Annotated in this window: 179 protein-coding genes, 3 tRNA genes, 3 rRNA genes and 3 pseudogenes (2 of these 188 only partly in view); 98 read left to right on the plus strand and 90 right to left on the minus strand. The window is 66.1% G+C overall.

What is annotated here, in order from left to right:
- The 4 genes from NO366_RS18620 to NO366_RS05605 form a co-directional block, all read left to right on the plus strand.
- A protein-coding gene (locus tag NO366_RS18620; RefSeq protein WP_382274552.1) for an HNH/ENDO VII family nuclease crosses the window boundary here: on the plus strand, positions 1-52 show its 3' end. 233 nt of this gene lie to the left of the window's left edge; only the last 52 of its 285 coding nucleotides appear in the window; its start codon lies beyond the left edge, outside the window; it ends in the stop codon at positions 50-52.
- Positions 53-58: 6 nt separating this feature from the next.
- A complete protein-coding gene (locus tag NO366_RS05595) occupies positions 59-574 on the plus strand; it encodes an ankyrin repeat domain-containing protein (RefSeq protein WP_256533345.1) in 516 nt (171 codons plus the stop codon).
- A 120-nt stretch (positions 575-694) separates the two neighbouring features.
- A complete protein-coding gene (locus tag NO366_RS05600) occupies positions 695-1,192 on the plus strand; it encodes a hypothetical protein (protein WP_256533346.1) in 498 nt (165 codons plus the stop codon).
- A 330-nt stretch (positions 1,193-1,522) separates the two neighbouring features.
- Complete coding sequence (locus tag NO366_RS05605; RefSeq protein WP_256533347.1) at positions 1,523-2,041, plus strand: winged helix-turn-helix domain-containing protein; 519 nt, start codon at positions 1,523-1,525, stop codon at positions 2,039-2,041.
- A 486-nt stretch (positions 2,042-2,527) separates the two neighbouring features.
- Here the strand turns inward: NO366_RS05605 and NO366_RS05610 are convergent, their stop codons facing one another.
- Positions 2,528-3,571: a DUF8155 domain-containing protein gene (locus tag NO366_RS05610; protein WP_256533348.1), complete on the minus strand. Its 1,044-nt coding sequence runs from the start codon at positions 3,569-3,571 to the stop codon at positions 2,528-2,530.
- 55 nt (positions 3,572-3,626) lie between these two features.
- Here NO366_RS05610 and NO366_RS05615 point away from each other — a divergent pair, with 55 nt between their 5' ends.
- On the plus strand, positions 3,627-4,367 hold the full coding sequence (locus NO366_RS05615) for a lipoyl protein ligase domain-containing protein (RefSeq protein WP_256533349.1): 741 nt from the start codon (positions 3,627-3,629) through the stop codon (positions 4,365-4,367).
- Between the two features lie 486 nt (positions 4,368-4,853).
- Positions 4,854-5,969, plus strand: a complete 1,116-nt coding sequence (locus NO366_RS05620; RefSeq protein WP_256533350.1) for a hypothetical protein — start codon at positions 4,854-4,856, stop codon at positions 5,967-5,969.
- 1,631 nt (positions 5,970-7,600) lie between these two features.
- Here NO366_RS05620 and NO366_RS05625 read toward each other — a convergent pair.
- On the minus strand, positions 7,601-8,065 hold the full coding sequence (locus NO366_RS05625) for a hypothetical protein (protein WP_256533351.1): 465 nt from the start codon (positions 8,063-8,065) through the stop codon (positions 7,601-7,603).
- A gap of 2,482 nt (positions 8,066-10,547) precedes the next feature.
- On the opposite strand from NO366_RS05625, the gene NO366_RS05630 reads away from it, so the two are divergent.
- The 9 genes from NO366_RS05630 to cis12 are packed head-to-tail and all read left to right on the plus strand — an operon-like array spanning position 10,548 to position 21,176.
- On the plus strand, positions 10,548-11,210 hold the full coding sequence (locus NO366_RS05630; RefSeq protein WP_256533352.1) for a CIS tube protein: 663 nt from the start codon (positions 10,548-10,550) through the stop codon (positions 11,208-11,210).
- A gap of 11 nt (positions 11,211-11,221) precedes the next feature.
- Complete coding sequence (locus NO366_RS05635) at positions 11,222-12,244, plus strand: phage late control D family protein (protein ID WP_256533353.1); 1,023 nt, start codon at positions 11,222-11,224, stop codon at positions 12,242-12,244.
- Complete coding sequence (locus NO366_RS05640; protein ID WP_256533354.1) at positions 12,241-12,981, plus strand: phage baseplate assembly protein V; 741 nt, start codon at positions 12,241-12,243, stop codon at positions 12,979-12,981. Before NO366_RS05635 ends, NO366_RS05640 begins: the two co-directional genes overlap by 4 nt.
- A 10-nt stretch (positions 12,982-12,991) precedes the next feature.
- Positions 12,992-13,282, plus strand: a complete 291-nt coding sequence (locus NO366_RS05645) for a PAAR domain-containing protein (protein WP_007701622.1) — start codon at positions 12,992-12,994, stop codon at positions 13,280-13,282.
- A gap of 2 nt (positions 13,283-13,284) precedes the next feature.
- A complete protein-coding gene (locus tag NO366_RS05650; protein WP_256533355.1) occupies positions 13,285-13,683 on the plus strand; it encodes a GPW/gp25 family protein in 399 nt (132 codons plus the stop codon).
- 6 nt (positions 13,684-13,689) lie between these two features.
- The gene (locus tag NO366_RS05655; protein ID WP_256533356.1) at positions 13,690-16,971 is read left to right on the plus strand and encodes a baseplate J/gp47 family protein; all 3,282 of its coding nucleotides are present in this window, start codon (positions 13,690-13,692) and stop codon (positions 16,969-16,971) included.
- A complete protein-coding gene (locus tag NO366_RS05660; protein ID WP_256533357.1) occupies positions 16,968-17,117 on the plus strand; it encodes a hypothetical protein in 150 nt (49 codons plus the stop codon). The genes NO366_RS05655 and NO366_RS05660 overlap by 4 nt, the downstream gene beginning before the upstream one ends.
- On the plus strand, positions 17,117-19,072 hold the full coding sequence (locus tag NO366_RS05665; protein WP_256533358.1) for a baseplate J/gp47 family protein: 1,956 nt from the start codon (positions 17,117-17,119) through the stop codon (positions 19,070-19,072). Before NO366_RS05660 ends, NO366_RS05665 begins: the two co-directional genes overlap by 1 nt.
- A gap of 1 nt (position 19,073) precedes the next feature.
- On the plus strand, positions 19,074-21,176 hold the full coding sequence (cis12, locus tag NO366_RS05670) for a CIS12 family contractile injection system protein (protein ID WP_256533359.1): 2,103 nt from the start codon (positions 19,074-19,076) through the stop codon (positions 21,174-21,176).
- Positions 21,177-21,262: 86 nt separating this feature from the next.
- Here the strand turns inward: cis12 and NO366_RS05675 are convergent, their stop codons facing one another.
- From NO366_RS05675 to NO366_RS05690, 4 genes are all read right to left on the minus strand, one after another.
- A complete protein-coding gene (locus tag NO366_RS05675; protein ID WP_256533360.1) occupies positions 21,263-21,922 on the minus strand; it encodes an RAD55 family ATPase in 660 nt (219 codons plus the stop codon).
- Positions 21,919-22,554, minus strand: coding sequence for a HalX domain-containing protein (locus NO366_RS05680; RefSeq protein ID WP_256533361.1), 636 nt, complete (start codon positions 22,552-22,554; stop codon positions 21,919-21,921). Before NO366_RS05680 ends, NO366_RS05675 begins: the two co-directional genes overlap by 4 nt.
- Before the next feature lie 31 nt (positions 22,555-22,585).
- Positions 22,586-24,688: a PAS domain-containing protein gene (locus NO366_RS05685; RefSeq protein WP_256533362.1), complete on the minus strand. Its 2,103-nt coding sequence runs from the start codon at positions 24,686-24,688 to the stop codon at positions 22,586-22,588.
- A gap of 169 nt (positions 24,689-24,857) precedes the next feature.
- Positions 24,858-26,081, minus strand: coding sequence for an outer membrane protein assembly factor BamB family protein (locus NO366_RS05690; RefSeq protein WP_256533363.1), 1,224 nt, complete (start codon positions 26,079-26,081; stop codon positions 24,858-24,860).
- A gap of 285 nt (positions 26,082-26,366) precedes the next feature.
- On the opposite strand from NO366_RS05690, the gene NO366_RS05695 reads away from it, so the two are divergent.
- Positions 26,367-26,801 (plus strand): DUF5518 domain-containing protein, encoded by a 435-nt coding sequence (locus tag NO366_RS05695; protein WP_256533364.1) that lies wholly within the window; start codon positions 26,367-26,369, stop codon positions 26,799-26,801.
- A 478-nt stretch (positions 26,802-27,279) separates the two neighbouring features.
- Here NO366_RS05695 and thsA read toward each other — a convergent pair whose 3' ends face one another.
- The 3 genes from thsA to NO366_RS05710 all read right to left on the minus strand — a co-directional run bounded on the left by thsA (position 27,280) and on the right by NO366_RS05710 (position 31,047).
- On the minus strand, positions 27,280-28,944 hold the full coding sequence (gene thsA / locus NO366_RS05700; RefSeq protein ID WP_256534004.1) for a thermosome subunit alpha: 1,665 nt from the start codon (positions 28,942-28,944) through the stop codon (positions 27,280-27,282).
- 184 nt (positions 28,945-29,128) lie between these two features.
- Positions 29,129-29,698 carry a KH domain-containing protein gene (locus NO366_RS05705; RefSeq protein WP_256533365.1) on the minus strand — a complete coding sequence of 190 codons (570 nt, stop codon included), beginning with the start codon at positions 29,696-29,698 and terminating at the stop codon, positions 29,129-29,131.
- A 152-nt stretch (positions 29,699-29,850) separates the two neighbouring features.
- Positions 29,851-31,047, minus strand: a complete 1,197-nt coding sequence (locus NO366_RS05710) for a tryptophan--tRNA ligase (RefSeq protein WP_256533366.1) — start codon at positions 31,045-31,047, stop codon at positions 29,851-29,853.
- 316 nt (positions 31,048-31,363) lie between these two features.
- Here NO366_RS05710 and NO366_RS05715 point away from each other — a divergent pair, with 316 nt between their 5' ends.
- From NO366_RS05715 to NO366_RS05725, 3 genes are read left to right on the plus strand one after another with little or no spacing between them, the layout of a single operon-like run.
- A complete protein-coding gene (locus NO366_RS05715; protein ID WP_256533367.1) occupies positions 31,364-32,473 on the plus strand; it encodes a thiamine ABC transporter substrate-binding protein in 1,110 nt (369 codons plus the stop codon).
- Between the two features lie 4 nt (positions 32,474-32,477).
- Complete coding sequence (locus tag NO366_RS05720) at positions 32,478-34,373, plus strand: ABC transporter permease (protein WP_256533368.1); 1,896 nt, start codon at positions 32,478-32,480, stop codon at positions 34,371-34,373.
- Positions 34,370-35,500: an ABC transporter ATP-binding protein gene (locus tag NO366_RS05725; protein WP_256533369.1), complete on the plus strand. Its 1,131-nt coding sequence runs from the start codon at positions 34,370-34,372 to the stop codon at positions 35,498-35,500. The genes NO366_RS05720 and NO366_RS05725 overlap by 4 nt, the downstream gene beginning before the upstream one ends.
- A 33-nt stretch (positions 35,501-35,533) precedes the next feature.
- On the opposite strand, the gene rio1 is transcribed toward NO366_RS05725, so the two are convergent.
- From rio1 to NO366_RS18625, 4 genes and pseudogenes are all read right to left on the minus strand, one after another.
- A complete protein-coding gene (gene rio1 / locus NO366_RS05730; protein ID WP_256533370.1) occupies positions 35,534-36,400 on the minus strand; it encodes a serine/threonine-protein kinase Rio1 in 867 nt (288 codons plus the stop codon).
- A 110-nt stretch (positions 36,401-36,510) separates the two neighbouring features.
- A pseudogene (locus tag NO366_RS05735) lies at positions 36,511-36,951 on the minus strand (eCIS core domain-containing protein); the annotation flags it as partial.
- 139 nt (positions 36,952-37,090) lie between these two features.
- On the minus strand, positions 37,091-37,579 hold the full coding sequence (locus NO366_RS05740) for an ankyrin repeat domain-containing protein (RefSeq protein ID WP_256533371.1): 489 nt from the start codon (positions 37,577-37,579) through the stop codon (positions 37,091-37,093).
- Entirely contained in the window at positions 37,576-37,725 is a 150-nt protein-coding gene (locus NO366_RS18625; RefSeq protein ID WP_382274555.1) for a GH-E family nuclease, read from the minus strand. Before NO366_RS18625 ends, NO366_RS05740 begins: the two co-directional genes overlap by 4 nt.
- A gap of 106 nt (positions 37,726-37,831) precedes the next feature.
- Here NO366_RS18625 and NO366_RS05745 point away from each other — a divergent pair, with 106 nt between their 5' ends.
- Positions 37,832-38,692 (plus strand): IS5 family transposase, encoded by an 861-nt coding sequence (locus tag NO366_RS05745; RefSeq protein ID WP_256533372.1) that lies wholly within the window; start codon positions 37,832-37,834, stop codon positions 38,690-38,692.
- 35 nt (positions 38,693-38,727) lie between these two features.
- Here NO366_RS05745 and NO366_RS18630 read toward each other — a convergent pair whose 3' ends face one another.
- The 4 genes and pseudogenes from NO366_RS18630 to NO366_RS05760 all read right to left on the minus strand — a co-directional run.
- Entirely contained in the window at positions 38,728-38,976 is a 249-nt protein-coding gene (locus NO366_RS18630) for a GH-E family nuclease (RefSeq protein ID WP_425493220.1), read from the minus strand.
- Between the two features lie 62 nt (positions 38,977-39,038).
- The gene (locus NO366_RS05750) at positions 39,039-39,380 is read right to left on the minus strand and encodes a DUF7957 family protein (protein ID WP_256533373.1); all 342 of its coding nucleotides are present in this window, start codon (positions 39,378-39,380) and stop codon (positions 39,039-39,041) included.
- Positions 39,381-40,066: 686 nt separating this feature from the next.
- Positions 40,067-40,645, minus strand: a pseudogene (locus tag NO366_RS05755) (eCIS core domain-containing protein); the annotation flags it as partial.
- Between the two features lie 1,016 nt (positions 40,646-41,661).
- Positions 41,662-42,139 (minus strand): annotated as a pseudogene (locus NO366_RS05760) (eCIS core domain-containing protein); the annotation flags it as partial.
- A gap of 858 nt (positions 42,140-42,997) precedes the next feature.
- Between NO366_RS05760 and NO366_RS05765 the strand changes: the two are divergent.
- Positions 42,998-43,252 (plus strand): hypothetical protein, encoded by a 255-nt coding sequence (locus tag NO366_RS05765; RefSeq protein ID WP_256533374.1) that lies wholly within the window; start codon positions 42,998-43,000, stop codon positions 43,250-43,252.
- A 69-nt stretch (positions 43,253-43,321) separates the two neighbouring features.
- Here NO366_RS05765 and endA read toward each other — a convergent pair whose 3' ends face one another.
- Positions 43,322-44,518, minus strand: a complete 1,197-nt coding sequence (endA, locus tag NO366_RS05770) for a tRNA-intron lyase (protein WP_256533375.1) — start codon at positions 44,516-44,518, stop codon at positions 43,322-43,324.
- 256 nt (positions 44,519-44,774) lie between these two features.
- Complete coding sequence (locus NO366_RS05775; RefSeq protein ID WP_256533376.1) at positions 44,775-45,521, minus strand: endonuclease NucS domain-containing protein; 747 nt, start codon at positions 45,519-45,521, stop codon at positions 44,775-44,777.
- A 249-nt stretch (positions 45,522-45,770) separates the two neighbouring features.
- On the opposite strand from NO366_RS05775, the gene NO366_RS05780 reads away from it, so the two are divergent.
- Positions 45,771-46,541: a geranylgeranylglyceryl/heptaprenylglyceryl phosphate synthase gene (locus NO366_RS05780; protein ID WP_256533377.1), complete on the plus strand. Its 771-nt coding sequence runs from the start codon at positions 45,771-45,773 to the stop codon at positions 46,539-46,541.
- 18 nt (positions 46,542-46,559) lie between these two features.
- Here NO366_RS05780 and NO366_RS05785 read toward each other — a convergent pair whose 3' ends face one another.
- Positions 46,560-47,315 carry a DUF8127 domain-containing protein gene (locus NO366_RS05785; protein ID WP_256533378.1) on the minus strand — a complete coding sequence of 252 codons (756 nt, stop codon included), beginning with the start codon at positions 47,313-47,315 and terminating at the stop codon, positions 46,560-46,562.
- Positions 47,316-47,427: 112 nt separating this feature from the next.
- On the opposite strand from NO366_RS05785, the gene NO366_RS05790 reads away from it, so the two are divergent.
- Positions 47,428-48,042 carry a DJ-1/PfpI family protein gene (locus tag NO366_RS05790; RefSeq protein WP_256533379.1) on the plus strand — a complete coding sequence of 205 codons (615 nt, stop codon included), beginning with the start codon at positions 47,428-47,430 and terminating at the stop codon, positions 48,040-48,042.
- 105 nt (positions 48,043-48,147) lie between these two features.
- Positions 48,148-48,810 carry an HAD family hydrolase gene (locus NO366_RS05795; RefSeq protein WP_256533380.1) on the plus strand — a complete coding sequence of 221 codons (663 nt, stop codon included), beginning with the start codon at positions 48,148-48,150 and terminating at the stop codon, positions 48,808-48,810.
- Positions 48,811-48,842: 32 nt separating this feature from the next.
- Here NO366_RS05795 and NO366_RS05800 read toward each other — a convergent pair whose 3' ends face one another.
- The 5 genes from NO366_RS05800 to NO366_RS05820 all read right to left on the minus strand — a co-directional run bounded on the left by NO366_RS05800 (position 48,843) and on the right by NO366_RS05820 (position 53,400).
- Positions 48,843-48,995, minus strand: a complete 153-nt coding sequence (locus NO366_RS05800) for a hypothetical protein (protein WP_256533381.1) — start codon at positions 48,993-48,995, stop codon at positions 48,843-48,845.
- A 196-nt stretch (positions 48,996-49,191) separates the two neighbouring features.
- Positions 49,192-51,597, minus strand: a complete 2,406-nt coding sequence (locus NO366_RS05805) for a DEAD/DEAH box helicase (protein WP_256533382.1) — start codon at positions 51,595-51,597, stop codon at positions 49,192-49,194.
- 72 nt (positions 51,598-51,669) lie between these two features.
- Positions 51,670-52,173 (minus strand): DUF3592 domain-containing protein, encoded by a 504-nt coding sequence (locus NO366_RS05810; RefSeq protein ID WP_256533383.1) that lies wholly within the window; start codon positions 52,171-52,173, stop codon positions 51,670-51,672.
- A gap of 292 nt (positions 52,174-52,465) precedes the next feature.
- The gene (locus NO366_RS05815; RefSeq protein WP_256533384.1) at positions 52,466-52,723 is read right to left on the minus strand and encodes a sporulation control protein; all 258 of its coding nucleotides are present in this window, start codon (positions 52,721-52,723) and stop codon (positions 52,466-52,468) included.
- Between the two features lie 92 nt (positions 52,724-52,815).
- Positions 52,816-53,400, minus strand: a complete 585-nt coding sequence (locus NO366_RS05820) for a DUF7978 family protein (protein WP_256533385.1) — start codon at positions 53,398-53,400, stop codon at positions 52,816-52,818.
- Between the two features lie 156 nt (positions 53,401-53,556).
- On the opposite strand from NO366_RS05820, the gene NO366_RS05825 reads away from it, so the two are divergent.
- On the plus strand, positions 53,557-54,540 hold the full coding sequence (locus tag NO366_RS05825) for a M48 family metalloprotease (protein ID WP_256533386.1): 984 nt from the start codon (positions 53,557-53,559) through the stop codon (positions 54,538-54,540).
- Positions 54,541-54,599: 59 nt separating this feature from the next.
- On the opposite strand, the gene NO366_RS05830 is transcribed toward NO366_RS05825, so the two are convergent.
- Together NO366_RS05830 and NO366_RS05835 are read right to left on the minus strand one after the other, a co-directional pair.
- The gene (locus tag NO366_RS05830; RefSeq protein ID WP_256533387.1) at positions 54,600-55,115 is read right to left on the minus strand and encodes a PH domain-containing protein; all 516 of its coding nucleotides are present in this window, start codon (positions 55,113-55,115) and stop codon (positions 54,600-54,602) included.
- A 106-nt stretch (positions 55,116-55,221) separates the two neighbouring features.
- Complete coding sequence (locus NO366_RS05835; RefSeq protein ID WP_256533388.1) at positions 55,222-56,616, minus strand: MATE family efflux transporter; 1,395 nt, start codon at positions 56,614-56,616, stop codon at positions 55,222-55,224.
- 266 nt (positions 56,617-56,882) lie between these two features.
- Between NO366_RS05835 and lipA the strand changes: the two genes are divergently transcribed.
- From lipA to lpdA, 6 genes are all read left to right on the plus strand, one after another.
- On the plus strand, positions 56,883-57,851 hold the full coding sequence (gene lipA / locus NO366_RS05840; protein ID WP_256533389.1) for a lipoyl synthase: 969 nt from the start codon (positions 56,883-56,885) through the stop codon (positions 57,849-57,851).
- 465 nt (positions 57,852-58,316) lie between these two features.
- The gene (pdhA, locus tag NO366_RS05845) at positions 58,317-59,426 is read left to right on the plus strand and encodes a pyruvate dehydrogenase (acetyl-transferring) E1 component subunit alpha (protein WP_256533390.1); all 1,110 of its coding nucleotides are present in this window, start codon (positions 58,317-58,319) and stop codon (positions 59,424-59,426) included.
- Positions 59,427-59,429: 3 nt separating this feature from the next.
- A complete protein-coding gene (locus tag NO366_RS05850; protein ID WP_256533391.1) occupies positions 59,430-60,446 on the plus strand; it encodes an alpha-ketoacid dehydrogenase subunit beta in 1,017 nt (338 codons plus the stop codon).
- Positions 60,447-60,448: 2 nt separating this feature from the next.
- Positions 60,449-62,047, plus strand: coding sequence for a dihydrolipoamide acetyltransferase family protein (locus NO366_RS05855; RefSeq protein ID WP_256533392.1), 1,599 nt, complete (start codon positions 60,449-60,451; stop codon positions 62,045-62,047).
- A gap of 142 nt (positions 62,048-62,189) precedes the next feature.
- Positions 62,190-63,410 carry a threonine ammonia-lyase gene (ilvA, locus tag NO366_RS05860; RefSeq protein ID WP_256533393.1) on the plus strand — a complete coding sequence of 407 codons (1,221 nt, stop codon included), beginning with the start codon at positions 62,190-62,192 and terminating at the stop codon, positions 63,408-63,410.
- 216 nt (positions 63,411-63,626) lie between these two features.
- Complete coding sequence (lpdA, locus tag NO366_RS05865) at positions 63,627-65,090, plus strand: dihydrolipoyl dehydrogenase (RefSeq protein ID WP_256533394.1); 1,464 nt, start codon at positions 63,627-63,629, stop codon at positions 65,088-65,090.
- A gap of 59 nt (positions 65,091-65,149) precedes the next feature.
- On the opposite strand, the gene NO366_RS05870 is transcribed toward lpdA, so the two are convergent.
- The 3 genes from NO366_RS05870 to NO366_RS05880 all read right to left on the minus strand — a co-directional run bounded on the left by NO366_RS05870 (position 65,150) and on the right by NO366_RS05880 (position 66,681).
- Entirely contained in the window at positions 65,150-65,791 is a 642-nt protein-coding gene (locus NO366_RS05870; RefSeq protein WP_256533395.1) for an isochorismatase family protein, read from the minus strand.
- A 222-nt stretch (positions 65,792-66,013) separates the two neighbouring features.
- Complete coding sequence (locus NO366_RS05875) at positions 66,014-66,307, minus strand: DUF7521 family protein (RefSeq protein WP_256533396.1); 294 nt, start codon at positions 66,305-66,307, stop codon at positions 66,014-66,016.
- Positions 66,304-66,681: a helix-turn-helix domain-containing protein gene (locus NO366_RS05880; RefSeq protein ID WP_256533397.1), complete on the minus strand. Its 378-nt coding sequence runs from the start codon at positions 66,679-66,681 to the stop codon at positions 66,304-66,306. Before NO366_RS05880 ends, NO366_RS05875 begins: the two co-directional genes overlap by 4 nt.
- A 1,018-nt stretch (positions 66,682-67,699) precedes the next feature.
- On the opposite strand from NO366_RS05880, the gene NO366_RS05885 reads away from it, so the two are divergent.
- The 5 genes from NO366_RS05885 (at position 67,700) to NO366_RS05905 (ending at position 73,081) form a co-directional block, all read left to right on the plus strand.
- Positions 67,700-69,173 (plus strand): 16S ribosomal RNA (locus NO366_RS05885).
- 154 nt (positions 69,174-69,327) lie between these two features.
- Positions 69,328-69,399, plus strand: a tRNA-Ala gene (locus NO366_RS05890).
- 231 nt (positions 69,400-69,630) lie between these two features.
- Positions 69,631-72,552: ribosomal RNA gene (locus NO366_RS05895) — 23S ribosomal RNA — on the plus strand.
- Between the two features lie 114 nt (positions 72,553-72,666).
- Positions 72,667-72,788, plus strand: a 5S ribosomal RNA gene (rrf, locus tag NO366_RS05900).
- Together the 16S, 23S and 5S rRNA genes with 2 tRNA genes alongside form the textbook arrangement of a ribosomal RNA operon.
- Positions 72,789-73,004: 216 nt before the next feature.
- Positions 73,005-73,081: transfer RNA gene (locus NO366_RS05905), tRNA-Cys, on the plus strand.
- Between the two features lie 192 nt (positions 73,082-73,273).
- Here the strand turns inward: NO366_RS05905 and NO366_RS05910 are convergent.
- The 3 genes from NO366_RS05910 to NO366_RS05920 all read right to left on the minus strand — a co-directional run bounded on the left by NO366_RS05910 (position 73,274) and on the right by NO366_RS05920 (position 75,115).
- Positions 73,274-73,975, minus strand: a complete 702-nt coding sequence (locus tag NO366_RS05910; protein WP_256533398.1) for a class I SAM-dependent methyltransferase — start codon at positions 73,973-73,975, stop codon at positions 73,274-73,276.
- Between the two features lie 131 nt (positions 73,976-74,106).
- Positions 74,107-74,673, minus strand: a complete 567-nt coding sequence (locus NO366_RS05915) for a metal-dependent hydrolase (protein WP_256533399.1) — start codon at positions 74,671-74,673, stop codon at positions 74,107-74,109.
- Between the two features lie 368 nt (positions 74,674-75,041).
- Positions 75,042-75,115, minus strand: a tRNA-Lys gene (locus NO366_RS05920).
- A gap of 236 nt (positions 75,116-75,351) precedes the next feature.
- On the opposite strand from NO366_RS05920, the gene NO366_RS05925 reads away from it, so the two are divergent.
- From NO366_RS05925 to NO366_RS05940, 4 genes are all read left to right on the plus strand, one after another.
- A complete protein-coding gene (locus tag NO366_RS05925) occupies positions 75,352-75,948 on the plus strand; it encodes a penicillin-binding protein 1C (RefSeq protein WP_256534005.1) in 597 nt (198 codons plus the stop codon).
- Positions 75,945-76,583 carry a hypothetical protein gene (locus NO366_RS05930; RefSeq protein ID WP_256533400.1) on the plus strand — a complete coding sequence of 213 codons (639 nt, stop codon included), beginning with the start codon at positions 75,945-75,947 and terminating at the stop codon, positions 76,581-76,583. Before NO366_RS05925 ends, NO366_RS05930 begins: the two co-directional genes overlap by 4 nt.
- A 275-nt stretch (positions 76,584-76,858) precedes the next feature.
- On the plus strand, positions 76,859-77,104 hold the full coding sequence (locus NO366_RS05935) for a hypothetical protein (RefSeq protein WP_256533401.1): 246 nt from the start codon (positions 76,859-76,861) through the stop codon (positions 77,102-77,104).
- A gap of 4 nt (positions 77,105-77,108) precedes the next feature.
- Positions 77,109-77,372, plus strand: a complete 264-nt coding sequence (locus NO366_RS05940; protein WP_256533402.1) for a hypothetical protein — start codon at positions 77,109-77,111, stop codon at positions 77,370-77,372.
- Positions 77,373-77,938: 566 nt separating this feature from the next.
- On the opposite strand, the gene NO366_RS05945 is transcribed toward NO366_RS05940, so the two are convergent.
- Entirely contained in the window at positions 77,939-78,691 is a 753-nt protein-coding gene (locus NO366_RS05945; protein ID WP_256533403.1) for a DUF7119 family protein, read from the minus strand.
- Between the two features lie 122 nt (positions 78,692-78,813).
- Here NO366_RS05945 and NO366_RS05950 point away from each other — a divergent pair, with 122 nt between their 5' ends.
- Positions 78,814-79,263 (plus strand): hypothetical protein, encoded by a 450-nt coding sequence (locus NO366_RS05950; RefSeq protein WP_256533404.1) that lies wholly within the window; start codon positions 78,814-78,816, stop codon positions 79,261-79,263.
- Between the two features lie 221 nt (positions 79,264-79,484).
- Here the strand turns inward: NO366_RS05950 and NO366_RS05955 are convergent, their stop codons facing one another.
- On the minus strand, positions 79,485-80,591 hold the full coding sequence (locus tag NO366_RS05955) for a hybrid sensor histidine kinase/response regulator (protein ID WP_256533405.1): 1,107 nt from the start codon (positions 80,589-80,591) through the stop codon (positions 79,485-79,487).
- A gap of 369 nt (positions 80,592-80,960) precedes the next feature.
- On the opposite strand from NO366_RS05955, the gene NO366_RS05960 reads away from it, so the two are divergent.
- The 3 genes from NO366_RS05960 (at position 80,961) to NO366_RS05970 (ending at position 93,633) form a co-directional block, all read left to right on the plus strand.
- The gene (locus tag NO366_RS05960) at positions 80,961-81,797 is read left to right on the plus strand and encodes an E3 ubiquitin ligase family protein (protein WP_256533406.1); all 837 of its coding nucleotides are present in this window, start codon (positions 80,961-80,963) and stop codon (positions 81,795-81,797) included.
- Positions 81,798-81,912: 115 nt separating this feature from the next.
- Positions 81,913-82,734 (plus strand): winged helix-turn-helix transcriptional regulator, encoded by an 822-nt coding sequence (locus NO366_RS05965; protein ID WP_256533407.1) that lies wholly within the window; start codon positions 81,913-81,915, stop codon positions 82,732-82,734.
- Between the two features lie 492 nt (positions 82,735-83,226).
- Positions 83,227-93,633 (plus strand): right-handed parallel beta-helix repeat-containing protein, encoded by a 10,407-nt coding sequence (locus NO366_RS05970; RefSeq protein WP_256533408.1) that lies wholly within the window; start codon positions 83,227-83,229, stop codon positions 93,631-93,633.
- 84 nt (positions 93,634-93,717) lie between these two features.
- Here NO366_RS05970 and NO366_RS05975 read toward each other — a convergent pair whose 3' ends face one another.
- Entirely contained in the window at positions 93,718-95,370 is a 1,653-nt protein-coding gene (locus tag NO366_RS05975; protein WP_256533409.1) for a tryptophan--tRNA ligase, read from the minus strand.
- Between the two features lie 189 nt (positions 95,371-95,559).
- On the opposite strand from NO366_RS05975, the gene NO366_RS05980 reads away from it, so the two are divergent.
- On the plus strand, positions 95,560-95,976 hold the full coding sequence (locus NO366_RS05980) for a thiol-disulfide oxidoreductase DCC family protein (protein ID WP_256533410.1): 417 nt from the start codon (positions 95,560-95,562) through the stop codon (positions 95,974-95,976).
- Positions 95,977-96,026: 50 nt separating this feature from the next.
- Here NO366_RS05980 and NO366_RS05985 read toward each other — a convergent pair whose 3' ends face one another.
- Positions 96,027-96,824, minus strand: a complete 798-nt coding sequence (locus tag NO366_RS05985; RefSeq protein WP_256533411.1) for an aldo/keto reductase — start codon at positions 96,822-96,824, stop codon at positions 96,027-96,029.
- Positions 96,825-96,937: 113 nt separating this feature from the next.
- Positions 96,938-98,341, minus strand: coding sequence for an ATP-binding protein (locus tag NO366_RS05990; protein ID WP_256533412.1), 1,404 nt, complete (start codon positions 98,339-98,341; stop codon positions 96,938-96,940).
- A gap of 210 nt (positions 98,342-98,551) precedes the next feature.
- Here NO366_RS05990 and NO366_RS05995 point away from each other — a divergent pair, with 210 nt between their 5' ends.
- Positions 98,552-99,007, plus strand: a complete 456-nt coding sequence (locus NO366_RS05995; RefSeq protein WP_256533413.1) for a VOC family protein — start codon at positions 98,552-98,554, stop codon at positions 99,005-99,007.
- A 45-nt stretch (positions 99,008-99,052) separates the two neighbouring features.
- On the opposite strand, the gene NO366_RS06000 is transcribed toward NO366_RS05995, so the two are convergent.
- Positions 99,053-99,562: a hypothetical protein gene (locus NO366_RS06000; protein ID WP_256533414.1), complete on the minus strand. Its 510-nt coding sequence runs from the start codon at positions 99,560-99,562 to the stop codon at positions 99,053-99,055.
- Positions 99,555-100,133 carry a DUF7342 family protein gene (locus NO366_RS06005; protein ID WP_256533415.1) on the minus strand — a complete coding sequence of 193 codons (579 nt, stop codon included), beginning with the start codon at positions 100,131-100,133 and terminating at the stop codon, positions 99,555-99,557. Before NO366_RS06005 ends, NO366_RS06000 begins: the two co-directional genes overlap by 8 nt.
- A gap of 135 nt (positions 100,134-100,268) precedes the next feature.
- Between NO366_RS06005 and ligA the strand changes: the two genes are divergently transcribed.
- The gene (gene ligA / locus NO366_RS06010; RefSeq protein WP_256533416.1) at positions 100,269-102,494 is read left to right on the plus strand and encodes an NAD-dependent DNA ligase LigA; all 2,226 of its coding nucleotides are present in this window, start codon (positions 100,269-100,271) and stop codon (positions 102,492-102,494) included.
- A 143-nt stretch (positions 102,495-102,637) separates the two neighbouring features.
- Here the strand turns inward: ligA and NO366_RS06015 are convergent, their stop codons facing one another.
- From NO366_RS06015 to NO366_RS06025, 3 genes are all read right to left on the minus strand, one after another.
- Complete coding sequence (locus tag NO366_RS06015) at positions 102,638-103,126, minus strand: toxin-antitoxin system TumE family protein (RefSeq protein WP_256533417.1); 489 nt, start codon at positions 103,124-103,126, stop codon at positions 102,638-102,640.
- A complete protein-coding gene (locus NO366_RS06020; RefSeq protein WP_256533418.1) occupies positions 103,127-103,651 on the minus strand; it encodes a DUF7342 family protein in 525 nt (174 codons plus the stop codon). It abuts the gene before it with no gap.
- A 160-nt stretch (positions 103,652-103,811) separates the two neighbouring features.
- Positions 103,812-104,453: a helix-turn-helix domain-containing protein gene (locus NO366_RS06025; protein ID WP_256533419.1), complete on the minus strand. Its 642-nt coding sequence runs from the start codon at positions 104,451-104,453 to the stop codon at positions 103,812-103,814.
- A 322-nt stretch (positions 104,454-104,775) separates the two neighbouring features.
- Between NO366_RS06025 and NO366_RS06030 the strand changes: the two genes are divergently transcribed.
- Positions 104,776-107,445 (plus strand): efflux RND transporter permease subunit, encoded by a 2,670-nt coding sequence (locus NO366_RS06030; protein WP_256533420.1) that lies wholly within the window; start codon positions 104,776-104,778, stop codon positions 107,443-107,445.
- 62 nt (positions 107,446-107,507) lie between these two features.
- Here NO366_RS06030 and NO366_RS06035 read toward each other — a convergent pair whose 3' ends face one another.
- From NO366_RS06035 to NO366_RS06045, 3 genes are all read right to left on the minus strand, one after another.
- Positions 107,508-108,377 carry an ABC transporter permease subunit gene (locus NO366_RS06035; protein ID WP_256533421.1) on the minus strand — a complete coding sequence of 290 codons (870 nt, stop codon included), beginning with the start codon at positions 108,375-108,377 and terminating at the stop codon, positions 107,508-107,510.
- Positions 108,374-109,306 carry an ABC transporter ATP-binding protein gene (locus tag NO366_RS06040; RefSeq protein ID WP_256533422.1) on the minus strand — a complete coding sequence of 311 codons (933 nt, stop codon included), beginning with the start codon at positions 109,304-109,306 and terminating at the stop codon, positions 108,374-108,376. Before NO366_RS06040 ends, NO366_RS06035 begins: the two co-directional genes overlap by 4 nt.
- 122 nt (positions 109,307-109,428) lie before the next feature.
- The gene (locus tag NO366_RS06045) at positions 109,429-109,737 is read right to left on the minus strand and encodes a DUF7967 family protein (RefSeq protein ID WP_256533423.1); all 309 of its coding nucleotides are present in this window, start codon (positions 109,735-109,737) and stop codon (positions 109,429-109,431) included.
- 129 nt (positions 109,738-109,866) lie between these two features.
- Between NO366_RS06045 and NO366_RS06050 the strand changes: the two genes are divergently transcribed.
- From NO366_RS06050 to NO366_RS06075, 6 genes are all read left to right on the plus strand, one after another.
- A complete protein-coding gene (locus tag NO366_RS06050) occupies positions 109,867-110,535 on the plus strand; it encodes a hypothetical protein (protein ID WP_256533424.1) in 669 nt (222 codons plus the stop codon).
- Between the two features lie 27 nt (positions 110,536-110,562).
- Positions 110,563-112,299: an excinuclease ABC subunit C gene (locus tag NO366_RS06055; protein WP_256533425.1), complete on the plus strand. Its 1,737-nt coding sequence runs from the start codon at positions 110,563-110,565 to the stop codon at positions 112,297-112,299.
- A 129-nt stretch (positions 112,300-112,428) separates the two neighbouring features.
- Complete coding sequence (locus NO366_RS06060; protein ID WP_256533426.1) at positions 112,429-112,725, plus strand: translation initiation factor; 297 nt, start codon at positions 112,429-112,431, stop codon at positions 112,723-112,725.
- Positions 112,726-112,909: 184 nt separating this feature from the next.
- Entirely contained in the window at positions 112,910-114,154 is a 1,245-nt protein-coding gene (locus NO366_RS06065; protein WP_256533427.1) for a trans-sulfuration enzyme family protein, read from the plus strand.
- A gap of 359 nt (positions 114,155-114,513) precedes the next feature.
- Complete coding sequence (locus tag NO366_RS06070; RefSeq protein ID WP_256533428.1) at positions 114,514-116,226, plus strand: Na+/H+ antiporter NhaC family protein; 1,713 nt, start codon at positions 114,514-114,516, stop codon at positions 116,224-116,226.
- A 450-nt stretch (positions 116,227-116,676) separates the two neighbouring features.
- The gene (locus tag NO366_RS06075) at positions 116,677-117,903 is read left to right on the plus strand and encodes a putative manganese transporter (protein WP_256533429.1); all 1,227 of its coding nucleotides are present in this window, start codon (positions 116,677-116,679) and stop codon (positions 117,901-117,903) included.
- Between the two features lie 26 nt (positions 117,904-117,929).
- Here the strand turns inward: NO366_RS06075 and NO366_RS06080 are convergent, their stop codons facing one another.
- The 3 genes from NO366_RS06080 to uvrB all read right to left on the minus strand — a co-directional run bounded on the left by NO366_RS06080 (position 117,930) and on the right by uvrB (position 121,214).
- The gene (locus tag NO366_RS06080; RefSeq protein ID WP_256533430.1) at positions 117,930-118,364 is read right to left on the minus strand and encodes a PIN domain-containing protein; all 435 of its coding nucleotides are present in this window, start codon (positions 118,362-118,364) and stop codon (positions 117,930-117,932) included.
- On the minus strand, positions 118,365-118,616 hold the full coding sequence (locus tag NO366_RS06085; RefSeq protein ID WP_256533431.1) for an AbrB/MazE/SpoVT family DNA-binding domain-containing protein: 252 nt from the start codon (positions 118,614-118,616) through the stop codon (positions 118,365-118,367).
- Positions 118,617-119,147: 531 nt separating this feature from the next.
- A complete protein-coding gene (gene uvrB / locus NO366_RS06090; RefSeq protein ID WP_256533432.1) occupies positions 119,148-121,214 on the minus strand; it encodes an excinuclease ABC subunit UvrB in 2,067 nt (688 codons plus the stop codon).
- A gap of 251 nt (positions 121,215-121,465) precedes the next feature.
- Here uvrB and NO366_RS06095 point away from each other — a divergent pair, with 251 nt between their 5' ends.
- From NO366_RS06095 to NO366_RS06110, 4 genes are all read left to right on the plus strand, one after another.
- Positions 121,466-122,683 (plus strand): CaiB/BaiF CoA transferase family protein, encoded by a 1,218-nt coding sequence (locus NO366_RS06095; protein WP_256533433.1) that lies wholly within the window; start codon positions 121,466-121,468, stop codon positions 122,681-122,683.
- Between the two features lie 29 nt (positions 122,684-122,712).
- Positions 122,713-123,825, plus strand: a complete 1,113-nt coding sequence (locus NO366_RS06100; RefSeq protein WP_382274488.1) for a thiolase family protein — start codon at positions 122,713-122,715, stop codon at positions 123,823-123,825.
- Positions 123,822-124,163 carry a Zn-ribbon domain-containing OB-fold protein gene (locus NO366_RS06105; RefSeq protein ID WP_256533435.1) on the plus strand — a complete coding sequence of 114 codons (342 nt, stop codon included), beginning with the start codon at positions 123,822-123,824 and terminating at the stop codon, positions 124,161-124,163. Before NO366_RS06100 ends, NO366_RS06105 begins: the two co-directional genes overlap by 4 nt.
- Positions 124,164-124,249: 86 nt before the next feature.
- On the plus strand, positions 124,250-124,519 hold the full coding sequence (locus NO366_RS06110; RefSeq protein ID WP_256533436.1) for a DUF7553 family protein: 270 nt from the start codon (positions 124,250-124,252) through the stop codon (positions 124,517-124,519).
- Positions 124,520-124,547: 28 nt separating this feature from the next.
- On the opposite strand, the gene NO366_RS06115 is transcribed toward NO366_RS06110, so the two are convergent.
- From NO366_RS06115 to NO366_RS06130, 4 genes are all read right to left on the minus strand, one after another.
- Entirely contained in the window at positions 124,548-125,669 is a 1,122-nt protein-coding gene (locus NO366_RS06115; protein ID WP_256533437.1) for a bactofilin family protein, read from the minus strand.
- A 197-nt stretch (positions 125,670-125,866) separates the two neighbouring features.
- Entirely contained in the window at positions 125,867-126,610 is a 744-nt protein-coding gene (locus NO366_RS06120) for a DUF4397 domain-containing protein (protein WP_256533438.1), read from the minus strand.
- Between the two features lie 209 nt (positions 126,611-126,819).
- Positions 126,820-127,236 carry an FxLYD domain-containing protein gene (locus NO366_RS06125; protein ID WP_256533439.1) on the minus strand — a complete coding sequence of 139 codons (417 nt, stop codon included), beginning with the start codon at positions 127,234-127,236 and terminating at the stop codon, positions 126,820-126,822.
- Between the two features lie 47 nt (positions 127,237-127,283).
- Entirely contained in the window at positions 127,284-128,414 is a 1,131-nt protein-coding gene (locus tag NO366_RS06130) for an ORC1-type DNA replication protein (RefSeq protein ID WP_256533440.1), read from the minus strand.
- 277 nt (positions 128,415-128,691) lie between these two features.
- Between NO366_RS06130 and NO366_RS06135 the strand changes: the two genes are divergently transcribed.
- Positions 128,692-128,967 (plus strand): DUF378 domain-containing protein, encoded by a 276-nt coding sequence (locus tag NO366_RS06135; protein WP_256533441.1) that lies wholly within the window; start codon positions 128,692-128,694, stop codon positions 128,965-128,967.
- A gap of 77 nt (positions 128,968-129,044) precedes the next feature.
- On the opposite strand, the gene NO366_RS06140 is transcribed toward NO366_RS06135, so the two are convergent.
- Entirely contained in the window at positions 129,045-130,223 is a 1,179-nt protein-coding gene (locus tag NO366_RS06140) for a sensor histidine kinase (RefSeq protein ID WP_256533442.1), read from the minus strand.
- A 154-nt stretch (positions 130,224-130,377) separates the two neighbouring features.
- Between NO366_RS06140 and NO366_RS06145 the strand changes: the two genes are divergently transcribed.
- Positions 130,378-130,878: a CFI-box-CTERM domain-containing protein gene (locus NO366_RS06145; protein ID WP_256533443.1), complete on the plus strand. Its 501-nt coding sequence runs from the start codon at positions 130,378-130,380 to the stop codon at positions 130,876-130,878.
- 36 nt (positions 130,879-130,914) lie between these two features.
- On the opposite strand, the gene NO366_RS06150 is transcribed toward NO366_RS06145, so the two are convergent.
- The gene (locus NO366_RS06150; RefSeq protein ID WP_256533444.1) at positions 130,915-133,980 is read right to left on the minus strand and encodes an AAA family ATPase; all 3,066 of its coding nucleotides are present in this window, start codon (positions 133,978-133,980) and stop codon (positions 130,915-130,917) included.
- A 405-nt stretch (positions 133,981-134,385) separates the two neighbouring features.
- Here NO366_RS06150 and NO366_RS06155 point away from each other — a divergent pair, with 405 nt between their 5' ends.
- Together NO366_RS06155 and NO366_RS06160 are read left to right on the plus strand one after the other, a co-directional pair.
- Positions 134,386-135,495, plus strand: coding sequence for an eCIS core domain-containing protein (locus NO366_RS06155; RefSeq protein ID WP_256534006.1), 1,110 nt, complete (start codon positions 134,386-134,388; stop codon positions 135,493-135,495).
- Position 135,496: 1 nt separating this feature from the next.
- Complete coding sequence (locus NO366_RS06160; RefSeq protein WP_256533445.1) at positions 135,497-136,489, plus strand: DUF7958 family protein; 993 nt, start codon at positions 135,497-135,499, stop codon at positions 136,487-136,489.
- A gap of 57 nt (positions 136,490-136,546) precedes the next feature.
- Here the strand turns inward: NO366_RS06160 and NO366_RS06165 are convergent, their stop codons facing one another.
- Positions 136,547-138,670 (minus strand): helix-hairpin-helix domain-containing protein, encoded by a 2,124-nt coding sequence (locus NO366_RS06165; protein ID WP_256533446.1) that lies wholly within the window; start codon positions 138,668-138,670, stop codon positions 136,547-136,549.
- Between the two features lie 215 nt (positions 138,671-138,885).
- On the opposite strand from NO366_RS06165, the gene NO366_RS06170 reads away from it, so the two are divergent.
- On the plus strand, positions 138,886-139,104 hold the full coding sequence (locus NO366_RS06170) for a hypothetical protein (protein WP_256533447.1): 219 nt from the start codon (positions 138,886-138,888) through the stop codon (positions 139,102-139,104).
- A 221-nt stretch (positions 139,105-139,325) separates the two neighbouring features.
- Here the strand turns inward: NO366_RS06170 and NO366_RS06175 are convergent, their stop codons facing one another.
- The 3 genes from NO366_RS06175 to NO366_RS06185 form a co-directional block, all read right to left on the minus strand.
- Positions 139,326-141,182 (minus strand): archaea-specific SMC-related protein, encoded by a 1,857-nt coding sequence (locus tag NO366_RS06175; RefSeq protein WP_256533448.1) that lies wholly within the window; start codon positions 141,180-141,182, stop codon positions 139,326-139,328.
- 204 nt (positions 141,183-141,386) lie between these two features.
- Positions 141,387-142,040 (minus strand): rod-determining factor RdfA, encoded by a 654-nt coding sequence (rdfA, locus tag NO366_RS06180; RefSeq protein WP_256533449.1) that lies wholly within the window; start codon positions 142,038-142,040, stop codon positions 141,387-141,389.
- Between the two features lie 390 nt (positions 142,041-142,430).
- Positions 142,431-143,234: an IclR family transcriptional regulator gene (locus tag NO366_RS06185; RefSeq protein ID WP_256533450.1), complete on the minus strand. Its 804-nt coding sequence runs from the start codon at positions 143,232-143,234 to the stop codon at positions 142,431-142,433.
- Positions 143,235-143,646: 412 nt separating this feature from the next.
- On the opposite strand from NO366_RS06185, the gene NO366_RS06190 reads away from it, so the two are divergent.
- From NO366_RS06190 to NO366_RS06230, 9 genes are all read left to right on the plus strand, one after another.
- On the plus strand, positions 143,647-144,480 hold the full coding sequence (locus tag NO366_RS06190; protein WP_256533451.1) for a proline dehydrogenase family protein: 834 nt from the start codon (positions 143,647-143,649) through the stop codon (positions 144,478-144,480).
- A gap of 422 nt (positions 144,481-144,902) precedes the next feature.
- Positions 144,903-146,933, plus strand: coding sequence for a hydantoinase/oxoprolinase family protein (locus NO366_RS06195; RefSeq protein ID WP_256533452.1), 2,031 nt, complete (start codon positions 144,903-144,905; stop codon positions 146,931-146,933).
- A complete protein-coding gene (locus NO366_RS06200) occupies positions 146,930-148,657 on the plus strand; it encodes a hydantoinase B/oxoprolinase family protein (RefSeq protein ID WP_256533453.1) in 1,728 nt (575 codons plus the stop codon). Before NO366_RS06195 ends, NO366_RS06200 begins: the two co-directional genes overlap by 4 nt.
- Before the next feature lie 291 nt (positions 148,658-148,948).
- On the plus strand, positions 148,949-149,941 hold the full coding sequence (locus NO366_RS06205) for a proline racemase family protein (RefSeq protein WP_256533454.1): 993 nt from the start codon (positions 148,949-148,951) through the stop codon (positions 149,939-149,941).
- 105 nt (positions 149,942-150,046) lie between these two features.
- Positions 150,047-151,699: an ABC transporter substrate-binding protein gene (locus NO366_RS06210; protein ID WP_382274458.1), complete on the plus strand. Its 1,653-nt coding sequence runs from the start codon at positions 150,047-150,049 to the stop codon at positions 151,697-151,699.
- A gap of 105 nt (positions 151,700-151,804) precedes the next feature.
- Complete coding sequence (locus NO366_RS06215) at positions 151,805-152,830, plus strand: ABC transporter permease (RefSeq protein WP_256533456.1); 1,026 nt, start codon at positions 151,805-151,807, stop codon at positions 152,828-152,830.
- Positions 152,827-153,741: an ABC transporter permease gene (locus NO366_RS06220; protein ID WP_256533457.1), complete on the plus strand. Its 915-nt coding sequence runs from the start codon at positions 152,827-152,829 to the stop codon at positions 153,739-153,741. Before NO366_RS06215 ends, NO366_RS06220 begins: the two co-directional genes overlap by 4 nt.
- A gap of 1 nt (position 153,742) precedes the next feature.
- Positions 153,743-154,888, plus strand: coding sequence for an ABC transporter ATP-binding protein (locus NO366_RS06225; protein ID WP_256533458.1), 1,146 nt, complete (start codon positions 153,743-153,745; stop codon positions 154,886-154,888).
- Positions 154,885-155,976 (plus strand): ABC transporter ATP-binding protein, encoded by a 1,092-nt coding sequence (locus NO366_RS06230; protein ID WP_256533459.1) that lies wholly within the window; start codon positions 154,885-154,887, stop codon positions 155,974-155,976. The genes NO366_RS06225 and NO366_RS06230 overlap by 4 nt, the downstream gene beginning before the upstream one ends.
- 404 nt (positions 155,977-156,380) lie before the next feature.
- Here the strand turns inward: NO366_RS06230 and NO366_RS06235 are convergent, their stop codons facing one another.
- On the minus strand, positions 156,381-158,402 hold the full coding sequence (locus NO366_RS06235; RefSeq protein WP_256533460.1) for a hydantoinase/oxoprolinase family protein: 2,022 nt from the start codon (positions 158,400-158,402) through the stop codon (positions 156,381-156,383).
- Positions 158,403-158,475: 73 nt separating this feature from the next.
- Positions 158,476-158,823, minus strand: coding sequence for a hypothetical protein (locus NO366_RS06240; RefSeq protein ID WP_256533461.1), 348 nt, complete (start codon positions 158,821-158,823; stop codon positions 158,476-158,478).
- Between the two features lie 240 nt (positions 158,824-159,063).
- On the opposite strand from NO366_RS06240, the gene NO366_RS06245 reads away from it, so the two are divergent.
- Positions 159,064-160,062, plus strand: a complete 999-nt coding sequence (locus NO366_RS06245) for a dipeptidase (protein ID WP_256533462.1) — start codon at positions 159,064-159,066, stop codon at positions 160,060-160,062.
- Between the two features lie 364 nt (positions 160,063-160,426).
- Here NO366_RS06245 and NO366_RS06250 read toward each other — a convergent pair whose 3' ends face one another.
- The 9 genes from NO366_RS06250 to NO366_RS06290 form a co-directional block, all read right to left on the minus strand.
- Positions 160,427-162,094, minus strand: coding sequence for a hydantoinase B/oxoprolinase family protein (locus tag NO366_RS06250; protein WP_256533463.1), 1,668 nt, complete (start codon positions 162,092-162,094; stop codon positions 160,427-160,429).
- A gap of 213 nt (positions 162,095-162,307) precedes the next feature.
- Positions 162,308-163,291, minus strand: coding sequence for an ornithine cyclodeaminase family protein (locus tag NO366_RS06255; protein ID WP_256533464.1), 984 nt, complete (start codon positions 163,289-163,291; stop codon positions 162,308-162,310).
- Between the two features lie 120 nt (positions 163,292-163,411).
- On the minus strand, positions 163,412-165,241 hold the full coding sequence (locus NO366_RS06260; protein WP_256533465.1) for a hydantoinase B/oxoprolinase family protein: 1,830 nt from the start codon (positions 165,239-165,241) through the stop codon (positions 163,412-163,414).
- Entirely contained in the window at positions 165,238-165,567 is a 330-nt protein-coding gene (locus NO366_RS06265) for a cupin domain-containing protein (RefSeq protein WP_256533466.1), read from the minus strand. Before NO366_RS06265 ends, NO366_RS06260 begins: the two co-directional genes overlap by 4 nt.
- A gap of 389 nt (positions 165,568-165,956) precedes the next feature.
- Complete coding sequence (locus NO366_RS06270) at positions 165,957-167,744, minus strand: hydantoinase B/oxoprolinase family protein (RefSeq protein WP_256533467.1); 1,788 nt, start codon at positions 167,742-167,744, stop codon at positions 165,957-165,959.
- A 293-nt stretch (positions 167,745-168,037) separates the two neighbouring features.
- Positions 168,038-169,150, minus strand: a complete 1,113-nt coding sequence (locus NO366_RS06275; RefSeq protein ID WP_256534007.1) for a M24 family metallopeptidase — start codon at positions 169,148-169,150, stop codon at positions 168,038-168,040.
- 256 nt (positions 169,151-169,406) lie between these two features.
- The gene (locus tag NO366_RS06280; protein ID WP_256533468.1) at positions 169,407-171,215 is read right to left on the minus strand and encodes a hydantoinase B/oxoprolinase family protein; all 1,809 of its coding nucleotides are present in this window, start codon (positions 171,213-171,215) and stop codon (positions 169,407-169,409) included.
- Positions 171,212-173,257, minus strand: a complete 2,046-nt coding sequence (locus NO366_RS06285; RefSeq protein ID WP_256533469.1) for a hydantoinase/oxoprolinase family protein — start codon at positions 173,255-173,257, stop codon at positions 171,212-171,214. The genes NO366_RS06280 and NO366_RS06285 overlap by 4 nt, the downstream gene beginning before the upstream one ends.
- A gap of 125 nt (positions 173,258-173,382) precedes the next feature.
- Positions 173,383-174,798, minus strand: coding sequence for an LVIVD repeat-containing protein (locus NO366_RS06290; protein WP_256533470.1), 1,416 nt, complete (start codon positions 174,796-174,798; stop codon positions 173,383-173,385).
- A gap of 147 nt (positions 174,799-174,945) precedes the next feature.
- Between NO366_RS06290 and NO366_RS06295 the strand changes: the two genes are divergently transcribed.
- On the plus strand, positions 174,946-176,124 hold the full coding sequence (locus NO366_RS06295; RefSeq protein ID WP_256533471.1) for a M24 family metallopeptidase: 1,179 nt from the start codon (positions 174,946-174,948) through the stop codon (positions 176,122-176,124).
- Positions 176,125-176,333: 209 nt separating this feature from the next.
- On the opposite strand, the gene NO366_RS06300 is transcribed toward NO366_RS06295, so the two are convergent.
- The 3 genes from NO366_RS06300 to NO366_RS06310 are packed head-to-tail and all read right to left on the minus strand — an operon-like array spanning position 176,334 to position 179,636.
- A complete protein-coding gene (locus NO366_RS06300) occupies positions 176,334-177,599 on the minus strand; it encodes a threonine synthase (RefSeq protein WP_256533472.1) in 1,266 nt (421 codons plus the stop codon).
- A gap of 13 nt (positions 177,600-177,612) precedes the next feature.
- Complete coding sequence (locus tag NO366_RS06305) at positions 177,613-178,626, minus strand: TIGR03619 family F420-dependent LLM class oxidoreductase (protein ID WP_256533473.1); 1,014 nt, start codon at positions 178,624-178,626, stop codon at positions 177,613-177,615.
- Positions 178,623-179,636, minus strand: a complete 1,014-nt coding sequence (locus NO366_RS06310) for an LLM class flavin-dependent oxidoreductase (protein WP_256533474.1) — start codon at positions 179,634-179,636, stop codon at positions 178,623-178,625. The genes NO366_RS06305 and NO366_RS06310 overlap by 4 nt, the downstream gene beginning before the upstream one ends.
- A gap of 218 nt (positions 179,637-179,854) precedes the next feature.
- Between NO366_RS06310 and NO366_RS06315 the strand changes: the two genes are divergently transcribed.
- The 4 genes from NO366_RS06315 (at position 179,855) to NO366_RS06330 (ending at position 185,187) form a co-directional block, all read left to right on the plus strand.
- Entirely contained in the window at positions 179,855-181,189 is a 1,335-nt protein-coding gene (locus NO366_RS06315) for a purine-cytosine permease family protein (RefSeq protein ID WP_256533475.1), read from the plus strand.
- A gap of 561 nt (positions 181,190-181,750) precedes the next feature.
- Positions 181,751-182,020 carry a hypothetical protein gene (locus NO366_RS06320; RefSeq protein ID WP_256533476.1) on the plus strand — a complete coding sequence of 90 codons (270 nt, stop codon included), beginning with the start codon at positions 181,751-181,753 and terminating at the stop codon, positions 182,018-182,020.
- Between the two features lie 363 nt (positions 182,021-182,383).
- Positions 182,384-183,613, plus strand: coding sequence for a thiolase domain-containing protein (locus tag NO366_RS06325; RefSeq protein WP_256533477.1), 1,230 nt, complete (start codon positions 182,384-182,386; stop codon positions 183,611-183,613).
- Positions 183,613-185,187 carry a zinc ribbon domain-containing protein gene (locus NO366_RS06330; RefSeq protein ID WP_256533478.1) on the plus strand — a complete coding sequence of 525 codons (1,575 nt, stop codon included), beginning with the start codon at positions 183,613-183,615 and terminating at the stop codon, positions 185,185-185,187. The genes NO366_RS06325 and NO366_RS06330 overlap by 1 nt, the downstream gene beginning before the upstream one ends.
- A 36-nt stretch (positions 185,188-185,223) precedes the next feature.
- Here the strand turns inward: NO366_RS06330 and NO366_RS06335 are convergent, their stop codons facing one another.
- Positions 185,224-186,240 carry a hypothetical protein gene (locus NO366_RS06335; RefSeq protein WP_256533479.1) on the minus strand — a complete coding sequence of 339 codons (1,017 nt, stop codon included), beginning with the start codon at positions 186,238-186,240 and terminating at the stop codon, positions 185,224-185,226.
- A gap of 310 nt (positions 186,241-186,550) precedes the next feature.
- On the opposite strand from NO366_RS06335, the gene NO366_RS06340 reads away from it, so the two are divergent.
- The 4 genes from NO366_RS06340 to NO366_RS06355 all read left to right on the plus strand — a co-directional run bounded on the left by NO366_RS06340 (position 186,551) and on the right by NO366_RS06355 (position 192,070).
- A complete protein-coding gene (locus NO366_RS06340; RefSeq protein WP_256533480.1) occupies positions 186,551-188,476 on the plus strand; it encodes a CARDB domain-containing protein in 1,926 nt (641 codons plus the stop codon).
- Between the two features lie 207 nt (positions 188,477-188,683).
- Complete coding sequence (locus NO366_RS06345; RefSeq protein ID WP_256533481.1) at positions 188,684-189,508, plus strand: ABC transporter ATP-binding protein; 825 nt, start codon at positions 188,684-188,686, stop codon at positions 189,506-189,508.
- A complete protein-coding gene (locus tag NO366_RS06350) occupies positions 189,508-190,692 on the plus strand; it encodes an FtsX-like permease family protein (protein WP_256533482.1) in 1,185 nt (394 codons plus the stop codon). The genes NO366_RS06345 and NO366_RS06350 overlap by 1 nt, the downstream gene beginning before the upstream one ends.
- Entirely contained in the window at positions 190,685-192,070 is a 1,386-nt protein-coding gene (locus NO366_RS06355; RefSeq protein WP_256533483.1) for an ABC transporter permease, read from the plus strand. Before NO366_RS06350 ends, NO366_RS06355 begins: the two co-directional genes overlap by 8 nt.
- 134 nt (positions 192,071-192,204) lie before the next feature.
- On the opposite strand, the gene NO366_RS06360 is transcribed toward NO366_RS06355, so the two are convergent.
- The gene (locus NO366_RS06360) at positions 192,205-192,597 is read right to left on the minus strand and encodes a DUF5518 domain-containing protein (protein ID WP_256533484.1); all 393 of its coding nucleotides are present in this window, start codon (positions 192,595-192,597) and stop codon (positions 192,205-192,207) included.
- 306 nt (positions 192,598-192,903) lie between these two features.
- On the opposite strand from NO366_RS06360, the gene NO366_RS06365 reads away from it, so the two are divergent.
- Genes NO366_RS06365 through NO366_RS06375 form a run of 3 tightly spaced genes read left to right on the plus strand, consistent with a single transcriptional unit; the run spans position 192,904 to position 195,336 of the window.
- On the plus strand, positions 192,904-193,185 hold the full coding sequence (locus tag NO366_RS06365) for a DUF8044 family membrane protein (protein ID WP_256533485.1): 282 nt from the start codon (positions 192,904-192,906) through the stop codon (positions 193,183-193,185).
- Entirely contained in the window at positions 193,182-194,345 is a 1,164-nt protein-coding gene (locus NO366_RS06370; protein ID WP_256533486.1) for a DUF4350 domain-containing protein, read from the plus strand. Before NO366_RS06365 ends, NO366_RS06370 begins: the two co-directional genes overlap by 4 nt.
- The gene (locus tag NO366_RS06375; RefSeq protein ID WP_256533487.1) at positions 194,338-195,336 is read left to right on the plus strand and encodes an AAA family ATPase; all 999 of its coding nucleotides are present in this window, start codon (positions 194,338-194,340) and stop codon (positions 195,334-195,336) included. The genes NO366_RS06370 and NO366_RS06375 overlap by 8 nt, the downstream gene beginning before the upstream one ends.
- Positions 195,337-195,411: 75 nt before the next feature.
- On the opposite strand, the gene NO366_RS06380 is transcribed toward NO366_RS06375, so the two are convergent.
- From NO366_RS06380 to NO366_RS06390, 3 genes are read right to left on the minus strand one after another with little or no spacing between them, the layout of a single operon-like run.
- A complete protein-coding gene (locus NO366_RS06380; RefSeq protein ID WP_256533488.1) occupies positions 195,412-196,446 on the minus strand; it encodes a DUF7982 domain-containing protein in 1,035 nt (344 codons plus the stop codon).
- On the minus strand, positions 196,443-197,018 hold the full coding sequence (locus tag NO366_RS06385) for a DUF8163 family membrane protein (protein ID WP_256533489.1): 576 nt from the start codon (positions 197,016-197,018) through the stop codon (positions 196,443-196,445). The genes NO366_RS06380 and NO366_RS06385 overlap by 4 nt, the downstream gene beginning before the upstream one ends.
- Positions 197,015-198,784, minus strand: coding sequence for a DUF58 domain-containing protein (locus NO366_RS06390; protein ID WP_256533490.1), 1,770 nt, complete (start codon positions 198,782-198,784; stop codon positions 197,015-197,017). Before NO366_RS06390 ends, NO366_RS06385 begins: the two co-directional genes overlap by 4 nt.
- 140 nt (positions 198,785-198,924) lie before the next feature.
- Between NO366_RS06390 and NO366_RS06395 the strand changes: the two genes are divergently transcribed.
- Both NO366_RS06395 and NO366_RS06400 read left to right on the plus strand, forming a co-directional pair.
- Positions 198,925-201,243 (plus strand): hypothetical protein, encoded by a 2,319-nt coding sequence (locus tag NO366_RS06395; protein WP_256533491.1) that lies wholly within the window; start codon positions 198,925-198,927, stop codon positions 201,241-201,243.
- Between the two features lie 128 nt (positions 201,244-201,371).
- The gene (locus tag NO366_RS06400; RefSeq protein WP_256533492.1) at positions 201,372-202,556 is read left to right on the plus strand and encodes a DUF1616 domain-containing protein; all 1,185 of its coding nucleotides are present in this window, start codon (positions 201,372-201,374) and stop codon (positions 202,554-202,556) included.
- Between the two features lie 616 nt (positions 202,557-203,172).
- On the opposite strand, the gene NO366_RS06405 is transcribed toward NO366_RS06400, so the two are convergent.
- Both NO366_RS06405 and NO366_RS06410 read right to left on the minus strand, forming a co-directional pair.
- Positions 203,173-208,656, minus strand: coding sequence for a CARDB domain-containing protein (locus NO366_RS06405; protein ID WP_256533493.1), 5,484 nt, complete (start codon positions 208,654-208,656; stop codon positions 203,173-203,175).
- 417 nt (positions 208,657-209,073) lie between these two features.
- Complete coding sequence (locus NO366_RS06410) at positions 209,074-209,202, minus strand: hypothetical protein (RefSeq protein WP_256533494.1); 129 nt, start codon at positions 209,200-209,202, stop codon at positions 209,074-209,076.
- Between the two features lie 222 nt (positions 209,203-209,424).
- Here NO366_RS06410 and NO366_RS06415 point away from each other — a divergent pair, with 222 nt between their 5' ends.
- A complete protein-coding gene (locus NO366_RS06415; RefSeq protein WP_256533495.1) occupies positions 209,425-210,282 on the plus strand; it encodes a TrmB family transcriptional regulator in 858 nt (285 codons plus the stop codon).
- Between the two features lie 140 nt (positions 210,283-210,422).
- Here the strand turns inward: NO366_RS06415 and NO366_RS06420 are convergent, their stop codons facing one another.
- The 6 genes from NO366_RS06420 to NO366_RS06445 all read right to left on the minus strand — a co-directional run bounded on the left by NO366_RS06420 (position 210,423) and on the right by NO366_RS06445 (position 217,266).
- Positions 210,423-211,118 (minus strand): hypothetical protein, encoded by a 696-nt coding sequence (locus NO366_RS06420; RefSeq protein WP_256533496.1) that lies wholly within the window; start codon positions 211,116-211,118, stop codon positions 210,423-210,425.
- Positions 211,115-211,789 (minus strand): helix-turn-helix domain-containing protein, encoded by a 675-nt coding sequence (locus tag NO366_RS06425; protein ID WP_256533497.1) that lies wholly within the window; start codon positions 211,787-211,789, stop codon positions 211,115-211,117. Before NO366_RS06425 ends, NO366_RS06420 begins: the two co-directional genes overlap by 4 nt.
- Before the next feature lie 322 nt (positions 211,790-212,111).
- On the minus strand, positions 212,112-213,077 hold the full coding sequence (locus NO366_RS06430; protein WP_256533498.1) for an NAD-dependent epimerase/dehydratase family protein: 966 nt from the start codon (positions 213,075-213,077) through the stop codon (positions 212,112-212,114).
- A 145-nt stretch (positions 213,078-213,222) separates the two neighbouring features.
- Positions 213,223-214,182: an NAD-dependent epimerase/dehydratase family protein gene (locus NO366_RS06435; RefSeq protein ID WP_256533499.1), complete on the minus strand. Its 960-nt coding sequence runs from the start codon at positions 214,180-214,182 to the stop codon at positions 213,223-213,225.
- A 9-nt stretch (positions 214,183-214,191) separates the two neighbouring features.
- The gene (locus tag NO366_RS06440; RefSeq protein ID WP_256533500.1) at positions 214,192-215,391 is read right to left on the minus strand and encodes an NAD-dependent epimerase/dehydratase family protein; all 1,200 of its coding nucleotides are present in this window, start codon (positions 215,389-215,391) and stop codon (positions 214,192-214,194) included.
- A 219-nt stretch (positions 215,392-215,610) separates the two neighbouring features.
- Positions 215,611-217,266, minus strand: a complete 1,656-nt coding sequence (locus NO366_RS06445; RefSeq protein ID WP_256533501.1) for a phytoene desaturase family protein — start codon at positions 217,264-217,266, stop codon at positions 215,611-215,613.
- A gap of 356 nt (positions 217,267-217,622) precedes the next feature.
- Between NO366_RS06445 and NO366_RS06450 the strand changes: the two genes are divergently transcribed.
- Entirely contained in the window at positions 217,623-218,435 is an 813-nt protein-coding gene (locus tag NO366_RS06450) for an E3 ubiquitin ligase family protein (protein WP_256533502.1), read from the plus strand.
- A gap of 586 nt (positions 218,436-219,021) precedes the next feature.
- Here the strand turns inward: NO366_RS06450 and NO366_RS06455 are convergent.
- The gene (locus NO366_RS06455) at positions 219,022-219,459 is read right to left on the minus strand and encodes a PIN domain-containing protein (RefSeq protein ID WP_256533503.1); all 438 of its coding nucleotides are present in this window, start codon (positions 219,457-219,459) and stop codon (positions 219,022-219,024) included.
- Positions 219,456-219,761, minus strand: coding sequence for an AbrB/MazE/SpoVT family DNA-binding domain-containing protein (locus tag NO366_RS06460; RefSeq protein WP_256533504.1), 306 nt, complete (start codon positions 219,759-219,761; stop codon positions 219,456-219,458). Before NO366_RS06460 ends, NO366_RS06455 begins: the two co-directional genes overlap by 4 nt.
- A 6-nt stretch (positions 219,762-219,767) precedes the next feature.
- Here NO366_RS06460 and NO366_RS06465 point away from each other — a divergent pair, with 6 nt between their 5' ends.
- From NO366_RS06465 to NO366_RS06500, 8 genes are all read left to right on the plus strand, one after another.
- Complete coding sequence (locus NO366_RS06465; protein WP_256533505.1) at positions 219,768-220,319, plus strand: NAD-dependent epimerase/dehydratase family protein; 552 nt, start codon at positions 219,768-219,770, stop codon at positions 220,317-220,319.
- A gap of 464 nt (positions 220,320-220,783) precedes the next feature.
- A complete protein-coding gene (locus NO366_RS06470) occupies positions 220,784-221,368 on the plus strand; it encodes an acyltransferase (protein ID WP_256533506.1) in 585 nt (194 codons plus the stop codon).
- Entirely contained in the window at positions 221,368-222,453 is a 1,086-nt protein-coding gene (locus NO366_RS06475; protein ID WP_256533507.1) for a DegT/DnrJ/EryC1/StrS family aminotransferase, read from the plus strand. The genes NO366_RS06470 and NO366_RS06475 overlap by 1 nt, the downstream gene beginning before the upstream one ends.
- Positions 222,443-223,456: a Gfo/Idh/MocA family protein gene (locus NO366_RS06480; RefSeq protein ID WP_256533508.1), complete on the plus strand. Its 1,014-nt coding sequence runs from the start codon at positions 222,443-222,445 to the stop codon at positions 223,454-223,456. Before NO366_RS06475 ends, NO366_RS06480 begins: the two co-directional genes overlap by 11 nt.
- Positions 223,449-224,957 (plus strand): nucleotide sugar dehydrogenase, encoded by a 1,509-nt coding sequence (locus NO366_RS06485; protein WP_256533509.1) that lies wholly within the window; start codon positions 223,449-223,451, stop codon positions 224,955-224,957. The genes NO366_RS06480 and NO366_RS06485 overlap by 8 nt, the downstream gene beginning before the upstream one ends.
- 14 nt (positions 224,958-224,971) lie before the next feature.
- Positions 224,972-226,135 (plus strand): glycosyltransferase family 2 protein, encoded by a 1,164-nt coding sequence (locus NO366_RS06490; protein ID WP_256533510.1) that lies wholly within the window; start codon positions 224,972-224,974, stop codon positions 226,133-226,135.
- On the plus strand, positions 226,128-226,901 hold the full coding sequence (locus tag NO366_RS06495; RefSeq protein ID WP_256533511.1) for a polysaccharide deacetylase family protein: 774 nt from the start codon (positions 226,128-226,130) through the stop codon (positions 226,899-226,901). The genes NO366_RS06490 and NO366_RS06495 overlap by 8 nt, the downstream gene beginning before the upstream one ends.
- Positions 226,898-227,956, plus strand: coding sequence for a DUF354 domain-containing protein (locus NO366_RS06500; RefSeq protein ID WP_256533512.1), 1,059 nt, complete (start codon positions 226,898-226,900; stop codon positions 227,954-227,956). The genes NO366_RS06495 and NO366_RS06500 overlap by 4 nt, the downstream gene beginning before the upstream one ends.
- Here the strand turns inward: NO366_RS06500 and NO366_RS06505 are convergent.
- Positions 227,953-229,059, minus strand: coding sequence for a CapA family protein (locus NO366_RS06505; RefSeq protein WP_256533513.1), 1,107 nt, complete (start codon positions 229,057-229,059; stop codon positions 227,953-227,955). The genes NO366_RS06500 and NO366_RS06505 overlap by 4 nt on opposite strands.
- A gap of 155 nt (positions 229,060-229,214) precedes the next feature.
- Here NO366_RS06505 and NO366_RS06510 point away from each other — a divergent pair, with 155 nt between their 5' ends.
- On the plus strand, positions 229,215-230,498 hold the full coding sequence (locus NO366_RS06510) for a carboxylate--amine ligase (protein WP_256533514.1): 1,284 nt from the start codon (positions 229,215-229,217) through the stop codon (positions 230,496-230,498).
- Positions 230,499-230,536: 38 nt separating this feature from the next.
- On the opposite strand, the gene NO366_RS06515 is transcribed toward NO366_RS06510, so the two are convergent.
- Positions 230,537-230,686, minus strand: the final stretch of a protein-coding gene (locus NO366_RS06515; RefSeq protein WP_256533515.1) for a formyl transferase. 558 nt of this gene lie beyond the right edge of the window; 150 of the gene's 708 nt are visible here — the last part of the coding sequence; its start codon lies off the right edge, out of view — the gene reads right to left on this strand; it ends in the stop codon at positions 230,537-230,539.

The raw sequence follows: 230,686 nt of genomic DNA on the forward strand, positions 1-230,686 counted from the left end.
GCACGAGGAGGAAGGTGAATACTGGGCCGACAAGTGGGGACCTCTTGAGTGAGAAACAATGAGTGAGAACGGACCGGACAATTTGTACATTAGTACCGATATCGAGAACGCGATAATCCAGGGAGAGAAGGCGACGTTCGATAAACTCATCGACGACGCCGATCTGACTCACCGAGCTGACAATGGTAGTACCCTCTTGCATCAGGCGGCTATTTCGGGTCGTCTAGAAATGGCACGGGAGCTACTTGATCGAGGGATCGATTTGGATGCACAGAACGATGGAGGTATTACCCCGTTGCTTCTCGCTTTGAAAGTTGAGGAATATGATACAGCTGAGATGTTGCTTGATGCAGGCGCTGATCCGAACATCCTCGATAACAGGGATCGGTCTCCGCTCATGATGGCGTTCATGAAGGGAACGGAGGGTCGGGAGTGCATGAAGCAACTCCTCGAGCACGGTGCTGATCCGACCTTGTCGGATGCATCCGGTCGTGATCCGGTGGACTGTGTGTTGGAGTGGGCGAGGGAACTTGGGAAGACGGACGCGGTGGAGCTCATGGAGTCGTACGTCTAGGCGGGTCGGCTCGGTCACGACGAGGAGGAGTTATCGCTGGTATGGACGGGGACATCATCACGGCCTACCCCGTCGAGGGACCACGAACGCCGGTCTGGAAACCGAATTCCGGGTGGGAAAATGTCTGAAAACGGCTTTCGGTACGAAGTAACGTACGACGAAGCGTTCGAGGAACAGGTACGGCAAGGAGATGTTAATCCGCTCTGTGAACTACGAATCGTCGTCAATGGCGGCGATCTGGCCGGAGCACCGCCGGGGGAGTCATACATCGACGACTACATCTTCTACCACTTCAGGAAAGTAGCCTCCGCCATCCCCGAAGTCCTCGACGGAAACGACCGAGAGCTACAACTCTATAGTGTCCCAGAGTATCTGGTACTACGCCCCCACAACGGAACCGTTTCCGTCTCGTTGCTTTCTCCGACCGAAATCGAGGGAGGGGACGACCACCGTGGTGTGACCGTCCCGAAAGAAGAACTGGTCCACGGAATCGTAGATGCAGTCGAAGCGTATTACACCGCCCTGACGGATGTAGATACATCATTGAAGGCTGATGAGAACGTTTCCGAATTACTCGCGACTGTCGACTCAATTCGTGAAACAGCGTATTATGGGTGAAGCTTCCGACGGTTTCGTAGTTGAATGATGGACTATCTTGTCACAGGATCGGATTCGGCCGCCAGTTGGCTCACGTCAATCAGCAACCTGTTTTGACGATTTCGGTGCTTCCAAAAGACAATTTCGCGTAAGAGATCGACCCGATCCGCAGCCCGAATGGGGACCGAGGCGGCCACTCCACGGGGATTCTGTATAACTGCTGGTCACCATACCGCTACTGGCGGAGTCGTAGCGTCTTCGGCACCAGTCCGGTTCGATCTCGCCGATTGAACTCAATATTTTGAACCACACCAAAAAATACTACACTACCGGCCGCCAAGCGACGAGTGTATGCCCTCCAGTTCGGACGGTCACGCGGCGAAACTCACGCGCCTCCGTGACGTCGCCATGACGGTCAGGGAACCGAGAAACGCGGGAGAGATCGCCGAGGCAGCTGACCTGTCACCGAATACCGCCCGAAAATACCTCGACCAGCTCGTCGAGTCAGGCGTCCTCGAAACCGTCGATGCCGGACGCGAAACGCGCTACGCGCCGGATAGAAAGCGCCAGTACCTCGACCACCTCCGGGAGTCGATCGAGACGTACTCGAAGGACGCCCTCGCGAACGAACTCGACGCGATCAGGGACGATATCGATGACTACCGCCGGACGTACGACGTCGAAACGCCGGACGAACTGCGCGCGAGCGTCGGCGACGACGGCGTCGACGCGACAGATCGCGAGCACCGTCTTCGCGACGCCGAAGACTGGACCTACTTCGAACGGCGCGCGACCATGCTGCAGGAAGCGATCACTCTCTACGACTCGCTCGACGCGGCCGGTCGTGACTGCCCGGGTATCTCGGCGTAGATGGTTCCCGGCGACACGCACCTCGACCGGTTCGAGATTCACAAGCGATTTCGGAACCGACTCGAACGTGCGCCGTTCGTCAAACATGTTCGGGCACGCCCGAGTCCGATGCGTCCAACTCATCTCGTCGTGACGATCGATACGACGGCCTGGTTCGATGTGGACTATCGGTCGGATACGGCGACGCTCGAAGTCGAGTGGCGACCTCGTGAGGGGCGTGACTGGTTCCGTATTCAGTACGCCGAAGCGGGAGCGGACTGGTCCTGCGGGTGGCATCAGGACGGCACGCACGACGATTTCGGCCCGAACCACTTCCAGGTGGATTGCGATAGGTGGGGCGAGTCACGTCGGGAACCCTGTGACTTCGACGATCCGAACCCGATGGCGGTACTAGAGTGGTGCCTCGCAACGCTCCAACGACGAGTGCCATCGCTGCCCGAACGAGATCACGCGGCGTAGACCTGCCAGGGAGGAGCCGACCGACCGTCACCCCCGGACGACCGAAACAGCGACGCGATCGCCCACCGCGAACGGCCGATCCGGGCAGATCAGCTTCGCGCCGAACCGGGCGTCGCGGGCACAAGAGAACGAAAGTCCAGTCACCGCCTCGCCGTCGACACGAACCGTCGCGTCGCGCCAGTCGATCGTCCGGCCGTCGGCGCGACCGATGTCGTCCCCGTTCAGCCGGACTACGTGTTCCGGTTCGTCGTCCGTGTCCCGTCCACCGCCAGCTGCGGGATCGGCGTCCTCTGCGGGGGTGTCCATCCGTTGCGGTCCCGCTCCTCGGCCGAGCACGCCGCCGGTGTCGTAGTGCGGGAGCCCGCCGTCCAGCACGCCACCGCCGTCGGCGGCGATACCGACCCACTCGTCGCCTGGGGCCGGGTGTGCGGGCGTGTCGAGGATCGCGTACGTCTCGCCGGTCGCGACGACCGTCCCCGTTCCGTCCCAGGGGAGCGGGCGAACGTCGACGCCGAGGTCGACCGGGAGGGATCCCGTTGCCCGGTGCAGGTTCCGATCCGGGGCCCGGAACCCGACGTGGAGGTGGGTGCCGACCCAGGGAGCGAAGAAGCCCGCGCGGACGAGTCGGCCGAGGTCGTCGCCGATCGCGACGCGGTCGCCCGCTTCGACCGCCGGGTCGACGTGGAGGATTCGGGCGACGAGTCCGCGTGCAGACGCCGGCTCCTCCACGTCGACGAGAATCAGGTGGTCGTGTTCGGGTGCGTAGGGTTTCGGCGGTGCGCTGACGGTCCGCGTCTCGCGAACGATGCCCGCGACGGGTGACGGGGCGTCGGTCGCGAGTCCGGCGGCGGGATCGCTGTCGCCGGGATAGAGGTCGATCGCACACCCCGCGTCGTGGGCGGGATACGGCGAGTTGTACAGCGAGAACCGCCGGTACCGGTCCAGGACCCGGTCGCCGAGGACGACGCGTCTCGCCTCGCCGACGTCTCGGTCACTCGCTGGCCCGCGGTCGCGGTCGACATCGACGCCGTCCAGCGACCGTCCGTGACGGGTCGCGTCCCCATCGTCCATCGCCCACACGTGCGAGTCGCGTAGGTTTACCTCGTTCGGGTTCGAACCGTGAGTCGTGACGGTCTATCTCTATCGCGGGCGCGGCGAGACCATCGACGCCGACCGCGAGGTGAGCCGGGGCCTGCTCGATCACGCGGCCGAGGGTGACCGGGCGGTGCGCGTCTGGGTTCCCCACCGGCGGGTCGCGTTCGGCCGTCGGGACGCCAATCGAGAGGGGTACGAGGCCGCCCGCCGCGCCGCGAGAGACCGCGGTTTTCGGCCCGTCGGCCGTCGCGTTGGGGGGCGGGCGGTGGCCTACGACGGGGAGACGACGCTGGCGTTCGCCCGCGCGGAACCCGTCTCCGACCTTCGATCCGGCATCCAGGACCGGTACGAGACGCTGACGGCAGACGTCGTGGCCGCACTCGACGAGGCGGGGGTCGCAGTCGTGGAGGGCGAACCGCCCGACTCGTTCTGTCCCGGTACCCACTCACTGCGGCTGCCCGACGGTGGGAAAGTCGTCGGACTCGCCCAGCGAGTCACCGCCGACGGCGCGCTCGGCGCCGGCATCGTCCTCGTCGACGGTTGTGGAGAACTCGCCTCCGTCCTGGGGGACGTCTACCGGGCACTCGACGTCGCGTTCGATCCGGAGTCGGTCGGCTGCGTCGGTCCCGCACTCACAGAGCCGGTCGACGTTCCGACCGCGGCCGTCCGGCAAGCCCTCGAACGGTCGCTCTGCAGCCCGGTGGCCGCGCGCCGAGAGTGCGATCCCGGGGTCGACGTGGCGGTTCGGTCCGTCGGTTCCGATCCGGCCTGACGGTCTCGCGAGGTCGGCCCGATCTGTCGGTCGGTTTGCCGGGCGTAGAATCACTCACTCGCACACACTTTATTTCGAACGAACACATACACACATACATACACACACCCCCACCCACACACACCCACCCACACACACACACTCTCTCTCTCTCTCTCTCGATCGTGTACCGTCACCGTTCGTCCCGACGTGATCGAGATTCGACTCACCATCGCGCCGGCCGTTCGTCCCGGGCGAGGCCTCGACGCTGCTCTCCGGTGTAGTTGCCGAGCGTACGATATAGACATTTTACGATATTGGAGCAGAACCTTATCGGTTCTCGGCCGTCACAGAATAACGTATACGATCTGATTTATTGAATCAACGTATTTATATTTCCCCGGTGATTTCAGGACACTATCCGAATCGTATGACGCGGAGTGTCGCAGGGAGGCGGAGTCTGGAACGCCACGCTACCACAGAGTGGCGGGACCCGGAGGGGAGCCGATGAACGCGCTTCTCGGTCCGGTGACGAAGGGTGTTCGCCGCGTCGCGACGAAGTGGCTGGCACCGATCTTGCCCGTCCTTCTGAGTGCCGTATTACTCGGGCTGATCGCGGTCGTGCTGGTCGAACCGACGGGTCTCGTCGAACGGGTCCCGTCGACGACGGTCCCGGTCGTCGGGTGGTCGGTCGCGCCGAAGGCCCTCGTGTTCGTCGGCGTGACGGCGACGGGTCTCGTGGTGGGCGGGATCTGTCTCCTCGGCTACCGATACCACGACGAACTCACCACCTACTGGAACACCTACTCCGCGTGGGCTCAGGCGGTGCTCGTGGGCTTTCTCGCCGCGACGCTGGTCGCAATCGGGTGCTACGGTGCGGCCCTCTTCGATCGAGTACCGACGTACGCCACGTTGCTCGGTTTTCTCGTCACCTGGCCGGTCGCCGCAGGTGTCGTCTTACTCTTCGACAGACGGAGCGACGGCGATGGCTCCTCCGCCTTCTCGTCTGTGAAGACTGGCTACGTCCACACACGCGGCCTCGAGAGCCGGACGCTGTCGTTGATCGTTGGTTTCCTCGGGGCGATGGCCGGCGGCCTGTCGCTGTGGTACGCCTGGCGGTGGTACACCGGGGATCCGTCGTTTCCCGCGATCGTCGCCGTGACCGTCTCGCTCTGGATCGTGATCACGCTCGTCGTCTACAACCGGTACGAGGCGTCGTCGATCGAACGCACGGATATCTCGATCGTCACGGTTCGGACGCCCGAATCCAGACCCACTCGTGAACTGACGATCAAGAACGGTGCGAGTACGTCCGTCGACCTGGCCGAGTCACGAATCCGTGACACCTCGTTCGAACTCTACCGACTCGGCGTGGCAATCACGTTGCGTCCGGGCGCCACGTGTACGTTCGAGATCCCCGAAACCTTCACACTCGAACCGAACGACGAGTCGATCGACCTGCCGCTTGGGTACAGCCTAAAGCGGGGTGGCGAGACGCCGACGCTCTTTACGCGATCGGGCGACATATACGCGCTCGACCTGGCTGACGGCGCGATGGGGGACCCGGAATCCGACGCCACGATGGAATCCGAACCGGATGCCGATCTCGTCGCCCAGGAGTGATCGAACCCGATACCGAAACAGACTCGATCGTCTCGATTCAATTCGTTACAGGGAAAATACTAAAACAACTCTTTACAAATACGAACCCATGCGCGACTCGTCGTTGCGTTCGTGATTTCACCGATGACCACCCAAGACGATACCTCCATCGCGACCCCAACTCGTCGAGCCATCGCCAGCGGTGTGGCCACCACCGACGTGACGGTGGTGGGGGGACACACAGACCGGTGGCGGACGACGGCGGAACCCACCATCGCCGGCGGTCTCGGTTCTGTGATCCGTCGACAGCGGTCGATTCGAACGGTCGATCCCGGGCGGCTGAGCGGACGATTCGTCCGTCGCATCGTGGCGCGGTGGTCGACGCTTGCGCTGTCCGTTCGCCGACGGCCCTCCGTGGTCCCCGGTGAGGAATCGACTGTGCCGGCGGAGGCTGCGTCGGCGTGGGACGATCCAGATCGGCCCGACGTGACTGACCAGGGACTGCAGTGGCTATCGCCGTCGGGGCCTGTCGTCGACTGGTCCGCCGGCGGGAGTTGGATCGACGACGCTGCCGAACGGGACCGGCCGTCGATGGCCGTTCGATCTACGGTCTCCGATCCGCATCGGCCTGTCGACGACGTGGAGGATCTGCTCGACCCGGGATCCGTGGTGCGAGCGACAGGCCTCGATACCGGAGCCCATACGGACCCGGTCGGGCGTCACTCCCGGTTCGGTTCGGTCGTCCCGACTCACACGCAGGGTACAGGACACGACGGGCCGTCGGAGCCGTCGAACGCGATCGGCTCCCCCGACGCCGGTCGGGTTTCTGTTCACCGAAGTCCGACGCGACCCGGCCGCGACACCGCGGTCATCGCCGAGACGAGTCGGGTTCGTCCGCACGCTAGGGCCGGCGTCGAGTCGCCTGCCGGTGACCGTGATACGGATCCGGTGCGGTTCGAGTCGGCCGACACCGCCAGCGGACCGGCTCCATCGCCCGGGTGGACGCCGTCGACGGTCGCCGCTCGTACCGGGTCACCGCGATCGGTCGATTACCCGTCCGCTGACGTTCACCACGGCTCCGAAACGGACGTTCGACGGTCGGCAGCGTCCCGCGCGGCTGTCGTCCGGCACCCGGACGTGTCCGAGTCGATGGACGACACGGGTACCCAGCCCGAACCCGGAATCGGCGGTTCGTCGTCGCACTCGGATCGCGGGCGGTTCGCCGCCCAGTCCGATGGTTCTGACCTGGACGGTCGCGCGCAGCCACGAACGACCGAAGCACGGCCGGCAGCGTATCCCCCTCCTGTGTCACTCACAGCTCCCGGAGCGTCTGCGTCACGCTGGAACCCACACTCGATCGGTTCGTCACACTCCTCACGCTGGCGAGGTGAGCGTCGCCGGCCGGGGCTCGACCACGAACCAGAATTCGCGTCTCGGCCACCGGACGACGGACTGTCGACCGACGTCCTCACGCGCGTGCGCTCGGAACAGACGCCGTCGGGACCGGCCACTCGCCTCGCGCGAGACACGTACCGGCGTGTCGACTCACTCGGCCGTCTCGGGTCACGCGTCGTGTCGCGTCACGACGATCTATCGTCGCCGCCCTGGAGTGCGTCCGCTTCAGAACGCCGTCGCCCGTCGACGGGACTGGATCACATCGACCACGGACACGACGCGCAGCCGATTTCGTTCGACGTGGGCGCACCCGAGGCGACTGATGCACCCGAGGCGACTGATGTAACCGAGGCGACTGATGTAACCGAGGCGACTGATGCACCCGAGGCGACTGCATCACACGAATACTCGTTGCGAACGCCGGCCGACAGGATGCGATCGGCCGACGCGTCGACTTCGATCACACCGATCGACCGGGAAATCGCACACGCCTCGGCGGCGTCTCCCGCCGGATCGATGCTGTCGTCCTCGACGTCCCCCGGCGTGCCGCTTTCGGTGCCGCCGCTCTCTGGTCCGGGCCGAGCGGTGGGTCCCCGTTCGTCGACCCGACCGCTCTCGGAACGGATGCGGCCACCTGCGGGGACCGTCCGTCGAACGTCGGTGCTCGATCCGACGAGTTCCCTCGTCGATGCCGGGAGCCAGGTCTCCCGACGGGAACTCACGAACCGTGGCGGTCGACGGTCCGAACCGTCGTCGAGGACGCTCGAACCGAGCCGGCCCCCGGGTTCCGTGACGGACGAATCGACTCCACGGCCGTCTACAGCGTCGGGTGACGCGACACTCGTCCCGGGACCGACGAACGAACCCGACGACACCGCGCAGGAATCGGGGCGTGTGACCAGGAGTGGGCGGTCACCCGGCGCGGTCGAGGTGGAGCCCGCATCCCCGCCTCCCTCGGTAGCCCGTCCACCACTCGCCGATCCGGCTGACGGCAGTACTGGCCGGGAGGGAACTGCCCCGGCGGGCGAGAGACTGGTGACCCGAGCCGAACCGTCGCGAGTGGGACGAATCGATCGATCGCGTCCGACTGTCGACCGAGGGGCATCCGAGGGTACCGGACGAGCATTGGCCGAAATTGCCGGGCGAGGAGTGGCCGAATCTCCCGGGAGAGAGATGGGTCATCGCCGAGGCGGTGCCGGTCGACGCTCGACGACCCCCGATTCTGGCGACGACGGAGTCCTGTCGGTCTCCGATGGTGCCGACGACGGATCGTCCACCTGGATCGAGGTGGACTCCGGACCGTCTGCTGGAGGCGTGCCCCGGGCGTCGTCGAATCCGGCCCGCCACGTGGAGTCTCCGACGCCGTCGGGGGCGCGACGGCTGCTGGCCGCCGATCGAGTCGACGTCGATTCGACGAACCAGTCGTCGGGTCTGCATCCCGATCTCGGGCTGGCGGACGCCCACCCGCGGACCGGCGGACGAACTGGGCGTGAGACCGACGCGAGCCAATCCAGCCGACCGGAGGGAAGGGTGGCGGTGCGGACACGTCTCGCGCGTCGGCTCACCCCACCCACGGTTCATCGCGGGCCGAACGCCGGAACGCGATCGCTGGCGGCGACGCCCGCGTCGGCGAGTCGGTCGGGCGAGACGACGTACCGATCGTCACCGACGACGAGCGTGAGCGATTCCGCCAGTGCCGTGGTCTCGGAGACGGACGCCGCACGCGCGAGTACGAACGACGTCGCGGCGGCTCACCATCGTCCGGCTGGTCGGCGACGGCACGACGGACGACGCACGGTCGACGTGTCGTCCGTCGACGATGTCGGCGGGATGCGATCGGCTGGGCAGTCCGTCACCGGGCCGGTCGGCGCTCGGTCGGTGGCTCCACCCGACGAGCGGTTGGGTCGGCGCGAGGAACGGGACAGATCCTCGACGGACGCCAGTTCCAGCTCGACGACGCCCAACTCGCGGTCACCGACCGTCGAGTCTGACGACCCGCGTACCAGTGACACAGGGGTCGCTAGCGTCACTGCGTCCGCCGTTCGCACAGGCGAATTCGATACGATACCCGGCCGGTCACGTCGCGGGACGCGTCCGGAACCGACGGTCCTCGGTCGGTTACGACGGGATATCACACGAATCGCCCACCATCAAGATCCTGGAGCGATCGGCGGCATCGACGGTGTGAGGTCCCCGTCCCCGGGTGCCACCGCGAATCGGACGAGGCTGCGTACCGACTCGGGTTCGGGCGGCGTCACCGGCGGTGGCGGTTCCGGGCTGTCCGAACCCAGTGGACCGGTTTCGCCGGTCGATTCGGCGGTCGACGATCCCGACGGTATTCGTCACGATGCCGTCCCCTCTTCTCGGGGTGCTGGCGCCGCCGACCGACAATCGACGGTGAGCACCCGGCCTGATCCAACGGGGCGCGTTCGTTCGGCGTCGACACTGTCGCCACCCGAAGGAGATTCTGGACCCGAGTCGCCGTTCGACACGGACGTCGGGGCATCGACGGAGCCGGAGCGAGAGCGCCCACCGTTCCTGTCGACACCGAAAACAGATAACTATAAAATAACAGACCGAGAACGAATATCTAACGGCGTGTCAGTGAGCAATATGGAATCGGCGTCCCGCGGTCCGACACTCGTCTATCGGCAGTCGTCGGCAGACGCTCCGACGTCGGCCGCGTCGCCGGATCGAAACGCTGCGACACAGACAGCCGGGAGGACCGTTGGTGACGATGTCGCTCCTGGCGTATCGGCACCAGCTGCATCCACGCACCCGGATCGGACAGACGTGAGCCACCACGACCGGCGATTGGCTCCATCACGGACCGGCGCAGCGACTGCCGATCAAGACGCGAGAGCGACGAACAGCGACGGCCGTCGGGCCACGGTTGGATCGGAACGGCGACCCGCTGGGCGGTCCGAAACGGCTCGGTCGCCGGCCGAGGATCTGCCGGACCGACCGTCGGCCCAGACCACGCCTCCGGGAGCGCCGAGGGTCGACGAGTCTGGTTCGCGCCTCCCGGAAACGGCGGGCGGGGAATCGGACTGGCGGCGACACACGCCATCGCGACGTGGTGGCGGTGTCGAACCGATCGACGAGTCCACCCCGTTCGATGCGGACGTCGATCGGGTGGTGGAGCGACTGTACAAAAAACTCGAGCGAAAGCGCCGGATCGAACGCGAACGGAGGGGACTGTAGATGGCACGAAGTGGTACGTTAGAGAAGGCGCAGTTGATGATCGTAAACGGGAAGCAACAGGGAGAGTCGATCGAGTGCTCGTTCAACCCGAACTCCTACACGGTCGAAAAGAGCGTCAACTACGGCGAGATGAAGGCGACAGGATCGGGCGCGTCGATCATGCAGTTCGTCGACGGGAACGCAGAGCGCCTGTCGATGGAGTTGTTCTTCGACACGACGGACGACCTGGACGAGGACGGTGCGACGGTGGACGTCCGCGAGCGCTACACGAAACACATCGACACGCTGCTGTCGGTCGACGGTGAGCTCCACGCACCGCCGGTCTGTCGGTTCGTCTGGGGTGACGGCATCTCGTTTACGGCGCTGCTAGAGCGGGCGAACAAGCAGTTCACGAAGTTCTTACCGAGCGGTGTCCCGATCCGAGCACGCGTGTCCGTCGTCTTCACGGAGTACAAGACGGCCGATTATCACAAGTCGGAGGTCTCGCCCGAGTCGACGGACAAGACGAAAGTCTGGACGGTGACCGAGGGCGATACGCTCTGGCTGATCGCCTCTGAGGAGTACGGCGATCCCTCCCACTGGCGGACGATCGCCGCGAAGAACGACATCGCGAACCCGCGGGCGATAGAGGCGGGTGAGCGACTCGAACTGCCGCCACTGTAACCCATCCGACCATGAGTACGATAGATAACCACCCGCGGTATTCGCCCCGCTTCACCGTCGAGGTCGGCGGTCAGCGGTTCCAGGAGCCGGGCGGACGGATCGCCGATCTCGTCGTCGAGACCTCGTTCGAAGGAGCCGATCGCTTCTCGTTTACCCTCAACTACCCGTTCGACGAGGAGCTAGACGAGTTCGCGGGCCTCTCGTGGGACGATTTCGAGATCGGGACGGACGTCGACATCTCGATGGGGTACGGAAACGACGGGCAACTCACGTCGCTCCTGTCGGGTAAGATCCAGTCGATCTCGGGGGAGTTCACGGTCGACCGCGGCCCCTCCGTGCAGGTGGCCGGGTACGGTCTCCTCTGGGAGACGATGCAGGGGACCCGGTCGGACTCGTGGTCGGAGACGACGATCGGTGATGCCGTCGAGGACGTTCTCTCGTCGTACGCGTTCTCCTCGGTCGAGGTCGAACGCGCCGACATCAAGCGCGAGAAACTCATCCAGGACGGGACGACCGACTACCGGTTCGTCCAGGACCTGGCGCGGACCTACGGCTTCGAGTTCTACGCGACGCGTGAGACGGTCCGGTTCGTTCCGAGATCCACGGCCGTCGACGAGAAACCGGCCGTCGAACTCTGGTACGGCGAGGCCCTGCACGACTTCTTCGGTGAGTGTACTCAGCAGAAACAGGAGTACCAGGTCGAAGTGCGTGCGTGGGACGTCGGGAAGCGCGAGGAGATCACGGCCACGGCGGGCAGTGCGAGCGCGGCGAACAAAGCGGTGTTCAGAGTTCCAGCCATGTCACGCGACGAAGCCAAACGTATCGCGGAGACGAAGCACGGACAGTACTCGGACGGAATCATCAGCGGCCACGGCGAGGCGGACGGGATTCCCGAAATACGGGCCGGAGAGACCATCGAGTTGGCAGAACTCGGATCGCGATTCTCGGGGCGGTATCACGTGACGAAGGCCACCCACCGCATGGGGGCGTCTGGCTATCGGACGACGTTCGAAGCCGCGGAGGTGCCGTCGTGAGCCACTCCGGTGTCTTCGACGGGGAGACCTCCGACGGCGGAATCCAGGGCGTCGTCGTCGGCATCGTCACCGACAACGAGGATCCGAAGGACCTCGGGCGGGTCAAACTCCGTTTCCCCTGGCGCGACGCCGACGACGAGAGTTACTGGGCGCGTGTCGCGACGACGATGACCGGGGACGGCTACGGGTCGTACTTCCTCCCCGACGTCGACGACGAGGTGCTCGTCGCGTTCGAGAACGGTGACATCCACACGCCGTTCGTGGTCGGCTCGCTCTGGAACGGAACGCAGAAACCCCCGCAGACGAACACCGAGGGGAAAAACGAGATCCGCGAGATTCGCTCACGGAGCGACCACGCCATCACCTTCGACGACGCCGACGAGGGCTCGATCACGATCGAGACGAGCGGTGGCCACGAAATCCGTATCGACGATTCGAGCGGGTCGGAGACGGTTTCGATCAGCGACGAGACGGGTGACAACGCCATCACGCTCGATTCGTCTGGCGGTAGTGTCTCCATCGAGGCGGCGAAGGAACTCGACCTGAAAGCGCCCACGATCACGGTCGACGGAACGAAGAAGCTCAAACTCTCCGGCGGCACCGCCGTCGACGTCTCGAGCAAGAACAAGGTCTCGCTCTCGAGTAACGCGCAGGTCGCGATCTCGTCGTCCGGCCTGATGAAGATCGATTCCACGGGTCCGATGACGCTCAAAGGGGCCCTGATCCAACTCAACTGAGGAGATATCAATGAAACCAGCAGCCAGACTCGGCGATCAGACCGCACACGGAACGCCACTGACCGGTACCGCCAGTCCGAACGTCCTGATCGGCAAAAAGCCCGCGTGGCGCGCGCTTGGCGACGTCCACACCTGTCCGCTGACGACGGGTGTCGTCCCCCACGTGGGTGGACCCGTCGTCGCGGGGAGTACGTCCGTCCTGATCAACAAACTCCCCGCCGCCAGGATGGGTGATACGATCGTCGAGAGCGGGCCGCCGAACACGATCGCAGCGGGCTGTCCGAGCGTACTCATCGGCTGACCATGGCTGAGGAATTCCTGGGTTCCGGCTGGCAGTATCCGGTTCGCCCCGACCACCGCGGTGACCTCGCCCTCTCGTCGGGCGACGACGACATACGAGAGGCGATTCGCATCATCCTGGGGACGGCGAAGGGTGAACGCCTCATGCGTCCGGAGTTCGGCTGTGACATTCACGACCACGTCTACTCGTCGGCGTCACCGGCGACGCTGAACCTGATCGAGAACGGGGTTCGCGAGTCGCTGGTCCGGTGGGAACCCCGGATCGACGTCGAATCCGTTACGGCACGGACCGACGACGAGGAACCGAATCGCGTCCTGATCGAGATCGAGTACCGGGTCCGGTCGACGAACAGCCTCGCGAATATGGTGTATCCGTTCCACATCACCGAGGGTGACGGGTGAGCTGGCGTGAGCGGGCCACCACAGTTGGGAGATCGTGATCAGGAGGCGGTGTTCGAAGAACTGATCGAGCGCGCCGACGCCTACACCGAGGGGTGGGATCCACAGACGCCGGACGCGGGCCGCGCCCTCGTACGAATCTTCTCGGGATTCGAGGCCGACCTACGGACGCGCCTGGCAGAGCTGCCGGCGAAACACCGACTCGCGTTCCTCGACGCGCTGGACTTCGATCGGCGGCCGCCGCAGGCGGCGACCGCCCCGCTCTCGTTTCAGGTGTCGACCGATCTCGATCGAAACGTGGCGATACCCGCTGGGACGCAGGCGGTCGCGGAGACGGAACCAGGGTCTCCACAGTTGTTCGAACTTCCGCAGGACGGCGGCTTCGAGGCGACCGGAGCCAGGATCACCGACGTCGTCACCGTCGATCCGTCTGCGGATCGCATCGTCTTCCACGACGACCTGCCCGCAGGTGACGGGCCGGTCAGGCTCTTCGCCGGCGACGACCGGCAGGATCACGCGCTCTACCTGGGTAGCGCCGACGCGCTCACCCTCGACGCCGGGTCGTCGTTCTCGATCGCACTCACCGTCTCGGGCGACGCCGATCGCGTGTTCGACGCCGTCGAGTGGGAGTACTACGGGATCGGTCCTGACGGGTCTGCGGGCTGGCACCTGCTCGACGAATCGACCGAGGGGGATCGCCCGGACGAAGACGTCGGCGTCGAACAGCTCCAGGAGCGGTTGCAGTCGCGGTCGACGACGAACGATCCGGCGACTGCCGACGGCCGACGGAGCGCGAGGGCGTTTACGCTTCCGGGGCCGACCGTCGAACACGCGGTCGACGGTACGACGAGCCGGTGGATTCGATGCCGGCGTCGTCCGTCGTGCCGGTCGGTGTCGGCGACGATCCGCTCGATCGAGATCCACGTCGGTAGCGCCGAGGGACACGAACCCGACCAGTTGCTGGCGAACGACGTGCCGCTCTCCCCGTCGGAGCCGATCCGGCCGTTCGGTCGGATGCCACATCCGCCGGCCACGTTCTACGTCTCTTGCGAGGAGGCGTTTACGAAACCGGGCGGTATCGTCGATCTCGAGTTCGTCACGCCGGATACGACGCAGGAGGACGCGACGGCGTCGAACGAGTCCACCGACGAGGAATCACGGACACAGCAGACGGCCGTCGTCGGCGGTCCGCCGCACCTCTCCTGGGAGTACTGGAACGGCGAGGGCTGGACGCGTCTCGCGTCCGTCGAGGACGAGACGGCGGCGCTGACGACCGGGGGACGTGTCAGTTTCACCGTCCCCGACGACCTCGAACCGACGACCGTCTCCGGGCACGAGAACGTCTGGGTTCGGTGTCGACTCGTCAGCGGTTCGTACGGGCGCCCGCAGTTCTCCGTGACCGACGACGGGGCACGCGGTCAGCCCGTCTCGGAACCGGACGAACCGGTTTTCGACGAACTGACGATTCACTACGATCGCGGCGAGCACCCGTTCGAGACGGTTCGCCGACACGACAACGCTGCCTACAGCGACGACCTCGCGGACCGACCCGGTTCGTATCCCGCATTCTGCGATCTGTCCGACGAGACGCAGACGGTCTACTTCGGGTTCGACGACACCGTCCGAGACGGCCCGCTGACGCTGTTCGTTCCCATCGAAGACGCGACGTACCCGCCGACGTTCGACACGGGCGTCCAGTGGGAGTATTGCACCGACCCTGCGGCCGACGAGTGGGAGTCGCTCGACGTCTCCGACCGGACGGCCGGACTGACCGAGCGCGGGATCGTCACGTTCACGCTGCCGACGCCGACGCGGTCGATGCCTCGGTTTGGCCGTGAACGCCACTGGATCCGGGCCCGCCTCACGAAAGACGAGTTCGATCGTCCGGACGCCTCGACGGCGGCCGAGGCCGGGTCGCTGGTGTTCGACGGTGACGATTCGTCGGGGTCCCGTGACGGTGCCACCGGATCGGCGTCGGGGGCGGACCCGGCGCCGTCGGCGATCGATTCGGCGCCACTGCCGTCCGATTCGGAGCCCTCGGAGGGTGTCCCGGCGGCGTCGATGGATCCCGGTGCAGCGACGTCGACGACGGCGCGAACGGCTCCACCGCCGGTGCTCGACGGACTGCACCTCAACACGCAGTGGGCGTACAACACGACGACGATCGAAAACGAGATTCTGGGATCGAGCGACGGCTCGCACGAACAGTCGTTCGGCTGTTCGCACGCACCCCTCATCGACGTCGAGGTGTGGGTGGACGAGCACTCGGCGCTCTCGGCGGGCGAGCGTCGTCGGTTGCGCCAGACGCGCCCGGAGGACGTCGATCCCGAGTACGACGCGCGCGGCGAGTGCACCGCGTTCTGGGTGCGCTGGGAGTCAGTTTCCGACTTTCTCGCCTCTGGTCCGATGGACCGTCACTACGTGTCGAACCGCACCCTCGGCGTCGTCCAGTTCGGTGACGGCGACGCGGGTGCGATCCCGCCGGCCGGGACGGACAACGTCAGGGCGACGTTTACGACCGGTGGCGGTCGAGACGGGATCGTCGACGCCGGGACCATTACGACGCTCAACAGCGCGATCGCCCTCGTCGAGTCCGTCACGAACCCGATGCCTGCCGACGGTGGCGCGGACACGGAGTCGACCGACTCGCTCGTCGATCGGGCGACTAACCGGCTCAAACACCGGGGGCGTGCCGTCACACCCCGCGATTACGAACAGGTGGCGACGGCGGCGTTTCCGGAACTCGCGGTGGTCGCGTGCGACCCGTCGCTGGACCGCCGGGCGGGTGAGCCTCGCGTGACGGTGCTGATCGTCCCCCAGACCGAGCGCGAGAAACCCGTCCCGTCGATGGCGTTGAAACACCGGGTGCGAGACGTCCTCTGCGAGCGAGCACCGGCCTCCCTCGTCGCCGACGAGGCGGCCGACATCGTCGTTCGGGGCCCGAACTACTGCGAACTCTCGGTCGAGGCCACAGTCCGGGCCACGGCCGTAAAGAGCGTCTCACAGCTGAAGCGAACGGTCGAGGCACGCCTCGACGACTATCTCCACCCGCTTTCGGGTGACGATGGAACCGGCTGGGCGTTCGGTGAACTCCCCGACGCCGCGTCGCTCGCGGAGATCGTAGCCGACGTCGAAGCGGTCGCGGACGTCCTCGCGTTCGACGTCGCGCTCTCCGGACCGGGCACCCGCCGACAGCTCTCGCATCACGACGACGGGCCGTCGTTGCCGCGGGATACGCTTCCGTGTAGCGGCGCCCACGACCTGACCGTCACCGTGGAGGGAGATCCATGACTGCCGTCCAGCTCGATCGGTGCCGAGGCGAGCGCGACGGTTGCGAGCCGCTCGCACCGTCGCCGGTCCCGTACGGACTCGTGTGGACCTGGATCGGGTCGATCGGTCGGGAGCCGCCGGACGGCTCGATGGGGGTGGTCGACTGATGGGGCTCGACGTTCCGACCCTCGACGATCGCACGTACGAGGAACTGCTCGATAGAGCGAAGACGTTGATCCCCGCCTACGAGGCGGACTGGACGGACTTCAATCCGCACGACCCGGGTATCACGATTCTCGAGGTGCTCGCCTGGCTCACGGAGACGCACAGTTACCAGCTCGATCAGGTGACCGACGCTCACCGCGAGAAGTACCTTCGACTGCTCGGCCACGACCGCCGGCTCCAGACGGCTGCCACCGCGCCGCTCTCTATCGATCCACCAGACGATGCCATCGGGACGCGGATTCCCGCAGAGACGCCGTTGTCGGTAACCGACGGCGCCGAGGAGACGTTCCGTTTCGAAACCGACCACGACGTCGTGCTCACGGGCGCGACCGTCGATCACGTCGTCACGGTCGACGCAACGGGCGAGACGGAACACACCGAGGCGAACCGAACGAGCGGGATGTTCTATCGCCCGCTCGGCGACGAGGCCGGCGACGGTGCCTGCCTGTCTCTCGGTTTCGACGGCGATCCCTTCGCGGACGCGCCCGTCCTCACGCTCGGCGTCGACTATCACGACGACGACCTCCCCGATCCCGAACCTGGTGCCTCCCTCGCGACGGGGTCGCAGTTTTCGCCCTCGGTCGCGCTCTCCTGGGCCTATCTGGCCCCCGAGGCGGAGTACTGGGAGTCACTCACGGTGACACGAGACGAGACCGGGGCGCTGTACGGTGGGGGCGTGATCGAACTCGCCCGACGTGAGACGCCCGAACCGGCGACGGTTCAGGGGTCGAGCGTCACCGGGACGGACCCACGGGCCTGGATTCGGTGTCGCGTCGAGACGCCCGGGTACGAGTTCCCGCCGCAGGTCGACGCGGTCCGAACAAACGTCGTCAGTGCCAGTCACCGGGCCCACGTCGTCGACGAAACGCTTCGGCCGGTGACGGTTCCCGGTTCCGGTGGGACCGAGGAGACGCTCGGCCTCGACGGACAGACCTACGCGTTCGGGGCGGAGAACCTGTTCTCTGCGACGGTCCGCGTCGACGGTGAGCGGTTCACCGAGGTGCCGGATTTCGACGCGTCGGGGCCCGACGACCCACACTACGTTCTCGACCGAGAGCGCGGTCGGGTGACGTTCGGCGACGGCCGTGCTGGGCGCGTGCCGCCGGCCGACGCGACAGTCGTCGCGTCGTACGTCCACGGGGGTGGCGAGGCGGGCACCGTCTCGCCGAGTGCGGTCTGGCGGTTCGTCGACCCGGACACGTCTCACTCGTCGGTATCGACTCTCGCGGGGGCCGACGACGTCGTCACCCCGCTCGACGGGGCGTCGGGCGGGGCCGATTCGGAGTCGATCGAGGCCGCGTTGCGTCGTGCGCGGCGCGATCTCAGACGCCCCTACCGTGCGGTGACGGCCGAGGATTTCAGCTCGATCGCCGGGCGGACCCCCGGCGTTCGCGTCGCTCGAACGACGGTACTCGTCGACGATCCGATCCCCGTCGTCGTGGTACCGTTCGCGCCAGCGGACGTGGGGCGGCCGGAACCGAGCGAGGGCTTCCTCCGGGCCGTCCAGTCGCACGTAGACGAGCGGACGCTCCTGACCGATCGCGTGACGGTTCGCGGGCCGCGCTACGTCGGACTCGAGGTGTCGGTGGCCGGCCGGACGCGACCGGGCTTTTCGCCGCGGACCCACGAGACGGCGGTCGCGGACGCGGTCGAATCGGCCGTTCACCCGCTCTCGGGCGGTGCGGGTGACGGCTGGCCGTTCGGCAAGACGCTGTCTGGCGCTCGGCTCGCCGATCGCCTCGCCGATCTGGAGGCGATCGACCGGATCACCGACCTCTCGATCACCGCTCACGGCGGGACGATGGTAGACGAGGAGACCGTCGCGATCGACGACGCGGCGCTGTTCGCCGTCGACTCGGTGCGAGTCGACCTGCGCGGATCGAACGGGGTGTCCTGAGATGGAGTTTTCGTACTCGACGGCGACGAGCGAGGCGGACTGGCGCGAGTGGGTGCGACGGAACGTCGCGATCGTCGACGGCGGACTGTCCCTAGAGCGGACGACGTCGATCCGTGAGTCGGACCTCGGCGTCTCCGTCGTCGACCACGCAGTCGACCCCACGGGCGTCCTCTACACCGTCTCCGAGTCGGGGGCATTGTACCGGTACGATCCGGCGACAGACCTGCACCAGCGGCTGCTCGACGAGTCGGAGAGCTCGCTCGAACGGCCGTGTGCGGCGTGTGCGAGCGACGACCGCGTCTACATCGCCGACGCGAGTGACGGATCGATCGTCACCATGTCGCCGCGGCTGGGGCGCGAACTCGGCCAGTTACCGTGCGAAGCGACCGATCCACGCACACTCGAGTTCGTCGACGGGGTCCTGTACGTCCTGGACGGTGACGACCGGCTGGTTACCGTCGGTGACGAGGAGCCCCCGACCGTCGACTGGTGGTTCCAGTCCCCGATCGACCTCGCGGTTCGGGCCGGCCGGATCTACGTGCTCGACGAGACGAGCGAGGGTGTGACGATTCGAGCGTTCAGAGGCGACGAGGAGCGTCGCGACGGTCCCTACCCGCTCTCGGCCGAGCACTTCACCACGCCGGTGGGGTCGTTCACACCGACGGCGGTCGCCGTCCCGTCGGAGACGCTCGTCGTGGCCGGAACGTTCGACGACGGATCGGGCCACGGACTCTTCGAGTGGGACGGGTCGTCGTTCTCGCTCCGTCACGGTCTCGACCACCAGTGCGTCGACCTCGTCGGCCGACCGACCGACGACCGTGCCCGTCGGGTCTTCTACGCGCTCTGTGGCGACGACCGGACGAGCTACGCCCTTCGGGAGGTGAGCGAGTACGCCCGCCACCCGAAGCGGGATCGCCACGTCGGCGTCGCGATTCACCGGTTCGACGCGGGCCGCGATGCCGTCGAGTGGCATCGACTCGTGCTCGACATCGCTCGGTCCACGGCGAGTACACAGGTCCGGCTTCGCTACGCCGCGATGGACGATCCCTCGATCGGCTCGTTCGAGACCGGCGAGATCGGGACAGGGGGACTGGAGCGGGGGGCGATCGACGCCCTCCGGGAGAGCGGGGTCGAGTCGCTGTGGGACCTGGCGACGGCCGATCCCGCGGCGCTGGCCGCGAGGACCGACCGGTACGACACGACGACGATTCGCACGTGGTGTGAGGCGGCGGGGGAGACGCTCGCCGATCACGCCGACGACCACTGGACGCTCGTCGAGGCGGTCGATCCCACGGATACGCTGTTACGTGACGCGACGGGACGGTACCTGTACGTCGCCGTCGAACTCGTTGGCACGCCGACGGCCGCGCCCCGAATCGACGGCGTGACGGCGTACTGCCCACGCCGGACCTACCTCCGGTACCTGCCCGAGGTCTACCAGGCCGACGACCGGTCGACGGCGTTTCTCGAGCGCTTCCTCTCGGTCTTCGAGACCTCGTTCGTCGACATCGAGACCGAGATCGAGGACGTCTCGCGGTACGTCGATCCCGCTGGCGTGCCGAGCGAGTCGCTCGAGTGGCTCGAAACCTGGCTTGCCGCCGACGAGTACCGGTCGTGGCCGGAGAGCGCCCGGCGCGAGTTCCTCGCACGTGCTCCCGAACTCTACCGGAAACGCGGGACGAAAGCCGGGCTCCGTGCGATCCTCGAACTGTACCTCTCGCACGCGACAGCCGGATCCGACGGCGAGTCGGATACCGCCGACGTCGACCGACGGCTGTTCTTTCTGGAACCTGGCGACCTCGACCCCATCGAGACCGAGGCGGCCCGCGCCGAGTTCGCGTCACTGCTCCCGGGTCGACGGTCGTTCGCGCTGTGTTGCGGTCCGTTCGCGTCGGACGGCGAGCGCGAGGCGGTCGAACACATCGTCGAGACGGAGACGCCGGCGCACGTCACACCCCAGGTCATGCCCATCGAAGACGAGTTCACGCTCGGCGTCGACACCTTCCTCGGCGTCAACAGCGTCCTCCGCCCGCGAGCGTTCGCCATGGGCGACGCCGTCCTCGGTGAGGACACCGTCCTCGGACCGGGGCCGACGGCGGAGTGAGCCGGACAAGGGGAGACGATGGAGAGCGGACCCGGAGCCAGCGAGGCGAACTCTCGCTTCGGACGGCGGATTCCGACCGCAGGTGCCTACTCGATCGCGTTCCAGCCGCTCGATCCCGAACCGAGACCGCGCACGCGACACTCCCGGGTCCCGTCCTCGGTTTCTCTGAGTTCGACGACGCCGTCGAACTGTCCGCGGATCGTGTTGACGGTCGTCTCGTCGTGCGTGTCGTCAGTGAGCGTATAGACCCCGAGGCCGTCCGTTTCGCTCACCCGATTCGTAAACACGTGGAGGAACCTGAAGACGGTCGACTTATCGACGTACTGCAACAGCGTCGAGATGGAGACCAGCCCGTATCGGATGTCGGAGATACCACGGCTGTGAAACCGTTTGAACAGTTTGGCCGTTCCGATGCTGATCCCGGTGAGATCGCCGGGGGAGGAGACCGATTCCGTCATGGCCTCGACCATCGACCCGCCGCCGGTGCCGGAACAGTCGATGACCCCGATGCGGTCACGGCTCACCGAGCCGACGTGTCGGTCGAGGTCCTCGAACACCCTGCGTGCGCTGTCCGTCGTGATGCAGAGGATGCCTTCGTCGACCTCGTACCCGGCCGCTACCAGCTGTAGTGCGACCTGTCGCTTCCCGGAGTGCGACGAGCCGATGACGGCGACGTTCGTCCCGGGACCGAGTTCGTCGATCGTGTCGTCGGGCAGAATGTCGCCGATATCGTATCCGTCAGTCATACATTCTCCTGGTTCTCGTCCCACTCGGATCCGTCTCCGTCTTCCGGTTGGGCGGTCGCGTCGTCCGAGAGGTCTCGAACGGCGCTGACGAAGTCGATCTCGGAGCTCATATCTCCGAGTCCGTCGTCGACCGCCGTCTGTGTGACGTCGATCCGGTCGAGTAGATCCTGATACTCCTCGCTGTCCGCCAGCTCCGCCTCGGACTTTTCGGCCTCCAGGGCACCCCGCCGCGCCATCAGGGAGTGGTACTCCTGAAACTCGTCGTCGACGGACGCTCGATCGAGGAGCGTCTCCACCGTGTCGAGTAGATCGCTTCGCTCCGGTGGTTTGGTGATGTAGGCGTCGAAGCCCATCTCGACGACGTCGAAGTCGGGTTCGACGGCGGTGACCATCGCCACGCGACAGTCGATTCCACGGGCTCGAATCTCCTGTAAGACTTCCTCGCCGGAGCGTTCCGGCATCATGCGATCTAAGAGGACGACGTCGACCGACTCGTCGATCACGTCGAGCGCTTCGGCACCGTCGTGGGCACGGACGATCTCGTAATCGTCTCCGAGCCAGAGTTCGTAACTCTCCGCGACGGCCGGTTCGTCCTCGACGATGGCGACGACCGGGGGGTCTGTGTCGGTCATGGGAGTACCTCACGTTGTGTGGTGGGGTGTATCATCCTTGCGCCCCTTCGGACCGCCGACTGGTACTCTCGCTCGCCCGCGGCAGTTCCAGAACGAAGCAGGCGCCGCCGGTGTCGGCGTCTTCGACCCAGACCTCGCCACCGTACTTGTCGACCATCACGTCGACGAAGAAGAGCCCGAAGCCCGATCCCGTCTCCTTGGCGTGTGAGGTCTCGCCGCGGCGAAACACGGACTCCTTGCGCTCGTCGACGATCCCGACGCCGGTGTCGGCGATTCGGATACGAACGTCCTCGTCGACTGCGGCCGTCACGTCGATCGTGAGGTCCTCAGTATCGGTGTGCTCGATCGCGTTCAGCAGAATGTTCCCGAGCACCTCCGAGAGCAACTCGTCGGCCCGCGCCTCGATGCCCGGAGCGACGTCGTGTTCGAACTCGATCCCGGGATGGGCGGTCTCAAGCTCGGATAGCTTTCGATCGAGGATCGCGGAGACGTCGATCGTGTCGAACTGGAGACTGTCTTCGGGGGTGGTGAGCGTTTCGACGACGCGCTGGACGCGCTGGGTAACCTCGGTCGTCGTCGTACACCAGTCGACGATCGTCCGGGCGTACTGACCCAGGTCGCCGTCGAGTTCCTCGGCCAGAATTTCGCCGCGAGCTTTGATGACCGTCATCCCGTTCAAGACGTCGTGGCGCAGGATGGAGTTGAAGAACTCCATCTGCTCGCGCTGACGTTCGAGCTCCGTCACGTCCATCGCGACGCCGATGACGCTCGTCACCACGCCGTCTTCCTCGACCGGTCTGTATTCGGCCAGGAAGTGGTTGGTCCCGACCTCGACCGTTTGTGAGACGGCGTCGCCGTCGAGCGCTTGCTCGATCGCCGCGACGACGTTTGGCTGCTCCGCGTAGACGTCGAACGCCGACTCACCGACGAGTTCGTCCGTCTCGAGCCCCAGTTCCTCGAGGGCCTTGCCACGGGATTCGAGGAACGTTCCGTCCGCGTCGATCTGGTAAAAGACGAGCGGGAGGGCCTCGAGCACCAGCGAGAGCTTCTCCTTTTGTTCGGTGATGTCCGCGGAGATGACGGCGATGCCGTCGTCGTAGGGGTACGCCTGAACGTCGACCCAGAAGCCCTGTGACTCGACGTGGTACTCACACGATGCCGGCTCGCCCGTCTCGGCGACGGTTCGGAACGTCTTCTCGAGGTCGGTTCCCCTGATGTCGGGGAACGCCTCCCAGACGGATCGGCCACGGAGCTCCTCGATGGACGTGTCGAACCGGTCGGCGAGTACCTCGTTACAGTAGGTCATCGTCCAGTCACTATCGAAGGTGTAGTAGGCCTCAGGGAGCTGATCGACGAGCTCGCGGTACTGTTGTCGTTTGCGCTCCAGTTCCGCTTCCTGTTCTTTGTGCGTCGTGATGTCGGTGACGATGCCGACGATCCGGCCGTCGTCGTGGACCTCGCCGCGGGCGTACACCCACCGTTGCTCGCCGTCGTCGCGCTGAATTCGATACTCGATCTGGAAGATATCGTCGCGCTCGACGGCCCGTTCGATCGCCTCCTGGACCGATTCGCGGTCGTCGGGATGAACGCGTTTCGCGAAGGCGTCGAACGTCTCCTCGAAGGTCCCCGGTTCGAGCCCGAACAGCCGCTCCATCGAGTCGGTCCAGATCACCTCGTCCGTCTCCATATTCCACTCCCAGACGCCCGTGTCCGTGCCTTCGAGCGCGACCTCCAGGCGTCGCGTCGCCTCGTCGTCGGCTGTTTCCGCAGACGCCCGTGTTGGTCGGAGCTGTACTGCCGCCCGAATCGAGTCGACCGCGTTCGACTCGAACGGCGCCAGTTCGAACTCGGCCGGACGAGTGTCGTCACTTCCTGCCTGCAGGTCACACTCGATGGTCCGTGAGTCGCCACGCCGGGCCGCGTCGAGACCAGCAGCGACCGTCTCTCGATCGAGTGCGAGGTCGTCCACCACGTGTTCGACGAACGTCGCCCCTTCGAGCCGCGTCGACTCGCTTCGCACCAGGTCCGCGTAGCGCGAATTGACGTGCTCGTACCGACCCGTCTTCGGATCGAGTATCGCGATCGGTTCGTCCAGTTCCTCGAAGACCGCTCGATAGATCGCAGCGTCTGCCATGGGGGTCTAACTCCGTATGGAATGTGCGTCACAGCATTAGTAGCTAGTGGCCCGGACGACGCGTGTTCGATCGGACGACGGGTGCGCCGAGAGCGAGATCGTGGAGGTGGGTGGAGTGATGTGGTACTGCTGGGGAGATGACCTCGGATGGAGGGATCGGTGCTCGGTACTAGCTCTCCAGTTCGGGCACATCGCCGAGCGCCCCGAGTCCGTCGATGTGGGTGGATGTAAAGAACACAGCTCCGTCGACCATAACAGGTGGCGACGACAACTTGTTGTGAAAGCCCGGATCGAACCCGTAGTACCACTGCAGTTCTCCCGATTCGCGATCGAACGCACTGATCGTCTTCGTATCACGTGCGAATTCGGGATTGCCGATTGGAATCACGACCATTTCACTTCCAACACAGATCCCTCCTTGGGAGGGGTACGGAATGTCGCGGTGCCATCGTTCCGTGCCAGTTTCGTTATCGAGTGCGACGGCGCCGGACTCGCTGGTAACGAACACGGTACCGTTGTCGGCAGCGACCCCGTCAATGTCGTATTTGCCCCCGTTGTACGAGAACGTGTAGAGTTCGCGGAGCCGGTCGCCGGTTTCCCTGTCGTGGACGGCGAGCGTTTCGTCATCGGAGACGAAAACACCCGTCTGGGTCGCGACGGGTGCCGCGGATCTGGGCGTGGCTGTGAGTTCACGCTGCCAGCGGTCAGTTCCATCTTCTAGCGAGAAGGCAACGAGAGACGGTTTTCCATCTACCATCCCGGTGGCAAACACGCGTCCGTCGTACACAGCAGGTGCTAGAACGACCGAACGGACAGTGTTGGTTTCCCAGCGTTTCTCACCGTTCGTAGCTCCGAATGCCTCGATACCGGCGTCGGAAGCGACAAGTACGGTCCCGGTAGCTTCGTCGGTGACGATTTGTTCGAACTCATATATTGACTCCGTCCAGATTTGCTCGCCCGTTTGGGAATCGAGCGCAACGATTGCTGCGCCGTAGGCGACGATACATCGACCGTCGACGACGACGATTCCGTTCTCCCCGTCGGCATTGAGGGTAGTTCGCCACTGCTCGGTGCCGTCTTGCGCATCGAGTGCGATTGCGCTTCCGTCAGTACTCGGGTCGAAGTTCGTCGTGTACACTGTCCCGTCGGAAATCGCGGGCTGCCAGCGCGTGAAGGCCTCCGACGTCCACGCCAGGTTACCCCGTGGTGGCGCGGAGACGTCCGGGGCGAACGAATTTGCCCCGTTGGCTCCGTACTGGGGCCACGAGCCGGTTGGAACGTCGGGCAGTGGTCTGTCCGGAAAGTCAGAGCCAACCAGCGGGAGACGCGATAGACAACCAGAGAGAAGACCCGCGCCACCGACCACTGTCGAGAGGTACATTCTTCGTTTCATATCGTGCCCTCGGGTTATAATTTCACAACTCTTTCGCTATGGGATACCCTGGCACGTCGTCTTCTCTAAGCTCTTCCCTTCCGAAGGCACTGATCGGATTACATCCGCTGCCCTCCTTGGTCGTATTCCGGCGCCACCGATACCGATCCAGTTGCCGAACCTGTGTATCGGTGTTCCAGTACGGTCGGTGCGTAGTGCCAGCGGTGTACGCTGGTGGGGTACCATCTCGATTCTCACCGGAAAGGCTTACTGTATACGGAACGAGGATATAAGATAATATAAGTGATGGGAATTGTAACAGATATCGAACTGAACTGGAGGTATAGTCTACCCGGCGGAGTCCTGGCGGCAACGGTCGTTGCACTGAGCTATGCGGAGTCCAATTCGAAAATGTCTCTTGGAGCAGTGTTCTTCGTCGGGATTATCGTCGGCTTCCTCTCGAAGCGGGAGTACGGCTCCAGTAAGGGAACGGGGGCCTTGACAGGGCTCATCGGCGCGGTTCCGGTCGTCTGGATTCTGGCTCAGATCCTCACTGCCACGTCCGGACTCTCCGGCCCTGCGTGGTTCGTAGCCGCCGGCACCATCACGACGGTACTCTACACCCTCGGCGTCGGGATGCTTGGATTCGCACTCTCCGCCCTCGTCGGTGAAGTCGGTGCTCGTATCGGGGGAGCGTTCACCAGGTCAAACTCCCAACCTTCAGCGATGGCAGATTACTAGCACGGGACTCGTCAACCCACGTTTTGCCGTGTACAAACTGGACTGGTGTCGTAGGCTGCCTGGCCACTAAAACCCCAATTCCGTCGCCTACAGTGAACCCCCTCGATTACGACGACGTCACCCGCGGCGCCGTCGAGTGCGAACCCGAGCGTTTCTGAACGCCGACCGGGTGGCGGTCGCGGGAGAACTATGTTGCTCACCGCGAACGAGGCCGCAGGCCGAGAGAGCGGGCCGACGACTGACCCAAAGACGTCGCGAAGCGACGTCGGCGGGGAAGGAGGAGTGCTTTTGTACTACATTTTGCCGAGGGCGCGGCGCAGCCGCGCCCGCAGAGCAAAAGTTCGTTTCACCTCGCGGCTACGCCGCTCGGTTTCGGAGGTTCTCGGCCTTCGGCCTCCGAACCTCCCCGCTCGCGGGTCACTGCGTTCCCCGCTCGCTTTCGGCGGTTCTCACTCACGTCGCTCGTTCCGAATCGCTCCTACATCATGCCGCCCATACCGCCGCCCATGCCGCCCATGCCGCCGCCCATTCCGCCTGGGCCGCCGGCCGGCATGTCGTCGCCCTCGTCGTCGTCGGCGACGGCGAGGTCGCCCGCGGCGATGACGTCGTCGATGCGCAGCAGCATGACGGCGGCTTCGGTCGCGGAGTCGATGGCCTGGGTCTTGACGCGCTGGGGCTCGTAGACGCCCTCGGCTTCCATGTCGATGGTGTCGCCGGTGTAGGCGTCGAGGCCGGCACCGGTCTCGCCAGCGTCGTGCTCCGAGCGGAGTTCGACGAGCGAGTCGATGGGGTCGAGGCCGGCGTTCTCCGCGAGGGTGCGCGGGATGACCTCGAGGGCGTCGGCGAAGGCCTCGACGGCGAGTTGCTCGCGGCCGCCGACGGAGTCGGCGTAGTCGCGCAGGGCGAGCGAGAGCTGGATCTCGGGGGCGCCGCCGCCGGCGAGCACCTTGCCGTCCACGATGGTGGTGCGGACGACGCCGATGGCGTCCTCGATGGCGCGGTCGACCTCGTCGATGACGTGCTCGGTACCGCCGCGGAGGATGAGGGTGACGGATTTCGCGTCTTCGACGTCCTCGATGAAGATGTGTTCGTCACCGGCGATCTCCTTCTGGGCGACGGAGCCGGCGAAGCCGAGGTGGTCTTCGGTGATGTCGTCGACGGAGGTGACGGGCGTCGCGCCGGTCGAGCGCGCGATCTGCTGGGCGTCGGAGTCCTTCACGCGGCGGACGGCCAGGATGCCCGCGTCGGCCAGGTAGTGCTGGGCCATGTCGTCGATGCCCTTGTCGACGAAGACGGCGTCGGCGCCGACGTCGACGAGCTCGTCGACCATCTCCTCGAGCTGGGCCTCCTCCTGCTCGATGAACTGCTGGAGCTGGTCGGGGTCGGTGACGTTGACCTCGGCGTCGATCTCGGTCTCTTTGACCTCGAGGGCGCCGTCGATGACGGCGACGTTGGCGTCCTCGACGAAGTACGGCATGTTGTCGGAGACGCGGTCCTTGTTGACGAGGACGCCTTCGACGAGTTCGGAGTTCTCGATGGCGCCGCCGACGACCTTCTCGACGGAGATGTTCTCGGCGTCGATGCCGTCCTCGTCGGCGACGGTGCGGACGGCGTCGACGACGAGTCCCGAGAGGAGGTCGCGGGCGTTCTCGGCACCCTTGCCGGTCATCGCGGTGGCGGCGATCTGCTCCAGGATCTCGGTGTCGTCGACGTCGACGTCGATCGCGACGTCGTCCAAGGCCTCCGTAGCCTTCTGGGCGGCCTGGCGGTACCCCTGTGCGACCGTGGTGGCGTGGATGTCCTGGTCGAGGAGCTCCTCGGCGCGCTTTAAGAGTTCACCGGCGACGACGACGGCGGAGGTGGTGCCGTCGCCGACCTCGCTCTCCTGGGTCTCGGCGACGTCGACGATCATGTCGGCGGCCGGGTGGTCGATCTCCATCTCCGTCAGGAGCGTGACGCCGTCGTTCGTGACGATGACGGAGCCACTCGAGTCGACGAGCATCTTGTCCATCCCTTTCGGACCGAGTGTGGTCCGAACGGCCTCGGAGACGGCCTTGCCGGCCTGGATGTTCATCGACTGCGCGTCTTTTCCGGACGTCCGCTGGCTGTCGTCCGAAAGTACGATGAGGGGCTGGTTGCCCATCTGCTGTTGTGCCATAGTCACCTCAAGGATTGATTGTGATTCTATATAAGTCTAACGCTCCATGCCACGCGGCGACGGCCAGTGTGTGGGATTCGGAGACTGTGTTTGGACCTAGCACGCGTCTTTTAAGTAGTGAACTATCGGACTGCGCGAATACGTCCGGGACGAGCCGACTCGTCCTCGATCAGACCTCTTCTTCCGTCTCCGAGCCCGGATAGCGGTGGTACTGCAGCCCCTGATGTTTGAGTTCGTTGTGCTTGTCCTCCAGGTAGGAGTAGACGGTGCCGTGGGGTGCGCCGTCGAGCAGCATCTCGGCTGCCGTGCGCACCACGTCGACCGCCTCGGGCGTACCGATCGCGGCGAGTGTCGAGCCGTAGATGACGACCGACGCGCCGGAGAGTTCCTCCATGAGTTCGCGGGTACGCCCGTCTTCTCCGATGAGACGGCCCTTCTTGCGCTTCATGTCGTTCTTGTTGCGCGAGGCGGCGTCGATGTCGACCACGTCGAGCATCATCAGGTCGTCGTCGAGGAGGGCGAGGGCGTCTTCGGGTGCGAAGCCACGACCGATCGCCCGGACGATCTCTGGGCCCTTGAGACCGCGAACGGGGTCGCCGACGGTGTCGACGGCGACCGACCCGTTCTCGGAGTCGATGTCGAGTCTGACCTCCGCAGCCGACTCGATCTCCCGCATCGTCTCCCCGCCGCTGCCGATGAGGACGCCGATGCGGTCCTGCGGAATCTTCACGTGCTGCATAGCGGTTGGTATTCGGTGCGCGGTGTTAAGCCCTTGGACCGGCCTGTGCGGGGTGTGGGAGAGTGACGTGCGGACGTCCGGGATCGGCCTGTGGGTCCTCGGTGTCGGTGCCAGGTCGTGATGACGACGGACACCTGGCCGCGTCGCGACGGTCAGGGAACCGTCGGTACGCCGGCGGCGTCGAGCGCACGTCGGCGCTCGGTCGCCGTCAACTGATACTGGGGGAGTTCGTCTGCGAGCGAACCGAGCCCCTCACGACGGTGCTGGTGGCTCTCGAGGAAGTCTCCGATCCGTCCGATCGCGAGTTCTTTCAACTCGCCGCTGAGGAGGTCGCCGTCGCGATAGGCGTGCTCGATCCGGGTAAGTTCGTCGTCGTCCGGCTCGAACAGGTACCGGAGGTACTGGAACGGGACGTCGACGGCCGGATCGCCGCCCCGGTCGCGGTGTTCCTCGATCGTCACCCGTCCGCCCGTGTACGCGTGCTCGCGGACGGTCTCGGCGACGGTCTCGCGGTCGTCGGTGAGCGAGATCGTCGGCGCGTCGTCCGACGAACTCATCTTTCCCGGTCCGTCGAGTCCGGGGAGAAAGCGCCCCAGGAGTGCGCCCGGTTTGTCCACGGGGAGGGCCTCGCCGTCGGCTAGATCGCGAGCGACCCGAACGTGGGGATCTTGATCGGCGGCGATCGGGACGAGCGTCGGCTGGTGGCCGGAGACGAGTTGCGGAAGCAGGAGGTGCGTGGACTGGACGGCCGGATAGAACGCCGTTCCCACGTTGGCCTGCTCGCCGTAGGCCGCGTCGACGGTCGCCGGCGTCAGCCGTTCGGCGAGCGTGACGGCGACGGGGTATATCACGTCGGCGTCCGCCGTGTCGATCACGATCCGGGTCCGGTCGGGATCGAACCCGACGGCGAGGACGTCCCGCAGGTTCTCGCGAGTGTACTCGCCGATCTCCTCGAAGGACAGGTCTCGCGAGAGGAGCTTCTCGTCGTCCGAAAACGGGAGGTAGACCGTCGCGCCGGTTTCGTCCTGGAACCGCTTCGCCACGTACAGCGGGAGGACGTGGCCGAGGTGGAGCGGCCCGGACGGTCCCACGCCAGTGACGATCGCGTGTGGCTCGCCGGACTCGGCCGCGTCCAGGTAGCGGTCCACGTCGCGGCCGGCGTAGAACGTCCGCCGGCGGATCGCCGGGTGGTCGGGGAGGCGGTCGAGCTGGTCGTCTGTGACCGGTTCTGCACCGAATTGTTCGATCAGTTTCGCGTACTCGTCCTCACTGGCGGTATCTGGTGTGCGGGTCGCAGCGGATGCTATCGGCTGTTCGGCAGTCGGTGTCGTCTCTGGGTTCCGTGTCATCTTCGGTCGTGTCGTGGTCACTCGGCGATCGATTCGCGGGAGAACGAAGGGAGCGCTCGACGTCTGTGCGCCGGGTTAGGCCGCGACGGGGACGACGTCGACACTGTCCGCTCTCGATGGACGGCGCCAGCGCCAGATGAGAGCGGATATCATCACGCCACAGTAGTCGCTCGGCCGTACTAACCGTTTCGCCGGCCGTTGCCGACGCCGATCGGCCGACGAATCCGACCGGTCGAATTCAGCGATCACTGCCCAGATTACCTCGTCGTCGAAGAAAATGCCGTCGCTTAAGACCACTGGGTGAAATCATGTGGTAATGAGACGACGAACCTTCGTCGGTGCGGTTATGGGCGGTGCGCTCGCGGGCGGCGCCGGCTGTCTCACGCGAGACGGCGACGAGTCGCCCGGGGACGGGTACGAACTGACCGGAAACCCGGAATCGGGGACGCTCACGGTCGCCACCTACGATTCGATGCTCGACGGGAACGATCCGGCGGGTCCCTGGCTCACGACGGCCTTCGAGGACGCCTATCCCGACGCGTCGATCGAGTGGACGGCCCCGGAGAACGGCCTCAACCGCTTCATTCAGCTCGAGGAGCAGGACGCGTCGCTCGACGCGGACGTCTTCCTTGGGGTCAACGTCGACGATCTCGCTCGAATCGACGACACGCTCGCGGAGGGCGGCCTCTTCCTGGAACTCGACGTCGACCACCTCGACCGGGCCGACCGCATCCGCGACGGGCTGGATATGGGCGACCCGCACGACCGCGTGCTCCCCTTCGACACCGGCTACATCAGTCTGGTCTACGACGAGACCGTCGTCGACGAACCCGAGACGTTCGACGATCTGACCGAACCCGCCTACGAGGACGCCCTGATCGCCCAGAACGCCCAGACGTCCGACCCAGGACAGGCCTTCCTGCTGTGGACGATCGACGGCTACGGGGCGGACGGCTACCTCGACTACTGGGACGACCTGGACGCAAACGGCGTCCGCATCCTCGACGACTGGTCCGACTCATACTACGGGTCGTACATGGAAGAAGAGCGGCCGATGATCGTCTCGTACTCCACCGACCAGGTGTTCGCGGCGGCGGAGGACCAGGACATGAGCCGACATCAGATCGCCTTCCCAAACGACCAGGGCTACGCGAACCCGGAAGGGATCGGCGTCTTCGACCGGGCGTCGAACGCCGCGCTCGCGCACACGTTCGTCGACTTCCTCCTCTCCAGCGACGCCCAGGCCGAGATCGCACAGCGCAACGTCCAGTTCCCGGCGGTCGCCCCCGAGCACGTCGACCTGGCCGACGACTTCGACCGGTACGCCCACGAACCGCCCGAGGCGGTGACCGTCGGCTACGACCGACTCCGGGGTACCCTCGACGGCTGGATCGAGGAGTGGGCCCGGGAACGCACCGGCCTGTAAGGTCGTGTCGGTCCCGACCTCGCCGCAGCGTCGAACGCGGACCGCCCTGGCGGCGTGGCTAGAGCGCCACGCACTCACGGCCCTCGCACTCGTCACCGCGGGGATCCTCGCCGTGATGTTGTACCTGCCGGTGGCCATCGTCTTCGTCGAGGCCGTGGTCGATCGCGGGTCGGTCACCCTCGCGTCGTTCGCCGCGGTGCTCAGCGACCCCTTTTACGTCGGCGACCTGGCGGGCGTCCTCGCCGACCCGCTGGCGATTCCCGAGCACCTCGCCGGGTTCCGGGACTGGCTCGCTGCCGTCTCGGTCTCCGCGACCGTCCGGCGGGTTCCTGGAATCGGACTCCCGGTTCCGTGGCTCGCCGTCGACACCCCTGGCGTCCGGTTCGGTCTGTTTGGGTTCACGGCGTACCAGGCGGCCCTCTCGACGGTCGCGAGTCTCGCGCTCGGGTTGCCCGCCGCGTACGTCCTCGCGAGGTACGACTTTCGGGGTCGCCGAACGATCCGGTCGCTGACGATCCTCCCGTTCGTCCTCCCGGGGATTCTGGTCGCTATCGGCTTCTACGCCACCTTCGGTCGGACGGGGACGATAAACTCCCTCCTCGGACTCGTCGGCCTGGGGCCGTACCCGTTCATCGAGTGGAACCCGCTCGCGATCGTGATCGTCGCCCACGCCTTCTACAATGCGCCGCTGGTCGCACGCGTCACCGTCGCTGCCTGGGAGTCCGTCGACGTCCGACGCGTCGAGACCGCCCGCAGTCTGGGGGCGAGTCGGCGCCGTGCATTCGTCGACGTCGTCTTCCCGCAACTGCGTCCGGCGATCCTCGCCGGCGCGCTCCTGACGTTCGTCTTCACGTTCATGACGTTCCCGATCGTCCTCGCGCTCGGCGGGCTGGAACTCGCCACCGTCGAGGTCTGGATCTACGATCGTGTTCGCCAACTTGCGCTGTCCGAGGCCGCGACGCTGGCTATCCTCGAGACGATCGTCTCGCTCTCGCTGACCTACGCCTATCTCCGCTACGAGTCCGCGCAAACGGGGCTCTCGACAGGGAGCGCTGCGCCGCCGCGCGACCCCCTGTTTCCCGACGCGCGGAGCGTCCTGTCGCCGCGCCGGCTCGCGATCGTCGGCTACGGCCTCCTCGCGCTGGTCGTCTTCGTCGGCCCGCTCGCGAGCCTCGTCCTCGGGAGCTTCACCGACGGGAGCGGCTTCACGCTTCGCCACTACGAGTTCCTGCTCGAACGCCAGATCGAGGGCGAGTCGTTCCAGACGCTGCCGTTTCGCGCCATCGTGAACTCGCTCCTGTTCGGCCTCGCGACGCTCGCCGTGGCGGTGCCGATGGGCGTCGTCGTCTCGGTGGTGACGACGCGCGCGGGTCGCGGCGGGACGCTCGTCGACACGCTCGCCATGCTCCCGCTCGCGGTCAGCGGCGTCGTCTTCGGGATCGGTCTCCTGCAGGGGCTCGTCTTCGGCATCCCGCTGCCCGGCGGGTGGCGACTGCAGATCACCGGGAGCGTCGCGATCGTCGCCGCCCACGCCGTCGCAGCGTACCCGTTCGTGACGCGCACCGTCTCGCCACCGCTCGCGTCTCTCGACCCGGCCGTGGTCGAGTCGGCCCGGGCGCTCGGCGCCTCACGATACCGGGCACTGCGCGACGTCGAACTCCCGCTCGTCGCCTCGGGTATCGTCGCCGGCGCCGCCTTCGCCTTCGCCATCTCGATCGGGGAGTTTTCTTCGACGGTAATATTGGCGACCGGTGGCGACGCCTACACCATGCCCGTCGCCGTCGAACGCTACCTGGGCCGTCGATCCGGTCCCGCCCTCGCGATGGGGGTCGTCCTCCTCGCCGTCACCGCGGCCAGTTTCGTCGTCGTCGACCGCGTCGGCGGGAGGTTCGAACGATGACGGAACTCTGCCTCGAGGGCGTCTCGAAGCGCTACGGCACGGACGGTAATTCGATAACGCCCGTAGACGCACCAGTAGGGTCGTTCTCGGACGGGGACTCAGGAACCGTCGCACTTCGCGATGTCGACCTGACGGTCCGCGACGGCGAGTTCTTCACCCTCGTCGGCCCCTCCGGCTGCGGGAAGACGACGACGTTGCGAACCATCGCGGGGTTCGAGGCGCCGACGACCGGCCGCGTCACCTTCGACGGCGAAGACGTGACCGACCTGGCTCCCGAACGGCGCGACGTCGGCGTCGTCTTCCAGAGCTACGCGCTCTTTCCGCACATGACCGTCGCCGAGAACGTCGGCTACGGTCTTCGCTTTCGCGACCCGCCGGCCGGGACGTCCCGCGATGAACGCGTCTCGGACCTACTCGACCTCGTCGACCTTCCCGAAATGGGCGACCGCGAGCCGTCCCAGCTCTCGGGCGGCCAGCAACAGCGCGTCGCCCTCGCCCGGGCGCTCGCGCCGGAGCCCTCGCTGCTCCTGCTCGACGAGCCGATGAGCGCGCTCGATGCCCGCCTTCGCGAGTCGCTTCGCCGCCAGGTCAAACGCATCCAGAGCCGGCTCGGTATCACGACGGTCTACGTCACCCACGACCAGGCGGAGGCGCTTGCCATCTCGGACCGCCTCGCGGTCATGCGCGACGGCCGAGTCGAGCAAGTCGGCACGCCCCGGGACGTCTACCGCGAGCCCCAGACGCGGTTCGTCGCGGACTTCGTCGGCGACAACAACGTCTTCGAGGGGGTCGTGCAAGACGGCGGCGCGGACGCGTCATCAGCCGACGGACTCACGCCCGTCGCGGTCGGCGACAGCACGTTCGTCCTCCCGGACCTCCCCGCGTCGGCCGACCGGGTGACGTTCTGCGTCCGGCCGGAGGCCCTCTCGCGCGATGCCGACGACAATCGCTTCCGCGTCGACGTCGAAACCACGGAATTCCTCGGCGAGCGCGTCCGGATCCACGGCCAGTGGGACGGGCGACCGATCGTGTTGCGACTCGACGTCGCCCCCGACGGACGGCCGCCCGACGACGCCCTCCGCGTCGGGTTCGACCCGGCTGACGCGCACGTGATCGCGGTCGAGTAGGGAATCACCGCGCCGTCGGCGTGCGCCGGCCGGTCACTCCCGCGACGGGTCCGGCTCGGGGTCGGTCACGAACGCGAGCAAGTCGTCGTCGCTCACGTCGAGTCCCTGTCGGCGGAAGAACGAGGCCACGTTCGTACAGTCGCGTTCCAGGAAGTCGCGGCTGTTGGGATGGTGGACCGTGACGGCCTGCCCGAGGTCGATGACGACGAGCTGGCCGTCGTGGAAGACGACGTTGTACTCGCTCAGGTCGCCGTGGACGATGCCCGCCGCGTAGAGACGGCGCATGTACTCGCGCATCACCTCGAAGGCCGTCTGCGGGTTCTCGACGTGGACCTCGCCCAGGCGCTTCGCCCGACCGGTCTCGTCCCCGATGTACTCCATGACGAGGACGTTGCGCTCGGTCGCGATCGGCTCCGGGACGCGGACGCCGGCACGCTTCGCGCGTTTCAGGTTGGCGTACTCCTTTTTCACCCACGCGAGGACCACGTCCTTCTTCTTGCCGCCGAGTCCCTCGAACCGGGGGTCACCCTCCAGGTAGTCGCGCATCTGGCGGAAGTTCGAAGCGTTGATCCGGTAGACCTTGACCGCGACGTCGGTCTCGTCTGGGCCCAGCGCCTGGTAGACGTTCGCCTCCTTGCCTGTCGAGATGGGCCCGCCGAACGCGTCGACGTGGCCGTCCTGGACGAGCTTGTAGAGGGCGGCGAACGTCGCGTCGTCGAAGACCGACTGCTCGACCTTGAACTGGTCGGCGTCGGTCAGGCGCTCTCTGAACTGGCTGAACTCCCGGTCGCGCTTGCGGGCGATCCGATCGGCCTCCGTGTCCGAGACGTCGATCTCTTCCCACTCGTCGCCCGTAATCTCGGCGGAGTCCGTGTCGACCAGTCCGTACTCGTCGGCCATTCGGTTCTTCTAGCCGGCCGACGGGCTAAAAGCCTCGCTATCGTTCGTCGGCGACCGATTGTCGCTCGCAGTGTCAGCCACTCGATCAACTCACGCGGCTGATCCGTCCACCGCTGGACGTGGACCTCGGCCCCGGAGAGTCGCTGGATCCCCAGTTCGCCACCGGCCATCACACGCTCTGCGGTCTCCTCGGCCTCGTGCTCCAGCGACGGTTCTGGATCGATCTCCAGTTCTCCTCCCTCCTGGGGCAGCATCGACACCGCCCCCTCCGTCTGCTGACGCACGTGCGCGAGTTCGTGCGCGATTACGTGCTGGCCCTCCTCGCTCTCGGGATCGTACTCGCCAGCACCGAAGGCCACGTGATTCCCGACGGTGAACGCCCGTGCGTCGATCGCCTCGCACGCCGCGGCGGCTCGCGGCCCGGTGTGAATACGGACGTCGCCCAGCGAGTCGCCCATCCGCTCTTCCATCGTGCGCTGGATCGACGAATCCAGCGACTGACCGGGCGACGAAACGACGGCGCGGACCGATTCGGGAACCCCGATCTCGCCAGACGGTCTAGGTGCTGCCCATGAGAACCCGTTGAATCTCGAATTCTGCCCGAGCGTAGCTCTGTGGGGGGTAGAATCTCGTCGTTACGACGGCGTCGTCGATGGACAGGCCTATGAATTCGTCATTGGTTGCCCGAGACTATTCGTGATCTCGTTCCCCTTCGAGAGCCTCGAGGAGTTCCTGTATACCGTACTCTCTGGCGAGATCGAGCGGAGATTTACCGTTCTCGTTCACGTGTGTGGGATCGGCACCGTGCTCCACGAGCAACGCTGCCATCTCTGTATCTCCCTTAAAAACAGCCCTCCATAAGGGCTGGTTCCCGTATTCGTCCTCGATATCGAGATTCGCCCCATGTTCGATCAATAGTCTTGCAACATCGTAGTGCTCGGTCTCCAGTGCTCTGTGGAGCGGCGTCTTGTCCTCGTAATCCTGGGCGTCGATGTCTATACCGCGTTCGATGAGTTCGTCCGCCATGTCCGGTTTGCCAGATACGGCTGCGGTATGAAGGAGATTATACTGATTGGGGGCACGGACGTTTACATCAACGTTCCTCAGTCCGGAGTTGAGGGCTTCTATATCGTTCTGAATGACTGCCATTTCGACGTCATCGTATTCGTTAGTGCTCATTGTTTCCCTCCTTCCTGCAGTCGTCCAAACGTTTCTTTCCAGTAGCCACCTCTCCCTTCGTGTTTTCTACTCATGTTCTCTTTCGGAGCCTCAGGCTGGTAGTGTTCCGTATTTTGACACTCTTCCAGAAACCGTTCCTCAGATATGACTCCTTTGGGCCTTGTTTAGATGCTCGTCACCAGCACGGAGCGCGCTTCACTAGTAAGTTCTAGGGTCCTAGCAAACGCTGCTACTTGTCGAATGTACTAGGAAATGAAGCGGGTAGCTTCGGTTGTGCCTACGAAGATTGCCCGCTTCACGAAGCAGGTTGTGTCGCTCTCACAAAAAGCCGTCGCTGGAGCGCCAAGACCGGCGTTTCAACCGGGTGAGGGCGGCTATGCCGACTGGGTAATCGTGACAATTCACGGTCTCAAAACCTACCTCGATTTGCCGTATCGACGGCTGCTCGACGTCCTTGCAGAAATGCCTCGAATCAGTCGAATTCTCGATTTAGAACCGGCTGAGTTGCCCGATTTTACCACCGTCTGTGCGCGCATGCAGCCGCTGAAAATGCCGATCTGGCGCGACTTTCTCCGCCTGTCGGCGCAGTTGCACGACACCGGCGACATTCAGGCGATCGACGCAACCGGAATGGATCGCATCGCGGCGAGTCAGCACTACGCCAAACGGACGAATTACACCTTTAGAGCGGTGAAAACGACGGCGTTGATCGACTGCGAAACTGGGGTGATTCTCGACATTCATTGCTCGATGAAACAACCACACGACTCTCAGATCGCGTGGCAACTACTCACGCGGAACCTAGAGAAACTGACGATACTGACCGCGGACAAAGGTTACGACTGGGAACTACTTCGTCATAAATTGCGATCTGAGGGCGTTACACCAGTGATAAAGTACCGAGAATTCGGTTGGCACGGCATCGCAAACAATGTCTTGCTCGATGATACGACGTACCATCAACGATCGAATATCGAAGCGACGTTTTTCGCGCTCCGGCGAAAATACGGTGAGATCGTGCGAGCTCGAACCTGGTTCGGCCAGTTCCGCGAACTCGTCCTGAAATGTGCCGTCAGAAACGTCGAACTAGCGCTTGACGCTGCTACTGGCTGATTTCAGCCGTCTAAACAAGGCCCTCCTTTGAGGTATTATTCTAATAGGTATCTATATTCGTGGCCTTCTTTGTGACCCATGTGCCACTGATCTCCTCTTGTCTTCAAACGCTCCCAGGTCAAAATGTCACCTGAATTTGGATCCCGAACCTTACCATCGGGACTCTCTTCCTTCGCTCGCTGCCAGACCGCTTCGACCTGGCCAGGCGCGTAGGGGGGACGGTGCTCGATACTGTACTTCTTGTCAGGATACGCGTTCTCGTCCTTGAAGTCGAACCGTCCGATCTCGTCCCCTGACCGATCCGATCACTAGAGTGCACGGTTGGTGGGTATTCGATGCAGTCCTCTCACCATCGTTTAGTCCGTTTCTCGAGGAACGAGCCGGTACGAGCATCCACCTTACATTCGGCACCGATCGGATTGCCGACCCACACGTCGCCACCTCGTTCATACAGCGATACATACGCCTGATCTCTCGTGGGATCGTCGCTGATTGGTTCGATCTCCCACAATCGGTCCCCATCTTTCGACACGCCGATAACGTTTCGGTTGTCTATCTCGCCGACTGGTACGTCGAGGAGCACGATAACCACGTCTCCCTTATCTGCCGTCTCCTTGACTGGATGTCGGAAACGGAACTTCGTATCTCCGACAACTAACGTATCGCCTTCGATGTCTATCGTGGTCATGTTCCGTCCTCCTCAAAACTTCGGTCGGTTTCGTCGAACGAGTGGATTACCTCGTATGCCCCTTCGCCTAAGCGTTCTTCGAGTTCGACCTGTGGCCAAGTCGCTTCCGTCCCGAAATTCTCCTTGATGGTACTTATACGGAGCGCCTTCCCCGGTGGAATAGTTACTTTCGATATGTACTTCGGAATCTCCGGGAGAGCGAGAGCTTCCCGGACTCCTTCCGCCGAAAGGTCTTCTACATCGTCGGGGGATATTCCGCCTACCTCGCGAGGGGGAATAAGCCAATACCGGTCTTGGTTCTCATCGCCGTGTGCTCGAAGCAACTCCATCTCTTGGTCTTTGGATGTCACGAATTCTACGACGAGGGAATCCGGAGCGTGAGGATCTTCGTACCAATCGGGGTATCGGTCTTCTCGATTGGCTGCTGCCCCCGACACGATCCGAGTTACTTCCTCGTGATTTTCTCGGATCCACTTGATCCGGTCGGACGCTTTTCGGATTTCATTCGTCTCTTGAATATCGAAGATGGTTGCTACTGTTTGGACTTCATCGTCGGACAGCGCTTCGAGTTCGAGAAAATTCTCTACCGTTCGTTGTTCCGGGTTGGATAATCTCCTCTGGTCACTGACGATTGGGCTACCTCCCTGATACTCCTCAGATTCTCCATCCTTCTCGTTGTCGGTTGGAATGCGTTGAATATACACCTTCGTTCCAGACGGACACTGCACCCCCAACTCGCCACCGTCCATCACACGCTCTGCGGTCTGCTCGGCCTCGCGCTCTAGCGACGGATCGGGATCGATCTCCAGTTCTCCTCCCTCCTGGGGCAGCATCGACACCGCCCCCTCCGTCTGTTGCCGAACGTGCGCGAGTTCGTGCGCGATCACGTGCTGGCCCTCCTCGCTCTCCGGGTCGTACTCGCCAGCACCGAAGGCCACGTGATTTCCGACCGTGAACGCCCGCGCATCGATCGCCTCGCACGCCGCCGCGGCTCGCGGCCCGGTGTGAACCCGCACGTCGCCCAGCGAGTCGCCCATCCGCTCTTCCATCGTCCGCTGGATCGACGAATCCAGCGACTGGCCGGGCGACGAAACGACGTCGCGGACCGATTCGGGAACCCCGGTTTCGCCGGCCCGGGTCGCCGCACTCTCCGCTTGAGCGCGCTGGACGGGGAGGAGCCGGTCCGAATCGTAATCCGGCCGGTAGAACCCCGTCGTCACGTCGTCGGCGTCGCTGAACTGCGCCGCGAATGCGTCGGCGTCCATCTCCTCGGTGTCGCTGCTCGGCCCGACCCCGCCCGCCGACTCGGCGTACTCGAACTCGACGCGGTCGGCCGACTGGTCGACGATCCGCGACACCATTCGGACGTGATTGGAGCTATCCCCCGCATCTGTATCGTGGGAGACCCAGACGTCGCCGGGCTGGAGGTCCGCCGGGGTCTCCACCCGGTCGACGATCTCGTGGTGCGCCGTGGCACCCCTGTTCGCCACGCGCTCGACCGTCGCGCCGACCGTCCGACGGATCTCCGTCCGAAGGTGGGCCACGAATCCCGAGCAGTCGACGCCGACCTGCTTCTGGTCCACCCAGTCCTGCAGCACCGATCGCTTCTCGTCGCTCGAGAGATCCGCCCACTCGCGGTCGCCGTCGGGTGTGACGTACCCCTCGTCGACGGCGTGCTGGAGGAAGTCCTCGAGCGTGCCTGGCGAGGCCTTGCCATACTGGGCCGCCCGGCCAATCGTGAACGTGCCACCACCGGTCCCCTTGAACTGCGTGTCGGCGTACTCGCCGGCTTTGGCCACCAGACCCTCGAACTCGCGCCCGCGGCTGTCGACGTCGCGCGTGGCAATGTAGTACGCTGCCTCGACGGTGACCGTGTCGTCTCCGACACTCACTTCGAGGTTCTGATAGTTGTCGAGTTCCGCCTCGATCACCGACGTCAATTGACCCGTATCGATCGTATCGGTGGCGGGCTCCGCCGTGGCAAACAGCGACTGGATCCAGTCGCCGACCTCGTCTACGGTCTCACCGACCTCCTCGAAAGCGTTGTCTGGGATCCACAGGCCGGTGTTCCGGCTCGCACTCGCCTCGTGGGGGACCGTGATCGTCGCCCCCGCGTAGAAGTACGGGTTGTCCTCGGGCCCGTGGAGCTGGTCCGAGTTGGCCGCTTTCAGCGCCTCGACGCTGACGCCGAGTTTCTCCGCGATCTCCCGGAGCGTCTCACCCTTCTCGACCGTGTAGTGTTCCGGGCGCTGGGACGACCCGGAGCGTGTGGCCGTGCGCTGTGGCGCTCGCTGGACGTGGACTGCCGTATCCGCGAGCCGCTGGATCCCCAGCTCACCGCCCTCCATCACCCGCCGGGCGGTCTCTTCGGCCTCGCGTTCGAGCTGCGGATCCGGGTCGATCTCCAGCTCGACGCCCTCCTGCGGCATCATCGAGATCGCCGCACCGGTCTGTTGTCTCACGTGCGCTAGCTCGTGCGCCAGCAGGTGCTGGCCCTCCGGACGCTCCGGGTCGTACTCCCCAGAATTGAACGCGATGTGGTTGCCGACCGTGAACGCGCGGGCGTTGATGTCCTCGCACGCCTTCGCGGCTTGCGGTCCGGTGTGGATCTGCACGTCACCGAAGGAGTCGCCCATCCGCTCTTCGACCGCGCGCTGAATCGACGCGTCGAGCGACTGCCCCGACGAGGAGATCACCTCGCGGACGCTCTCGGGGACACCGGTGTCGCCCGCCGGGCCGGTCGCCTCGTGGGCGTCCATGTTCCGCTGCAGCGACGCCAGGTTCTGCCGGTTGTTGTCGATGGGGATCTCGTCGGGGCGATTCTGGAACTCGGCGATGATGTCGGACGCCCGCTCGCTCGCCGCCGGGCCGAGCGAAACCGGTTCCCTCACCGTCGCCTCCGTCGACCCCAGCACGGGCACCCCAAGAGGGCCGGGTGCCATCGGGTCGGCGGACTCGGATCGGGCACGCCGACGCGACCGGGACGAGTCGGTCGACTCGCGTTCGTCCTCGGAGGATCGCCGTGAGCGGCGCCGCTTGCGCCTGGTCATACGCGGGGACCCTCCCGTAAACGGCGGCGTCCCGAATCGGGCCGGGGAAACCAGAACATTGCGCCTAATTTTATCACAATCGATAATAATTCTTTCCCCGACCGGGACGACGGTCGACCCAGGCGGGTGACGCGCTGGCTGGACGGACCGTCCGTAGTGTGCCAGCGAGTGGGACCACCGGGGTCGACCGATCTCACACGGTCGTACGATCGCGTCCGACTCTCCCCTCTATCCAACTCCGTCTATACGGTACTATCCACACGATGTCTCTGTTGATTCCACGACCTATCCAGTAACTATATTACCTTTCACGTCAACCATCCGCACGGAAGCCACGGACTCCGTTCGAGGGTAGAAATGCCCCGGGTGTGATGGCACCCGAGACGTGGCTTCCAAATCCAGCGAGGATTTAGTTGCCATGTTACGGAATACAGTCATTCGACAAAAAGGTCTCGCCCGCTTTCGGTTCCGAGAGTCGAACCGCTACCCGCCGTTCGCGTACGATTTCCGACGTCGACGGTCGAGCGTCACCGACAGGTCGGCCGGCGCTTCTCGGGGTGATCGCGGATGACGGCCGCCGACGCGTCGAGTGATGCACCCGAGTACAAGCCGCGTGGGCGCGAGTGTTATCGCTGTACTCGCGACGTGGCACCGCAGTTCCTCTTTCGGGTCACCGTCGAGTCGCCGGCCCCGCTCTCCGAGACGTACGCCGACGGCGTCCGGTACTGTTGTGAGGACTGCGCCGCGGCGATGAACCTCTCTGACTTCTCCCGACGGATGAAGCGACACGCCGGACACGGCGACGAGGTGCCTGACGGCTGAAGCTGGGTACCGCTCTGGCCGGTCTCGGTGTCGTTTGGTTTCCAGTTCCTCCCGGGGAACTATCCGCGCTCACGGCGTCAGCCGCTCGATCGAGCGCCACGTGATCCCATCGGCCGGATCGTCCGGGTGTCCGGAGTCGTCGTCGACGAGGGCGACGACCATCGTCTTGCGGACGCCGTGGGCCAGGCGGACGTCGAGCGCGAGGTCGCGGGGCTCGAAGACGTGCCGGCCGGGGAGTACGCGAACCAGGAACTCCGAGTGGCCGAGGTCGTCGACCGACTCGACGCTCGCGTACGTCCGAAAGTCCGCGCCGAACTTGTAGCCGGTCTTCGGGACGACGCCGCGCTCGCGCAGGGCCGTGTAGACTCGCAATCGCCGGTCGAACCGCTCGCCCTCGACGGTCCGGCCGCGCGAGCGGACCGCCGCCGGATCGAGGTCGACGACGCCGGCGGACGCGAGGTGGGCCGCCTCCAGGAGCGAACACTGGATCGTCGGCTCGTCGCCGTCGTACTCGCGGCCCTCCAGGGGCTGGCCGTAGAACGTCCGCTCGTAGAGCGTCCGCGGGGGCTCCCAGACGACGACCCGATCCGCGAGGAGGTCGGCCTCGACCGGACCCTGGCCGTCGGACGACGTCCCCGGACCGCCGTCCACCCCGTGACCGTCGTCCGTTCTCGGATCGTCGTCCCCCGCCCCCGGACGGTCGCCGCCGATCCCGAGATCGTGATCGGTCACGCGGACGCTGTCGCCCTCGACCGTCGGCTCGCCGATCTCGAGGTACGTGATGTCGCTCTCCTCGTCGACGACGGCCAGCACGCCCGGGTCGAGCGCGCTCGCGGGGACGTCCGTCCGCTCGCCGATCACGCGGAGGGCGTATTCCAGGGTGCCATCGCCCGGCCCATCCCCGCGGGGGTAGACGGCGAAGTCGGTCGCCGCGGAGAGGGCGTCGAACGCGTCGGGATCGATCCAGGGATCGCGCGCCGGCGAGAGGTAGAGCCCGCGCGAGCGGAGGTCGGCGTAGACGAGGTACCGGACGCCGAAGTCGATTCCCGGTTCGCGAGCGGCGAAGCCGCGGAAGTCGAGGGACTCGCCGTCGACCCGGACGCCGGCGAGGTTCCCGGTGTACAGCAGGTGGGCGGCCTCGACGGGAGAGAGGGCGATCTCGTTGCCGCCGAGCGGGTAGCCGTAGCCGCGGGCGTCGTGGAATCGCTGGCGGGCGTCGCCGCCGACGCGGACGACGGCCCCGTCGAGTTCGCCCTCGAGAGTCATGGTCGAGCGTGGCCGCCGCCGCACAAAGGGGTGTTGGAACGGCCTCGGTCGGCAGGCCGGCCACCGATCGTCGACGTCGTGAGTATCCTGCTCGACGGGCCGGCGATCGCCGGGGTGGTCACCCGTCGTCTGCCGCCGGCGGTCGTACTCGTCGACCGTCACCGGCCGCTGGTGACCGGGGTCGTCTCCCGCGGTGGACCGCCGGCGGTTGGAGTCGCTCACCCCAGCCGATCGCCGGTGCTCGCGCTCGTCCATCTCAGTCGGCCGCCGGCGATTCGACGAGTCGGTCGCAGGCGGCGTCGAGACAGCGGCGATCGGTTCCGACGTCGAACGCGGGGAGTCCGCAGGCGCAGGTGCCGTCGACGACGCCGCTGGGGACGACGAAGCCGTTCTCACACTCCGGGTAGCGCTCACAGCCGGCGATGAGGCCGCCCCGGCGGAGGATACGCAGGTCGCCGTCGCAGTCGGGGCAGTCCCACTCGCGATCGAACGCCTCGCGGACGGCGTCGTCGAGGGACTCGCAGGAGCGGTCGAGGCAGACGTCGAACGCGAGGCCGCGTTCGGCACGGATGCGCGGGAGGCCGCAGTCGCAGTGCTCCTCCCGGACCGTCGCGTCCGCCGGGATGGCGTAGCGCTCGTGGCAGTCGACGCAGCGGACGCCGTCGGTCCGGACGAGCGTCCCGTCGCAGGTCGGACACGCGCCGACGGGCGTGCCGGCCGGCGAGGCGCGGTAGTTCGTAAATCCCTCCCGGTCGTGCGTGGCGATGCGCAGCGTCTGGACGTCCTTCTTCGCGACGAGGGTGAACCCGCCGTTGCGGTCGGTGGCGACGCTGTCGGCGCGGGTGAGCCAGGCGACGGGCTGGTAGCCGTCGACGTCGTGGACGAGAACGGTGTTGTCCGGTTTGACGATCGTCGTCACGCGGCCGCGGTACTCCTCGCGGTCGGTGCCGTCGAACATGACGGTGCAGTCACCCGCGAGGACCCGGATCGTGTCGTCGAGCATGGGCCGTCTGGCCGCGGGTTAGTATATAAACGTGCGGTCGGATACCGTCGCGCTATCGCGCATCGTCGAGCGTCGCGCTCCGCTCACACGCCGTGGTGCGGCGGTCGCGGTGTGATCCGCTGCGAGTCGGCTGGGTACGAATCGGTTGCACTCTCGCGCCGGATCGTCCGACCTGACCGCTGATCCCGGCGCTCGTCGGAGAGAACGCAGATCAGCAAACGTATATGAGCCGGTTCCGTGGACTCGTGCATGCAGCTCGACTGGACCGGGATCGACCACGTGACGAAGGTCGATCCGGAGAAAGCGATGCCGGCCGATCCGGCGTCGCTGCTCGCCGCGACGGACCTCGTGATGGTCGGCGGCTCCGACGGCGTCACGGAGGAGAACACGCTGGAGACGATCGAGGCGGTTCGCGAGGCCGCCCCGGACGTCCCGATCTTTCAGGAGCCCTACGACGCCGACCAGGTGACGAAGGCGACGGTCGACGCCGTGGACGTCCTCTCGATTCCAGCGGTCTACAACGGCGACATGGCCCACTTCGTCGGCAAGCACCTCTCGATGTACACCGAACTCGCGAGCAAGCCCGCCTCGATGCTGGGGACGAGCCTACCAGTCGTCGGCAGCGTCATCGAGTCGAAGGCCGAGGACGCGGTCGCCGATATCTCCGAGAAGATCGTCGGTGAGGGGTACGTCATCCAGCACACGGACTCGGCGGCCGCTCGAACAGCCGGCGCCACCGAGCCGTTCACGACCGAGGAAGTCGCTGGTGCGGCGCTCGCAACCGAGACGTTCTACGACTTTCCGATCTTCTACGTCGAGTACTCCGGGACGTACGGCGGCCCAGAGGACGTCGCGGCCGCGGCGAAACACGTAGACGAGACCGTCCTCCTCTACGGCGGCGGTATCGATTCGCGGGTGAAGGCCGAGGAGATTCTGGATGCCGGCGCCGACGCGATCGTCGTCGGTGACTGTTTCCACGACGATCGCGAGAAGTTCGCCGAGACGATCCCGCGACGGTGAACGGCGAGCCGTGGCTCGTCAGGACCCGCCGCCGGTGTAGCTGACCTCGAACTGTCGTGAGACGAACAGCATCAGTCCGACGCCGAGCAGCGGCGATCCGATCGTGAGTCCGCGTTCGAGACTCCGTTCGATCGCCGGTGGGTCCTCCGTCCCGCTTCGGTACACCCGGTAGTACGACCCGTCGGCCGTCCGAACGGGTGTCTTCGGGGGATCGGCGTCGATTCCGCTCTCCGCGGGTCCCGACGCGGCCGCCTCCCGAACGGGTGCTGAGACATCGTCGCTGTCGATCGCGATCGCCCGGAGCGCGCCCCTCGCCGGGACCCGATCGACAGAGAGGTTCATTCGGTACAGGTCGGCGTACCCGTCGACCGTTTCCGGCGCGTCGCTCACCTCGGACGCGGGCTCGTACACGCCATCCGTCCCGACGACGTACTCGTAATCCCGGGGACTGTCACTCATCGATTCCGTCGCGTTCGGATTCGTCGTGTACGTCAGTCCCGGTATCGACGGACCGCCGGCGAGGTAGGTCTCGAACGCACAGGTACGGTGGTCCCGGCCGGTGCAGGCGAGTTGCTCGCTCAGTGGCCAGGCCTGTGTGGCGACGTTCGAATCGGCGAACCGTATCTCTCCATCGTCGACGACGACTTCTGCGTGATCGTAGTGATACGTGGGTTCAGCGAGGCCGAGCGGCGCGACCCACAGCGGCGCCGCGAGGAGCACGACCGCACAGACCACGAGTGCGGCGTCCTGGTGGCGAGGGCTGACGGAGACCATGGTGGATACATTCCGATCAACACCGCAAACATTTTCCTGTGCGGTTACACGACCGACGTCCGGATCGTCACGGGGCACAACGCGTATTTTCCTGGCCGTGGAATCGCTCTTCATGGCGGAATTCGACGTCGATATCGTGCTCTTCGACGGGTTCGACGAACTGGACGCCGTCGGGCCGTACGAGGTGTTCGACACGGCGCGTACGTTCGGTGCGGACCTCGACGTCTCGCTCGTCACGCGAGCCGACACGGCACGGGTGACCGCGAGTCACGGTCTCCTCGTCGAGCCGCACGGGATGCTCGACGTCGAGACGGGTCCCGATTTAGTGCTCGTTCCCGGTGGCGGGTGGACGAGCGACGACGGCGGCGTTCGGCGTGTCGTCGACGAGGGATCGCTCCCGGAGGCGGTGGCGGCGCTGGCAGATGCCGGGACGACCGTCGCGTCGGTTTGCACCGGCGCGATGGTCCTCGCCGAGGCCGGGTTGCTAGACGACCGGCCGGCCACGACGCACGCGGCCGCCGTCGACGACCTGGCCGCGACGGCGAGCGACGTCCACGACGACTCCGGCGTGCGGGCCGTCGACGACGGCGACGTCCTCACGGCTGGTGGCATCACGGCCGGGATCGATCTCGCGATATGGATCGTCGAACGGGAGTTTGGAACCGAGGTTGCCGAGTCGGTCGCGACGGAACTCGAACACGAACGCCGCGGGACGGTCGTGCGGTAGTCGCTCGACGCGCCGACGTCGACGGGCCGGGCCTCCGGCTGTACAATCGAACCGTCCGTCCACGCAACCGAATCACTTTCAGACCCCATACCCTACTGCCGCCCGATGACGGCTGTTCTCTTCGACATGGATGGCGTGTTGGTAGACAGCGAGGACTACTGGGTCGACTTCGAGGAGGACGACCTCCTTCCCGACGCGGTTCCACACGTGTACGTCGACCTGAACGAGACGTCCGGTATGAACTTCAGAGAGATCTACGACTATCTCGACGCCGAGTACGGGACGGCCATCTCCCGCGACGAGTGGATCGATCGGTTCGACGAGATGGCCCGAGAGGTCTACACGGATCGCGTGGCGCTCTTGCCCGGTCTGCGGGATCTGCTCACCGACCTCCGTGAGGGGGGTGTCACGGTCGCCGTCGTCTCCTCGTCGCCACACGATTGGATCGATCTCGTCCTCGATCGATTCGCCCTCGTGGACGCGTTCGACGCCGTGATCAGCGCCGACGACGTCGACGGGGCCAGCAAACCCGCGCCGGACGTGTACGAGTACGCGGCCGAACGAGTGGGGGAGGAACAGTCGGCGTGCGTCGCCGTCGAAGATTCGGCGAACGGCATCGAGGCCGCCGATCGCGCGGGGATGACCGTCGTCGCGTACCGTATTCCAGCCCACGGCGAAATCGATTATTCGCGGGCGGATGCGGTCGTCGACGAACCGGCTGCACTTCGGGAAACGATCCGCGACCGTACCGAGAGCGACCGTCTGTGAAAACTCGCCACTGGATCGAATCGCGACTCGTCTCAGTGGTTCGTCACTCGGCGGTACTCGTCCGCGACGTCTCCCATTCCTGACGCTTGAATCACTTGCCGAATGTGGAAGTCTTTCTCCTGTGCGTCGTCGGCGTCGAGCGCATCCTCTAGGTGTCGCTTGCACTCGGTACTGAGTTGCGCCATCAGTGCCGGACGATACGACTCGGGATACAAAACTATCCTGAAATCAACTGGTCATCGGGTGTCCTCGTTTACGAAACTGGTACCGGATGGAAACGGCGCGTGGTGGTCCGTTCGCGGGTCCGTCGTATCGCAGACAGAGTAGTGTAATCGCAGACAGAGTAGTGTGGGAGGTCACGCGCGCACTCGAACACGCGGGTCACTCGCTGTCCGTCTGGACCGATATCGTCCGCGTCTCGCTCACCGGGACGAGCGGAAGTTCCGGAAACGCCACGCTCACGGTCAATTCGAGCGTGTCGTGGTCGGGTGCGCCGAAGACGGCGGCGGGAACGGTCTCGCTCCCGCGGAGATAGGTGTCGGTGCTCGTCATCTCGAGACCGTTGACCGACACGCGAATCTCGGCGCGGGCAGCCTCGCCGGCGTTCGTGACGGTGATTTCGCGCATATCGTTCTCGCCGACGGCGATGGTCTCCGGGAAGTCACTCCCCCACTCGATCGCCACGGCGGGGAGCGACCGCGCACTCTGCAGGATTCGCTCCGCGACACCCTCGTCCAGGCCGGCGTCGACGAGTCCCGACACGCCCGCTTCCCGGACGGCCGCCGGTGCGTGGATCCCGGACCGCGCGAGCTTGCTCGCCCGGCCGGGTCCGACGCCGTCGATCGCGGTCAGGCCGACGGCGGCCTCGTCGACGCCGTTCTCGACGCGCGCTTCGAGCCGGCTGGCGAGGTTCGCGTCGTGTCCGCTCGCGAATCGATCGAGGAACGCCCGCAGCGCGGCGAGCAGGCGGAGGGCGTTCCTGGTGATCGCCCAGGCGTCGCTCCGAAGGTCGCTCGGCGTCGCGCCGCGCGCTTCCGCCCGGAGGATGGCGAGCACCTTCCGCTGGCCGTTCGAGCCGACGTCGTCTCCGACGGGCTGGCCGGCGAGGACGTCGTCGACGGCGTCGCGCTCGGCCTGGCGCGTGGTGACGGAGTCGAACGCGCCCGCCTTCGCGATCGCCTCGAAGACGGTCGCCTCGTCGAGCCCGCTCGCGGCCGCGCGGTCACAGCAGTCGGCGAACTCGCGAGCGGTCTCCAGGTCGAGGTAGTACCGCGAGGTGAGCCGGCCGAGCGCGGTCGCTTCGAGCGTTCCGCTTCGGCCGTCTTCGGGAGCGCCTCGGTCCACGAACCCACCCGCTTCGAGCGTCTCGAGGGCGTCGCGAACCGTCGTCTCCAGGGTGTCGAAGCCGTACTTCGCGGGCCGGCGCTGGCCCCGCTCGTAGTAGAACGTCGTCTCCAGCCACTCGAAGACGTCGGCCTCGCTCGCGACGTTGCCCATCGCGATCTCGGCGTTCAGGTGCGTCTCCAGGCTGTCGGCGAGTTGGGACTCGATCTCGGTGCCGTCGCGCAGCAGGCGACGGTACCGGTCGGCGTCCGCGGTGTCACAGACGACCCAGCCGTAGCCGACGTCGTCGTAGCCCGGCCGGCCGGCCCGTCCGAGCATCTGGAGGACGTCGAGCGGGCTCATGTCGACCTCACCTTCGAGTGGGTCGTGGTACTTCGTATCGCGGATGATCACGCACCGGGCGGGTAAGTTGACGCCCCAGGCGAGCGTCGTCGTCGAGAAGAGCAACTCGATCAGTCCCTCCTTGAACCACTCCTCGACGCGGTCCTTGTCGTTCTTCGAGAGGCCGGCGTGGTGGAACGCGACCCCGTCTAACACCGACTTGCGGAGGGTGTCGTTCTCCAGCTCTTTCGCGCGAGTGTGGAAGTCGTACTCGCCGCGGGCCCCCATCGGGATATCGCGCTCTGCGATCTCGTCTCTGGATTTCTTCGCGGCCTGGACGGTGTCCTGCCGGGAGGAGACGAAGACGAGCGCTTGACCGTCCTCGCGGAGGTGTGGTTCGGCGAGGTCGAGCGCGCGGTAGAGCCGGCGGTACTTGTCGGCGAAGGCGTTCTCGCCGTGCGTGTAGGTCTTGACGTCCGCGTGGAGGTCGACCGGCCGGTAGTCGTCGCCGAAGTCGAACGTGCACTCGGACGGTGCGTCGAGCCACGCGGCTACGTCCTCGACGTTGGGCATCGTCGCCGAGAGCGCGACGACCCGGGGATCGCAGAGCCGGCGAAGTCGCGAGATCGTCACTTCGAGGACGGAGCCGCGGCCGTCTGCGTCGAGCAGGTGGACCTCGTCGATGACGCAGCAGTCGATCTCGGTGACGAAGTCGTACCGCCGAGAGTCGTGTTTGCGCGTCGCCGAGTCGAGCTTCTCGGGCGTCATCACGAGGATATCGGCTCGACGGGCTCGTCTCGGATTCAGGTCGCGCTCACCGGTGACGACGTAGACTGAGTAGTCGAGTTCCTCGAAGCGGTCCCAGTCGGCCTCCTTCTCGTTCGTCAGCGCGCGCAGCGGCGCGACGAAGAGAGCGGTTCCGCCCGCGTCGAGGGTCTTGCAGATCGCGAGCTCTGCGAGGGCCGTCTTGCCCGACGCGGTCGGCGCGCTCGCGACCACGTTCTCCTCGCGCTCCAACAGGGCCGGGAGCGCCTCGCGTTGCATTCGGTTGAACGACTCGAACGCGAACGCCTCGGCGAAATCGGCCTCCAGCGAGTCGGCGAGAACCTCGGCGACGTCCATCTACCGCACAAGGAGCGACGGCGGGTGAAAGGCGTTTCCTTCGCGCCCCACCGACCCTGGCCGCTGCCCGAATCAGGCGGTTCTGGCGACCCCCCGGACGAGTCCCCTCACGACCGCGGCGGCCGCGAGTATCAGAAAGACGCCGCTTGCACCGAGAAGGTACTCCATCGTCGGCGAGTACTCGTCGATCAGGTAGGCGGTGTCGGGATCGGCACCGTCGATAGTGGCCGTCACCGCCTCGCCGGCGTCGTACTCGGAGACGACCGCCCTCGCCTGACTTCGCGTGTCCATCGAAACGTCTGTACCCCGGTAGACGGATTCGCTGGTGTAGGTCTCTCCCTCGTAGCTGTAGGTGTAGTGTACGTCCGGATAGTACAGTTGTCGCGTCCCGCCGTTGTCCAGGTACATCACATCTTCGGCGACGCCAACGTGGTGAACCGTCGCCTCGACGGCTACCGGCTCGTCCATGGTCGCCTGCGTGTAGGTCGCGTGTGCCGACCCCACCGCCCAGATACCGGCGCCGAGGAATACCACGACGGCGATGACACCCAGTTTCGTTTCCGTCGTTGTCTCCATGCAGTTTCACTGGATCGGAGGAGCAAAATACCCTCGATTGGTTACGATCGCGGGCCGGTCTCGATCGCCAAGTGACACGTATCCGGTCGGCACCCGTCTCTCTGAGACGATCGGGTCGCGCTCCGTCGTGGCGTTCCGAACGATCCGTCCGGCGAAGAGTACGCTTCGGCACGTACACCGTCGCCAATGTCTATGCTCTTTCACGTCTGCGGACGTCGATCGCCGCCGAGCAGACGGAACGAGTTCTCCCGGTTTCCGGCTCGTACCGTCGAGCGGACGCGACGGTATCGACTCACCGACTGGAGACCGTTCGTCGCGTTACCGTCAACTCGACGAGCAAGTACAGGGCCGCGAGGGCGGCCTCGATCAGCAGGACGGCCAGCAGACTCCTGGAGACGAACAGCAGGATGTGTGCGAGCGCGACCGTCGCCGCGGCGAGACCGAGCGGCGAGCGGTAATTGGCCACGCGGGCCTCCCGGTAGACGACCCACGAGACGAGGAGCTGTGAGCAGAGCCACGCGGAGACGCCGAGTACCGAGATCGCGGGCATGGCCGCACTTGCGCCGGATAAATCATCAAACTATCGCATTCAGAAAAACGCGGCCGTTTCGCGATCGTCCGCGCGTCGACGGATTCGACCGGTTACCGAGAGGTGATCAGCGACGCCACCACCGACCCCACGGTCGCGAAGACGAGCGGGTAGAGGACCCCGGCGATGACGACGGCCGGCAGGAGGACGGGCCCGATCGATTCGCTCGTCTCGATGCCGAAGAACGACCCTTCGCTGCTCGATTCGGCGACGAGCGCGCCGAGGCTCATCACGACGCCGTAGCCGATCGTCACGGGTACGCCGGCGACGACGGCCTGGCCGAGATCTCCGGCGTCGAGTCGGACCGCCAGCAACGCACCCCCGAGCAGGAGAACGACCGGCGGGATCAGGTAGAGCAACTCGGCGTTCGCGCTACCCGATTCGGCGATCAGGTCGATCGTCTCCGTGCCGCTCCAACCGCCGACGGACCCACCCCGTTCGAGTTCGACGAAGTGGGCGCTGAAGTAGTACCAGGCGGTTCCTTTCCACTCCGGGACGGGGTCGACGGTCTCCCTGACCTCGTCCCTGATCAACAGGGTGGTGAGCAGGTAGCCGATCGCGGCGAGGATGATACCGACGCCCGCGCTCGCCGCCACTCGGCCGCCGATCGTCGCCGTACCGTTCGCTGGTCGGGACATGGGGTCGATCCTGAGCGACGGGGATGTAATATGCTTTCTGAAAGGTGAAACGCGGATATGGCGGGGGAGTATCGGTGGATCCGGGACAGTAGAGGGCCCGTACCGCGAACACGCCGAACCAGGCAGTTTTTATTACGGACACGTATACAGTGGACCATGCGCTCCGACCGACATCGCCTCGCCCTCGCGGCCGTCGTCGCGATCGGCTGGATCACCCTCCTGACGGTCGGCTTCCTCGCGGGCGTCTGGGGGATCAGTTACGGACTGCTCGCGCTCGCAGGTGTCGCAGACGCGTCTGTCCACGCTTCCCTCGTGACGGCGGTCGCGCTCTGTTGGCTCGGCATCCGGGAGTGGAGACAGGTCTCGGCCGTCGAACGGCTCGCCGACGCCCGGGTCGTCACCCCCGACGACCACCCGGCGCTGTATCGGCTGACGACGCGCGTCGCCGCGCAACTCGACGTCCCGACACCGACGATCGCCCTCGCGGACGGCCCCGCGCCCCACGCACTCGTCGTCGGCGTGCGACCGGGGAGCGTCCACCTCGTCCTCTCGACGCGTGTGATCGACGCGCTCGGTGGCGACGACGGCCCGGCTTCGGACGAACTCGAGGCCGTGATCGCCCACGAACTCGCCCACGTGGCCAACCGCGACGCGATGGTGATGTCCGTCGCGTCCGTTCCGGTCCTCCTGGCGTCGCGACCCAAATCGTGGGCGCTATCCGTCGCGTCGGAAGACGATTCGTTCACGGCGATCCTCCTCACGGCACCGGTCGGGCTGCTCTCCGGCGCCGTCTGGGTACTCGGACGGGCGACGACGGCTCGCCTCTCGCGGGCCAGAGAGCGCGTGGCCGATCGGGTGGCCGTCGAGGTCACTGGCTCGCCATCTGCCCTCGCGGACGCGCTCGCCGCGCTGGACGACGAGATCGAGGCCGTGCCCGACCGCGACCTTCGGACGGTGGCGGCGCTTTCCTCGCTTTCGATCCTCCCGCTCGAACCCACGGAACCGATCGCGCTCGGTCCCGACGGGGATCGAAAACCGCCGTACTGGCGCTTCGAACGCGCGCTGAATCGTCTGTTTCGCACCCGCCCCTCGACGGCCGACCGGATCGAGGCTCTCTCGACCCTCGCCGCTCGGTCCTGACCGGACTCACGCTCGCGTCCGGACGCGGTCGCCGGATCACGGTACAGTTCGCGTTCTCGTTACGTTCGAGTCCCGTTTCCAGACCGTCCGATCTGGGTCGCCAGGGCCTCTCTGGCTTCGCCCGGGTCGGGCGCTCGCTCGAACGTCACCTCCGGCTCGCCGGAGCCGGCCGTGTAGACGTCGATGTCGCCGTAGCCCAGGAGGCGCCCGGCGACCGACTGTCGCAGGGTCGTATTCTGCACTCGGTCCAGCGAGAGCTGGGTGACGTCGCGTGAGACGACGCCTCGCTTCGCGTAGAGCTGCTCGGTCGTAATTACGTACCGCGTGTTCGTAAAGAACGCGTAGGAGAGGACCGCTGCGGCGACGCCGACGACCGCGACGCCGATCCCGAGCCAGCCGACCAGGCCGTAATCGGCGGTCCAGGCCCAACTCGCCACGAGGAGCCCGGCGAGGGCCGTCAGGAACCCGCCGACGAACCTGGTTCCGAGGGCGATCGGGTGTGGCCGGCTCGCCCACGTGATGCGCTCGCCGTCGCTCAGGTGGACCCAGTCGGCCGTCTCTCCGGAGGCGCGCACGGGACCTACTTCGTCGACCGGGACATAGTTAGGGAGTGACTTCCGCCGCAGTCGGCCACGTCTCGACCGAGTGGGGACCGCCACCTGTCGTCGGACGGCCCGTCGATCAGTCGCTCGCGCTCGCGGCGGCGACGGCGCGCTGGTTCATCCCCTCACCCGTCTCGTAGTGGTAGTACGCACCGAGCGAGACGGCGATGGCGGCGTTCGAGAGCGTGACGGCCCAGAAGACGCCCTCGACGTCGAGCCCGATCGGATACGCGAGGACGAGCGCGAGCGGCAACCTGACGACCCAGTACTGTGCGAGGGAGGCGGCGAGGCTGGTTCGAGTGCGGCGGGCGCCGTTGAAGCCGGCCTGCAGGAGGTACGTCGCGCCGATGGCCCAGTAGCCGACGGCGAGGATGACGAGGTACTGCGCGGCCAGCTCGATGTCGCGGGCGCTGCCCTCCGGTATCGCGATCTCGGCGAGCGTCTCCGGAATCGCGAACTGGACGAGACCGACGGCGGTCAGCGCGCCGGCAGCGATGGCCACGCCGACCCAGGTGGTCCGCCGGGCGCGTTCGGGCCGGTCGGCGCCGAGGTTCTGTCCGATCATGCTCTGGGCGGCCTTCTGTAGGCCCATCGCGGGGACGAACGCGACGCTCGAAACCCGTGCGCCCACGGTGTAGGCGGCGATGGCGGGCGAGCCACCCACGGCCGAGACGACGCCGACCATCAGGACGCGCGCGGCCTGGCTCGCGGTGTACTGGCCGGCCGTCGGCCACCCGATGTCGACGATCTCGCGGCAGTCGTCCGCGTCGACGACGAGGACGTCTCGTGTGAGCGCGAATCCGTCGCGACCGGCCAGGAACAGTCCCAGCCCGAGCACGAATCCACAGCCGTACCCGATACCGGTCGCGAGTGCCGCGCCGGTGACGCCGTACTCGGGAACCGGCCCCCAACCGAAGATGAGGATCGGGTCCAGAACGACGTTGACGCCCACTGCGAGGAGGTTGATGTACAGCGCGGCACGGGAATCGCCCCAGCCGACGAACCCTCCCTCGATGACGTCGCTCGCGGCCAGTACGGGCAGAAAGAGCGCGTACGTCGCGAGGTACTCGGCGGCGTATCGCGTCGTGAGATCGTCCGCACCGAACAGTGCCATCCCCTCGCTGGCGAGGGCGAAGGCGCCGACACCGACGAGTCCGCCGGCGAGAATTCCGAGGCCGGCTCCGTTGACGGCCGCGCGCCGCGCGTCGTCCAGCTCACCCGCGCCGACGCGCTGGGAGACGAGCACCTGCGTGCCGACGATCACACCGATGGTGATGGCGCCCAGCAGGGTCACGACCGGGAAGTTGAGGCCGACGGCTGCGACGGCCTCGACGCTGTGGCGGCCGAGAAAGAGGGTGTCGACGAGCTGCTGGGCCACCTGGACCATGTTCTGGACCAGCAACGGCGCCGCGAGGACGAGCAGCGTCCGTGCGATCGGCCCGTCGGTGATGTCCTCACGATCGACGTCGAGCATACGGTGGTACGGAAATTGCCGCTACCAACGATAAATGTTTTCATATCTATTACGTTGACAGTATGTCGGTTCGGTTCGCCGGTACCGTCCGCATCGGTGATCGTGAGCCGGTGTGCCGTCGACGTACGTCTACCGTCGCGCACGTGGGTTCGCCTCGTCCCGAATCGCGCGGGTGTTCACCCGCTTCGAGTCGTGCGGGGCGCCCCCGGTTCGGCGGCGGGCGGGGATCACCACGCTTTTTCACTGTCGCCACCGACGCTTCGGGTATGAGCAGCGCCCGCAAGCCCGACTGGCTGAAAATGCAACCCCCGTCGGGCCGGGAGTTCGCGGGGATCCGCGAGACGCTCCGCGAACACGATCTCCACACCGTCTGTGAGGAGGCCAACTGCCCGAACCTGGGCGAGTGCTGGTCCGGCGGGGCGGGGACGGGGTCGGGGGAGGGTGGGACGGCCACGTTCATGCTGATGGGCGAGAAGTGCTCGCGCGCCTGCAACTTCTGTGACGTCCAGACGGGCGGGATGGACCCGCTCGATCCGGACGAACCCGAAAACGTCGCGGACGCGATCGCCGAGATCGGGCTGGACTACGTCGTCCTCACCTCCGTCGATCGAGACGACCTCCCGGATCAGGGTGCCGGCCACTTCGCCGAGACGATCCGTGAGATCAAACGGCGTCACCCCGGCATCCTCGTCGAGGTGCTGATTCCGGACTTCCGGGGTGAGGCACACCTCGTCCGGAAGATAATCGACGCGGACCCTGACGTCATCGCGCACAACGTCGAGACCGTCGAGCGCCTGCAGTTTCCCGTCCGCGACCGCCGCGCGGGCTACGAACAGAGTCTCGGCGTTTTGGAACAGATCGACCGCGAGTCCGACATCTACACGAAGACGTCGGTCATGCTGGGCCACGGCGAGTACGACCACGAGGTCTACCAGACCCTCGCCGACTGCCGCGAGCGCGGCGTCGACATCGTCACGCTGGGGCAGTACCTCCAGCCGTCGCGCAACCACCTGGACGTGAAACGGTACGACCACCCCGACAAGTACGAGACCTGGCGCCGCGTCGCCGAGGACGAACTCGACTTTCTCTACTGCGCCAGCGGTCCGATGGTCCGATCGTCGTACAAGGCTGGCGAACTCTTCGTCGATGCGATCCTGCGGGAGGGAAAGACCGTCGAGGAGGCCCGGGCCGACGCCCGAGCGACTGGACGTCCGTCTCCGGCCGGCGGTGACTGACACCGGCCGATGCTGCTAGCGAACCGGTGGTCGATCACCCGTCGAGCACGTGGCGGTGACACTCGCACCTCGATGCCGGCCCGTATCGACCTCACATCGCTTCGGTACGCCCTGTCCGTCCGTTTGCGTGTACTAAACACCTGCTGACGGTCGCACCGGTTGCCGACGTGTGCCACCACCACCACCACCACCACCACCAATCGTGTGTCACTCACCCATTCGACACACGTTCTCACACCGCATATATATTCCATCGACACGTGTCCAGTTTCCACTCGAAAACCCGGCAGAATTGGCCGATTATGGCCGTAACTTCCGATAAAAATACGAACGTCCACTCCCGACTCGTATCGCCGACGGCCTGTGTGACCCTGTCGCAATAATTCCGTCGTTAGTAAACTATTTACGAAAATTCTATACCGTGCGCGGTACAACGTCGGCGTACGTGCGAAGGTGGGTCTACCCGTGAGTACGCTACAACGTGAACCCGACGAACGCGTCCAGGTGCTCGACGAGAACGGTCGAGTCCGTGAGGGCGCGACGGTACCGGACCTGGACGAGGACGCCCTCGTCCGGATGTACGAACAGATGCGGCTGGTCAGGCACTTCGACCAGCGGGCGGTCAGCCTCCAGCGACAGGGGCGGATGGGCACCTATCCGCCGCTGTCCGGGCAAGAAGCCGCCCAGATCGGTAGCGCGACGGCACTCGGCGAGGAGGACTGGGTCTTCCCCAGTTACCGCGAGCACGGGGCCGGCCTCGTTCGTGGCCTCTCGCTGAAGCGCACGCTGCTGTACTGGATGGGCCACGAGCACGGCAACTACATCCCGGAGGACGTCAACCTCTTTACGGTCGCCGTGCCGATCGCGACCCAGATACCCCACGCGACGGGAGCCGCGTGGGCGTCCAAATTGAAGGGCGAAGAGACGGCGTTCCTCTGTTACTTCGGCGATGGTGCCACCTCGGAGGGCGACTTCCACGAGGGGCTCAACTTCGCCGGCGTCTTCGACACCCCGACCGTCTTCTTCTGCAACAACAACCAGTGGGCGATCTCGGTCCCGCGCGAGCGCCAGACCGCCAGCGAGACGATCGCTCAGAAGGCGACGGCCTACGGTTTCGAGGGCGTCCAGGTCGACGGCATGGACCCACTGGCCGTCTACCAGGTGACCCGCGACGCCGTCGCGAAGGCCAAGAACCCGGGCGAGGACGAACTGCGCCCGACGCTGATCGAGGCGGTCCAGTACCGCTTCGGCGCTCACACCACCGCCGACGACCCCTCCGTCTACCGGGACGAGGAGGAAGTCGAGCGCTGGAAGGCGAAGGACCCGATCCCGCGCCTGGAGACGTTCCTGCGCAACTACGGGATGCTCGACGACGAACGCGTCGACGCGATCGACTCTCGCGTCGAGGAGGAGGTCGCCGACGCGATCTCGGCCGCCGAAGAGTTCGCCGACGCCGAACCGGAGGCGATCTTCGCGCACGTCTACGAGGGGATGCCGAAGCGACTCCAAGAACAGCTCGAGTGGCTCGAAACGCTTCGCGACCGCCACGGCGACGAGGCGCTCCTGGAGGACTGACCGATGTCTGCACAACAGCAAACCGAGGGGGAAGACGACGCACAGACGGAGAGTCTCACGCTCGTCCAGGCGGTCCAGGACGGGCTGGCGACGGAGATGGCTCGTGACGACGACGTCATCGTCATGGGCGAGGACGTCGGCGAGAACGGTGGCGTGTTCCGCGCCACGGACGGTCTCTACGAGGAGTTCGGCGACGATCGCGTCATCGACACGCCGCTGGCGGAATCGGGTATCGTCGGGACGGCTGTCGGGATGGCCGCCTACGGATTGCGCCCGGTCGCCGAGATGCAGTTCCTCGGCTTCATCTACCCGGCGTTCGATCAGATCGTCTCGCACGCCGCACGCCTACGCACGCGCTCGCGCGGACGTTTCGAATGTCCACTCGTCGTTCGCGCCCCCTACGGCGGTGGCATCCGCGCGCCGGAGCACCACTCCGAGTCCTCGGAGGCTTTCTTCGCCCACCAGCCCGGCCTGAAGGTCGTGGTCCCCTCGACGCCGTACGACACGAAGGGGCTGCTCGCGAGCGCGATTCGCGACCCGGATCCGGTCGTCTTCCTCGAACCGAAACTGATCTACCGGGCGTTCCGTGAGGACGTCCCGACCGGCTCCTACGAGGTTCCCATCGGCGAGGCGGCCGTTCGCCGCGAGGGATCGGACATCTCCGTGTTCACCTGGGGTGCGATGACCAGGCCGACGATCGAGGCGGCCGAGGAACTCGCGGGCGAGGTGGACGTCGAGGTCGTCGACCTCCGGACGCTCTCGCCGCTCGACGAGGAGACGATCGTCGAGTCCTTCAAGAAGACGGGCCGCGCCGCGGTCGTCCACGAGGCGCCCAAGACGGGCGGCCTCGCCGGTGAGATCACCGCCACGCTCCAGGAGGAAGCGCTCCTCTACCAGGAGGCGCCGGTCGAACGTATTACCGGTTTCGACACACCCTTCCCCCTGTACGCGCTCGAAGACTACTACCTGCCCGAAGCGGAACGGATCGTAGACGGTATCCGTGCCGCCGTGGAGTTTTGACCATGACGAAGGAATTTACGCTGCCGGACGTCGGCGAAGGCGTCGCCGAGGGCGAACTCGTCTCCTGGCTGGTCGAGACCGGCGACACGGTCTCGGAGGACCAGCCGGTGGCCGAAGTCGAGACGGACAAGGCGCTCGTCGAGGTCCCCTCGCCGGTCGACGGAACTGTTCGCGAACTGCACTGGGAGGAAGGAGACGTCGTCCCCGTCGGCGACCTCTTCGTCACGTACAACGTCGAGGGCGAGGACGATCCCGCCGCGGCGTCGGCTGGCGCCGACACCACGGACGACGGGGAGGCGACGACCGCCGCCGAACCCGACACCGGAGAGGTGACGAACGACTCCGCAGTTGATTCCGAGTCCGGGGACGCCGAGACCCCATCTGGGCACGTCTTCGCACCGCCGTCGGTCCGACGCCTGGCTCGCGAACTCGGCGTCGCCATCGAGACCGTCGAGGGGACCGGCCCGAGCGGTCGCATCACCGACGGCGACGTCCGCGCGGCAGCACAGAGCGACGCGCAGCGAGAGCCGGACGTGGAGAGCGAGACCGACGAGCCGACGGACTCCGCGACGGCCGGGGCCGACGCGGAACCGGAGACCGACGACGACCCGGGCGGCGACGACGCCGCCACCGCTGCGACCCAGGCGGCCTATGCACGTGGCGCCGCCACGGCGCAGGTCGAGTCGGCCGATCGAGAGAAGACGCTGGCCGCACCCGCGACGCGCAAACTCGCAGACGAGGAAGGCGTCGATCTGAACGCGGTCCCGACCGACGAGGAGCGCGACGGCGAGGCGTTCGTCACGCAAGAGGCTGTACTGGAGTACGCCGAGGCCCAGCGCCAGGCGCAGGAGGCGGACGCGGCGGCGCTCGCAACCGGCGAGACCGGCCCGCGAGAGCGTCGCGAACCGTTCCGTGGCGTCCGCAAGACCATCTCGGACGCCATGGTGGAGTCGAAGTTCACCGCCCCGCACGTCACCCACCACGACGAAGTCGACGTCACGAAACTCGTCGAGACACGCGAGCGCTTGAAGCCCGTCGCCGAGGAGCAGGGCATCGGATTGACCTACATGCCCTTCATCATGAAGGCGGTCGTCGCCGCGCTCTCGGAACACCCGGAGATGAACGCAGTCCTCGACGAGGAGGCCGAGGAGATCGTCTACCGAAACTACCACAACATCGGCGTCGCGACGGCGACCGACGTCGGCCTGATGGTCCCGGTCGTCGACGACGTCGACCACAAGAGCATGCTCCAGCTCTCCTCGGAGATGAACGAACTGGTCACGAAGGCCCGCGACCGCACCATCGCGCCCGACGAATTGCGTGGCTCGACGTTCACGATCACCAATATCGGCGGCATCGGCGGCGAGTACGCCACGCCGATCATCAACTACCCCGAGGCCGGCATCCTGGCCGTCGGCGAGATCAAGCGCAAGCCGCGCGTCGTCACGGACGACGACGGCACGGAGTCGATCGAGCCGCGCTCGGTCATGACGCTCTCGCTGTCGGTCGATCACCGGATCATCGACGGTGCCGACGCCGCGCGCTTTACCAACACGGTCATGCAGTATCTCGAGAACCCGGAACTCCTCTTGCTCGAGTGAGCCGTCCGCCGATCGTTCGGCACCGGTAGTGTCGGCTGATTCTCCGTCGCGTCCGCAGGCGCACCGCCAGCATCCACCCCGGGAGGCCGACCACACCCCGAAACCGAAGAAGGGTTTATCCCTGGTTTCGAAGGCCGCGAGTATGGGAGACGTTGGGTTAGCTGACGTACGAGCGGCGCGCGAGCGGTTCGACGACGAGTCCGTCGTCAGGGAGACGCCACTCGAATTGAACCGTTCGCTGTCCAGGATGTCCGACGCGACGGTCCACCTGAAGATGGAGCACCTCCAGCGGACCGGCTCGTTCAAGACGCGGGGGGCGTACAACAAGCTGGTCCAGCTCGCAGCACGTGGCGACGTCTCGCGCGTCGTCGCGGCGAGTGCGGGCAACCACGCCCAGGGCGTTGCCATCGCAGCGACGAAGAACGACATCGACTCGACGATCGTGATGCCGCGACACGCCCCGCAGGCGAAGGTCGACGCGACGCGGAGCTACGGCGGCGAGGTGGAACTCGAGGGGACGGACTTCAGGGAGGCGATGGCGTACGCACAGACGCTGGCCGACGGTGACGACGTCGAGTTCGTCCACGCCTACGACGATCCGGCGATCGTCGCCGGGCAGGGCACGCTCGGTATCGAGATATACGAGGCGCTCCCCGACGTCGACACTGTCATCGTCCCGATCGGGGGCGGCGGGCTCATCGGCGGGATCAGCGCCGCACTCTCGGAGCTCGATCCCGAGATCCGGGTCGTGGGCGTCCAGGCCGAGGCGGCCGCGACGGTCCCCGACAGCCTCGACAAGGGCATCCCACAGTCGATCGACGACGCGAAGACCATCGCAGACGGTATCGCGACCGGCGGCATCTCGGAGTTGACGTTCGGTCTCATTCGCGAGCACGTCGACGACGTCGTCACCGTCTCCGACGACGAGATCGCCAGCGCGACGCTGCTCCTTCTCGAACGGGCGAAGCAACTCGTCGAAGGGGCGGGTGCCGCGTCAGTCGCGGCACTGCTCTCGGCGGACCTCGACGTGGTGGGTGAGACGGTCGTCCCCGTCCTCGGCGGCGGGAATATCGACATCTCGATGCTCCAGACGGTCCTCGATCACGCGCTGACCGACCGGGATCAGTTACTCCGCCTTCGGGTGCGCATCGACGATCAACCGGGCAAGATGGAGGCCGTCTCGGGCGTCATCTCGGATCGGGGTGCGAACATTCGGACCGTGCGCCACGACCGGGCGGTCGGCGACCTCCAGGTCGGCGAAGCGTACCTGGTGTTCCAGATCGTCACCAGCGGTTCCGGGCACGCCCGAACGGTTATCGAGGCGATCGAGTCGGCGGGGTACGAGGTTTCGCGCGTGAACTGATCGCGACTCGGCAGCATCGGTGACGGGCCGACTCCGTGCCGGCACGACGGCGTCTGTGGGACCGATTCGCGCACCGACGGTCCCTATCTGTCGAGTTTCGACGGCAAATACGGCCTGTTGGTGGACGAACGGGCGCTAAATCTGCAACTCGTTTCGTCCACTGCGGACGCGATACCTGCCCGTTTTTATAGCTCGACCGGCTGTATCCACGTAGCAATGGTCGTCGGAGACGTAACCACTGGAACGGACGTGCTGGTGATCGGCGGCGGACCGGCCGGCTACTCGGCGGCGATTCGCGCCGGGCAACTCGGCCTGGACGTCACGCTCGTCGAGAAGGACGCCTACGGGGGTACCTGTCTGAATCACGGATGTATCCCTTCGAAGGCGTTGATTACGGCCACCGACGTGGCCCACGAGGCTCGCCACGCCGAGGAGATGGGAATCCACGCCGACCCGGCGGTCGACCTGGCCGGCATGGTCGACTGGAAGGATGGCGTCGTCGACCAGCTGACGAGCGGGGTCGAGAAACTCTGCAAGGCCAACGGCGTGGCCCTGATGGAGGGGACCGCGACGTTCGCCGACGAGAACTCGGTGCGCGTCTCTCACGGCGGCGAGGGGCAGGGATCCGAATCCGTCGAGTTCGAACGCGCCATCGTCGCGACGGGCTCTCGCCCGATTCAGATACCCGGCTTCGACTTCGCCGACGACCCGGTTCTCAGCTCGAAGGACGCGCTCTCACTCGAATCCGTCCCCGAGTCGCTGGTCATCGTCGGCGCCGGCTACATCGGTATGGAACTGGCCGGCGTCTACGCGAAGCTCGGAACGGACGTCACCGTCGTCGAGATGCTGGACGAGATGCTCCCGGCGTATCCCGACGACCTCACCCGGCCGGTGGAGAAACGGGCGCAGGAACTCGGGATCGACTTCCACTTCGGCTACAGCGCGTCGGAGTGGCAGGACCTGGGTGACGGAATCCGCGTCGTGGCGGAGCCGGCCGAGGCGGCCGCGACTGATGGCGGGACCGCGGAGGCCGTGGAGGCCGACACCATCGAACTCGACACCGAGAAGGTGCTCGTCGCGGTCGGCCGCCAGCCCGTGACCGACACGCTCGATCTGGACGCGGCCGGCGTCGAGACCGACGACCGCGGGTTCGTCCCCACGGACGACCGCGGCCGAACGAACGTCGACCACATCCACGCGATCGGCGACGTCGCCGGCGAGCCGATGCTCGCGCACACGGGGATGTACGAGGGCGAGACCGTCGCGGAGGTCGTCGCCGGTGAACCCGCGGCGATCGACTACCAGGCGATGCCAGCCGTCGTCTTCACCGACCCCGAGATCGCGACCGTCGGCATGACCGAAGACGAGGTCGAAGACGCCGGCTTCGAACCGCTCGTCGGCAAATTCCCGTTCCAGGCGAGCGGGCGAGCGCTGACGACCGGCCACGCGGACGGCTTCGTGAAGGTCGTCGCCGACGAGGAGAGCGGATTCCTACTCGGCGCGTCCGTCGTCGGCCCTGAGGCCTCCGAACTACTGGGAGAGCTCGGCCTCGCGGTCGAACTCGGCGCGACCCTGGAAGACGTCTCGAGCACCATCCACGCACACCCGACGCTGTCGGAGTCCGTGATGGAAGCCGCCGCGAACGCGCTCGATCAGGCGATCCACACGCTGAACCGATAGCGTCGGTCCCGACTCGATCCGATACCGTTCTCTGTAGTCTCCGGCTGGATCACCGCAACTCACTCGGAAACCTGACTTTCGAGGTAGCTCACGGCATCGTCCAGGGAGACGACGTCGCCAATGCGTGCGTGTATATCGACCAGACTCGCTTCGGCCTGGTCGGGTGATCGATCCCCGACGCAATCGATCGGGACGACGGTGTGGTAGCCGAACGCGCACGCATCGGTCGCCGTCGCGCGAACGCACCCGCTGGTCGAACAGCCCGCAAGCACCACGGTATCGACGTTCCACTGGTTCAACAGCGAGTGCAACGTAGTCCCGTGGAACGCACTCGCCTGCTGTTTGTCGATAATCGTGTGTCTGTCCGATCGGTCGAGTCGATCGTCGAGTGACCCCGATTCGGTTTCCGGGTCGTATAGCGCGGGATCGACGTCCACTTTCGCCCACTTTCCGATCCGTTCGTGATTCGGATATGGGGTGTTTCGCACGAACACGACCGGGAGTTCCGCTCGGTCGGCCGCCGCGACGAGTTCGTTCGTCGATTCGATGACGGGAGAGAGATCGGTCCCGTGAAAGCCCTCTTCCCGTGTCAGTACGTTCTGCAGGTCGACGATGACGAGCGCGGGCCGGCCACCGTACCCCATCTTTCGGGTTGACAGGCCGACTCGCGTCTCGATAGCGTCGACAGCCAGATGTTCCATTGCCTCTCGACGTGTTGCGGGTCACCCCATAAAACTAGTTTCGCCTCGGTGGAACCTCTCTCGGTCGATTTAACGAGTTTCGAGGCCGTCAGGTGGAGTGACACCCGGCGGACGGTTCGGACTCGCGTCGTTCGAACCGACCACGCCGATCGACTGGAGCCGTTCGCGCGCCACTCGCGTTCGAAACGGGTGGCACGACGCGACCGGAGTCGAACCCAGTCGTCACTGCACGTACAGCGAGTAGGCGATCACGGCGAAGCCAAAGAGGACGAGGACACTCTCGACGAGGACACCGACCGCGAGGTCGACGTTCAGAATCTCGTGTAACAGTCCGGCGAACGCGAGGCCGAGCGTCACCAGACCGAAGCCGGCCGCCAGGAGCCCGAGGGCGCGCTGTCTCGTCCGCCGATACGCCTTGAACGCGAAGAAGGTGACGACGCTGCCGACGATGAGGACGAGCGTCTTCACGACGGCGAGCGCGATCGTCACTTCTGTTGTAGCTGTGTCTAGACTCATGTTTCCCTCCTGACCTCCGACCACAGTTCGGCGAGCCGTTCGTCCGCCGTGCGTGCGGGCCGGTCCAGGGCGACTGCGAGCGTATGGTCCGAATCGAGACTGATTCGAACCTCCTCGAACGCGATGACGTACTTACTCGCGTGGTGGCCGTCGCGACGGATCTCCGTCGTCTCTTCGAGGAGCGTCGCGTCCGTCAGCTGTTCGAGTTTTCGGTAGAGCGTCGACTGTGGAATGTCACAGCGCGACTGTATCTCTGCGGCGGTCAACGGCTCGTCGAGCGCCCTGAGTATCTCTCGACAGTCCGGATCGTCGAGCGCGGCGCAGACGTCCGCGGTCGATGGGCCGTCCTCGGAACCGAACGGATTCCGGACCATTCTCCCGATAGTTTGCATCCCCTCCCCATAGTCGCGTCGGTTATCGGGTGTTCCGTGCCGAGTGCCGGTGGTCGGCCGCGGTAACCCTGGACCGTCTCCACGTGCGTGAACGGGCGGCGGAATCGATACCTGTCGATACGGCAGAAGGGGGTTCTGGCGTCGGAAACAAAGGGATCTTACGCACGCCCACCCCTGGTTGTACACGCGCGGGAATCATCCGGTCCGACCGCACCTGCGAGGGAGGGATGACCGATCGACCTCCGCCCGCGCAACACTTCTGGCGGAGATCCCTCGCAGTGGAAGAGAGGTCGTGCGGTAGTGCGGGAGTTCGTGATTCGGCGCAGCGATGACGGGGGTGGGTGATTGGCATTCACACACTCATTTATATATCGAACGAAAACTGGCCGAAACTGAAAAACCGTGCCATGGTACGGCGATGCGAAGCGCCTTCCGTTCGACGGCCTTATATAGGTACCCGGCACTCGAATAGAATGCGAACGACGTGGCGCACACCGCCACCCCCTCCGGCCGCAACCCGGCACGGAGGCAGGAACCATCCTCCCCTCGACCGACGAACGGATCGTCGATCGGGCGACGGGATCCGAGCTGGCCGCGGTGGCCACGAGACGACGCCCTTATATACAACGGGTGTCAACGATCGGATCCACGATGGCGCCGCCGGATGCGAGTTCCGGCACGCCTCCAATCCGTTGCCCTTAAGTGTACGAGGGTGCTCGGATGGAATGCAAACGTGTGATCGCCGGCGCGAATCTCGCGCCGGTGGTCGGACGATTCGACTCCGAAGGGGTTAAGTACTCCTCGGGGATTACGAATACGTCCGAAGGAAATGAGGATTCCACCCCTGCGGTCCGCCGTACAGATGGGATCTGATGTTAGCCTCGACAGTTCGGTGACGCTCGATCGGTCGGTTCGATCGAATCGCCGAACGTGGACCACGCAATGTGTGAGTGTGCGATCAACATTCACCGCCAACCCCTGGTCTCGACCAGGGAATAGCATTCCGGTTGATCCTGCCGGAGGTCATTGCTATTGGAGTCCGATTTAGCCATGCTAGTCGCACGAGTTTATACTCGTGGCAAATAGCTCAGTAACACGTGGCCAAACTACCCTGTCGATCGGAATAACCTCGGGAAACTGAGGCTAATACCGAATACGGCTCGATGCCTGGAACTGGCTCGAGCCCGAAACGCTCCGGCGCGACAGGATGTGGCTGCGGCCGATTAGGTAGACGGTGGGGTAACGGCCCACCGTGCCTATAATCGGTACGGGTTGTGAAAGCAAGAGCCCGGAGACGGAATCTGAGACAAGATTCCGGGCCCTACGGGGCGCAGCAGGCGCGAAACCTTTACACTGCACGAGAGTGCGATAGGGGGACTCCAAGTGCGAGGGCATACAGTCCTCGCTTTTTCCTACCGTAAGGTGGTAGGCGAATAAGTGCTGGGCAAGACCGGTGCCAGCCGCCGCGGTAATACCGGCAGCACGAGTGATGACCGCTATTATTGGGCCTAAAGCGTCCGTAGCCGGCCGGGCAAGTCCATCGGGAAATCCGCACGCCTAACGTGTGGGCGTCCGGTGGAAACTGCCTGGCTTGGGACCGGAAGATCCAGAGGGTACGTCTGGGGTAGGAGTGAAATCCCGTAATCCTGGACGGACCACCGGTGGCGAAAGCGCTCTGGAAGGACGGATCCGACGGTGAGGGACGAAAGCTAGGGTCACGAACCGGATTAGATACCCGGGTAGTCCTAGCCGTAAACGATGTCTGCTAGGTGTGGCACAGGCTACGAGCCTGTGCTGTGCCGTAGGGAAGCCGTGAAGCAGACCGCCTGGGAAGTACGTCTGCAAGGATGAAACTTAAAGGAATTGGCGGGGGAGCACTACAACCGGAGGAGCCTGCGGTTTAATTGGACTCAACGCCGGACATCTCACCAGCACCGACAGTAGCCGTGAAGATCAGTGTGATGAGCTTATTGGAGCTACTGAGAGGAGGTGCATGGCCGCCGTCAGCTCGTACCGTGAGGCGTCCTGTTAAGTCAGGCAACGAGCGAGACCCGCACTCCTAATTGCCAGCAACACCCTTGAGGTGGTTGGGTACATTAGGAGGACTGCCAGTGCCAAACTGGAGGAAGGAACGGGCAACGGTAGGTCAGTATGCCCCGAATGTGCTGGGCGACACGCGGGCTACAATGGCCGAGACAGTGGGATGCAACCCCGAAAGGGGGCGCTAATCTCCGAAACTCGGTCGTAGTTCGGATTGCGGGCTGAAACTCGCCCGCATGAAGCTGGATTCGGTAGTAATCGCGCCTCAGAAGGGCGCGGTGAATACGTCCCTGCTCCTTGCACACACCGCCCGTCAAAGCACCCGAGTGAGGTCCGGATGAGGCCGCCTTCATGGCGGTCGAATCTGGGCTTCGCAAGGGGGCTTAAGTCGTAACAAGGTAGCCGTAGGGGAATCTGCGGCTGGATCACCTCCACAGACCGGGACCGGGGCGATGCCCCGGCCCACTAGTCGCGGATCGCGCGTCACCGCTCGATCCGTATGCGGTCTCCGTTCGCGCGATCGCCGTTTCGGCCGATCGGGCACCTTTGAACTGTCGAGGCTAACGCTAAGCCCCTCATCCGAGGGGTGGGCCCATAGCTCAGTGGGAGAGTGCCTCCTTTGCAAGGAGGATGCCCTGGGTTCGAATCCCAGTGGGTCCATGAACTCGGGTGACGATCGCGAATCGCTCCCCTTAAGTGGGAGACGACGCAACGATCTGATCCCGACAACAACCGATGCACCACTCCGCGCAAGCGTGGGTGGGAAGGGTTAATGCACGCCTGCAGTCACAGGCGTTGCAGATGAGACCGTGTGTACGTGTAGTCCAGGCGTCCACTGGACCCGTTCTCCGGGTTACTGATCGTTGTCTTCGGACAACGTGACCGATCCGACGAACGTGGCTACTGTGCCAGCTGGTGGATCGCTCGGCTCGAGAGCCGATGACGGACGTGCCAAGCTGCGATAAGCCTCAGGGACCCGCACGGAGGGGTAGAACTGAGGATTTCCGAATGGGAATCCCCACCGCAATTGCTTCGCGCAATGGGGAACGTCGAGAATTGAAACATCTTAGTATCGACAGGAAGAGAAAGCAAATCGCGATGTCGTTAGTAACGGCGAGTGAACCCGACACAGTCCAAACCGAAGCCCTCACGGGCAATGTGGTGTTCGGACTGACTCTCATCATCGGAAAATCTGCGAGAAATCTCCTGGAACGGAGTGCGATACAGGGTGACAGCCCCGTACCGCAGGTTAGTACGATGTGCGTCAGCTCCAGAGTATCGGGGGTTGGATATCCCTCGTGAATATCGCGGGCATCGACCGCGAAGACTAAACACTCCTCGAGACCGATAGCGAACAAGTAGCGTGAGCGAACGCTGAAAAGCACCCCAAGAAGGGAGGTGCAATAGGGCGTGAAATCAGTTGGCGATAGAGCGACGGGGCATACAAGGTCCGACTGCGAATGAATCAGGTGCGAACCTGTAGTAAGACCGGTCGGAAGCCGATGTTCCGTCGTACGTTTTGAAAAACGAACCAGGGAGTGTGCCTGTTTGACGAGTCTAACCCGATCATCGGGGAAGGCGCAGGGAAACCGATATGGCCGCAGCGCTTTGCGTGAGGGCCACCGTGTTCAAGCGCGGGGAGTCAAACGGGCACGACCCGAAACCGGACGATCTAGGCGTGGGCAAGGTGAAGCGTACCGAAAGGTACGTGGAGGCCTGTTAGCGTTGGTGTCCTACAACACCCTCGCGTGACCCGTGTCTAGGGGTGAAAGGCCCATCGAGTCCGGAAACAGCTGGTTCCAACCGAAACATGTCGAAGCATGACCTCTGCCGAGGTAGTTCGTGGGGTAGAGCCACGGATTGGGTGACCGGCCTCCGAGAGGAGTTCGCCACCCTGTCCAACTCCGAACCTACGAACGCCGTCGACGCAGGGAGTCCGGTGCGCGGGGTAAGCCTGTGTACCGTGAGGGAGACAACCCAGAGCTGGGTTAAGGTCCCCAAGTGTGGACTAAGTGCGATCGAAGGTGGTCGCAAGCCCTAGACAGCCGGGAGGTGAGCTTAGAAGCAGCTACCCTCTAAGAAAAGCGTAACAGCTTACCGGCCGAGGTTTGCGGCGCCGAAAATGATCGGGGCTCAAGTCCACCACCGAGACCTGGCGGCACCACCCATAGTGGTGATCCTGTAGGTTGGCGTTCCGTTCGGGCGGAAGCACGGGAGAGATCTCGTGTGGACCGTGCGGTAACGAAAATCCTGGTCATAGTAGCAGCGTTAGTCGGGTGAGAACCCCGACGGCCGAACGAGTAAGGGTTCCTCAGCAATGCTAATCAGCTGAGGGTTAGCCGGTCCTAAGTCTCACCGCAATTCGAGTGGGACAAATGGGAAACAGATTAATATTTCTGTGCCGGTGTGCAATAAAAGTCGACGCTTTGGGGTCGCTCAAGCCGGGCTTTCGCCCGGTCGAACTGTCCAAGTTCGTGGAAGCCGTAATGGCACGAAGCGAACGAACGGCAGGATAGCGAAAGTTGAGTCAACCTAGAGCCCGTGAAAAGACGAGCACACCGTCCGTACCGAGATCCGACACAGGTACTCGTGGCGGCGAAAGCCAAGGCCTGTCGGGATCAACCGACGTTAGGGAATTCGGCAAGTTAGTCCCGTACGTTCGCAATAAGGGATGCCTGCCCCGCAATGGGGCAGGTCGCAGTGACTCGGGCGCTCCGACTGTCTAGTAACAACATAGGTGACCGCAAATCCGTAAGGACTCGTACGGTCACTGAATCCTGCCCAGTGCAGGTATCTGAACACCCCGTACAAGGGGACGAAGGACCTGTTAACGGCGGGGGTAACTATGACCCTCTTAAGGTAGCGTAGTACCTTGCCGCTTCAGTAGCGGCTTGCATGAATGGATCAACGAGAGCGCCACTGTCCCAACGTTGGGCCCGGTGAACTGTACGTTCCAGTGCGGAGTCTGGAGACCCCCAAGGGGAAGCGAAGACCCTATAGAGCTTTACTGCAGGCTGTCGCTGAGACGTGGTCGCTACTGTGCAGCATAGGTAGGAGCCATTACAGAGGTACCCGCGCTAGCGGGCCACCCAGGCATCATTGAAATACTACCCGGTAGTGACTGCGACTCTCACTCCTGGCGGAGGACACCGGTAGCCGGGCAGTTTGACTGGGGCGGTACGCGCCTGAAAAGATATCGGGCGCGCCCCAAGGTTTCCTCACTCGGGTCGGAGACCCGAGAAAGAGCGCAAGAGCATACGGAAGCCTGACAGTGTCCGGCACAACGACGGACGCTGACGCGAAAGCGTGGTCTAGCGAACCAATTAGCCTGCTTGATGCGGGCAATTGCTGACAGAAAAGCTACCTTAGGGATAACAGAGTCGTCACTCGCAAGAGCACATATCGACCGAGTGGCTTGCTACCTCGATGTCGGTTCCCTCCATCCTGCCCGTGCAGCAGCGGGCAAGGGTGAGGTTGTTCGCCTATTAAAGGAGGTCGTGAGCTGGGTTTAGACCGTCGTGAGACAGGTCGGTTGCTATCTATTGGGGGTGTTATGGTTCCTGACGGGAACGTTCGTATAGTACGAGAGGAACTACGAATGGGTGCCACTGGTGTACCGGTTGTTCGAAAGAGCACGTGCCGGGCAGCCACGCACCACGGGGTAAGAGCTGAACGCATCTAAGCTCGAAACCCACCTGGAAAAGAGGAACCGCTGAGACCACTCGTAGAAGACGAGTTCGATAGACTCGGGGTGTACGTGCCGAGGCAACGAGGCATTCAGCCCGCGAGCACTAACAGGTCGAGCCACCATTCATATTCGCATGGATCGGACCCGAAGAACGGGTCCAGGCGCAAACTGGACTACACGTATACACGGTACACCACCGATCTCGGAGCTCGTCGTGGTTCGATTCCACGAGTCGGCGTTAAGGCGGCCACAGCGGTGGGGCAACACCCGTACCCATTCCGAACACGGAAGTTAAGCCCACCTGCGTATCGGCCAGTACTGGAGTGGGAGACCCTCTGGGAAACCCGATTCGCCGCCTCCACTCATTGCGATTTACCCCACACAGCACCTGCTGTGTGGGGTTTTCGTATTTATGGACCGCCAATCGGCGGTCACTATCGATCCGGGAGCGGCTGCGCCGGTTCGCGTCCCCGGGGACTCTGCGCGCTCGACGGATACGAGTCCGAGACGGGCTGGTACTGGCTGGTCCGGTGCGGATCAGAACCCATAAATCGATGCCCGACAGAGGTACTGACGCGCCAAGGTGGCAGAGTTCGGCCCAACGCATCCGCCTGCAGAGCGGAACCCCCGCCGGTTCAAATCCGGCCCTTGGCTTGTTGTCGCGAACAATTCGTGAGTGACGACAATCAAACAACGGATTTGAACCCTATCAGTCGCGCGCAGCGAAGCGAGCACGTCTGATTTCGGTTCAAATCCGGCCCTTGGCTTGTTGTCGCGAACAATCCGTGGGCGGCTGCGCCCTCCCGTCGGATTTCTGAGCGGTCGGACGCGCTGGCGGTATCCGGGTCAGTTGGGTTCGACCTCGATGGTGGTTATCACGCCGAGCATCGCGGTCGAGACGTCGGTGACAGACAGTTCCGTCCGGGAGACCAGTGCCAGCGGGTCCTGGTTCCAGCGACACCGGTGTGTTTCGAAGTGGGCGTCCGCGCGCCAGTCTTGGAGTCGTCCGAGCACCTCGACGCTGCTGCGGCCGTGTTCGACGAGTAGAATCCGCCCGTCGGGGGCACAGACGCGGTTCATTTCACGGAGCGCGGCGATCGGGTCGGGGAACGTACACGTCGAGAGCGAGGAGATGACGGTGTCGAAGCTGTCGTCGGGAAACCCGAGCGTCTGGGCATCCATCTCTACCACCTCGTGGGCGGCACCGAATGTGGTCACGCGCTCGCGAGCGCGCCGGATCATCGCGGGGCTGACGTCGATCCCGACGTACTCGACTGTCTCCGGGAGGTACCGGACGTTCGTCCCGGTTCCGCAGGCGACGTCCAGCACGCGTCCGCGGGCCGTCTCGAAGTGGCGGCGGTATCGGCCCATCAGGAGTCGGTCCGCCCACTCCATCCGATCGAGCGTGGCGGCCTGCTCGGCGTAGGTCTCCTGGATCGCGGCGAGTGAACCAGTGCGATCCTGCCGGGCGTCAGTTGCGTCTTCGTGGTCGGTCGCCTCAGTCCTAGCACTGGACGTGGACTCGGAGCCGGCTTCCGTTCCGTTCATACGCGGCGGTACGCGCCGTCCCTCCTAAGTTCCAGTGCCGGCCTCGCTGAGATGCTCGGCGTATGGGCGACGCCTCTGCCGGTCGCCAGGTCGCCTGCCGGGCGGTCGAACCAGTAGCGTCGAACCGCCGTTCAATCGGCCGAGTCACGTTCTAACTCGGGACCCCGCGCGCCCACTCGTGTTCGGATCGCGTCGACCCCGGGACGGCCGTGTCGATGCCAGACGACGAGTGCGACCGCCGCGAGGACGAACTCCAGGAGGAAGTACGGGTCGCTGGTCGAACCGGCGAGCAGTTCCGCGATCGTGGGCGGCCCCTCCTCGTATGGGTAGACCGGTGTGATCGGCCACAGGAGCATGCCAGCCGACGACTCCCGCCAGAGCCCCGGGATCACGTCGACGATCGGGTGTGCGAACGCTCCGATGGCGAACGCGAACCCGGCCTCACGTCGGCCGTATCGCCGAGCGAGCAGCCAGACCCCGATGGCGAGTGGGGCCAGAAACAGGAACGAGTGACCGAGCGATCGCCCCGTCGGCAGCATCAGCAGGTACCACGACAGCGGCTTGTCGATCAGGTCCGGCACCTGACTCCCGACGAGTACGGCCACCACCGGGAGCGCGGCCGGTGAGTCGATCGACCGCGTCCGAATCGAGAGAGCGTAGCAGAGGTAGGCGACGGCAGCGTGTCCGAGTGGCCACATCCTGTCCGAACCGTCGCCGGGGCCGTACTTAACGGCCGCGCCTCGACGCACTCGCCGTCGACCGACGGACGCCTCGATACGCGCGCCGCTCGCGTGATTGCTCGCGACGCGAAGACGGGCCGGGCGCGATTTGAACCGAACCCAGACGGTCCTGCTCGCCTCACTTCGTTCGGCTGTGCGGGCTGCGACTGGTAGGGCTCAAATCGCTTGTGGCGTTTTCACTGCTCACGTCGTTCGCAGGAAAACGGGCCGGGCGCGATTTGAACACACGGTCGGACGTGCTCACTCCGTTGAGCGCGCCCTCCCTGCGATTCAAATCCCGCCGGATCCGATTCGCGCCGCTCGCGTGGTGGCTCGCGACGCGAAGACGGGCCGGGCGCGATTTGAACACGCGACCGTCTGGTTAAAAGCCAGACGCTCTGCCGGACTGAGCTACCGGCCCTCGAATTGGTATTCCGGCGAGTCGGGGTTAAACGTTTCTGTCTGATGGGCGGGTGCCGGGCTACGTTCCCGTTCATAGTGGTTCCATACGCTGGTCCGTTGCGATCCGAATTCCGGTCACACCAGGGATTGCTTTCGACAATCGTACCGCCTCATTAGCAAATACGATAGTTATATGATCAGTATTCCAATCCGATATGATTTTATATATCCGTTCGATAAACGGATTTGGATGCAATGACTCAATCTACCGACGGTGTGCAGAAATGGATGAAGATCGCTGCGATCGTTGCAGCGTTTTTCATCGTTCTCTGGATTATCTCGTATCTCTGGTTCCCGTTCCTCCCGTGGATGGAAGAACGTGACGCCGGCGAGCAGGTCATTCAGGACACGTACAATGCCGATTCTGCCGTTCAAGAGTACGAATGGTTTCGAACCCAGTACGAAGAAATAGACGCACAACGAGCGCAGGTCGAGAATACCTACGACGAGCTCGAGCGCTTCTACGACATCCACGGAGAAGATCCGGACGAGTGGAGCCGAACGGCTGCGGAAGATCACAGTCGAATCCAACAGCGGATCACGGGGAACCAGAACCAGCTCGAGACCCTGGTTGCCGACTACAATGCCCGCTCGAATATGGACAACAGGGAGTTGTTCAAGTGTCATCTCCCGATGCAAGTCGACGAGCGGTTCGCTATCAACGGCCCACCGGGGAGTGGCGAGGCCGAAGAGCCGGTCGATACCGGGCCGGATGGCACGGCAATCGACGGCAGCCCTCCCCCCGCAGAACAGTGTGACGGACTACCTGACACGATCGATTCAAACCAATGAACAAACGCAAGCTACTCGCAGTCACAGCGATCGCAGTCGTGCTACTGACCGCAGGTTGCTCGGCATGGGGAAATAACACGAGCGGTCCCTCCGGTGACAAACTCGCCGAGGGTGCTGGCACCGACCTGGACGGCGTCGCGCTGGGCGAGTCGTACATGTACGAAGTGAAGATCACAGAGAAGAATCAGGCGCACCTCGTCCAAGAGCGCCCGCCGTTCGAAATGAGTGACTCACTCGAACGCCAGAACCTGATTAAACGGTACGAGTACCTCAACGACCGAAGCAATGTCCACCACGTCTACATGCTCAGCCACGATGGCAAAGTCATCAACTACGAAGTGGCTCAGGGGAAGGTGAGTTCGGTCAACTCGAAGCTCACCAACGACAAGCAACTCGTCAAGGTCCCCGACGCCAAGTTCGACGGGGGCAACGGTGCTGCTGGCGCTAACGGTGCTAACTACAAGGTCGTCGAAAGCCCGCAGATGGACGGCTCCTACGGCACGAACGGGGACGCCATCTTCTTCTTCACCACCGACGGGCACTACATGGAATGGAACGGCCTCTACGTCGTGAGTGAAGAACCCAAGGAGATCACCACCGAGATCACACTCGTCGACGAGGTAGAGGGCAACTAACCTCTCACGATCCTGTATTTATGAACCGTCGCACACTATTCTCGACGATTGGCGCCGTTTGTCTCGCCGGGTGTACGGGAGCGGGACTGTTGGAGGACGACGAACCTACTGATACGCTGGGTACGTCCACCAGCGATGGATCGACCCAGGGCCCAGTCGAAGGCGTTCCGAATTCCGTTGTGGCTGCCCGGCCGCTCGCGGCGGACTACTACAGGGCTGTCACCAACCACTCCGACGACGCCCGAGTGTTCGTCACGCGGGACGGAGAGATCGTGATGGAATATTCGACGCACAGCGAAACCGCTGACGAACTCGAGACCGAACTCCACCTGTTCGCCGACCTGTTCGTCGACGTCGTGGCCGAGGGTGAGTACGATCCGGTCACGATCTCGATCATCACGGGGACCGTCGAGGCGATCGCGACGGAGCCGGCGATCGAGGCCTACGTCAGCGGCGATCTCGAGAAAGCCGCGTTCTTCGAAACCGTCGAAATCCTGGGGGTCGAGCGCAGTAATGAGTAACACCATGACGACCCAGGAGCAGAAACTTGCCGAGGAGTGCGACCGTCGACACTGCACCCGCGAGTCGATGATTCGTGTTCCGATACACGTCGCAGATACCTCTCAGACGTGGTGTCCGGATTGCGTTCGCGAAGAGTTCGACGTCGACTACTCCGAACACCGACGGCGCCAGCGATCGCTCCTGCGCTACGTCACGCCAGCGACGGTGACTGCGTTCCTGTTGGGCGTGACGACCATGCTGCTCGTCGCGAGCGTCATGGTCGTATAGCCCTCGTCGCCCTGTCGGGCGTAGTACGAAACGGTCGAACCGAAATCCTCGTTCCGTCGGCGGCTGGCAAGACGCAGTGCGTCTCACTCCAACTACGTACATGACGCGCTTTCGAGGACGTTTCGAGTGGGATGTCCACGTGTGGTCGGTGAAACCTCCCTCACGAACGTCCTAACGAAGTGTGCACGAGCCTGCAAGCTGCCTCCGTTGGTCGGTAGCTGAACCCCCAACGGAGGGATCGTCGCGCGTTAGCGCGGGGAGGATATCTACGCTCGAGATGGAGTGCCGGACGTAACTCGCACGCTAGTGATCTCCCCAACCGACAGTTTCGTTCGAGCCGGTGTGGCAGGAGCGATTTCTCGAGGCCCAGTCACCGGTCCGGATCACGGGGGCCTCGTTAGTTGGGATCTGGCAATTCGATGCGGCGAGCGCGTCGACGATCACCCAGCTCGTCGAACGAGATGTTTCGAACGACTCGGAATTGATCAAGAGACCTAGTGGCGAGCGTCACCGGCAGGACGAACACGAGTGTGGTTCCCTTCGATACCCCTCCAAACAGCCGCCAATCACTCTATTTCTCTGACGTTTGGTCGACGATCCACCGAGGAGTCCGCCTGGAGGGCGTCGGCGACGACGTCGGCCGGTTCGACGCCGTCGAGTGCGGCCCGACGGCGCAACTCGCGATAGACACTGGGTGGGAGGTCGAGTTCGATCCGTCCCGTGGCGACGTCGTGGGCTTCGAGTGCGGATTCGACGGCGGTACCGTCGACCACCTCGCTCGCGATCCGTCGAACGTCGCGGACGGACAGGTCGGCATCGATGGTAGCCCAGGCCAGGAGGAAGCGGTCCTCGCCTCGGACGCGGGCGATGTGTTTGGCCGCGGAGGGGGCGATCTCACCGCGGGCCACCTGGGTGCGGACCGCCCGGGGCAGGTCGTGGACGCGTGCCCACTTGCGGACGAACGAGACCGTCACGTCACCACTGGCGCGCTCGGCGGCCTCGGTGTAGGAACCGACACCGCGGACCAGCGCCGCGCAGGCGGCCGCGCCGCGGAGCATCCAGAGGTGATCGCCGTCGTCGGTCGCGGCGAACGCCCGGACGGTCTCTGCAGCCTCGTCGACGCTCGCCGGGTCGTCGGGATCGAACTGGACGGCCTCCCGGGCGTGCTGGCCCGTGACCGCCTCGTCACCGCGGATGACTGGGGCACCGACGGGCGACTCCCGATCCGTCGGCACCGGGGATCCGGTCCCCGGCGGTCCCTCGACGGACCGATCATCCGGGTCGTCGGTACCTCGCTCGCCGGGACCACGATCGTCCATACGCTCAGTCACGGGGACGGTCGTCAAAAGTCCACGCACGGTGGCAGGGCCTACCCGAATCGAGGACGCACGGGTCGATCACGAATCCAAACCCGTTTGGGTGGCCGGTCACAATCCGCCGTATGGACGATACACTCTCCCGTCGCCGACTCGTCCAGGTCGGCGCCTCGGGAACCGCCCTGACGCTCGCCGGCTGCCAGTTTCAGGGAGCCGACGACTCGGTGACCGCCGACGGCGAGACGACCGTCGCCGTCTCCCCACCGATCGACCAGCAGGAACTACTGGCCGCACGCCAACAGGCCCAACAGACCGTCCAGCCCGAGGTCGAATCGGGGAACATGACCGAAGAAGAGGCACAGAACGCGGTGGTGGCCGCCCAGGAGGAGGTCGTAACCGGCTATCTCGACGACCTCCAGACGAGTCTCGAAGCCGAGACCGACCTCTCGGTCACCGACACCTCGACGCAGACGGGACTCGCCCTCGTAGACGGCGACGCCGCCTCGCTCATCGGCGCGCTCGACCTCGAGACCGTCGCAGCCATCCTTCCCGAATCGAGCTTCTCGTCCGCATAGCCCGTTCCCTGTGTGACCGTCGACGCTGCACTCGCGAGTCGACGATCCGACGAGCGCCGACGGCTCCGGACTCGGCCTCGGCAGCGTTCGTCAGATCGCGGGTGCACACGGGGCCGTTCGCGTCACCGACGGTACCGACCGCGGTGCACGGTTCGAGATAACAGGCGTCGAGGAGGCCGACGGAACAGACGAGTGAGAGTCCGTTCGCCGGTGCGTTCGAGTCACTCGACCGTTCGGTCGGCCCGTTCGAGCGTGATGGTCACGACGGTCCCACGTGGCGAGTTGTCGGCTATCTCTATCGATCCGCCGACGGTGTCGAGGACGGTCGTGACGAAGTACAGTCCCGTTCCGGGGGCCGACGGTCCCGTCGCGTCGGCGGTCGGATCGACGATCGCCGTTTTCTGTGCGTCGGGGATGCCGACGCCGTCGTCGGCGATCTCGACGGAGACGGAGTCGTCCGACTCCGCGATCGTAACGTCGATGTGAATCGGGTCCCGCTCGGAGGTGGTCGCCGCGTTCGACAGGACGTGTTCGAACATGGCACCGAGCATCGGTGTTCCGGCGACCGTCGGGGCTGTCTCGGACGCGACGAGCCACTCCACGTCGAGCTCGACACCTTCTCTGTCCCGGAACCGGTCGATTTCGGGTTCGAGAACCGCTCTCAGGTCAGTCGGTTCGAGCTGGCTCGCGGGGTCACCAGAGATGACGTCCATCAGGTCCGCTACTGTGTCCGTGAGCCGGAGGACGTGTCTGCTGGCGTCGAGGAGCGTGTCTACCGTCTCGTCATGGGTCGGATCGACCCGCGACTCGAGCTGGTCGGCCAGGCCGACGACGAGGCTGACGTCGTTTCTTACGTCCGTCCGGAGCAGTTCGTTGGCCACCGCGAGCCTGAGGCTTCGATCGCGAAGTTCCCGCTGGACGCGCCCGCGTTCGATGGCGTACCGAAGCGACCGACGGAGGAGCGGTGCCGTGATGTGTCCCTTGCGGAGGTAATCCTGGGCGCCGCACCGTATCGCGTCGACGCCCAGGTCGGTCTGGCCAGTGAGGACGACCACTGGCACCCCCGGGGCACGGTCGATCAACCGGTCGACGGTCTCGACGCCGTCGCTGTCGGGTAATCCGAGGTCCAGGAGGACGACGTCCGGCTCGACCGCGGCGATCGTCTCGATACCGGTGGCGAGCGAGTCCGCTCGTTCGACGGTGTCGACGTCGACGAGGGATTCACCTCGGCCGGTGGTGTGCCGGTCGACGAGCAACCGCTCGACGAACCGGGCGTCGTCGATATCGTCTTCGACGAGCACCACCGTGACTCCTGTCGCCGATCCCATATCGTCGAGTTGTGCGGGACGCCTCTATACGTTTCGACCGATGAGATACTCCACCTGTCCGTGAGGTCGCCAGTGTGCTCTCGATGACTGTCGGCCGGGCAGGTGTGGCTCGGTGGGCCGCTGTGTGGCTCCGTGTGCCCCTGAGTTCATCCGTTCCTTCATTGCCGACGCTTACCGATCGGTAACCCGCTTCTACCCTCTGGGTTAGTGAACGTTTATACGACCGCTATTACGACACGGGTTCGTGCAACCGACCGACAGTTCCGAATGCGCAGCGTCGATCGAGGGTCGGATTCGGTCCGTCGCCATTCGGTCGCGAACCGGGCGCCGAGACCGAACCGCCGGCTGGGGTGTTCCGCCCGGGATAGGATGGTCGTGACGACCGTCGCGGTGGCGGCGTCTGGATCGGCTGTCGCCGTGAGCCTCGTCCCGCTGGGGTCGATCACCGGCGGGGAACCGGCCATCGTCGCCGTCCTCGTCGGCGTCTTCCTCGTCGGTCTCTTCGGGGCCTCCCTCGGCTACGGCCGGTACCAGCGGGGTCAGTTGATCGAGGCCACCGAGGACGTCGCGATCGGCGAGGCGACCCACGGACGTGTGGCGATCACGGGTACCGTCAGGCCGGCCGAGGAGGCGCTTTCCAACCCACTGACCGACGGGGAAAACGTTCACTACTCCTATCGCATTCGGGACCACGTCGAGAAACCGGACGACGAGATCACCGACTCCGAGGAGGACATCGCCGGCGGCGACACCGAGTGGGAGACGGTCTCTCAGAGCAGCGATTCGGTCCCGTTCTACGTCGATGACGGGACCGGGACAGCGCTGGTGGCGATCGACGAGGAGCCGACGTACTCCATCGGCGACGACAACACGACGCGCAGCGACGACGAGGACGGGGACGGCCTCGTCGGGCTCTCGAACGACGACGTTCCGCCGGACGTCATCACGCGCGTCCACCGGGAGACCGTGTTACCGGTGGGCGAGGACGTGTGCGTTCTCGGGCGCGTCGATGGCCCCGGGTCGGACGGGGAAGCAGACCTGGTCGTCGGCCGCGACGCGGAGGCCGGTCTCTTCGCAGTGACCGACGGGACGAAAGCCGACCTCTCGCGCTCGCTGTCGCTCTCCGGACCGCTGATCGTGCTCGGTGGCCTCGCCACGAGCGCCGTCGTGGCGGGCTTGCTCGTCTACGACTTCGTCCTCGCGTGACGAGTTCTGGGATTCCGACCTGCCGTCTTCGAGGTATCGGCGCGATCGGGCGGCAGCGGCAAACCCCTCCGAATAAAAGCATAACCGATATTGTACGTCGGTCGAACGTGACTGTGTGACCCGACTGGACGCGACCGTCCCGCGTGATCGGCGGCCGGGACTCGAAGCACTGTCGCTCCTCTCGAAGAAGTGGCACCCGATCGTGCTCGTCGTTCTCGCCGCCGATGGTCCGTGTGGATTCAGCGAACTCGGCGACCGCATTCCGGACGTCTCGGGAAAGGTTCTCACCGACGCCCTCGACTCACTCCGGGAGGCCGGCCTCGTCGAGCGTCGGGAGGTCAGCGAGTCACCGCTCCGGGTCGAGTACGACCTCACGGAGGCGGGACGGGACATGGGTCAGGTGTTCGACGCAGCGTCCGACTGGGCGGAGCGTCATCTAGAGGGCACGGACCCGCGGGTGCTCCTCGCCGACGCCGACCACCGACTGACTGACCTGTACGGGGGCTGGCTGGACGACCGGTACGCGGTCGTCCGGTGTCACGGCGCGGGCGCGTTCGCAGAGCGCGTCGACGAGGGCGTCGACGTCGTGATCCTCGACGCGGCCCTGCCCGGCATCGAGGTCGACGCTGCCGTCTCGGGGCTCCCCGAGTCGTGTCGATCCGTCCTCCTGGTCGGGGATCGGCCGCCGGTCGAGTTGCTCGACGTTCCCTGTGACGACATCCTCCGGAAGCCTGTCGTCCGGGACGCGTTACTCGGAGCCGTCGAGTCGCAGCTATCGAACCGGGACGCGTCGGACCGCCAGCGCACCGTCTCCGCCCTCAGGGCCAGGATCACGTCGTTCGAATCCGTGTACCCGCGCGATCGGCTCGACGCGACCGACGTCTATCGCCGGTGCCGCGAAACGCTGGACGACCTGGCGGACGAGCGCGAGGAGTGATGTGCCGGCTCGACCGTGGCGCCGTTCCGTCTCACTATTTGTCCGGACGGTAGCGGTCCATCGGTCCGCAGTCCGAGTGCCGGTAGCGGTTCGGCGGGGGACGTCGACTCTCACACTTTCTCGGCCACACTGACACACGTTCGCGCGGTGTCGAAGTCGGACCACTCCCCCATCGGGATATCGTAGCCACGCCTGACGGAATCTTCGTCGCTCGTTCGGACGGCTACGGGAGGTAAACCGGTTCGGGCAGGGCGGTTGGGCACGCTCGCTTCCCCCTTACCTGGCGGTAACTCGGCGACTTACATATAATTCAGATAACAGTTATACCCGGTCCACCACAATCGCGTTCAAATGTCAGGTGGAGTGAGATCCGGCCCGGTTTCGGTCCCGTCTCCCGGGATCGTTCGTGGTACGTTCCAATCGTGGACAGGGGAAACAGACATCGATACCGCTCGCCCCGTGGTCCGGCGGCGTGCGTGGACGGTTCTGTACGTGTGTCTGACCGTACTGCTCGTCGGAGGTGTCCTCGCTGGAACGGCCGCTGCAGTCGGTGGAGCGCACGCGGTCGGTGACGTAGAACGCGTGGTACCGGGTGGGTACGACGTGACGGGCGATTCGGAGACGGCTACCACCGGCCCGACGCCGATCGTCTCGTGTACCGAGATCACCGATTCAGGTTCCTACGTGCTGGAGGCGAATCTCTCGCCGACGACACAGGATCAGCTCGCGCTCGACCCGGAGGAGTACCAGCGAAACGGCTGTGTCGTCGTAAACGCGAGCAGCGTCTCCATCGATGGACAGGGGTATTCGATCAACGCCACCGGTGTCACCGAAAACGGCGAACGCCACAGTGGGATCCACGTCGAGAACCTCTCTCCCAGTGCCAGCGAGGACCCGGAATCCGAAATCTCGGCGTCCATCTCGAACGTGTCGGCGACGGGTGGCTGGTACTACGGCATCTCGGTGCACAACGCGTCGATCTCCGTGCGAAACAACACGATCACCGGCGAGCACGACGATGCCGAGCGGGGCATTCAACTCGACTACTCGCCCGGCGCCACCGTCGTCGGCAATACGATCGACGAGCAGGCCTACGGGGTGAGACTTGGCGAGTTCTCTACCGAGGCGGCCGTGCGAGATAATTCCATTTCGAACGCGAGCTGGGCGGGGATCGGGGTGGAGGGCGACGACGCGGATCTCGAGGATAACCTGATCAGGTTTTCCTCCCCTGGGGTACTGCTCGACGGTGCCAACGGGACCCGCATCGACGGAAATACCCTCGACGGCGGGACGGGAATCGAGACGTACGACAACTCGGACGACCCGGTGATCACGAACAACACCATCGTCGCCGACGGGACCGGTGCGGCAATATCCCTTGGAGAGGGGAGCGCGGGCGTAACCGAAGGCGGCTCTGCCAACGCGGTCGTTCGAAACAACTCCATCGACGGGACGACGTCGGGCATCGAACTCATGCGCCAGTCGGTGTCGGCAACCATCGTCGACAACGCGATCGAGAACGTCACCAACTACGGCATAAATGTCGTTGGCGACTCGACCGGCGCGTTCGTCGAGCGCAACTTGGTTCGCCGCTCCGGGGACGGGATCAGGCTGACGAGCGACGACGCGACGGTGCGACACAACGAGTTCGTCGACAGTATCGAGCACCAGCCAGGCGGAAACGGATACGCCGTTCGCATCGGAGGAAGTAGCGGTTCCAGCGGTTCGATAATCGCCCAGAACAATCTCTCGGGCGGCTCCGCCGGCGGGCTCAACGTGAATGCACCGGCCGCAAACACCGTCTTCGCGAACAACTCGATTCACAACACGACGGCGGGCGTCCACGTCGAGGACGCCCAGGAACCGATCGGGATCACGATCAGGGACAACGCGATCACGTACAACACCGTCGGGGTCGAACTCGACACTGGGTATGGTGCAGAACCCGATGTGAATCCGCGCTTCGTGGGGAACACGATCGCCCACAACGACGAACGGGGGATCTCGGACTACATCTCCGACGGTGCACGCTACGAGGACAACCTCGTCGCGAACAACGGTGAGGAAGGGCTGTACCTCCGGAGCGGGGTGAGCAACGCGACGGTCCGGGCCAACACGTTCCGGAACAACGGCGAGGAATCCTACGGCGGCGGGGCCGGCCTCGTCATCGGCGACGACGGCGGCATCGCCGTGACGAACGCCACCGTCGCCGACAACGTGGTCACGAACAACTCTGAAACGGGCATTCACGTCCTCTCGAGCGACGGCGTCGCCCTCGAGAACAACTCGGTCACAGAACACACCGTCTCACTCCGTCTCGAGGGAGCCACCAACGCGAGTCTTCACGAGAACACGCTCGGGACGGGTCTCGACATCACGGGCGCGTCCGTCTCTCACTACGCGCTCGACGCGTCGGGCAACGCGCTCGCCGACGGATCGCCGATCGCCTACCTCGACGGAACCGGCGACCTGACCGTTCCCCAGGGGGCCGGGCAGGTCGTCGCCGCCGTCCCCAACGGATCGGTCGTGGAGGTCGGGACGCTGGCGTCCGGGAGCGTTCCGTTCGGGCTCCTGGTTCCGGCGGGGGAGGGCGTGACGGTCGAAGCGGGCACCATCACCGGTGACGCCACCGACGGCATTCGTCTGACTAGACCCGAAAACGCGACGGTCCGAAACGTCACCGTCGACGCGACGCGACGGGGCGTCGTCGTCACGAACGCCCCGGGGGCGGTACTCGACAACGTCACCGTGACCGACGTCGACGGCCCCGACTCGTTCAACGACGGCCTCGGCATCTCCGCCAGGGAGGCGGCCGGATTCACGGTGACGGACACTCGAATCAGCGGGGCCACCACGACGGCGATCGAACTCCAGGACGCGACTGGGGCGGTGATCGAGCACACGACCGTCGAGACGGCCGCCGACGGGATCGACGTCCAGCGGGCCGACCAGATCGCCATCGCGAACACCGACGTCTCCGATACGGCGGGGACCGGGATCGACCTGTCCGATTCCGAGGCGGCCACCGTCACCGACAACGTCGTCACCAACGCGGCGCCGTCGGACGAAACCGACGCTGGGATCGAGATAACCGGGTCGGAGAACGTCTCCGTCGACGGGAACGACGTCTCCGGGAGTCACACAGGCATCGACGTCTCCGACTCCACTGGGGCGTCGGTCACGTCGAACGCGCTCTCGACCAACGACGTCAGTCTCACCGCGTCCGCGGTCTCGCTCGTCGCCGACAATACGATCACCGACAGCGGCGAGACTGGCGTTCAGGTTACTTACAGCGACGGGACGACGATTCGTGAGAATACGATCCGCCGAAACGGCGTCGATACTGCCGACGGGGCCGGCGTGTTCCTCGACGATGTCGACGGCGTAACCGTCGTGGCCAACGACTTCGAGGAAAACGAGGTCGGAGTGTACGGCGACTTTGCGAGTGGCAGTTCGATACGGGACAACGCGTTCACCGATAACGCGGAGTACGGCGTCCACCTCGAATACGACTACGGCGTCGAGATCGAGAACAACACGTTCACCGGTCACACCGGAAGCTACGGGACGCCCGGGGGGATCCGAGCCGAAGTCAGCGCCGACGCTCGGATCGCCGAGAACGCCTTCAGCGGGAACGACGACGGAGTCGAGTTGGCGGGAGCGGGAACCAGCGGCGATCTGGTCGGCGTTTCCGTGACGGTCGAGCGCAACGAGTTCACCTCGAACGGCAACGGCGTGACGATCTACGACGAAGCCGACCAGTTGACGATCCTGGAGAACTCCTTCGAGTCCCAGAGCGACTACGGCGTCGAGTACGGCGTCTCCAGCCCCCAGCACTATCCGGACGCGCGGGAGAACTGGTGGGGCAACGAGACCGGGCCGTCGAGCTGGTCGGACGGCGTCTCCGACCCGGAAACGAACGTGACGGCCGACGGTGACGGTGACCGTGTCACCGCTGGTGTCCGGTTCGACCCGTGGCTCGAAACCTACCCGCCCGTCGAGGAACCCACCGAGATAACCACACTCGCGGGGTTACAGACGATGGCCGACGACCCGACGGGCGACTACGTCCTCGGGAGCGACATCGACGCGAGCGGGACTGACACCTGGAACAACGGAGCAGGCTTTGCCCCGGTCGGTGATTCGTCCACGCCGTTCACCGGGACCTTCGACGGACAGGGTCACACCATATCGGGGCTGTACGTCGACAGGGGTGACGCGGCGTCCGCGGGCCTCTTCGGGGTCGTCAGCGAGGCGACGATCGTGGACGTCGAGCTCGCGAACGCAGACGTCAACGCGACCGGCGACTTCGGCGGCGGCGTCGGCGCACTCGTCGGAGGAGACCAGTACGGCTCGACGATCTCCGGCGTCACTGCTTCGGGGACCGTCTCAGGCGTGACGAACGTCGGCGGGATCGCCGGCTCGACCGGTACCGCCTCGACGCTCGAGGACGCGCGCTCGTCGGTCTCGGTGACGGCGGACCCCGATTCGGGAACGTCGGCGGGCGGTCTCGTGGGCTCGTTCGACGGGGAACTCCTCGATTCGTCGGCCAGCGGCGAGGTCTCCGGCGCTGGGGACGTCGGTGGCCTCGTCGGCACGCTCGACGGTGAGATCGTCGGTTCGTCCGCGAGCGGCACGGTAACCGGCGATAGCCCGGTCGGCGGCCTCGTCGGGGTGGCCTACGACGACGGGACCATCTCCGAATCTCGAGCGTCCGGTGACGTCGAGGGGGAGAACACCCTCGGTGGATTACTGGGCGTAAACCGCGGGAGCGTGGTAGATTCGTACGCGACCGGCACCGTGACGATGACGTCGGCGTACGACCTGGCTGCCGGCGGTCTCGTCGGGGCCGTACAGAGCGACGGGACCGTCAATCGGTCCTACGCGACCGGCGACGTCTCCGGGGACGACGACATCGGGGGGCTCGTCGGGCGGATCGGTGATTCCGGGGCGATCGATCGGTCCTACGCGACCGGCGCCGTCTCCGGAAATGGGGGGCTCGGTGGACTCGTCGGGGCGATCACCTCGGCGGACGGTACCCTCACGAACGCCTACTGGGACACGGCCTCGACGAACATGACCGGTGCGGTCGGCGACGAGTCGGGCACCGTCGAGAACGTCACCGGCCTCACGACCGCGGAGATGCAGGGAACGGTCGCCGCCTCGAACATGCCGGCGCTCGACTTCGAGTCGACCTGGACCACCCGGTCGAACGACTACCCGACGCTGGTCGCGACGAAACCAGCGGGAACGGTTACCGGCGTCGTTACAGATGCCGACACCGGCGCGCCGATCGAATCCGCGTCGATCGCTCTCTCGACGGCGAGTCAGCCGGAGGTTGCGACGGCCGAGACCGGCACCGATGGTGCCTACGCCGTCGCCGTCCCGGCCGGCACGTACGTCCTCTCTGCGGAGTCCGCGGGCTACGAAACGCACGTCTCCGGGGAGTTCACCGTCGGCTCGAACGAAACGATCACCCGGAATGTCTCGCTCGTTCCCGACCCCGCACTTTCGATCGCGACCGTCGACGCGAACGGGTCGGTCTACGCGGGCGATTCCGTCGTCGTCGAGGCGACGATCGAGAACCCGGACCCCGTCGCCGGGACGGCTGCGGTGTCCCTCAACGCATCCGACGGGACGGTCCTCGACAGCACGAGCGTCGACGTCGCGTCGTCGAGTCAGGAGACGGTATTGCTCTCCTGGACGACGACCGAAAGCGACGTGGGGGACCACGACCTGACCGTGGCGCTCGGTGCAGAGACCCAGACGGTCACGGTGAGCGTCGAGGAGCGCATCGCCGACCTCTTCGGCGGGGTGTTCGACGCGAACACCACCGATCCGATCGCGGGCGCGACGGTCTCGGTCGCAGACCCCGAGACCGGCGTGGAGGCGGCGTCGACGACCACGAACGAGAGCGGTATGTTCTCCGTCGGTGTCGAACCCGGCACGTACGACGTGACGGCGGACGCCGACGGGTACGAGCCGTCGACCGACTCGGGAGTCGAGGTGTCCCTTCCCGACACCGAACTCGGGATCGGACTGACCGAGACGCCGCCGCAGCCGGCGACGTTCGCCGTCTCGATCGACGACGCGCCGACGTCCGTGATGGCCACCGAGACGGTTCCCGTGAACGCGACGGTCGAGAACGTCGGGGACGAGACCGGAAGCCAGGACGTCCGCCTGCGCGACGCCGGCGGAACCACCCTCGACGGCGAGTCCGTCCAGCTCGCACCTGGCGAATCGACGACCGTGGCGCTCAGTTGGGAGACCGACACCGACGACGTCGGCACCCACGACCTCGCTGTCGAGAGCGAAGACGAGACCGCGACGGTCTCTGTCGAGGTGACCGAACCCGAGGGGTTCGTCGTCGAAGCCGCCGAGACGGAGACCGAGGCCACCGCTGGCGACACCGTGGACGTCCCGGTCGACGTGACGAACGTCGGGATCGAACCGGACGGGATCTACCTCGCACTGTTCGACGGCGACGGCAGCGAAGCGTATTCGCAGGCGATCGTCACGGACATCCAACCGGGCGAGACCGAGCGCGTCACGATCCCCTGGGGAACCCTCCAGTCGGAGACGGGAACCCACGAACTCGAGATCGGCGACCTGAACGGCGATCGCTCGCTCGCGACGACGAACGTCACCCTCGTGGCGCCGGACCTCACCGTCGACCGCTATCCGAGCGAACCCGAAGTCGGTCAACCGATGATGCTCCAGGTCTGGAACGCCCAGGACCCGGTCTGGGACTTCGACGACGGGACGACGTCGACCGGCGTCAAGGTCACGCACACGTTCGACGACCCGGGCGAGTACGACGTCACCGTCACCGACGAGGCGACCGGCGACGCCACCGAGACGTTCACCGTCGACGTCTCGCCCTCGTCGCTGACGATCGAGTCGATCACGCGCGAAGACGGCGCGACGCCCCTCGTCGGCTACGGGTGGAACGAAACGTTCGAGGTCGACGCCGACGGGGACCGCCCGATCGAAACGACGACGATCTCGCTCGCCGGGGAGACGGTCACGCGAGAAGGCGCGTATCCGCACGGAACCTTCGACCTCGGCGAGCTCGAGGAGGATGCCGTGCTCCATGTCACCGTCACCGACGCCGTCGGGCGGACCGAGACGGCGACGGTCGCCGTCCCGGTGACCGAGATTCCCGACTGGATGCGTCCGCTCTTAGAAGACGGCGACGTCACCGTCGACCATCACAACGGACAGATCGTCGCCGTCGACGACGCCGGCTTCGACCTCGTCGACGGGTTCGACGTCGACGACCTGCCGCTCGGCGAGAACAGCGTCACGTTCGACACCGACTCCCGCTTCGGCGTCCGGTACGACGCCAGGAACGTCGGCGCAGACGTCTTCGGATCCGGGGCGATCGAGGCCGCCCTCTTCGAACTCGGGTTCGACGCCGACGTCGCCGTCACGGGCGTCGTCGACTCCGAGATGACCTACCAGAGCGCGACGGCGTCGGGCCACCTGGCCGTCACCGGCATCCCGGGTCCGCAGTACGCCGTGGACGCGCCGGCGGTCGGCGAGGTCGGCGTCGTCACGACGATCAACCCCGAACTCGCGTTCGAGGGTCACTTCGACGAGGAGTACGCCTTCGAGAACGGGACCTTCCAGCCCGCCGTCGGGGTGACCGCCAACGCGACGGTCGCAGTCAGCGAGTGTGGCGTCCTCGTCACAGCGACCGGTGAGATCGTCGCCGTCTTCGACGTCGGGACGGGCGACCCCAACCTCGGCGGCGAGGCCTCGATCGAAGGTGGTGGCGGCGTCTACTGTGGCTCCTGGGAGTGGATCTACACGGCCGGTCCGTTCACTCAGGAGATCGGTGACGGGCCCCGACTCCCGTCGCAGACGCTCTCGGCTGACGCGTCCGCGGTGACGTTCCAGCCGCGCGACGCGCACGGGCACAACCCGTCGGTCGCGATCCCGACGGTCGACGAGACGGGCGGTGAGCACGTCGCCTTCGACGGGACGGCCGCCGCCTCGACCGTCACGACCCCCGAGCACGTCGACCGACTGACGAACACGACCACAGAAGCCACCCAGCCGGCGATCACGCGGATCGGCGAGGAGTACCGCGTCGTCTGGAGCGACCGCGACGCGAACAAGACCGCCGGCGAGGGCCGCGACCTCCTCACGCGCACCTACGATCCGTCGTCGGGCGACTGGTCCGCGGTCGAGACGATAACCGACGACGCGACGCCGGACGAGTCGCCAGTGCTCGCCTCGAACGGTCAGGAGACGATCGCCGTCTGGGCGACGACGAACGAGACGATCGACGTCGAGTCAGTCTCCGGTCCAGGAGACGTCCTCCCGCGGTACGAGATCGCCTACGCGATCCACGACGGCACCGACTGGAGTGACCCGACGGTCCTGACGAACACGTCGGACCGCCAGTTCGGCCCCCGGGTCGCGCCCGTCGACGGCGGCTGGGCGATCGCCTGGGGCGCTGACGAGTCACTCGACGGGACGAACGCGTCGGTCGGCTACGCGGTCGTCGACGCCGGATCGACCGTCGTCGATCCGACCTGGGTCGACGACGCGACGCACGCGGCTCTCGGCCCCGACGGCGACGCGGCGTCGATCGCGTACGCCAGCGTGGCGGGCGATCGGATCGACGAGGTCGTCACTGGCAAACTCGACGCAGCTGGCCTCGCAGAGCGCGAGCGCTTCGACGCTGGGAACGTGACGGATCTCACGACCGCAGGTGACCGGACGGTCTGGGTCGAGGGGACCGCTGCCCGACCGACCCTCCTCGAGGCGACCCTCGACGGAAGCGGCGGATCGACCGCCGTCTCGGAACTGACGCTCCACGAGGACGTCGCGAGCGTCTCCGAACTCTCCCTCGAAACGAACGGGACCGACGCCCTGCTCGCCTACCGGACGAGGACGAGCGGTGCCGCGGGGCACGACCTCGCCTACCGGCTCGACCGCGGCGACGGCTGGATCCGCGACCACGTCTACGCGGACCTGCCAGGAGAGAACCTGACGCCCTGGTACGCGGACGTCACCCTGGGCGCCGACGGCGAGTCGTTCACCTCGACGTTCGCCGCCCGTGAGCTCCCGACCGAGAACGTCACGGACACCGTCGACGACGTCTTCGTCGCCGAACACGCCTTCCGACCGACGTACGCGCTCGACGCGTCGGCGGAATCGGGCGCCGTGGGCGACTCGACGACCGTCGCGTACGAGGTAGCGAACGTCGGTGACGTCGCCGGCGACGGCGCGACTGTGACGATCGAAGCGAACGGATCGGTCGTGGAGACGCACGACCTCGGTCCGATCGCCGCCGGCGAGAACGCGACGCGGACGCTGGACGCGACCGTCCCCGCCGACGGAACGTTCACCGTCTCCGTCGACTCGGGCGGATCGGCCTCGGCCGGATCGACGGCACTCGCGACGGGCGACGAGGTCGTCGGAGCGGCCCCGTCCACGACGGCGATCGCCGCGACGCCAGCCCTCTCGATCGAGAACGTGACGACCGCGCCGGCAGCCGGCGGGTCGGATCCGACGAACGTCTCGGTCAGCGCCACGATCCGAAACGACGGCGCTGCCGCCTCCGGGGTGCCGATCGGCTTCTCCGACGGCGTGTCGTCGCTCGCCGACACCACGGTCGACGTCGGGGCGAACGGGACGGCTCTCGCGACGGTGACCGTCGACGCGTCGGCGCGCAACGCGACCGTCGCCGACCGGGTCACGATCGACCCGGACGGAACGCTCGGGGTCGACGCAGTCGACCACCGCGAACGACTGACCTGGTTCGTTCAGCCGGATCTCGGGATCGGGGACGTGTCGTACGTCACCGCCGGTGACGGCGTCACCGCGGAGGTCGGCCTCTCGAACGCCGGACTCGCGCCGGCCAACGCGACGGTGACCGTTCGCGAAGCGGGCGGTCCCGTCCTGGGGTCCGCCACCGACGAGATCGGTGCGAACGCGACGCGGACCGTCTTCGAGACGGTCGGGGTCGATCTCGGCGACGTTTCCGACGGGACCGAACTCGTGATCGACGTCGACACCGTCGTTCCCGATGCGGACGCGACGACGACCGCCACCACAGACGTCGTCGGTCCGGTCCTGGCGACCGATCGACCACGCTTCGCCGTGACCATCCTCGGTGCACCGGAGAACGTCTCCGAGGGTGACGACGTCGACGTCCTGGTCGGAATCGAGAACCGAGGCACGGGGGCAGACACCCAGACCGTCGCGATCGAACTCGACGGTTCGTCGGCGACGACGCGGCAGGTCGCGCTCGACCCTGGCACGGTCGCGCGCGAGACGCTGACCGTGACCCCGAGCGGTGACGCGGTGCCCGAGATGACGATCCTGGCGCGGAGCGACACCGCCGTCGACTCGACCCGTATCGACGTCGAGGCGGCAGACGACCCGGCACCGGGCCTCCCGCCGGCGCCCGCTCCGACTCCTGACCCGGCGTCGCTCTCCGTCGCGGCGCTGGACGCGCCCGACCGCGTCTCCGCGGACGAGTCGTTCACCGCGACCGTCACCGTCACCAACGACGGCGGCGAGGCGGGCGAGACCGACGTGACGGTCGCGCTCGACGGCGAGCCGATCGACGAAATCCCCGTCTCGGCGGACGCCGGTGCGTCGACGACGGTCGACGTCACCGTCCCGGTGGCCGACCTGGAACCGGGAACGGTCGAGCTGTCCGCGACCGCCGATGGTCCAGGAACGTCGGCTGAAATAACGGTCGAAGGGTCGGAAGACGGCGAAACGGGTGACGGAACGGACGCCGCTGGCGGCGGTGAGTCCGGCACTGCCGGCGAGACGACCGGCGGTGACGGGGCCGACGGCGTACCCGGATTCGGCGCGGTCGCGGCGTTGGTCGGCGTCCTCCTCGCGACGGCTCTCGCCGTTCGACGCTGCTAGCCCTCGGGCGAAGCGATCGTCTCAGAACGGTCGGCGGTCGCCGGGTGTACGAACGGCCGCTCGACGCCGTCCCGTCCGCACCCCTTAGCCGCGGCGGGGCGATTCGAGTTCGATGTCGGCGGCGTCGAGCAACTCCTCGACTTCGTCGCGCTTTTCCTGGTGGTCGGCCAGGAACTCTCGCATCAGCTGGGCGGCCTGCTCCTTGCAGTCGCCACAGAGCCGTTCGCCGCCGACGCACTCCTCGTAGACGCGCGTCGCGAACTCGTCGTCGTCACCGGCGAGCAGGTAGGCGTAGAGTTCGTAGACGGGGCACTCGTCGGCCTCGCCGCCGAGTTCGCGCTGGAGTTCGGCCGTCTCGCGCCCGCCCGTCGTCGCGGCTTTCACCTTGTCGTAGCCGTCCTCGGGGTCGTCGAGCAGCGAGATGTGGCTCGCGGGGATCGACGAGGACATCTTCCCGCCGGTGAGGCCGGTCATGAAGCGGTGGTAGATCGACGACGGGGCCAGAAAGCCGTAGCCGCCCTGGTCGACCTCGACCTGTCGGGCGAGCTCCTCGGCGGTCTCCCGGTCCAGGTCGAACGCGTCGACGTGTCCCTCGAAGACGCGTTTCTCGCCATCGATGGCCTCGATGAGGGCCTCGAACGCCGCGTCGTCTCCGCGCCGGTTGACGATCCGGGTGCGCGGCCGAAGCGGTTCCATGCCGGCGTTTTCGAGTGTGGTCTCGACGCTGTCGACGAGCGAGTCCAGATCGTCGCGGTCGTGGAACGCCGCCGCTCCCATCGCCGATGCGGTCAGTTGTTCGGCGACGAGCCACTGGGCCGCCTCGGAGCACCGCGGCTGATCCGGATCGTCCGCGTACGCATCCCGGTTTTCGTACGCGTGCCGAAGCAGTGCTAATTCCTCCTCGTCCGTTTCGAAGCTCGCGTACGCCTTCGTGACGCCGAAGTAGCGCATCCGGGAGGCGAGGTCGCGGGCAAGCCGGACGTGCGGGTCCTGGTCGGGGCCGACGGGGATGACGGTCGGCTTGGGTTCGTCGAGCTGGGGGTAGAGGATGTCGGCCATCTGCGTGACCACGCTCTGCATGTGCGAGACGTCCGTCTCGCCGTCGAAGCCGTAGATGGCGCCGAGTTCGGAGAAGTTGGCCTCGACGCCGAGTTCGAACGCGAGGTCCTGGACGTCGCGGTTGGTCGACTGGCGGTAGAGGTCGCCCTCCTCGGGGTCGAAACCCAGCGCGAGCAGCGAGAGGAGGTAGTCACGCGCGTGCTCGTCGATCTCGTCCCAGGAGAGGCCGCGGGCGGCGTGGGCCTCGAGGTCGGCGATCAGGCCGTAGGCGTCGGCACCCTGCTCCTGGTGCCAGATGATCTCGTCGAAGACGAGCTTGTGGCCGATGTGGGGATCGCCGGTCGGCATGAACCCCGAGAGGACGGCCGCCTCTTCGCCCTCGCGGAGGGCGTCCATCACGGGGCGGTAGTCGCGCTGGCCGAAGATGACGCCTCGACGCATCAGGTAGTGCGGATTCGGCACGTCCGCGAGGACGTCGTCGAACTCCCCGATGCCGAACTCCTCGAAGAGTTTGCGGTAGTCGGAGACACTCGCCGCACCCCACGGGTCGAGGACGACCTCGTCGACGTCGTCGGTCTCGACGCCGCCGTCCGTGGCCGGCTCGGGGTCGCCGGCCGCGTCGCTGCCGTTCTCGGCGGATCCATCGCCGATGTCGCTCGGTCGCTCGTCCTCGCTCATTATCTCCTCCCGCGGTCCGACGCACGAAAAACCCTTCGTGTCGGGCGTTGCGCCGCTCGCGCTCGTTCGCACCTTTCTCGTGTGCCCCACCTCTCTCTCGTTCACTCACCCTGCTCGTCGGCGCCGGGCGGGCACGGACGGTCCGCCGCGACCGGAACGCCTTACTGGCGAGCGACCCTAGGACGAACGATGGAACCGGAGGCTCCGGACGGCGCACCGATCGTCCTCTTCGACGGCGTCTGCAACCTCTGTAACGGCTTCGTCCAGTTCATCGCGCCGCGGGACGACGACGAGGAGTTTTACTTCGCCTCGCTGCAGTCCGAGATCGGCCGGGAACTCCTGGCCGACCACGACCTCCCGACCGACGAACTGGAGTCGATCGTCCTGGTCGAGGGCGACGCGGCCTACGTCAAGTCCGGGGCCGTGCTCCGGATCGCCAGTCGACTCGGCGGCCTGTATCGCCTGCTCTCACCGTTTCGATACGTTCCCCGGATCCTCCGGGACGCCGTCTACGATCTCGTCGCGAACAACCGCTATCGGGTCTTCGGCAAGAAGGACCGCTGTGAGATCCCCGAGGGCGACGTCGGGGCGCGATTTCTGGAGTGAGGGGTCACGAGCGGCACCGCTGACCCGATCCATCGGCCGTTCGAGCGACCCTATCGGTTCCAGACGCCGGCGTCCGGGTCGACCAGCCGCTCCTCGTGATCGATGCCGTCGATCCGTTCTACGTCTTCGTCCGGTAGGTCGATCTGAGCCGCTTCGAGGTTCGCCGCGACGTGGTCGCCGCTGCCTTTCGGGATGGCGACGACGCCGTCGCGCTGGTGGTGCCAGGCCAGGGCGATCTGGTGGGGTGTGGCGTCGTGGGCGTCGGCGATCTCGACGAGCGTCTCGTCCTCGTCCGCCCGACCTCGCATGATGGGACAGTACGCGACGGTCGTGATGTCGTGCTCCCGGCCGTACGCGACGAGTTCGTCCTGCTGGAGCCACGGGTGACACTCGACCTGGTGGGCGACGACGGGCGAGTCGAGGATCTCGCGGGCCTCGTCCAGGTGGTCGACGTCGAAGTTGCTGAGCCCGACGTGGCGCGTCCAGCCGCGGTCGCGAACCTCGTCCATCGCTGGGAGGGTGTCCTCGGACTCGTAGGCGTCTATCGGCCAGTGGACGTACAGGAGGTCGACGGCGTCGACGCCGAGCCGATCCAGGCTCTCCTCGGTCGTTCGGATCACGTCTTCACCCGCGAGGTTCTCCGGTGTGACCTTCGTCGCGAGGAAGACGTCGTCCCGTTCCACGTCCGTCCGTTCGATCGCGTCGCCGACGGCTTCCTCGTTGTCGTACATCTGCGCCGTGTCGATGTGGCGGTAGCCCGCCTCGAGTGCGCGGACGACGTTCTCAGTGCACGTTTCGTCCTCGTGGCCCGACGTGCCAAAGCCCGGCTGTGGAATCTCCGTGGTCATAGGTGGACGGACGCGGCCCCGACACTCCCGTCTCCGGAAAGCGGCAATCGAGACGAAGGATCCTGGTCGAGTTTGCGGACGGGCCGTTCACTTCTAGTTCTGGGAGCGACCATTCACGCTTTCAGAGCCGCAACCACGTCTTCGAGATCGAACAGGCGAAGGTGGTCGTCTTCGCTCGCGGCTTCCCTGACCGACTGGGTGAAGCCGTTCCGGCTGAACAGCGCGAACTCGTACCGGATATCGCCGCCCCCGGCCGGCGTCCAGTCGATCATCCTGGCCTCCTCCCGGAGGCGTGAAAGGACGTCGTACCCGAGGGGCTGTGTCGTAAATTTCACCTCGCCAGCGAGGAGCGAATCACCGGTCGTGAGGCCGACGACGTCTATCTCGTGGTGCTTGTACCACCAGCGTCCTGGGAGCGACGAGAATGGTAGATCGTCGTACAGCTGCGGGACGGCCTCGATGCACAGCGTCTCGAAAACGTCCCCCACGAGAGCTGGGAGCTCCGGTTCGACCAGTTCCGAATAGGCGTTCGAGCCGTGGAGTTCGAATCGACCGGCTTGTCCGTACACGAATCGAAACCAGAATCGAAAGAGCTGATCTCTGATGCGATACCGCCGGTTTCGACTCCGGACTGGATCGGCTGTCACCGGTGTCGACGGTTCGATGAGTGCGAGGTCTTCGAGTCGGTCGAGGTAATAACTCGAACTGTTGGCGTCGATTCCGACGGCGGTCGCAATTTCGTTTCGCTCACGATTTCCGGCAGCGATCGCCTTCAGGATGGCGAAGTACCGATTCACTTCGTCTACTTCCATCCGAAGGAGTAATTCCGGTTCCTCGTGGAGGGTTCCCTGTGGTTCGAGGATCGTTCGTCGAACGTTCTCGCCGATAGCCACGTCGTCGTCGATCGCCTGGAGGTAGTGTGGGACACCGCCGTAGACGCTGTAGGTCACGACCTGCGTCTCGGAATCGTAGTTCGGGACGAATTCGACCACGTCACCGAACGAGAGCGGTTCGATCGGGAACTTGCCGCTCGGTCGCTGTGAGATTCGTCCGTACAGCGGTGCGGTCCCGTCCATCGTCAGATCGTACATCATACCGATCGACGACCCTGCCAGGACCAGCGTGGTACTCGAGTCGTCGACCTCGTGGTCCCACAGCCGCTGGATGACCGATGGGAGGCTGGGCTCTGCGTCGGCGAGGTAGGGAAACTCGTCGAGAACGACGATTGCGTCTCGATCGAGAAGAAACTGCAGCAGCGATTCCCACTTCGGCTCTACGTGTTCAGCTTCTGTAAACTCACGCGAAACCGCCGTTCGAAACCCCGTGCGTTGATCAGTCGCCGTCGTCTCGGTCGCCTGATAGTATACCGACTCGTCGACGTCTCGAAGCGATTCCGTGAGCAACCGGGTTTTTCCGACCCGCCTTCGCCCCCAGACGACACCGAGCTCCGCAGAATCACTCCGGTAAAGTGATTCCAGTCGATCGAGTTCGTCGACCCTATTCACGAACGCGGTCATAGAGGGAGTAGGATACCTCGACTAAAATAGTTTGGGCTATTATAGCCTAAACTATTGTAGCTTGGACTATTGTAGCCTAAACTATTGTAGCTTGGACGTTTCAACTCCGCCGCTGTGGACCGCCACCGGCGTTTTCGCACGCGGACGTCCGGCCTTCGCTCGATCGAGACCGAACGCCCATATCTGGGCGCCGAGTAGAAACGAGCAAGAATGACCGGCGACGCGACCGATACGGCCACTGACGACCCGACTCACGGTGATCCCGACCACGCCGGACAGCTCCACCACCTCGAACTCTACGCCTCGGATATCGACGCGTCGATCGACTTCTGGGGCTGGCTGCTCGGCGAACTCGGCTACGAGGCGAAGAACGACTGGTCGGGTGGCCGGTCGTGGATCAACGGGCCGACCTACGTGGTCCTCGTCGAGGCTGACGAGGAACCCGCCGCCGAGCATCCGTTCGACCGCCGTGGTCCGGGGCTCAACCACGTCGCATTTCACGCGGCGACGCGCGAGCAGGTCGACGTAATCACCGAGGAGGTCCGCGAGCGCGCCGACGCGACCGTGCTTTACGAGGACCGACACCCGTACGCGGGCGGGTACTACGCGCTCTACTGCGAGGGTCCCGAGGGGATCAAAGTCGAGGTCGTCGGGCCGGAGCAGTAACGCCTGCTCCGTCGTCTCCCGACCCATCTGTTGAATTGGATGAGTTCACGGTGGATCGAACTGGCTGTTCAGGATCTCGGGATCGTCCGCTTCCAGAGCCCGCCACCAGCAGGCGAGAACGGCGAGTGTCACGAGCGTCGGCTCTTCGTGTGAAATACAGGACTCGTGGTGTGACTCGAGATCGTCGGGTGGATGGAAGTGCTTCGCCGAATACGTCGACTCCGGTCGACGCTCCCAGCCGAATCGGAACTCGATCGATCGAGGCGGTTCGACGGGGTCGCCACGATCTGCCCCGACATCCTCATTTTCGTTCGCCGTTCGATCGAAGCACTCCTCTCGGTAGTGATACTTGTAGCCGTGGTATTCCCACCACTGGACGTCGAACCTGGCGGAATCGGCTTCGAACCCGGTTCCGACGGTCAGTCGAAGCTCGATCGGATCGATCGCGTTCGGTACGTACGAGACGTCGATCACCAGATCGCCGAGCCGGGATCGGAATACTCCCTCCGTTTCTCGAAGCGCCTCCCAGTCGATGGGGCCGCGCTCGTCAGGCATACTCTTCGGTCGCGACGGTCGCGTCGTCATCGTCGCCGATCGCGTCTAGCCGACGCGTCTCGGTGTACGCGAGGGCCGTCCGCGCGAACGCGAGGTTCCGCCGGGTCGATTTCCACTGCGAGACAGTCTCCCAGCCCTCCTCGTCGTCCGGGTCGAGGGTGCTGACGAGTTCTTCGGGACTCGTCGCCCCGTACTCGTCTTCGTACGACCGAATTCGGGTCTTCATCTCCCTGATCGCCGATTCGAGCTCGGGCCGGGTGTGCTCGTCGGCGAGTTGCCGGACGCGTTCCAGCCGTCGCTGGTCGGGATTTCGACGGTATTGCGTCGCCCCGCCGAGCGTGGTCGCGCTCGCCCGACCCGACTCGACGAGCGACTCGAGGTGTTTTCTCGCCGTCGGTTCGGAAACGAGTGCCCGATCGGCGAGCGTCCCCGCGGTCTCGAACTCGCGCGTTCGTCGCAGTACGGTCTCGATCCGCTCGAACGCCGTCGATTCGGATTGCCACTCGGCTGCCGCAACGTCGTCGATAGATCCGTCGACGTCGATATCGTCGAAGGGCGTCGGATCCACCATAGCACACCTAACGCGGAGTGGATAAAAATACCTTTTCCCAACCAATCGTATTTTCTCAGGGTACCCGGGCGCCGCGGAGTGATCGATTCGTCTAGACCCAGCACGTTTACCGACCCTCGGTCCGAAACGCCGCCAATGACCGACGACACACTCGCTACGGACGGCGAGAACCCCTATCTCCGGGAGCCGCCGAGCGACTTCCGGCCAGTGGCGGAGCTGGACGAGACGGAAGCCGACCGCCAGATCGAGCTGTTACGCGAGGCCATCCGCGAGCACGATCGCCGATACTACGTCGAGAGCGAGCCGCTGATCGCCGATCGAACCTACGACGCGCTCTTCTCCCGACTGGAGATACTGGAAGACCACTTCGACCGATCGGCACCCGACAGCCCGACGAATCGCGTCGGTGGCGAGCCCGTCGACGCCTTCGAGACGGTCGAACACGTCGCGCCGATGCTCTCGATCGACCAGAGCGGCGAGGTCGAAGACGTCTACGAGTTCGACAGTCGGGTCAGGCGCGATCTCGGTCTGGAGTCGGCCGCGGGCGGACCTGCCGACGGCGGGGCCGGCGACGTCGGTGGGACGGTCGACAACGTCGATGACGGCGACGGGACCGCGACCCTGTCTGACTTTGCCGACACCGGTGGCGACGACCGCGTCGCCTCCGCCGACCTCCAGTACGTCTGCGAGCCGAAGTTCGACGGCGTCTCGGTCGAGTTCGTCTACGAGGACGGCCGGCTGGTCCGAGCGGTGACCCGCGGCGACGGCCAGGCGGGCGACGACGTGACGAAGAACGCCCGCACGATCCGGGCCGTCCCGCAGCGCCTCCGCGGCGACTACCCCGACTTCCTCGCGGTCCGGGGCGAGGTCTACATGCCGAAGGACGCCTTCCAGGCGCACAACCGTGAGCGCATCGAACAGGGGAAAGAGCCCTTCGCCAACCCGCGCAACGCGACCGCGGGGACGATCCGTCAACTCGATCCGTCGATCGTCGCCGAGCGCCCGCTCTCGGTCTTCTTCTTCGAGGTGCTCGACTCGAGCGACGGTCTGGAACGGCACACGGAGGCCCTGGAGCGGTTTCCCGACTGGGGGTTTCGCGTCACCGAGGAACTCGAACGGGTCGAGTCCATCGACGCGGCCGTTCGCTATCGGGACGACCTCATGGAGCGCCGCGACGAGCTGTCGTTCGAGATCGACGGCGTCGTCATCAAGGTCGACGACTACGCGGCCCGCGAGGTCCTCGGCACGACGGCGCGCCACGATCGCTGGGCATTCGCGTACAAGTTCCCCGCCCGCGCGGAGGTGACGACGATCCAGGACGTCGCCGTACAGGTCGGTCGAACGGGCCGGGCAACGCCCGTCGCCCTGCTCGATCCCGTCGACGTCGGCGGCGTGACGGTCTCGCGGGCCAGTCTGCACAACCCCTCCGAGATCGCCGAGAAGAACGTCGACGTCGGTGACACCGTCCGCGTCCAGCGGGCCGGCGACGTCATCCCCTACGTCGCCGAAGTCGTCGAGAAGGGCAGCGACGGGCACTGGGAACTGCCCGACACCTGTCCCGTCTGTGAGAGTCACCTCGAGCGCGACGGGCCGATGGCCTTCTGTACGGGCGGGCTGGCCTGCGACGCCCAGCGCCGACGCTCGATCGAGTACTACGCCAGTGACGACGGACTCGACCTGGACGGTCTGGGCGAGAAGAGCGTCCGCCAGCTGGTCGCCGCCGGCCTCATCGAGACGGTCGCCGACCTCTACGAACTCGATCGCGACGACCTCGTCGGCCTCGAGGGCTGGGGCGAGACGAGCGCCGACAACCTCCTCGCCGAACTCGAGGACGCCCGCGAGCCGCCTCTGGCCGACTTCCTCTCCGCGCTCGGCATCCAGCTCGTCGGGCCGACGACCGCCCGCGAACTCGCTCGCGAGTTCGAGACCTTCGAGGCCGTCCGCGAGGCGGCCGTCGAGTCACCCGAAGCCCTCGAATCGGTCGATGAGGTGGGCGAGACGGTCGCACGCGCCATCCACGACTTCTTTTCGAGCGAGGCCAATGCGGCCGTCGTCGAGCAACTACTCGAACACGTCTCGCCACAGGACGCGGAGATCGAAACCGGCAGCGACGAACTCGACGGGCTCACGTTCGTCTTCACCGGGGCACTCGATGCCTGGACGCGCGGCGATGCGCAGGAGCTCGTCGAGGCCCACGGTGCGAACGCGACGAGCAGCGTCTCCGGCAACACGGACTACCTGGTTGCCGGCGAGAACGCCGGCGCGTCGAAGCAGACCGACGCCGAGGCGAACGACGTCCCGGTGATCGACGAGGCAGGATTTCGGGAGCTACTCGCAGAGAATGGCATCGAGGTCGCGTAGATCGAGATCGCAGGATCGAGCACACGACCGTCGAGACGGCCGCCGACGGGATCGACGGGCGTCGAAGAGGTGAGCACGAGTTCGAAGAGGTGAGCACGGCATCGAAAGTAGGGCGAGGGTCAGTATCGCTCGAGACGAACCGCTCACGGCGGATCGTCTACGGCGTTACACCCGTCGAAATCGCCGCGGTCGTACGCCAGTCGCCAGCAGGTGTGCACCGCTCTGGCGACGAGGACGACCTCGGAGACCGCTATGCAGGACGGTTCCACGTCCGCGGGTACGTTCGACGCGGTCGGCGGCGGGTGGAAGTGACGGACGTCCGTCGGCCGCGGAAAGTCGTGCGGATGGACGTCCCATCGAAGATTTCTCCCCTCGGCGTCCGTGTAGTGGACGTTGTAGTCACCGACCGAGGTCCACCTGACGTCCAACCAGGCGGACTCGGCCGTGCCGACGCCGTCGGACAGGCGAATCCGCAACACCGTCGGGTCGACCGGGTCGTCCAGTTCACCCGTCGCCAGCGGCTCCAGTCGCTCGAACGCGACTCGAAAATCGTAGAGCGACGGGCTATCGATCGGTCCGCGGGTCGAGTGCGATTCCGTTGTGCGCTCTGGCGTGTCGTCGCCTGCCGACATTCACGGCACCTGTGACGCGTGAAGGTCCTCCTCGGCGGCGGACACCGCGAGCGCGACCCTGGCGAAGCTCAGGTTTCGACGCGTCGTCTGCCACGCCTGGACGGTTTCAGTATCGATCCCGCTATTCGAGAGGACCGCATCTTCCGGCGACTCTGCGTCGAACTCCTCGCGGTACGTCTGGACCGTCTGCTGCATCTCGGCGACACGCGTCGTCAGGGTGGCCGTGTCCACCTCCGCACGGATGCGATTGGCCTGTTCGAGGACGAGCGACTCGCTGGAGCGTTCGTAGCACGCGCCCCGCTCGTCGGGAATGGCGGTTTCGACGACGAACCCCTCTCCAGCGAGCTGGTCGAGGTGCTTTCGTGCCGTGTTCTCGCTGGTGCGAGCACGCGACGCGATGTCGCTGACGGGCTGTGGGTCGTACGTCCGCTTCATGACCTCGCGAACGCGCTCGAATGGCGTCGTCTCCTCGACCCACTCGGCTTCGACCCGCTCGTTCACGTCCAGCGGCGCGTCTTCGGGCATCACCGACTAGATGAGGGCGAGATATATTGCCCTTTGGGTCGCTATGTTGAGATAACTCTCGCTGCCGCTCTCAGTCTTCGACGTCCGTCTCGAGTTCGAACAACCCGTCGTCGGCGAGGACGGCCCGGACCCGGCCGTGCCAGGCCCGGTGAACGGCTCGTCAGCCCGACATGTGTTCCTCGGCGAACCAGTGGATGACGTGATCCTCCGCGCGGTGGAGCACGTCGCTGGCCGTCGAGTTGGCGACCCCGAGTCGGTCGGCGACGTCGCCCAGCGTCGCTTCGCGCGGCGTCCGGTAGTAGCCCGCCTCGACCGCCTCCCGGAGCACCGCTCGCTGGCGGTCGGTGAGCAACCGGTCGGCCTGGCTCGCGTCGATCTCGCGGACGTGGTCGATGGTGAACCCGATGCCGAGATCCTCCAGTTGTGTCCGGAGCGCCGAGAGCCGGCTCTGTGAGGTCGTCACCTCCCACGTCGCCCGTCCATCCTGGATGTCGAACGGCATCTCGAGCGGCACGCCGGCACGCCAGACGGGCAAGAGGGGAAGCGGATTCGTCGTTTCGACCTGGAGGAGCGCCTCGTCGTCGTGCTTCCAGAGGAGTTCGAGCCGTTCGACCGTCTCGCGGGCCTGTATCTCGGTGATGATCGGAAGCGGGTCGCTCGCGACGAGGCGGACGAGGCCGATCCCGACATCGTCACCCGGCGTTCCGGTGACGACCTGGAAGACCGTCGCCGGGTGCTGTCTCGAAAGTTCACCGATCCAGGTGTGGGCGGGAATATCGATCGTCAGCTTCGCGTGGGGCATTTCGTGTGCGATCGTATGGCCCGGCGAAGAATAACGCCACCTTCGAATATATTCGTACCACCCTCGAACGTTCGCCCGTTCGGCTACCCGGACGCCACCCCTACGCGGCGGTAATGGGAACACTCGTTTCACAGCCGGACGGCACGGCACCGAGACCGGGGCTGAAAGATGGCTCCGATCGGTTGGGGCCGAAAGATCGCTCGGATCGGTTGGGACTGAAAGACGATACCGATCGATTGGGGCTGGAAGACGGTTCCGATCGGTTGGGGCCATCGCGGCTGTCGCGACGCGACGTGGTCACCACTCGCCGGGTGAGCGCCAGATGACGGCGGGAATCGCGCGTTTCGTCGCCGACAACGCACGCCTGGTCGTCGTGGTCATGCTGGTCGCCTCGGCCGTCGTTGGCGCCGGCGTGCCGATGGTCGAGCGCTCGACGTCGCTCGATCAGTTCCAGACGGACGCGGCGGCGGCCGATGCCGCGGACTACGTCGACGCGAACTTCTCCGCCGATGGGGCCGAAACCACGACCGCGCAGGTCGTCATACAGGACGAGAACGTCCTGGATCGTGAGACGCTCGTCGCCGTGCTCGAGTACGAACGCGCCCTGCGAGACGACGAAACGGTCGACGAGACGCTCGTCGAGACCCGGAGCGTGGCGAGCCTGGTCGCGACCGCGGCGATCCGTGAGGACCGTGAGCGGGCGAACGCGACGCAGAACGGAACGACGCCGTCTGATGCGAACGAGACGCGGGACGGAACGGCACCGTCCGACGGGAGTGCGACTCCGGCAGACGGTGAGCGAGCGCCCAACATCGACGCCCAGATCGACGCACTCCGGTCGCGCTCCGACGACGAGGTCGAACGGTTCGTGGGAGACGTCCTCGCCGGTGACGGAAATCGATCGTCGCAGGCGCTCACACTCCTGCCCGACTACTACGAGCCGGGATCGACCGAGACGAACGCGACACTGCTGGTGGTCACGCAGGAGTCGCCCGGCGCCTCGTTCGCCCCGGGTGACGCACCGGACGAGATCGAAGCGTCCCAGACGGCCATGCAGGACCTCGCGCCGGACGACGGCTCGATGTCCGTGCTCGTCTACGGCGACGGGATCGTCTCCACGGAGATCACCGACTCGATGGTCGACAGCGTGACGCTCGTGGGACCGCTCGCCATCGCCTTCGTCCTGGTCGTCCTCGTGGTCGTCTACCGGGATCTCCTCGACATCCTGCTCGGGCTCGCCGGGGTCGCGCTCGTCCTCGTCTGGACGTTCGGCGCGATGGGCTGGGCCGGCATCCCGTTCAGTCAGCCGTTCGTCGTCGTGCTCGTCTTGCTGATCGGGCTCTCGATCGACTACGGCCTCCACGTCGTCATGCGCTATCGCGAGGCCCGAGCCGCCGACGAGTCCGCACCCAGTCGCGCGATGGCCGTCGCGCTCGGCAGCGTCGGCGTCGCCCTCGTCTACGTGACGATCACCACCGTCATCGGCTTCCTCTCGAACCTGACGAGCCCGCTGGGCATCTTCCGGGATCTCGGCCTCGTCAGCGCGATCGGCATCGTGGCCACGCTGGCGGTCTTCGGCCTCCTCGTCCCCGCGCTGAAGGTCGAACTCGACGCGTTCCTGGAAGCTCGCGGCGTCGATCGCGCGCACCCGGCGGTCGGCACGGGTCGCGGACCGATCAACCGCCTCCTCGGCGTCGGGGCGACGCTCGCCGCGTGGGCACCCGCAGCCGTCATCGTCGTCGCACTCGTCGTCAGCGGCGTCGGCGCCTACGGCGCGACGACGGTCGACGCCAGCTTCGAGCAATCCGACTTTCTGGCCGAAGACCCCGACGACTGGCTGAAAGACCTGCCCGAACCCGTCGCACCCGGGACCTACACGGCCGAGCGGGCGATCGACACGCTCGAGGCGGACTTCGTCAGGCGAGACACGACGGCTTCGATCCTTCTCAGGGGCGACGTCACCGACCCCGCGACGCTGGATCGTCTCGACGCGGCGCGGGCCACCGCCGGCGATGCGAGCGCGACCGAGACCTACGCCGACGGCGAGCCGGCGGTCACCGACCCGATCACGGTGATGGACCGCGTCGCGGCCGAGAACCCGTCGTTCGCGGCGACGCTGTCGGCCGCCGACACGGACGGCGACGGCGTTCCGGACCGGAACGTGACCGGTGTCTACGACGAGCTCTTCCGGGTCGCGCCCGACGACGCCTCGAACGTCGTCCACCGCGAAGACGGGTCCTACGAGGCGCTCCGGATGGTCGTGACCGTCGACGGGAGCGTCGACGATGCGGTCGTCCACGAGGAATTGGACGCGGTCGCCGCCGAGGCAGCGCACGATGGGAGCGCCACGGATCCCGATGGGGTCGGGGCGGACTCCGACGGTTCCGACGCAGCCGGTGACGGCGCCGCCGCGGACCACGCAGGCGTCACCGCGATCGCGACGGGCGACGTCGTCGTCAACCGAATCACGGCCGACCAGCTCGCGGAGACGGCGATCACGAGCCTGCTCGTCGCGCTGGCGGCCGTCATGATCGTCCTCGCGGTCGCCTACCGCCTCACCGAGGGAAGCGCCTCCCTCGGCGTCGTCACCATCCTCCCCGTCGCGGCCACCCTGACGTGGGTGCTCGGGACGATGGCACTGCTCGACATCCCCTTCAACATCGTCACCGGCATGATCACCGGCCTCACGATCGGCCTCGGCGTGGACTACAGCCTCCACGTCAGCGAACGGTTCGTCCAGGAACTCGCGGAGGCGGACACGACCGCCGCGGCGCTTCGAGAGACCGTCACCGGCACCGGCGGCGCCTTGCTCTCGAGTGCGGCGACGACCGCGAGCGGGTTCGCCGTCTTGCTCGTCGCGATCTTGCCTTTCCTCCAGTCGTTCGGGCTCATCACCGCGCTGACGATCGTGTACGCCGTTCTCGCCAGCGTGTTCGTCCTGCCGAGTCTGCTGGTGGTCTGGGCACGGGTTGGGGGTCGATACGTCCCGTGATCGTCGTACGGCGAGACGATCGGGAGAGAGGTGGAACGTCAGTCGTGTGGGTTCAGGCCGTCTCAGAGGTCGGCGCGCTCGAAGCGCCAGTAACCGATCGCGAGCGGGACGACGATCCAGAGCGCGAGGATGACGAACGCGAACCAGTGCTGGAGGTAGAACGGTTCGCTCACCGTACCAATCCCCTCCGGATTCGAAAGCGCCCGCTGGCCCAGCACTGCGCTCGAGGCGTTCGGGACCTCGTCGTGGACGATCGAGAGCAGCGCGAGCAGCGTATCCTGAAAGACGGTGAACAGGTGGAACCGCTGGACGAACAGCAGGGCGTCTCCGGAGAGGAGATCCAACCGACCGTTGATCGAGGTGACGATCCCCGACCACGTGTACAGCAGGATGAAGACGATCACGCCGCCGACGGTCGCTCGCGTCTCAGTGGTGACGAGGGCTGACAGCCCGATCCCGACGGCAACGAACACGATACCGAACAGCACCGTCATGACCGTCAACCCGGCCAGTTCCTGGCCCGGGACGGTGCCGAACTGCGTGGACAGGATGGCCGCCCCGGGGACGAAGCCGACGAGGATCGCCACTGTCAGGAGGAGCGACCTGCCGAGGAACTTCCCGAAGAGCACTTCGAACCGGCTGTGTGGCAACGAGAGCAGGATCTTGATACTACCCAGCTCACGCTCGCGGACGATCGATTTGACACTGACGACCAGTCCGGTGATGGGTATCAGGAAGAATATCGCCGGCAACGCCGAGATGGCGAAGAGGAGCGTGACCTCGAGGTCGGTCGGAGCTCCCGATGTTTCGCCCCCTGCAAACAGCCACGAGATTCCCCCGACGCTGAGGACGAACAGCACCATCAGCCCCCAGAGCAGCTTCGAGCGGATGCCGTCCATGACGTCCTTCTTCGCGACGGCGACGGTACTCATGCCGTCACCTCCGCCTTCTCGGTCGTGTACGCGCGGAAGACCTCTTCCAGGGATGCCTCCTCGGTCGAGAAGTCCTCGACGACGAGTCCGGCGTCTTCGAGCGCGGAGAGCACTGCGGTCTTCGACCCGCTCGTCGAGACGACTACCGTCGGGACCGCTGCGGAGCCGTCCGGTTCGGCGCTGTGTACGCCGTCGACGCGCCTGACGGCGTCGAGTGCGTCCTGATCGGGCCGGTCGACCTTGATTCGGAGCGTCTCGCCGCCGGAGACCGAGTCGCGCAGTCCCTCGATCGTGTCTTCGGCGACCAGGTGCCCCTCACGGACGATGCCGACACGGTCGCAGACCGCTTCGACCTGCCCGAGGATGTGACTCGAGAAGAACACGGTCGCGCCGCGATCTGCCTCCTCCCGGACGAGTTCGCGCATCTCGCGGGCCCCGTTGGGGTCGAGCCCGGTGGTCGGTTCGTCGAGGATCAGCAGGTCGGGATCGCCGACGAGCGCCATCGCGAGGAGGAGTCGCTGGGACATCCCCTTGGAGTAGCCGCCGGCCTTACGGTCGGCGTCCGCTGCGTCGAGACCGACGCGTTCGAGGAGGACGTCGGGGTCGTCGGCCGCGTTCTTCGACTCGATGGCGAACTCGAGGTGCTGACGGCCCGTCAGCCGGGCGTAGGTCTGATAGCCTTCCGGGAGCACGCCGATCCGCCGTCGAATCGCCTTGCTCTCGGTCCGGGCGTCCATTCCGAGGACCGAAATCTCGCCCGCGGTGGGGGTGACGAAGTCGAGGACCATGTTGATCGTCGTCGACTTTCCCGCGCCGTTCGGGCCCAGGAAGCCGAACACCTCGCCCCGTTCGACCGTCAGGGAGAGGTCGTCTACGGCGACGACGTTTCCGTAACGCTTGGAGACGCCGTCGATGGAGAGCGGTACCATACCTGGCCGTTCACAACGTCCGGGTAAATATTTTGTCAATCGTCTACGAAAGAAGAATCCCAATTTCCTCCCATACGGACCTGTCCGTGGCGATACGGGCCAAATCGTCCGGGGCCGACAAGTCAGATCGGTTCGTCGGGTTCGTGCGAATCGGCGACCCGGGCCGCTTCGCTCGCGTATCGCTCGCGTGTCGCCGCGTCGGTCACCGGTTCGAGTGCGTCGGTCGGGAGATCGACCGCTGCCGTCGCAGCGGCGTCTCCACCCAGACTGGCGGCACTCCGCTCTTTGCGCCGGTAGCGGTCACCGTCGGGCGTCGCGTAGACGAGCGTCACGAGGTTCCGGTCGTCGAAGGTTCGTTCGACGAGCCAGCAACGGACGGTCTCGCCGTCCCCGTCGTCACCTGTCTCGGCCGTCGCGTCGTCTTCGGTCACGTCCGCCGCTTCGACGGCCGGCGTGGTGAACGTGTCGGCTGGATCAGATCCGAGCCGCTTCCAGTAGGGCGCCCCTATCGGGCAGCACGGCCGGGACGTTATTCCTCCCCGAAGTCGAAGTGCACATCGATGCCCCGTCGCGACGGTGTCGGCGTCGCCGGTCGGTCTCCGGAGCGAGCGGATCCGAACGCGGTGGCCTGGCGCGATCGCGTCGAGGAACTCCTGCTGGCCGGCGAACGAATCAGAGAGCGCGTGACGGCCGGCGAGCACGGACTCGTCGTGACCAGCCACCGCGTCCTCGCGTTCCACCCACCATCGGCCGACGGGCCGCGATTTCGTGCCGTCGATCGGCCGAACGCCGTCGCCGTTCGGACCGAGACCCGGGAGTCGCTCCGCTCGCTCGGCTGGGCCGTCGCCCTCGCGACGGTCGGGACGCTCGTCGCGTTCGTCGGCGTCTCGGTGGACTTCGCGGGCCTGCTCCCGACGGTCGAGGCGACCGGACCGATGGCCGGTTCGGTGGGTGGGACGCTCGCGACGCTTTCGACGGTGCTCGTCGCGCTCGGTCGCCTCGTCGTGCTGGTCGGTCTCGTGACGATTCTCGCCGGTCTCGTCGCGTTCGGCCGGTATCTCAGGGGTCGCCGCGAACGACTGGTCGTCGCCGTCTCGGGCGCGGCCGATCTGTCGGTCCCGCCACCCGACGAACCGGAGCGGGCCGTCGACGCGCTCGCGCGAGCGATCGAGCGCCCGCCGGCCCCCGACGGCGACGATCGCGCCGTGACGGACGACGCGTTACGCTGAAACCGTTCGACGCCCTATCCGGGTTCGATGCAGCCGACGTCGGTTCGCGAGCGAGCCGGTGACCTCCCGATGGAGCCGGGCGTCTACCAGTTTGTAGACGGAGAGACGACGCTGTACGTCGGGAAGGCCGTCGACGTCCGCTCGCGGGTCCGCTCCTACGCCGACCCCCGAAGCGCGCGTATCGCGCGGATGGTCCGCGAGGCCGACGCGATCGACGTGGCCGTCACGGACACGGAGACCCAGGCGCTGTTGCTCGAGGCGAACCTCATCAAGCGCCACCAGCCCCGCTACAACGTCCGGCTCAAGGACGACAAGTCCTACCCGATGGTCCAACTCACGGACCACGACGTGCCACGAATCGAAATAACGAGAGATCCCGACGAGTCGGCCACGGTGTTCGGCCCCTACACCAAGAAGACGCGGGTCGAGACGGTCGTGAAGGCCCTGCGCGAGACGTACGGAATCCGCGGCTGTTCCGATCACAAGTACAGCGGCCGGGAGCGCCCCTGCCTCGACTTCGAGATGGGCCTCTGTACCGCCCCCTGCACCGGGGAAATTGCCGAAGCGGCGTACCGTGAGGCCGTCGGACCCGTCCGACGATTTCTGGAGGGTGAGACGGGACTCCTCGCCGATCCGCTCGAGTCGGGGATGGAAGCGGCGGCCGCCGAGAACAACTTCGAGCGCGCGGCGAACCTGCGAGACCGCCTCGCGGCAGTCCGGCGGTTCCACGGCGAGGGCGGCGAGGCCGTTCAGGCCCACGGCGGCGAGGACACGGTCGACGTCCTCGGGGTCGCCATCGAGGGCGAGGAGGCGACGGTCGCCCGACTGCGCTCGGAGGGTGGCAAGCTCGTCGACCGGGACCGCTTCACGCTCGCAGCTCCCTACGGCGCGGACGACGGTGTCCCGACCGTGATCGCCGCGTTCGTCGTCCAGCACTACGCCGAGCGTGACCTCCCGGATGCACTCTTGCTCCCCGAGCGCCACGGCGACGCGGAGGTCGCTGCCTGGCTCGATGCGGAGGGCGTCGCCGTCCGGGTGCCCGGTGCCGGCCGGGAAGCGAAACTGATCGACCTCGCGCTGAAGAACGCCCGGCGGAACGTCGGCGGTCGCGACGAGTGCGGCATGCTCGCCGACGCGCTCGAAATCGACAGCGCCCGTCGGATCGAGGGGTTCGACGTGAGCCACGCCCAGGGCACCGCCGCGGTGGGGAGCGACGTCACCTTCGTCGGCGGGAGCGCCGAGAAGGCGGACTACCGCCGCAAGAAACTCGACGACGAGAACGACGACTACGCGAACATGCGCCGACTGATCGCCTGGCGGGCGGCCCGCGCCGTCGAGGGTCGCGACGACCGACCCGATCCGGACCTCCTCCTGATCGACGGCGGGAAAGGGCAACTCGAGGCGGCGCGCGAGGCCTTGAAGGCGGAAGGCTGGGACGTCCCCGCGGTCGGCCTCGCGAAGTCCGAAGAGCGCGTGATCACACCGGATCGCGAGCACCCGTGGCCCAGCGACGCACCGCACTTGCACCTCCTCCAGCGCGTGCGTGACGAGGCCCACCGTTTCGCCGTCCAGTACCACCAGACGATCCGCGACGAGGTGACGACGGTGCTGGACGACGTCCCGGGAATCGGTCCCGAGACGCGCAAGCGCCTCCTCGGCCGCTTCGGCAGCGTCGAGAACGTCCGCGAGGCGAGCCTCGCGGACCTGACGAGCGTCGACGGCGTCGGCGAGAAGACCGCCGAGACGGTCAAGTCGCGTCTGTGAGGCCGGAATTCTGGATGCGAGCCGATTCGCAGCTGTGAAGGAGATCCCGACGTGGAACCCGCTACACGCGATCGGTTCGCGAACCGACGGGTGCATACCTCTTTGCCGATCCGCGACCTGTGTTACGCTGTGGCAAACGACGACTCGATCGACGACCTGCTCGACGAACTCGACGCGCACGGGGACTTAGATACCGCAGAACAGGTACTCTCCATCCGGACCGAGTCCAGACGCTACGGCAAGCCCGTCACCATCGTCGAGGGATTCGACTTGCCCGCAGACGAGGTCCAGTCCATCGCTTCGGATCTGAAGAGCGCGATGGGGACCGGGGGAACCGTCGACGACGGCGCGATCGAACTCCAGGGTGACCACCGGGACCGGGTGCCGGAACTGCTTCGCGACCGGGGGTTCCGGGTCGAGGCGTAGCAGGTCGATATGTCGTATCCGACGGCGAAATACGCCCCTTTCGTCTCCAGTCGAGTACCGACAGGGTCGACGCCGTCGGTGATGCCGAACACGGGGCCGCCGATAACTCGAACGAATACATACTCGTTCCGGAATAACCAAATTTTGCAGGTAGTTCATTACGGTCTGCACCGGAGTGTCTCGTATGCACGACTCCGAGCGGTCGACCGCGTTCGACACCCGCGCCGTGGCGGCGGGGGAGAAAGCGCTCGCCCACGAGGGCGGGTACGGCGACGCCGTCTCTCCGATCCACCTCGCGTCCACCTACGCTCTCGAGGAACTCGATCCGTCGATGGGTCTCGACGACGTCGATCCCGACGCGGGCCAGTACCTCTACGGGCGCCTCTCGAACCCGACGCGGCGGACCCTGGAGAACCGTCTCGCTGCACTCGAAGGCGGTGAGCACGCGATGGCGTTCGCCTCCGGCACGGCCGCGATCGCGGCTGTTGGGCTGTCGGTGCTTTCGCCCGGCGACCGTCTCGTCGCGTTCGAGGACCTCTACGCGGGCACGAAGCGGATGTTCACGGAACTCTTCGCCCGGCGCTTCGACGTCGAGGTGACGTTCGTCGACGCGACGGACACGGACGCGGTCGACGCGGCGATCGACGACCGGACGACACTCGTCTGGCTCGAGACGCCGACGAACCCGCTGATGCGCCTCTGCGACGTCTCCGCTATCGCCGACCTGGCCCACGAACACGGCGCGCTCGTCGGAGTCGACAACACCTTCCTCAGCCCCTACTTCCAGCAACCCCTCGACCTGGGCGCCGACGTCGTCGCCCACAGCACGACGAAGTACATCAACGGGCACAGCGACTCGATCGGCGGCGCCGTGATCACGGACGACGCGGCGCTGGCCGACGAGCTGGAACTGACCCAGCAGATCACCGCCGGCGGCGTGCTCTCGCCGTTCGACAGCTACCTCACCCTCCGCGGCGTGAAGACCCTCCCGCTGCGAATGCGCCAGCACGAGTCGAACGCGATGGAACTCGCGGAATTCCTCGAGGGGCACCCCGCCGTCTCGGCCGTCCACTATCCCGGCCTCGAATCGCATCCCCAGCACGACCTCGCGTCCCGCCAGCAGTCGGGCTACGGCGGCGTCCTCTCGTTCGAACTGGCGGGCACGCAAGACGACGCGATCGCCTTCCTCGACGCGCTCTCGGAGATCACCCTCGCGGTGAGCCTCGGCGGCGTCGAGTCGCTGATCGAACTCCCCGCGGCGATGACCCACGAACCGCTCGATCCCGCCCAGCGCGAGGCGATCGGAATCACGGACACGTTACTCAGACTCTCGGTCGGGATAGAGGACGTCGACGACCTCCGGGCCGATCTCGAACGCGGACTGGAGCGTGTTTCGGCGGTCGAATCAGTGGCGGGCGGTGACGACTGAATCGACGCTCGAATCGTACGTACACGTCCCCGAGCGCACGACGATCGATTCTCACCGGACGTGCGGGTTCGCTCTCCGACACCGACCAGTGTGGATCCAGTAATCGGTGGCGACGGCTTCGATCTTCGGCGGCGTCCCTGTCACGACGGTACGGCTACCACACCGCGAGAGCAGTCGCCGGCTCCGTTTCACGCACAGTGTCGTTTTCGGATCTCGTCTCGGCCTTCGGATCAACTGGTCGCTCGTCTCGGCCCGGCTGAACTCGACACGAGGGTCGGACGGGACCCTATCACGACCACGCCTGTCGAATGAACGGACCCACAGAATAATGTTATTCGACAACGTGTGGCGAACGAACCATGACGACCGAAGCAACTGTCACGTCCGCGTACGGCGCGTGGTCGCTCGTTCCACCACTGCTCGCGATCGCCCTGGCGATCGTCACCAGGCGTGCGCTGCTGTCGTTGTTCGTCGGCGTCTGGGCCGGTGGCGTGGTCCTCGCGGCCGAACGAGCCGAGACGCTCGTCGACTGGGCCGCCGTGCCGTTCGTCGCCGTCGTCGAGGCGTTCGACTGGATAATCGGCTCGTTCGGCAACGACATGTTCCACGCCAAGATCGTCACGTTCACGTTCCTGCTGGGTGCCGGGATCGCACTGATGTGGCGCCTGGGCGGACCGATCGCCCTCGCGAACGCGGCGACGAACCGCGTCGACTCGCACAGACGCGTCGGCGTGGCCGCCTGGCTGCTCGGCCTTGTGTGGTTCTTCGACGACTACGCCAACACGGCCATCGTCGGCTCGGCGGTCAAGGACCTCGCCGACGAGATGCGGATGTCCCGCGAGAAGCTCGCGTACATCCTCGACTCGACGGCGGCGCCCGTCGCGACCTTCGGCATATCGAGCTGGGTCGCCTACCAGGTCAGTCTCGTCAGAACGGAGTACGCAAACATCGAGGGGGAGACGCCGTCGGCGTTCGCCACCTTCCTCTGGTCGATCCCGTTCAACGTGTACTGTCTCCTCGCGCTCGTGATGGTACTTATCGTCGTGCTCACGCGCCGGGACTTCGGGGAAATGCTCACGGCGGAGACGCGCGCCCAGCAAACGGGTAACCTCACGCGCGAAGACGCGACGCCGCTGCAGAGTATGAAGGAGGACCTCGGCGAGCCGATCCCCGACGACCCGAAACTGCGAATGTTTCTCGCGCCGATCGGCGTACTCGTGACGGTCGTCATCGTCGGCGCGGTTATCACCGGATTCAATGCCATCGACCCAGCGCCGTTGGACCTGTTTTCGGACGGCGACGTGCTCTTCGGTCTCATCGACCTCGACGTGCTCATGGACTTCCTCAACAACGTCGACTTCACGGGCGCGCTCGTCTGGGGGTCGTTCGGGATGGTGGTCACCGCGCTCGTGCTGGGACTGGCTGACGGTACCTTCGACCTCGAAACGTCCATGGAGACCGTCCTCGATGGCTTCGGTATCATGCTCACCGCCGTCTCGATCCTCGTGCTCGCCTGGGGGATCGGGAGTGTCGCGGGGGCGCTCAATACCGGCGAGTACGTGACCGGGCTCACGGCCGACTTCATCACGCCGACGATGCTGCCGATCGTCGTCGTGCTCACGACCGCGGTCGTCGCGTTCTCCATCGGAACCTCCTGGGGGACGATGGCCATCATCACGCCGATCGCGATCCCGCTCGCCTACGAGATCGGCAACGGGTCGCCCGAGCTGCTGGCCGTCGCCGTCGGCGCCGTCTTCTCCGGCTCCATCTTCGGCGACCACTGCTCGCCCATCTCCGATACGACCATCCTCTCGTCGACGTTCGCCGGCTCCGACCACATCGACCACGTCCGCACGCAGATCTACTACGCGGTAACGGTCCTCGCCGCCGCCCTGGTCGTCTATTTGCTGTATGGGGTCACGGGCGTGACGCCGTTCCTGCTCGTCCCGCTCGGTGGGGCGATGCTCCTCGCGCTCGTCTACGGGCTCTCGGAACTGGACGCCCAGCGCAAGGGCGTGTCCGCTCAACCGTTCGTCGACATCGGGTCCACGGAATCGCCGAGTGACGATTGAGGCCGGCCGAACCGCTCCGCTCGATTATCGTCCCCGTGTGCGAGTAAACCGGCTCGGATCACGCCGGTCGCGGCGGTCAACCGCTTTCGTTCAGCCCGTTCGTTCAGTCGATCAGGGTGTCCCTGTCGGACGGCGCTACGCTTGCATCTCGCTCGGTGGTGTCGGATTTCGCTTTCACACGGTCGATTTCGCTTTCACACGGTCGGGTTCGAACGCGCGGTCGATTTCGTCGTACACGAATCGACGTGGACGCTTTGCCGGGTTCGCCGGATCTCGTACCGGAGCCGCTCGGTTTCGTGGTCTGCTCCGTTCACATTCAGACGAGTCGGTTGCCGGTCGCGCGTGCCGGGACCGAACTGTGGCTCCCTTGACGAAATTTATTTATGCCACGATGCTAATCTGAGAATTAGATGCGTCTAATCTACCCCGCTCGCCACCGAGGTGATACTCGTGGCTGACCTGCAGTCGATCCTCTTCGCGTCGCTCCGGGACGGCTACGTCCAGGTGAGCGTCTTCGTCGCGGTCACGGTGTTGCTGTTCGGCCTGGTCCAGTATCGGACGAACGGTGCCTTGCTCCGCGCGCTCGAGGAAAACGAGCGGTTGCAACCGCTCTTCGGCGGGCTGCTCGGACTGACGCCCGGTTGTGGGGGTGCGATCGTCGTCATGCCGCTGTACGTCCGCGGGTCGGTCAGCTTCGGCACCGTCGTTGCTACGCTCGGCGCGACGGCCGGCGACTCTGCGTTCGTCATCCTGGCGCTGGCACCCGAGGCCGCGTTGTACGCCTACGGTATCGCCCTCGCCGCCTCGGTGGCGACGGGGTACCTCGTCGACTCGTACGGTATCGGCGTCGCCCGGGTCGACGCGGCCGTCTCGCGCGTTTCGCCCACCGCGACGACCGACGGAGGCACCGTCGTCAACAGCCGCGTCGGGCCGAATCCGACTCACGAGTACCCGTCCGGGTCGCCGACGCACTCCCACGAGGCCGGTCCGGATCGCTCCTCGAAGATCCTCACGCCGCTTTCTCACGCCGCCCACGTGGCCTGGTGGGTGACGGCCGCCGGCGGGCTCGTCCTCGGTACGATGTACCTCCTTCGTGGCGGCCCCGAGGTCGCGCTGACCGTCGGCGTGGGCTTCGACGGAGCGTTCACCGTCTTCGGGCTCGCGGGCGCTGTGCTCTCGCTGTACCTCTACGGCGTCGGACGTCACTACGTCGGCGAGGGGCAGGTCGCTCGCGCCCGCGACTCGTTCTCGTCGCTCTACGACACAGCCACCCACGCGGCGATGGAGACCAGCTTCGTCACCGTCTGGGTATTCGCCGCGTTCCTCGCCTACGAGTACGGCGTCGTCCTCACGGGCCTCGACGTCTCCGCCATCGCTGCCGGTGCCGGCGTACTCGCGCCGATCGGCGGCGTCGCGGTCGGCCTGATCCCCGGCTGCGGCCCGCAGATCCTGCTCGCCAGCGTCTACGCCGAGGGCGGCCTGCCGTTCTCCGCGCTCGCGTCCAACGCCGTCGCCCAGGACGGCGACGCGCTGTTCCCGCTGCTCGCGATCGATCCGAAGGCCGCGATCGTCGCGACGATCTACAACGCCCTCCCGGCGCTCGTCGTCGGCGTGGCGCTGTTCTTCCTCTGGGAACCCGTCTTCGGCATGCCCGAGTTCGGCTTCGGCGTGGCGTGAGGACCGTCCGTATCTGATCGTCGACGTCAGTTCGGATCGTACGGGTTCGTCGCCGTTTCGAGCCGGTAGACATCCTCGGCGACATCGAAGTCGTCGTCGAACGCGTAGAGGTAGCCGAGTCCCTCCGTTTGCATGTACGCAACGATACAGGCGTCGAAGAAAGAGAGCGGTTCGTATTGGCGGAAGAATGCTTTCCCCGTCGCGAGAGCGTCGGAACTGAGCGAGTCGATGTGGAAGCGGGCGTTTTCTTCGATCCGATCGAGGAGATCGACGGCGGCGTCGTGGCCGGCGTGAGTCCCGAGGCCGTTGAGCGTCTCCGCGAGCACGTAGTCGATGACGACCGCCTCCGGCAGCGAGCCATCGTCGATGCCCGCGAGTATCGGGAGCCCGGGCTCGTGAGCGGCATCCTTTCGATAGGCCGCTGCGTAGAGGACCGACGTATCGACGAGTGCACGGGGCATTTACTCGCTGTCCACGCCCCAGGCGTCGTGGTCGTTCGTCACGTCAGTCGTCTCCTCGCCGGCGTAGCCGTCGAAGTCGGCGAACGTACCCGCTCGCTGCTGGACGACCTCGACCCGAACGCTCCCGTCGGCTTCGAGGTGCCACCGGAGGTGGTCGCCGTCGTCGATGTCGAGTTCACGGCGAATTCGGGCGGGAATGTTCGCCTGGTTCCCCGACACCTTGCTTTCGGCGTCGACTCCCTCGCTGCTCATACGTCCCGATTGGCTCCCTGTCGGTAAAAGGCTAGTGTGTCGATACACTACCATCAGTCCGCAAACTCGTCCTCGGTATGTCTGAGAGTCGTCGCCGCGAGTAATATCCCTCCCTGTCGTCAAATCTCACACAATCCTCGAGCCCTTCGCTGGACCCCGCGTAAAGACGACTCTCGCAATCTGTGTGTGGGTAAGCAGTAACACTAGTCTTCTAATCGACGTGATGTTCCCGGAGTTAGAATCGCGTTCCTCGACGATACCCTCCCCCGCTCGAAGGAAACCGTGATGGGCTGGCTGTCGCGGTCGAGTACAGTGTTGCATCCGCGAGCGCCGCCGGCGCTCGCGGCCTCCTCGCGAGCGAAGCGAGTGAGGGCTCGGAAGAGCTTGCTCTTCCGGTGTTTTTCATCGAAGTTTTTGCGCCGAGCGAGTTGCGGGCCGTTGTCCGCAACTGAATCCGTGGCGGCAGAGCCGCCACGCGGTGCGCGTTGCGCACCCGAGGCGTAAAAAGTTCGGCGGGAAAAAGTTCGGTTCTTAGAACTCCTCTGCTGGCGGCGCGATCCCTTCTTCGTCGTCGCCGTGGCCTGCCAGCCCGAACTCCTCGCGGACCTCGATGATCCGGTCGCGGATGTCCGCGGCCAGTTCGAACTCCAGATTGCTCGCGGCCTCGTCCATCCGGTCTTCGAGTTCTTCGACGTAGCGTGCGGCCTCTTCGTCGTCCGAGAGTTCGCGGCCGGAGACCGTCGTCGTCTCGGTCTTGCTCCCCGGCAGATTCGTCTCGCCGACTTCCTTCTCGATCGTGGTCGGCTCGAAACCGTGTTCTGCGTTGTACGCCTGCTGGATCTCACGACGGCGCTGGGTCTCCTCGATGGCCGATTCCATCGCGTTCGACGGGGAGTCGGCGTAGAGGACGACCTCACCGTTGACGTTCCGGGCGGCCCGCCCCATCGTCTGGACGAGCGTGGTCTCGCTGCGGAGGAAGCCCTCCTGATCGGCGTCCAGGATGGCGACGAGGGAGACCTCGGGGATGTCCAGGCCCTCCCGGAGGAGGTTGATGCCGACGAGGACGTCGATCTCGCCCAGGCGCAGGGAGCGGATGATCTCGTGGCGCTCCAGGGTGTCGGTCTCGTCGTGCATGTAGGCGACGTCGACGCCGGCCTCTTCGAGGTACTCCGTGAGGTCCTCCGCCATACGCTTGGTGAGCGTCGTGACGAGGGTGCGCTCCTCGCGATCGATGCGCTCGTCGATGCGATCCATCAGGTCGTCGACCTGGCCGGTCGCGTCGGCGACTTCGACCTTCGGGTCGACGAGGTGGGTGGGCCGGACGATTTGCTCGACGATGTTGTCGGACGTCTCGCGCTCGTAGTCACTCGGTGTGGCGGAGACGTAGAGCGTGCGGTCGGTCCGTTCCTCGAACTCCTCGAACGTGAACGGGCGGTTGTCGTAGGCCGTCGGGAGGCGAAAGCCGTTCTCGACGAGCGAGTCCTTGCGGGACTTGTCGCCGGCGTACTGGCCCTTGATCTGGGGGATCGTCTGGTGAGACTCGTCGATGACGGTCAGGAAGTCGTCGGGGAAGTAATCGAGTAGCGTGTAGGGTGCGTCGCCCACCTCGCGCTCGGAGAAGTAGACCGAGTAGTTCTCGATGCCCGAGCAGTAGCCCGTCTCCTCCATCATCTCCAGGTCGAAGGTGGTGCGCTCCTCGATGCGCTGGGCGGCGACCAGGTCGCCCTGGCGCTCGAAGTACGAGATGCGCGAGTCGAGATCGGAGCGGATCTCCTCGATGGCTTGCTCGAGCTGGGACTCGGGGATCGAGTAGTGCTCCGCCGGGTGGACGAGGACGGCCTCCTGCTCGCCCTTGGCCTCGCCTTCGAGCGGGTCGACCTTCACCATGCGGTCGATCTCGTCGCCCCAGAGCTCGACGCGGACGGCGTAGCGGCCGTACATCGGGAAGATTTCGAGGGTGTCGCCGCGAACGCGGAACGTGCCCTGCGTGAAGTCGACGTCGTTTCGCTCGTAGTTCAGGTCGACCAGCCCCTTCAGGAGGTCGTCCCGCCCCATCTCGTCGCCGACCTCCAGGCGCATCGCCATCCCCTCGTAGTTCCGCGGGTCACCGAGGCCGTAGATGGCCGAGACCGAGGCGACGACGATCACGTCGTCTCGCGTCAACAGCGAACGGGTGGCGGAGTGGCGAAGGCGGTCGATCTCGTCGTTGATCGAGGCGTCCTTGTCGATGTAGGTGTCGGTCTGCTCGACGTAGGCCTCGGGCTGGTAGTAGTCGTAGTAGGAGACGAAGTACTCGACCGCGTTGTTCGGAAAGAGGTTCCGAAACTCCTCGTAGAGCTGGGCGGCGAGCGTCTTGTTGTGGGCGATGACGAGGGTGGGCTGCTCCAACTGCTCGACCGTCCAGGAGACGGTGTTGGTCTTGCCCGACCCGGTCACGCCCAACAGCGTCTGCTTGTCGGCGCCGGACTCGTACCCCTCGACCAGTCCCTCGATGGCTTCCGGCTGGTCGCCCGCAGGGTCGAACGGGGCGTCGACCCGAAACGGCGCGTCGGCGTCCGGTCGGTCGGGCTGGAGGGGTCCCGAGTGCGTCTCACTCATCACGCTAGCCTGGGTCCGGACGCACTTGAGCGACACGCACGAGGTCGGAGGCGGATCGGGACCGTCGAACGGACGAGCGCGCGGGCGCCATGGGGACCGTCGAACGGACGAGCAGCGGCGCAATGGAGCACCGTCGTTTCGACGGGCGCGCGGTCGGACGTTGGATCGGGTGGTGAGACGACGCGCGCCAGCGGCCCTCCGCTCCTGATAGGAACGCTTTTGCCCGGCTGTACGCACCGTCAAACCATCACATGGATGGCGGTGGCCGCATACTGGATGGCGTGACGGTGATCGATCTGTCGACGTTCGTCACGGGCGGGTTCTGCTCGCTGATGCTCGCGAATCAGGGGGCGGAGGTCATCAAAGTCGAACGGCCCGGCGTCGGCGACGACATTCGCCACTCGGGTCCGCCGTTCGTCGACGGCGAGTCGCCGTACTACTGGACGGTCAACTACGGGAAGAAGAGCGTCGAACTCGACCTCAAGACGGACGCTGGACTCGAGGCGCTGTACGACCTCGCGGGCGAAGCCGACGTCTTCCTCCAGAACTTCCGGCCCGGGACGGCCGAGCGTCTGGGCGTCGACGAGGAGTCGATCCGCTCGCACACCGACGACGTGATCTACTGTGCGATTTCGGCGTTCGGCCAGACCGGCCCCTGGCGCGAGCGACCCGGCTACGACCTGCTCGTCCAGGGGATGGGCGGAATCATGAGCGTCACCGGCGAACCGGACGGCCGGCCCGTCAAAGTCGGCCTCCCGACGACCGACCTGATAACGGGTATGTGGGCGGCGTTCGGCGTCGTGACCGCCCTCTTCCGGCGCGAACGAACCGGCGAGGGCGAGTACCTCGAACTCGGCATGCTCGACGCGGTGCTCCCGTGGCTCACGAAGCAGGCCGGCAAGACGTTCGCCGGCGAGTCGCCGACCCGGATGGGAACGAAGGATCCCGTCCTCGCGCCGTACCAGACCTTCGAGACGGCCGACGGGCACCTGAACGTCGCGTGTCTCAACGACCGGCTCTGGGACCGCCTCTGCGTCGCGCTCGACCGCGACGACCTCGCCACCGACGACCGGTTCGCGACGAACGCCGACCGCGTCGAGCACATGGACGCCCTCGAAACCGAACTCGAGGCGACGTTCCGTGAGCGGACCACCGACGAGTGGATGACGGTCCTCGTCGACGAGGCCGGCGTTCCCGCCGGTCCCGTCTTCGAGGTCGAGGACGCGCTGGCGAACGAACAGACCGAGGCGCGGGGGACGGTGAGGACGATCGACGACCCCGACCGGGGCGAGATTCCGGTGATCGAACACCCGATCCGGTACGGCCGCGCGGAGAGCGGGTTCGAGTCGCCGCCGCCGGAACTCGGCGAGCACACCCGGAGCGTCTTCGGCTCACTCGGCTACGACGACCGCGACCTGGACGAACTCGCCCGGAGAGGTGCGTTCGGTGAGCGGGGTGACGACGCGTGACCGCCATCCCACACGTCGCCGGCGTCGGCATGACGCCGTTCGAATCCGAGAGCGGCGACGGTGGCGTCGCGCTGGCCGAGCGAGCGGCCAGGCGAGCCATCGACGACGCGGATGTCCAACCCGACTCGATCGACTCGGTGCACGTCGCCAACATGGCGGCCGAAGCGTTCGAAGCGCGCACGGGCATCCAGAACGCCCTCTGTGGCGCCCTCGGCATCGAGGGGGCGGTCGCCGACCGCGTCGAGAACACCAGCGCGAGCGGCGCCAGCGCCGTCCTTCGCGGCGTCGACGCGATCCGCACCGGCCGAGCGGACCGCGTGCTCGTCGTCGGCGTCGAGATCATGTCGCGATCGGATCGGGACGACACGACCGAGATCATCAGTCGGCTCGTCCACGACCGTGAGTACGCCCAGGGTGTCACGCTTCCGTCGTTCGCCGGCCTGGCGGCCGATCGCTACCTCGACGTCTACGACGCAGATCCGGACGCGCTCGCCGCCGTCGCCGTCAAGAACCACCGGAACGCACTCTACAACCCCTTCGCGCAGTTCCAGAAGCGGATCACCCGCGAGGAGGCACGAACGTCGCCGCCGGTCGCGGAACCGCTGCGACTGTACGACTGTTGCCCGACCAGCGACGGCGCCGCGGCACTCGTGCTCGACGCCAACGAGGGGCCGGTCCGCGTCGCCGGTATCGCCGGCGCGACGGGGACGCACGCGGTCGCCGAGCGGTCGGATCCCCTCGAGATCGCGAGCGTCGCTGACGCGGGCGCGCGGGCGATGACCGCCGCCGGCGTCGACCACGACGAGATCGACGTGGCCTGCATTCACGACGCGTTCACCATCCTCGAGTTGCTCGAACTGGAGGAACTCGGGTTCGTCGATCGCGGGACCGCCTGGCGGGCGACCCTCGACGGGCAAACCGACCTGGACGGTGACCTGCCCGTCAACCCCGGCGGCGGCCTCAAGGCTCGCGGCCACCCACTCGGGGCGACCGGAATCTCTCAGCTCGTCGAACTCGTCTGGCAGCTCCGCGGGGACGTACCGGGCGACCGGGACCCCGTCGCGAACGCAGAGGTCGGTCTGGCGCTCAACGTCGCCGGCTTCGGCAACAACGCGATCTGTACGATCGTGGAGGGAGCATGAGCGACGCCGTCCCCCCGGACCGTGCGTTTGTGTGCACCGCGTGCGACCATCGCTGGTACTACACCCGACAGCGCTGTCCGGCCTGTGGCGCCGCCGACGCGGACACCTACGAGCTGGGGACTGGCAGCGTCCTCGCGACGACGACCGTCCACGCCACGCCGCCGGGCGTTCGGCAGCCGAATCCGCTCGCAATCGTCGCGTTCGAGCACGTCTCTCTCGTCGCACAGCTCGCCGACGAGACGATCGAGACCGGCGACGCCGTCACGTTCGGTGACGAGGCCGTCCTCCGGGACGGCGACGAGCCGATCGAGGGGCCCCGGCTGGTCAGATCGGAGTGACCGTTCGCGGCGGTCGATCGACGGCCCGCTCGGACGTCAGTGGCACCCGAACTGCTTTTCCCGCAGGCGTCGACGATCGGAGCGAGATGGACGAGGACGAATTAGTGCGCGCACGCGACCGGCTTCGAGACGCCGAACGAGACGCGGATGGATCGGTTGCGACCGACCTTCGGGCTGTCGCCGACGACCTAGAGGCGATCGCGAACGGTGACCAGCCGGTCGACCACGCCGTGATCGACGGTTACCTGAATCGGCTCCGCCAGGCCGAGCGAGAGGCCGATGCCGGCGTCGAGGGCGATGTAGCCGCGGCGATCGAGGTGCTTTCGACGTACCGGACGGGGCTGGGAGAGCGCTGACGCGGTCGTCCGATTCGGTGTCCGTCCGTCACTCCGGTCCCGCCAGCGTGGTCTGTCTCGGTCCCGACTCGCGGCGTCCCCGCCGATGTCGGTAGAGTCCCATCGACAGCGCGCCGAGCCCGAGCAGGAGGACGAGGAACGTCACGAGGCCGCCGACGATGGGCAGTTGCGAGAGCAGGGCGCCGCCGACGAGTCCGACGACGAGCGCGAGCCACGCGCTCTCGACGCCGAGTGCGGAGAGGGCCCAGGCGGCGATGGCGAACCAGCCGTAGACGACCGCGATCCAGCAGACAAGCGCGAAGACGAACAGGCCGAGGATCGTGATCGGGATCCCGACGACCGTGATCGCGATCGCCACGAGCAAGATCGGGACGACGATCAGGACGGCCAGGCCGACGAGGCCGGACCGGAGCGGTGCGGTGGACACCCGGTCGGCGACGTGGCGCGAGAAGCGCGGGAAGAGTGCGAGCAGGATGGCACCCAGGAGCAGGTTCAGGACGAGCGCGTAGAGGGCGAAGAGCCAGGATGCGAGCGGTCCGAGGGTCGGCCCGACGTCGGGCCCGACCGACGCGTCCTCGCTGATCGATCCCGCGACGGCGTCCTGGTTCCCCTGGAGGTCGCCTGAGTAGGAGAGATCGCCGCCGATGCTGGCGTTCGCACCCAGCGTGATCGTGTCGGCACCGATATCGGCGTTGCCACCGATCTCTCCGTCGATCGTCGCCGTGCCCGCCCCGGCCTCCAGGTCCTCGCCGATCGACCCCGAGTCGGCGATCAGGAGGTTACCGCCGGCCGCCGAGACGTCGCCGCCGACCGTTCCCGCGATCTCGACGTTCCCTGCGAACGCTTGCAGGTCTCCCTCGACACTCCCGCCCTCGGCTATCCGCACGTTCCCCGCCATCGCGCTGACGTCGCCGGTCACCGTCCCCCGCACGACGACGTGCCCGGCGAACGCGTTCACGTTCTCGACCGTCTCTCCCTCCTCGACGACGACCGACCCGCCGGCCTCGTCCGTCTGCGCCGACACCGGAAGCGCCACGGTCCCGGCGATGAGGAGGCCGACGAGCAGGATCGTCCCCATCCTGAGTAGACGTCGTCGATTCGTCCGCTGCCTGGATCCGCGTCGTCCGATTCCATCCGATTTCGCGCCCATACACTCCCTACGACGTCCAACGTGGTATAGGTGTATGGGGGATGATAGGAACTGTGACGGTCATCGGGTCCGATCCGACGGCGCCAGGACCGATTCGAGGTCGTCGGGTTCGATCGGGTGCCGCCAGGACCGATTCGAGGTCGTCGGGTTCGATCCGACGTCACTCTCGCAATCGTTCGGTGGGCCGCAGCGCGGCGCTAGCAGTCGCCGGCCATCGGCCCGTCGACCGCGAACTCGACCGCGAAGTCACGTCCGTCGGTGTCGCTCGGCGGTTCGAGGTACCCGATCGCGAACGCGGAGTAGGCCGTTCCTCGCTCGACGCTCGCCGTGACGGTCGCGACGGTCGTCTCGGCGTCTCCGGCCGGTCGGACGGCGAGGTCGTAGTCGCCCGCCGGAACGGCGACGTAATCCGAGGCCTCGCCGAAGGCGACGTTCCGGAAGAGCGCGGCGTCGCCGGCGTAGACGTCGACGGCTGGCGCGTCGGGCGCGGTGTGGACGAGGCGAACCAGGGCCGACCCAGCGTCGGTCAGGATCAGCGGTTGGAAGGTGTCAGCCCCGAGTTCGCCGATCGCCGCGACGGTGTAGTACGCGGATCCGATCGTGACGTCGTCGTCGAAGACCACCGTTTCTGCGTCGCCAGCGGCCGTGATACGGACGTTGTAGGTGCCGGTGTCGACGCCCAGGTAGTGGGATATCGTTCCGTACGCGACGTCGGCGAGCACTTTGTCGCCCGCGAGGTAGACGTCGACTGCGGGGGCGTCGGGCGAGAGGTGCGCGACGCGAACGGCGGCTTCGGGAGCCGCCGACGGTTCGGATCCGTCGTCTTTCGTCTCTCGATCGTCGTCGTCGTGCTCTCCGGTGGCGTAGACGGCACCTGGAATGGCTGTGAGCCCGCCGACGACGGCGGTGCCTTTGATCGCGGTTCGTCTCGTTGGGGACATTGCACGCTCGGCGACGGCGGTCCCCGGAATATATCGGCATGAACGTACGGCGTAGAATCGCTCGACGATGAGTGTCGGGCGATCCCGTATGGGCCGCCTACCGATCGAAGGGATGACGTACGACCCGGTTCACGAGATCCGTCGGGACCGGGGCTCGGACCGCACTGCGTCACTCCTGTGTTCTTCGCCCCGTCGACGTCCCTCTCATCTTATTCGAGGGGTGTCGTCGACAGGTTGTAGGCGGCGACAGCGTCGCCTTTCATATCCTGCGGGACGTATATCTTGAAGATTTTAACCTCTCCAGCGTCGATCGCGCCAACACCGTCCGTCTCCGTGGTGAGTTTCGCTCCCGACTCGTTGCGAAACGTGACCCGAACGAGAACTTTGCCATCGGTGGCCGTGTCTTCGGTCGTTACCTGACCGGTGACGAAGGCCTCGCCATAGCCGCTATTGTTCACGAATCGATGTTCGGGAAACGCAAACTGACCGGAATCGGGTGTGGAACCGCTCACGGTGGCTGTCGGCGTGTCGTTGGTCTCCGACGGATACTCTCCATCCTCACTACAGCCGCTCAACAGGCCCGTGAGGGCTACCCCTCCGGCGACGAGCGTGTGTCTACGTCGCATGCTCCATCGTGGCACGCACTCTTTCAATAATCTGTCGTAACTGGCGATCACTCTAACCGATCCAGCACGGCGTCGGTCTCGTACGACAGCGAGAGCGAACGCGAGCGGCCGCGACCCTCGATCTCGGCGTAGTCGGCGTCGATGAGGTCTAACTGGTCGAGTTTGTTGACGATCTCCGAGTAGCGGGTGTAGCCCAGGTCGGTCTCCTCGTGGAAGGCCTCGTAGACGTCGCCCGCTTGATCGCCGTCGTGCTCGGCGATGACGCGCACGAGCGCCGCCTCGGAGTCGGAGAGGCCCTGCAGACTCCGCGAGAGGCTGATGTACTTCGAGGTCTCGAAGGCCGACTCGACGTCCTCGACGGAGATCGTCTTCGAGCCGCGCATCTCGGCGTTCAGGCCGGCGCGTTTGAAGAGGTCGATGCCGACCCGGAGGTCGCCGCTGTCTGCGGTGAGCTCGGCCACGCGGTCGAGGATCGGTGCGGTGACGACGCCGTCGTTGAACCCACGCTCGACACGCTCGCGGAGGATGTCGACGATCTCGCGCTCGTCGTAGACGGGGAAGTAGACGTCCTCCGGGCGGAAGACGCTCTGGACGCGCGGGTCGAGTTCGTCGACGACGTCGAGCGTCGGATCGGAGGAGACGAGGATGACGCCGATCTTCGCCCCGGCGTGTTCCTCGTGGGCGCGCAACAGCGAGTACAGCGTGTCGGAGGCCTCGTTCTCGTAGAAGAGGTAGTTGACGTCGTCCAGCGCGACGACGAGTACGCGGTCGTCCTCGACGAGCTGTTCTGCGATCTGGCCGAAGAGTTTCTTGAACGAGATGCCAGAGGACGGCGGCTCGTAGTCGAACGTGCCCTCGAACAGTCGTGAGAAGACGGCATAGCGCGTCGAGTTGACCTGGCAGTTGACCCGGATCGTCCGTACGTCCCGAGTCTCGGCGCCGATCTCGTCGTAGAGACGCTGGATCGCGGTCGTCTTTCCCGTCCCCGGCGGTCCCCTGACGAGGACGTTGAGTGGGCGCGATCCGCGGACGGCCGGACGTAGCGCGTACGTCAGACTCTGCATCTGCGAGTCGCGGTGCTTGAACGTCTCCGGGACGTAGTCGATCTCGAAGACGGACTCGGTTCGAAAGACCGTCTCGTCCCAGCCAAGCATCCCCTCGTCGGGGTCCCGTTCCATCACTTTCACCTCGCTCTCCGAGCTACGTCAGTGTTTCGGCGAGCGGCACGCTCCGGGAGAGACGCCGCGGATTTCACCCTCCCGTGTTGTCGGGTGCGACACGTCGGGCTGGTCGATGGTCGGGTGCGACGGACCAGACTTATTGATAGACGAGTCAGAGTGACGGACTGGTCGATGGTCGGGTGCGATCGTCGGACTGACCGGCGACTGGGACTGTCAGTACGTCCTGGCGACCGGGTTATCTCCTCCGGCGACCTATCTATGCACGGTGATACCAATGTCCACAGAACCGTCGTCCCGCTTCGGCTGGCTCGAATCGCTCACGCTGGTCCTCGTCACGATCGGCGCGCTCAACTGGGGCCTCGTCGGCCTCACCGAGTTCGTCGGCACCAACCTGAACGTCGTCGACCTCGTCTTCGGCTCGATGCCCGCCATCGAAGCCGCGATCTACCTCCTCGTCGGCCTCGCCGGCCTGGTGATGGTCGCCGTCGCGACCCGGCGCTACCGTCACCGCGCCGATATCGAGGCGGAACGCGCCCGCGCGGCGCGATAACGCGCTGTTTTTCGGCCGTATGGACGCCTCCTCGCCGACTCCGGACCCCTCGCGATGGGTGCGCCGCCACCGTGCGGTCACCCCGTCGACGGGGCACCGTCGGTCTCTCTGGCCGGCGCGTCGGCTGGTGGCTGGCTGCGCGGCAGCTCCACGGTGAACCGACTCCCGCCGGGCCCCGTCTCGGCGAGATACACGTCCCCGTCGTAGGCCGTGACGAGTTTCTCGACGAGGTAGAGGCCGAGACCGTGCGTGTCGGCGTGGCCGCGCCCCCGATCGAAGATCGTCTCGCGCTCGTCGGGTGCGATCCCGGGACCGTCGTCTTCGACGTCGACGCGGACCGTCCCCTCGTCCCGGGTGACGGTGACCCCGACCCACGGGTCCGGATCGTCGGTGTGCTCGACCGCGTTCGCGAGGATGTTTCCGAACACGCGGGACAGCAGCGCGTCCGCGCGGACGTACACCGACGACGGAATGTCGCTCTCGATCGTGACACGCTCCTGTGACCGTTCGAGCGCCGCCACCTCCGATCGAAGGAGGTCCGCGAGATCGACGGGGTACAGTTCGTGGTCGCCCGAGGCTGTCCGCAGTAACACCTGGACGTCGTCGATGACGTTCGTGAGATCGTCCGCCTCGGCGTGGATCACGCGCGCCCACTCTCGTTCCTCGTCGTCGAGCGTTGCGCCCTCGTCCATGAGCCGCGTCGCGTAGCCGTCGACGATCGCCGCCGTGTTCAGGACCTCGTGTCGCAGGATGCTGTTCAGGTAATCGAGCAGGTCGCGCTGTTCTTTCAGTTGTTCGGCGCGCACCGCCGTTCGCTCGGCGCGCCGCGCGCGCTCGACCGCCCTGGCTTCGATGACCCCGATCAACAGCCCGACGCTCGCGCCGATGACGATCGCCCAGCGGACCCAGCCGACGACGAGCGCCACCTTCCCCGGCGGTATCGCCGCGATCAACGCGGCGTTGATGAGCACGAACGACACGATGCCGCCGAGCACCCAGCGACCGATCCGCGGGTACCGGGCCGGGCGGACATCTGCCCGGTCGAGCCGCCGCGGAGCGTACAGCAACCAGGCGAGAAACGGGAGCATCGAGAGCATTCCGGCGAGGTAGAGCTCTCCGAACTGGACGTCGGACCCGAGGAGCGCCAGTACGAGCGTCTCCACGATCACACCGGCCGTGAGCACGACGCCCAGTGCGTGGATGGCGACGACCGCCACCGGCTGGGTGGGGGCCGAACTGCCGGTGGCGAATTTCACAGCCCTACGTTGGATCGACACCGTTTATCGTTTCTGGCCTCAGCCGTCCCTGGCGACGGGGATCGCGCGTTCCCCGCCCGACATCGCTCCCCCCGACATCGGTCGATGACGAGCGACACCCCTCCAGTCTCCCGATCCGTCCGCGGCCGACTCCGTGAGCGCCTCCGGAATGAATTGGGTCGAGGGCGAGCGCGTGGGCCCGTTCTGTCCACGCGATGGAGTTTCTCCTACCGCTCGAGAGACGGAGCCGATCGAACTCGTCTCGCCCGTCGCGGACGCACGGACTGTGACGCTCGAACCCGGGACGGAGACGGCGGTGACGTTCACGATTCCGGCGGCCGAGGTGTCGGGCGCGGTCGAGATCACCGTGCGGAGCGCCGACGACCGGGACAGCGTGACGGTCACCGCCGTCGACCCGTGTTTCATCGCGACGGCGGCGTACGACACGCCCCGCGCCCAGGAGATCGACGTTCTCCGGGCGTTCAGAGACGAGGTGCTCGCGGCGAACGCGCTCGGCCGCGTCGCGATCACCGCGTACTATCGAACGAGTCCGCCGATCGCAGACTGGATCCGACGCAACCCGCGACGCCGGTACGTCGTTCGCGAGTTCGTGGTGGCACCGACCGTCTCCGCCGTCGAGCGACTTCGAGGCTAGGACCGGTCGGTCCCAGTCGTCTGCCGGCCTGTTTTCTCAAGCGGCCTCTGGCGGCTCGTCCTGTCTGATGGCGTAGAGGCGCCACCGGCCGGCGTCGTCGGGCCGGCACTCGATCTCGGTGGTGAGTTCGTGGACGTTCGAGGCTTCGACGAACTCGAGGACGACGCGGTCGTCCTCGTCGACGAGGCGGTCGATCGAGCCGTCGAGTTCGACGTTCGAGCGGGTCATGGCGACGACGTCCTGGAGCGTGAGGACGTCGACCAGGGCGTCGGTGTGGTAGAGCGCGGCCAGCCCGTCGACGTCTTTGGCCCGGATACGATCGTAGAAGTGGTGGACGATGGCTTCGGGATCGAGGTCGGGGGCGGGTGTACGTGCGCCGGTACCCCGTTTCTCGTCTTCAGTTGGGTGGCCATCGGCGTCGGTTTCGTTTGTGTCGGTGGCCCTCGATGCGTCGGCTGCTGACTCGTCAGGGGGTTCCGCTTCCGGGTTGTATTCGACTTCCCGACCGGCGTCACCGTCCGTTTCTTGGTCTCCGTCGGTATCACTACCCGTCTCATCGCCGTCGAGTTCGTCTTCAGCCTCGCCGGCGACGTCCACGCCGGGCATCGCTTCGAGCCCTTCGCCGTCGAGGTAGCGCAGTCGGAATCGGGTGTCGAAGTCGCGGCTGACGCGTTTGGTCTCGTAGGTGCGCAGGCGGTCTTCGTACCAGTAGAACTCGTCGTCACGGAGGGCGACGCCGCCGGCCTCGCTGGCGTACTGCAGGCCGAGGAGGGCGTGGTCGAAGGTGATCGTGACGTCTTCCAGTGAGGTGGCCTCGCCGTCGAGCGGTTGGCCGTCGTGGGCCTCGGTCGCGGCGATGTAGGCGGCGTACTTGGCGACCTTGCGGATGATAGCGGGCGTGAGGGTCTTCATCCCGAGGAAGTCGAAGTCGAAGGAGTCGGTGTCGACGTTGGCTTCGTCGGGGAAGCTCTCGCGCCAGAGGCGCCGCCGCAGGTCCTCCTGGGGGACGTCGAAGCGGATGGAGTGGGCGATGCGACGCTTGAACGCCGCGTCGATACCGCCGCGCTTGTTCGTCGTGAGGAGGGCGATGCCGTCGAACGATTCCAGTCGTTGTAAGAGGAAGTTGGTGACGTTGTTGGCGTGGCGGTCGGTGGCGTCGCCGACGTCGGTTCGCTCGCCGAACAGGGAGTCGGCCTCGTCGAACAGGAGGATGGCGTTGGAGCGCTCGGCCTCGTCCAGGAGGGCGGCGAGCTGGCTCTCGGTCTCGCCGATGTACTTGTCGACGATCTGGGCGAGGTCCACGCGGTAGAGATCGAGGCCGGTCTCGTTGGCGATGACTTCGGCGGCCATGGTCTTCCCGGTGCCGGGCTGGCCGTAGAACAGCGCGACGACGCCGTCGCCGCGGCTGCCGGGCTCGCCGAAGCCCCACTCGCTGGTGACCGCGCCGCGGTACTGGAGGTGGCCACAGAGCTCCCGGAGGTGGGTCTTCGGTTTGTCGTTGAGGTAGAGGTCGTCCAGCTCGTATCCGGGCTCCATCCGGTCGGCGAGGGCTTCGAGATTGGACGCGGAGTAGCGCTTGCAGGCCTCGTAGAGGTGCTCGCGTTCGAGAGCGCCGTCGACGGGGGCGAAGGCGGCCCGGGCGCCACCACCGCCCAATTCGTCCGGGTCAGCGGAGCTGTCGTCGATGGCGTCCGGGTCGACGGAATCGCCTTCGATATCGACGGGACCGTCCCCGATATCGGCGGCGTCGCCGTCGGTGCGACAGAGGTACCGTGCCGTCTTCACCGCCCGCCGGATGTCGCGCTGGGGGAGCCGGAAGTTGGTCGCGACGGTCTCGATCAGGTAGGACTCGGCGACCTCGTCGGCGAACCCCTGCCAGATTTCGAGTCGAGTGTCGTACTCGGGGAACGGACAGTAGACGGTCTCGACGCGGTGGTCGGTGAGATCGACGTCGGGTTTCCACTCTTCCGTGTGGGAGAGGAAGACGTCGCCGGGCGCGTCGTCGAACCGCTCGACGATCGAGTCGACGGTGGGCGCGTCGGGATCGGGCATGGCGACACCGCCGTCTTCGCCGAGGCCGACCGCGGGAGTCTCCGTCCGGTCGGTGACGCGTTCGAGGCCGGTGAGGTGGATCGTCGCGTCCTGCAGGGCGGCCTCGCGGACGAGGCGGGTGCACAGGTCGTCGTCCTCGACGATGTCCGCGGCGTCGGCACAGAGAATCGGCGTGTCGGCGTCGGTGAGCGCTGCGGGGAGGCGGTCGTCGCCGGTGCCGTCCTCGCCGGAGAAGTGAAATATGGTGGGTACGTCGGCCGCGGCGGAGCGGTCACGAACGGCGCCGATGGTGTCGGCCGTCTCGTCGTCGAAGACGAGGTCCGAGAGGGAGCGGTCGGGGTGGTCGATGGAGACGATATCGACGAGTGCGTGGTCGAGACTGTCGCCGCCCTTGAGGTAGTCGACGATGCGCTCGTCGACGGTGACGGTGTCGAAACTGGAGGGCGTGGCGGGGGCTCCGACGTTCCTGACGAGTAGCCCGTAATCGAAGAGCGGACCGGTCGCCGCGAGCGCTTCTTTCGGGGCGACGTCGCCGGGCGCCGAGCCGTGGCCCATCCGGCCGAGTATCTGTTCGAGAACGGTTATCGGTGGCATCACTGATTGTTCCAGCCCACACAGAGAGCCGTACACGGCCGCGATGCTCCAGTCAATCTCGGGCGCTAACGCGAGGAGAATGGCGTCGAGGTGCGTTCGCGAGAGGTCGAACGATCGGGCGAGCGTATCGAGGCGCAGTTCCACAGTTGCGTTCCGAGCGGTCTTCAGTCGTCGATCGATAGTAGCAGCTCGTTCTTCGAGAACCGATTGAAGGTGGGTTCGAGACGCCTCCACGGTCGCTTCGGCCGGAGGATTCGAAGACGGAGAGAGCGATCTGACCCTTTCCCCGAACGTTGCGAGATCACTTGCCGCGCCTTCTGCGTCTCCCGTCGCAGTAGCGTCGGGAACGGTAACGTCGAGACGCTCGGGGACGTCCGTCAGTCCCGTGAGCCCGGTCAGGGCAACCAGTATTCGGTCGAGCTCGTCTTGAATATGGTCTCCCTGCCGTTCGTACATACCCGAATACTTCCGTATGGATGTAAATAATCCTTTGTTTCACTACGTCGGGTCGTTACTCTCGTTCGTGATTCAGACGAACGGCTCGTGGGTCCCGAACGCGCTCACCCCGTCGATGTCCCGCGACGGTCACAGACATCGCGGATAAAGTGATGGAAAGAATTATTATGTACTCGATAAAATTAGCAGCCATGAAGGTTGGTGTCGTCCTCGAACGTCGGATATTCTGCCGTTCGATAGCTGGTGTGGGCCATGAGTAATCGGGCCGTGCATCGGCGGTCGGATCGATCGTCGTCCGACGAGTCGAAGTCGTCGAAGTCGTCGAAGCGGCGATCGTCCCACCGGTCGCGTCGAGAGGGAGGGGTGACGGCGTCGACCGATGCACAGCCCCTCGGGATGCCGGTCATGCGGACGTCGCAACCGGCGACGGTCGAGCCGATTCCGCTGGGACCGACGGCGAGCGAGCGTGCGTGTGAGATCATCGCCGAGTTCCAGAATCGCCCCGAGGAAGTCCCGGACGACATCGAGCGCCAGAACCTGGCGTCGCTCCAACGCAACGAAGACGCGGATCGAGCGACCGGCACGGCAGGCGATGCCGGCGTTCCGGAGAGCGTGCGCGAGGTCATCTCCTCGTCGGGGCAGTCACTCGACGCGTCGATCCAGCGCGCAGTCGAAGAGCGGATGGGTGACTCGTTCGGCGACGTACAGATTCACACGGGACCACAAGCCGCGAAGGCCTGCGAGGACATTAACGCGCGGGCGTTCACGGTCGGGAATCACATCGCGTTCAATCACGGCGAGTACGACCCGGAGAGCCCGGAGGGTCAGCATCTGCTCGCACACGAGTTAGCGCACGTTCGGCAACAGACTGGTGCGGCAATCTCGATGATGCCGCAGGCGAACGTCGAGCTGGAGATTGATCCGGATCCGCAGTTAGAGCGCGAGGCGGAAGAGACGGCGCAACGCGTGATGGAGGGTGGCGAACTCGGGATCCAGCGGATGGGCAAGACGGAGGTGCACGTCCAGCGATCGGTGAAAGGGGCGTTATCGTCGATTGGATCCAAACTGGGTCTCGGGGGCAGTACGCAAGAGGAGACCTCGCGCTTCCGGGAGTTAGACGACGGAGACCTGGACGAGACGATCGCGGCGCTCGTGGAGAACCAGCGCGAGATCATCACGACGCTCGAAAATCAGGAGCGAGGAACGACAGATGTCGTCGGCGAAACGGCGGGCAAAGGCGTCGTCGGCGGCGGTATCGGATTCGCGGTCACGACGTTGACCGCGAACCCAGCTCTGGGTGCGATAGCCGCCGGGATGTTTTCCGACGTCGGAAAACTCCTCTACGGGAACCTCTGGGACAGCGGCAGAGACGCGATCGCCAACGCCGAAATTCCGGACGTTGGTCTAGAGCAACTCGGCGGTATCAAGCAGTCGATCGAGAAACTCGTCGACGAGAAGATCCGTCAGCGGTTCGGTGGGGATGAACACGTCAATAACTCCGAGGACCTAACCTGATATGAAAGCAAAAATAACTGGGGAAAATGACCGGAGTGTCGGTCTGCATGTAACTGATAAGAACGAGAATAAGCACAAAATAGAATTGAGGCAAGAAGGGGGAGAAATCTATCATCATCTCTGTGATGCGTATGCAGACAAAGCAGCCGATCGCACTCCAGAAGAAAACGAGGTGAACAATCAGGCGCGCCGTTTCGCCCAGTACTACGTCTACTGCGAGCGCGGCTACGACACGGTGCCGCCGCACATCCATCCGGAGCGTCTCAACGCCGTTCGCGTCGCCATCGCCACCCTCTCTGAATCGGCGTTCGAGCACCACTTCGGCGACCTGTACCAGCAACTTCGGAGTCACGAGGACGCCGGTATCGAGCGCGTCGTCCCGATTCCGTCGGCGGCGAAACGCCCCGACTCCGTGCTCTATCGCAAGAACGCCTACCTCGGGGTAAACCCACTCGAAACCGAGTTCGCCAGCGAGGCGGAATCGATCGCCGCGCGTCACGGTCTAGACCTCTCGGCGGAGACCCTCGAAACCCGTTCGCTCGGTGGTGTCACCGACGCGGCACTCGACGCCTGGCGGGAGGTCGGCGAGGAACTCGCCGGATTGGTCGACGCTGCCGATGGTAATCTCTCCGAGAGCCTGGAACTCGCTGGCACCTCGTCACTACACATGACGTACATAGACGACCGCGGCGAGGAGCACGTCACCGACTCCGACGAACCGTTCGACCGCGACCCGGACGCCCGATTCGAGTTGCCGGTGATGGATGCCGGGTCGCTCTCTGAGTTCCAGGACTACCTGAACCACAACCTCGCCTGCCAGGTACGCGATGCGTTCGTCCGGATGGGGCTACAGCCGCCGGAACCGTTCCAGATACTCGGCTATGGTGATTTCGAAGCCGCAGAGCAGTACAAACGTCTGGATATGTACCCCAACTACGTCGATCCGGAACTGGAGACTCAGGGGCTGTTCTCGAAACTGACGTCGCTCGTCTGAGCGGTGTTCCGCCCGTGTGGCGTCCACGAACTCTCCGACTGGCCGGTCTGGTCTCAGTCACCCGAACTTCGCCAGGAGCCGGTCGTAGAAGTCCGCGGGGTCCGAACCGCCGTCTGCGCTCTCGCGCGGGTTTCCGCTGCCAGCTGTGCCGTCGTCCGACACCCCTTCGCTTCCGGCCTCCGTGGCCAGTTTCTCGACGATCAACTCCGGCGTCGAGCGGGCGAGGTGGTCCGGGACCGGTGATCGATCGACCTGCAACTCGCCGTTGACCAGCCCCGTCGCCTCGATGCCGTCGACGGGGACGTCGTACCCCGCGGTCTCGCGGATCTCGTCGGCGAGGTGGGAGACGAAGACGGCCGTGGCGTCCCGTTCGGCGAGCGCTTCGAGGATGCCGGCGATGATCTTCGCGCTCGCGCCGGGTTCGGTGATGCTCTCAAGTTCGTCGACGAGCACCAGCCCGCCGTCGGCGCCGGTCGCGAGGTCCGCGAAGTCGCGAACGGTGGACTCGAACGCGCCGGCGTCGAGCGTCCCCTGCGTCTTGGCGTGGTAGTGCAGCCCGTCGAAGCGCCGGAGGCGGACCGAGTCGGCGGGGACGGGTAGGCCCATGTGCGCGAGGGCGACGACCGCGGCGACGAGATCGAGCGTCGAGGTCTTCCCACCGCTGTTGACCCCCGAGAGCAGGCGGACGCCGTCGATCTCGTAGTCGACGGGATCGATTCGGTCGGGCGGCTCGTCGAGTACCGGCGAGCGCCCGCCCACGATCTCGATGTCTGGCGCGGACCCGGCGTCGACTCCGTCCGGCGCTTCCCCCTCGGTACCGCCGACGGTCGCGGGGTCACCGGCGTCGTCATCTACGAACACGGGCAGGGCACAGTCGTAGTCGGCGGCGAAGCGAGCGATCGCGAGTTCGACGTCGATTTCCAGCGCCTGGCGGACGAGCGTTTCCGCGTCCGCTCGCATGCCCGCGAGCGTGTTCGCGAGGTCGCGCTTTCGCTCTCCCGCTCGTCGGTCCATCGCGGCCTGGAGATCCTCTCGGAGCCGTGCGACCACGTCAGCCTCGTGGGCGACGGGGAAGGTGGCCTCGTCGGGGAACGCCCGGGCGGCCACCTCGGCCTCGGCGTCGTCCAGGGCCAGGCCCTCGATCAGGTGCGTACGCGCCGCGTCGACGGCGGCGTCGTACTCGTCGGCCAGTTCGCGCGAGAGCAGCGAGTCGGCGCCGGCACCACGTTCGACCAGCGAGAGCAGGTCCGATCCCTCGATGGTGACGTCCTGCTCGACGATGGCGTCTTTGAGTTGTGCGTTCGCCAGGTCCTCGGCAGCCACGACGACGTCGTCGAGGTCGTCGAGTGCGTCTTCCAGCCGATCGAGTTCGTCGTCGCCGGCGACCGCGCCGTCCGCGTCGAGTCGGTCCAGTCCCGACGTCAGCGCGTCGAGATCGCAGGGCGCGTCGAGGTCGCTCTCGCGGTGGACCGCGACGGCCGCACGGAGGCAGTCGCGATTGCGCGAGAAGAACGCGAGCGGCCGTTCGGGGACGATCTCGACCGGTTCGTCGAGCGCGTCGGGGCGGACGCGGACGTCGCCTTCGACGTCGATCCCGCCGAATCGCTCGTCGAGGGCGATCACCGTCGCGTAGCCGCGCGCGAGCTCGGCCAGTCCGCGGGCGTCCTCGACGATCTCGACGGAGAGCTCCGGGAAGGCCTGTCGCGCCGCCGAGTAGCGTTCGGCGTCCGTCGTCGCGAGGCAGCGCTCGCGCACGCGGACGTCGCCCGGTTCGGCCACGGGTTCGACGTCGTGCAGGGCGTCGAGCACCGCGTCGGTGGGCTCGCGTTCCATCGCCGACGCGGTCACCGCACGGGCCTCTTCGATCCGCGACCGGCGCGCGCTCGGGTAGAACGTCTCCAGCCGCCTGGCCGCGTAGTCCGTAACGGCTCGTGCCTGCAGAAGCGAGAGGAGTTCACGGTGGATCTCGCGTGCCCGGTCGGTTCCCAGGAAGCCGCCGGGATCGTCGTGCTTCGCGCGGATCGCCGCGCGGGCGATGCGGGCCGCTCGTCCCGGCGTCACCCCCGGAGCACTCGCGAGCTCGGCCACGTCGCCGTCGCGGAGCGCACGCTCGGGGTCGTCGAGTTCGGCCAGCGATTCGGCCGTCTTCGCGCCGACGCCCGGGATCGCCTCCAGTTCCATTGACCGGGTATACGCGCGAGTCGAGAAAAACGTACAGGGTCGTGACTGTCGGATCGGAGTTGCAGTCCGGAGTGACCTGTCTCGCTGCTCACGGTCGTATTCCACGCACACCCACGTTCATCCTTCCATTCCGTCCGTCGCCGTGCGTTTCGGCCCCGTCGGGACCTTGCAGGTCCCGGGCGGACCGGTATCCCATTGTCCGCACTGTGGCTGGTATGGTACTCACGAAACTCCTCGGCTCGAAGACGGCACGCTCGCTGACGGTCCTCTCGGTCCTCAACGAGGCCCGGCGGGCGCACTCGCGCGGCAACCGACTCCGAACGGTCGCCTTCCTGGGGCTGGCCGTCCTCGCCTACCAGTGGACGATCGCCGGCCTCGCCGCACAGGGCGCCCTGCGACTGTTCCGCGGCGGGACCGACGCGACACGGGCCTGATCGGAGGGGAGCCGTGTCGGGCGTCGTCGAGCGGGACTGTTGGTGTGACTGTCGAATCTGCGAGGCCGACGACGGCAGGTACAGCACCGGTCCATCTCGTCTCTCCGATCCGACGGCGACTGGGGCGGGCGTCCAACTGGAGCGGGCGCCCATCTTCGAACGGGCGACCCGGAACACCCTCCCGAGAATACCGAAAGTATTAGTACGACGTCCGTATGTAGTTATTGTATAGCCTTTTCTTTGTCGGAAACGACTTTCCACTCGTCCGGGGTGATGACGGAGCCGTCGAAGTCGCCGGCCTCCGGATACGCCGTCGTTACGAGTATCTCGCTCGTATCTTCGAGATACGACGCGACGCCCTGGAGGTGTTCTGCGGCGAGCTGGCTGATCCCGTCGATCAGAATGCAGGGGACGGTGGATCCGACGTCGAAGGCGTGATAGCCTGCGATGGCGACGACCAGTCCGATGAGTTCGACCTCGCCCTCGGACAGCGTGTCGACGGACGTCCGCTGGCCGGCATCGTCGATCTCTCTGCCGATCTCCAGATCGATCTCGGCGACGTCGCCCCGGTCGTCGGTCTTCAGCACGAGGCGGGCGCTCGAAAACCCGGGCCCGAACGCGTCGATGATGTCGGTGATGATCGCGTTGAACCTGTCTTTGAGGGTCTCCTGGGTTCGCTTCTTACGATTTCGGAGGTCGGTCAGCGTCGACCGGACGTCGTCTCGCTCTCGCTGTAGGTCGTCGAGGTCGTCGTATCGCGACTGGTGCGATTCGAGCGCCTCCCGTTTCTCCGACAGCTTCGACTCCGTGGTCCGGATCTGCGTCTTCACGTCGGTGAGTTCCTCGTTGTACTCCGCCTCGGCGCTCGCCAGTTCGGTTTCGAGGTCGTCTATTTCGTCCTCGAGGGACGACTGGCGCGCCCGTTTTTCCTGCAGGAGACCTCTCTTCTCGTCGATGGCCGTCCGCAGTGTTCGTTTTTCGGTTTCGAGGCGATCGCGGGTCTCTTCGACCCGTCGGTACTCCCGTCTCGCTGCCTCTAACTCCTCGATCTCCGACTCAAGGTCTCCCTTTCGGTCGCGGAGCTCGGTCAGTTTGGACTGCAGACGATCGATCGCCGCTTCGATCTCTGCGTTCGTCGTCTCCTCACCGCAGACCCAGCACGTCACGTCCGACGCGGCGATCGATCTGTTGACCTCCGTGAGTACGTCGAGCGCGTCCGCGTCGACGACGTTCTGGTTCGCCCGGTAGAGGTCTTCGACGAGCGCGATTCGTTCCTCGAGCGTCTCGAGTCGCTCGCGCTTGGGCGGGATATCCGTCGCCTCGACCGGCTCCGTCGGGTCTGTCAGGTCCGCGAGTTCGGTTTCAATCTCCGCGACGCGTTCGTCCTTTCGTTCGATGCTTCCCTCGAGACGTGAGATATCCTCGGTGACGTTCGCGAGCTGTTCCGACAGCGCGCTTATTTCGTCGCTCAACTGCTCGACGTGGGCTTTACTCGCCTCGGCTTCGGCGAGTTCGTCTCGTTGATCGCGCAACGAGTCGAGCTCCGACTCGAGGCGCGTCACCGTCTCCTGGAGCGTGGGGACGCGTTCGCCCGCCCGTTTCGCCTCCGCGATCTGCTCGTCTATCTCGCGTTTTTCGCGCGTGAGCGTCTCGATTTGACTGTCGAGATCCTCGAAGTCGAGGGGTGCCTGGAGTAACTCGGTGATGTCCACACCGTTTCGGACCGCCTGCCTGATGGGATTGTCGGCATCGAGGCAGGCGAACAGCCTGACGGCAAGCTGCGCTCCCTCGTCGGAGACGTATGGGTCGCCCTTTCGGACGACGGTCTCGTGGACCGGCCGCTCCAGTGCGACCGAGTAGTCGTTTTGCTCCGTCTCGAGCGTTACCTCGCCCCGATCCGTTCCCTCCGTGAGCGGGTGGTCGTCGTAGTGTCCGGTCGCCCCGAGGCCGGTCTTGAGTGCGGCGATGAGGCTGGATTTACCCCGGAAATTAGACGCCTGGACCACGTTGAGTCCGTCCTCGACCGACGCCGATCCGTGTCGGATGCCGCCGATATTTGTCACGGTAAGGTCCCACATGGAGGTACACTCACACCACCTTATGAAAAGCGTTGCGGAACGACTGGTTCTCCTCACTTCGCGTTCGGTTTGGAATTACGCCGAACCGATCGACGTGCCCCGGTGTCACCGGTCGCCCGACACTGAACCGAATTCGTCACTGATCTGGGTCAGTCGCTGATCTGAATCCATCACTGGACTGAATTCGTCACCGAACGGTGTTCGTCACTTCTCGGCCGGAGGCGCGGAATCGCGCGACAGGTGAGTGTCACAGACGTATCCGCGCCGGTAGACGGTCCGGATGTCCGTTTGCTTCGAACACGTCGGGCACTCGAGGTAGAATCGGACGGCGACGTCGGCCGTCGTCGCGTCCGGGACGGCTCCCTCGTTCTCCCAGGCGGAGAGGAGGTCGCCGATGTGCGTTTCGGCGGTGTTTTCTACGTACGAGAGCGTGTTCCGCAGGGTCTGTGTCGCGTCCCGCTCTACTGGCTCTTTCTCGACGTCGAGACACCCCGTCAGGTGCCGATACATCGTCGCTGGCGAGACGAAGTCGCCCCGTACCTCGTCGCCGTCGATTCCGTCGGCTGCCAGATCCGAGAGGACTGCGTGGTGGTCCTCGTGCGTCTCGTCCCGGAGCACCTCGTAGTCCGATTCGAGGTGGGGTTCGAGCGTCCGTCGCCCGTGTTCGGTATAGCACGTCCGAAGGAGGTGTGTGTTCATCCACGTTACCAGGTCCCTGACGGACGCCTCGGGGTACCCGTTCGCTCCGCGCCACCGGTTCGCCAGTTGCTCGTCGAACGACTCGTCGCTCACCCCCGGTGAGAGTCGATATGCCTCGGCGACCGCCCCGACTTTGCAGCAGTGTTCGGTCTCGGACATGCGTTTCGCGCGGACTGTTTCGGCTTCACCGGGATTAATCTATGGGACTCGTGGTTCCAACCGTGGACGGTGTCCGCGAATCCACGCGATCGGTCGGTGTCGCCAGCGGACCCTCTCTGAAACAACCATCGTTGGTTCGTCCACGATCGGTCTCCGAACTGGTGACCGCACCGTCGATCCCTGGGCTGAAACAGCATGTGTTGTTTCAATTCCCGCGAGTTCTCCGACCAGGTGGTTCGCATCACCGTGCCGACAATCTGAAACAGCACGGGTTGTTTCAAACCCCACGCGGACCGTCCCGGACGCGCGATCGATGGCGGTCGAAACGCCGACTGACCCATGCCCTCTTACAAACGTTCGGCGATGGCGAACAGACGTGGGCCGCCGTCGCTACTCGGACTCGTCTCGCCACCAGTTCCCGTCCGCGTCGGCGCTGGCGGTGAGTCCCGCTTCGATCGTTTCGGCGGCGCGTTCGAGCGTCTCGAGGATGTCGGTCGATTTGAGCGCCGTTTTGATGCGGTAGGTGGGGCCGCCGACGGTGAGGGCACCGAAGACGTCCCCGTTCGGGTACTCCACCGCGACACCGATCGAGTGGTAGCCGTCTAGCAGTTCCTGGTCGTTGATCGCGTACCCGCGAGCGCTGACGGTCTCCAGTTCCTCGGAGAGGGCGTCGCGGGTCGTGATCGTCTTGTCCGTGCGCGCGGGCAGGCCCCATCGCTCGACGATTCGGTCGACGTCCGCCTCGGGCATCTCGGCCAGGACCGCCTTCCCGGCGGCGGAGGAGTGCATGTGGAACCACCGACCGACCTGGAGTCCGGAGGAGTGTTGATCGCCGACCGAGTGGTAGACCGAGATCATGCGCCCGTTCTCCGGGACGGTGAAGTCCACCTCCTCGTTCGTCTCGGAGGCCAGCTGTTCGACAGCGCTGTGAGCGCGACTGTAGCCAGGCTTGCGGTGGCGAGCGTGCTCTCCGAGGTGGAGGAACTGTAAACTGAGCTGGTACGCGTTCCCCTCCTTCGTCAGGTACCCAAGTTCCCTGAGCGTCGTCAGGTGGTTGTGAACCGTACTCCGCGCCAGCCCGAGCGCGTCGACGAGTTCTGTGAGTCGCGCGCCGTCGTGTTCGTGGATCCACTCCAGTATCTCGATCGCCCGGCGGACGGATTTGATCTCGCCGGCGGGGGAGTCCTCGGCCATGTATCGCACACGCCGCCGAGTGGATATATATGTTCGGCAATGGGGAACACATCGGCACGCGGGGGATCTACTCGGCTGTGTACCCAGCGTCGAACCGGCCGGCACCGTCCCCGTCGATACGCTGGAAACTGCCAGAGGGGGCGTACTCGACGGTTTACCCGGTGGGAACGGTCTGAGTGATGGTTCGGCTCGCCCCTCGCGTCGTCTACTGGCCACCGACAGCTCGTCGGCCGTCGGTCGCCACCACCAGATCCGTCGAACGACCAGGAGGGATGGCTCCTCGCCGGAATCGGGGCGCAGTCGGGATCGCGTGTCAGCGACCACCCTGTTAAACGTTCACCATCACCGACGCGGGCCGATCGGGCCGGGTGACGTAATTTATATAAGTGAAGGCAGATGGTGGACGTGGAGTATGATTCCGCCGTTAGCAAACAACTTTGTCGCGGGAGAGGAACTCGACGAGGCGCTGTCACACGCTACCGAACAACACCGGCACGGACTGGGGACCATCATCAATCTGCTCGGAGAACACTACACCGACCCGGGTCCGGCCCACGCGGATACGCAGGTGTACGTAGACGCCGTCGAACGCCTCTCTCGTCTCGACGGTCGCGTCTGTCTCTCCGTCAAACCGTCCCAGCTGGGGCTCGACATCTCCGACGACTTCTTTCGGGCCCGACTCGAGGAGATCGTCGACGCGGCGGACGGCGAGCAGTTCGTCTGGATCGACATGGAGGACCACGAGACGACCGACACGACCATCGACGCCTACGAGGACCTCTCGGCCGCGTCAGGGGGGATGGTCGGGGTGTGTATTCAGGCGAATCTCAAACGAACCGAAGACGACCTCCAGCGACTCGCCGACACGGCCGGTAAGGTCCGTCTCGTAAAGGGGGCGTACAACGAACCGTCCGACATCGCGTACACGGAGAAGTCACAGGTGAACGAGGAGTACAGGCGTCACCTCGAGTACATGTTTCGCGAGTTCGACGACGGGATCGCCGTCGGAAGCCACGATCCCGAGATGATCGAGTACGCCCGCGACCTCCACGACACGCACGGCACCCCGTTCGAAATACAGATGCTGATGGGTGTCCGGGAAGACGCACAGCGGGAACTCGCTGCGGAGTACGACGTCTGGCAGTACGCCCCGTTCGGAGGGAAGTGGTTCTCGTACTTCTACCGGCGTGCGATGGAGCGCAAAGAGAACGCGCTCTTCGCAGCGCGGGCAATCCTGGGTGTGTAACGCGGCCGACGGGGTGTGCAACGCGGCCGACGGGGTGTGCAACGCGGCCGACGGGGTGTGCAACGCGGCCGACGGGGTGTGCAACGCGGCCGACGGGGTGTGCAACGCGGCCGACGGGGTGTGCAACGCTGACCGACGGGGTGTGAGTGTGCAAAGCGACCGACGGGGTGTGCGCGTACAAAGCGACCGACGGTTGGCCAGCCGACGAACGCGGTAGCGATCGGTGTGTAATCCACCGTTCGGACAGCCGGTGTGCGGCGTGGGTGCCCTGTCGAGAGCGACCGTGATCGCCGCGTGACTCGGCCGTCACCCGGTACTCCGGGGTACGGTATGTGTATTCATCACTCAATTTTCCCCAGACGTATCCGAACAGATACGTGTTAGCGTACTTTTATGAATGGGTGCTCTGTAGGCCTACCCGGATGCCAGATCAACTCGCAGTAGACATAGGTGGTACCTTCGTCGACGCCGTCAAGTTCGACCCCGACGAGGGCATCATCCTGGAGAAAACGCCGACGACACCGGACGAGCCGGAGGACGGAGTCCTGACGTCGATCGACAAGGTCGGGGCGGGTCTCGAGTCGGCCGAATCGTTCGTTCACGGGACGACGCTCGGGATCAACGCCTACCTCGAACGCGAGGGGGCGACGACCGGTATCATCACGAACGAGGGCCACGAGGACGTCTTCGAGATCGGTCGCATCAACGTCCCTCGCGAGCAGATGTACAATATCCAGTACCAGAAACCCGAGACCCTGGTTCCGCGGTTCCGTCGCGTCGGTGTGCCGGGGCGACTGAACGCGAAGGGAGAGGAACTCACGCCACTCGACGAAGAGGCCGTCGCGGACGCCTCGCGAACGCTCGTCGACGAGCACGACGTCGAGTCGATCGCCGTCGCGTTCTTACACTCCTACGAGAACCCGGCCCACGAGAAGCGCGCCGCGGAGATCATCCGCGAGACGGTTCCCGAGGTCTCGATATCCGTCTCGAGCGACATCTCGGGTGAACTCCGGGAGTACGAGCGGACGGCGACGACGGTGATGGACGCCTACATCAAGCCCATCTTCGACTCGTACGTCGACCGACTCAGCGACGGACTCGCCGCGGACGGATTCGACGGCGAGTTCTTCATCGCACGGTCCGGTGGCGGTGCGTTCTCGGCGGAGAACGCGAAGACCGCGCCGATCAACACGATCCTCTCCGGACCGGCCGGCGGACTCATCGGCGCCTCCTACGTCAGTAACGTGACCTCCTACGACGACCTCATCGCCGTCGACATGGGCGGGACGAGCCTCGACACGTGCGTCGTCCAGGACGGCGTCCCGTCGGTGTCCTACGAGTCGTCGATCAACGAGATGCCCGTGCAGATTCCGGTGTACGACATCGCCACCATCGGTTCCGGTGGCGGGTCGATCGCCTGGAACGACAACGGCCTCCTGCGAGTGGGTCCGAAGTCGGCGGGCGCGGACCCGGGCCCGATCTGTTACGGAGAAGGCGGGACCGAGCCGACCGTCACCGACGCCGCGGTGGCACTCGGGTATCTCTCTCCCGAACTGTTCCTCGGCGGCGAGATGGAACTCGCCGTCGACGAGGCGAAAGCGGGCATCGAGGAGACGCTCGGAGCGCCCCTCGGGATGTCCGTCGAGGAAGCCAGTACCGGCATCTTCGAGGTGATGTTCTCCAACACGATCGGGGCCATCCGATCTTCCACCGTCGAGAAGGGCCTCGATCCGCGTGACTTCTCGCTCTTCGCGTACGGGGGCGCCGGTCCGATGGTCATCCCGTCGGTCGCCCGCGAGATGAACGCGGAGCGAACGATCGTCCCGCAGGCCCCGTCGGTGTTCTCCGCCTGGGGAATGCTGATGACCGACGTCGTGTACAACTTCTCTCAAACGTACATGTCCGCCCTCGCGGACGCCTCCTACGACGACGTCCAGGGGGAGTTCGAAGCGCTGGAGGCGGAGGGAGCGGACCGACTGCACTCCGAGGGATTCGACGACGCACAGTCGTCGTTCGAACGGACGGCGGAGATGCGATACCTCGGGCAGGAACACTCGGTGGAGGTCGACGCGGACGACATTGCGGACCTCGACGCGCTCGCCGACCGGTTCCAGGCAGAGCACGAGTCCCGGTACGGCCACCGCATGGAGGACCCGCCGGAGCTCGTCCACCTGCGGGTTAGAGCGGCCGGCGAGACGGAGAAACCGGCGATCGAAGGGGAGTCGAGCGGCGACGAGTCCGCCCACGTCGGAACGCAGGAGGCGTACTGTTTCGCCCGCGAGGAGCGCTGCGAGTTCGACCTCGTCGACAGACACGCGCTCTCGACGGGGGACACCGTCCAGGGGCCGGCGATCATCAAGGAGCCGACCTCGACGGTCGTCTTCCACTCCGACCAGCGGGCCGAGATCGACGCGTTCGGACAGATCATCATCACGCAAGAGGACGAACAATGACCGACTCGAACACCACGGCGACGGATATCGATCCGGCGACGATCGAGGTCGTCAGGAATTACTTCAGTTCCGCCGGGGAGGAGATGCACAACACCCTGGTCCGCACCGCGTACAACACGATCATCTACGAGATCCTGGACTTCGGGATCACCCTGTACGACAAGGACCTGACGTTGATCGCGGACTCGCCGGGGCTGTCGATGTTCCTCGGTTCGAACGACTTCGGGATCGAGAAGGGCGTCGAGCGGATCGGCGAGGAGAACCTAGAACCCGGCGACATCGTCTTCCTCAACTACCCGTACTGGAGCTCGGGCCACGTCTTCGACGTGTTGCTCTTCGCGCCGTACTTCCGGGACGGAGAGATCATCGGGTACGGCGCGATCCGCGCCCACTGGCTCGACCTCGGCGCGAAGGACGACGCCTACATTCTGGACTCGACGGACGTCCATCAGGAAGGGCTGTTGATGCCGGGCGTGAAGATCTACAAGGGTGGCGAACCCGACGAGGAACTCCACGACATCCTGCGGTACAACTCGCGGCTCCCGAACAAGGTCATCGGCGACCTGAACGCGCAGGTCGCCGCGCTCCGCGTCGGCGAACGGCGGATGGTCGAAGTCCACGAGAAGTACGGGACCGACACCGTCGAGGCGTGTATCGACCGGATCTTAGATCACGGCGAAGCGACCGTTCGCGAGAAACTCCGGGAACTGCCGGACGGAACGTGGTACGCGGAGGATTACGTCGACGACGACGGCATCACCGACGAACTCGTGAAGATCGGCCTGGAGGTGACGATCGACGGGGACGAGTTCACCGTCGACTTCACCCCGTCTGCGGACGCGGCCGAGGGTCCGATCAACGTCCCGCTGGGCGTGACCCAGACCGTCGCGAAACTGGTGTTGAAGATCCTGACGACGCCGGAGGAGCCGCCGAACGGCGGCCACTACCGGCCGTCGAACGTCGTCGCACCGGAGGGCAACCTCTTCCACGCGACGTATCCCGCCCCGACGTTCACTCTGTGGCCGGCCATCCACAGCATCGACGTCGTCTTCAAAGCGCTGTCACAGGCCATCCCGGAACAGGTCGCGGCCAGTTCGGGCGCCGACCTCATCTCGCTCATGATCTACGGGGAGCACCCGGAGACCGGCCAGCGGTTCGTCGAGGCCACCGACGAGGGCGTCGGGTGGGGCGCGTTCACCGGACACGACGGCGAACACGCGCTCATGCACATCAGCGAATCGCGCGTGAAGAACATCCCGACCGAGGTCTTCGAACACAAGGTTCCGATGCTCGTAGAGAGCTACGGATTGCGCCAGGACTCGGGCGGTGTCGGCGAGTACCGCGGCGGTATCGGCGCCGAACGCGAGTACCGGTTTACGGCTCCGGTCGGCGCGCTGACGGTCTGTAAGAACGCCAAGACCGAACGCTGGGGCGTCGGCGAGGGCGAAGCCGGTGCGAAACACGACATGGTCTGGTTCCCTGACTCGGAGAAGGAACTCCACGCCGGGACGCACCGCGACGAATTCGAAGCGGACGAGAAGATCCACATCAAAGCCGGGGGCGGTGGCGGGTACGGTGATCCGTACGACCGCGACCCCGAGGCGGTCCGAATGGACGTAAAGAACGGGTACGTCTCGCGAGAGGCCGCCCGCGAGGAGTACGGCGTCGCGGTCACTGAAGACGGCGAACTCGACGTCGACGAAACCGAGTCGCTCCGGTCGTAACCGACTCGATAACCGGTCCGTCTCCGAACCGGTGACCGACTCCCGTTCGGATCCGTCTCGCGGATCGGCGTCGTTTCCACAGATTGGTTGCTGCCTCGTGCCCGTCGCACACCCATCGGAGCCGTCCCACGACGGCTGTGGTGTACTGCCCGTGATCGCGTTCGGGCGGCGATGGGAGCGGGGACGGCGAACGAGACCGGCCGTTCCGTGACGATCTCGGATCTCTCGCCGTTATAACAGTGCCGAAAATTGACAGTAAGTTTATATTTCTACGGGTGCGTGTCTTCGACCATGGAGACGAGCCACGCGTTCAGCACCGTCGAAACGCACACGGCCGGGGAACCGACCCGGATAATCACCGACGGGATCACCTTCTCGTCGGGAGACAAGACGACGGCCGACTACCGTCGGGAGTTCGAAGCGGAGTTCGACTGGATCCGCCGGTTGCTCGTCAAGGAACCGCGTGGCCACGACGATATGTTCGGCGCGGTGCCCGTCCCGACGGCGACCCCCGAGGCCGATATCGGTCTGTTCTTCCTCACGAACGACGGCTACCTGGATATGTGCGGCCACGGGACGATCGGCGCCGTCACTGCTTTCGTCGAACTGGGCCGGTTGCCGGTCCAGGAGACGATCACCGTCGAGACGCCGGCCGGGCTCATCGAGACGCGCCCGCAGGTGGACGACGGATCCGTCACGAGCGTCGCGTTCCAGAACGTCGACGCGTTCGTTCACGACTCGTTCGAGGTGACGCTCAGCACGGGGTCGACCGTCGACGTCGACGTCGTCTACGGCGGCAACTACCTGGCGCTCGTCGACGCGTCGGCGCTCGAGTGTTCCCTCTCCCGATCGAACACCCAGCGGTTGATCGAACTCGGCAGTGAGATCCGCGACCTGGTCAACGAGCGCACGAGAATCCGCCACCCGACGACGGACGAGCCGGCGACGGTCGACCTCACGGAGTTCTACGCCCACGAGGACGGAGTGGACCGAAACGTCACCGTGTTCGCGAACGGCTCCATCGACAGGTCCCCCTGTGGGACTGGGACGTCAGCGAAGATGGCGCTGCTGTACGAGCGCGGAGACCTGGCCGTCGGCGAACCGTACCGGCACCGAAGCATCATCGACACCGAATTCGAGGGATCTATCGCGACGGCGCGCACCGTCGACGACCGGGACGTCGTCGCGCCGGAGATTCGCGGGTCGGCGTACATCATCGCTCGGAACCAGTTCTACCTCAACCCCGACGACCCGATCGTAGGATTCAGTCTCGCCGACGCCTAATACAGCGACCGGTCGTGCATACCGTCACCGAAATCGTGTCCCTATATATGTATCTTTGCGAAGGTTTAAGTGAGTTCGACCGACTCCCTGTGATAGAGTATCCAGATGGGTGTGTCCAAATCACAGAGTGAATCCCGCAGAGAGTTCCTCACGTACGCCGGTGTTGGCGGTGGAACGCTCCTGCTCGCTGGGTGTACCGGTAACCAGACGAACGGCGACGACAACGGCGGTGGCGGCGACTCGCAGACGTTTACGTACACGACGACGATCACACCGAGCACGATCGACCCCCACAGGGTGTCGGACGAACTCGAGTCGATCTTCGCCCACAACGTCTACGATCCGCTGCTGTACTACACGCCGGATACCCCGCCGGAGACGAAGCCGTGGCTGGCCGAAGACTGGGAGGTCAGCGACGACAACCAGACGTACACGTTCTACCTCCGCGACGACGCGACGTTCCACAACGGTGACGACGTGACCGCTGAGGACGTCGCCTTCTCCGTCGAACGCCTCATGACGATGAACCAGGGCTTCTCGTTCATGTTCTCGGGCGTGCTGGAACCCGACGCCGTCACGGCGGTCGACGACAAGACCGCCGAGATCACCCTCACGTCGCAGTACGCGCCGTTCATCTCGGCGCTCCCGTTCCTGTTCATCGCGAACGCGAACCAGATCCGGGACAACGCATCGGCCGACGGCGAGTACGGCGACATGGGCGACTACGGCACGGAGTGGCTCGAGAGCAATACCGCCGGGTCGGGGCCCTACGAGATGACCGGGCGGACCCGTCAGTCGTCGATCGACCACCGCATGCACGACGACTGGTGGGGCGAGTTCGCCGACGGCGACGCGTACGAGGAGTTCGTCATCGACATGACGCCCGAGGTGTCGACCGCGGCAGGGAAGATCCGTGAGGGCGAGGCGCAGCTCTCGGATCAGTACCTCCCGCTCGATACCTTCCGGGAACTCGATCAGCGCGACGACGTCCGCGTGAGCGTCGAGACGACGTTCACGCCGATGTACCTCTTCATGCACAACCAGAAGGCGCCGTTCGACGACATCAACGTCCGGAAGGCGATGGCTCACGCCTTCGACTACGAACAGTTGATCGACGGCATCATGAACGGGGACTCGGAGCAGATGCAGGGGCCGCTCCCGAGCGCCATGTGGGGCCACAACGACGATCTCGACGTGTACAGCAAGGATCTCGACCGCGCGAAGGAACTGCTCGATCAGTCCCAGTACAGCGGGAGCGATCTCGACTTCACCTACACGTACGTCACCGGCCTCTCCATCAGGGAGAACATGGGGCTCATGCTTCAGAGCGACCTGAACGAGATCGGCGTCGACGTAGAGATCACGGCCGAACCGTGGTCGCGCATCACCTCGATGCACCAGAACATCGACGAGTCGCCCCAGATGACGTCGACGGTGCTGAGCTTCAGCTACGCGGACCCGGACAACTTCCTCTACCCCGCGTGGCACAGTAGCTCCCACGGGAGCTGGCAGAGCGGCTCCTGGTACAGCAACGATCGCGTCGACGAACTGTTAGACGAGGCGCGCCAGACGGTCATGCAGGAAGACCGCGTTCCACTCTACGAGGAGGCCCAGCAACTCATCAACGAGGACATGCCTGCGGTCTTTACGATGAACCAGGCGACGCGGTACGCCGTCCGGGAGAGCGTGCAGGGATTCAGCGACAACGGACTGGTCGGCTACCTGCAGACGCCCCACCGGTTCACTCACGAGTCCTGACTCCATGCCACCCAGGAGTCGTCCCCGCTTCCGGACCACGGTCGCCTGCACCGACGACCGATCGTACGATCGAGTGTCGAATACGGTGTATAGAGGATATATACGATGAGCTACAGAGGATACCTGATCAGACGGGCACTCTCCATCATCCCGGTGTTCTTCGGAGTGACGATGCTGATCTTCGCGCTCGCCCGCGTCATCCCCGGCGCCCCCGCGCGCCAGGCGCTCGGACCGCGAGCGAGCGACGAAGCCGTCCAGCAGCTTCGGGACCAGCTGGGGTTGAACGAACCGATATGGCAACAGTACATCAACTACATGAGCGGCCTGTTGCGGGGGGATCTCGGTCAGTCGCTGACGACGAGTCAGAACGTCACGAGCGACCTGATCGAGTTCTTCCCCGCGACGTTCGAACTGACGACCACCGCGATGCTCCTGGCGATCCTCTTCGGCGTCCCGCTTGGCGTCTACGCCGGCCAGAACAAAGACCAGCTCGGGGACAACGCCAGCCGCGGGTTCGCGTTCATGGCCGTCTCGCTACCCCGGTTCTGGGCGGGGATTCTCCTCCAGTTGTTCTTTGCGTTCCAGCTCGGATTGCTCCCGTCGACCGGTCGGATCGGGAGCGGCTTTGCACTCCCCGAGACAGTGACGGGACTCTTGCTGGTCGACAGCCTCCTCGCGTTGAACTTCACGGCCTTCTTCAGCGCCGCACAGCACCTCGCGCTCCCGGCGATCACACTCGCACTCGCGCCGATGGCCGACATCGCGAGGCTCACGCGCTCAAGCTTCATCGAGGAGTTCAACACGGATTACGTCGAGGGCCTGCAGACCCACGGCGTGCCGGGTAAGCTCATCGCCTACAAGTACGTCCTCAAGAAGTCCTTCGCCTCGACGCTGACGATCATCGGGCTTGACTACGGGGCGTTGCTGGGATCGGCGTTCCTCGTCGAGATCGTCTTCTCCTGGCCAGGGATGGCCCGATACGGCGTCAACGCCATCCTCAACACCGACATCAACGCCATCGTCGGCGTCACGCTGGTGATCAGCCTCGGGTTCCTCCTCGCGAACTTCGTCGTCGACGTCCTGTACGGCTACTTCGACCCGCGGGTTCGGCTCAGAGGTGAGAGCGGATGAGCGACACCTCTTCGACTCGCGAGGAGTCGCTGCGCGAGTCGCTCGACCGACGCCTCGACCGGCTGGACCGCATCGTCTACCGGTTCCGCCAGAACCCCGCGTCCGTTCTGGGACTCGGCATCATCCTGTTTCTGGTGCTGGTCGCGCTCTTCGCGCCGGTCATCGCGCCGTACCCACAGGACGCCGGGTACGGGGGCGATCCCGCGGTCCACTTCGACCAGCAGTTAGAACCGCCGTCCGCAGAGCACGTCTTTGGCACCGACAACTCGGGCCGAGACATCTTCTCGCGGGTCGTCTTCGGGACCCGCCTGTCGCTCCGCATCGGCGCCGCGGTCCTCGGCTTCGCGATCGGCGTCGGCGTTCCGGTCGGTCTCATCGCGGGCTACATGGGCGGGCCGGTGAGCGTCGGACTCATGCGGCTGGCCGACGTGTTCCTCGCCGTTCCGCCGCTGGTGATCGCGCTGACGGTCAGCGTGGCCTTAGAACCCAGCCTCCAGAACGTGATGATCGCGCTGGCGGTGGTGTGGTGGCCGTGGTACGCCAGACTCGTCTACGGGGAGGTGATATCGGTCAAAGAGGAGGCGTTCGTGGAGGCGAGCCGCGGCATCGGCGCCAGTACGCCGCGGATCGTCCTCCGCGAGATCCTCCCGAACGTTCTCGCGCCGATCACGGTGAAGTTCAGCCTCGACATGGGCTACGCGATCATCATCGGTGCCGGGCTCGGCTTCCTCGGACTCGGGGCCCAGCCGCCCACGCCGGAGTGGGGGACAATGATCAGCCAGGGTCGCGCCTTCCTCCCCGGGAGCTGGTGGTACTCGACGTTCCCGGGACTGGCCATCTTCCTGGCCGTCCTCGGGTTTAACTTCCTCGGAGACGGACTGCGCGACATGTTCGACACGGAGGTGAACTGAGATGGCGGACCCTATCGTCGAGGTGGACGATCTGAAGATCCACTTCGACACCTACGAGGGACGCCACCGCGTCTTGGACGGCGTGAACCTCACCATCGAGGAAGGTGAGACCGTCGCGCTGGTCGGCGAGACCGGCTGCGGGAAGAGCGTCACCGGCAAGTCCATCATGGGGACGCTGAAGCGCCCGCCGGCGGAGGTCGTCTCCGGCGAGATCAGGTACCGGGGGACGGAGGTACTCGGCGACCCCGAGGCCCACGACCGGGTCAAACGGGAGGAGATGAGCATGATCTTCCAGGATCCGATGACCTACCTCAGCCCGGTCTTCACGATCGGGGACATCATGTCCGACATCTACCGCTACAGCGGCGAGTCGGGCCTCTCCTGGCCGGGGCTCCTAAAGGAGCTGCTCGGATTCGCCGGCGGCGACGAGGCGGAGATCCGCGAGCGAAACGTCGAACTACTCCGTCAGATGGAGATCTCGAACCCGGAGGGGGTTCTCGATAAGTACCCCGCCGAACTCTCGGGCGGGATGCGCCAGCGCATCCTCATCGCCATGGCGTTGATGAACGAACCGAAGTTCCTCATCGCCGACGAGCCGACGACGGCGCTCGACGTGACCGTTCAGGACCAGATCCTCGGTCTGATAACCGAACGGGTCGAGCAAGAGAACCTCTCGATGCTGTACATCACGCACAACCTGGGCGTCGCCAGGGAGATCGCAGACCGCATCTACGTGATGTACGGCGGCAACATCGTCGAGAGCGGCCCCGCCGACAGGGTGTTCGACGATCCGCGCCACCCCTACACCGTCGGCCTGCTCGAATCGATCCCCAAGCTGACCGGTCTGGAGGGCTCTGGCATCGACGGGAGCATCCCCGACTACACCGACCCGCCGACGGGCTGTCGCTTCAACCCGCGCTGTCCCGCCTACATGGCGGGCGAGTGCGACGCCGCCGATCCGGAGCCTGTCGCGGTCGGCGACGACCACGAGGCTGCGTGCTTCCTCTACGACGAGTCGATGACGCCGGAGGAGACGATCGCGGTCGCAGAGCGGGACATCACCTACGTCGCGGACGACGCGGCGTCGACCGACGACGCACAGACGAACGCGATCGCCGGCGAGGTGCCGGCGGAGGACCAGCAATGAGCGAGAACGTATCCGCAGACGCCACCCGCGAATCGACGGAGTCATCGCCACTCGTCCAGGTTCGCGACCTGACGAAGCACTACCCGATACACGGCGGCATCTTGAAGCGCCAGACCGGAGCGGTCCGGGCCGTCAACGGGGTCTCCTTCGACATCGAGGCGGGCGAGACGTTCGCGATCGTCGGGGAGAGTGGCTGCGGGAAGACGACGCTCGGAAAGACCGTCGCCCGCCTGCTCGAACCGACGAGCGGCGAGATCCGGTTCGACGGCACGGACATCGCTCCCCTCTCGAAGCGACAGCTGAAGTCCCACCGCAAGGACATCCAGGTCGTCTACCAGGACCCGTCGTCGTCGCTGAACCCGCGTCGGCGCATCGGGAAGATCATCGCCGAACCGCTCGTGGTCCACGACATCGGGACCAAGGCGGAGCGTCGGGAGCGCGTCGTCGAGGTGATGGAGCGCGTCGACCTGCCCGAAGACTTCAGGCACCGCTACCCGAACGCCCTCTCGGGCGGACAACAACAGCGCGTGGCCATCGCGCGAGCGCTCGTCGTCAATCCCAAGTTCGTCGTTCTCGACGAACCGACGAGCGCGCTCGACGTCAGCGTGCAGGCCAAGTTCATCTCACTGTTGGAGGAACTCCAGGTGGAACTGGACATCACCTACCTCGTCATCAGTCACAACCTGAGCCTGGTGAAGAACATCGCCGATCGGATCGGCGTCATGTACCTGGGTGAGTTCATGGAGGTGACCGACAGCGATCGCCTGTTCCGCGACCCACTGAACCCGTACACGGAACAGCTCCTCTCGGCGATCCCGGTCGTGGACTCGGCGGAATCCGAATACATTCCGAAGAAGATCGACATCGAGGGCGAACCGCCGGACCCCGCGGACCCGCCCGCGGGCTGTCCGTTCCACCCCCGATGTCACAGGCGTGTCGACGCCTGCGACGAGGTCCACCCGGATCTGGTCGAGGAGGACCCCGATCACACCGTTCGCTGCCTCCTCTACGAGGGCGACCACGACGAGGAGGTCCTCGAGTACACGACCGAAGAAGAACGGACACAACGCCGCACCGACGCCACGTAGGCGCGGTCCGTCGTCAGCGCGCCGCTGAACACCCTCGACGCTGGCGAAGCGGTACACCCCATCATCTCTGCACGCACCCCACACCTCTCGTCTCTCTACGGACACCCCACTGCTCTCTCTGCGGGCACCCCACACCGGACTCTCTACGGACACCCACTACTCCCTCTGCGGGCACCCCACACCGGACTCTCTACGGACACCCACTACTCCCTCTGCGGGCACCCCTCACCGGACTCTCTACGGACACCCCACTACACCGAACACTCTCACTGTGGTTTCCGCGCCAGTTCTTTCGGGCTGATCGACCCGTCTCCTGATCAGTCACACCGAGTGCGTGACAGAGAGCAGCGTCACCGGCGGAGAATCGAGCCCGTACCGCCTCAGATGGACGCGACCGGCACGGGTCACCGTCGCTCCAGGGAGAGTCCGCCGTACTCGCCCACCGTGAACGAGTAGTTCGCCGTGACGATCGTCGTCGACTCGGCCTCCTCGACGACGGCGGGGCCGTCGACGGTCGCGTCGGTCGGCAGCGAGAATCGATCGTAGACGTCGTACTCCCGGTGTTCCTCGCCCGTGTAGACGGTCCGGGTTCCCTTGTGCGCGTCCTCGACGGACGCCGCGCCGGTCTCGGGTCGCGATCCCAGGTCGGGGGTCGGGGTGACGGCTGCGAGTCGCCAGGTCACGCCTTCGAGCGCGTCGTCGACGTTGGTGTAGCCGTAGATACTCTCGTAGGAGTCGACGAACGCCGATCGGATCGACGTGACCGCGTCCTCGTCGATCCGTCCGTCCGGAACCGGGACGTTCTGTTCGTAGCGCTGTCCCTCGTATCGGACGTCGACGGAGCGCTCCTGACTGTAGTCGGTGCCTGCCGTCTCGGCCGCGCGCTCGTTCAAGGTCTCGTAGAGCTCGTCGATCTCGTCGGCGTTCGCGGGGTCGAGCGACATCGGGCGCGAGACCGAGAAATCGAAGCGTTCGTCGGCGCTCAACAGTCCGAACGCCGAGAGCACGCCCGGGTTCGGCGGGACGAACACGCCGTCGATCTCCAGCTTCTCGGCGATCTGCGTGGCGAACATCGGCCCGGCGCCGCCGTAGGTCGTCAGCGTGAACCCGCGCGGATCGTAGCCCTTCTCGATCGTCGTCAGCCTGATCGCCTGGGCCATGTTCGTCGTCGCGATGTCGACGATGCCGGCTGCGACGTCCAGTGGGTCGGCCTCGAGGTGGCGCTGTACCCGTTCGATCGCGGCCTCGGCGGCCCCGACGTCTAAGTCCATCTTGCCCCCGAGGAAGTACCCGGGATCGAAGTACCCGAGCACCGCCGCGGCGTCGGTGACGGTCGGTTCGGTCCCGCCGTAGCCGTAACAGGCCGGTCCGGGGTCCGCCCCGGCGCTCTTGGGTCCGACCTTGAGCACGTCGACCTGGTTGAGCCAGGCGATCGATCCGCCGCCGGCGCCGACCGCCCTGACGTCGATCTGTGGGAACAACAGCGGGAGGTCGTCGATCTCGCCCTCGGTGGTGGTTTCGATCTCGCCGTCGCGGACGATCGACGCGTCGGCGCTCGTCCCGCCGATGTCGAGCGTGATGATGTCGTCGATGCCGAACGCGGCGGCCGACCGTTTGGCGCCGATGACGCCGGCTGCCGGCCCGGAGTTGATGAGCTGTAAGCTCCGCTCGTCGAGCGTCTCTGACCGGATCACGCCCCCGTTCGCCTGCATCACGTGAAGTGGCTCGTCGATACCGAACGCCCTGAGTTGCTCCGTCAGATCCCTCACGTAGTCGGTGATGAGCGGTTCGACGTACGCGTTGATGATCGTCGAGAGCGTCCGCTCGTACTCTTTGATCTCGGGCATCACGTCCGACGAGACGGTCACCGAGAGGTCGCTACGCGAGGCGACGATCTCCTCGATCCGTCGCTCGTGAACAGGATTTCGGTAGGCGTTCAGCAGGCAGACGGCGACCGACTCGACGCCCTCGGAGACGAGGTCGTCCACTGCCGCCTCGACGGACGCCTCGTCGAGCGGCGTCTCGACGTCGCCGGTCGCCGAGATGCGCTCTGTAATCCCGTTTCGGTGGCGGCGCTCGACGAACGTGGGCGTCTTCTCGGCCGAGTAATTGTACAGTTCCGAGCGGCGTTCGCGACCGATCGCGACGATGTCGCGAAATCCTTCGGTCGTGATGAGGCCGGTCGACACGCCCTCCTGTTCGAGCAGCGCGTTCGTGGCCACCGTCGTTCCGTGCGAGACGTGTGAGATCTCCTCGGGCGAGACGCCCTCGGCGTCGGCCAGGTCTCGTATCCCGTCGACGACACCACCCGCGAGGTTCGACGGAACCGTGCGGACCTTGTCCGACGTGACCGCCCCGGTCTCGGCGTCGATGAGAACGAGATCGGTGAAGGTTCCGCCGATGTCGAATCCGATTCTGTGCGTCACATAGACACGATAGCGCGTCGCACAAAGTAGATTTCGATTCGCCCATCGAGCGCGGGACGATCCGTGCGGACCGTTACACGAGCAGGACGGCCCACCCCAGGACGACGAACCCCGTGAGGCCGACGAGTAGCTTCGCCATCGACAGCAGCTGTCGATTGGACGCCGGTTCGACGTCGACGAACCGACCCGACCGGCGAGAGAGGATCGACCGCGCGCCGTTCCCACGCCGGCCGCTCCGGTCGTTGAGCGAGAGGAGGATCCACCCGAAGCAGGTCACGATCGAGAGCCAGAAGACGACGGTACCGAACTCGACGCTGACTATCCTCGTCGCCAGAACGAGGACGACGAGACCCGCTGCAGGGAGGACGACCCCACTGAGGAGCACGTCTCGCGGTCGCAGTTGTCCGACGATCGGGTGCACGGGGTCGTCTTGGCGAACGACCGGCTAAGTCCTTTCGACGCGGCTGGCAACTCCCGGAACCGGGAGTGCGACCCGAGGCGTCCGGTACACGCGACCGCGACGCGGCAGGAACGTTCTCCGGTGTGCACGACCGCGACGCGGCGGGAACGTTCAAAGGGGTTCACCGCGAACTCGATGGCAGATGCACGGACGGACCTGGCGAGTGAGCGAGCCGTCGAATCGGGGAGGTGACGATCCATCGTGACCGTCCCGGTCACGTTCGACGCCCACTCCGACCTGCCGTTCCGGGTCGTCCGCGAACGCGAGGCCGGACGCCGAGCCGTCGTCGCGTCGGATTTCGCGCCCGGCATGCGCGCCGGTGGTATCGGGATGCGAGTCGCCTCGATCTACCTCGACGACCCCTACGTTCCCGAGCGGGCACTGCACCGCGCGCTGGTGGTCGCCTCGGAACTCCGAGCCGACGTCGCGGAGTCGGACGGCGTCGAACTGGCGACGACCGCCGACGCGGTCGCAGCTGGGGCAGAGACCGACGCGCGGACCCTCGTTCTCGGGATGGAGGGCGCCGAACCGCTGGGCGGTGACCCGCGAGTACTCGACGCGTTCTACCGCCTGGGCCTGCGCGTCCTGACGCTCACTCACAGCCGGCGGAACGCGCTCGGGGAGGGCGTCCCGCTGTCGGGTGACCGTCGCGGAACGCCGGGTGGACTCTCCGAAGCGGGCGTCGCGGTGGTCGAACGGGCGGACGAACTCGGCATCGTCGTCGACCTCTCGCACCTCAACGCGCCCGGGGTCGACGACGCGCTGGCCACCTCGGATCGGCCCGTCATCGCCTCGCACTCGAACTGCCGGGCACTGTGGGATCACCCGCGAAACCTCACCGACGACCAGATCCGTGCGATCGCCGCGACTGAGGGCGTCGTCTGTCTCACCGCGGTGGGGTCGTTTCTCGGCGACTCACCGGACGTCGAGACCGTCTGCGACCACGTCGAACACGCCGTCGACGTCGCCGGCGTCTCCCACGTCGGCCTCGGCTTCGACTTCTACGACTACCTGACCGAGTACCTCTCCGACCCCGACCGGGCGCACCTCGAAGCGATCCCGCCCGTCGACGGGCTCGCGGGCGACGAAGCGGTCGCCACCCTCGCCCGGGCGCTCGAACGACGCGGGTTCTCCGACCGGGAGATCGCCGGCATCTGTCGAACGAACCTGCAGCGAGTGTTCGAACGGGTCCTGGAGTGAGCGGGGCCGGGTGTGAGCGGGCTGTGAGTGACCAGGAGATCCGAGAAGGGGTACCGAGTGAACAACTACCGAGGACGGGGAGGTCGGGTGAGTGGGAGAACCGGATGAGTGGGAGATTCGGGTGGGCCGGGGAATCGGATGAGTAGGAGAACCGGATGAGTGGGAGATTCGGGTGAGCCGGGGAATCGGATGAGTAGGAGAACCGGATGAGTGGGAGAATCGGATAACCGGGAGATTCGGGTGAGCCGGAGAATCGGATGAGTGGGAGAACCGAGTTCGTGTCCGTTGCGTTCGGGTCGGGGGCGGGAGATCGGCGACGGGCAGTCGTCCCGGTGGGCGGTCCGGATCCCGTCGTCGGCGGTCGTCAGTCTTCGACGTCGACGCCGTAGACCGTCGCCGCCGCTTCGGGCGAGACGAGGCCGTTGCGGACGTCTTCACGGACGGCCGCCTCGGCTCTGTCTTCGGGATCGCCGTAGCCGCCTCCGCCGGGCGTCTGCGTCCGCAGGCGGGTGCCGGACTCGACGGTGAACAGCTCCTTCGGGCCCAGTTCCGTCTCGCCGTCGTCGTCGATACGCACCTGGCGTCCCGCGGCGCCTCGTCGGCCGCCGTCGAGCCCGTACGCGCCGCGTTCGACCCGCTCGGAGTAACTCTGTATCTGGGCCGGCTGGGTGATCGTGTACTCGCGGACGGTGGCGCTTCCGCCGCGATGCCTGCCAGCACCGCCGGTGTCGGGGACGAACTGGTACTGGTGGAACGCCACGGGATAGTTGTCCTCGACGACCTCCACCGGCGTGTTCGCGGAGTTCGGACCGCCCGCGATGGCCGGTTCGCCGTCCCTGTCGTGCCACGCTCCGCCGCCGCCGTAGATCCCGTCGAAGTGCACCTGTTGGTCGCGCGTCTCCGGATCGGTGAACTTGGCCATCAGGCCGAAGTCCTGCGCGCCGGCCGCGGGCACCAGCTCCGGGTTCGCCTCGTACAGCGCCCCGTTCATCGTACTCGCGATGTGGTTCGAGAGGATGTGTCGCGCCCCGACCGGGGCCGGGTGCTCAGCGTTCAAGACCGACCCACTCGGGACGCTCACCGTGACGGGCGACAGCGAGCCGTCGGTTTGCGGGATGTCCGGGTTGATCGCGGATTTGATGCCGAACATCGTGTACGCGAACGTGTAGTTCCGCGTGGCGTTCACCGCGAACCCCTCGACCTGGTCGGTGGTACCGCTCCAGTCGACGGTGAGTTCGTCGTCTTCGACGGTAATCGTGACCCGAAGCGTCGGCACGTGGCCGTCGTAGCTGTCCATCTCCTGTTCGAACGCGTACGAACCGTCGGGAAGGTCGCTGATCGACTCTCTGAGACCGACCTCTGTGCGGTGGAATATCTCGTCGACGTACGTCTGGAACGTCTCGAACCCGTGTTCGGCGACCAGTTCGCGGTACTGTTCGACGCCGACCGCACTCGCACCCCGCTGGGCGCGCAGATCGCCGCGAACCTGGCCCGGCGCGCGCGAGTTTTCGAGGATGGTACCGAGCAACTTCTCGTCGAGGTCGCCGCCCTCGTAGAGTTTCACGGGCGGGATCTGGATCCCTTCCTCGTAGACGTCGTGTGCGTACACGGTGATCGACCCCGGCGCCCCGCCCCCGACGTCGATGTGGTTCGCCGTGATGACGCTGAACCCGATCAACTCGTCGTCCAGGAAGACCGGTTCGAACGTGAAGATGTCGGGGAGGTGTCCCGCACCGAGGTGCGGGTCGTTCGTGACGAGTATATCTCCCTCCTCCCACTCGTCCGGGGGAACGTGATCCTCCAGGACCTTCTTCGTCGCGGTGAGCATACATCCGAGGTGGCCGGGCGTGTACACCCCTTGCGAGAGCAACCGCCCGTTCGGATCCGTCAGCACCGTCGAGAAATCCACCGCGTACTTGATGATGTCGGAGAAGGCGGTTCGCTGAAAGTGCGTCCCCATCTCCTCCGGAATCTGCTGGAGCTTACTCCAGAGTACCTCCAGTGTGATCGGGTCGATGTCCCGCTGTGGCATACCATGCAACCGTCCGCCCGCGGCTTAAAGTCACTGATACGGCCATCGATTCGCTGGTCCGACCGCGGTGGACCCGGCTGCGATTGCCGATCGTCTGTCACGGGCGACACCGGTCACAGGCGACGCCAGTCACATGGGGGCGACGGTCACATGGCGACGCCAGTCACAGAGTGACCCCGGTCACAGGGCGACGCCTGTACCGAGCGACGCCGCTTACAGGGAGACGATGGTTCCCACGTCGGCTCCCTCGGCCTCGTCGACGGCGTGGGCTGCAGTCGCGGCGTCGAAGACGGCCGAGCCCACGCTCTCGACGACCAGGATCTCGTCGTCGCTCGATCGCCCGGTCTCCCCCTCCAGCACGTCGGCGAGCGATCGCACGTCGTCCGCCTCGTACGTCGACGCGAGGAGGTCACCGGTCTCTGCGGCCTCCTCGGGGACGTCCGCGTACACCCGACTCGCCCGCTCTATGGTGGTCTCGTCGAGTTCCTGCATCTCGGCGGAGAACGCGCCGACGGCGACGACGAGCGTCCCCGGTTCGAGCCGGTCGCCCGCGAAGACCGGGGACGTACTGGGCGTGGCCGTCACGACGGTGTTCGCCCCCTCGACGGCCGCATCCGGGGACCCGACGGGGGTCACGCTCGCGTCGAGTTCCGCGTCGAGTTCCCTCGCGCACTCGATCCGCGAGTCGCTGCGTGCGTAGACGCGGACGCGTTCGAGGTCGGTCGCCGCTGCAATCGCCCGCGTCTGCCAGCGCGCTTGCGTCCCCGCGCCGATGACCGCGAGGTCGACCGGCTCGTGGGCGAGTTCCCGCGCGGCCAGGCCGCCGATGCACCCGGTTCGCATCCCAGTGACGTGCGTCCCGTCCATCACCGCGACCGGACGCCCCGTCTCGGCGTCGTTCACGACGATCTGGGCGGTGATCGTCGGCAATCCCCGCGACGGGTTCTCCTCGAAGAACCCGACCAGTTTCGTCGCGTAGTACGGCGCCCCGTGGACGTACGCGGGCATCGTCAGCCCGGTCCCGAGTGGGTCGTCCGGCCGGTCGTCGTCGAGTCCCGTGCCGACGGGAAAGTGCGGCCGCTCGGGTCGAACCACGTCGCCGCGTCCTTGCTTGACGATCGCCGTCTCGACGACCGACAACAGCGCAGAAATGTCGAGCACCGACGCCACCTGCGAGGCCGTGAGGATCCGTACCATCGTGCGACGTAAGGTACTCTCTCGTAATAGGCGTACGCACTCGTCCGTTCGGTAGCGCCGGTCCAGGGAGGCGCTTGCCGGGACCTCGCCCACTCGCGCTCTGCGCACCGCCCTCGCCGCTCAGCGCTCGCGCAGGTCGGCGGTGGCGTCACGGTCGAGTTCGCCGTCTGCCGAGACGACGACGCCGTAGTCCTCACGGGCGGCCTCCCGCGAGACGTAGCCGTCGACGACGTCCTCGCGGACGGCCTCGGGATCGCGTTCGTAGGGATCGCCGTAGCCGCCTCCGCCGCCGGAGCGGTTCGAGACCACCTCGCCCGGCTCGAAGGCGCCGCGGAACATGCCGGCGTAGCTCACCGCGGTGTCCGCTCCCGATAGATCGTCCGCGGTCGAATCGTACAGGTCGTCGTTGTCGACGAGTATCTGCACGCGATCGGGGACGCGGTCGGCGGTCTCGTCGCCGTCGTCCGCGTCGTCGGTCGCCAGCGCGACGACGTTCCTCGCGCCCGGATCGCCACCGTCGAGGCCCCAGCCGTCAGTTTGTGTCTTCTGGACGATCGAGAGTGCGCCGGCCGGGTGCGTAAAGCGGTAGTCGCGACGGATCCCGAGCCCGCCGCGGTACCTGCCGGCGCCGCCCGAATCCGGTCGGAGTTCCAGTCGATCGAGCTCGACGGGTGCCTTCTGTTCGAGTACCTCGATGGGCAGGTTCTGGACCATCGTCTCGGTGACGTGCATCAGCGCGTTCGGGCCGTCGCGTTCGTTCGTCGCGCCCCAGCCGACGGCCTCGTTGTTGGCCTCGACGAACGGACGGCCGGTCTGGGGGTCCTCGCCGTAGAGCATGATACTGCAGAGGTCACCGCCCGAACTCGCGGGCATGCGCTCGGGCATCCCCTTCGCCAGCGCCCGGTAGACGACTTCCACGGCGAGGATGCCGGTCCAGCCGACGAACGTCGGCGCCGGATCCGTCGGCTCGAAGACGCTCCCCGGGCGCGTCTCGACCGACAGCGGGTCGTAGAGGCCGTCGTTCGAGTCCTCCTCCGGCGTCGTGACCGTCTTGAAGCACAGCTTCCCGAGCGCGTCGCCGCCGGTGGCGTTGTAGGGTGAGTCGAGCTGGTCGGCCGACTCGGTGAGGTCGATCGTGAAGTCCGTCCCGTCGATCGTGACCGTCGCGACGATCTCGACGCGGTCCACCCCGGAGTCGATCCCGTCCGCGTAGCCGGTGGCCGTCCAGGAGCCGTCGGGGAGGTCCGCGACAGCGTCCCGCGCCGTCCGCGCGCCGTGGTCGAAGAGCCGTTCGATCGACGCGTCGACGGTCGCCGAGCCGTAGCGCTCGTGTAACTCCTGGAGCCGTCGGGCGCCGGTGCGCAGGGCGGCGATCTGGGCGTTCAGGTCGCCCAGTACCTTGTCCGGCATACGTGAGTTGAAGCGGATGATGTCGAGAATCTCCTCGTCGGGTTCGCCGCCCTTGTAGACCTTCGTCCCCGGGAAGACGGTACCCTCCTGGTACACCTCGGTCGAGTCGAGCACGTAGCCTTCGTCTTTCGCCCCCAGGTCGAGCCAGTGAGCCCGACAGGCTGCGAAGCCGACCAATTCGTCGTCGACGAAGATGGGCGCGACGACGAGGACGTCGAGCGTGTGCGCCTGACTCCAGTAGGGGTAGTTACACAGGATCACGTCGCCCGGTTCCAGGTTCTCCCGGCCCACGTGCGCGACCGCGTTCTCGATCCCGGCATCGTTCGACCCGAGGAAGATGGCCAGCCCGGGCGAGTCCGCCACCAGCCGGAGGTCGGCGTCGTATAGCGAGATCCCGAAGTCCAGGATCTCGTAGACGATCGTGTTGTACGCCGTTCTGACGAGGGTTCGCTGCATCTCCGTCGCCGCCGACGTCAGGTAGTTCCGGATGACTTCGACCGTCGCCGGGTCGACGTCGCCGGCCGATTCGGTCGCACTCATAGGTCGCCGAGGATGGTGTAGACGAGTTTCACGGGCTCGTCTCCGCGGTTCACGGAGTAGTGCTCGACGCCGGCGGGGATCACGGTGAACGCCGTCGCCTCGACCGTCCTGGTCGACTCGGTCACGACCTCCAGTTCGCCCGAGAGGACGACCGAGAGTTCGTCGCCCGCGTGACTCGTCGTCCCCGCCTCGGGTACGCGCTCTCCCGGTTCGATGACGAACGACCCGGACTCCGTCGTCGGGTCGTCGGTCTCGTACAGCGTGAGGGGGTCGCCGGTGCTCTCCGCCCAGTTCGATTCGAGGTCGTGAATGTGAATATCTGTCATTGTGGTGGCTCGTTCGGTGTGGTCAGGGTCTCGCGCCGGCGCGAGACGGCGGGTGCGGACGATCGCGCGTCCGCAGGCGGTCTCGGTTCCGTCGCCGATCGGTGCGGATGGGCCCGATTCGATTGCGTGTGAGTTCGGTCCCGTCGCAGACGAGTCGGTCCGTCGCCGGCAAACGCGGGCGAGCGCTGTGTCCGGTCACGGACGAGTCCGGTCCCGTCGACCGATCGTCCCTCGTCGCCGGTCGCCGACCGATGACCAAGCGGTGTGGGGTAGGTCACACCGAGGCATAATCAGGGTTTCTGCAGGGGCAGTCGGGGCGTCGAATCCGTCTGGATACGCGGCGACGGAGTGTCGTCCGGTGACGTCGCGGGGTGTCGCCCAGGTCGACGTCAGTCGCGTCGGTCGTCGCGCAGGTCGGCGGTGGCGTCGCGGTCGAGTTCACCGTCGGCCGAGACGACGACGCCGTAGTCCGCGCGGGCGGCCTCGGGCGAGACGTAGCCGTCGACGACGTCCTCGCGAACGGCCTCGGGGTCGCGGTCGAGCGGGTCGCCGTAGCCGCCTCCGCCGCCGGAACGGTTCGAGAGTACCTCACCCGGCTCGAACGAGCCGCGCATCATGCCGACCCACTCCTTGTCGTCGTCCGGGTAGTCGTCGTTGTTGTCCGCGAAGAGCTGTACCCGGTCGCCGGCGTCGGGACCGTCTTCGCCGAGGTCGAGCGCGACCACGTTCTTCGCGCCGGCCTCGCCGCCCTCGAGACCCCAGCCCTCGGTCTTCGTCTTCTTGGTGATCGTTAGGGCATCCGTCGGGTGGGTGAAGCGGTAGTCCCGGCGGATGCCGAGGCCGCCGCGCTTTCGCCCGGGGCCGCCCGAATCCTGCCGGAGGGAGAGTTCGTCGAACTCGACGGGCGCCTTGTTCTCGAAGACCTCGATCGGGATGTTCCGGACCATCGTCTGGACGTAGTGCATCAGCGCGTTCGGGCCGTCTCGCTCGCCCGTCGCGCCCCAGCCGACGGCCTCGTTGTTCGCCTCGACGAACGATCGGCCCGTCTCGGGGTCCTCCCCGTAGAGCATCACGCTGGCGACGTCGCCGCCGGTGCTCGCCGGGATGCGATCGGGCATCCCCTTCGCGAGCGCCTTGAACGCGACGTCGACGGCGAGTATCGACGCCCAGAGCGTGTACGTCGGCGCGGGATACTGGGCGTTGAAGAGGTTCCCCTCGGGCGCGACGATCTCGACCGGCTCGTAGTGGCCGTGGTTCGCCGTCTCCTCGGGCGTCGTCAGCGTCTTCAGACAGAACTTGCAGATCGCCTCCGTGCGCCCGTAGGGGACGTTGATCGGGCCGGTCACCGCGTCGGACGACCCCGAGAAGTCGAAGGCGATGTCGTCGCCGTCGATCGTCACCTCGATCTCGATCCTGACGAGGTCGTCGGTGATGCCGTCGTTGTCGACGTAGTCGACCGCGGACCAGGTCCCGTCGGGGAGTGCCGCGACCCCCTCGCGGGCCCGCGTCTCCCCGTGGTCGACGATTCTGTCGACGGCCGTCTCGACCGTCTCCGTCCCGTACTTCTCGTGGAGGCCGCGCAGGCGCTCGGCACCGGTGCGCAGGGCGGCGATCTGGGCGTTGAGGTCGCCGATCACCTTGTCGGGGATGCGGGAGTTGAAGCGAATGATGTCGAGGATCTCCTCGTCGGGCTCGCCGCCCTTGTAGACCTTCGTCCCCGGGAAGATGACGCCCTCCTGGTGCATGTTCGTCGAGTCGAGGACGTAGCCCTCGTCCTTCGCCCCCAGGTCGAGCCAGTGGGCCCGGCTCGCGGTGTAGCCGACCAGCTCGTCGTCCAGGAAGACGGGCGCGAACAGGCACACGTCGAGCGTGTGCGAGGAGTTCCAGTACGGGTAGTTGAGCACGATGACGTCGCCCGGCTCCAGATTCTCCTCACCGACGTGCTCGACACCCTTGCGGACGCTGACGTCGTTCGCCCCCAGGAAGAGCGAGAGGCCGGGCGAGTCGGCCAGGAGGCGCAGGTCGGCGTCGTACATCGAGAGGCCGAAGTCGAAGATCTCGTAGATGATCGTGTTGTACGCCGTCCGCGTGAGCGTCCGTTGCATCTCCGTCGCGGCGGAGTTCAGGTAGTTGCGGACGACGGCCACCGTCGCCGGATCGACGTCGGCGCCCGTCATCGTGATCGCACCTCCACTGTGGAGACCGAACCGCGCGAGACGGAGGCCGGGCCGCGCGAGACTGAGACCGAACCGCGCGAGGCGGCGACCGGGCCACATGCGAGATCGTCGGTACGACCTTCGACGGGTCGCCGTCGAATCGGTTCGCCGCCGCTCGGGTGCGAATCGGTCGCGTGACCGTCGTCTATCGCCGGTACGTGACGACCACCTGTCGTCGGTGTCGTCTCTCTCATCGGTGTGGTATCAAGATCTCTCATCTGTGTGCTATCGAGGTCTCTCTCATCTGTGTGCTGTCAGGGCGTCTCCCACGTACGCGGGCTGTGATTCAATCGGTCGCAGCCGTCCTCGGTGACGACGACGATGTCCTCGATGCGGACCCCGTACTCCCCCTCGAGGTAGATCCCCGGCTCGACGCTGTGGACCATCCCCGGTTCGAGGACCTGGTCGTTGCCCGCGACGATGTACGGCGCCTCGTGGACGTCGAGGCCGAGGCCGTGCCCCGTCCGGTGGATGAATCGCTCGCCGTAGCCCGCTTCCTCGACGACCGACCGCGCCGCCGCGTCGACAGCGCCGGCCGTGACGCCGGGCTCGACGGCGTCGATCGCCGCCTCGAGCGCCTCGCGGACGATACCGTGGACCGCGGCGTATCCCTCCGGCGGATCGCCGCCGAAGACCATCGTCCGGGTCTGATCGCCCGGATAGCCGTCGACGGTCGTCCCGAAGTCGAGGACGACCGGCTCGCCCGCCTCGATCGTCCGATCCCCGTGCCGGTGGTGGGGCAGGGCGCCGTTCGGACCGGAGCCGACGACGGGTTCGAACGAGACGCCGTCGCCGCCCCGCGACGCGAGTTCGTCGCGGATCCGGTCGGCGAGTTCCGTCTCGGTCATCCCGACCGCGTCGGCACCCAGCGCGCGGACGGCCTCCGACGCCGCGTCGGAGACCCGTCCGGCCTCGCGAAGCGCCGCGAGTTCGGTCTCGTCCTTCGTAATTCGCAGGTCGTCTATCACCTCGCTCGCCAGACCGAACGACGCGTCGGGCAGGGCCTCTTGCAGGTCGAGGCTGAACTGCGCGAACATGCGGTCGTCGAGTAGCACCTCGCCGCCGTCGACGCCGAGGCGGTCGAGGACGTCGCAGACGACGGCCATCGGATCGTCGCCGTCGTCCCAGGTGTCGACGTCGTCTACGTACGTCGCGGCGACGATCTGGTCTGCGTACATCGTCGGCGCGACGAGGGCGAACCCGGTCGGCGTCACGAACGCGAACAGGTGGCGTTCGCCGGGCTCCTCGGAGAACCCGGTGAGGTAGTAGAGGTTCGAACTCGGGAACAGGACCAGTGCGTCTACCTCCCGGTCGGCGAGGGCGTCCTGACAGCGGTGCAAGCGGTCTTCGAACGTCGTGGGTTGCATGGTAAAGCGATCGTGCGTGGGTCCGTCGAGCGGTCGGTTCGGGTTCGTGCGAGCGGTCGTGTGTCGGTCTGTCACGCCCGGTTCGTCGAACGGTCGTGTGTGGGTTGATCGAACGGATCGAACCGGTCGCGGTCGGTCGTAGTGGGGTGTGGTCGGGCAGTTCCGGCGTCCGTCTACGGTCGGTCACCGTGGAGCCGTCGTCGGGTACTCCCGGGTACCTCTGGGTGGGTTTCCGAGGGGGTGTCCCCGGATCTCCTCAGTCGCGTCGCTCGTCGCGCAGGTCGGCGGTGGCGTCGCGGTCGAGTTCGCCGTCGGCCGAGACGACGACGCCGTAGTCCTCGCGGGCGGCCTCGGGTGAGACGTAGCCGTCGACGACGTCCTCGCGGACGGACTCGGGATCGCGGTCGAGCGGGTCGCCGTAGCCACCTCCGCCGCCGGAGCGGTTCGAGATGATCTCGCCCGGTTCGAAGGAGCCGCGGAACATGCCCGCGTACTTCAGGTCGTCGTCGGCCGCGTCGTAGAGTTCGTCGTTGTCGACGAGGATCTGGACACGCTCTTCCCAGCCGTCGTCGAGGTCGAGCGCGACCACGTTCTTCGCGCCGGCCTCGCCGCCCTCCATGCCCCAGCCCTCGGTCTTCGTCTTCTGGATGATCGAGAGGCCGCCCGTCGGGTGGGTGAAGCGGTAGTCGCGTTGGATGCCGAGTCCGCCGCGGTTTTCGCCCGGCCCGCCAGAATCCTGCCGGAGGGAGAGCTCGTCGAACTCGATGGGCGCTTTGTTCTCGAAGACCTCGATCGGGATGTTCCGGACCATGGACTCGGCGATGTGCATCAGCGCGTTCGGACCGTCGCGGACGTCGTTCGCACCCCAGCCGACGCCCTCGTTCAACGCCTCGACGAACTGCCGACCCGTCTCCGGGTCCTCGCCGTAGAGCATGATGTCACAGAGGTCGCCGCCCGAGCTCGCAGAGACGCGCTCGGGAACGGCCTGCGCGAGCGCCTCGTAGATGACGTCGACGGCGAGGAAGGCCGTCCAGAGGGTGAACGTCGGCGCCGGGTACTCCGGGTGGAAGAGGTTGCCCGGCGGCACCTCCAGGGACAGCGGCGCGTACTGGCCCTCGTTCGAGTCCTCCTCCGGCGTCGTGATGCTCTTGAACGCCAGCTTCGCGAGCGTCTGGCTCATCCCGAGCGGGACGTTGAGCGGGGCGTCGACCTGATCGGACGAGCCCGAGAGATCGACCGTGAACGCCTCGCCGTCGATGGTGACTTCGGCCTCGACCCGGATGAGATCGTCCGGATCGGACGTGATCCCGTCGGCGAAACCGACCGCGCTCCAGGTGCCGTCGGGCAACTCGGCGACGGCCTCGCGTGCCGACCGCTCGCCGTGATCGATGATCGAATCGATGGCGGTCTCGACCGTCTCCGTCCCGTACTTCTCGTGGACGCCGCGCAGGCGCTCGGCGCCGGTTCGCAGGGCGGCGATCTGGGCGTTGAGGTCGCCCAGCACCTTGTCGGGGATACGGGAGTTGAAGCGAATGATGTCGAGGATCTCCTCGTCGGGCTCGCCGCCCTTGTAGACCTTCGTCCCCGGGAAGACGAGCCCCTCCTGGTGGACGTCCGTCGAGTCGAGGACGTAGCCGTCGTCCTTCGCGCCGAGGTCGAGCCAGTGGGCCCGACTCGCGGTGTAGCCGACGAGTTCACCCTCGAGGAACACCGGCATGAACACCAGCACGTCGAGGGTGTGCGTCGAACTCCAGTAGGGGTAGTTACACAGGATCACGTCGCCGGGCTCGAACTCCGCTTCGTCCAGGTGCTCGATGGTCCGGCGGAGGCCGTAGTCGTTCGCACCGAGGAACATCGAGAGGCCCGGTGAGTCCGCGATCAGGCGCTTGTCGGCGTCGTACATCGAGATCCCGAAGTCCAAGATCTCGTAGACGATCGTGTTGTACGCCGTCCTGATGAGGGTGCGCTGCATCTCCGTCGCCGCAGACGTCAGGTAGTTCCGGATGACCTCGACGGTCGCCCCGTCGACGTCGTTCGGGGATCCGGCGGTGTTCGTGGCGCTCACGCGTCATCGACCTCGCTGAGCAGGATGTGGCCGTAGTCGTCGATCGTCGCGGTCTGGTCCGAGTGGTAGACGATGGTCGTCGTCGGCTCCTGGATGATGGCCGGACCCGGCAGTTCGTGTCCGGGCCGAAGTTGCTCGCGCTCGTAGACGTCGAACGGCACCTCCTCGCGCTCGGCGAAGCAGTACGCCTGGCGCGTCCCGACGGGGTCGACTGTGGGCTCGTCGGCGGGTTCCTGGGCCTCGATCGACGGCTTGTCGTTCTCGCCGATGGCGCGAACGCGCAGGTGGACGACCTCCGGCGGGTCGTCCATCGTGTGGCCGTAGCGCGACTCGTGGCGCGCCTCGAATCGGTCGCCGAGTTCGTCGAGGCTTTCGACGTCGTTCGCGTCGACCTCGACGGTGTGCTCCTGGCCGAGGTAGCGCATCTCGACGAACCGTTCGAGGGTTCGCTCGTCGTCTCCGAACCCTTCAGAACCGAGGGTCTCGGCGCCCTCGGTCTCGAGCTCGGCGAACTGGGCGTCGAACTCGTCGTAGTCCAGTTCGTCGAGGACGGTGATCGAGGTCTGGGCGAGGTCGTAGACCACGTCGGCCATGAGCATGCCCCAGGCGGAGAAGACCGACGGGGCGTGCGGGATGAGGACCTCCTTCGCGCCGATCTCTCGGGCCAGCAGCGGGACGAACAGCGATCCCGCGCCGCCGTAGGAGACCATGGTGAAGTCGCGCGGGTCGAGGCCCTTCTCGACGGTGATCTCGCGGATCGCACCGACGGTGTTGGCGAGCGTCACGTCGAAGACGCCGCGGGACGCCTCGTTCACCGACATGTCGAGCGGGTCGGCGAGGTGCTCTCGGATCCCGTCGACCGCGCTGGTCTGATCGAGGTCCATGTCGCCGCCGAGGAACGCGGCCGGGTCCATGTAGCCGAGCGCGACGGCGGCGTCGGTCACGGTGGGCTCCGTTCCCCCGCGCCCGTAGCAGATCGGACCCGGGTCGGCGCCGGCGCTCTTGGGCCCGACCTTGAGGAACTCACCGTCGTGCCAGGCGATCGAGCCGCCGCCGGCGCCGATCGTCCGGATGTCGTAGACCGGGATCATCATCGGCATGTGCCCGAGCGAGGAGTCGTACTCGACGGCCGGCGAGCCGTCTTCGATGACGCAGGCGTCGAGGCTGGTCCCGCCCATGTCGACGGCGATCAGGTTGTCTCGATCGGTGACGTCGCCGACGTGTGAGGCTCCGATGAGGCCGCCGGCCGGTCCGGACAGGATCGTGTGGACCGGTGCGGTCGTCGCGTTCTCGGCGGTCAGCGTGCCGCCGCCCGAGCGCGTGATGAAGAACGAGCCGTCGAAGCCGTCCTCCCGTAGCGCCCCGTCGAGTCGGTCGACGTAGGACTCGAAGATCGGCTTGATGTACGAGTCGAGGACGGCCGTACTCGTCCGCTCGTACTCGCGGTACTCGCCCGTGATGTCGGAAGACAGCGACAGGCTCACGTCGGGCACTTCGTCGCGGATGATCTCGGCCGCCTTCCGTTCGTGCACGCCGTTCCGGTAGGAGTGTAAGAAGCAGATCGCGATCGACTCGACGTCACGTTCACGGACGAGTTCGCGGGCGGCCTCGCGGACCGCGTCCTCGTCCAGTGGTTCCGTCACCTCGCCGTTGGCGTCGATCCGACCGGGAACGCCGATTCGGCGACGGCGGGGGACGATGAGGTCGGGCTTCTCGTAGCGGATGTCGTACATCGACTCGCGCTGGACGTTCGTTCGGCCGATCTCGAAGACGTCGCGGAAGCCCTCGTTCGTGATGATCCCCGTCCGGGCACCCTCCCGCTCTAGGAACGCGTTGATCCCGAGCGTCGTTCCGTGGACGAACGCCTCGGTCTCGTCGAGGTCGGCACCCACCTTGTCGATGGCGTCGAGGACGCCGTCTTTCGGCTGATCGGGTGTCGTCGAGGCCTTCTCGACGGTGATGTCCCCGGTCTCTCTGTCGAACGTGATCGAATCGACGAACGTCCCGCCGATGTCCACTGCTAAGCGGTCTTGCAGCTCCATGCATATAGGTTGCAAAGCGCAATCAAAAACGTTCGGATTCCAGCAGGGGACCGCTCCTGACGGCCATCGACGCCGTCACCGACTCCCGCTCGACTCGACGCCCGCGAGGCGCCTACTCGCCGCGATCACCGGTCGTCGCGGCTTCGCGGTCGTCCGCCCGGACGGATCCGACGGTTGTAGTGACCAGCCGGACCCCGTCCCCTGGGCCCGCGTGCCTCCGCCGCGGACACGTCTACCGTGTAGGCGCCGGTGAGACTGTCGCTGACGAAGACGAAGTCGCGCTCTGTGGCGTGGACGGCCTCCCAGGCGAACGGCGGCGACGTGATCCCGACCCGGTTCGGATCGGGGTCGAGCGAGTCGGCCCCAGCGACGGTGGCGAATCGCTCCGTCGGCGTCGGCTCGCGCGGCTCGGTGAGGTTGCACACCCAGGCGCCCTGGCGGTACCCGCCGTCTACGAGCAGCGTCTCGTCGCCGCTCGACACGACGTCGTGGAAGTGCGTCGTCCACCAGAACCGCTCTTCCTCACCCATCGGGCGGGCGTCGGGCGCGTGGGTGAAACCGATCGGTTCCGGCTTTTCGAGCGATCCCCGATCCCAGCCGACGTCGAAGACGTGTTTGCCGCCCGGGATTCCCGTCCGGCGCTCGTCGCCGACGACGAGGAGGTCGCGAGTCGGATCGTAGTCTACCTGGTGGCAGGTCTCGAAGCCGGGTTCGCCGAGTGCGGCGTAGTCCGGCTGCGGTCCGTACGCGAACCGGCCGCGCTCCGTGGGTACGTACGGATTGGCCGCGTCGTAGACGACGACCCCCTCGTCGGGTCCCACCGCGTACGCGGCGTAGAGCATCTCCCTATCTGGGTCGTAGGTGAGGTCGTGCGTCCCGCCGCTGGTCCCGGCTCGACCGACGAGTTCGGGTGACCCGGGTGCGCTCACGTCCACCACCAGGACGCCGGCGTCGGCCGCCGGGTGGTGATCGACGAGGTAGAGCACGGGTTCCGCTGGCTGGGCGACGAATCGGTGGACGCCCACGTTCGGCGTCTCGAACACTGTGACGACCCGCGGTTCGGTCGGCGTTCCCTCGCGCCACCCGCAGTCGACGACTTCGATTCCCTTGGTCGTCCCCTCCAGGGATCGGTAGTACAGCCCCGCGCGATGGGCGTCGAAGCCGACCGCGTTCGTCCGGGTGCCGTCAGCGGTGGCGTCGAGTTCGTGGACGACGGTCGGCGACCCCGGCTCCGCGAGGTCGACCAGCGTGCTCGCGACCGCGCTCGACTCGGTCGGGAAGCCACCCAGGAGGCCCCACTCGGCGTCGGGCGAGAGCGCCGCGGCGGTGTAGAACGACGGATTGGAACCGATCGCGTGGCCGAGCGGCTCGATCCGACCGGGGACGCCCGCCCCGGATCGTGCGTGCGAGGTGTCGCCGGAGGCGTCGCCCGATTCGCCGTCGGTCGACCCGCTGTCGCCGGAACTGGCGCGCTCTCCGCATCCGGCCAGCGAGAACGCGGTCAGTCCCGACCCGGCGGCGAGCACCTGGCGTCGATACATCGGTGTGCCGTTCCGTAGGCGGGCGGATAAACGTAGGTGCTCCACCGACCGGACGGAGAGGCCCGGGAATCGTGTTCTTTCCTCGCCTTTCGAGTCCGTTACCTGTCACAAATGTTCTTGATCCTCTTCGGTCCAGAAATACACGAGATGCTATCCGAGAACCGGCTCACCGAGCGACTCGAGGCGGACGACGTCGACGTCGTCGTCACGTCCTCTCCCGAGAACGTGTTCTACCTGTCGGGTCTGGAGAGTCTTTCGCAGGACCTCCTCGGCGAACGCGCGTTCGCGATCCGAACCGCCGACGGCGGCGATCCGATCGTCGTCCTCCCGGCGGTCGACGCGAGTATCGTCGCCGACACCGGACTCGAGTACGAGGCGGTCTACACCTACGGCTCGTTCTACCTGTACGAGAGCGACGGAATGCGGGACATCGACCGAACCGTCCAGGCGCTCAAGAACGAGCGAAATCTCGAGGGGCCCGTAGACGCCTTGCTGGCGGCGCTCGACTCACTCGTCGAGGGGGACGACGCCGTCGCGATCGAGCGAAGCGGGTTCGACGCCGACGAGTACGGGCGCGTGACCGACGCGCTCGACGTCGACGAGATCCGGCCGGCGGCGCCCATCTGCCGCGATCTGCGGCGGGTGAAGTCGACCGAGGAGCAGCGGCGACTCCGCCGGTCGGTCGAGATCAATCAGGCGTCGATCCGGGCGGCGATCGAGACCGTCGAAGCGGGGATGACCGAGCGAGAACTCGCCTCGCGTTACCAGCAAGAACTGGTCTCGCGGGGCGCCGAGCCGCTCTTTACCGTGATCGGGTTCGGTCCCCACGGGGCGTATCCCCACGCCGTTCCCGGCGACCGCGAACTCGAACCGGGCGACCTCGTCCGCTTCGACGTCGGCTGTACCTACGAGAACTACGCCTCTGACATCGCCCGCACGTTCGCCTTCGAGCGCGCCACCGACGTACAGCGCCGGAAGTACGACGTCCTGAACCGGAGCATGGATCGGTCGATCGACCTCCTCGAAGACGGCGCGACGACGACGGCGGTGTTCGACGGGACGATCGAATTCGTCCGCACCGAGGGCGCCGACGTGTTCGAGTCGTTCGACCGGAACCACTTCGGTCACGGCATCGGGATCGAGGTCTACGATCCGCCGACGATCGATCGAGCGACGAATCGGATCCACGCCGGGATGGTGCTGTGCGTGGAACCGCCGTACTACCAGCTCGGTATGGGCGGGATCCAGGTCGAAGACGAAGTCGTCGTCACCGAAGACGGCGTGACCAGACTGAGCGACTGCCCCGACACCCTCCGCGTGATCTGATCGGTCGTTGGCAGCGGTACGAAACGGCCGTCAATGGCGGTACGAGACGGTCGTCAATGGCAGTACGAGACGGCCGTCCGGGCGGGCGCTCGTTCACAGTACAACTCGACTTCTTCCCGCGACTGGAACGAGCAAGTTACTCGTGAGCGAGCGTGATACCGTACAGATCCGGAGTCCCGGCGCGCTACCAGAAAGCGGATGGCGTCGCGCTACTCGAGCTCGATCTCGTAGTGCTCGGCGAGCGCGCTGCGGAGCTGGTCGACCTCGGGGTCGATCGTCGGGACGGACGGGAGGCGTTCGGCCGTCATCTCGGTGTCTTTCAGGCCGGTCGAGGTACTCATCGCCACGACCGTCTCGTCCTCGTCGATCGTCCCGTCCTCGACGAGCGCCTTGAGGCCGGCCACGGCGGCCACCGACGACGCTTCGGCGTACATGCCGGTCGACGACCCGAGCAGGCGCTGGGCGTCTCGAAGCTGTTCGTCGTCGGTGACGACGGCCGTTCCACCCGACTCACGCAGGGCGGTGAGTCCCTGGTAGGTGCTCACCCCGGCGCCGATCGAGAACGCGATCGTCTCGTCGGTGTCGACGGGTTCGACGCGATCGAGACCACGATCCAGCGCGTTCTTGAGCGGCCCGTACGGCTCCACGGCGGCCAGCTTCGGGAGTCGGTCGATGAACCCCAGTTCGTGGAGGTCGACGAACCCCCGCCAGATGCCGCTGAGGCCGTCGGCGTAGGCCGTCGGCTGGACGATCCAGTCGGGAACGGACCAGTCGAGATCGGCGCAGAGCTCGTAGGCGATCGACTTGTAGCCCTCGATCCCGTAGAAGTTGCTCCCGACCGGTGGGAACACGTAGTTCCCGGTCGGGTACCAGTCGAACGCGTCGATGCACTTGCGCATGATCGTCCAGCGATCGTCGTGCGTCGGCGTGGCGATCACGCTCGCACCGTAGACCTGCATCAGGGTCTTCATCGTCTCGGGGACGTCTGGGATCGTGAAGATGACGCACTCGATCCCCGAGCGGGCGGCGTAAGCGGCGATCGACGCGCCGTGATTCCCAGTCGAGGCGATCGTGACCACCTCGGCGTCGGTCGCCTTCGCGTGGGACAGCGCGACCGCGCTCAGTCGATCTTTGTACGACCACGTGGGGTTCTGGCTCTCGTCTTTGAGGTACAGGTTCGAGACGCCGCAGGCGTCGGCGACGCCTGGTGTCTCGACGAGCGGCGTCGCCCCTTCGCCGATCGAGACGGCGGCCGCCTCGTCGACGGGGAGCAATTCGGGATACGCCCAGACGCCGCCGTCGCGATCGCCGAACGCCTCGCGCGAGAGGTCCGCGCGGAGCGCCTCGTAGTCGTACACGGGCGCGAGGTTCGACGTGAAGTCCTCGGTCCGGCACGCTGGGCAGCCGTCGAACGTCGGCTGGTCGGGGAACGTTTCGCCGCAGTTCAAACACCGGAGTCCGTCTATGTATGTCATACCAGTACCCCTCTCACTCGAAACTCGGCATGACGGTGTCTGCGAACACCGATAACTGTTCGTGAAGTTCCTCGACGTCGTTCGCGGCGAAGATGATCGCGGGGAAGTGATCGACGCCGAGGTCGTGGTACCGTTGCAGCGACTCGATGAGTTCGTCGGGCGACCCGATCAGGTTCTGCTCGACGAGGTCGTCGAGCGACTGGTCTTTGAGCGTCGACCCGGAGAGCGATTTCAGGTGTTCGAACACCTGTGACTCACGGAAGGACTCGCGGGCCCGGTCCCCGTCGCGGTCGACCGCGGCGATGAGCTGCGGGGCGACGTCGATCTCGTCCGGATCGCGGTCGTACTCTGCACAGAGCTCGTCTAGGTCCTCGAGACGCGCTTCGACCTCGTCCGGCGTCAGCCCGGCGGGGAGCCACCCCTGCCCGTGGCGGACGGCGCGTTTCATCGCGTTCGGGTGGTTGCCGCCCACGTACAGCGGGAACGGCTCCTGGACCGGTTTCGGGTGGAGGTCGACGTCCTCGTACGCGACGAACTCGCCGTCGTAACTGGCCGCTCCCGGCGTGAAGAGCTGGGCGAGGGCCTCGACGGATTCGTCCATGATTCGCCCGCGGCTCAGCGACACGTCCGGGTGGACCGCGTCGAACTCCTCGCGGTAGGCGCCGACGCCGGTCCCGAGCACGACGCGGCCGTCGGAGAACTGATCGAGCGTGATGGCCTGCTTGGCCACCCAGACGGGATCGCGAAGCGGCAGGACGGTCACCGCCGTGTTGAGTTCGATCTCCGAGGTCTTCGCCGCGACGTACGAGAAGGTGTTGAAGACGTCGTAGTATCGCGGGTCGGTGTCCCACTCCGCTTTCACGTAGTCCTGCGTGATGATGTGGTCGTTGCCGCCGATCGAGTCGAACCCGAGCGACTCAGCCTCGACGGCCAGCTCGACGAGATTGTCCGTATCGGAGAATGGGACCGGATACATCAGGCCTTCCATCCCGGTCGGAAACGCCACGCCGAATCGCGAATCGCTCATGCGCACACCTCCACGACGTCGTCGGAGAACTGTCGAAGGTTTTCGCCGGTGTCGTTCTCCTCGTTGGCGAACGAGAGGACGGCGATGTGGTCGACGCCGGCGTCGACGAGCCGTTCGACGTGGGCCCGACACTGGTCGGGCGTCCCGGCGATCGAGAACTGTTCGACGATGTCCCGAGAGACGGTATCGCGCAGGGTCGAGGGGGAGACGTCGTCGACGTCACCGAGCGATTTGATCGCCTCCGCGTCGTCCGGCTCGACGCCGATCGACTCGAGCGTTCCCGTTGGAACGGCCTGGACGATGCGGGCGACGAGCGGTGCGACGGCATCGAGCGCGGCGTCGCGATCGGTGGCGATCGAGAGGAACGCCCAGCACACGACGTCGAGGTCGTCGACCGAACGCGAGCCGTGCGCGGCGCCGATCTCGATGCGCTCCATCGCGTACTCCATCCCCGCGACGGAGGTGAGACCGGCGCCAGCGATCACGCCGTCGCCGACGTGGCCGCCGAGGCTCAAAATCTGTGGCCCGCGGCCGGCGACGTAGATCGGAACCGTCCGATCCGGGGCGACGTCGAGGCTGACGTCGTGAAGCTCGAACGCCTCGCACTCCGTCGTCACCGATTCGCCGTCCTGCAGTCGTCGGATCACGTCCACTGCGGTTCGGACCGTCTCGATCGCGTGTTCCTGGTCGATGCCGATCGGGTCGAGGGCCATCGGCGAACCGGCTCCCAGTCCGAGGAACGCCCGCCCGTCCGAGAGCTCGTCGATCGTGGCGATGGCGGCGGCGGTAAACGCCGGGTTTCGCGTGTACGGATTCGTCACACCGGTTGCCAGGCCCACCGAGTCGGTGTGCTCGCCGGCCAGCGCGAGCTGGGCGTACGTGTTCCGGTAGAACCGCTCGTCGGAGATGAACACGTTCTCGTAGTGCGTGTCCGCCTCGAGCGTCTGCACGGTCGAGACCAGCTCGTCCCGGTCCGCCTCGTTCAACAGTGCCGCGCTTACCGTTACCATGTCGGTATCACTGACACACTGTTTCGGCGGTTCCTATATAGATCATGGTGGTGATGGAAAACATATCTGGGTATTGGGCATTTTCTACAGAAGTCGACGTTTCGTCTCTGATAGTTCTGAAAAGGTTGCCCTGATCTGTTCAACATATCGTCAATATTCGCATACGGAAACTTTCACTATTCGTGAGATATATATGGGTGCGGTGTGCGAGGGGAACCATGAGTGACGGTGGCACAAAACACGGCGGTGAGGCAGCACTCGAACAGGATGGCGACGTGCTCGAAGTACGTGAGGACTATCCGACGGAACCGGTTCCGGAGGAGGAACGACGTCACTGGTTCGCGACGCTGACCGTCTGGGCGGGGTGGACGATCAGCATCACGGCGTTCCTCGTTGGCGGCCTCGTCGGCGGCGGGCTTCCGGTCCAGGAGGCCGTCCCCGCGATCTTCGTCGGCAACATCGTTCTCGCCGTCGTCGGCGCGCTCATCGGATACATCGGGATGAAGACCGGCCTGTCGACGTACATGCTCGCCCAGCTGGTGTTCGGAAAGTACGGCTCGATCGCCGTCTCCATCGTGATCGGTATCTTCGCGATGGGCTTCGTCGGCGTGTTCGCCGGCGCGACCGGCAACTTCATCACCGGACAGTTCAGCATGATTCCGGTGTGGCTCGGCGCGGGCGTGTTCGTCGTCGGCGTCGTCGGAACGGCGCTCTACGGCTTCCTCGGTCTCGAGTACCTGAGCCGGGTCGCCGTTCCGGGACTCTGGATCCTCGCGTTACTCTCGCTCTTTATGGTCCACGGCGAAATCGATGGCGGCCTCGGCGCGGTCGGCGGGCTCGAACCGGCCAACAGTCAGACGTTCGCGTTCGGGGTCACGATGGCCATCTCCGTCTGGATCACTGGCGCGTCGATCACGGCCGACATCGGCCGATACGCGAAGAACAAGTGGCACGTCCTCCTCGGTGCGTTCGGCGGCTGGATCCTGGGTGCGACGCTGCTCGAATCCGTGAGCGCGGTCGCCGCGCTCGGCGTCGGCGAGGGCGACCTGGTCCAGGTCATGATCGACCTCGGACTCTTCTGGCCCGCGCTGTTCATCTTCCTCGCCGCGATGTGGACGACGGCCGACAACAACCTCTACAGCTTCTCGCTCGCGCTGACCAGCCTGACCGACGTCCTCGGTCGCCGCGACTTCTTCAGCAAGGAGGTCTGGGTCGTCATCGGCGGCGTCCTCGTCTGGATCGGCGCGGTCGCCGGCCTGTACTCGCAGTTCCAGAGCTTCCTCACGACCGTCGCGATCGCGGCGCCGCCGATGGCGGGCATCCTCATCGCCCGATTCTACCTGCTCGGCTACGTCAAGAAGTCCGCCGACGAGATCTACGCCGACATCAAGCGCGGTGAGAAGGCTATCAGCGTCGGCGCGGTCGTCGCCTGGATCGCCGCGAGCCTCTTCGCGTACTTCGTCCAGTGGGGCTCGCCAGCGGTGAACAGCCTCGTCCTCTCGATGGTGCTCTACACGGGTCTCTTCCTGGTTCTTCCCGAGGAGTATCGCTGACGCGACCGTCGACGTCGTTTTTCTTTTTTCGTTCGTCGCTGCGATCGATCCGATGAACTGTCGTTGCATCGACTCGGCGAACATTCGACGCGATCGCCCCGGGCCGTTCGGCCGGTCCGGTCGTATCCGAGCGGTGTACGTATCTCGATTTGGCGACCAGCAACGGATGTGCGAAACGCGTACCTCATCGGCGCGGGCCACTCCGCGTACGGGTCGTTCCCCGGGGAGAGCTTTCGGTCACTGTGCAGAGTAGGTAGATGGCTGGGGCAAGCGACCAGGGCGAGGGCTACCAAGCTGAGCGCAACTGCTGCGTGAATACCCTGTACGAAATCTTTATACTATTAAACCATTACTCATAATATGTGGGCCGCACTAGAATATTAGTATTGGTCATCGTTTCTGTGGCCCTTCTACCTATGGCTGGCTGCGTAGAAACGAACGGGTTTGAAGACTACGAGTACTCGGTCTCGACGAGTGATCCCCACACTGGGGCTATCTTCGGCGACGTAACGAAAGCAACGATCCATCAATCTTCGGGGGCATACCTATGCACACGTCGAGGTGGCGAACGGTGTCGACGAGTCGCTGGTCGACTCGAGTGGGAACTGGTCAGTTCCGGACGGGAATGCGACAGTTATCAAGGTAGAAGAAGTTCGGACTACCAGTGAAACACCGGAAATCCTGTTCAGTTACGAAATTACTCCTGACGCTCCTGGCTGGAACGGCAATTTCGACGCTCCGTCCGACAGCGACGAGGAACGGTATCTGTTGCGTGCGACAGCGGACGACAGAACGATCGACGCCGTAGAGATAACGATACGGAAGACGTGACAACCTTTTCGGGGCGGAACCGTCTGTATCGGGAATGAGCGGCGCGCTCGTACGCTCCACGGCTGGTCAGGATTGTCGGCAGCTGAGCTATCGTATCGGACCGCCGGCGCCTCCAGGCGCCCACGTCGTGACGATTCGCGTCAACCGACACGCACTCACAGACAGAACCCTCCATCGGGAGAATCGTCGAGGCGTCGTCGCGGAATTTCGAGGACAACGCCTCGCGCGTCGGTGTGGGTAGGATGTCTGTGTGATATCGATCGCAGTGCGATACCGACCGTCGCCGTGACCGATCCGAAACGCCGTCTGATCGCCCGTCCCCCGAGCGGTGTACTTATCTCGATTTGGCGACCAGCAACGGGTGTGCGAGACGCGTATCTCATCGGCGCGGGCCAGTCCGCGTACGGGTCGTTCCCCGGAGAGAGCTACCGGTCGCTGTTCGAGACGGCCTTCGAGGCCGCGGTGGACAGCGTCCCCGAGGGAATCGAACCGGGCGACGTCGACGAGGCGGTCGTCGGCACGCTCAGCGTCGGCGGTCGCCAGCTCGGCCTCTCCGGGCCGGCGGTGACCGAACACGTCGGACTCGACGGCGTCCCGACCACGCGGGTGGAGAACGCCTGTGCCGCGAGCGGCTACGCGGTCAGGCAGGCCGTCCAGGCGGTCAAATCGGGGATGGCCGACGTCGTCCTCGCGGGCGGATTCGAGATCATGACCGACACGAGCTCGGACGCCACGAAGTACTGGCTCGGCGTCTCAGGCGAGACGGAGTGGGAGCGCCTGTCGGGGACCACGTTCTCCGGCGTCTACGCCCAGATGGCGTCGGCCCACATGGACGCTCACGGCACGACTCGCGAACAGCTCTCGCGGGTCGCCGTGAAGAATCACGCGAACGGGGCGAAGAACCCGCACGCCCAGCTCGGCTTCGAGTGCTCGCTGGAAGATGCCCAGGACGCGCCGGTCGTCGCCGACCCGCTGACCCTCTATCACTGCTGTCCGACCACCGACGGGGCGGCCTGCGCCCTGATCGCCAGCGAGGACGCGGTGAGCGAGTTCACGGACGACCCGATCCGGGTCGCCGGCGTCGGTGCCGGCAGCGACAGCGTCGGGCTCTTCCAGCGCGACACCTACACGGGGATCCCCGCGAGCCGGCGGGCGGCCGAGACGGCCTACGAGATGGCCGGCGTCGGCCCCGACGACCTCGACTTCGCGGAGGTTCACGACTGTTTCGCTATCGCCGAACTGCTGGCCTACGAGGACCTCGGCTTCTGCGACCCTGGCGAGGCCGGCGAGCTGATCGAGTCCGGACGGACCGAGATCGACGGCGATCTCCCGGTCAACACTTCCGGCGGCCTGAAGTCGAAGGGCCACCCGATCGGCGCGACGGGCGCGGGCCAGGTCGTCGAGGTCTTCAAGCAGCTCACCGGAAACGCGGGCGATCGCCAACTCGACGATCCCGTTCGCGGGCTCACCCACAACGTCGGCGGGAGCGGCGGGGCGGCCGTCGTCCACGTATTCGAGCGCGAGGAGCGCAGCTCCTCGGAGCGGTCGAACGGACGCAGTCCGCGAGAATCGGAAGCGGAGGTGAGGGCCTGATGGCGGCACCCGGAACGGCCGATACGTCGATCGCCATCGAAGCCGCCGGCGCCTACGCGCCCCGATTCCGGATCACGGCCGACGCGTTTCGCGAGGCCTGGGGCCAGTTCCAGGCCGCCGGCGTCTCCGAGACGGCGGTCCCCGCGGCCGACGAGGACGCCCTGACGATGGGGTACGAGGCCGCTACCCGCGCGCTCGGCGCCGGGGACCTCGACGGAACCGACGTCTCCTGGCTCGGCTTCGCGACGACGACCCCGCCGATCGAGGAGGGCGACCTGACGGCCCGACTGGGTACGATGGTCGGCCTCCCGGACGACGCGACTCGGCAGTTCTTCGGCGGGAGCACCCGGGCCGGCACTCGCGCCCTCTGGGCCGCGATGGATGCCGTCGCGGCGGGCGGCGGGCGTGCACTGGTCGTCGCGGCCGACGCGCCGCAGGGCGAGCCGGACGACGCGATCGACCACGCCGCCGGCGCGGGCGCCGCGGCGTTCGTCGTCGCCGCCGACGGGCCCGCCGCGATCGTCGACCGCGCCGAGTACGCCGCCCCCTATCCGGGGACGCGATTCCGCGAACGCGGCGCGGAGACGACCGACGGCCTCGGCGTCACGACGTACGACCGGCAGGCGTTTCGTGAGACGGTCGGCGGGGCGGTGGACGGGCTCGAGATAGCCTCGGGCGGTGACGACGCCGCGGCGGACGCGGATGGCGACGCCGCGTCGGGCGCCGAGACGGCCACGACGTACGCCGCCGCCGCGATCCAGGCACCCGACGGCAAACTCCCCTACCGCGTGGCCGACGCGGCGGGCGTGAGTACGGACACGATCCAGACGGCCGCGACGGTCCACGACCTCGGCGACCTCGGGGCCGCGAGCGTCCCGGTCTCACTGGCGAGCGCGCTCGCCGACGGCCACGAGTCGATCCTCGCGGTCTCGCACGGGAGCGGCGCCGGCGCGGACGCCCTCGCGATCGACGCCGACGGGGACGTTCCGACCGAACTCGCGCTCGCCGGCGACGACCCACTCTCGTACGCCGAGTACCTCCGCCAGCGCGGGGTCGTTACCTCGGGCCCGCCGTCGGGCGGCGGCGCGTACGTCAGCGTGCCCACCTGGCGACGATCGATCCCCCAGCGGTACCGCCTCGAAGCCGGCCGCTGCCGCGAGTGCGGGGCGGTGTCGTTCCCGCCGTCGGGCGCCTGCCGTGACTGCGGTGCCCGCGCCGGGTACGATCGGTTCGAACTCCCTGGAACGGGCACCGTCGAGGCCGTGACGACGATATCACAGGGCGGCGCCCCGCCCGAATTCGCCGAGGAACAGGCGCGCTCGGGCGACTACGCCGCCGCCATCGTCGCGCTGGACGTGGGTGACGGGGTCGACCCGGGCGACGGAGGCGACGCGAACGGAACGCCGGCGTCCGCGACCGATGGGTTCGAAACGGTCAGCGTGCCGGCGATGGGTACCGAGGCGGAGCCGGGCGCGTTCACCGTCGGCGACCGCGTCGAGACGACGATCCGCCGTATCTACACGCAGGAAGGCGTCACCCGGTACGGGTTCAAGGTGAGACCCGCGACGGAGTGAACTCGGACTTGCGACGGAGTGAGCCGGCCGGAGCGGCTACTCCCGTCGCAGAACGGCCCAGGTGAGGATCGAGAGCGGGACGACGACGGCAGCGGGTCCGACGACGGGGATCGAGTCGCTTCCGCCGTCGTCTCCGGTGCCATCCGGGTCGGATGGCTGCTGGGGCGTCCCGTCGGCGTCCGTTCCGTCATCGGACCCGTCCCCGTCGCCCGTGTCGCGTCCGGTCTCGCTCTCGTTTCCGTCGGTCCCGTCGCCGCCCGAGCCGTCGGTTTCGGTTCCTGATTCGTTCTCGTCGCCCGGATCCTCGCCACCCGGATCACCGCCGCCCGGATTCGAGCCACCGTCGGAGACCGACAGTGTCGTTCCGTCGCTCACGCCGACGACGTTCGGTTCGCCCATGACGGTGCCGGATCCCTGTGCGGCGGCGTAGAGCTGGTAGTCGCCGGGATCCAGACCGTCGATCGTCGCCTCGTACGTCCCGTCGCCGGTCTCCGTCGCGGTGACGCGCTCGGTGCTGTCGCCGTTCCAGATGGCCACTTCGACCGCCTGGGGGGTCGTACCATCGATCGAACTCGTCTCGACGGTGGCCGTGGCCGTCTCGTTCATCTCGACAGATCCGGGTGCCTGCAGCGTCACGGAGACGCCCTCCATCACGAGCGGTTTCACGTCGACGACGTCGCCGTCGGCGTGGAGGACGAGGGCGTACGTGCCGGCGTCGAATCCCGACATGTCGAGGCTCTCGGTCTGGGGACCGGAGCCGTACTCCGTGCGGACGACCTCGTTTTCGTTTCTGTACACGTCGAGGACGTACGACGAGTCGTCGGGGACCTGAATCGACGCCGCCACCGTGTCGCCGACCGGCGCCGTCGCGATCGAGTCGATCGTGAACGTGGAGCCTTCGATAGTGACGGTTCGCGACGGGGTGTCGGTCTCGGAGTCGGTCGAGACGGCGTACTCACTCGCGGCGACGCCAGAGAGAGCCACGGTGGCGAGGACGGTGACGACGAGTAAGCAGCCGACGATTGGGCGGAGGGTGCGTGGGCGTTCGATCATGGGAGGGCGGGGATTCGCTACTGGTCGTCCGTCACGTCGTCTACGCAGTAATTCTTTCGGTTAGGGTCGAACCGACGCGAAAGACCGACCTGACGGTCTCGTGAGAATCACGCGGACGGTGGTCGGCCTGGTCTCCGCACACCGCCGTGAGCTCGCTGAACACTCCGAGCAAAAGCATTCATGGTGCAGTCATATCACTATTATGTCTGGTTGGTGCTATCGTACATGACGACGAACGTCGCCACAGACGAACGTCTCGTCGCGACTTTCGGGGGAAACCTATAAGTTGAGTTGGTGAAATATCCTCTCTATGGTACGGATCGTACTCGCGATTGCGGCACTTCTTGTCATGGCCCCCATCGCCGGCGTGGCGGGTGCTGTCACGGCCCCCGCGGCGGCGGGCGACGTGGGTCCCCAGGGGGCACAATCTTCAGATATCATCGACACACCGACCGAGAACATCAGCGTGTGGGAACATACGCCATTCACGCTGCGCGCCGACGCGGAGGCCGGCGCGACGACGGTGGATAACCAACAATTACGGGTCCAACCCCACGGCAGCGAACAAGGGACCCAGCTCGACTACCCGAAACTCGCCGTCTACGACAACGAATCGGCGATCCCGATTGCGTTCAACGGATCGTCGACTCACGACATCTCACAGTTCGAGAATAAAAACGCGACCGTCGTCTTCGGCAAGTTCACCGGCGATTCGGACACGAACACGTCTGCCCTGCCGTCGACGATGTCAGCGTTCGAGACGTTCCTCAGTTCGAACGGTATCGACGAACTGAACGGTAACGTCACGTTCGCCGAAGGGGGATCACCCACGATTACTGACACCGGCTTCTCCGGCGAGTTCACGCCCGCAGAAGACGGTCCGTTCGGTGACGGCGTCGGTCAGTACGTCGTCTTCGCGGCCGTCAACGAGACCAGTGACACGGCGCCGGAAATGGTGACCGACGAGAACCTCACGCCGAGCGGCGATACCGTCATCGTCGGCGCCGAGGCGCTCACCGTCCAGGATACGAACTCGGAGACCACGCACGTCGACGGGAGCGAACCTGGCGACGACGTCACCTTCGACGCCGATGCGATGGTCGGCGCGGACGGCAGCGTCCACCACACGATCGCCCTCTATCACGAGGAGACGTTCGCCCAGTCCGGAACGTTGATCAACCTCACCGCGCCGCTCGACGCCGACTTCTCCACGGACGACGTCTCCGTCGAACCGGAACTCTCCGGTGTGAACGGGAACGTTACGCTCCAGAACGTCGACTGGCTCGAGGGCGCGTCGGCGTCCACGACCGGGTCGAGCACCGACGTGGTCAGTTACCTCGGCGCGCAATCCGACGCCGCCGCGACCGAGGAGGGGACCCTCCTCGACGGCGCCGCCGTAACGAAAGTCGCGGGTAACGTCTCGGAGGAGCTCACGGTCGAGACCCGCGGTAACTGGACCGAGGGTGACTACCGCTGGATCCACGTCGCCGGGACCGACGGTGGCGAACTCGCCACCGACACGGGAACGGTCACCATCGAGGAGTCGGGTGGCGGCGGTGGCATCCCGCCGGCGCCGCCGGGTGGCGGCGGTGACGCGGACATCTCGCTCACCGACACTGGCGTGTCGACGACGTCCGCCGATCTCGGCGAGTCCTACGAGATCACCGCGACGTACGAGAACACCGGCGACGCCTCCGGGTCGCACGTCGCCGAACTCACGCGCGACGGGTCCACCGTCGAGACGAAAGTCGTCTCCCTCGACGCCGGCGAGACGACGACCGTGACGTTCAGTGACTCGCGAGATAGTGCGGGGACGTACGACTACGCCGTCGACGGGACGAGCGCCGGGTCCGTCGTCGTCGGCGGCGAGGCCTCGTTCGCGGTCAGTGATGCAGCCGTCAGCGACACCGACGTGGACGTCGGCGACACCGTCACCGTGACGGCGACCGTCGAGAACACCGGCGCGACCGACGGCACCTACACCGCGGAACTGCGCGTCGACGGCTCGGTGGAGGACACCACCGAGATCACGCTCGGCGCCGGCGAGTCCGGCACGGTCACCTTCGAGTACGCCTTCGCCGACACGGGCACCTACGACGTGTCCGTCGGCGACGCGTCGGCCGGCACCGTCGAGGTCAGCGAGGCCGGCGGCGACGGCATCCCCGGCTTCGGACCGCTCGCCGCGCTCGTCGCGATGGCGGCGACGCTCGCGGTCGCACGCCGCCGGGCGAACTAACCGACCGGTTGCCGATACGCCGGTCTCCCTTCGAACGAGCCTGACGGACTATTCTTCCGACAGACGTAGCGTCCCGTTCTATCGGCCCGACGAACCACGCTATCGCGCCAGACGTCTCGTTCGACCCCGACCGACGAGCCACCGACTGCGACCCGTCGACGGGTCGCCGTCAACACCATTATATCCTCGCCGCACCCGTTTCGACGCATGCACGGTGAAGCGAGCGCGTCGTCGGGCGACCCGCTCGTCGACGCCACGGCCGTCAGCCGGACCTACACGCGCGACCGGCGCTCGCTCGCGTCGATCCTCCCGTGGCGCGAGGCGCCGCCACGGCCGACGGTTCGCGCGCTACAGTCCGTCTCCCTGTCGATCTCTCGAGGGGAGGTGGTCGGTGTCGCCGGCCCGAGCGGCAGCGGCAAGTCGACGCTGCTCGAGATCGTCGCCGGCCTCCGGCTCCCCGACGCGGGTTCGGTCGTCGTCGACGGGATCTCCCTGGCGGACCTGTCCCCCCGTGAGCGCGCCCGTCACCGGTTGCGACGGGTCGGCTTCGTCTTTCAGGACTTTCGACTGCTCGAGTCGTACTCGGCACAGACGAACGTGGCGATACCGCTCGTCGAACTCGGCGTGGCGCGACGCGACCGACGCGAACGGGCGCGGTCGCTCCTCTCCGACGTCGGACTCGGGGATCGGACCGACCACCGACCCGGCGCGCTCTCCGGGGGCGAACGCCAGCGGGTCGCGATCGCCCGCGCGCTCGTCACCGAACCCGCGATCGTCGTCGCCGACGAACCGACCGGCGAACTCGACGTGGAATCGGGTCGACGCGTCCGCGCGATCCTGCGCGAGGTCGCCGCGGATCGCGCCGTCGTAATCGCCTCGCACGACCGCGAGACGCTGGCCGACTGCGATCGCGTCGTCCGATTGCGCGATGGCCGCCGCGTCGACGACGCGGAGCAGCCGCCGGCCGGTCCGGAGGGAGAGCCGGCGCCGGCCCGCACGTCCGCGGAGACCGGTGATTCGGGGGGCGCCTGATGGATCGGCCGGACCGACGTGGTCGCCTCCGACGAACCGTCGGCTGGCTCGGACTCGTCGGCACGCGATTCAGGACGCGGGCGACCGCGACCGCCCCGGGACGCATCGGCGCCAGCGTCGCGGGAGTGGCCGTCGCAGTGGGCCTGTTGCTCGTCGTCACCGGGCTCGCGCTGGGCATGGTCGCCCCGGCGTCCGGATTCGGCGGTGACGAGTACTGGATCACCCCCGAGACCGACGCCGACTCGCCGCTCGTGAGCGCGGGCGACCCGCAGTTCGGCAGCGCCACCGAGGCCACAGAGCGCATCCGGGGGATGGACGGTGTCGAGTCAGTCTCCCCGGTCCTGATCGACCACCTCGTGGTCGAGACGGTCAGGGGCGAGCGCACCCGTGTCATCGTCGTCGGCGTCGATCCGGAGGCCGACATCGACGTCTACGGCCTCTCCCCGTCCGCGATCGACTCGCCGTCCGACGTCGTCGTCTCGGCGGGCACCGCGTCCACGCTCGACGTCGAGCCCGACGACTCGCTCGCGCTCGCCGATTACGACCGGACCGTCACCGTCGCCGGCGTCGACGAAGGATCCGGCCCGGCCGTCGCCGCGCCGACACTGCTCGTCGACCTCGCGACGCTCCAGTCGCTCACCGGCGCCGACGAACACGACGCCGCCGATCGGTTCGTCGTCGAGGGGTCGAGCGGCATCGAGTCCGACCTGGCGACGGTCTACGACCGCTCGACCGTCTCCACCGGCTCCGGGCTGGCCGCCGATCGCCTGTTCGCCGCCGACCTCCCGCTCGCGTTGTCGCTCGCCGCGCTCCTGGTCAGCGTCCTTGTCGGAACGCTCTTCGTGGCCGTCGTGACTGCGATGGAGGTGGCCGCCGACCGCGAGGTGCTCGCGACGCTGTCGGCGATCGGCATCCCTCGGCGGCGCCGAATCGGCCTCTACGCCGGCCAGTCGATGCTCGTGTCGCTCTCCGGGGGTGTCGTCGGTGCCGCTCTCGGTCTCGGCGGAATCGCACTGGCGAATCGGGCGTCGTCCGCACTCGTCGAGGTGACCGGCCCCATCGTCGCCCACCCGCTACTCGTCCCGTACGGACTCGGTGCGTCGTTCGTCGTCGGCGTCGTCTCGATCCCGGTCGTCTGGGTGACCGTCCACCGCGTCGAAGCGGAGGTGCGTCCCAGTGGCTGACGGATCGAACCCGGCCGACGGCGGGAGGCCGGGGTCGGACGACGGCGCGGGCGGCGACCGTTCCGGGCGCGACCGTAGCGACGAGCGTGATACGGTCGGGAACGGCGACCGTTCCGGGCGCGAACCCGCCAACCGTGGCGGCCCCGGCGGGGACGTACCCGCGAACGCGAGACTGGGGGCTCGATCCGTCGCGGTCGTCGGACTCGCCGTCGATGCCCTCCGGTACGAGCGACTGCGGAGCACTGCGGCGATCGTCGGCGTGGCGCTCGCCGTCGTGTCGATCGTCCTGCTGGGCGGTGCGGGGGCGGGCGTCCTCGAGACGGGCCAGTCGCAGTTCGACGCGGCGGATCGCGACCTCTGGATCACCGGCGAGTCGGTCGGCCTGACGACGGCCGGGGGCGGCGGGCTGGAGCCGACGATCCAGGACGCACACACCCTCTCCGCCGCCCTCGAGGGGCGAGACGACGTCCGGAACGCGGTCCCGATGGGCTTTCAGACCCTCTACGTGGGGACGGAGCCCGACGAACTGGACACCGTCGTCGCCTCCGGCGTGCCCGGCGGCGGCTCGTCCGTCTCGATCGAGGCGGGATCGGGATTCACCGGGTCCGACACGCACTACGCGAACGGGACTTACGAGGGTCCACGAACCGGCCAGGCGATCGTCGACGGCCGGATGGCGGAGCGATTGAACCTCTCCGTCGGCGACACGATCTACGTCGGCGGCTCGATCGCCTCCGCGCGCGAGACGACGTACGAGGTAGTGGGGGTCTCCGATACCTTCGCGTCGTTCCTCGGAACGTCCACGGTGACCATCCGCCTGAGCGAACTGCAGTCGCTCACCGGCGGCGCGGGCACGGACGACGCGACGCTACTCACGGTGACCGTCGCCGACGGCGCGGACCCGGAGGCGGTCGAACGGGCGATCGAGTCCGAGTACCCCGAGTACGAGGTTCGAACGAACGACGAACAGCTCCGTGCCATCGTGGGCGACCAGGCGGCCGTCCTCGTCGGCGCCGGCGTCCTCGTCGTCCTCGCGGTGGTGACGGGCGCGGCGCTCTCGATCACCCTGTTCGCGCTCTCGGTGTATCAGCACCGCCGGGCCTACCGAACCCTCGCGGCGATCGGCGTCTCCCGCCGGACGATCGTCGGCGTCGTCGCCATCCGAGGGCTGCTGCTGGGCGTACTCGGGTGGCTCGTCGGGGCTGCACTGTCGGTGCCGGCGATCCGCGGGTTGAACGCGGTCGTGTCGTGGGTCGTCGGGTACGACGGTCTGGTGGTCGCGACGCCGCTCGCGGTCGCCGTCGCCGCGGTCGTCGCGATCGGTATCGGGACGCTCGCCGCGACCGTCGCCGCGTGGCGACTCCCGCGCGTTGCGTAACGATCGGTGCCCCTCGCCGTATCTGGCGTCCACTGCCGAGTGTGGGTCCCTCGCCGGAATGGGCGTCTGCCGCCGAGTGCGTGTCCCACGTCACCGCCCTGCGTCTGTCACCGTGTCTCCTCAGCCCGCTCCGGTCACATCTCCTGCGCGACGTATTGGCCGAGGAGGGCGCCGACGATGCTCAACCCGACGGTGTAGACGGCGGTGATCGTCAGCGCGACCAAGAGGAAGCCGCCGAAGACCAGCACCGACTCCCCCGGCGCGAAGCCTAGCAGAATCACCGTGACGAACAGTCCGAAGAGGGCTATCGGCACGAGCATGACGAGCCCGGCGATGGCACCGACCGTCAGTGCGTCGCTGCTCTCACCGAGTTCCAGGTAGCCGGCGACCGCACCACCCAGCAGCGGCGACCCGGGGACGAACGAGAGGAAGATACCGACGACGCCGCCGAACAGCGCGTTTACGCCGGTACCGAAGTCGTACTCGTGGGCGGGAGCGCCCGCCGGCGCGTGCGAGTCGGAGACCATGCGGAGCCCTTCCGACTCATCGCGCAAAACAGTTGGGATTCCTATGGGTGGGTCGCGACCGAGGCGCCGGTCGGATCGATTCGTCCGACGCCGCAGATGTGCCCTCCTCGGTGCGCTCGCGCCCTCCGGCAGTTTCGTCCACCCTGGCAGTCTCGCACTCCCAGGTGATCGTTCACTCTGTCGGCCTCCTCCCCGGGTTCGAACTGGACGCCGTCACCGAACCGACGGGGCGCAGTCGGGCGATTCGGACCGGACCCGCCAGCGCCGGGCGACAGGTTTACGGTCGTTCTCGACCGACCACCGCCAATGGCAACGCAGCGCCGGATGCGGTTCGTCCACGGCAACCTGGCCTGGTTGCTCGCGACCGCGCTCGCGCTCGCCCTCCTCGACGCCCTCTCGTACGAACTCTTCTTCGTCTGTGCGCTCATCGGCCTGCTCGTCGTCACGGAACTGACGGCGCCGGTGTCGGTCTCGCCGGCCTGGCGCCGCCGCCTGCGCTGGCTCATCGCGGCCGGCCTGCTCGGGTTCGCCGCCGTGGTGGCCAAACGGATCGTCGAAATCCTGCCGCCGGAGGTGCTTCCCTGGTGAGTTCCCGGGATCGGGACCCGTCGGACGACCCGGTCGCGACGGGCGTCGTCGGTCGCCTCGTCCGCGGCGACGTGGCCTGGCCCCGCGTGCTACTCGGGGCGGTACTCGTCGCCCTGGTCGTCGCCCTGCTCGCCCTCGGGGCGACGTCGACGTCTGCGTTCGGCATCTACAATCCCGCCTGGGACGGTACGTCGGAGTTCCGCCAGTCGGTCGCGGCCGAGGAGGGGACGGACCTCACGGTCGTCCGGGACGCAGCGGCGTACGACTCGCTCGACCCCGACGAGACGGTGGCGTTCGTGTCGGCGCCCGACGAATCCTATACAGGCGACGACGCGGCGCGCGTCCGCGAGTTCGTCGAGACCGGCGGCACGCTGGTCGTCTCCGAGAACTTCGCGTCGCCCGGGAACGACCTGCTCTCTGCCGTCGGAGCGGAGAGCCGCGTCGACGGCCGGCTCCTCCGCGACGAGCGTGCGTACGCGAACGGCCCGGCGATGCCGATCGCCACGAACGTGACCGATTCGGCGGCGACCGGCGGGGCCTCGCAGCTCTCGCTCAACTACGCGACGGCCGTCGACCCGGGCTCGAACGCGACCGTCCTCGCGCGAACGAGTCCGTACGCGTACCTGGGCGACGCGGACGCGAACCTCTCGGCCGTCGAACTGGACTCCTACCCCGTCGCGGCCGTCGAGTCGGTCGGCGAGGGATCGGTGGTGACCGTCGGCGACCCCAGCATCGCGATCAACGCCATGATCGACGAACCCGACAACCGGGCGTTCCTCACGGGACTCTCCGACGATGCCGACACCGTGGTCGTCGACGTCTCGCACGCCGAACGCCTGCCGCCGCTTCGGGCGGCCGTCCTGACGATCCGGGCGTCGCCTGCCCTCGGTCTCGGCCTCGGCCTCGTCGGTATCGCGGCGATCGCCGGCGCGGCCACCCGCCGCCCCTGGCTGTGGCTTCGCTCGCGTCTCCCGTCCCGCCGGCGTCCGTCCGCAGACGCCGCAGACCGTGCGCTCTCTGCGGTCGGCGACGAGGAGGCGATCGCGGCCGCCCGCGCCGAGGCCCTCCGCGAGCGCCACCCCGACTGGGACGCCGAGCGCGTCCAGCGCGTCATAACAGCGCTTAACCGGACCCGGCGGAATGAGAGAGACGATGAGTGAACCCGCGACGGCGGCCGCCGACGCCGACCCCCGGGCCGTACAGAGGGCGATCCGCGAGGAGGCCGATCGCGTGTTGATCGGCGCGGACGACCCCCTCGAGTTGCTGACGATCGCGCTCCTGACGCGCGGACACGTCCTGATCGAGGGCGTCCCCGGCGTGGCCAAGACCACGATGGCGAACGTCTTCGCCCGCGCGTCCGGCCTCGAGTACACGCGCATCCAGATGACGCCGGACATCCTCCCGGCGGACGTCACGGGCACCAACGTCTACCGCGAACCGACGGGCGAGTTCGAACTCCAGCGTGGTCCCGTCTTCTCCAACCTGGTCGTCGCCGACGAGATCAACCGCGCGACGCCGAAGACGCAGTCGGCACTGCTGGAGGCGATGCAGGAGCGCCGCGTGACGATCGAGGGCGAGACGCTCTCGCTGCCGTCACCGTTCATGGTCGTCGCGACGCAGAACCCGATCGAGATGGAGGGCGTCTTCGCACTTCCCGAAGCGCAGCGCGACCGCTTTACCTTCAAACTCACCGTCGACGTCCCCGAGCGCGCGGACGAACGCGCGATCGTCGACCGGTTCGACGCCGATCCCGACCTCGGTCCCGGAGCGACCGAGCAGGTCGTCGACCCAGGGGCGATCGAAGCCGCACGGTCGGTCGCCGCCGAGACGCACCTCTCCGATCCGGTCAAGTCCTACCTCCTCGACCTGGTCGCAGCGAGTCGCGACCACCCAGACGTCGCCCACGGTGGCTCGCCCCGGGCGACGCTCGCGTTCGTCGACGGGGCGAAGGCGCGCGCTGCCCTCAAGGGGCGCGAGTACGTCATCCCGGACGACGTGAAGGCTCTCGCCCAGCCCATCCTCGTCCACCGGCTCGTCCTCGCGACCGACGCGGAACTCTCCGGCGTGGGTGCCGACGCGATCGTCGCCGAGATCGTCGACGACGTCACGCCACCGGACTTAGACCGCGAGGCGTTCGCCGCGGACGCGTAGACGGTTCTCGACACTCGGTCCGTCAATCTCGCCCGTTCCTGCCACGTATTCGTCTTGTTCGGCCGTTCTCAGGGATCAGTAGTCCGTTCCGTCCCAGTGTACCGTGACGAGCCAGTCGGCCCGGTCGTCGCCGGGGCTGACCGAGCACTCGACCGGTCGGGTCAGTGCCGTCGCCAGGCCGACGGCGAGAACCGAGGGGATCGGGTGGTCGAACCGGTCGAGGGGGCCGAAGGCCGCGTCGGAGACGGCGACGGTGACGCGCCCGCCCGTCCCATTGGCGGACGCGTCGATCGACGCGTCGGCGTGGCGGGCGAGTTCGAACTGGGTGACGACAGCGTCGGCGAGGTGCGTCGCCACCCCCGCGTCCGAACCGGGGTCGTCGACGGCGGCGTCGGCGAACGCGGCGTAGAGGTCGGCTCCCGTCGGCTCTACGAGGAGCCCGCGGGCGTCCGCGTCGGTGACGATCGGTCCCGACTGGCCCTCGGGGAGCTCGTGGGCGGCGAGTTGCGGGACGTACAGTCGCGGGCCGCGTCCCGACCGGTCGGGCAGGTAGTATCGTTCCTCCCGGAGCCCGAGTTCGTCGACGAGGGCCGCGTGATTCGACGCGAGGGCGGCGTAGACGCGCTCGCCGGTCGAGGCGGCGACGAACCGCTCCGGCGTCACGTAGTACGTGAGGAGGCCGCCGAAGAGGCCGATCGCCCCGATCACCACCAGGACCTCCCGGCCGGCGGGGACGACGAGACCCGCGAGGGCCGCGGCCGCCCCGAGGAGCCCGAGACCGGCCGCCGTCCGCCGGTACCGTGATCGTCGGGCGCGGGCGTACTCGCGGCGCAGGCGGCGGTTCTCCTCGGTCAGCAGCTCGACCTGGGCGGCCAGCGTCTCGGCGGGCGCGTCGGCCAGCTCGGTGGGGTCACCGCCTGCCGTCGCGCCATCGCCGTCGGTGCGTCGGGCACCGCCAGTATCGGTGGTGTCGCCCGGGTCTGTCCGTTCACCGTCCTCCCTGGGTCCACCCGGCGCGTCGTCTGCCGGCGCCTGTTGGGTGTCCGTCTCGTCCGGTCTCGTGTGCGCACCCGTCGATTCGTCGTGTCCGCTCGTTCGTCGGTCGCTCATGATCTCGTCCCTCCGTCCGAGTCGCCGCCGTCCGGTTCGTCGCGTCGCCCGACGGCTCCTGTGGGCGCCCCGCCGTGGTCCACTCCGCCGTCACCGACCAGTCCGAACCGGACGAGCTGGTAGCGGTGGACGGCGTATCCGATCGCAGCCAGGGTCAGCAGGACCGCCACGCCGGCACCCCAGAGGGGCAGGACCGCGAGCGCGCCAGCGGCGACGAGGCCGGTAACCGCCACCGTCACCGCCGCGGCGCCGACGGCGGCCCGGGTGTTCGGCCGCGCGGCCAGATCGGCCAGGAGGACGGCCAGGAAGCCACCCTCCGCGACGAGCACCGTGCGGGGAGCGAGGTCGGCGGGACCGAGCGCGAGCAGGCCCACGTGGCCCACCGCGATGGCGTACGGCGCCGGGGCGAGGAGCCAGGTGCCGGCGGCCGCCGCCGCGACGGCGAGCCCGACGACGGGGCCGCTCGCAGCGACGAGGGCGACCCCGAGGGCGACCGTCGCGACGATTCCGGGCAGACCCGGTCCCGTCCGATCGCGGGATCCGGAGACGAGGGCCGACAGGGTCCCCGTCACCGCCGATCACCATCCTCGGGAGTGTCGCCGCCACGCGCTCGCGGTTCGTCCTGGTTCGTCGTGCGCCCGGTTCGGTCACGCGATTCGCCTCGATCCGTCGTGCGCCCGGTGTCCTCCCGCGTTCCGCCCCGGTCCCGCGTTCCGCCCCGCTCCCGCGTCCGCCCAGCCTCGAGGACCGTCGCGAGCCGGTCGGCCGGTCCGACCTCGAGCGCCCTGACGCCCGGCTGTCGGGCGAGTCGTCGTCGGAACGCGTCGAAGTCGGCGTAGCGCTCGTACGCCCGGTCCGCGTCCGCGAGCCCGCCGGGCTCGTAGAGGACTCGCGGCGCGATGGCGACGAGCACCTCGCTGCCGCGGGACCGGGCGGCGGCGACGGTCTCGCGCAACTCGGCCCGGGCGGCGTCGTCGGTCAGGACGACCGTCCACGGCGTCCCGGACTCGCGGGCGAGCAGCTCGTCGACGGCTGCGAACAGCGGCTCCGACGCGACGCGCTCGACGTACGCGCCGCGGTCCGCGTAGAACGGCGCGAGCGTCCGCGAGAACGCGTCGTCTCCGCCGAGGGACGCGCCCGCCGCCCGGGCGTCCGCCGCGGTGGTCGAGCGACGTTCGGGCGCGTCCGGCGACGGCTCGCCCGCGGTGCCGGTCGCCCCTCGTGCGTGCGGCGTCGAACCCGCAGCCGCCGCAGCGGTGGGCGATACGCCGCCCGTTCCGCCGTCGGGTTCGGTGGCCCCTCGGCCGCCACGGATGGTCGAGGCACCCTCGCCCGCCGCGGGTGGCTCCGTCGCCTCCTCGGTCCGGGTGGGATCGGCGGACGGCGCCCGTGCTTCGATCGTCTCTACCTCCAGGAGGGCGCGTCGCACCTGCACGCCGGCCTCCGTCGCGGCGCTCACCGGGATCCGCGTCCGGACGCCTCCGTCACCGACCGTGACGAGACCGACCGGATCGCCGAGTCGACGCGCGCTCGCGGCGATCGCGAGGCCCACGTCCGCTATGTGTGCGAGCGGTGTCTCGCCTCGCGGTCCGACGGCGAGCGAGCGGCGCGCGTCGACGACGATCGCGGTTCGGCGGTCCGTCTCGGACTCGAACTCTCTGACGTGCGGGGCGTCGAGCCTGGCCGTGGCCTTCCAGTCGATCCGGCGGACGTCGTCACCGGCGGTGTACTCGCGGACCTCGGCGGGTTCGAGGCCGGACCCGGCGGCGCCGGTGCCGTGCTCGCCGGCGCCGAGCGCAAACCGCTCGCCACCCTCGCCGACGTGGACGGCGCGCGGTCCGTCGGGTTCGACGGTGACGGTCGGACGATCGTCGGCCGAGAGTGTCTCGCGGAACCAGCCGTCGGACACGTCGATCGTCACCGGGTCGAAGCGGTGGCGGCCCGCGACGGGCCACGTCACGGCGGTCGACGCCGAGGCGCGGTCCGTTTCCGCGTCGAGGTCGATCGCGAGGGGCTCCGCCGCACGCGTGGCCGTCGGGAGCCCAGCGCCGATCGACAGGTCACTGCCGTCGGGAACACCCGCGTCGTCGGCGACCGCTTCCAGGTGAACGTACTCGGTCTCGTTCGTTCTGACGCCCGTGCGTTCTGGGACCTGCCCGACGGTGAGGCGCTCGGTCGTCCGCGAGAGCGTCGCGACGAACGCGAACTGCCGTCCGACGAGCCACGCGCCGATCAGGGCCGCGCCAGCGAGCCCCACCGGCCGGCCGAGGGCGACCCCGAAGGCGACGGCGAACGCCGCGAGGGCGCCGACCGCGCGCGATTGCCGGACGAAGTGCATACCCGGTGAAACCGGTGGCACGGTGTTGAAACTACTGGTTCCCACGGCGCCACCGTCACCTATTTTCACTATCTTTCTAATAGAAACATATTGGTGGCCTGAGCGGACAGATTTATGCGAGTTGTGGCATAGGTGTCGGTGTGTACGGTACCGCCGCTTCGACCCGGGTGCTCCATCCGGTGATGGGTCTCGTCTTGGTGTGCGCGCTGCTCGCCGGTTCCGGAGCGGCCGCGACGGTGCCAGGCGATGCCGCCGGTTCCGCCAGCGTTGCGGCCACCCCCGCGTCGGCTGTCGAGGCGGATGCCTGGTACGAACGCGACTCGCCAGGCGAACTCCGTTCGACGGATCCGACGGCCGCCGTCGCGGCCCAGGTCGACAACGAGTCGACGTCCCGTCACCAGGACCCGTCGAGGTACGACGAAGGCGGCGACCAGGAGGCGCTGGCGAGCTGGTTCGAACGGCGATTCGCCGATCGTCTCGGCGACAGCGCGGTCGAACTGAGCGAGGGCCAGTACGATCTCGCGAGCGACGCCATCGGTGAGTCGTTCCAGGACCAGTTCGGTGAGTACGTCGATGTGGCCGGCGAGACCGGCCGCGAAGAACGGGCCGAGCGGATCGAATCTACACGCGACGCACAACAGAACCTGACCGAGGCCCGTCGAGAGTACGAGGAGACGCGACAGCGCTACGAACGGGCCCGGGATGCGGGCGAGGAGGAGCGGGCCAGGGAACTCGCCCGGGAACTCGAGACTCTCTCGCGAAACATAAACGAATCGAGCGCGACGGTGGTGGACAACTACCGGTGGGTACAGAACGAAACGGGAACGGACCTTCAGGAACCGCTAGCAGTGATAGAGGCCGTCAACCGGGAGGTTCAGTCGACGCAAGCGTCCATCCGCGACGCCGAGTTCGAGGAAACGCGACTGTCGGTCCGCCGGACCGACGGCGGCGGACCGATATCGTTCGTCGATCCGATGCGTGTGACCGGGACGCTTTCCACTGCTGCCGGCGAACCGATCGGCGACGAGCGGATCCGACTCGCCGTCGGTAACCGGGTTCTTCGGCAAACGTCGAACGCTGACGGATCGTTCTCGATCACCTATCGTCCGCTCACGATCCCCGCGTCGACGGAGGCGATCCGGTTCGCGTACGCGCCGCCGACTGCGTCCACCTACCTGGGCTCGTCGACATCGATTCCGGTGTCCGTCGAACCGGTCGAGGCGACGGTCGATCCGCCGACCGTCGACGCTTCGTCGGTCGCCTTCGGCGACGAAGTAGGGGTGGGAAGCGCGGTGACGGTCGACGGCGAGCCTGTCGGCAGCCTCCCGGTCGCGGTTCGAATCGGCGATCGAACGCTTGCGACCGGCGAAACCGCGCCGAACGGAAGCCTGTCCGGAGCCGTTTCGATTCCGGCGACCATTCCCGACGGCGAGCGCGAACTGACGGTGGCGTTTCCGGCGGACGGTCGCGCCATTCGTGCCGCGTCGGCGTCGACGCCTCTCTCCGTCGTTGAAACGTCGTCCTCGCTGTCGGTCTCGGCGCGCCGGACCGGGTCCGGCGACATCGCTTTGAACGGCTCGCTCACCGCGGCCGGGACGGGCGTCGCCGGACGGTCGATTTCGATCAGCGTCGGCGAGGAGACGGTCACGACTGCGACGACGGGTTCGAACGGGGATTTCGAGACGCGTCTACCGCTCGACGCCGCGAGCGAACGCTCGGTGACGGCAACGTTCGACGGTTCCGGAACGAATCTCGAACCCGCCCGGGCGAGTACCGTCGTCGCCGCGTCGGGTAGTGGGGCGGACGGTGGGATCATTTCGGAGTGGCTGCTACCTATTGTCGCCGTCGGAGTCGTCGGGATCGCCACGGCTCTCGGCGGCCGGTGGTGGCTGCGCCGGCACGATACCGCGGGCGACGGGGCCGCTGGCTCGATCGGCGTGGCCGATCCCGACGTTGCGACCCGAGCCACGGTCTCGACCCGTTCGGCACCGGAGACGCTGCTCTCGCGCGCGGCGGACGCGCTCGGCGACGGCCGGCCCGACGACGCGGTCCGGGCGGCCTACGTGGCCGTTCGTCGCCGGCTGGACGACGTCGACGACCGCACACACTGGGAGTTCTACCGGGCGTACGCGGCGGCCGACGGTTCCGGCGACGCGGTCGGGCAGCCTGACGACGCTGACGACCGTTCGCACGACGCGGACGGGAGGGCCGGCGACGGATCCGGGGCGGACGACGGTGGGACCAGCGGCGAACCGATCGGCGCCGACGAACTCCGGACGCTCACGGCCGCGTACGAACGCGCCGCGTTCGGCCCGGAGTCGACGGATCGGCAGACGGCTGAACGGATCCTCTCCCGGGCGCGGGCGGCCTGTGACGTGGCTGGCGATACGGAACCGGGGTCGGGCGGATCGGCCGATCGCCATCTCGACGCGGGTTCGGTCGCGTCCGGCGACGACTGATTGGGTCGGCAGGCCGGTGATCGTGTCGCTACGCGGAAATCGAATTGGCCGATCCCGCCGGCAGGCGGCCGGCGTTCCCGTCGCCGGACCGACTCACTTTTATCGCCGTCGGGGATAGCCAGGGACAGATGGTGGACGCCCGAACGCTCTGGCTGGTCCTTCCGCGACCGGTCCGGGAGCTACCGGCCGACCTGGCCGCGGTCGTGGTCCTCGTGGCGGCCGCGAACGTGGCCGCGCTCGCGCCGCTCGTCGACCAGACGCCGCTGCGGATCCCCCTCGGGCTCGTCCTCGTGCTCTTTCTCCCCGGGTACGCGTTCGTCGCGGCTCTGTTCCCCGAGGCTGGGGAGTCGCCGACCGCCGGGGTCGACGGAGCGAAAGGAGCGACGGAGGACACAAGTGTCTCCGACGACGCCGACGATCGTAGCGCCGGCGAATCGACGCCCGGAGAACCGGACGACGAAGACGCCACGTTCGTCCCCGGCGTCGATCGCGCCGGCATCGACGGCATCGAGCGCGTCGCCCTCTCGTTCGGGTTGAGCATCGCGATCAGCCCGCTGCTCGGCCTGGTGCTCAACTTCACGCCGTGGGGGATCCGCCTCGTGCCCATCGTCGTGACGCTGAGCGGTTTCACGCTGATCGCGGTCGTGGTCGGCGCCGTCAGGCGCTGGGACCTCCCGCCCGAGGAGCGATTCTACGTGCCCTACCGGGAGTGGTACACGGCCGCGCACGGCGAACTGTTCGAACCCGAGACGCGCACCGACGCGGCGCTGAACGTCGCGCTCGCCCTGTCGGTCGTCCTCGCGGTCGGCGCGGTCGGCTTCGCCGTCCTCGTCCCGCCCCCGGGCGAGCAGTTCTCGGCGATCTACGTTCTCACCGAGGAGGACGACGGCGAGCTGGTGGCCGACGGCTACCCGGAAGAGCTGGTCGCCGGCGAGTCGGCGGAACTCGTCGTCGGCGTGGACAACCACGAACACGAACGCACCGACTACGCGATCGTCCTGTTAGAACAGCAGGTACGCTTCGAGAACGCGACGACCGGCAACCCGGTGAACGTCACCGCGAGCCCGAACGAGACGAACGTGACCGCCGTCGTGACGGCCCAGAACGAACTCGACCGCTTCGAGACGACCCTCTCGCACAACGAGAGCTGGCTCCATCCCCACCAGGTGACGCCCACGTACACGGGCGAGAACGTCCGTCTGGTGTGGCTGCTGTTCCCCGGCGGTGAGGTCCCGTCGGACCCCTCGATGGCCGACACCGAGTACTCGAATCACCTCTGGGTCGACGTTCGCGAAGCGGAGGACGGGCCGTAGGGTATCGGCGTCGATCGGCTCGCCCACAGGGAGGGTTCGATAGCGACCGCTCCGTTCGTACGAGCCCCTATCGACCGTCTCGTCCGTAGGACCCCGATCACGACCGCCGTCTGCGGGCCGACGGTGACTGCCGTTTGTGGGCCCGACAGTGATCGCCGTTTGTGGACCGACGGTGATCGCCGTTTGTGGGCCCGACGGTGACTGCCGTTTGTGGGCCCGACAGTGATTGCCGTTTGTGGGCCGACGGTGACTGCCGTTTGTGGGCCGACGGTGACTGCCGTTTGTGGGCCCGACAGTGATTGCCGTTTGTGGGCCCGACAGTGATTGCCGTTTGTGGGCCCGACAGTGATCGCCGTTTGTGGGCCGACGGTGACTGCCGTTTGTGGGCCCGACAGTGATTGCCGTTTGTGGGCCCGACAGTGATTGCCGTTTGTGGGCGTTCTCGTCAGATCTCGGCCGCGGTCTGTCCGGCGGCGTACCGGATCGTGATCGCCAGCGAGACCGACTGTGGTACGGTATCGAGAGCGCTCGGTGACGCGGGAGGCGATCTGCGTTCCGTCCGGGCGGATCACAGCAGTGCGAGGAGATCGCCTGCGGCGTCAGCCGCGGGAGTCCGTCACGCTCGTCCGATGCGGGAGAGCGCGACTGCGAGTCCGACCAGCGCCGCCAGTACGCCGAAGCCGGGGACGGACGACCCGTCGCCGGCTCCCGTCTCGTCGCCGGCGGATTCGGTCCCGCCGGCCGCACCGTCGGAGCCGTCGGTGTCGTCCGCCGAACCGGTCGACTCGCTCACCTCGACGGTCCCGACGTCCTCCCCGGCGACCGCGACCTCGTGCGTCCCGGTCGTCTCGACGGCCGTCGAGAGCGTGACCGTCCGCGTCGCGCCTGCCTCGACGGTCACCTGCCGCGTCGTCGCGACCTCGCCGTCGATCGCGAGGGGCAGATCGATCGTCCCGGCGGCGTCCCCGGCGTTCTCGACGGTGATCGTCACCGAGAGTTCGTCGCCGAGCGCGATGGCGTTCGTCGCGAGTCGGTGATCGACGATGGAGACGTCGGGTCCACCGGTCGATGGCGGCGGTGCCGGGAGCCCACCGCCGCTTTGCTCCGTCACCGACACGGTGTGTTCGACCCTGTCGTCGCCGCTCTCGACGGCCAGCGTGTAGTTGCCGGCGGTTTCGGGCGTCCAGGCGACGGTCGCGGTCGCGTTCTCGCCGCTGTCGAGCGCAACGCCGGTGTCGTCGGTCTCGTTACCGTCGACCAGGAGGGCGAGGGACTCGTTCGTCGGCTCCATTCCGACGTTCTCGGCGTGGACCGACAGCGAAACGGGTTCGCCGACGACGGGATCTGCGGTGACGTCGGCGACCGCGAGCCCGACGGTGGCCGGCGCCGGCGTGACCGACTCGACCGTTCTGGTCGTCGCCGTCGTGGCGGGATCGTCGTTGGGGACGGCCGGTTCGGCGACGATCCGGACGGTCTCGCCGACTGCGAGCGCGTCGTCGTCGAGGTGGAACCTGACCGACTCGAACGTGGTGTTCGACGCACCCGACGCGACCGCCGTCCTGTCGCTCGCGAGCGTGGTCGTCGCGGTGCCGTTCGCGCCGACGCGGACCGCTGACACCGTCATCTCGGTTCCGATCGGCCCGGCGTTCGAGACGAGCCCGCGAACGACGAGCCCGTCCGTGCGGTTCAGGACCGTGACGTCTTCGTGGACCGTGACCGCGGGTCGGTACAGCCACGTCGTCCGGTTCCCGGCCTCCGCGACCGCGTCGGTCGCGAGCGACCGACCGGGTTGGATTTCGACCGTCTCGGGTGCCGTTCGATCGAGGTCGGCCGGGTCGACGGTCGCGTTCCACGTCGCCGTTCCGTCGACGGCCACGCGGTCGACGGTCGTCTCGGCGACGACTGCGTCGCCGTCGCGGATGGCGACCGGAACGTCGGTCGCGACGGCGCCGCCGTCGTTCGCGATATCGACCGCGATCGTTCCGTTCTCCGGATCCGCGACGGTGACCACGTCGACCGAGAGAGCCGGGCTGGCGACGCGGATGGTGGCGTCGGCGCCACGTTCGACCGCGGCGGCCTCCGTCGACCCGCCGCCGGTCGATGGGGACGACGCCGCTGTGTGCGCCCCGGTGGCGGTGCTCGGCGGTGGCGCGGCCTCGGTGCCGTCAATCGGCGTGGGCGCGGCCTCGGTGTCGGCGGTCGTCCCGGCCTCGACCGACAGATCGAATCGACCCGACGCCGGCACCGGCACGTCGAACGTTCCGGTCGCCGTCGCGTCGGTTCGGATGGGGTCGACCGTCGACGTTCCGAGCGTCGTTCCGTTGCCAGCTTCGATGGTCACGTTCACCGGGGCCGTCCCGTTCAGGTCGCCGACGTTCGAGACGGTGTAGTCGATCGGGACGCGGTCACCGACGGTCGCGTCCGATGGGCCGTCCACCGAGAGCGCGTACCGTGGGCGGAACCGGTGCTCGTAGGCGAACACGTCGTTCGTCGCCGTCGCCGAGACGTTCGTGGCGGCGAAGGTGGTGAGGAACGTGCCGTCGTCAGTCAGCGCGGTCGCCGGGTACCAGACGGCGAGGTCGTCCGCCGGCGGCTCGGCGAACTGGTGATCGTCGATCCAGCCGTCCCCGCGGTCCAGCCGGTAGACGAGATCGTTCGCGCCGGTCCCGTTCAGGCGGGCCCGGTAGGTCAGGACCGTCTCGTTTCCGTTCGCATCGAGCGAGAGACCCGTGATGCCGGCGGTATCGTCGTCAGGACGGAGTCGGGACGCGTTTCCGGCTCGACCCTCGACGAGTCGCGGTTCGGTGACGTTGCCTTCGACCCAGGCGACTCGCTCGCCAGCGGTCGCCAGGTCGGAGACGCTCGCCGCCGGGTAGCTGTTCCGTTCGACCACGGCGTCGTCGACGCTGGCACGCTCGACCGCCGTTGCCCCGTCGTCGGTGGCGACGTACGCGAGCGACGCGTTCGGACTTTCGGGGGCGGGACCCACTGCCGGTGTGCGGGCGTTCGCTATCGTGTCCAGACGAGTCGCGGCCCCGTCGGTGCCGATCGACGCGACGGCGACGTCGGTCCCGGTGACGGTCGTCTCGTTCGTCCCGACGTCGGCGAGCTCGTCTCGCGCCCAGGCCAGGGTCCACCCGTCGCCGGTCCAGGCGACCGTCGGCGAGCGATCTCGCGTGCTCGCGTTCTCCAGCACGGTCGGGTCACTCCAGGTCTGGCCGTCGGAGACGGCGTAAGCGATCTCGTAGTCGTCGAACGCCTCGGCGGGATCGTCGAACGACTCGAGCGGCGTGTCGATTCGTGTCCAGGCGGCGAGGAGGCGACCGTCGTCGGACGCCGCGAGCACCGGCCGGCGATCGTGGACGGTGTTGTCGGTGAGCCACGTCTGCGGCCCCCACTCACCGTCGTCGCGGGTTCGGATCGCGATGTCCTGGCCATCGGCGACTGATTTGTTCGCCGCCTGTCGGCTCCAGGCGAGGCTGACAGTGCCGTTCGTCGCGGCGATCGCCGGCTGTCCGTCCTCCAGACTCCGGTTCGTGAGACGGACGAAGCGGCCGGTTCGGCCGGCCGACGGCGACAGTTCGGCCGTCGCGGCGAGCGCGCTCCCGCGCTCGTCGACGCTCGGCACGCCGGGGGCGGGAACCGATCCGTGTCGCGTCGGCAGTCGCCAGTCGGCCTCGTCCGCCGTGGTGGCGACGGCGAGCGAGGACGTGCCCGAACCGAGCGAGTGGTTGTACGGACCGACGGTGAAGTCGACGAGCTCCTTGCCGCTCATCTTCGCCCAGCCGTTGCCCTCGACCCAGACCTCGCCGCTGAGATTTCGCTCCGGCGTGCCGACGTCGAAACTGCCCTCGAGCCCGCCGGTGGCGCTCACGCCGACGCTGCCACCCGGAGCGGGTGTCTGTGTCCCGACCGTGAGGGAGGCTCCCGGCGTGACGGTCCCGTTCTGGAAAGCGAACGTCTCGTTGAACTCGCCCTCCATCGCGAGCGACGGGGTGACCGTCGTCTCGACGCCGATGGGATCGAAGTACGGCGGGTCCACTTGCATCGGCGGGCCGACCTGCGCGGAGAGGCTCGCCTCCGCTCGCGCGGACGCCCGGACGAACTGGAGGCGCTCCTCGAACGTCGCGTCGGCCGAGACGTCCGCCTCGAAGCCGTATCCCATCAGATCGGTCGAGAAGCCGCCGCTCCCGTAGCCGGTCGCCCGACGGGTGTAGCTGTCGTACTCGACTCCGACTGTGGGACCGCCGGTGAACTGCGGCGCGGACGCGTCGAGCGGGACACCCCCGATCGAGAAGTCGTAGGACAGGTCGAACGGCCTGTAGGCCATGTCTATCGTCCCGTTGTCGACGCCCATCGACACGCCGCTACCCCCGTGAACGAGCCAGGTCATCCACTCGGGAACCGGCTGCACCGGGACGTACCGTCTGGCGGTGTAGTTGTTCCCGCTCTCGTTGACGGCCGTGACCGTCAGGTGGTTCGACGCGCTCAGATTGCCGAGGTCGAACTCGGCCGCGTACGTCTCTGCCGTCTGCGGGACCGTGACCGTCTCGTTTCCGAGGTCGAACCGAACGTGATCGAATTGGGTTCCGTCCTCGAACGTGGCCGTGAACGTCTCGGTGTAGTTGACCGAGGCGAGCGGGACGCCGCCCGTTTCACGGGTGATGGATTCGACCCCGCCGCTCGACGCCGAGACGACGACTTCGCGGGTGTAAGTTCGCCCGTCGACGTGGAGCGTCACCGGGTAGGTGCCGGCCTCCTCGTAGACGTGCGCGACGCGCTTTCCCACCGCCGCCTCCCCGTCGCCGAACTCCCAGTAGTGGCGATCGCCGTCCCGACCGGCGAAGGAGACCGCCGTCCACGAACTGGGCGACTTCGGTCCGTAGGTGAACCCGAGCGCCGTCCGGGGTTCGACGTCCGTCTCCACCTGAACCGTCCCGGCGGTCGGGTCGTCGAGGCGGGTCGAGCCGACGCGCTCGCCGTCGAACCGGACGACGACGTCCAGGTAGTCGTCACTGCGGAACGTAGACGGCTGCTGTACGTCGAAGGTCCGCGTCGTCCCGTTCGCGTCGGTGACGGTCCGGTGCCAGGTCGTCCCCTCGTCCGAGACCAGTTCGACTGTCGCACCGGGGAACGCCGTCTCGCCGTCGTCCAGCAGCACCGAGACGTCGATCGGGACGGTGTCCGGAACCGTGATCGTCTCCGAGTGCGTGGTGTCGGCCTCGACCGAGACGCTCTTCGAACCGACGAACGCGTCTTCGACGAAGGCCTCGACGGTGTAGGTCTCGCCGCTCGGCAGGTCTTCTATCGTGTGTGGGAGCGGGATACCGTTTGTGTTCCGACCCGAGTACTTCCCGAGGCGGTCGCCGCTCTCGTTGGAGACGACGATCTCGCTCAGGGTCTCCACGCTCGTCCCGTCGCGGGTGACGTCCAGTTCGATGTCCCCTGGCGGCTGAGAGAGCACGGTGACCGTCTTGGGCTCCGTCCGTCCGTTCGGTCCCGTCCCGACGAGTTCAGTCGACTCGCCCGTCTCGAGCCCGAGGTCGTCCGAGACGTGTGCGAAGAAGGAGACGATCTCCCTGTCCGAACCGATATCCGACTTGCACTTCTCAAATCCGCCGGATCCTGTCTCCCGGAAGCAGAACTCACCACCCGGTGAGGCCGAGACGTTTAGCACCACGGTGATGGTGTCGTCCACGGTCGGGTCCGAATCCGGGGGATAGTCCCAGAACACGGAGTCGGCCGCGGGTTCGGTCCCGCTGGTGGTGTTCGCAGTTCCGACAGTAGTCCGTCGGCGGTCCCGGATCGGCGTCGTCTCGCGGTCAGCCGTGTCGCCACCAGTCGACGCAGCGGCCGGTGACGTCGGCCACGCGGTCGCTGGCGATCCGTCGATCGACACGGTCGATCCCCGGATGGGCCCGGAGACCCCCGCCGTCGTTGGCGCTCCGATTCCGGACTGGTCCACGTCCGAACCCGGAACGGTGCTTCCCGATATCCCGTCGCCCCCGGCGCCGACCCCGCCGGCGAGACCGCCGATGGCGACCACGGCGACGATCACGAACAGTACCGCACGCTCGGCGCGAACGCCCTCCCGTAGCATCAGATAGTGACACTCTTACCTCCTACCGTTATATATCGATACTGGCCGGTTCGCCGCGAGATTTGCCTCAGGCGGCCGTTCAGGCGACCGTTGGGAATTCCGATGGGCTATTTTTCTCGTGTTTCGCGTCACACGTCGGTACGACACCGTGTCGAGTTTTCGAGCGGCAACTGATCGCGTCCGTCGTCCGAGCGGATTCGTATCGTGCCGCGAGATGCAGTCTGCCGGTCGAGCACGGACGCATCCGACGGAGACGGGTGTCGATCCGCTCGTGATCCCCGCTCCGTCGTCATCCGTCGTCGATGCGAGGCCGGTCATCCAGGTGGCAGGTACCGACCCACCGTCGTTCTCGTCGGTCGCCCGCAGATCGCTCGGGGTCCTGCTGTCGGTCGAGTGTCGTTGGCGAACCCGGTCGACTCAGTCGTCGGCCGAGTCGCCGGCCGTACGCCGCTCGGCGATGTGCTCCCAGATCTCCGTGCACCCGGCGCCATCGGGTAGTTCGTCCAGATGCTCCGTCGGACGGTCGTCGTCAGTATCGTTACTCATATTCCTAGTAACTCCCATTCACTCGTGGAGTATGAATATTCTGGTTACACGTCCACCACCGTCCGGATCGGACACCCGCGGGTCACCGTCCGAGTCGCCGGCTCGGTCCGCTCCTCGAATGCGCTGTCGCCCCGTCGCCGGCGTCGTTCGTTCGACCGCTGTCGTGGACCTCGCGGCCGGCGACTCGCACACTTTTATGTCCGGTCCGACGAAGGCCCGAGCATGGAACGGCCCGATACGGAGTCTCTCCTCTCTACGCTCGGATTGAAGGAGTACGAGGCGACTGCCCTGGAACACCTGATCGAGTTCGGGCGAACGACGGCGCCGACGATCGCCGACGCGACCGGCATCCCCAAGGCCAGGGTGTACGACGTGCTCGAATCGCTCGCCGAGACGGGCTTCATCGAGATCATCCCCGGTCGGCCGAAGGAGTACCAGCCGAAACCGCCCGAGACGATCCTCGAACGCGCGATCGAGAACCATCGTCAGCGGTTCGTATCGGAGCGAGAGACCATCGAATCCATCCGCGAGGACTTCCTGGCGCAGTTCGAGCCGCTGTTCGAATCGGCGAGCAGCTCGGTCTCCCCCACCGAGGAACTCTTCCACGTGGTCGACGTCGGGACGCCGAGCGAAACCGAGACGCGCCGGCTCTACCACGACGCCGCGGACGCGGTGTACGTCCTCACGAAGAGCTTCGAGTATCTCGATAGCGTCGAACCCGCTCTCAGGGACGCGCTCGATTCGGGCGTGTCCGTCTCCGTCCTCTTTCTCGATCCGTCGCACTTGTCCGCCGACAACCGGGCCGTCCAGCGCGACATCGTCGAGCGCATCGACGCGACGTACCCCGAGATCGCGTACCGTTACAGCACGCACAAGCTCCCCTGGCGCGGGACGTTCGCCGATCCGAGCATGGACTACGACTCGGGCGACGCCGTCTTGCTCGTCGAGGACCCGGACTTGCCGCTGCACCAGCGCCAGGCGGCGCTCACGGACAACGGCGCGTTCATCGCCGGCCTCAAGCGCCACTTCGACCTCATCTGGGGGTACGACAGCACCGTGGAGCCATCGGACGACGAGTGATCGACGGGGCTCGCTCCGTTCTCGAACGCGGGTCGCTCCGTTCTCGACGGGCCACTCCGCATCCGAATCGATTTCAATCCGTTCCCGAATCGGGTTCCGCGTCCGTGAATCGGTCCTCGTGTTCGTCCGAACCGATCTCGCTACGCGTCCGATTCGATCCGAGCGCGCTGCTCGCGGAGGAACTCGATCACTGCGTCGATCTCCCGTTCGGGAACAGTTCGCCGTTCGAACACCCCCTTGAACGCGTCCGCGAAATTCTCGCCGGTGAGTCGTTCGAGGACGATCTCGATGCGATCGGCGAGTTTCTCGGGGGCGCCGCGGTGGAGGTGGCTGGCGACCCGGTCGAAATCCGCACTCGTTGCGAGTGCGACTAGATCACGGGTGTCAGCTCGGCGACCGCTGTGGAGTTTCAGCGCGAATAGCAACTCCCGCTCCGGAATTTTCGCACGTATCGGGCGGACGGTTCGAAGTTCCTCGCTAACGGCGTGTTGTAGCAGGTACCGATAGGACCACTCGGCTTCGGTCTGTCGACAGCCGAGGACGTCGACCATCGCGTCGACGTGAACGGGGTTCCCGACGTCTTTCTCGTACCGAACGGTCCGACCGTCGTACAGCGCGTTTCGCTCGAAGTCGGCGATGTTCTCGTACCCGCAGTCGGCGAGCAGTGACGTGTAGTCGTCCACCACTCGGCCGGGAACGACGAGGTCGACGTCGGTCGTGAACCGCTGGTCGAACGCTGCGATCGCCCAACCGCCGACCAGTACGTACGGCAGATCGGCATCGATGATGGTCTCCAGCGTCTCAAGCAACGCCGCTTCGCGGTCGCCCACACTCATGGTCGGAGGCAGGGATCCTCGTGAGAGGCATCGACGTCGAGGTCGTACGCTTCGGCGAGTTGTTCCAGCGCGGGTTCGTAATTCACCCGGTAGTCCAGCATGTGATCGACCGTCTCTGCCAGTGGGACGACCGGATACCCGTCGACCCACTCGCGCGTCCAGTCGTCGGAGTGTGGGAACAACACGTACGAGATGCTCGCGTCGAACTCGGCCGGGTCCGGACGCGTCTCGATCGTACTCGGTATCCCGAACTCGTCGAAGAACGCCGTCCATCGACCGACGTCTCGCTCGTCGACGCGAACGAATATGGGATAGTCGTCGGGCCCGCGAGCGATTTGATAGCCGCCGTTCGTCCAGACGTACACGGCGTCGATCTTCGTGTACGCGAAGGGCAATCCAGAAAAGTGCGGCACGAGGTAGGCTTCGTCTCTCCCCGGCGCCGTCGAGCGGGAGATGGTGGCGACGAGGTCGTAGCACCGCTCCCTGACGGCGTAGTTTTCGACGTAGACACCGTCGTCCCGCCGGACGAATTCGGCGGATTCCAGGCGTTCGATCCAGTCGTACACCCAGGAGTAGGAGCCGTCGACTTTCTGCGCGATCCGTCGGATCGAGTCGCCCGGCCGAATCGACAGCAGTATCTTCGCGGCGGTCGCATCGACGTACTCCAGCATGCGTGACTATCGGTATTGTACCTATCTATATTAGCGTTACTCCGAGATATGGGGCGCAATTTCGGATATGTGGTGTAGAGTTATCGGTATAGAAATATTCTCTGTGGCTGACTGGACCGACCGATCGCGACGGCTGGTCGCTTCAGTGAACGGCTTCGCCTGTAGAACGCGTGTCCGAGCGCGTAACGCGGTCGGCGTCGATATCCGCGGGCACGTCTCGGGGTTGCTGGCGGTTGGGTCCGGATCACGACTGCACATCCGCCGCCGGAGACCATCACAGCGACACGAGGAGCACGCCCACGGCTTCAGCCGTGAGAGGGTGTCAACGCAACAGCCGTCGGATGCTTTCCTCGACGGTCTCTTCGGGTTCCCAGCCGAGGTCAGCGTGCGTGCGCGCGGTGTCGACGGTGAACGTCTCGACCATGGTCTCGCCGGAGCGGGGGTTCTCGACGAGTTCGATCGGCGGTTCGGTGCCGCGTTCCTCGCCGGCGATCCGCTGGACCGTCTCGGCGACGGCCATCACGCTGGGGTCCTCGTCGGAGGCGAGGGCGTATTTCGTGACGCCCGTCTCATCATCGTCGCGAGCTGCGAGGAGCGCCTCGGCGCTGTGGACGTACGCGCGGGCGATGTCTGTGACGTGGACGAAGTTGCGCGACTGCGTCCCGGGTTCGTAGACGGTGAGCGGTTCGCCGGCGAGCGCGCGATCGACGAAGAAGTTGATCACGGTCCCCTTCGAGACCGTCCGATCGCCGACCGTGTGTTCGCCGTAGAGGTTCGTCTTGAGGTAGACGTGCGCCGGGAAGGCGCCGTCGGCGAGCGTCTCGATCAGGCGCTCGCCTGCGACCTTCGAGCGGCCGTACCAGTTGAGCGGGTCGCGCGGCTGGTCGGTCGTGATGGGGAACGTCTCGGGATCGCCCATGACGGCCATGCTCGCCGGGAAGATGAGCGCGGCGCCGTTCCCGCGACACCACCAGGCGACGTCGCCGGTCGCGCCGACGTTGACGTCGTAGGTCAGGTCGCGGCTCTCGTCGCAGTCGTCGACGCCGGAGATCGCCGCGAGGTGCGCGACGACGTCGGCGCCGTCTAACGCGGCCGCGAGGCGGTCCCCGTCGCGTATATCGACGTGCTCGACGGTGACGTCGCCGATCTCGCGGACGCGCCCGCGGTAGAAGTTGTCGAACGCGCTGATCTCCCAGTCGGGGTGGTGGCGCTGTAGCTCGCCGACCACGCGACTGCCGATGTACCCGGCGGCGCCGGTCACCGCGATTGTCGGGGTACCGTCGGTCATCGTCTCTCTCCGTGGGGTGTGGATCGCTGTCGTGTCATGGTCTGTCGTGTCGTGGTCCGTCGTGTGAGAGGTCGACGTGTCGTGGCCGGCCGTGTGAGGGGTCGACGAGTCGTCGTTCGTCGGTGCGTCGTCGGTCGTCGACGTGTCATGGGTCCTCGTCGTGTGGTGGGGCGTCGTCTCGAAATCGGTCGGCGAGGTCGCGGATGCCCTCGCGGAGCGTCCACTCGGGCTCGAAGCCCGTCTCGGCCAGCCGTTCGAAGTTCACGTGGTAGGAGGGGCCGGGATCTTCGTCTTCCATGTAGGTGACGGCCAGGTCCGTATCGAGTTCCTTGCGGACGAGCGCGGCGATCGTCTCGATCCGGTAGTTGCCCTCGGCGCTCCCGACGTTGTAGACGCGGGCGTCCCACGCGTCGGGGTCGAGCGCGGCCTGCAGGTAGGCGCGCGCGGCGTCGCGGACGTGGACGAAGGGTCGCCAGTTCGAGCCGTCGCCGTAGACGGTCAGCGGCCGGTCGGTCAGCGCGCGGAAGACGAAGTGGTTGACGACCAGGTTGAAGCGGATGCCCGGCGCGTAGCCGTAGTTGGTACTCATCCGGAGTGCGGTCCCGGTGAACGCGTCGCGGTCTACGTACGTCTCCAGGAGGCGCTCGCCGGCGACCTTGGTCTCCGCGTAGGGATTGAGCGGGTTCTGTTCGGTCGTCTCGTCGATGTCGGTCGCCGCCGCGCGGCCGTAGTTGTTACACGAGGAGGCGAAGACGACGCGGTCGACGGCGAACTTCTCCGCGGCGGTGAAGACGTTCTCGGTGCCGTCGCGGTTGACGGCGTGGGTCTCGTCGCGGCGGTCGTGCGTGCTCGCGGCGCCGGTGATCGCCGCGAGGTGGATCACGCGGTCGACGTCCCGCATCGCCTGCTCGACGTCGCCGTAGTTGCGCACGTCACCGCGGACGAACCGGAGCCCGTCGTCGAGCCTCGCGTCGAGGAGGTTGCGCGGCGACCCCGAGGCGAGCGAGTCGAGGACGGTCACCCGGGAGACGCGCGCGTCGGCCTGTAATCGGGGGACGAGGACACTCCCGATGTAGCCGCAGCCGCCGGTGACGAGGACGTGCATCGGCTCTCGTCAGTCCTCCGCCGTCGCCGTCTCGCCGTCCCAGTCGTCGAGGACGCCCGGCAGGAAGCGGTCCTCGTGGGCCGCGATCACGTCCTCGTAGTCGGTGAGGGTCCCGAGGACGTCGCGCATTCCCTCAGCGAAGGTGACCGACTGCTCGCCGATGAGGTCGGCGTAGCGGTCGTTCTCGATCTCCATCTTGTGGGTCTCGTCCTCGTCGCGCGGGTTCTCGAAGTGCTCGACGTCGACGTCCAGGTCGAACTCGTCGCCGACGTCCGCGATCGTCTCCGCGATCTCGACGATGCTGATGGCGCGGGTGACCTGGTTGTAGACGGTGAGGTCGTCCGGTCGGTCGGCGGGATCGGCGAGGGCGAGCTGTGCGAGCCCCTCGACGGCGTCTTCGAGCGCGATGAACGGTTTGCGCTGCTCGCCTTTGCCGTAGACGGTCATCGGGTAGCCGGCGATCGCCTGGGCGGCGAAGCGGTGGGCGACGACGCCGAAGTAGTAGTCGAAGTCGAAGCGCGTCGCGAGGCGGGGATCTGCCGCGGTCTCGGGGGTCTCCGTCCCGTAGGTGATCGCGGTCCGAACGTCCGAGATCGGGATCCCGAACTGCGTGTGCGCCAGGCGCATGTTGGCCGCGTCGTGGCTCTTCGTGAGGTGGTACCACGAACCCGCCATCGCTGGGAAGGGCACCTCGTCGCGCTCACCGCCGTTCTCCATCGTCGCACCGCCCTCCGGGATGGGGAACTCGGGCGCGCCGTAGACGCCCGTCGTCGTGGTCTCGACGAAGTGGGTGTCCGTCATGTCGTGTTCCTCGAGGCCCCAGAGCAGGTTCCGCGTGGCCTGCATGTTGTTGTGCTGGGTGTAGTTGGCCCGCTCGCCGTTGATCTGCGAGTAGGGCGCGGAGGGCTGGGCCGCGGCGTGGACGATCGTCTCGGGTTCGTGGACCGCGAGCAGTTCGTCGACGAACGATTTCTCGGAGAGGTCGCCCTCGACGAACGAGAGGTTCGCGAGGCCGTGGACCTCGCGTGCGGCCTCGAGGCGCTCGTCCATCGTCGCGATGGGGGTCGCACTCGTCGAGCCGACCTCCTCGACCCAGCGCCGCCGGGCGAGGTTGTCGACGAGAACGACGCGGTCGTCGGTTCGGTCCGCGATTCGAAGGGTGGTCGGCCACCCGAGGTAGCCGTCCGCACCGGTGAGGAGGATCGTCATAGAGTTACTCAGTATGTGAATAACTAGGGGCGGGGAAAAAGGTTGCCGTCTCGTGAGCGTGACTGGTTCGAGCGGAGAAAGTGTGAGAATCGTGCGGAGGGGCCGTCAGACGGTCCTTCCCTCTGCTGGCGGTTGGTGGGCGGGCGACCGCTTCCCACCACACGAACTCGTGAGGAGGAGCCGTCGGATCGACGGTGTGGCGTCGTGTGGGACCGTCCGTCAGTCGAGCGTTCGGCGGACGCGCCGGGCGACCGTTCCGACGGCGGACTCGGCCGTTCGGAGGGCGCGCTCTTCGATCGGCGACGAGAGGATCCGTTCCGCACAGAGGCACCCGGACGTCGCGTTGACACCCGCGCCGGGCCAGGTCGCCGCGCCACACGTGTAGAGGCCGTCGACGGGGGTGGCGTACCGGGACCAGCCGGGGAACGGTCGCCAGAGGAAGTTCTGTCGGAAGTGGTGACTGCCGGCCACGCTGTCGCCGCCGACGAGGTTGGGATTCCCGGCCTCCAGGTCGGCGGGCGAGAGCACGTCCCGCTCGCGGATCTGGTCTTCGAGCCCGGGGGCGTACGTTTCGAGGGCGTCGATCACGCGATCGGCCACCGGGTCGGCGGCGTCCGCCCAGTCGGTCGCGTCGATCTCGCCTGCGGCGTCGCCCTCGATCTCGGACGGCAGCGCCCTGACCTGCACCCAGAGGACGTGTCCGTCGTCGGGGGTCCGGCTCTCGTCGACGGCCGTGGTCTGTCCGACGACGAGCATCGGCTCCGCGGGTATCACGCCGTTCTGGGCGTCGGTGTACGTCTCCGCGAGTGTGTCGACGGACGGACCGACGTGGACGTACGCGAACTCCCGCAGGTCCGACCCGGCCGCCCAGTCGGGGCGCTCGTCCAGAGCGAGGTGGATCATCATCGTCCCGGGACCGTACTCGTAGCGATCGACGCGATCGGCGAACGACGCCGGGACGGCGTCCGCCTCGACCAGGTCACCGAACAGGACCGTCGGGGTCAGGTTCGCGACGACGGTCTCCGCGGTCTGGATTCGGTCGCCGTCGACCAGTTCGACGCCGGTGACGGCGCCGTCTCTCGTCTCGACGGCCGTCACCTCGGCGTCGGTTCGCACCTCGCCGCCGCGGGCCTCGACCAGCACCGCGAGCGACTCCGGGACGGCCGACGCGCCGCCTTCGGCGACGCTGATGCCTCCCTCCAGCGCCGAGAAGGACTCGAGGAACGGGAAGAGGGCGCCGCCAGAGACGTCCGGACCGAAGTCCAAGTGCAGCCCCCAGCAGGCCATCAGGGCCCTGGCCTCCGGCGTCTCGAAGTACGCCTCCCCCAGTTCGCGCGTCGAACTCAGCGGGATCTGGGCGAGATCAACCAGCCCTGACGGACCCTCCGATCGGACGGCCTCGACGAGCGTCCGACCGGCGGCCAGCGACGGGAGCGCCTGGCCCATCAGGGGCGCGAGCGTCTCGGCGAAGCGCCCGAACTCGCCGCGGAGCGTCTCCCACCCCTCGGCGTCCCCCGCGGAGTGGGCGGCGAGTTCCTCGCGCGTCCGGTCTGTGTCCTGGTACACTCTGAGCGCCGTCCCGTCGGGGAAGACGGTGGCGAAGGGCTCGCTCGACGTGGCGAACGACAGGCCTTCCTCCTTTAGTTCCGCGCCGAAGTCCTCGTAGACGGCCGATCCGCGGAAGAGGTTCATGTTCGTCGCGTACGTGTCGTGGACGTAGCCCTCGACCGTGCGTTCCCCGCTGCGCGTCGCCCCGCCGAGGGTCTCGTTGCGCTCGAGCACGCAGACGTCCCGTCCCGCGTCCGCGAGGTACAGCGCGGCGACGAGGCCGTTGTGACCGCCGCCGACGATCACGTCGTCGTACGTTGGTACCATTTCACAGTGTGTTCGCAGGCCGCGCATAAATTCCTGCTGTCCCCGTGGCCGACGATGTCGACCCGTTCGCCAGGGATGCACTCGAACCGTACGTCCGGGGTGTGACGGCCCCGTGGACCGCGACTGTCTTCGACGCGTCAGCGGGTGCAGTGAGGCCGCGTACTGGCGACGGCCCGAAACTATAAATTCCATTTCTTATAAATTATTCGCCGTGACACTTTCGTGTACGACATCGAGATACGGACGTCCCGGCGGTGTGGCGGTCTGGTGACGAGTCCGGCGACGGTGATCGACGGGGAGGGCGGATCGCCCGGGGTCGATCGCAGACTGTGGGCGGGAGACGAACGAGGTGCGGCGTGACGACTCCGTTCGTCTTCCAGCTCGCCGGCGCACTGACGGACCTCCAGGGCTCGTTCGCCGACCTCCCGCTCGACGGGCCCCGCGGGTGGCTCGTCGTCGCGGTGCTCGTCGTGTCCGTCCCCGTGGGCCCGTGGCTCCTTCGCCGGAGCGTCCGTCAGATCGGGCACGGCTACGCGATGCTGGCGAACCGAGCGGTGGGCGCGGGCGAGGCCCATCAGGAGTCGGGCGTGGTCGAAGTCTCGGGGACGGCGGTCTCGCTCGGTGAGACCAGCACCGGGACGTACTCGAACGAGCCGACCCTCGTCCAGACCTGGCACCGGGTGCGCGAGGAAGAGCAAACCGACTCCGACGGCAACACGACCACCTCGCGACGACGGCTCGGTGGCGGCTCCGACGCCCTCCCGTTCCTCGTCGAGGACGAAACCGGGTCGGTCGCCGTCGACCCCTCCGGCGCGACGCTGTCGCTGTCCGAGTCCCACTACCACCGCTCGCCCAGAGACGTCGACCACTACGAGGGTCACATCGCACCCGGCGATTCGGTCTACGTCTACGGCCAGCTCCGCGAAGCGGACGACCCGGCGCACGCGCCCGGGGAGCAGCGCACCTACATCGGCGCCGGCGACGAGGTGGGGGAGTTCGTCGTCTCCGACGGCGGCCAGCTGGGAACCGTGTTCGACTACTTCCTCTGGGGGACGCTGCTGGCGATCCTCGGACTCGGCCTGACCGTGCTCGTCCCACTGCTGCTCCTGTTCGCGGCGGAGGCCGCCTTCGGCATCCCGACGGCGTCGTGGCTCGTCGATCTCGCCTGAGGCGTTCTCCGTCGTTCCTGATACAAGGTCGGCCGACACCGAACCGCGGATGCCACTATCGGCTCACGGGAGGGACGTCAGTCAGCCTGATCGACTCGACGGCCGGTGCGTACGGGACTCCCCGGTTGGACGAGTCCGATCGTCGACGGAGCGACGGGTCGCGTGAATTGCGGCGGGATTCGGGCTGTAGGGCGGGCGATCGCGGACGTGGCGGCGTGGCGCCACCCGACGATGGGCTCGGTTGTCCCCCGAGACGCAGCAACCGAGACCGCCCGGTTCCGCGCTACTCGGTATTCGTCGACGACGGTCCCCGTTTCCTCGTCGATCGTTACGTGGCCGGCCCCGACGGCGTTGACTGCGCTATTCAATTCACAGCTCTCCTGCGTCACTTTCCTATCGAGGGTGAATCGATACCGCTTGCCGTCGGCCACGGCCTCGACGATCCCGTGTTCGAGGAGGGTATCGAGGTGTAAATCGAACGTCCCTGCCCGATCGACCGACGTGGGCGTGGTAAATCCATCCCAACGGTCCCAGGTGCTGTCTCTTCCTCTCGTACAGTTACCGGCGAACCGCCCTCCCGGACCCGCTACACACCTGTTTCGCGAAATCGAACGACGTCGATCTCGATCGGACACGATTCGAAATCGTCGTCGGCACCTGCGACGAGCGTCGCATCGCTCTCGCGGGCGAGCGCGACGCCGTGTGCGTCCGCAAACGAGATGTGGCCGCCCGCCTTCACTTCGGCGGCGAGGCGCCAGTCGGCTCGCTCGATCGTTACTCCCCACCGTTCGAGCGCACGGAGATCCCGATCGGCCGTACGAAGCGAATCCGTCGTCGGCTCGTCGTCGACTCCTTCGAATCGAGCGACGAGATAGCGCACTTCACCGGCGTTGGTCTCGGCCAGCAATCCGTCGACGGCTCCGTCACGGACCTCTCGAAGGTACCGTTCGACGACGACCCGGCCCGGTTCGTCGTAGAGATACGCGATGATCGCTTCGGTGTCGAATACGTACGCGTCGCTCATTCGTCCGCTCCGTCGGTCGGTCGGAGCCGCTCGGAACGGGCTGCGTCACGCTGCTGTTCGTCGCGTTTCAGTTCGCGAACCCTGTCGAGTACCTCGCCGCGCTCGCGGTCCGCGTCGGCGTGGATCCCGCCCAATTCCTCGAGCGACGGTATCGGCTCGACGACGATACGGTCGTCTTCCTCGTAGATGAACACCTCGCCGGGAGCGTCGATCCCGAACTTCTCCCGCAGCGACTTCGGAATCGTCGCCTGTCCCTTCTGCGAGACGCGTACGACCTCTGGGTCCCGAGTACTACTCGACATTATGTATTGTACTACAAGACCATCGTATTACTATCTATCGCCGGACGCCCCGTCTCGACGTACGGGACGCAGATGCTCCTGCGCGATCGGTACGCACAGCTGTGGCACGACCGCCACGGCGTCGCGACCGTTCCGCTTCGATACTGCAACATCTACGGGATGGACGTGGCGGGCGAGACACTGTGCGGCCTGCCGGGGACGTTCGTCAGACAACTGACGGCGGACGGCTCGATCACCGTCTTCGGCGACGGCCGCCAGACCCGCGACTTCGTCCACGTCGACGACGTCGTCAGGGCGACCATCGGCGCCGCGACGACGCGACGGGTTGGTAAGGCGTACACCGTCGGGAGCGGGGAGTCGACTTCGGTGCGGACGGTGGCTCGACTCGTTCGCGACCACGTCGATCCCTCGGCCGAGATCGACTTCGACGAGGAGTACGACGGTGCGGTTCGAGACAGTCACGCCGATATCTCGAACGCTCGGGCGTGGCTCGACTTCGAACCGACGCGGTCGATCGAGGGGTGTCTTGGGGATCGGATAGCGGGGGTGTCTCGGTGAGTGATCGCTTCGGTTCCTGGGCCGGCAGCGCTCCGATGTACGACTGTGCGGACAGTGCTGGTGTACGTTCGCGGTAGCCGACGGACACCGACGGCGTCTCCGAGTAAACCCATTCGAACCGGGATTCGACTCTCACCGTTCGTTCATCTCGACCGCCCACCCAGCCGATGACAACGGTCCTTTCCGCAAGAAATTTTCAACGGAGTGGACTTCTCAGATTGGCCGGTAACTATTTGACGATTTGGTGGTACGTTTCGACGAGAAACGAATCAAACTGCGAGTCCGTAGTAACCCGGACTGTGCGGGGGAGATTGCCGGCATCGGAAACTGAAATAAAGTTTGAGCCGGGGATGTGCCGTAAACGTCGTATATCTGTTCACCCGAAAGGTCAGATCCGATACCGATATACGGCTGGTGTGGTACCCTCCACACAACCGGACGCGACGGACCGGAGCTACTGACGGATGACATCGGAGACCCCCTACGACGACACGTGTACGATCGACGACGGCGCGACGGTCGGATACAGCTACGATGAGGGAACGACACCCCCCGCGATCGGGGCGGAGACGACGATACGGGCGGGAACGATCGTCTACGACGACGTCGTCATGGGCGAGGGCTGCGCGACGGGACACTACGCCCTCGTTCGTGAACTGACCGAACTCGGCGACGACGTGCTCGTCGGAACGAACGCCGTGATCGATGGCCGGACGACGGTCGGCTCGCACGTGAGCATCCAGTCCGGCGTCTACGTCCCGTCGAACACGACGATCGGGAGCAACGTCTTCCTGGGACCGTACGCCGTGCTGACGAACGATCCGTACCCGATCCGGCAGGACGTCTCCCTCGAGGGCCCGACGCTCGAAGACGGCGTCTCCGTCGGCGCGAACGCGACGATCCTCCCCGGCGTGACCGTGGGTGAGGGGTCGTTCGTCGCCGCAGGCGCGATCGTCACCGAGGACGTGCCGCCGGAGACGCTGGCCGTCGGGACGCCGGCGACGCACCGCCCGCTCCCGGACTCGCTGCAACCCGGAAACGATATCTAATGATCTCTATCGCCGCACCAACGATCAGCGCCGACGCACAGGAACGCGTTCGCGACGTCCTCGAGAGCGGGATGATCGCGGACGGAGAGACGGTCAGAACGTTCGAAGCCGAGTTCGCCTCGCTCTGCGAGACGTCACACGGGGTCGCGACCTCCAACGGGACGACCGCGATCGAGGCCACGCTGCGGGGCTTCGGCATCGGCGAGGGCGATACGGTGTTGACGACCCCCTTCTCGTTCGTCGCCACGGCGAACGCGATCCGCCTGGCCGGCGCCGAGCCAGTCTTCGCCGACATCGACCCCGAGACGTACACGCTCGATCCGGACGCCGCCAGGGAGGTGGCCAACGAGACGGACGTCGACGCGATCTTGACCGTCCACCTCTACGGCCTGCCGAGCGAGATGGACGACCTGGTCGACCTCGCCGAGGACCTCGACGTCCCGTTGATCGAGGACGCGGCGCAGGCCCACGGTGCGGCCTCCGACGGCCGGCGCGTCGGCTCGATCGGCGACGCCGCCTGCTTCTCCTTCTACCCGACGAAGAATATGACCACCGGCGAGGGCGGCATGGTGACGACCGATCGTGAGGACGTTTCCGAGCGTATTCGGTCGTTCATCAACCACGGTCGCCAGGCGGGTGGCGGCGGATACGAACACGCCGCACTCGGGACCAACTATCGGATGACCAACGTCGCGGCGGCTATCGGCCTGTCGCAGCTAGAACGACTCCCCGACTTCACCGAACGGCGCCGGACGAACGCCGATCGGCTGACCGCGGGCCTTCGCGACGTACCGGGCGTGACGCCGCCCGTCGAACCCGACGGAATGCGTCACGTCTACCACCAGTACACGGTGCGGACGGCCGACCGGGACGCGCTGGCGTCACACCTGGAGGCGGAGGGCGTCGGATCGGGGATCTACTACCCGACGGCGATCCACGAGCAGCCGGCGTACGACCACGTGACCCACTCGGCGCCCGTCGCGGAGCGAGCGGCCGCGGAGGTCCTCTCCCTGCCCGTCCACCCCGGCGTGGACGACGCGGACGTGGACCACATCCTGGAGGTGATCGAAGACTATGCAGCATGACGCGAACGGACAGCTCGACGTCGGCGTTATCGGCGTCGGCTCGATGGGACAGCACCACGCGCGAGTATACGACGAGCTGCCGGGGACGACCCTCGTCGGCGTCACGGACGCCGACATGGACCGCGCCCGGGAGATAGCCGACGAATACGGCACGCAGGCGTTCTCGCAGGAGGAATTACTGTCGCGCGTCGACGCCGTCTCGATCGTCGTCCCGACCAGGTACCACTTCGACGTCCTGGAGGAGGCGATCGAGGCCGGCGCCGCGCCGTTCGTCGAAAAACCCGTCCTCGGGACGCTCGACCAGTCCGAGGCGCTGACTCGGCTGGTCGACCGGACCGACCTCCCGGTACAGGTCGGCCACATCGAGCGATTCAACCCCGCCGTGACGACGCTGGCGCAGGTCATCGACGACCTCGACGTCGTGAGCATCCGGGCCCAGCGGCTCGGCCCGCCCCCGGAGCGCCGGATCGACGACAGCGCCGTCATGGACCTGATGATCCACGACATCGACGTCGTCTGCTCGCTGCTCGGCGAGTCGCCGCGCGAGGTCCACGGCGCCGGCGTCGACGGTAACCGCCACGCCTCCGCGCTCCTCTCGTTCGACGGCGGGACGATGGCGACCCTGATCGCGAGCCGCAAGACCCAGCGGAAGGTCCGAACGCTCGAGATCACCGCCGAGGACTGCTTCGTCGTGCTCGACTACATCGACCAGTCGATCGAGATCCACCGCAACTCCGCGCCGGAGTACGTGAAGGACGAGGGCGGCGTGCGCTTCACCCACGAGAGCATCGTCGAGCGGCCGACGGTGACGAACGCCGAGCCGCTGCGCGAGGAGCTCGCGTCGTTCTGCCAGGTGGTCCGCGACGGCGGCGAGCCCGAGGTCACCGTCGAGGACGGCCTGCAGGCGCTCGCGGTGGCCCAGTGGATCGAGGAGTCCGCACGCGGGGGCAGCGAGTCCTCCGACTATCGGCCCCAGCCGGAGGTGCTCACCTCGGATGACTGAACGAGACGCCGGACGCGGTAGGGACGCCCGCGACGGCCGTTCGGATCGCGAAACGCGCGCCGACGGCAGCGACGCGCTCGCGGACAGGGGCGACGCGCTCGCGGACGGCGGCCGGGCCGTCTCGAAACCGGTGACGTCGCTGTACGGCTCGGACGCGGACGCGGCCGTCCAGCGGGCGTCGTTTCTTGACGGCGAAGTGCCCGTCGCGGTCTACGGCCTCGGGAAGATGGGCCTACCGCTGGCCGGCGTCTACGCCGAGACCTGCGGGAACGTCCTCGGGGCGGACGTCGATCCCGACGTCGTCGAGACGATTTCGGCGGGCGACTGTCACGTCAAGCGCGAGCCCGGCCTCGCGGGGCTGGTCTCGGAGCTGGTCGGCGACGGGGCGCTGTCGGCGACAACGGAGCCCCGGGAGGCGGCCGCGGCGGCGTCGATCCACGTCGTGATCGTGCCGACGCCCATCACTGAGTCGCACGAACCCGATCTCTCCATACTGGACGCCGTGGTGGACGACATCGGTCGCGGGCTGTCCGCGGGCGATCAGGTGATAATCGAGTGTACGGTCCCGCCGCGAACGACCGAAGATCGCGTGTTGCCCGCACTGGAGGACGCGTCCGGGCTGGACCGCGGCGAGTTCGGCCTCGCGTTCTGTCCCGAGCGGACGTCGTCCGGGCGGGCGCTGGAGGACATCCGCGGAGCGTACCCGAAGGTCGTTGGCGGCGTCGACGCGGAGAGCACCCGCGTGGCGCGGCTGGTGTACGAGGAGATCAACGCGAAGGGCGTACTGTCGACGTCGGACGCGACCACCGCCGAGTGCGTGAAGGTCTTCGAGGGGCTGTACCGCGACGTCAACATCGCCCTGGCGAACGAACTCGGCCGGTACGCCGACGAGCTGGGCGTCGACGTCCGCGAGGCGATCGACGTCGCGAACACCCAGCCGTTCTGCGACATCCACGACCCCGGCCCCGGCGTCGGCGGGCACTGCATCCCGTACTACCCGTACTTCCTGATCGAGCCGTTCGAGACGGACTCGACGCTGCTGGAGACGGCCCGCGAGGTCAACGACTCGATGCCCGACTTTACGGTCGGGAAACTTCGCGAGGAGCTGGCCGCCAGGGGCGTGGCCCTGTCCGAGGCTTCGGTTGCGGTACTGGGGCTGACCTACCGTCCCGGCGTCGAGGAGATCCGCGCCTCGCCGTCGATCCCGATTTCGGCGCACCTGTCCGAGGCGGGGGCTGACGTCTACGGCGTCGATCCCCTGCTGGAAGACCACGAGGCGTTCGATCTGGAGCCCGTCGACCTGGACGAGCTGTCGTCGATCGGCGTGGACGCCGCCGTCGTGGTGACGCCGCACGAGGAGTTCGACGCGATCGAGTGGGACTCGCTCGGCCGAAACGGTGACGGACCTCTGGTCGTGATAGACGGGCGAGACACCCTCGAACCGAGCGCGATGCCGGCCGGGACCGCGGTGTACACGATCGGCACGGGGTCGGCCGAATGAGGGAAGACTGAGACATGTACAGGGATCACACGATCGGCGTCGTCGTCCCCGCCTACAACGAGGAGGGGTTCGTCGGCGAGGTGATCGAGACGCTGCCGGCGTACGTCGACCGGGCGTACGTCGTCGACGACTGCTCGACCGACGGCACCTGGGACGAGATCCGGGAGACCGCCGAGCGAGTGAACGACGAGTCCGTGACGCTGCACTACCACGAGGCCGAGGCGATGGCCGACGGTGGGAGTCGGTCGGACGAGGGAAGTCGGACGGCCGACACGGACGCCCGGACCGACGGCGACGTCGAGACGGACGGCGGGATGACGATGACTCCCGGAGCGGCCGACGTGCAGCTTGCCCCTGACTCGCTGGAGGAGGTGTCGGTGTTCGACGACCGAATCGTCCCCATCCAGCACGAGGAAAATCGCGGGGTCGGCGGCGCGATCAAGACCGGCTACCTTCGCGCGCTCTCGGACGAGATCGACGTGACGGCCGTCATGGGCGGCGACGGCCAGATGGACCCCGACATTCTCTACAAGTTCCTCGACCCGATCGTCGAGGACCGCGCCGACTACGCGAAGGGCAACCGACTTTTGTACAAGGACTTCCGCGAGGGGATGTCGACGTGGCGCTTCTTCGGCAACTCCATCCTGACGTTCCTGACGAAGATCTCGTCGGGCTACTGGAAGACGATGGACCCGCAGAACGGCTACACGGCCATCTCTCGCTACGCCCTGGAGAACGTCGGTATCGAGGACATGTACGAGTACTACGGCTACTGCAACGACTTGCTGGTGAAGCTGAACGCCAAGGGGATGCGGGTCGCGGACGTGGCCATGCCGGCGGTGTACGGCGACGAGGAGTCGAGCATCGAGTACTCCACGTACATCCGGAAGGTCTCGGGAATGCTGCTCGGGAACTTCCTCTGGCGGCTGAAAGTGAAGTACATGGTGCTGGATTTCCACCCCCTGGCGCTGTTTTACTTGCTCGGCGGGCTGACGGCAACCCTCGGTGCGCTCGGCGGGATGTGGTCGGTGTACCAGAAGGTCGTGATGAACAACCCGCTATTCATTCGGGCGACGTCGAGTCTCATGCTGTTCACCATGGGCAGCATGTTCATCATGTTCGCCATGCTGTTCGACATGCAGGTCAACGAGCCGAAAGAGGTGCAGGTGCGTGACTAGAGACTTTACGTACGAGATCTACGAGGAGCTACTGCAGGCGGGACTGGACGCAGGCTACGAGCACATCACCGTGCGGGAGTACCTGGACTCGGACGCGCTACCCGAGCGGTTCATCATCCACCGCCACGACGTCGATCGAAAGCCGGAGAACTCGCTGGCGATGGCTCGGCTCGAAGCCGAGTACGATATCCCGAGTACGTACTACTTCAGAACGATCGACAAGACGTTTCAGCCGGAGCTGATTCGAGAGATCGAGGATCTCGGGCACGAAATCGGCTACCACTACGAGGATATGGATCGGGTTGACGGAAACGTTGCAGAGGCGCACGCGTCGTTCGCGACGCACCTTGAACGACTTCGAGAACACGCAACGATCGATACGGTGTGTATGCACGGGAACCCGTTGACGGCGCACGACAACCGTGACATGTGGACCGGCGATCGTGGGTTCGACGAGTACGGGCTACTCGGTGAAGCATACCTCTCGATGGACTTCGTCGACGTGACGTACTTTTCCGACACTGGTCGGACGTGGGAGGATGGAGATTTGAAGGTGAAAGATCATCCGGTCGGGGAGAGCAGTAAAACAGTAAGTGCCGATGGGACTGCGGAATTGATCGAACTGGTTGCTGAAGCACGCGTCCCCGGTCTTTGTTTGCTGTCTCACCCAAATCGCTGGGCGGAAACTACGCCCGAATACGTAACGGAGTACTCGAAGGACGCTGTAACGAACGTTGGTAAGCGGATGCTCAACCTCGTACGATGAATATACTATTTGACGTAAACCACCCTGCACACGTCCATTTTTTCAAACACCCTATCTGGGAACTTGAAGAGTTGGGCCACAATTGCTTGGTGACGTCGAGGGAGAAGGATGTGACGGTCGAATTGTTAGATGAATACGATCTCGACCACCAGCCGCTTACGAGCCAAGGATCTGGGCTAGTATCTCTAGCGACGGAGTGGGCAATTAGGGGCGCAAAAATGGTCAATGTTGCGAGGAAGTTTTCCCCGGACGTCATCGTGAGCCGTCCTAATCCCGTTGCGGTTCATACGGCATCTCTGTTTAGATGCCCAGTTATCCTATTTAGCGATAGCGACGTCTCTTCTGCTGGATCAGTCGTACAACAGGCAGTTCAGAAGACCTCGTACCCGTTCGCCGATCTCATTTGTACTCCCAAATCTCTGAATTGGGATTTTGGTGAATCGCATTGTCGTCTCAACGGGTACTTTGAGCTCTCGTATCTCCATCCCGATCGTTTTGAACCGAAGCCAGAACTGCTATCTGCTCATGGGATCGATCCCGAGTCACGTTTCTTTGTTCTCCGATTCATTTCATGGGAGGCGTATCACGATGAGGACCAATCTGGACTATCGCGTTCGACGAAACAGCGTATGGTGGAGTACCTGAGTGATCTGGGGGATGTATACATCACAAGTGAAAGTGAATTGCCGGGTGAATTCGAACAATATAGACTTCCGTTGCCGCCGAGCGTAATCCACCACGCCCTATACTATGCAGATCTGTATGTCGGGGATTCCCAAACAATGGCTACCGAGGCAGCTATTCTCGGGACACCTACCGTTCGATCGAACTCGTTTGCCGGGGACGATGACATGTCCAACTTTATTGAACTTGAAGAAACGTATAAGCTCATGTATTCTACCCCAAACGAGAACGACGCACTAGATAGAATCATGGAATTAGCCGCGGACGAAGATGCGCCACGAGAGTGGTCCGAACGGCGTGCCAACTTAATCGAGGAAACTTCCGATATAACCGAAGATATCGTGTCAGCGATTCTAGAACGGGTCCGTTAGTCAGAAAAGAACTCGTATAAGCGCTTGTTTGCGTCGATATCTGAATCGATCTTCGCTCGGATAGCTGTACGCAGAAATTTCACCATCCACCGAACACCGTTTTGCTTGAGTAAAAATAGGAGTATCCCCAGAACGTTCCACAGATTGTATACCAAGAGATTAGCTCCTAACGCGAACCGCCTCAGTAGTGGATGTCTCTCTATAACCCAACTAGAAACGGATAACCAGTCATGGACTAGGTGATTTTTTACACCTGTTACTTCCTGGACGTCCCCGCGACCGGTCGTTTGATATACTGGGGTATGATCGAATGCTTGCTGTTGAGCATCGTAGGAGACGAGCAAAGATGTTCGTGCAGCAGCCGACCAGCGTTTTCTCGTAATTTTAGTAACGGGATGATATCGTTTCGTCTTATAACATACCTCATCTTCGGCTGTTTGGTACGCTACGGAAACTGGTGGTTGCATATCGAAGTCGGGAAAGAGGAAATTCCCTAGGGAAAAATACGCCCGATTGGCCCCCTGAGCTGTATATCCCTGTATTCTATGTGGGTGACCACCGATTATTCCTGCCACTTGGGGGAGATCTAGGAGATTATGTGCTAACTGAATGCAATCGTTCGGGGGGATCCACGTATTTTCGATTCCCCAATGAACAAACAAGATAGCTTGAGTGTCTGAATCGAGTTTTCGGAGGTCGTCTTTTACCTTTTGCTCAGAGAGGGGATTCACTCCTGGCGTCTCATCGGTAGCTACCTGTATCTTGTTGAGGGAAGGTGAATCATAGGCGCAATATCCGAGTAAAACGAGGCCATCAGCTACGCGATACGGTTCGGAAGCTTCTCGAATCGAACATCCTGCACCAAAACAATCGATGCCAGCAGCTTGAAGACGGGTGATTGTTTCACCGATTGCGTCGGAACCGAGATCTTGGACGTGGTTATTTGCCAAGCACACCGCATCTACACGTAGCTCTTTGAGGTACTCTATCGCGTCAGGGGGTGCGTGGAGAGTTGATTTTTGCTCGATCGGCTCGCCGATACCGATCGGGTGTTCGAGGTTAGCAATTCTAAGATCTGCATCGTGATATGTTGATGAATTCACCAGATCCGAAGGTTCGTCGTATAGAAGGGTCCCGCCTGCGAATAAATCGCCAACGAAGCAAATATGTCTATTCATCTGCAACCAGGTTACTAGATGACTATTCGGATCGGTCCCATTAGTGTATTGATTGCCCTACTTTCTCCGATCGGGGCACAATGACTGCCATCGTCTGTAATTGCGCATACAACGGTCTCAGTATAATTCAGGAACTCGGCCGTCATGGGGTAGACGTTCACGCACTGGATAGCTTCAGGAATATTGGTACGACGAGCAAGTACGCGACCTTCCATAAGTGTCCTAACCCAACAACGGACGAGGAAGCATTCATCGAATACCTTGAGGAACTTTGCACAGAATTCGACGATAAGCCGGTACTCATCCCGGCGAACGACCATTGGGCGAGTGCAATTGCCGCTAATAAGAACACTCTATCTGAGCACTACCGCCCGTGTGTAGCCGATGGAGAAACGGTCGATCTCCTGCTCAACAAGCGGGACTTTGGCGATTGGGCTGCGGAACGGACGTATCCAGTTCCGCGAACGTGGGATGGGACATCCGTTCAAAACGTATCGGACGACGCGTTTCCCCTTGCAGCGAAGCCGGGTGATGCTCGCTATGCCCCGGATATGATGTTCCGATCAAAACTCGTCTCGTTCGTAAACTGGCTAACCGGTTCAAACACCGACGAAAGTTCCGTGGATGACGAGGAACTCCGGGAAAAGACGAAATTGTACGAGAAGTTTCGCCTCGAGGTATTCGAAAGCAAATCTGAACTGGATGACTTTCTCGATTCGTACCCGATATTGGCTGAGGAGTTTGCCTTCCAGGAGTATGTGCGGGGCATGTCGGACTCGATGTACACTGTCGGTGTCTATGCGAACGACGGAGTCGTCAAAGGCGTCTTCACGGGTCGAAAGGTGCGGGGCTATCCTCCAGATATCGGCGACTGTAAAGTTGGGCAAGCTGAGTCCGTTCCAGAGCAGCTCATTGACGAGGCGAAGTCGATCTGTGATGAGCTATCCTACACGGGCATCGCCGAATTCGAGTACAAACGAGACGTTGAGACGGGAGAGTACTACCTGATCGAAGTCAATCCCCGGAGCTGGTCGTGGATCGGTATTACGCCGGCCTGTGACGTCAGCCTCCCGTGGATGGCGTATCGGGACTTGAGTGGACGCGATCCTGTGAGTTATTCGGAGAGTTCAGTTCCTGACGGATCGGTAAAGTGGGTGAAAGCCACAGAAGACCTTCTGAACGTATTTCTGTATTATCGGTGGGCGTATCCCGAATGGGCTGGCGGCATCAGGAAGTGGAAGCGTTCAATTGACTCTGAACACGTTGTATTTGCGGAGGGGTCAATCCGTGATCCGTTGCCGGTATTGTATGCCATCATCCTAATTGTTCGACGCCTAGTCAATAGCTCACTCGATACGATTTAGATCGTATTACTGTAGATGCAGTCCAATAACAAGGGATTTCAATTTTGTCCGGAAGGAACCCTTACACGTCTATTCGTTCGGAGCAATCGAAGGACGTGGTTGACGATTCCGTATTTCAACACGGTGCTCCAAGGCAGTAAACTGTAATAGTTTCCCTCCCCTTTTTGTTCCTCTCCAGTATACCCCAT

Origin of the sequence: Halovivax cerinus (genome assembly GCF_024498195.1) — an archaeon.
Lineage (GTDB): Archaea > Halobacteriota > Halobacteria > Halobacteriales > Natrialbaceae > Halovivax > Halovivax cerinus.

Coding starts and splice junctions, on each gene's coding strand:
- NO366_RS05595 (WP_256533345.1), top strand. CDS start 59: ATGAGTGAGAACGGACCGGACAATTTGTACATTAGTACCGATATCGAG.
- NO366_RS05600 (WP_256533346.1), top strand. CDS start 695: ATGTCTGAAAACGGCTTTCGGTACGAAGTAACGTACGACGAAGCGTTC.
- NO366_RS05605 (WP_256533347.1), top strand. CDS start 1,523: ATGCCCTCCAGTTCGGACGGTCACGCGGCGAAACTCACGCGCCTCCGT.
- NO366_RS05610 (WP_256533348.1), bottom strand. CDS start 3,571: ATGGACGATGGGGACGCGACCCGTCACGGACGGTCGCTGGACGGCGTC.
- NO366_RS05620 (WP_256533350.1), top strand. CDS start 4,854: ATGAACGCGCTTCTCGGTCCGGTGACGAAGGGTGTTCGCCGCGTCGCG.
- NO366_RS05630 (WP_256533352.1), top strand. CDS start 10,548: ATGGCACGAAGTGGTACGTTAGAGAAGGCGCAGTTGATGATCGTAAAC.
- NO366_RS05635 (WP_256533353.1), top strand. CDS start 11,222: ATGAGTACGATAGATAACCACCCGCGGTATTCGCCCCGCTTCACCGTC.
- NO366_RS05645 (WP_007701622.1), top strand. CDS start 12,992: ATGAAACCAGCAGCCAGACTCGGCGATCAGACCGCACACGGAACGCCA.
- NO366_RS05650 (WP_256533355.1), top strand. CDS start 13,285: ATGGCTGAGGAATTCCTGGGTTCCGGCTGGCAGTATCCGGTTCGCCCC.
- NO366_RS05660 (WP_256533357.1), top strand. CDS start 16,968: ATGACTGCCGTCCAGCTCGATCGGTGCCGAGGCGAGCGCGACGGTTGC.
- NO366_RS05665 (WP_256533358.1), top strand. CDS start 17,117: ATGGGGCTCGACGTTCCGACCCTCGACGATCGCACGTACGAGGAACTG.
- cis12 (WP_256533359.1), top strand. CDS start 19,074: ATGGAGTTTTCGTACTCGACGGCGACGAGCGAGGCGGACTGGCGCGAG.
- NO366_RS05675 (WP_256533360.1), bottom strand. CDS start 21,922: ATGACTGACGGATACGATATCGGCGACATTCTGCCCGACGACACGATC.
- NO366_RS05680 (WP_256533361.1), bottom strand. CDS start 22,554: ATGACCGACACAGACCCCCCGGTCGTCGCCATCGTCGAGGACGAACCG.
- NO366_RS05685 (WP_256533362.1), bottom strand. CDS start 24,688: ATGGCAGACGCTGCGATCTATCGAGCGGTCTTCGAGGAACTGGACGAA.
- NO366_RS05690 (WP_256533363.1), bottom strand. CDS start 26,081: ATGAAACGAAGAATGTACCTCTCGACAGTGGTCGGTGGCGCGGGTCTT.
- NO366_RS05695 (WP_256533364.1), top strand. CDS start 26,367: ATGGGAATTGTAACAGATATCGAACTGAACTGGAGGTATAGTCTACCC.
- thsA (WP_256534004.1), bottom strand. CDS start 28,944: ATGGGCAACCAGCCCCTCATCGTACTTTCGGACGACAGCCAGCGGACG.
- NO366_RS05705 (WP_256533365.1), bottom strand. CDS start 29,698: ATGCAGCACGTGAAGATTCCGCAGGACCGCATCGGCGTCCTCATCGGC.
- NO366_RS05710 (WP_256533366.1), bottom strand. CDS start 31,047: ATGACACGGAACCCAGAGACGACACCGACTGCCGAACAGCCGATAGCA.
- NO366_RS05715 (WP_256533367.1), top strand. CDS start 31,364: ATGAGACGACGAACCTTCGTCGGTGCGGTTATGGGCGGTGCGCTCGCG.
- NO366_RS05725 (WP_256533369.1), top strand. CDS start 34,370: ATGACGGAACTCTGCCTCGAGGGCGTCTCGAAGCGCTACGGCACGGAC.
- rio1 (WP_256533370.1), bottom strand. CDS start 36,400: ATGGCCGACGAGTACGGACTGGTCGACACGGACTCCGCCGAGATTACG.
- NO366_RS05740 (WP_256533371.1), bottom strand. CDS start 37,579: ATGAGCACTAACGAATACGATGACGTCGAAATGGCAGTCATTCAGAAC.
- NO366_RS05745 (WP_256533372.1), top strand. CDS start 37,832: ATGAAGCGGGTAGCTTCGGTTGTGCCTACGAAGATTGCCCGCTTCACG.
- NO366_RS05750 (WP_256533373.1), bottom strand. CDS start 39,380: ATGACCACGATAGACATCGAAGGCGATACGTTAGTTGTCGGAGATACG.
- NO366_RS05765 (WP_256533374.1), top strand. CDS start 42,998: ATGACGGCCGCCGACGCGTCGAGTGATGCACCCGAGTACAAGCCGCGT.
- endA (WP_256533375.1), bottom strand. CDS start 44,518: ATGACTCTCGAGGGCGAACTCGACGGGGCCGTCGTCCGCGTCGGCGGC.
- NO366_RS05775 (WP_256533376.1), bottom strand. CDS start 45,521: ATGCTCGACGACACGATCCGGGTCCTCGCGGGTGACTGCACCGTCATG.
- NO366_RS05780 (WP_256533377.1), top strand. CDS start 45,771: ATGCAGCTCGACTGGACCGGGATCGACCACGTGACGAAGGTCGATCCG.
- NO366_RS05785 (WP_256533378.1), bottom strand. CDS start 47,315: ATGGTCTCCGTCAGCCCTCGCCACCAGGACGCCGCACTCGTGGTCTGT.
- NO366_RS05790 (WP_256533379.1), top strand. CDS start 47,428: ATGGCGGAATTCGACGTCGATATCGTGCTCTTCGACGGGTTCGACGAA.
- NO366_RS05795 (WP_256533380.1), top strand. CDS start 48,148: ATGACGGCTGTTCTCTTCGACATGGATGGCGTGTTGGTAGACAGCGAG.
- NO366_RS05800 (WP_256533381.1), bottom strand. CDS start 48,995: ATGGCGCAACTCAGTACCGAGTGCAAGCGACACCTAGAGGATGCGCTC.
- NO366_RS05805 (WP_256533382.1), bottom strand. CDS start 51,597: ATGGACGTCGCCGAGGTTCTCGCCGACTCGCTGGAGGCCGATTTCGCC.
- NO366_RS05810 (WP_256533383.1), bottom strand. CDS start 52,173: ATGGAGACAACGACGGAAACGAAACTGGGTGTCATCGCCGTCGTGGTA.
- NO366_RS05815 (WP_256533384.1), bottom strand. CDS start 52,723: ATGCCCGCGATCTCGGTACTCGGCGTCTCCGCGTGGCTCTGCTCACAG.
- NO366_RS05820 (WP_256533385.1), bottom strand. CDS start 53,400: ATGTCCCGACCAGCGAACGGTACGGCGACGATCGGCGGCCGAGTGGCG.
- NO366_RS05825 (WP_256533386.1), top strand. CDS start 53,557: ATGCGCTCCGACCGACATCGCCTCGCCCTCGCGGCCGTCGTCGCGATC.
- NO366_RS05835 (WP_256533388.1), bottom strand. CDS start 56,616: ATGCTCGACGTCGATCGTGAGGACATCACCGACGGGCCGATCGCACGG.
- lipA (WP_256533389.1), top strand. CDS start 56,883: ATGAGCAGCGCCCGCAAGCCCGACTGGCTGAAAATGCAACCCCCGTCG.
- NO366_RS05850 (WP_256533391.1), top strand. CDS start 59,430: ATGTCTGCACAACAGCAAACCGAGGGGGAAGACGACGCACAGACGGAG.
- NO366_RS05855 (WP_256533392.1), top strand. CDS start 60,449: ATGACGAAGGAATTTACGCTGCCGGACGTCGGCGAAGGCGTCGCCGAG.
- ilvA (WP_256533393.1), top strand. CDS start 62,190: ATGGGAGACGTTGGGTTAGCTGACGTACGAGCGGCGCGCGAGCGGTTC.
- lpdA (WP_256533394.1), top strand. CDS start 63,627: ATGGTCGTCGGAGACGTAACCACTGGAACGGACGTGCTGGTGATCGGC.
- NO366_RS05870 (WP_256533395.1), bottom strand. CDS start 65,791: ATGGAACATCTGGCTGTCGACGCTATCGAGACGCGAGTCGGCCTGTCA.
- NO366_RS05875 (WP_256533396.1), bottom strand. CDS start 66,307: ATGAGTCTAGACACAGCTACAACAGAAGTGACGATCGCGCTCGCCGTC.
- NO366_RS05880 (WP_256533397.1), bottom strand. CDS start 66,681: ATGGTCCGGAATCCGTTCGGTTCCGAGGACGGCCCATCGACCGCGGAC.
- NO366_RS05910 (WP_256533398.1), bottom strand. CDS start 73,975: ATGAACGGAACGGAAGCCGGCTCCGAGTCCACGTCCAGTGCTAGGACT.
- NO366_RS05915 (WP_256533399.1), bottom strand. CDS start 74,673: ATGTGGCCACTCGGACACGCTGCCGTCGCCTACCTCTGCTACGCTCTC.
- NO366_RS05925 (WP_256534005.1), top strand. CDS start 75,352: ATGACTCAATCTACCGACGGTGTGCAGAAATGGATGAAGATCGCTGCG.
- NO366_RS05930 (WP_256533400.1), top strand. CDS start 75,945: ATGAACAAACGCAAGCTACTCGCAGTCACAGCGATCGCAGTCGTGCTA.
- NO366_RS05935 (WP_256533401.1), top strand. CDS start 76,859: ATGGAATATTCGACGCACAGCGAAACCGCTGACGAACTCGAGACCGAA.
- NO366_RS05940 (WP_256533402.1), top strand. CDS start 77,109: ATGACGACCCAGGAGCAGAAACTTGCCGAGGAGTGCGACCGTCGACAC.
- NO366_RS05945 (WP_256533403.1), bottom strand. CDS start 78,691: ATGGACGATCGTGGTCCCGGCGAGCGAGGTACCGACGACCCGGATGAT.
- NO366_RS05950 (WP_256533404.1), top strand. CDS start 78,814: ATGGACGATACACTCTCCCGTCGCCGACTCGTCCAGGTCGGCGCCTCG.
- NO366_RS05955 (WP_256533405.1), bottom strand. CDS start 80,591: ATGGGATCGGCGACAGGAGTCACGGTGGTGCTCGTCGAAGACGATATC.
- NO366_RS05960 (WP_256533406.1), top strand. CDS start 80,961: ATGGTCGTGACGACCGTCGCGGTGGCGGCGTCTGGATCGGCTGTCGCC.
- NO366_RS05975 (WP_256533409.1), bottom strand. CDS start 95,370: ATGAGCGAGGACGAGCGACCGAGCGACATCGGCGATGGATCCGCCGAG.
- NO366_RS05980 (WP_256533410.1), top strand. CDS start 95,560: ATGGAACCGGAGGCTCCGGACGGCGCACCGATCGTCCTCTTCGACGGC.
- NO366_RS05985 (WP_256533411.1), bottom strand. CDS start 96,824: ATGACCACGGAGATTCCACAGCCGGGCTTTGGCACGTCGGGCCACGAG.
- NO366_RS05990 (WP_256533412.1), bottom strand. CDS start 98,341: ATGACCGCGTTCGTGAATAGGGTCGACGAACTCGATCGACTGGAATCA.
- NO366_RS05995 (WP_256533413.1), top strand. CDS start 98,552: ATGACCGGCGACGCGACCGATACGGCCACTGACGACCCGACTCACGGT.
- NO366_RS06000 (WP_256533414.1), bottom strand. CDS start 99,562: ATGCCTGACGAGCGCGGCCCCATCGACTGGGAGGCGCTTCGAGAAACG.
- NO366_RS06005 (WP_256533415.1), bottom strand. CDS start 100,133: ATGGTGGATCCGACGCCCTTCGACGATATCGACGTCGACGGATCTATC.
- ligA (WP_256533416.1), top strand. CDS start 100,269: ATGACCGACGACACACTCGCTACGGACGGCGAGAACCCCTATCTCCGG.
- NO366_RS06015 (WP_256533417.1), bottom strand. CDS start 103,126: ATGTCGGCAGGCGACGACACGCCAGAGCGCACAACGGAATCGCACTCG.
- NO366_RS06020 (WP_256533418.1), bottom strand. CDS start 103,651: ATGCCCGAAGACGCGCCGCTGGACGTGAACGAGCGGGTCGAAGCCGAG.
- NO366_RS06025 (WP_256533419.1), bottom strand. CDS start 104,453: ATGCCCCACGCGAAGCTGACGATCGATATTCCCGCCCACACCTGGATC.
- NO366_RS06030 (WP_256533420.1), top strand. CDS start 104,776: ATGACGGCGGGAATCGCGCGTTTCGTCGCCGACAACGCACGCCTGGTC.
- NO366_RS06035 (WP_256533421.1), bottom strand. CDS start 108,377: ATGAGTACCGTCGCCGTCGCGAAGAAGGACGTCATGGACGGCATCCGC.
- NO366_RS06040 (WP_256533422.1), bottom strand. CDS start 109,306: ATGGTACCGCTCTCCATCGACGGCGTCTCCAAGCGTTACGGAAACGTC.
- NO366_RS06050 (WP_256533424.1), top strand. CDS start 109,867: ATGCCCCGTCGCGACGGTGTCGGCGTCGCCGGTCGGTCTCCGGAGCGA.
- NO366_RS06055 (WP_256533425.1), top strand. CDS start 110,563: ATGCAGCCGACGTCGGTTCGCGAGCGAGCCGGTGACCTCCCGATGGAG.
- NO366_RS06065 (WP_256533427.1), top strand. CDS start 112,910: ATGCACGACTCCGAGCGGTCGACCGCGTTCGACACCCGCGCCGTGGCG.
- NO366_RS06070 (WP_256533428.1), top strand. CDS start 114,514: ATGACGACCGAAGCAACTGTCACGTCCGCGTACGGCGCGTGGTCGCTC.
- NO366_RS06080 (WP_256533430.1), bottom strand. CDS start 118,364: ATGCCCCGTGCACTCGTCGATACGTCGGTCCTCTACGCAGCGGCCTAT.
- NO366_RS06085 (WP_256533431.1), bottom strand. CDS start 118,616: ATGAGCAGCGAGGGAGTCGACGCCGAAAGCAAGGTGTCGGGGAACCAG.
- uvrB (WP_256533432.1), bottom strand. CDS start 121,214: ATGAGTGAGACGCACTCGGGACCCCTCCAGCCCGACCGACCGGACGCC.
- NO366_RS06095 (WP_256533433.1), top strand. CDS start 121,466: ATGGATGGCGGTGGCCGCATACTGGATGGCGTGACGGTGATCGATCTG.
- NO366_RS06100 (WP_382274488.1), top strand. CDS start 122,713: ATGACGCCGTTCGAATCCGAGAGCGGCGACGGTGGCGTCGCGCTGGCC.
- NO366_RS06105 (WP_256533435.1), top strand. CDS start 123,822: ATGAGCGACGCCGTCCCCCCGGACCGTGCGTTTGTGTGCACCGCGTGC.
- NO366_RS06110 (WP_256533436.1), top strand. CDS start 124,250: ATGGACGAGGACGAATTAGTGCGCGCACGCGACCGGCTTCGAGACGCC.
- NO366_RS06115 (WP_256533437.1), bottom strand. CDS start 125,669: ATGGGCGCGAAATCGGATGGAATCGGACGACGCGGATCCAGGCAGCGG.
- NO366_RS06120 (WP_256533438.1), bottom strand. CDS start 126,610: ATGTCCCCAACGAGACGAACCGCGATCAAAGGCACCGCCGTCGTCGGC.
- NO366_RS06125 (WP_256533439.1), bottom strand. CDS start 127,236: ATGCGACGTAGACACACGCTCGTCGCCGGAGGGGTAGCCCTCACGGGC.
- NO366_RS06130 (WP_256533440.1), bottom strand. CDS start 128,414: ATGGAACGGGACCCCGACGAGGGGATGCTTGGCTGGGACGAGACGGTC.
- NO366_RS06135 (WP_256533441.1), top strand. CDS start 128,692: ATGTCCACAGAACCGTCGTCCCGCTTCGGCTGGCTCGAATCGCTCACG.
- NO366_RS06150 (WP_256533444.1), bottom strand. CDS start 133,980: ATGTACGAACGGCAGGGAGACCATATTCAAGACGAGCTCGACCGAATA.
- NO366_RS06155 (WP_256534006.1), top strand. CDS start 134,386: ATGCGGACGTCGCAACCGGCGACGGTCGAGCCGATTCCGCTGGGACCG.
- NO366_RS06160 (WP_256533445.1), top strand. CDS start 135,497: ATGAAAGCAAAAATAACTGGGGAAAATGACCGGAGTGTCGGTCTGCAT.
- NO366_RS06165 (WP_256533446.1), bottom strand. CDS start 138,670: ATGGAACTGGAGGCGATCCCGGGCGTCGGCGCGAAGACGGCCGAATCG.
- NO366_RS06170 (WP_256533447.1), top strand. CDS start 138,886: ATGGTACTCACGAAACTCCTCGGCTCGAAGACGGCACGCTCGCTGACG.
- NO366_RS06175 (WP_256533448.1), bottom strand. CDS start 141,182: ATGTGGGACCTTACCGTGACAAATATCGGCGGCATCCGACACGGATCG.
- rdfA (WP_256533449.1), bottom strand. CDS start 142,040: ATGTCCGAGACCGAACACTGCTGCAAAGTCGGGGCGGTCGCCGAGGCA.
- NO366_RS06185 (WP_256533450.1), bottom strand. CDS start 143,234: ATGGCCGAGGACTCCCCCGCCGGCGAGATCAAATCCGTCCGCCGGGCG.
- NO366_RS06190 (WP_256533451.1), top strand. CDS start 143,647: ATGATTCCGCCGTTAGCAAACAACTTTGTCGCGGGAGAGGAACTCGAC.
- NO366_RS06195 (WP_256533452.1), top strand. CDS start 144,903: ATGCCAGATCAACTCGCAGTAGACATAGGTGGTACCTTCGTCGACGCC.
- NO366_RS06200 (WP_256533453.1), top strand. CDS start 146,930: ATGACCGACTCGAACACCACGGCGACGGATATCGATCCGGCGACGATC.
- NO366_RS06205 (WP_256533454.1), top strand. CDS start 148,949: ATGGAGACGAGCCACGCGTTCAGCACCGTCGAAACGCACACGGCCGGG.
- NO366_RS06210 (WP_382274458.1), top strand. CDS start 150,047: ATGGGTGTGTCCAAATCACAGAGTGAATCCCGCAGAGAGTTCCTCACG.
- NO366_RS06215 (WP_256533456.1), top strand. CDS start 151,805: ATGAGCTACAGAGGATACCTGATCAGACGGGCACTCTCCATCATCCCG.
- NO366_RS06220 (WP_256533457.1), top strand. CDS start 152,827: ATGAGCGACACCTCTTCGACTCGCGAGGAGTCGCTGCGCGAGTCGCTC.
- NO366_RS06225 (WP_256533458.1), top strand. CDS start 153,743: ATGGCGGACCCTATCGTCGAGGTGGACGATCTGAAGATCCACTTCGAC.
- NO366_RS06230 (WP_256533459.1), top strand. CDS start 154,885: ATGAGCGAGAACGTATCCGCAGACGCCACCCGCGAATCGACGGAGTCA.
- NO366_RS06250 (WP_256533463.1), bottom strand. CDS start 162,094: ATGCCACAGCGGGACATCGACCCGATCACACTGGAGGTACTCTGGAGT.
- NO366_RS06255 (WP_256533464.1), bottom strand. CDS start 163,291: ATGGTACGGATCCTCACGGCCTCGCAGGTGGCGTCGGTGCTCGACATT.
- NO366_RS06260 (WP_256533465.1), bottom strand. CDS start 165,241: ATGAGTGCGACCGAATCGGCCGGCGACGTCGACCCGGCGACGGTCGAA.
- NO366_RS06265 (WP_256533466.1), bottom strand. CDS start 165,567: ATGACAGATATTCACATTCACGACCTCGAATCGAACTGGGCGGAGAGC.
- NO366_RS06270 (WP_256533467.1), bottom strand. CDS start 167,744: ATGACGGGCGCCGACGTCGATCCGGCGACGGTGGCCGTCGTCCGCAAC.
- NO366_RS06275 (WP_256534007.1), bottom strand. CDS start 169,150: ATGCAACCCACGACGTTCGAAGACCGCTTGCACCGCTGTCAGGACGCC.
- NO366_RS06285 (WP_256533469.1), bottom strand. CDS start 173,257: ATGGAGCTGCAAGACCGCTTAGCAGTGGACATCGGCGGGACGTTCGTC.
- NO366_RS06290 (WP_256533470.1), bottom strand. CDS start 174,798: ATGTATCGACGCCAGGTGCTCGCCGCCGGGTCGGGACTGACCGCGTTC.
- NO366_RS06295 (WP_256533471.1), top strand. CDS start 174,946: ATGCTATCCGAGAACCGGCTCACCGAGCGACTCGAGGCGGACGACGTC.
- NO366_RS06300 (WP_256533472.1), bottom strand. CDS start 177,599: ATGACATACATAGACGGACTCCGGTGTTTGAACTGCGGCGAAACGTTC.
- NO366_RS06305 (WP_256533473.1), bottom strand. CDS start 178,626: ATGAGCGATTCGCGATTCGGCGTGGCGTTTCCGACCGGGATGGAAGGC.
- NO366_RS06310 (WP_256533474.1), bottom strand. CDS start 179,636: ATGGTAACGGTAAGCGCGGCACTGTTGAACGAGGCGGACCGGGACGAG.
- NO366_RS06315 (WP_256533475.1), top strand. CDS start 179,855: ATGAGTGACGGTGGCACAAAACACGGCGGTGAGGCAGCACTCGAACAG.
- NO366_RS06330 (WP_256533478.1), top strand. CDS start 183,613: ATGGCGGCACCCGGAACGGCCGATACGTCGATCGCCATCGAAGCCGCC.
- NO366_RS06335 (WP_256533479.1), bottom strand. CDS start 186,240: ATGATCGAACGCCCACGCACCCTCCGCCCAATCGTCGGCTGCTTACTC.
- NO366_RS06340 (WP_256533480.1), top strand. CDS start 186,551: ATGGTACGGATCGTACTCGCGATTGCGGCACTTCTTGTCATGGCCCCC.
- NO366_RS06345 (WP_256533481.1), top strand. CDS start 188,684: ATGCACGGTGAAGCGAGCGCGTCGTCGGGCGACCCGCTCGTCGACGCC.
- NO366_RS06350 (WP_256533482.1), top strand. CDS start 189,508: ATGGATCGGCCGGACCGACGTGGTCGCCTCCGACGAACCGTCGGCTGG.
- NO366_RS06360 (WP_256533484.1), bottom strand. CDS start 192,597: ATGGTCTCCGACTCGCACGCGCCGGCGGGCGCTCCCGCCCACGAGTAC.
- NO366_RS06365 (WP_256533485.1), top strand. CDS start 192,904: ATGGCAACGCAGCGCCGGATGCGGTTCGTCCACGGCAACCTGGCCTGG.
- NO366_RS06375 (WP_256533487.1), top strand. CDS start 194,338: ATGAGTGAACCCGCGACGGCGGCCGCCGACGCCGACCCCCGGGCCGTA.
- NO366_RS06380 (WP_256533488.1), bottom strand. CDS start 196,446: ATGAGCGACCGACGAACGAGCGGACACGACGAATCGACGGGTGCGCAC.
- NO366_RS06390 (WP_256533490.1), bottom strand. CDS start 198,784: ATGCACTTCGTCCGGCAATCGCGCGCGGTCGGCGCCCTCGCGGCGTTC.
- NO366_RS06400 (WP_256533492.1), top strand. CDS start 201,372: ATGGTGGACGCCCGAACGCTCTGGCTGGTCCTTCCGCGACCGGTCCGG.
- NO366_RS06405 (WP_256533493.1), bottom strand. CDS start 208,656: ATGCTACGGGAGGGCGTTCGCGCCGAGCGTGCGGTACTGTTCGTGATC.
- NO366_RS06410 (WP_256533494.1), bottom strand. CDS start 209,202: ATGAGTAACGATACTGACGACGACCGTCCGACGGAGCATCTGGACGAA.
- NO366_RS06415 (WP_256533495.1), top strand. CDS start 209,425: ATGGAACGGCCCGATACGGAGTCTCTCCTCTCTACGCTCGGATTGAAG.
- NO366_RS06420 (WP_256533496.1), bottom strand. CDS start 211,118: ATGAGTGTGGGCGACCGCGAAGCGGCGTTGCTTGAGACGCTGGAGACC.
- NO366_RS06425 (WP_256533497.1), bottom strand. CDS start 211,789: ATGCTGGAGTACGTCGATGCGACCGCCGCGAAGATACTGCTGTCGATT.
- NO366_RS06430 (WP_256533498.1), bottom strand. CDS start 213,077: ATGACCGACGGTACCCCGACAATCGCGGTGACCGGCGCCGCCGGGTAC.
- NO366_RS06435 (WP_256533499.1), bottom strand. CDS start 214,182: ATGCACGTCCTCGTCACCGGCGGCTGCGGCTACATCGGGAGTGTCCTC.
- NO366_RS06440 (WP_256533500.1), bottom strand. CDS start 215,391: ATGACGATCCTCCTCACCGGTGCGGACGGCTACCTCGGGTGGCCGACC.
- NO366_RS06445 (WP_256533501.1), bottom strand. CDS start 217,266: ATGGTACCAACGTACGACGACGTGATCGTCGGCGGCGGTCACAACGGC.
- NO366_RS06455 (WP_256533503.1), bottom strand. CDS start 219,459: ATGAGCGACGCGTACGTATTCGACACCGAAGCGATCATCGCGTATCTC.
- NO366_RS06460 (WP_256533504.1), bottom strand. CDS start 219,761: ATGTCGAGTAGTACTCGGGACCCAGAGGTCGTACGCGTCTCGCAGAAG.
- NO366_RS06470 (WP_256533506.1), top strand. CDS start 220,784: ATGACATCGGAGACCCCCTACGACGACACGTGTACGATCGACGACGGC.
- NO366_RS06475 (WP_256533507.1), top strand. CDS start 221,368: ATGATCTCTATCGCCGCACCAACGATCAGCGCCGACGCACAGGAACGC.
- NO366_RS06480 (WP_256533508.1), top strand. CDS start 222,443: ATGCAGCATGACGCGAACGGACAGCTCGACGTCGGCGTTATCGGCGTC.
- NO366_RS06485 (WP_256533509.1), top strand. CDS start 223,449: ATGACTGAACGAGACGCCGGACGCGGTAGGGACGCCCGCGACGGCCGT.
- NO366_RS06490 (WP_256533510.1), top strand. CDS start 224,972: ATGTACAGGGATCACACGATCGGCGTCGTCGTCCCCGCCTACAACGAG.
- NO366_RS06500 (WP_256533512.1), top strand. CDS start 226,898: ATGAATATACTATTTGACGTAAACCACCCTGCACACGTCCATTTTTTC.
- NO366_RS06510 (WP_256533514.1), top strand. CDS start 229,215: ATGACTGCCATCGTCTGTAATTGCGCATACAACGGTCTCAGTATAATT.